The following is a 230,686-nucleotide window of genomic DNA, read 5'->3' on the forward strand; positions in this document are numbered from 1 at the left end:
AACTGTTTCGATGTCTCCGCTGTCGACTGCCTTTGTATACGCCTCACCCAAGTTATCAGACCAAACTTCTGTATAAACTTGTAGATCACCTTGTTGTAACGCTTGCAGTGTTGCAGGAGAAGTACCGTTTATTACTTCCGTATCATAGCCATAGCCTTCTTCTAAAATAATCTGTGCAATGCTGTTGTGGATTCGAATACTATCCCATCCTGCATCTGCCAGTTTAATCGTACTTATTGAATCTTTACTATCACTGTTACCGCACGCTGTTAAAAGTACTACTGTTAGAATGGATAAAAACAACATAAACTTTCTCAAAAAATCAAATCCTTTCTCTTTATAATTTTTTCATTACGGAATGCTGTTTTTTTCTTGAATCTCTTAAAAGCAACCAAGAGAAAAAATACGTAGGTAGTTGAAGAGATCAAGGAAAAATCATCATTTTTCCGCGATACTATTACACGAGTTTACAGGATAATCAAATTAATATCAATTTAATTATTTAGATAACTGGTAACTTTATGCGGTTTTAAATAGACTGTTAGAGTTTTTTTTCGTTATGAAAAAAGTAAATGCTGTTAGATTGGTCGTGGTGAGTAAACTTAGGTGATAACCTATAAGGGGTATAGGCTCATGCTTTGTCGAATAGTAGGAGAAAGTGATACTATATGATATGCTGATTACATATAACAAAAGTGTTTTATCGTACGCGAGGTTTATTTATGAACTTCGGACAAATCTTTGTAACAGTTTCTAAGGAATTGTCATGATTTTTTGATTTTACTTTTAAGAAAATGATATAGTTATATATACGAATGGAAAGATATTTAAATGTAACGTAAAAGGAGAACGGACCCATATGACGAAAGAAGCCCATGTTGTTTCGAGTACTACTCAAAGCCGCTCAGCGTCTACCTTCTTCTCGGATATTAAATCATTAGTTAAAGGACCTGTACTCATCGCGAATATATTTCCGGTATTTACGGGGTTTTGGTTGGCACTATATTTTTCTGGCATGACACTCACGGGCAACTGGGGTGTGTTCCTGCTAACCATGATAGGTAGCACCTTGCTTGTCGCAGGTGCGCTTGTAATGAATAACTGGTTTGATTCTGATATTGATACGGTTATGGAAAGAACAAAGAACCGTCCGACTGTGACAGGCCATTTTGCTTTGAAAACCGTATTAAATATTGGTTTGATATTATCGGGAATTGGAATGTTATTATTATTATTCACTACATTAGAAGCGGCGATTTATGCATTTGTCGGATGGTTTACGTATGTAATACCCTATACCATGTGGTCTAAACGTAAATACACATTGAATACAGTGATTGGCAGTGTGTCGGGAGCGGTTACCCCCCTCATAGGATGGGCGGCTATTATGCCAGCAGATCATATCGTACCGATAGTTTTGGTCGTTATACTATTTATTTGGCAAATGCCTCATACATTTGCGATTGCTATGAAGAAATATAAAGATTATAGTGCGGCTAATGTAGCGATGTTGCCTGTCGTTTATGGATTTAACATCACAAAACGTCAGATGCTAGTATATGTATTATGTTTATTGCCGTTACCGTTTTTATTAACGATGTTTGGCACTACATTCATTATAATCGCGACATTGATGAACCTTGGATATATTGCGGCTAGTATATACGGATTCTATGCAAAAGATGATTATAAATGGGCTAACTTGATGTTCTTGTACTCAGTCAATTACATGACGCTATTATTCGGCATGATGATTCTTTGGACTTTTTAATCAATACGAAAAAGACTTCCCTTCACGCGATGTGATAGAGAAGTCTTTTTTGTGCTAGAATTATTGAGGAGTTTGACAATTTAGGAATAAACAGTTCGTAATATACAGTGAAAGATGGATTTTAGGAGGCGTATGAATGAAGGAGCAAGTACAATTATTGAAGCCGAAACTAGATGAAGTGTTTGCGCATTTGCACAGTCATCCGGAAGTCAGTTGGAAGGAAACAAAAACCACAACTTACTTAAAAGAGTTTCTTCAGCGTGAAGGATTTAATGTAAAGTTATTCGACGGTATAACAGGTTTATCCGTTACGATCGGTGAAGGTAAGCCGGTAGTCGGGTTACGTGTAGATATAGATGCATTGTGGCAAGAAGTGGATGGTGTGTACCAAGCGAATCATTCATGCGGACATGATGGGCATATGACAATGGGAATTGGCGCATTGCTTATGGCGAAAGAACGCGGAATTCCCGAGAAAGGAACATTAAAAGTATTCTTCCAGCCTGCGGAAGAGAAGGGGAAAGGTGCGCTAGCTGTTCTGGAGCAGGGATTGATCGATGATATCGATTACTTATACGGCGTTCATGTAAGGGCAGCGGATGAAATGGCTGACGGTTACTCCTCGGCCTCATTACGTCACGGTGCGGCGAAAATGATTAGTGGAACGATAAAGGGAACAGAAGCACATGGTGCAAGACCGCATCAAGGAAAGAATGCCATTGAGGTCGGGGCTACTTTGGTAGCAGGTTTACAGTCCATTCATTGTAATCCAATGGTTTCACATACAGCGAAGATGACGATGTTCCAAGCGGGAGGAGAATCTGCCAATATCATTCCCGGCAATGCTAAATTCAGTTTGGATTTACGTGCCCAGGAAAATGTGGTGATGGATGAATTATATGAACAGGTGGAACGTGTGATTCAAGCAGTAGAAAGACAATACGATGTAGAAATTAACTATGAAGTTATGGCAGAAATGGTCGCAGCGGAAGTAAATGTTGAAGCAGAAGATCTAATGTATCAAGCGATTGCTAAAGTGATCGGTAAAGAGAAGACTACACGTACTGTTGTCACACCAGGCGGGGAAGATTTTCATTTCTATTCCGTAAAGCGACCAACTGTCAAAAGTACCATGCTCGGATTGGGATGCGGCTTAACGCCAGGGCTTCACCATCCACAAATGACATTTAATCAAGACGCGTTGGCAACAGGAGTCGAAATTTTAACTACTGCTATCGAATTAACATTCCAAACTAAAAAATAGAAGGTGACAGTATGAGGAAAGATATAGAAGTCAGAAAAGTGACGACTATCGAAGACATTCATTCCATGCAAAAGCTTGAGAAGGGAATTTGGGGAATGGAACCAATCCCTGTCCATCAGACCATTACGGCAGTCAAAAATGGTGGGTTGATTGTTGGAGCGTTTCTAGAGGAGCGTATGGTCGGCTATACCTATAGTTTCGCAGGCTATTCGGATGGTCAAATATATCTATGCTCTCATATGATTGCGGTAGATGAAGAGTTTCAAACGAGAGGCATTGGCATGTTGCTAAAAGAAGAACAACAACGTCTTGCCCGAGAAATGGGCTATCGATTAATCGTTTGGACATTTGACCCTCTTGAAAGTCGCAACGCCTATTTAAATACTTCAAAGTTATACGGTGTCTGTTACGACTATATAGTGGATTGCTATGGAAAGATGGACGATGGGTTAAACAAAGGGTTACCGACTGATCGTTTTCAAGTCGCATGGTGGATTGATAGTCCGCGTGTAATGGAGAAATGGCAACCTAATTTGCTATATAGCCGGCCCTTTACAATTCGCTTGAGTGATGATCTATACCCAGCTATACTATTGCCGGAAACGAATGAATGGATACAGGCGGAAGCGATAGAAGTGCCTGTGCCCAAACATATTCAATTGATCAAGCAACACAACTCGCAATTGGCCTATGAATGGCGAATGAAGACGAGGAAAATATTTCAGCAACTGAGTGAGGCAGGATTCGCTTTAATCGATGTGTGCAGAACAGAAGAGTCTGTACAGTACTATCGATTCTGCAAGCGATCCATCATTCCGTTGCAAAATTAAAGGAGCTTATTCAATGAAAATCGACTCAATTACACTTCGTAGAATGAATATGACGATGAAACATCCGTTTACTACAAGCTTTGGAACGATTCAGCAAAAAGACTTTCTTTTGGCAACTGTCACAGACGAGGACGGTCATGAGGGATGGGGGGAATCTGTTGCTTTTACTGCGCCTTGGTATAGTGAAGAAACGACAGAGACGACGATTCACATGCTTCGTGATTTCCTGATTCCCGCAGTACTTGGTAAATCTATTACACACCCCGATGAAGTAAGTGACTTATTTGGACATATCCGCAAAAATAATATGGCGAAAGCGACGCTTGAAGGAGCGATATGGGATGTATATGCAAAGCATCACCATATGACGCTTGCTGAAGCACTTGGAGGGAAACGGCAACGAATTGAAGTGGGTATTAGTATTGGAATCGAAGAAAATATTGAAGACTTATTGGCGAATATTAAAGGTTTTATAGATGAAGGATATAAGCGCATCAAAGTGAAAATCAAACCTGGTTATGACGTGGAAGTGATTCGCGTCATTCGAGAAGCCTACCCTCATGTACCGTTAATGGCGGATGCTAACTCTGCTTATACGTTAGACGATATAGAGTTGTTGAAAGAACTAGACCAGTTTAATTTGATGATGATTGAGCAACCGCTTGCTTCCGATGATATTATCGATCATGCTAAATTGCAAAAACACATTCAGACACCGATCTGTCTAGATGAAAGCATTCATTCGTTGGAAGATACGCGTAAAGCTATCGAACTTGGTAGTTGTAAAATAATTAACGTAAAAATTGGTAGAGTAGGTGGTCTGACAGAGGCGAAGAAAATTCATGACTATTGTGCAGCGAAAGGCATCGATGTCTGGTGTGGCGGCATGCTAGAATCGGGTATAGGCCGAGCGCATAACGTAGCGTTGACAACTTTACCTAATTTCACGCTCCCGGGCGATACAGCCGGGTCTTCACGCTACTGGGAACATGACATCATTACACCGGTAGTTGTGGCGCATGAAGGTTATATTACAGTCCCGTCAGAAGATGGAATTGGGTACATTCCCAATATGGAAGCATTGGACCGATTTACAGTGGACAAATGGGTGTTTTCGTCAGAATAAATATTCAACTATTGTTATTTAGTCATCATATGTGCTAGACTTTTAGTTAATCGAATATGTTTCCTTCGGGGCAGGGTGTAATTCCCTACCGACGGTGATGAGCTAGCAAGCTCTTAGTCCGTGACCCGGATGCTTTAAATAAGCGGAAGGTGGATTTGGTGAAACTCCAAAGCCGACAGTTAAAGTCTGGATGAGAGAAGGAACAGTGCGTATATACTACATGTAATGATTTTTTCATTACTGTTTATAACGTTTATTTAGTCATGGTTACAAGCCCCGCATAATCTTTTGCGGGGCTTTTTGTATGTAGAAATGTCACTAGAGGAATACCGTAAGCTGGAGTGTTGCTCAATGAATCAGAATTATATGGAAATGGCTTTGCAACTCGCAGAAAATGTGGCAGGTCAAACCTCTCCCAATCCACCAGTAGGTGCGGTCGTAGTAAAGGCAAACCGAATCATTGGAATGGGCGCACATTTACAAGCGGGAGAGCGCCATGCGGAACGAGTCGCACTTGATATGGCGGGAGCGAATGCAAGGGATGCTGATTTGTATGTAACGCTTGAACCTTGTTCTCACACTGGTAAAACTTCACCCTGTGCTGATGCCATCATTCAAGCGGGTATCAAGCATGTCTATGTTGCGACAACAGATCCCAATCCACTTGTAGCGGGTAAAGGTATTGCGAAACTTCGTGGAGCAGGAGTGGTAGTAACCGAATCTGTTTCAGTTGAACGCGCTAAAAAACTTTATCAACCATTTTTTCATTTTATTAAAACCAAAACACCTCATGTGACAATGAAAACAGCTATGACGATAGACGGTAAAATTGCGACTTCCAAAGGAGATAGCAAGTGGGTGACGAGTGAGCAAGCACGACTCGATGTCCATCAGCTTCGCCATACACAGGATGCAATTTTAGTAGGTGTACAAACACTTCTTCACGATAATCCTCTTCTCACCACCAGACTGCCCCTAGGTGGACGACATCCTATTCGAGTTATTTTAGATACATCATTACGAACACCGGAATCTAGTCAAGTCATTCAAAATGTAGAAGCGCCGACGTGGATTTTTTGCGGGCAATACGCGGAATTAACACGTGAAAAGTTACTTGAGAAACCGCATGTCCAGATCATCCGAATGCAAAAAGCCCAGTTGATTGTAGAAGATATTCTACTAGAACTAGGAAGACGTGGTGTTATGACATTGCTTGTTGAAGGTGGAGCAGCTATTAATGCTTCATTTGTGAAAGCGCGTGCAGTGCAGAAAGTCATTTGCTATGTAGCACCTAAATTGCTAGGAGGGATTGGATCTTTGACACCAATTGGCGGACTGGATCCCCGATTGATGAATGAAGCGTTTCCATTAAACTTTGAAAGTGTAGAGATGATTGGTCCAGACATTAAAATCATAGCCGTACCGAAAGAGGGTGATTGAATCATGTTTACAGGAATAATTGAAGAGATTGGTTCAGTTAAGCAAATACAACCAGGTACTCAATCTATGACGGTTACGATAGCTGCATCCCTTGTTTTGACAGATGTGAGAGTAGGGGATAGCATCGCAGTCAATGGTGTCTGTTTGACGGTAAAGAGTTTTACAAAAGATCAATTTGCTGCGGACGTCATGCCTGAAACCATTTCCTCTACTTCACTACGACAATTGGCGACGGGAAGTCCTGTGAATTTGGAGCGGGCACTCGCGGCAAATGGTAGGTTTGGCGGACATTTTGTCACAGGGCACGTAGACGGAATAGCTACAATTCGTGACAAGCGAACAGTTGATAATGCATTATATATACGCTTGTCATTACCTCAAGGATATGACTCCTATCTGTTGCATAAAGGCTCTATCGCATTGGATGGTACTTCATTGACGATCTTCGAAGTGAAAGATACGGATATTACGATTTCGTTGATTCCACATTCACAGGAAATGACAGTCATCGCGAAAAAGCATGTAGGAGATATTGTCAACTTCGAATGCGATATGCTCGCTAAGTATGTTGAGAATATGTTGCGAAAAAGACCAGATACAGGTCAAACGATGTCAAAAGACTTTTTACAACAACATGGATTTATGTGAAGGAGTGAATGAAGATGTTCCATACAATCGAAGAAGCATTAGAAGATTTACAACAAGGTAAAGTTGTCATCGTAGTCGATGATGAAGACCGAGAGAATGAAGGCGATTTCGTGGCACTAGCCGACCAAATTACGCCTGAAATCATCAACTTCATGGCAACGAAAGGTCGAGGCTTGATTTGTGTGCCAATAACAGAACAAAAAGCTGCCCAACTAGGATTACAGATGATGACCGATAATAATACGGATTCACATGGCACCGCGTTTACGATTAGTGTCGATCATCGCTCTACACATACTGGAATCAGTGCATTTGAACGTGCAGATACAATTGTTAAAATGATGGACCCAAGTGCTACTGCGGGTGAATTCAAACGTCCTGGACATATATTTCCACTTGTAGCGAAGTCAGGCGGTGTACTAGAACGTACAGGACATACTGAAGCTGCGGTCGATTTAGCGCGACTGGCAGGCAGTGCTTCGGCAGGCGTAATTTGTGAAATCATGAGTGAAGACGGAACGATGGCGCGTGTGCCGGAATTACGTCAGATGGCTGAAGAACTAGATCTGAAACTCATCACCATTCAAGACCTGATTCATTATCGTCTACAACGAGAGAAATTAGTCATACGTGAAGCAGAGATTAAGCTACCGACAGATTATGGCGAGTTCCGCATGATTGGCTATACTGAAACGATGACAGGAAAAGAACATGTTGCACTGGTAAAAGGTGACGTTACAACGGAAGAGCCGGTCTTAGTAAGAGTTCATTCGGAATGCTTGACAGGCGACGTCTTTGGATCATGCCGTTGTGACTGTGGTCCGCAACTGCAAGCTGCTCTCTCACAAATTGAAGAAGAAGGGCGCGGTGTATTGTTGTATATGCGTCAAGAGGGCAGGGGAATAGGCCTAATCAATAAACTGAAAGCCTATGAACTGCAAGAACAAGGTTATGACACCGTAGAAGCAAATGAAAAACTCGGATTTGCAGCTGATTTACGTGATTATGGTATCGGTGCACAAATTCTCCGGAATCTTGGTATTACGCAAATGCGTTTGCTGACGAATAACCCAAAGAAAATTGCTGGCTTAAAGGGCTATGAATTGGAAGTGGTTGAACGCGTTGCGATTCAGCTACCATTCAATGAAGCGAACGAAAAGTACCTACACACAAAGGCAGAAAAACTTGGACATTTATTAACTTTATGAGGAGAGATGAAACATGGGTAATTTATTTGAAGGGCATTTAGTAGGCACGGGGTTAAAGGTAGGTATCGTCGTTGGACGATTCAACGAATTTATCACAGGGAAGTTACTGTCGGGTGCACAAGATGCGTTCAAACGTCACGGTGTAGATGAAGCCGATGTAGATATAGCGTGGGTGCCAGGTGCATTCGAAATTTCGTTAATTGCAAAGAAAATGGCAGATTCAAAAAAATATGATGCAGTCATTACATTAGGCACGGTCATCCGTGGAGCAACTCCTCATTTTGACTTTGTTTGTAATGAAGTGGCAAAAGGTGTTTCACAAGCTAGCATGCAATCAGGTATCCCAGTAATATTTGGTGTACTAACTACGGATACGATTGAGCAATCGATCGAGCGTGCAGGGACTAAAGCAGGGAACAAAGGCTGGGACGCAGCAGTGTCTGCTATTGAGATGGCGAACCTAACGAAGCAGTTCGACTAATTAGTAATGGAGTTAAAAGAGGATGTCCCCGAAGTTACTTTACTTCATGGGACGTCCTCTTTTGTAATGTGTAATTCAAATTCAGGTGCAATGAAAGTGCATGCTCGTAACACTTCGTTTGTTCTTGCAAAGGATGCATAAAAGGGGAGACTTCGTGTGGCTATGTTCCCTCTGAAATGTAAATCCTCCTTCTACCACCATGCAAACTACTCAATTCTACACTCTATGAATAAAAAAACTGTCTTAGAAACCGAATTGATTTCTAAGACAGTCCTACATTCATTATTTTACCGCTACTATGCCTAACTTTTCGCGTGCCTGTACAGTTGCAACCACCATATTTTTCAACGCTGCAACTGTTTCTTCACGCTTTCTCGTCTTCAAACCACAATCAGGATTAATCCAGAATTGAGAAGGCTCGAGCACTTCAAGACCTTTGTTAATAATCTCTGTCATCTCTTCTACTGCAGGAACGCGTGGGCTATGAATGTCATAGACACCTAGACCGATTCCTTTGTCATAATGATATTCATTGAAAGCCTCGACTAAGTCGCCGTGACTACGTGACGTTTCAATGGAGATTACGTCTGCATCCAGCGCGCTAATCGCTTCAATAAAGTCATTGAAATCACAATAGCACATATGCGTATGAATCTGCGTTGTATCTTCGACTGATGCAGTAGATACGCGGAATGCATTAACGGCCCAGTCCAGATAGTGTTTCCATTCAGTTCTTTTCAATGGAAGACCTTCACGAAGTGCCGGCTCGTCCACTTGGATCATATGAATACCGGCTGCTTCAAGCGCTTCGATCTCCTTACGCAAAGCCAATGCAATTTGGTTTGTCACTTCTTCTCTAGACAAGTCATCACGGACGAATGACCAGTTTAAAATGGTTACAGGGCCCGTGAGCATTCCTTTTACTTCATGATCTGTAAGAGATTTTGCATAAACGGATTCTTCCACAGTCATTGGTTTAATAAACGCAACGTCTCCAAAGATAATTGGCGGCTTAACACAACGTGAGCCGTAGGATTGTACCCATGCTTTTTCAGTAAAGACAAATCCGTCAAGCTTTTCCCCGAAATACTCCACCATGTCTGTACGTTCGAATTCGCCATGTACCAATACATCAAGTCCCAAGTCTTCTTGAATATCGATCCATTCTTTAATTTCAGCTTGAACGAAATCTTTATATTGCTGATTTGTAATTTCGCCTTTTCTCCATTTATTGCGTGTAGCCCGTACTTCCGGTGTTTGTGGGAAGCTACCGATGGTGGTAGTCGGAAGTAGTGGTAATTGGAATTTTTCCTGTTGTTTCACTTTGCGTTTTGCAAATGGAAGATTCCGCTTACTGTCTGATAGTAGACTTCCCGAAGTCGCTTCACGTACATCTTTATTATTGCGAGCAGGAAGTGAATTAAATGCAGTCAATGCTGCTTCACTGTCATCCAATGCCTTAGAAACTTGTTCATATCCATGTTGTACTGCTAGTTGAATAGCTTTAATTTCTTCAATCTTCTCGTCGGCAAATGCTAACGCGTTCAAAATGGTTTTATCTAGTTTCTGTTCCGAGCGAGTCGTAACAGGTGAGTGGAGCAGGCTACATGAAGGTTGAATCCATAAATTATCAGCTGTAACATGCTGTTGAATTTTTTCAGTCAATGTAAGTTTTTCACGTAAATTGGAACGCCATACGTTGCGACCGTCTACAATTCCTGCCGCAAGTATTTTATCTTCTGGGAAACCATATTGCTTCAAGTTCTCTAGATTTCTTTCGCGTCCGTGGACGAAATCTAGTCCGATAGCGGCAACAGGTAACGCGATCGTTTCTCTATAATGTTCAACTGAATCGAAATATGTCTGTAGAAGAATATTCAGTCCGCTCAGATTTTTCGTTAGTTGTGAATAAATTTCTGTAACAGTCTTCATTTCATCTGAACTTATTGATGTACATAGAATAGGCTCGTCGATTTGGATCCATTGTACACCTTCATCTTGTAATTCTTGTAATACCTTTTGATAGAGGGGTATCAGTTGCAGGATAATGGATGGTACATCTTTATCCTCGTACCCTTTAGATAATTTTAGTAATGTATAGGGGCCTAGTAGAACAGGTTTACCTTCAATACCCAGTTCGCTCTTGGCTTCACGATAAGCAGCTAGAGGTTTGTTTTCCGTTAGTTCAAAACGCCGGCCTTCGTATTCAGGCACGATATAGTGATAGTTTGTATTGAACCATTTTGTCATTTCGGAGGCAACCGCCTCATCATTACCGCGGGCCATCGAAAAGTATGTGGAAGTGGAAACTTGTCCACCTTTCCAGTTATAGCGTGAAGGAATGATTCCGAACATGGCTGACGTATCCAGTACGCGATCATACAATGTGAAGTCGCCCACAGCAATCCAATCAACCCCGGCATCTTGCTGTTTCTTCAAGTTTGCCAAGCGAATCTCTTTTGTTGTTTGAAGAAGCTCATCTTCCGAGATCTTCTTTGACCAAAATGCTTCAAGTACACGTTTCCACTCACGATTTTCACCTATTACGGGATAGCCCGTTATACTGCTTTTTACCATAGATAATTTCCCCCTTGATTTTTTTCAATAAAAAAAACATCTCTAGGGGAAATGTTAGAAATGCGAGTACGTATAAAATAACATGCTATTTGTAAGCATGCGATTATACACTGCGTCTGTCTAACACTTCCCTATTCACCGTAGGATTAGCGTCATGAAAAATAGGCAGGTGTCTGGCTGGACGCATTAACGTCTTCACAGTGGCGGGACCGCTCCAAGAAAAGGATTCCCTTTTAAGAAATGAAAGTATTTTCATTCCACCTACTTTTCAAACTATTCAATTCAGATGATTGTCTCTAAAGCTATCACATGCAAAATAGTGTGTCAACTCGCTGTTAGAATTTAATGATAAATGCTAAAAAACAACTAACGATATGGAAGTATAATACGAAATGATAAAACAACATATTACGCCGACTGTTATATAACTGTTTATGAATAGGTTGTCTCGAAGGCGGATAACTATGATGTGAAAATTTTCACAATTCAGTTGAAAGTAAACTAGACTTTAGGTATGATATGTACTAACACGTCTTCAAGTGAAGAGATCATTTGTCTTTATTGTGTCGATTTTAGATCGACGGGCTATGGGGTGTTGCCGGATAATAGATAATGATGGGTGTTCATCGCTATATGTTATACAACAGTGTAGCGGAAAAATTTTAAGGGGTGGCTTTTATCCATGACAAACTATGAACAAGTAGGTAAATTGCAGGTCGCAACAGAACTATATAACTTCGTAAAAGAAGAAGTTCTTCCGGGCTTAGAAATTCAAAATGATCAATTTTGGACAAACTTTGATTCGCTCATTCATGAACTTGCTCCTGAAAACAAAGCACTATTAGAAAAACGTGATGAATTACAAAAGGCCATTAGTGAATGGCATCAAAATAATAAAGGCGAAATTGATTTCGTTAAATATAAAGAGTTTTTACAAGAAATTGGCTACTTAGAGCCAGTTCCTGAAGATTTCAAAGTGACAACAGCTAATGTTGATCATGAAATCGCAAACCAAGCGGGCTCACAATTGGTAGTGCCGATCGATAATGCTCGTTATGCATTAAATGCAGCGAATGCACGATGGGGAAGTTTATACGATGCACTATACGGATCTGATGTAATCAGTAATGAAGCGGGTGCTGAAGCGGGTGTTGAATACAATCCGATTCGTGGACAGAAAGTAATTGATTTCGCGAAAAACTTGCTAGATCAAGCGGCGCCTTTGGCTGAAGGTTCACATGCAGATGTAACAGCTTATAAAATTGTTGAAGGCAAACTTGAAGTAACGCTTGAGAGCGGTAACAAGACTCAATTGCAAGATGAGTCCAAGTTTGTTGGATATAATGGATCCAAAGATGCACCGACTGCAGTATTGTTGGTGAATAATGGATTGCATATCGAAATCGCTATTGACAAGAACAACCCGATTGGTAAAAGCGATAAGGCGGGTGTGAAAGATCTTGTAATTGAAGCAGCACTCTCTACGTTAATGGACTGTGAAGACTCTATTGCCGCAGTTGATGCTGAAGATAAAGTGGGCGTATACCGTAACTGGCTTGGTTTAATGAAGGGTGACTTGGAATCTACATTCAAACGAGGTAGTAAAACAGTTACTAGAAAATTGAATGCTGACCGTACGTATATAGGTGTAGACGGCAAAGAGTTGACACTGCGTGGTCGTTCATTAATGTTCGTACGTAACGTAGGTCATTTAATGACGAATAATGCAATTCTCGATGAAAATGGCAATGAAGTACCTGAAGGAATCTTGGACGGTGTTCTTACATCTTTAATTGCTACGCATAACTTTAAAGAAAATGTAGCGTTTAAAAACTCGCTTCATAATTCTATTTATATCGTAAAGCCGAAAATGCATAGTCCAGAAGAGGCGGCATTTGCGAACAAATTATTTAATCGTATTGAAGATCTGCTAGGTGTTGAGCGCCATACAATTAAAATCGGTGTAATGGACGAAGAGCGTAGAATGTCACTGAATCTGAAATCCGCAATCAATGAAGTGAAAGAACGTATTGCATTCATCAATACAGGATTCCTTGACCGTACAGGTGACGAAATCCATACGTCTATGGAAGCTGGTCCGGTCATTAGAAAAGCTGATATGAAGGCGTCCGAATGGCTATCTTCTTATGAAGCTGCAAACGTTGCAGTGGGAATCCGAGCGGGTCTACCTGGACATGCGCAAATTGGTAAAGGAATGTGGGCTATGCCTGACTTAATGGCTGCAATGCTTGAACAGAAAATTGCACATCCAAAAGCAGGAGCGAGCACTGCGTGGGTTCCATCTCCAACAGCTGCAATTTTACATGCATTGCACTACCATGAAGTAAATGTTAAAGAAGTACAGGCTGGAATTGACAGTTCGATCGATTATCGTGATGGTATCCTTACTGTTCCATTGGCACCTAATACGGATTGGTCTGCTGAAGAAGTACAATCGGAGCTGGATAACAATGCACAAGGGATCCTGGGCTATGTTGTTCGCTGGATTGACCAAGGTGTAGGATGTTCAACGGTTCCCGATATTAATGATGTCGGATTAATGGAAGATCGTGCAACATTGCGTATTTCCAGCCAGCACATTGCCAACTGGTTACGTCATGGCGTTTGTACGAAAGAGCAAGTACAAGAAACTTTGGAGCGTATGGCAATAGTAGTGGATCAGCAGAACGCTGATGACGAGTTATATCAGCCGATGGCACCGAACTATGATGATTCCATCGCATTCCAAGCAGCTTCTGACCTAATCTTTAAAGGGGCGGAACAGCCAAGCGGATATACAGAGCCAATTTTGCATGCTCGTCGTATTGAAGCAAAAGCGAAAGCAAAACAAAAAGCAGCAGTTCAAAACTAATAACCATTCCAAACCGTCTCTCTTTCATTGATGAAAGGGAGACGGTTTTTTACTTAATAATCAGAAATAGATATTTTTCTAATAAATCGGTTAATATGCTATGCTTACAGGAATGTTGGAAAAGGGGATGACTATATTATGTTGCAAACCGATCAAACAGTTTTTGTTTTAGTAGATGTACAAGGAAAACTCGCACAAATCGTCAATGAAAGCCAGGAACTACATGATAACTTGGAGAAGTTGATTAAAGGATTACAAGTATTGGATATTCCTATTCTATGGCTCGAACAATACCCAGATGGTCTAGGGCCGACTTCTGAATCGTTATCGAACTTGCTTGAAGGACAACATCCCATTTCAAAAATGACATTCAGTGCAATGGGCAACGAAGAATTTGTTAAACAACTCAATGAGTTGGGTAGGAAGCAAGTGTTGATTGCAGGAATTGAAACGCATATTTGCGTCTATATGACAGCGGCTGATCTTGTGAAGCAAGGTTACGAAGTAGAAGTGGTAGTGGATGCAGTTACTTCCAGAACAGAAGCTAATAAAATGATCGGCTTACAAAAGATGAAACATCTTGGAGTCTCAGGCACTTGTGTAGAAACAGCGTTATATGAGTTGTTAGGTGAGGCAGGGACTGATAAATTTAAGCAGGTTTTAAAAGTAATTAAGTAGAACATTCATCAAATAGAAAAAGCGAAATGCCTGAGATTTGGCATTTCGCTTTTTCTTACTCCCATTGTTCTCGCTGTAAATCTTCCGCAATGAGTTGTAGATCATCCGCGGTAATCGATAATAATTCATAGGCGGTATTTTCAGCTAGTTGCACTGCCATTTTTTTAAGAAACTTCGGTGACCCTTCATTTTCTTCATCATATAGAAGTAACAAAGCATCCGAATTTCGAAGTAGAAACTTATTCTTCTCTACAAATTGCCAAGGTGCTTCATAAGGTTTGTTTGTCAAACTCACTGTGTAATCCGCAAGTGATATGATTTGTTCATATGTCTCTTGTTTTATTTCATTCCAGTTCGATTGTTGATCGAGAAATGGTGTAATGACCGCGTATTGTAAATTTGGATAATCTTCTTGCAAGTCCCACACGCATTCAATAACCCACGTTTCAACTCCAAGCTGTCCACTGACTATAACCCATTCGAGTCCTTGATCTAGGAGAACTAGCAATTGATCTGTCAATGCCTTCTTGATGATAGGTATGCCTTTATGGTCTTCATTAAAGATTCCTAATTCATGGGCTTTATACCCGCTCACGAGTAAACGTTTAATCATTGTTGTCCACTAATTGCGGCTTGTGCAAGCTTTGTAATTGTCATGTCATCCATCGGTGGATTGTGAAGTCCGGCCCGCACATCGCGATAATATCGCTGGAGGGGATTCGACAATTCCAAACTTTTAGCGCCTACAATGCGCATGGCTAAGTTAACAATTTCTATCGCACTATTCGTTACAATCGATTTCGCTACCCCGAGTTCATTTTGTAAATGAACTCGACGTGCACGGTCATCGTAAATTCTCGCGATATCATAAAGTAAGTGGCGTGCTTTAATCAGCTCTAAATCCATCTTCCCGATTTGTGTTTGGATACTGAAAAGGGAAGCAATGGGTTCATTAAGGCTATTTGGCTGATAGGTGGCTGCAAAGTGCACCGCGTAATCACGTGCCGCTTGGGCAATTCCCATGTAACATGCGGGAATATGAAGAAGCCAGCCGTTTTGGTTGTTACCACGTGGTGCCTCATTCACTTCTACCAACTGATTATCTGTTGCTTCCACTTGATTTAGCACAAGTGTCTGGCTTTCCGTACCGCGCATGGAAATCATATGCCAAGTATCTCTGATGGAAAGGCCGGCCGTGTCACTTGGCAACAAGAAAAAACCTGTTTTTTGTTTTTCTTCAATCCAAACAGATACGAGAATATGGGTAAGGGCAGGCGCCATAGTCGTAAATGTCTTTTCACCTGAAATCACCCAACCATTCTCTGTGCGGACAGCAGTTGTTTGTGGTCGGCCGCCACGTGTAGGGCTACCGGTCTGTGCTTCGGTAACGGAACGATTCACAAGGGCACCTTGTTGGATCGCTTCACTAAACTGGGCTAACTGTTCTTCCGTCCATTTCCGGCTCTCATACAGTTCACCAACGACTCCTTGATGCCAGCCAATAGCTAGAGCGGTAGCACTATCAAAACGAGCGATGGTCTCCTGAAAGAGCACCATGTCAGTCACTGTGATACCCGCACCTCCTAATTCTTTAGGTAAGGTTAGCGTCGTATAGCCCATTTTCACGAGTTTTTCTATATTCTCTTTTGGAAACTTTGAGAGCTCATCAGATTGTTCTGAAAAGCTGCTGAAAAACGGACCTGCCTCAGTCAATTGATTGACCCATCGGCGTTGAAAGTCCGTTGTGATAAAAAGTTCTGTTGACACGAGTAACACATCCTAACCACTTCATTCTTGTACTGCTTTTCACTGCTGGCTTAATGTCAAATTTATATACAAACGCAAAATTGCCTTGAGTACTTCTCTCAAGGGTCATGAAATTCTAGTATACTAGAAAAACGAAATAAATACCATTCTGACGAAAGAAAAAAATACATGTCAAACTCTGTAAGATTTCACAATATAACTAAGAGAATAGTATAACTATTCGCAGTCACAATAGGAATTTCAAGTTTAGTCGAAACTCCTATGTGTGATTTTTTCGTAAAAAAATTCCATTTTATAAATTAAGGACCTTGGAATCAATTGTTGTCCGGATGTAAAAGTATAAAGACACATTGATAATTGTTTTTATAGTAGTGAAATGTATATAAATAACTAGAAAATATAAAATAGATGAAAACAAACGATACTACATGCTATATTTTTTAATTTGGCAGAAACTTTAAATTACTCTATGCGAATATGAATATTGTAGGGTATAATTGGCATTGCATACCAAATGTATACGAAGGTTGAAAATTGAATAGGGGAGAATGTTGAAGATGAAATTCACAGTTGGAAAAAAGTTATGGATTGGATTTATGAGTCTAGTCATCATTATCATTATTATTGGATTAATAGGGTTCTTAGCACTGAAGAATATTAACGAAAAGTATTCATTTTTAATTAACGATCGGATGCATAAGGTCATTTTGTTAGAGCGACAGCAAAACGATCAAAATAACTTAACTAAAAATATTAGGGGATATATGTTATATGGCTCGGAAACTTACATAAAAGAATTAGAAGAAACCCAATCTCGTATTGAAAATAACTTAACTGAATTGGAGAAAATCCTGAAGAATAACACTATGCGGAATGCATTGGTATCCATTCGGGAAGCTAGCAAAGAATACGATAAGGTACTACTATCCATTATAGAAGAGAAACGTGCAGGAAATGATGAACAAGCGCTTGTTATTGGAACGAATGGAGTAGGTTTTCAAATAACGATTTCCGATACTATCAATCAAATGATTGATTACCAAAGACAACAACAAGAACAGTTGGAAAAGGAAGTGGCGAGTTATACAAATAGCGCTATTTCATTGATGACAATCTTAATTGCACTAGGGATCATAGGCAGTGTAGTGGTCACGATGATTATCACTCGTTTGATAAGCCGCCCGGTTGGCACAATGACAACTGCACTAGCTGAAGTATCGGCAGGGAACTTTGCCATAGAAGAAGTGAAGATAAAAAATAATGACGAAATTGGCGATATGGCTATTACGCTAAATGAAATGGTTGCTGATTTACGTGGTATTATTGATCGAGCGAAAAATTCCGCTTTGCATTTAGCAGCACAATCAGAAGAATTGTCTGCAAGTGCAGAAGAGAGTTTGGCCGCTTCTGAAATGGTAGCAGAAATTTCGGAAAAGAACTTACAGACGAGTGAGATGCAAACGACTATTGTCAATCAAGCTACTATCTCAATGGAGGAAATGTTAACCGCCATTGATGTCATTACACAAGATAATGAGGACATGTTGAATTCATCAGATGATGTAGCGCAATTGGTAAAGCAAGGCTCTGCTTTAATGGGAGAAACGACCGATCAGATGACGAACATTAGTAAGACCATTGGCGATTCCATGGAAACGATTAATAAAATGTCCGAACACACTGAAAGCATTCGTGGCGTCACATCGATGATAGCGGCAATTGCCGAACAAACTAATTTACTTGCACTTAATGCGGCTATTGAAGCGGCGCGTGCAGGAGAACACGGTAAAGGCTTTGCTGTCGTAGCGGAAGAAGTGCGAAATTTGGCGGAACAATCCAAGCAATCTACGCAAGAAATTGGTCGAATGATAGATACGATCATTCATGATGTAGAAACAGTGGTGACGAGCACGAATGAAGGTAGAAAACGTGTGGCTGAAGGATTATTGTCAACAGAAAAAACAAATGCCGTCTTCTTGGACATCGAGCATGCAACATCAGACGTTAGTGAAAAAGTTTCTACAGTATCATCAGCAATCGAAGAAATTCGTGCGATGACAGATGAAGTAACAGAAGGAGCTAAACGAGTAGAAGAATTGGCGGTTCAAGCAGCGGCAGAAGCGGAATCCACTAGTGCTGCAACAGAAGAACAGTTAGCAGCCAATCAGGAAATCACATCTAGTTCACAAACATTGGCCGAACTTGCAGAACAACTTCAAAATGATATGTCACGATTTAAAGTGTAGAAAATCCAAAAAGAGTTGATTGCGCAGTTGGCAATCAACTCTTTTTTAATGGAAAATGCGCGATGGCCTCATAGGAGGGAGTTGCTTTAGGGTGAATCTTAAATAGGGTAAAACCCTCTATTATGATGGGAACAGGTTCAATAGACTTTTTTTCTAATTGCATTTTATCTGTAGTCTTGCGTTTTTTAGCTATCGTGATGTGTGGAACGAAGCGAGTATCTCTTTCCAAGTCAAGTATATCCTCTGTACGTCTAGTGATTTGCTTTTGTAGTTCGCGTAAAGACTCGGAATCCTGAACTGCTAGAAAAACTACACGTGGTCCACTTGCAGATCCGAAAAATGATAGACCTTTTACGTACACCGTGAATTCTGTATGCGATTTGGCGATTTTTTGTAGACAGGATTTCAGCCAGGGGAGTTTGGTGTCATCAAGCTCTCCAATATAGCGAAGGGTCAAATGCAAATCCTTATCATGTGGAATTACTTTGTACTTCTCGTTCAATTGATATTCTGTGCGAAATTGTTGTGCTATATCATCGACAGGATGAGCAATAGAGATGCCGATAAAATAATGTTGTACCAATTCCAGCTCACCTCCTATTCAATAGGTTCCCTCACTCCCTGAAATATATGCATACTAGCATAAAAAATCTGCGTATGGCTTGTAGTTTAGGGAACCCACTAACAAAACACATAAGTAATGTGTATAATAAGAGGGAGATATAACTGAATTAATACAATTGCAAAGGGGATGTCACGATGATTAAAACGTTGATTTTTGATCTGGATGATACATTGATATGGGATGCCAAGAGTATTTCCATGGCTTTTCAAAAAACTTGTGAGTATGCAACAAAGAAAACAGGGGTCAATCCAGTGGAACTTGAGCATGCAGTGCGCCAGGAAGCAAGAGATTTGTATGCTACATATGAAACATTTCCACATACTCAAAATATCGGAATTAATCCTTTTGAAGGATTATGGGGTGTCTTTGACGACGAAGGGGAAGAGTTTCAGAAAATGAAAGAGGTTATTCCAGGTTACCAAAAGGAAGCGTGGGTTAAAGGGTTGAAGAAACTAGGGATTGATGATGAAGCATTTGGTAGGGAATTAGCTGATGTATTTCCAAGAGAGCGTAAGAATCATCCGTATATATATGAAGAGACGTTTGAAGTGTTAGATAAATTGAAGGACAACTATCAGTTAATCCTTTTGACAAACGGTTCACCAAGTTTACAACAGATTAAACTGACGATCTCACCCGAGATACCTGATTACTTTGATCATATTATCGTTTCTGGTGCATTTGGTAAAGGAAAGCCTGATGCTTCTATATTCAAGCATGTTCTTGAGTTAAGTGGGGTTCAAGCAGATGAAGCGTTGATGATTGGTGATAACTTGATGACGGACATTTTGGGTTCAAGTCGTGTCGGTATGCGTAATGTATGGATTAATCGTGAAAATAAGTTACCGAATGAAGAAGTGAAACCAACGTATGAAATTGATAATTTACATGGTCTTTTTCCTATACTGGCCACATTAGAAAACCGATGAGTTGATCTCATCGGTTTTGATCCTTGTCCACTCATGTTTCACTGTTTGTACAGCAAGGAGGTATATCATGCTGGAATATATCATGGTGTTTTTGGGAGCGGCCATTCCATGGATCGAAATTATGATTGTCGTTCCGTTAGGTATTATTCGGGGTCTATCGCCTATATGGGTGATAGTTCTTTCATTTGCTGGCAATATGGCAACAGTTCTTCTATTGATTGTTGGTTTCCAAAATATTAAAGAATGGATAGCACGTAGAAAGCGAAAGAAGGGGAATAGCGGGTCGAAACGCCAACGACGTGCAGAAAAAATTATGAATACATACGGATTGCCGGTTTTAGCACTTGCTGGTCCAATATTGATTGGAACCCATATCGCGGCCTTTATCGGCCTCGTATTAGGCGCCAAGAAAGTGAATACGGCAATTTGGTCGGCGGTCAGTATTGCGCTATGGTGTGTAGTGTTCGGAATGCTAACGGTTATGGGATTTGATTTTTTTGTCGATCGTACATAAAAAAATCCAGCTGGAATTTACTTCTCAGCTGGATTTTCATATTTTTATAAATCGATTGCTTTTGCATCGTTTATATTTTGAACTTCTTTGATACGTTTGATAGAAGCTGACTCGACGTGGTTGTCAACAGCTAACATCATAATAGCATATCCGCCTTCAGTGGAACGTCCTACTTGCATCGCTGCAATATTGATATTCTCTTCTGCTAGAAGTGTACCTACGCGACCGATTGCACCAGGCTGGTCCATGTGTCGGATAAATAGTAAGTGACCGCTTGGAATCACATCTACTACATAATCGTCCACTTTTACAATGCGTGCTCCAAGGCCGTTTAGAAGTGTACCTGCAACTTTGCGAATACCTTTTTCAGTAACGATTTCTACTGATATTAAGTTCAAGAAGCCTTTACCAGTAGTTGTTTTTTGCTCATTCACTTTGATGCCATAACGATCAGCCAATAACTTCGCGTTTACATCATTAACTGTTTCTCCGAGATTACGCTTCAAAATACCTTTGACTGTGTTACGTGTTAATGCGCGCACATCGTAGTTTGCCAATTCACCAGCATATTGAATATTGATTTCATGGATAACCGAGTTCTGAATTTGGGATAAGAACATACCCAACTTCTCTGTAAGATCGAAGAATGGTTCGATTTTTGCCAATACATCACGGGAAACAGATGGCAAGTTTACTGGGTTACGAACCGAACCAATTGTCAAGAAGTTTACTACGTCACGGCTTACGTCAACTGCAACCGATTCTTGTGCTTCGAATGTACTTGCACCCAAGTGTGGAGTTGCTATTACTTCAGGTAATGTCAATAATTTGTGGTCAAGGAATGGTTCTTCTTCGAACACATCCAGTGCCGCGCCCGCCACTTTACCAGCAACAATTGCATCGTATAAAGCATCTTCATCAATAATTCCACCGCGTGCACAGTTGATAATTTGTACGCCGTCTTTCATTTTCTCGAATGCTTCTTTGTTGATCATTCTACGTGTTTCTTTAAGTAAAGGCGTATGAACTGTAATGAAATCAGCTACTTCAAGCACTTCATCTACAGTTCCAATTTCTATGCCCAATTTTTTCGCGATGTCTTCCGTTAAGTAGGGGTCATACGCCACTACATTCATACGTTGTCCTCTTGCACGTCTTGCAACTTCAGCCCCGATGCGGCCGAGTCCAATAATTCCCAAAGTTTTATCTTTCAATTCCACGCCAAGGAATGATTTTCTATCCCATTTATTGTTTTTCAACGAGTTGAAAGCTTGAGGGATTTTGCGTGCCATGGACATCATCATTGCAACTGTGTGCTCGGCTGCAGAGTTTGTATTGCCATCCGGCGCATTCACAACGATAATTCCTTTTTCGGTAGCTGCGTCCAAATCGATATTATCGACTCCTACACCTGCACGACCAATGATCTTTAATTGATCAGCTGCTTCCAACAATTCTTTTGTAACTGTTGTCTGACTGCGTACTAGTAATGCATCGAAATCTTTAATACGTTCTTTCAGCTGATCTGGTGTCAGGTCCGTCTCCATTACTATTTCAAAACCTTCTGCCTGTCGTAATGGGAAAATTCCGTCTTCGCTAAGTGGATCACTAATAAGTATTTTAAAAGCCATGATATTCATTCTCTCCTTCAATTGTTTGTAGTGGATTTTTTGTTGGAAAAGCTAAGTACAATTGATCGTCTATGTAAGTTGCGCGCTACCCCCCTTATAGGTAAAATAAAAAAGCCTTTCATCCCTTACATATAAGTAAGGGGCGAAAAGCTCAATAAACTAACGCGGTACCACCCTTGTTTTGCTGCAATTGCAGCCTTCATTCAGCATGCGTAACGTGCATGTGACGGATCAGCCTACTAAAATGTTCAGCGAATCAATTCGGAAGTGCCCCCAACCTCGGAATTTGCTAACTTTCACCACTGTGTCAGCTCTCTGGAAAATTCTTTTCAGGAAGGTATGTCTTCGTCAAAATTGTTTAGCAACTATTAATTTAGAATTAATCATAACACGTCAAAAACTATTGTCAATTGCTTTTCCAGAAAAAACGAAAAACCGTTAAACGCGAACGGTATTATTGAATTATTTGTGAACGTTCGTGTTTTGGGAGTTAATTATAAAAAAACATCTTGAATTTAATCAAGTGAAAGGAAATAGCATAAGTCGTCTGAAAGGAAGAAACGCAGGTATAAGTGTTATAGTGTGCGTATACTATTCATTTAGAGGAGTGTTGGAAATTGAAAAAGTTAGAATCTCTTGAGCAATTTGAGCAACTTAAACAAGAGGAAAAGGTGATTTTCTTATTCACTGCAGATTGGTGTGCAGATTGCAGAGTAATTGAACCATTCTTGCCGACATTGGAAACAGAATTTGCAGAGTATGAATTTGTTACAATTGATCGTGATGAATTTATAGATTTATGCAGTCAGTTGGATATATTCGGTATTCCTAGCTTCGTAGCATTCAGCGAAGGAACGGAGACAGGTCGTTTTGTCAGTAAGAATCGTAAAACTAAGGAAGAGATCGAAGAGTTTATTAATAGCTTAACGTAATGAAATGGTTGCCAGCGGGAAGATATGTGGCAATTAAACAAAAGGACTGAAGACAACTGCAGAAGTTGTTTTCGGTCCTTTTTATATAAGGAAATTAGCTACAAGAAGCTTTTATGTCGTGTATTACGTGAAATCTTTTAGTTGTTCCATAAGGATTTTAGCGCCTTGTGGACTGATATATATTCCGTTTGACAATAGTTTGTTTTCATCCATCACATCACCCGTGATAAAACATGCCCTGTTGATCTGATATTTTCTCAAAATGATTCTATCGTATTCTACGAAAATTTCAATCGGGTCGCCCTTATCGATCGACAAAGAATTTCGAAGTTCTTTTGGAATAACAATTCTACCGAGATGATCCACTTTACGAACAATACCTAAAGACTTCATAAGCTCCTCCTCGAAGAAAAGTAGTGGGTAATTTCTATTATACACCAAAACATATCATCTACAATTTACAAAACTTAAATGCGCAGAACAATTTGATAATTCTGCTATACAATTAATTTATTAATGCTATAATAGTCAGTAATTAAATATTTCTTATCAAGAGAAGCTGAGGGATTTGGCCTGATGAAGCTTCAGCAACCTCTGTGCATACAGGAAGGTGCTACCTCCAACAAGATTGTTGTCTTGAGAGATAAGAACGGTGAACGGTCAACCCTCCTTTTCTTATCCAAGAGAAATGAGGGCTTTTTTGTATAGAAATTGTAATAAATGAAAGTCAAGGGGGAAATAGAATGCCGATTAATATACCAAAACATTTACCTGCAGTAGAATTATTGAAAGAAGAAAAAATCTTTATTATGGATGAAGAACGTGCGACAACACAGGATATCCGCCCAATCAATATTTTAATTTTGAACTTGATGCCTGAAAAAGAGAAGACGGAGTTACAATTGCTCCGATTACTTGGTAATACACCTTTACAAGTGAATGTCACATTTCTTAATACAGCTAGCTATGTTTCGAAAAACGTCAGTCAGAATCATTTAGAAACGTTCTATACCACTTTTGAACATGTGAAAAATCGCCGTTTTGATGGCATGATTATCACGGGTGCTCCAATCGAACTTCTACAATTTGAAGATGTAGTCTATTGGAGGGAGTTGGAAGAAATCATGGAATGGACAAAAACGAATGTTACATCTGTCCTCCATATTTGCTGGGGTGCTCAAGCGGCTCTTTATCATCACTACGGAATTGAAAAGTTCGAGTTGCCAAAGAAATGTTTTGGAGTATTCTCACATGATATTACCGATCCGACAGTAAACTTGGCACGTGGATTCAATGATGTATATGTAGCGCCACACTCACGCCATACCGGAGTTTCATTAGAAGAGATAAAGAATCATCCCGATTTGACTCTACTTTCTGCTTCTGAAGAGGCTGGTGCATTCATTGTGATCTCAAATGATGCAAAACATATAATGGTAACTGGACATTTAGAGTACGATGCACACACATTAGGAGATGAATATGCCCGCGATTTAGAAAAAGGTGCGGACATTGATATTCCTGTAAATTATTATCCGAACGATGATCCGTCCAAAGAACCTATGAATACTTGGCGTTCCCATACGCATTTATTATTCTCGAATTGGCTCAATTACTATGTTTACCAGAAAACTCCTTATAACTGGAATTAAAAGAATTAGTGTATAAACTTCTATAGTTTGCACATACTCCCACTACTGGAGGTGTATGCAGTGAATATAGATGAATTTGGGCAATTAGCCTTTTGGGAAATGACATTGCGAACGGTGATCTCATTTGTTGTGCTGTTGATTTTGGCGCGTTTTATGGGGAAAAAACAAGTGTCCCAATTGACTTTCTTTCATTATGTGACAGGTATAACAATCGGTTCAATTGCGGCAAATTTGGCGGGAGAGTCTGAAACGCCATTCTTGAACGGCTTATATGGAATGGTTTTGTGGGCGACGTTGACAATTGTTGCCAACTTTTTATCATTCAAATCCATTAAACTCCGCGTATTACTCGATGATAAACCGATGATTGTCATTCAAAACGGAAAGATTTTGGAAGGTTCCATGCGTAAATTACGGTTGAGTTTCAATGATATAAATATGATGCTACGAGAGCAGTCGATATTTTCGATGAAAGACGTCAATTACGCGATATTCGAAACGAATGGTAATTTAAGTGTCATGCTGAATGCAGGTGAGAAATATGCGTCAAAGAAAGATGTCAAAGCACCAGCACCACCGCCAAAATATATTCCGACTGAAATTATTACTAACGGGAAAGTAGAAGAGAAAAACATGAGAGAGCTTCAATTGACCGATACGTGGCTGACTGAACAGCTAAAAAAACAAGGGATTTCCAAGCCAGAGCATGTTCTCTATGCAGAAATTCAGACAGATGGTAGTTTATATATTAATACATTAAAATCGACTTGACGTGAAGAGCCCTGATTTAATCAGGACTTTTCACGTTTTTTATAAGATTTCCCAATTTCTTTTTTTTGCTACAACGGTAAGTTTTTCATCTGGACGAACTGCTACTGGGCACCCAACCTTCTCTAAGACTGGAAGGTCGGAAATGCTGTCTCCATATGCGAAGCTATTGTCCCAGTCAACAGTTACTCCTTGTAGCGCTTGAGAAATTTGTTCATTTTTACGCGTACCTTGAATATGTAGGAATGGCCGATCCATTGCGATCTTTTCACCAATAGAAGGGATGTCTGTACCAATAACTTGATCAAATGTCAGGTGACTAGTGACTGCTTTTAAAAAAGGAGTATAAGCACCAGAAACGAGTAGGACATGGTAACCTTCCTTTCGATGTTCTGTCAGTCGATTAATGACTTGTTCATTGAAGTCAGGCATCATTTTATTATGCATACTTTTGAAAAACTCAAGTAGTTCTGTCATCGTCAATGAATCCAGGGCTTGTAGATAAAGGCGCATTGAGCGCTCTTTCATAATAGATTCGGGTAGTAATTTTAATTTATAGCGAATATATAGTGGTAATATCGAACGGTAAAAATTTTTATAATACTGCTTGTACGTAGGATGATTCTTTAAATGCTCCATCAGTAATTTAAAGGTTTCTTTAGTGTACAACGTACCATCAAAATCAAAGATCGCAACCCTCATATAAACACTCCTCCATTCTGTTCTTCTTCATAGTATACAAATATAACGAGTGTAAAAGCAAAAAGCAGATGGAGAAAACTCCATCTGCTTGATTTATTACTTATTGTAGGTTGTTGGGCATACCCGGTTGACCTTGTGAAGGCGCAAAAGAATTAAGCAACATATTCATATCCTGATCATTTAATTGTGGAACTTGATAATAGTGATGTTTGTTTTGGTAAATGGACAACTCGTATGCCATTTCTATACAGTTGGGTACGGAATCTGCAAGCACACGGCGAACGACTGGATTACATACTTCTAATGAAGCAGCCGTTTTGCCTGTAGCGCCTTCTTTTGTAGCGCCCAACAAAAAGCCGGAGATGATTTCATCATTGATTTCACCTGTAGATTGAATCGGCTTAGTAGGTGCCTTTTCTTTCATACCATAAATGAAGTCGCTGCCTGCCTTCATTTGATAGCGTTGTGTAGGATGTGAGGGATCTTTGCCTGTCTTGAAACTTTCGACAAGGATATTATACTCATCCAGCATGAATCGGTATTGTCGATCGAGAATATCCAAAAGTTCCGGATCCTGGACATGTGGACGTAAAATCATCGCTTGGTTCAATGCTCCGACTGACGCGCTTAATACCTCTTTAACATCAAATAACTCATGTCCACCGTGATTCATCGATGGGGGAACTTGTCCGCCTTGCATGTGTTGAGACGTTTCGAATTGATTTGTCAAATGTTTTTCCTCCTTCAATAGTCATGTACATCGAGATTAGTATGTGAAGTGATCGAAATCTTATGCACATGAAATTGTATTGATGTCCCATGCATAGTTCGCAACGCGCCATCATATCATAAGGATAGAACTCAGGAAGGGTAGTGGAGATACATGCAGATTCATGTAGTTTCGCAAGGTGAGAGTTTATATAAAATTGGTAATATATATGGTGTGCCATACGAGCAAATAGCAGAAGTTAATGAATTAGAAAGCGATATACGATTGGCTGTAGGACAAGCGCTTGTCATTCCGATAATAGGTTCGTATTACTGGGTGCGACCCGGTGATAGTCTCTATACAATTGCACAAAGGTATGGTCTAACAGTTGCGCGATTGGCAGAAATTAATGCAATCAACCCGACGAGACCGTTAATGATTGGTCAGCGTCTATATATACCACAAGAAGTGAAAACGATGATTGATTCATTATTATATGTAGAACCGCGTAATCCAGTCAGTCAAGATATGCTCTCGGAAGTTCGAGAACGTGTGGATGGTCTTACGTATCTCGCGATGTTCAGTTATGAAGTACAACGTGACGGATCACTCAAAGCACCAGCTCTAGCAGATATTCCTACTATCGCAAAAAACGCAGGTGTTGTAAATTTGCTAGTTCTGACGAATTTAGAAGACTTTACATTCAGTGCGGAATTAGCGCATGTTATTTTTACAGATCAGGCAGTGCAAAACCGAATGATTCAAAGTGCGATTGATATAGCAAAAGAGATCGGCTATGGCGATATTCACTTCGATTTTGAGTTATTATTCCCGGAAGATCGGGAATTATATAATCAATTATTACGCAATGCACGCGATCAAATCCATAAAGCAGGCCTTACGATTTCCACAGCACTTGCACCAAAAGCCGGGGAAGTCACGACAGGTATTTATGGCGCTCATGATTATAAAGTGCATGGAGAAATTGTAGATTTCGTTGTATTAATGACCTATGAATGGGGATATACGTATAGTGCACCACAGGCTGTTAGCCCAATTGGTCCGGTCACAAGAGTAGTAGAATATGCAGTTAGTCAAATCCCGAATGAAAAAATTTTTTTAGGTCAGAATTTATACGGCTATGATTGGACAGCCCCATTTGGTCAATCGGACAGTAAAGCTGCCAGAGCATTAAGCCCGCGTGCCGCTACTAATCTGGCAATTGAGCAGAATGTTGCAATTGAATACGACGCCCTAGCTCAAGCGCCGCATTATACGTATTACGATGAACAAGGAACCGAACATGAGGTGTGGTTTGAAGATGCACGAAGCATCAACGAGAAGTTTAACTTGCTGAAGAGATTCAAGTTGCGGGGAATCATGTATTGGAAACTTGGCTTAGCATTCCCACAAAACTGGTTGTTATTAGACGATCGATTTACAATTCGTAAGCGATAAATATAAGAGCCTTTCCTTAGAAAAAGGAAAGGCTCTGTCATATGAGTTCTCACTCGTTAGTTAACAATTTCATTGCGCTTTGGAACATCTCCATATCTGGATTTACGAGTAAAGCAGGTAGGAAAGCAAAAGTCATGATCAGGAGTAGGTTTGCTCCCAAGATTGATCGAATTGTACTTGTTTTCTTTGTCATAACGCTTCGCCTCTTTCTTTTCGTATTGTTCTCACTAGTATGTGTATGCGCTTACATTTATAACCCCACATAGTTTGTTTGAATAGTTTAATAATACTCCGAACTCACGCGATTGTAAATGATAAAGTTAAAGATAGTACATAAAATTGACACAAAAGTTAAGTCAAAACACAGATATTATAAAAAAATCTTGTAACTTACTATCTTTTCAGTGATAATATTGGAATACAAAGAAATATTTAGAACAATTAAAATTCAATTTATCTAATAGAATTTACTCTTTAATCATATAAGTATATTTAATTATAGCCACTGAGTAAATGAGTGACTGGTCAGTCGACAGTTTTTTTAATTAATACCTAGGGAAAGGGATGATCGCAAATGACAAAGATTGATGAGGTAGAATATAATAATCGCAAACGAGCAAATGATTACGTTCATAATGTATATGAATTGGTGAAGAAAAGGAATCCGGATGAAAAGGAATTTCTACAAGCGACAAGAGAGATTTTTGATTCTCTTCGTCCTGTCTTTGCTAAGCATCCCGAATTTATGGAAAACGGAATACTAGAACGCATCACAGAGCCGGAAAGAATCATTTCCTTCCGTGTAGCGTGGGAAGACGATAAGGGCAAGGTACAAGTAAATAGAGGTTTCCGCGTTCAGTTTAATAGTGACCTCGGACCTTATAAGGGCGGACTTCGTTTCCACCCATCTGTTAATAATAGTATTATGAAATTCCTCGCTTTCGAACAGATTTTCAAAAATGCCTTGACAGGTCAACCAATCGGAGCGGGTAAAGGTGGCTCTGATTTCGATCCGAAGGGTAAATCTGATCGTGAAGTCATGCGCTTTACACAAAGTTTCATGACAGAACTTAGCAGACATATTGGACCGGACATTGACGTGCCAGCAGGCGATATTGGTGTAGGTAAACGTGAAATCGGCTATCTGTTTGGTCAATACAATCGGATTAAAGGTGGCTATGAAGCAGGTATTTTAACTGGGAAAAATCCTGATCACGGTGGAAGTCTTGGTCGGAAAGAAGCAACTGGTTATGGTACAGTATACTTTGTAGATGAAATGCTAAAAGAAAATAATCTTTCATTGGAAGGTCAGACTGTTGTAGTTTCAGGTTCAGGTAATGTTTCGACATATGCAATGGAAAAAGCAATGCAGCTCGGAGCGAAAGTTGTGGCATGTAGTGATTCTGATGGCTATATCTATGACAAGAACGGAATTGATCTTGACTTGGTGAAGGAGCTAAAAGAGTACGGCAATAAACGTATTTGGGAATATACGAAAGAACATATTGATGCCGAGTATCATGCTGATTGCACAGAAATTTGGTCTATTCCATGTGATATTGCATTACCGTGTGCCACACAGAATGAAATCGATGAAATTGCAGCACATATGCTGATCGCAAATGGTGTAAAAGCGGTCGGTGAAGGCGCAAATATGCCTTGTACAATTGAAGCGATTGAAATTTTTCAAGAGCATAATGTATTATTCGCACCAGCGAAAGCTGCCAATGCTGGCGGTGTAGCCGTGTCTGCTATGGAAATGTCTCAGAACAGTCAACGCCTATCATGGTCAGAAGAACAAGTAGATATGCACTTGAAAGAAGTAATGCAGAACATCTATAAAGACTGTAGTACTGCAGCAGTGGACTATGGTAAACCAGGCAATCTAGTAATGGGCGCCAACGTAGCAGGCTTCCTAAGAGTAGCCGATGCAATGGTTGCGCACGGAATTCGATAAGTAATATAAAACAGACACATTTTTTTACATAATGTGTCTGTTTTTTTATACTTATCTATTGCGTTTAAAATGACATATGTTATTATAAAAATACATTAAGTTGAATAAACATACAGCAGCTTGAATGAAAGGGGATTTACCCATGGAAAAGAAGAAAGTAATTTTAGCCTACTCAGGCGGTTTAGACACATCAGTTGCAATTCAATGGTTAACGGATCAAGGATATAGCGTAATAGCGGTTTGCTTAGACGTTGGTGAAGGGAAAGATCTAACTTTCATTAAGGAAAAAGCTCTTACAGTTGGCGCGGTTAGTAGCTATATAATTGATGCACGTGAAGAATTTGCACAAGATTTCGTCCTTCTTTCATTGCAAGCTCAAACCTATTATGAGAATAAATATCCACTTGTCTCTGCCTTATCCCGTCCGCTCATTTCCAAAAAGTTAGTGGAAATTGCACATCAAGAACAAGCGACGGCAGTAGCTCATGGATGCACAGGAAAAGGAAATGACCAAGTACGTTTTGAAGTAGCGATCAAGTCACTAGATCCAACGCTTGAAGTCGTAGCGCCTGTGCGTTCATGGAGCTGGTCACGTGAAGAAGAAATTCATTATGCAAAAGAACATCATATTCCGATTCCAATTGATTTGGATAATCCATACTCAGTGGACCAAAACTTGTGGGGACGAGCAAATGAATGCGGAATTTTAGAAGACCCATGGGCAACACCTCCAGAGGACGCATTTGGTTTAACGGTTTCCATTGAAAATGCACCCGATACCGCTGATATAATCGAGATTGGCTTTGAACAAGGTGTTCCGGTTACGATTGATGGGGAAAAGTATATATTAAGTGAATTGATTACCATGTTGAATGAACTGGCTGGCAAACATGGGATAGGTCGTATCGATCATGTAGAAAATCGTTTAGTCGGTATCAAATCCCGTGAAGTATATGAAGCCCCAGGAGCTATTACGTTGTTGAAAGCACATAAGGAACTTGAAGATTTAACGCTTGTGAAGGAATTAGCACACTTTAAACCCATCATTTCACAAAAACTTGGTGAGTTGATTTACAACGGTCTTTGGTTCTCTCCTTTACGTAATGCACTAGAGGCATTCATTAAAGAGACACAGCAATACGTCAACGGTACAGTTCGTGTGAAGTTGTTTAAAGGCCACGTAATAGTAGAGGGTCGTAAATCTCCTAATTCCCTATATAATGAGAAATTAGCGACTTATACATCTGATGATGAATTTGATCAAGCGGCAGCGGTCGGTTTCATTAAGCTATGGGGATTACCTACTGAGGTGCATAGTATGGTCAATAAAAAGCAAATCGTGAAGAAGCCTTAAAATAGATAGTGAGAGCAGCGTGGCCAAAAGGTTCGCTGCTCTTTTTTTGGAACTACTTTACATTCATCTCCGTCTTATGAATATAGCAGGGGGTGAACGAATGAAGAAATTATGGAGGATCATCGTACTGGCAGTTTTGATCATTGCGGGACTGGGGATGTTTTGGATGTTACCAGGAGAAAGAATAAAACAAGCACAACAGATGAAAGCGAATGGAAAATATGACTATGCAATTATTCTAGGGGCCAAAGTGAACGGAGAAGTTCCTTCGCTGTCATTGCGTTACCGATTGGAGAGCGCTGTGGAGTATGCTACGCAGTTCCCGCATGTACAGTTGGTTCTTGCAGGCGGACAAGGAAAAGACGAAGACATTAGCGAAGCTGAGGCAATGTATCGTTTTTTACAACAACATGGAATTGCGAAAGAACGCTTAGTTATGGAAGACCAATCTACCTCCACAAATGAGAATCTTCAATTCAGTCAGAATATCATCCCTGAAGTGGCGGGAGTGACTATCATCAGCAGTGACTATCACTTGGCTAGAGCGAGGTTTCTTGCAAGACAGATAGGATGGGAGTCTGATGTTGTTGCAGCAAAGACGCCTGAATCCATAAAAGCAAAAGTATTAATTCGAGAGCGTTTGGCTTTGTTAAAAACATGGCTATTCAGACGATAGTGATATTCCAAAATAAAAAGTGACGAAACTCCAAAGAAGTTCTCGTCACTTTTCCCCTTATAAGGAAGAAATTTTATGGAATTCTGGCTGGCCTTCTGTAAATGTAGCCAAATAGTTAAAACCAATGGACTGAAATAACTCTAAAGATTCCTTAAACTCATGTGCAATTTCTGTTGTTCTATGCGCATCGGAACCAAGTGTAATGATTTCACCTCCACATTGTTTATATAAACGCAATATATCTTCACTTGGCATATTATGCGGCAATCCGTAGCGAGTTCCCGAAGTATTCAGTTCGATCCCTTTACCTTCTGGTATAATAGTATTGAAGATCTTTTCTAAATAGTCATGAAATAAATGAGCTGGCGGCTGATCGGTATAGCGTTTAATTAAATCTGCGTGTCCAAGCACGCTGTAACGCTTATAATGCTGAACACAATATAATAGTTCTTTATAATACGTCCCAAAAGCTGCCTCTGTTGAACGATCTTCAAACAACTCGCGATAGTGTAAGGACTTATTTTCGACTGTGTGTAGTGAACAGATGACGAAATCAAATTCATGCTCGTCCATCAGTTCTTCGTATAGATGTAATAGATCAGGCTGCAAGCCGATTTCAACACCTTTTTTAATCTTCAGTTGGCCATTGAATTGTTCATTTAATTGAAGAATCTTTTGTGCATAGTCGAGTTTGTCAAAATCGAAATGAATGGTTTCATCCGGATATTCATAATCGATATGATCGGTGAAACAGATTTCAGTAAGGCCTTTAGCTATAGAGGCTTTAGCCATTTCCTCCATGGGGATTTCACAATCCGCTGAAAATGCGCTGTGCATATGGTAATCAAACATAGTTTCCAGTCTCCTTTTCTATAGTACATATTGTAGCAGATGAACGCTGCTTCTAACAGTTGACAACGGTCTACAAAACCATTATAGTAATAATTAACTTTAGCGTGGTAAAGCAGTGAAGTGTATTTTACTCATGGAAGGCGGTAGAAGATATCTTGTATTCTGAAATTCTTGGAAACGAACATGAAAAGCATGAAAAGATCATCGGCATATTAGGAAAACGATTCACTACATATGGCTATAAACGCATTAAAACATCCGCATTTGAACAATATGATCTGTATTCCAATGTACGTACCTCAATCAATCAAAATGAAATGATCAAAGTAATTGACTATACCGGTGAAGTACTCGTTTTACGACCGGACGTTACGATACCATTGACACAGCAACTCGTTCAGTTGCATGATAATTTACCTGAAGAAATGCGTTATTATTATGTGCAGGAAGTCTTTAGACAGACATTCCAGGAAAGTGAACGAATCGGTAAAACGCAGGCAGGGGTCGAGTTCTATTGCAAGAGTTCACCGGCATCGGATGCTGAAACGATCATGCTTGCATGTCACGCATTACGAGACGTAGGTTTTACAGATGTGAAAATTGAAATTGGTTATGCAGGATTCTTCAATGAATTGATCGCGGATTCCAATATCACAGCAGAACAAACAGCTGAACTCAAGACGTTGATTCAAGCAAAAAACGTCGTAGAAATAGGTCCATTCCTACAGCGGTTGTCAATTGATCCTTCCGTTAAAGAAGTACTCGAGCAATTACCTCTATTATACGGTGCGCCTGAAGTAGTGTTTGAAAAACTACAAAACTTACAGGTTAGTGAATCGGCGCAAGAGGCAATCAACTATTTACAAAAAACGTGTGATATCGTCGAATTATATGGATTGAAGAAGCATATCGTCATCGATCTTGGCTTGATCAATCATATGGGGTATTACTCAGGAATCATTTTCCAAGGCTATGTAGAGAATTTTGGCAAGCCGGTATTAATGGGTGGACGCTATGATGCATTAAGTGAAGAGTTTGGCATGAAATTACCAGCAATTGGTTTTGCATGTGAAATCGAATCATTAGTCAAAGCTTCATCCAATAAAGGTCAGAAGGAACGATATAGCATCGACGTGACTGTATTATATGAAGAAAGCCGTATTAAATACGCAATCGATATAACGAATGAGTTAAGAGAGCGTGACTATCGTGTCATTTCTAAATCTATGATTGATGCAAAACACCAGTCAGACAGTCTCTACACGATTCAATTAACAGAACAGCAAAATAAACTAGTAGATCAAGAAGAGACAAAAGAGTTCATCGATTTCAAACAATTGCTTGATTTTATCGCAAGCAAGAAAGGGGTACCTGAATGGATTATCTAACAGTGGCGATGGCAAAAGGACGAACGGCAGAACGTGCGATGAAGTTTCTTGAGAAATCAGATGTACATTTTTCAGAATTCACTGATGAAAGTCGGAAGCTCGTCATTTATGACGACAAGCAAAAGATTAAACTCATTTTTGTCAAAGCAGTAGACGTTCCAGTGTACGTTGAAAAAGGCGCAGCTGACGTAGGGATTGTTGGAAAAGATGTCATGATGGAAGATCCACGTGATGTCTATGAATTACTGGATTTAGGAATTGGACGTTGTAAGCTTGCGGTAGCGGGATATCCCGATACACCAATTGAAAACATACCATTTCTAACAGTTGCTTCAAAATATCCATTAGTTGCGAAAGAGTTTTTCGACAAAAAAGGTATTCGTACTGAAATGATCAAATTAAATGGATCGATTGAACTCGCACCATTGATTGGCATGTCAGATGTCATTGTCGATATCGTCGAAACGGGTACAACATTAAAAGAAAATGGCCTCGTTGTCTTGCAGGAGATGGCGGATGTCAGTGCACGATTAATAGTCAACAAGGCAAGTTATGCTACGAAAACTGAAGATATCCAGCAATTCATCAAAGACATGAAGGAAGGTTTGGAGGTGCGTTCATGAAGATCATTCGTGGGGCTGAATTCATAGAAGAACTACTAGAACGAGATGACTCTAATCAAACGGATCTGGAGTTTGATCGCAATGTCTTATCCATCATTGACAAAGTTCGTTCTGAAGGCGACGAAGCATTACTGGATTTCACTGAATGTTTTGACGGAGTGAAGCTTGACCGCTTGATCGTCACAGAAGAAGAAATCACTGAAGCAGAACAAGCAGTTACAGAAGATTTCTACCGCGCATTGCGTGCAGCAAAAGAGCGAATCACGACTTATCACGAAGCACAAAAAGAGCAATCATGGTTTTTAAATCCGAATGAAGGCATCATGCTCGGTCAGAAAGTAACACCAATCGACAGTGTTGGATTGTATGTCCCGGGCGGAAAAGCCGCCTATCCGTCGACGGTCTTAATGAATGCATTACCGGCTAAAATTGCGGGAGTCGGACGAATTTCCATGGTGACACCCCCACAACGTGACGGCAAGATTAATCCTCACGTTTTAGTAGCAGCGAAAGAAGCGGGAGTCGATCGAATTTTTAAAGTAGGTGGAGCACAAGCAATAGCTGCCCTAGCGTACGGAACAGAGACAATTGAAAAGGTCGTCAAAATCACTGGACCTGGAAATGCATACGTTGCGAGAGCGAAAAAGTGGGTGTTCGGTGATGTAGCAATCGATATGATTGCTGGACCAAGTGAAATTTGTGTCGTAGCCGATGCTAATACAAATCCTGTTTATGCAGCAGCAGATTTACTATCTCAAGCAGAGCACGATGAGCGTGCGGCGGCAGTATGTATCACGACGAGCGAAGCATTTGCGACCGAGCTTTCCAAGGAAGTTGAACGTCAGCTAGCTGAACTCGACCGCAAGGAAATTGCAGCACAATCTATAGAACACTTTGGACGTATCATTGTAGTCGATTCACTACAAGAAGCATTTGATACGGTGAACCGTTTAGCACCAGAACATTTGGAGCTAATGATCGATCATCCTATGGAGCACTTGGCTGCTATACGAAACGCTGGAGCTATTTTCCTAGGCCAGCACTCCCCTGAAGCATTGGGTGACTATATGGCTGGACCAAATCACACATTACCGACGAGTGGAACAGCAGCGTTTTCTTCTCCATTAGGCGTATATGATTTCATGAAAAAGTCGAGTATTATCTACTATTCCGAGAACGCTTTGTTAGAAGTGGCAGATGACATCATTACATTAGCAAATGCCGAACAATTAACAGGACATGCCAACTCGATTAACGTACGAAAGGCAGGATACGAATGCGAAAACAACAATTAACACGTAAGACAGGCGAAACATCTATTGAAATGGAATTTTCGTTAGACGGTACGGGAAAGACGAATATCAACACGGGTGTGGGATTTTTCGACCATATGCTGACGGCATTCGCAAAACACGGACGCTTTGATTTATCCGTAACATGTGATGGCGATATTGAAGTGGACCAACACCATTCCGTAGAAGACGTTGGTATTGTTCTAGGTCAATTATTCAACCAATGCATCGGCACAAAAGAAGGAATAGAACGCTATGCGTTAGTTTCCACACCAATGGACGAAGCACTATCCACAGCATCTATCGACATCAGTGGCCGTTCATTCCTTGTATTTAACGTAGACGGAATGAAAGACAAAGTAGGGGAATTCGACACAGAACTAGTCGAAGAATTCTTCCTAGCATTTACAAACAACGCCAAAATCACATTACACATCAACTTGAACTACGGAAAAAATACACACCACATTATAGAATCCGTATTCAAAAGCTTCGGCCGCGCCCTACGAGTAGCCAGCACCATCAACCCAGACGTAAAAGGCATACCTTCTACTAAAGGGTCTTTGTAATAGGTTTTTAAGGTTTGATATTTGCTGTAAATTAACAATAATAACAATTTACTAGTTGATCTTCGTTACAGGCGGGCCCTCCCGAACGCGTCCGCCTGGAACGCAGATCAACGGTGCCAATGAGTTTTTTATGCTTACTTCATTTTATAGGAGGACTAGTTGATGATTTTATTCCCAGCAATCGACATAAGAGATGGCAAATGTGTACGCCTCATTCAAGGTGACTACGCACAAGAAATAATCTATAACGACTCACCAACAAACATGGCACAAGAGTGGCAAAACCAAGGAGCCGAATACATCCATGTCGTAGACTTAGACGGCGCAAAAACAGGAAACTCCGCCAACAAAAAAGCCATCGAAGCCATCGCAAAAGCAGTCAGTATCCCTGTTCAAGTAGGCGGCGGAATTCGCAATATGGACATTGTCGACTCACATATCGAAAACGGCGTTGCACGTGTCATTATCGGCACGGCAGCTATCCAAGATCCTGAATTCTTGAAAAAGGCCGTTGAAAAGTACGGTGACAAAATTGCTGTCTCCATCGACGCACGTAACGGCTTAGTCGCAACAGACGGTTGGACGGAAACAAGTGACGTCAAAGCAGTTGATTTATTACAGGACTTGGCGGAGATAGGCGTCAGAACAGTTGTCTATACTGATATTATGAAAGATGGCATGCTTCAGGGACCAAACTTTGAAGAACTGAAAATTATGGATGATGCATCTTCAATCGATATTATCGCATCAGGTGGTGTATCTACAGAAGAGGACATTAAGAAACTCGCAGCTGAAGACATGTACGGTGCTATTATCGGGAAAGCATTATACGAAGGCAATTTATCCTTAAAAAAACTATTGGAGGACGACAGTCATGTCAACAACTAAAAAGATCATTCCGTGTTTGGACGTAGATAATCGTAAAGTTGTAAAAGGAAAGAAATTTTTAGACGTTCAGGAAGTGGCAGATCCTCTTACATTAGCAAAAAAGTATGTTGCAGACGGCGCTGATGAACTTGTATTCTATGACATTTCTGCATCGACGAAAAACCGTGGTATGTTCCTTGATTTAATTGAGGAAATTGCAAAAGAAGTGCCGATCCCATTCATCGTAGGCGGGGGAATTCGTACGCTTGAAGATGTGGACAAAGTATTTGAACTTGGTGGTAATAAAATATCTATCAATAGTGCAGCTTTGACGAATCCGGAACTAATCAAAGAAGTAGCGGATAAGTACGGATCGAAGCGTGTGATGTTATCGATGGATGTTCGTCAAGAAGGCGAAAACAAGTGGTCCGTTTATGCAAAAGGCGGTATGGAAGAAACAGGGATCGATGCAATTGAATGGGCGAAGAAAATGGAAGCACTTGGCGCTGGTGAGCTGGTCGTCAATAGCGTGGACCAAGATGGAGTCAAAGACGGGTATGATCTAGCACTCAACCGGGCTATGGCTGAAGCTGTTACTATTCCAATCATCGCAAGTGGTGGTGCTGGAAAACCTGAACACTTTAAAGATGTACTTACAGAAGGGCAAGCAGATGCAGCCCTAGCCGCATCCGTATTCCACTTCAATGAAATCAATATTCGAGACTTGAAAAATTACTTAGCAGAAGAAAATATCGCAGTTAGGAATGACTAAAATGACACTAGACATCCATGCATTAAAATTTGACGACAAAGGTCTAATCCCAGCGGTTGTACAAGACGATCGCACAGGGGAAGTCCTAATGCTTGCTTATATGAACAAGGATTCAATTGAAAAGACTATAGAAACAAATGAAACTTGGTTTTATAGTCGTTCGAGACAGGAACTTTGGAATAAAGGCGCAACATCCGGAAATACACAGCAAGTGCAACGTATTTCTGTAGATTGCGATCAAGATACATTACTGATCCAAGTTACTCCACAAGGTCCTGCTTGTCACACGGGCGAAAAAACATGCTTCTTCACAACAGCAATGGAAAAAGAAGAATCATTACGTGAAGTCGTCTATGAGGTAATTGACGAAATCGCAGATCGCAAAGCCAATCCGATAGACGGCTCGTATACGACGTATTTATTCAATGAAGGTATCGACAAAGTGTTGAAAAAAGTCGGAGAGGAATCTACGGAAGTCGTAATCGGCGCAAAAAATGCAGATAAAGAAGAAGTATCCAATGAAATTGCAGATCTGGTCTACCATACACTTGTATTGATGAATATTCTTGACGTTGATCTAACGGATGTTCAACAAGTGTTACGTGAAAGAAGACCGAAAAAGGAAGTGCCACGCAATGAGTAGATTTCTGAGCACAGTTGCACGCCGTACAGAACCTTATGTTCCGGGTGAGCAGTTGAATCAGCCAGATATCATAAAATTAAATACGAATGAAAACCCGTATCCACCAAGCCCAAAAGTATTAGAGGCGATTCAAGAGGAGTTAAACGGCAACACATTGCAACGCTATCCTTCACCAACAGTAGATCCTTTACGTCACGCGATAGCGGAGACATATGGACTGACAAAAGACCATGTCTTTGTAGGTAATGGCTCTGACGAAGTACTGGCATTTTCATTCATGGCATTTTTCGAGCCAGGAAAACCAATTAGGTTTCCGGAAATTAGCTATAGTTTTTATCCGGTCTATTCCAAGCTATTTAATATATCATTCGAAAAAGTTCCATTAAATGCTGATTTCACATTACCCAAAAAGCAGTTCTATAATTCACCAGGCGGCGTCATTCTACCAAACCCCAATGCGCCGACAAGTATTTATGCTGGGTTGGATGTAATCGAAGCTATTTTGCAAAACAATCAAGATCAAGTAGTCATTATTGATGAAGCATATATTGATTTTGCAGGTCCGTCTGCGATGAAACTGATTGATCGTTATCCAAATTTACTTGTGATTCAAACCACATCTAAATCTCGTGCACTAGCAGGATTGCGTGTCGGATTCGCACTTGGACAACCCGAATTGATAGCAGGATTGACGCGAATTAAAGATTCCTTCAACTCATACACAATTGATCGCTTAGCTATGGCGGGGGCTACCGCTGCATTTGTTGATCATGCATACTTTTCGGAAAGTACAAATAAAATCATTCGCACACGTGAATCTACAGTCCATACTTTAAAAGAGTTAGGCTTTGAAGTTCTCCCATCCGATGCAAACTTCGTCTTTGTTAAGCCTTTACACAATGACGCAAAAGTATTGTATCAACAATTAAAAGATCGTGGAATTTTAGTCCGTCACTTCGACCAAGCGGATATTCGTGATTATTTACGTATTTCGATCGGTACAGACGATCAGATGAATACACTGTTTGAAGTGCTTAAGCAACTTACTAGATGAATAAATTGATCAAAAGCCATTCGATACTGAATGGCTTTTTCTTGTCGTAAATGTATAGAAAGATGCATAGATGGTTGCTATAGTAGCTTTTGCGACAATATATGACAAATAAAAGATGTATATGTATACAAATACATGTATTTTTAATATTTCCTATTGTATTTTTATACATGTTGACTTATAATAATAAAAAGAAGCTTGATTGGAGAGATAAATTTATGAAAACTAAAAATATAATCATTATTGGTGCGGCAGGAAGAGACTTCCACAATTTTAATACATACTACCGTGGTAAAGAAGAATACAATGTCGTGGCATTTACAGCTACGCAAATCCCGGATATCGATGGACGTAAATATCCAACTGAATTAGCTGGTGAATTGTATCCTGAAGGAATTCCTATTTATTCACAAGATCAGCTACCTGAGTTGATCAAAGAACTAGAAGTAGATGAATGTGTTTTCTCATATAGTGACTTAAGCTACGAAAAGGTTATGGGAATTGGTGCAATTGTGAACTCGGCAGGTGCTAATTTTACACTCCTTGGATCAAAAGCAACGATGATTAAAAGTAATAAACCAGTTATTTCTGTTTGTGCGGTTAGAACGGGAACAGGGAAGAGCCAAACATCCCGTAAAATTATTGAAACATTGCTTGAGCATGATTTGAAAGTAGTAGCTGTTCGTCATCCAATGCCTTATGGCGACTTGGCTGAACAACGTGTGCAGCGTTATGCAACGGTAGAAGATTTCAAAAAACATAAATGTACGATTGAAGAAATGGAAGAATATGAGCCGCACGTTGACCGTGGAAATATCATCTATGCAGGCGTAGATTACCAGGATATTCTGAATGCTGCTGAAAATGATCCAGACGGCTGTGACGTAATCCTTTGGGATGGCGGGAACAATGACTTTTCATTCTACGAGCCAGACTTGGCGATCACAGTTCTCGATCCACACCGTCCAGGCCATGAATTGAAATACTACCCAGGTGAAGTATGCTTGCGTACAACAGATGTGTCCATTATCAACAAAATTGATAGTGCATCGGAAGAAGCAATTCAAACGGTTGAAAACAATATTAAATTTGCAGCACCAAACAGTACAATTATTAAAGCGGAATCAAAGATTTCTGTTGATAATCCTGAAATCATCAAAGGCAAGCGCGTGCTAATTGTTGAAGATGGTCCGACATTGACTCACGGTGAAATGAAGCTTGGTGCAGGTGTAATTGCAGCACAGCGTCTTGGTGCAGCTGAAATTGTTGACCCGCGTCCATTTGCAGTAGGAAGCTTAATCACAACTTTTGATAAGTATCAGCACATCGAAAATATTTTACCAGCAATGGGCTACGGCGAAGAACAGTTAAAAGATTTGGAAGCGACGATCAATGCAGCTGATGTAGATGCAGTCATTATTGGTACACCTATGGATCTGTCACGAGTCATTAATATAAACAAGCCATGCACACGTGTCTATTACGATTTGGATGAAATCGGAACCCCAAATCTTGAAACAGTACTAACAGACTTCATCAAAAAACATAAACTTACTACGACAAATGTGTAAGAAAAGATAGCTTATCGAGCACTTGCACCGGATGGAAATTCGGTTGCAGGTGCTTTTTTCTGCTATACTACGAATAGGACTGTAAGGGGGTAGGAACTTGTTTAATTCAAAAATTATTGATCTTGTCATTGGCGTGGTGATGGCATACTTTGCATATGATCGAATCGCTACAGGACATACCGGTATGGGGATCTTTTTTGTCGTACTCGCAGCATTGAACCTATTATCATTTTTCATGAAGCTTAGAACGGACAAAGACGTTCAGCAAAAATGATTATAAATCTAATCAGTTGTTCCTTTTACTGCAAACTTGTAGTATAATAATAAGATTGCAATTTTGAAATGAGGCTAGAAATCACATGAAAAAATCCATATATGGTTTGACAATTGAACAATTGACAAACTTCTTCATAGAAAACGGACAACAGAAATTCCGAGCAGCCCAAGTATGGGACTGGCTCTACAAGAAACGTGTACTTTCCTTTGATGAAATGAAAAACATCAATCAAGAAGCGCGAGACTTGTTGGATGAGAATTTCTCGATCCAAACACTCGAACAAAATGTCAAGCAAGTCTCACAAGACGGTACAGTGAAGTTTCTCTTTAAAATGGAAGATGGCAACTTGATTGAAACGGTTTTAATGAAATTCCCTTATGGCTATTCTGTGTGTGTGACGACACAGGTAGGCTGTAATATCGGATGCAGTTTCTGCGCAAGTGGTTTATTGCGTAAAAATCGTGATTTAAATGCTGGGGAAATTGTTGGTCAAATCATGAAAGTTCAAGAGCATCTGGACGGCAAAGGTGAAGACGAGCGTGTCAGTCATATCGTTGTCATGGGAATCGGCGAACCATTCGATAACTATGCGAATTTGATGAATTTCTTGCATATTGTCAACGATCAAAAAGGTCTCTCTATTGGTGCGCGTCATATCACCGTTTCCACAAGTGGTTTGACTGAGAAAATTAAAGACTTTGCGGATGAAAACATTCAGATTAATTTAGCTGTTTCATTACACGCACCTAATAATGAGTTACGCTCATCTATCATGAAAATTAACAAAGCATTCCCGATAGAGAAACTAATGGATTCCATTAACTATTATTTAGAAACTACTAATCGTCGAATCACATTCGAATACATTTTACTGCGCGATGTAAATGATCATGTGAAAGAGGCGGAAGAACTAGGCAGGCTGTTGGCTGATAAACGTCACTTGTCGTATGTCAATTTGATTCCTTATAATCCGGTAGACGAGCACGGTCAGTATCAACGCAGTGAACCCGAGGCCATTAAATCGTTTTACGAAGCACTTAAACGTAAAGGCATCAACTGTGGAGTACGTCTTGAGAACGGTACGGATATCGATGCAGCATGTGGTCAATTGAGAAGTAAACAAATCAAGAAAGTAAAAAAACAACCGGTCGGAGATTAATTCTCCAACCGGTTTTTAGTTTTTGCGAGCTAATTTTACAATAAACTGTACAATAATGGAGATTGCTAGTCCGAAAGATGAAATAATGAACAAAGATAAAATTCCGATTGCTTCTGAGTATTCATTATCCATCATCAGGAAGCTGCGGAACATTTCGGCAAATGCTAGAACGAGAACGACCATGAACATTTTAAATGCAATGGATAGCTCATAGAATAGTAAGAGGGAGCTGACAATGCCGACTATGAGACCGAACACTGCAAACGTCAAATAATTATTGACGACTAGATCATGTCCAAGTACTGTCCGTACGCCTAAAATGAGTAGAACAAATGAAATCAATGCAGTAAAAAAACCGGCTTTCCAATAACGAGGATCCAACACGTACACCTGCTTTCCTATCCTAGTATAGCGGATTCGACGAAATACGTCACGCCCTCCGACTATTATTTCATGCGTTTTAAATCAGCCAATAATTCTTCTTTATAAGATTCATTTGAGAAATTATATTCCTTCATCATATAGCCTTCTGAATCCATTAGATAAAAATTTGTGCCATGGACAACTTGAGTGGAAGATTCATGTTTCAGCACAAAAGTCTGGAACTCTTCACGTGCAAATGCTTCAAATTCTAGTTGTGTGTAGCCTGTCAGCAAATGCCAGTTGGATTCATCATCCGTGAAGTTTGCGATATAGTCTTTCAATACTGCAGGTGTATCGGTATTAGGGTCGACAGAAAACGAAATGAAGTTCATTTCGATGTTCCGATCTTTCAATTCAGCTTGTAGCTCCGCCATCTCACTCGTTAATGTCGGACATACTGTTGTACAATTCGTGAAGATAAAGTCTGCAATCCAGGGCAAACCAGAAAGTTCCTTGGAGTTAAATGGTTGATTATGTTGATCCGTAAAGGTGAATTCACGAACTTGTTTCCCACGCTCAAGTGGTTCACTGCAACCACTGACGAATACTATGAGCATCAACATAAAAGGAATCAAACGTTTCAACTGCTTTCACTCCTTTCGCATTTGCTCAGGCAATTCGATAACCACAATAGTTTCTGTTGTTTCATTGGAAATCGTGAATGTTCCTTCGTGTAACCTTACAATTTCTTTGACGATCGACAGGCCAAGTCCAGTACCGCCTGTCGTGCGAGTTCGTGCTTTATCGGTACGGAAAAAACGTTCTCCGATATGATCTATGTCTTCATCCCCGATTGTCACGCCGTCATTTGCGATGCGGTATTGTACACCGTGTTTACTGGCCGTAAGATGAATAGAAATGGATTGCGCGGCATATTTTACCGCATTATCAATCGTATTATAAAAAACTTGTTGCAATCGTTTAGGATCTCCTTCTAAAATCAATTCCTCGTCAATTGATGTGCGCAACTGAATATCTTTATCCTCTAAACGGATCACGAATAATTCCAATGTATCTAAAAGTAATTGCGCAATCGCAATTGGTTCGTTTACTAATGAATAAACATCCTGCTCTAAATGATTTAGCTCGACTAAATCATGTATGAGCTTTTTCAGGCGTTCAGTTTCTTTCTCGATGGTTGATAAGTATTGTTTTACATCATCAGGAGACGAATCAATTTTATCGCGCGAAAGTTGCGCATAGCCGCTAATATACGTCAAAGGTGTCCTAAGCTCATGTACAATATTTGACGTGAAATCTTTCTTGCGCTGATCTTGTTCTTCAAGAGAACGACTCATTGAATCAAATGCAGTCGAAAGCTTACCTATTTCATCTGTCCGTACCGTATTGAGTCGATTCGAATAATCACCTTTAGATACTTCTTCCGAATAGATCTGCAATGTTTGCAGTGGCTCGAATAACGAACGCCATACACGTTGCAAAATCAAAAATAGAATAAGAAAGAAAATACTGCCTACAAGTACCATGAGCGGAAGACTATCATGGAACACATCTTGGATCGCGGCAAGCGGAACATAAATATAAATAAAACCGATCAGTCCATTTTCACCTTTAATAGGGAAGATCCCACCGAAGATTTCCCGTTTTAGTTCATCCACATAGCCTTCTTTCATAACAGGCTTACCCGTTTCTAGTATCTTCTCGTCGTTTTCATTGATCAGTGATTGATAATTGATCTGATAAGGGAAATGGGACGTTAAATCATCCAGACGGTCTACAACGATGATTTCATACTCGGAGACAATGTTATACCATTGAATCTTTTCAATGATCGAATCACTTAGCTCACCGTAATGATAATGAGAAGCCGTTCGATTTCCTTGATACATGATGGACTCTTTAATCTGTTCTTTATATAAATCCGTATACAAGTAATGAATGAAGAAGAATGAAAATAAAATGGTGCAAATGATGCTGCCCAAAAACACAATCAACATCTTTTTGCTTAGATTCAAATTATTCATTCAGGGTCCTCTAACTTGTAGCCGATTCCCCATACTGTTTCAATCATTTTACCTGCATCCCCTAGTTTTAGACGAAGAGTCTTGATATGTGTATCGATTGTACGCTCACTGCTTTGGTGATCATCGCCCCAGACCAATTCAAGTAATTGTTCACGGGAGTATGCGCGCCCTTTATGTTTGACTAGCAACAATAGCAAGCCAAATTCCTTCAAAGTTAGACTTAAAGGTTTTCCGTTAAGCTGTGCGGTATACGAGTCCTCATTAATGGTAAGTGGACCTGCGTGTAATACGAGTGGAGCGGGATTGTGGCGGTATGTTCTGCGTAAGACCGCTTCGATCCGCGCCACAAGTTCTCCTGGTAAGAAGGGCTTGACGATATAATCATCACCACCAAGCTTCAACCCTTGTACTTTATCCCATTCTTCGCCTCGTGCAGATAGGAAAATCAAAGGAATCGAAGAAGTGCGTTTCATCTCCTCTGCAAATGTGAACCCATCCATATAAGGCATCATCACATCGACTATGCATAAATCTATAGTATGTTGCTTAACGGCCGACAAAGCCTGCAAACCGTCACTGGCTTCTATTACGGTATATCCCGCATCTTCGAGAATGACACGAATTAAATCCCGCATTTGCGGTTCATCATCAATGATCAATAATTGGTAACCCAATTCAATACGCCTCATTTCATAAAGTCTCTGCACGCTAATTTTCCGGAAAACATGTGAAATCCACATGAAGTTTCAAAAAGTTGTCGAAACTTCATTGAAATTTCGTAATCATATTTTATAATCATAACAGCTAAACGAATAGATAGGAGAATGAAAAGATGAAACGTTTTGGAATGTTTGTCATGAGTACGGCAATGATTGGTATTCTCGCTGGTTGTGGTCAAGATGAAGAGGTACCGACGGAAGCTGTTTTACCTGAACCAATTGAAGTAGAACTTACAGTACCTGAACAAGGAAATGTCAATGAACCGGTATTCATTACTACACACGTGACACAAGGTGAAGAAAATGTAGATGATGCATCAGAAGTGGAGTATGAAATCTGGGAAGAAGGCAAGAAAGAAGACAGTATTCACGTAGAATCAACCCATGATAAAGACGGTATTTATTCAGCAGAAAATACATTTGAGACAGATGGTATGTATCACGTACAGGTTCATGTTACTGCGCGGGGGATGCATGTCATGCCAAAAAAGCAAATCCAAATCGGAGATGCGAGTCATCAATCAGATGAACATGAAAGTGCACAAGACGATCAACATCATGAACATGGCGATGGAGTGGAAGGATTATCTCTTCATTTCATGCAACCTGAGTCAGCAAAAGCAGCGACAGATACAGTGTTGATGACACATGCACAGCTTGACGGTAAAGCATTAAAGGCACAAGTCCGCTATGAAATCATCTCGGCAGATAAAGAAACCACATGGGTAGATACGGATGAAGCGAAACCGGGTGAATATACAGCCAACTATCAATTTCCTAAAGCGGGCAGCTATCAAGTGATTATCCACATTGAAAATGAAGAGATACACGAGCACGAAGAACATACTGTAGAAGTAAAATAAATATCATCCCTCGTCACTCCGGTGGGGAGGGCATTTTATTGGGAAGCAAAAGCTGTAATTCATTGATGAAAAAGGGTACACTAGTATACGTGAAAGATTAACCAACAAAGAGGAGTGTTAGCATGACAAACTATCCAGAGAAAACATGTTCCATCGAAAGACTTGTAACAATTCCAGAAGATGTACAAAAAGTACTTAACGGTGAAAAATGGGCGACTAGACGTAATGGTGTGTATGCATACCCTGGCGAAATTATGACGTTAGAAGGCAAAGAGTACAAAATTGAGAAATTGTATGAACAAACACTCGGTGAACTAACAGATGAAGACGCCAAATCTGAAGGTCATGAAACAGTTGAAGAATATAAACAGGTGATGTTGTCGATCCACGACAAAATGCCTTGGCTTCCTAAAATGAAAGTTTGGGTGCACGAATATAGCCCAGCTCAGAAATAATCTCTTAAATGAACTATTATTACGGAGCGATTGTCTATGCGCACGTAGTATCGGCTGTAATTTCAGTAGGCCCATTATTTCTCCTACTGCCATTAATACGTCGGCTACGTACTGCTAAAGCAGAAGCGGAAGACATCTATCTTGCGTTTATCCGGGTCATTATACGACTCGTTATGCACTCAGGCCATGTGCTTGTTGTGACCGGTATCTTATTAATTTTATTTGGTCCATGGCCATGGAACACCTCGTGGGTTATTCTCACAATAGGCGTCATGTTGCTGTCCGGATTCTTCTTGGCAACTGGTTTCTCCTCTGTATTGAAAAGATTCCATGAACCAAGCAATGATAGGGAAGCAGTGGTCAATAAGTTGCAACGCACTGCCTGGATCTATATTGGACTGCTGATGGTGATGCTTTGGCTGATGGTACAAAAACCGGCAGTCTGGTAAAATTACATAGCGAGCAAAAAGATGTGTACATTGTTGCACATCTTTTTTATTGTAGGATTTGGTTTGACAGTAAAAATTACAGCGAATATGATGAAGATAGCAGTTTTTTGAAAGGAACGATTTGAAGATGAAAATGAAATTACTCGGTCTACTGACGATCTTTGGGTTGCTATTGACGGCATGCAGTCCAACCGGTAGCAATGAAACAATAAAAATAGGCACGACAGCAGGAATTTATGCAAAAGTTATCGATCAGGCATTAAAACCGGCACTTGAAGAGCTAGGTTACACAGTTGAAATCGAAACGTACGTAGATTTAATCGAACCAAATAAAGCGTTGGCTGATGGCGAAATAGACGCCAACATCAACCAACAACAAATCAATCTTCAGCGGTTTAACGAACAATATGATTTGCCGATAGTGGCTTTAACGGAAGTTCCGAGTGTGGGTCTTGGCTTGTACTCCAACTCGTTGACATCGATGGACGATATACCAAATGGTTCATGGGTTACTATTCCGAATGATGAACTAGGCACGGCAAGAGCCCTACGTTTCCTTGAACAGCAGGGGTTAATTTCAATAGATCCAAAAGCACCAACTTATGCGGTTACAGAAAAACAAATTGAGAGTAATCCGAAAAACCTAAACATCCAGCCCATCTTGATTGCTCAGCTGATTCCATCTATGGCAAGCGGTGATTTGGCAATTATTCCGGATAATTATATTATGGTCAATGAAATGGCATTGTATGATGCACTGGTGCACGAACAGCTGGATGAAGAGTTGCAATATATTGTTGCAGTTAGAGAAGAAGATCGTGAAAAGGATTTTGCACTAGCGATTAAAAAAGCAGTAGCATCGAAAACATTCCAAGAAGCTATTGATGAACATTTCCAAGGCTTCGGAAAATAAAAACCACGTATGGACTCAACTGGGAGCCATACGTGGTTTTTTCGTCTAACTTATCTTTGTTGTCGCTTCAAAAAGTCTATATCAGGGTAATAGGCATCTTTTACGAGTAAATTCGGCCCCAAACAACGCACAGCAGGACAGTGACAGCTTACGCTTTTCGCTAATGGATGCTGTTGCCATTTATCGTATAGATCGGTTAAATGATCGGTTTGAATATTTCCAAGTGGCGGAACATCTCCGAAATCTGTCACGATCACATCTCCGGTAAACATATTGACATTCAACCGGGAACGACCATCTGGATCATTTCGTACAGTGACGTTTTCACTTGCTGCAAGTTTCGTAAATAATTCTTGATCTCTCGCGTCGTGACTGCAATTATAAAATGGCAATGTTCCAAATAGCATCCAAGTTTGCGGATCACGGTAGGACAGCAAATCGAGCATGGCGATACGTGTTTCGTCCAAAGTGAGCACATCCAATGACGAAGCGAAATCGCTAGGATACATGGGATGTATTTCATGGCGTCCACATTTCATTTCATGGACGACTTGTTCATGAATCGTCTGTAAATGAGGCAATGTTCGGCGATTCAGCATAGTTTCCGCTGACACCATTACACCCATTTCAGACAATGCTTGACTGTTTTCAATCATGCGTACGAATTGTGCTACACGACGTTCACGTGGCGGTTTGCGTTCCATACGAGCGAATCCCCCATCGATGAAATCATCGACCGTACCCCAGTTATGTGAAATATGCAGTACATCCAAATAGGGTGCAATTAATTCATAACGTTCTATAGGCATAGTAAGATTTGAATTCACCTGCGTCTTAATCCCGCGCGCATGTGCATACTGCAATAGCGGTACGACATACTGCTCGACGGACTTCTTCGAAAACATCGGTTCGCCACCTGTTAAGCTAATCGTTCGCAAGTGGGGGATTTCATCCAATCTCTGCAACAGCAATTCGATGGGTAATGCTTGTGGATCTTTCGGTTGTAGCATATATCCAACGGCACAGAGTTCACAACGCATATTGCATAAGTATGTCGTCGTGAATTCTATACTTGATAGAACTTGTTTACCGTGCAACTCTACATCTTGATACGCTTCCCATGCATCTAGTAGACGGGAATGTGAAAGTACCATGTACGTAACTCCTTATACCAATTAATTTTTATCGCTAGCATATTCCGCCAAATCCTTCGCGTATTTACTCATCGAAGAAGTAGAAACATCGAATGCTTCCGCGATTTCTTTTAGTGTCATATCGAGTGGTTCAAAATAATTATTGTCTTGTCCATAACGGATTGCGCCCGCTGCAATCGCTAGTTTTTTACGTGCTTTTGGCTGCTTATCTACTAAGAAGTCTTCAAGCACTTCAAGCAATGCCTCCGATTCTCGGTCATGTTGCTGTAAAAAATCATCAGCCGACTCTATAACGCCTGCTTCAAATTCAGTAAACTCATCTCCGGTATAGCCGCTTTCACCAAGCGCTATCCAGAACTTCATGATGGATTCTTTTAGCGAAGGATTTTCAGTATCCGCAAGTGTTTTGGCAAATTGTTTGATTGCTTCCGAATGATCAGTCGGGAAGAAGATTAAACTGGAGACTGCTAGATAATTACCTTCAGACGTACCATCAGAAAGTATGAAGCAATAGAAGTGCACACCAACAGGAATAGGCTTATCGCTTTCTTTCCACAATTCAATCGTTTCATCACCAAGAATACTTGTAGCTGTTAAATAAGTATTCCCGACAGCAGTTACTTCACCGATAAATACACGCGGCTCTGACCATCTATCCAATAATTCTAGAATAGATGGTCGAATATGTTTTTTCTTCTGCTTTGCCACATAGTCGTCCCAAATATCTCTTCGTTTATGGAAGAAAAATTCGTCAAGCGCAATCGTTTCGATCATTTCTTGTGGTAAATAACTATTCAATGAAGATTTCCATGTATTAGCAAATTCCACGAACGCCGGTATATCTGGTCGCTGGGGATGAATATCATAAAATGTTTGCAATAAGTGCTCCATTTCATCTGTCAACAAATCCTCAACTGTCACCGCATCTTTTCGTTCGCAGCACTTTTTATATTTCTTTCCACTGCCACATGGGCATGGATCATTACGTCCAACCATTAAAACACTTCCCTTATTAAAATTACTACATATCTAAGTGTACCAAACGCGAGGCGAGTTCGCATGATATTTGTGTGTTGATTAAACGGCAGTGAAATCTTCACTTATTGTGTACTATATAACAGAACTGAAGAGTACTTAAATATGTGGGAGAAGGGATAGTATGCAGTATAAATTTTACTTTATATCTGGTGAAATATTGGATAAATAGGTTACTATTTTGTCTCTTCTTCCATATGCTATTTCGAGGTGACCTATGGAGCAGTCTATCTTGCTATTTTTATTGTATGCAGACATCTGTCTAATCACTGGCTTTTATATGTACATTAGAAAAGTGAGGAAATTGGTAGGTTTCCATTTAGGTATGAATATGAGCATGGTTATGGGCGGGATGGCCGCTTTGTTGTTTGGGATCATGCTTATCACACATTTGCCGTTTCACTTTACGTATATTACATTACTCTCGGCGATTATTGGAGGAGTAGTAGGAGCTTGGTTTGGTATGCTGATTGATTATCAGACGTTTGTGACTGGTTTGACGAATGGTCTGATTGTCGGGCTAATGGCACCGATGATTGGCACTGTTATAGAGATGCAAATGCTATTTATCTGGTTTCTACATGCATTCTTCATCGGTTGCTTAGGTATTTTATTCATTTCTATTAAAAGGGCGTGAAGGGGGTTATGCTACTTCTACTCTTGCTGTTCATGTGGTGTGTTGGTGAAATACTAGCCAACTATCGAATAGTAAAGAAGAAAGGATTGTTGTTTGACGACCGATTCACAAAAACAATTTGTATGGCGATTGCGTCCATCTCTTCTTTTTCCACAGCATTGTACTTAGAATTATTGTTGCCAGATATTCAAATGGCTACGTATTTATTGCCAATATTTCTTGGCGTGTGTATAGGTTGGCGATTCGGTTCACTTATTCAAGCACCTGCTTCATTAAATGGTCTTTATAACGGCGTGATAGGGGGAGTAATGGGCATGATGCTTGGTGCAGTGTTGAAAAATCCCGCGCTTTGCAATATCCCCCTTGATTCTAATTCATTGATTGAGAGTAATCTTTTTATCCTAACTATATTTATTGCCTTTTCCCATTCGTTGGTTTGTTTCTTCATCCGCTATTCGATGAGAGGGTGAAGATAGTTTGGGCATGAGAGGAGAAAAATAGTGAAAAAATCCATCATCCTATTAATGCTACCTATCGTTTTTTTGGTTTTATATGCGATGTGGTCGAAAGCGGTGGAACTACCCAAAATTGGAAAAGTAGCTGAATGGCCTTTTACAGAGGTGGGCGAGAACAAGACAAACTTCCAGGGGAAACCAAAGCTTGTCACATTTTTCTTCACAAAGTGTCCCGATGTTTGTCCCACTACTATGTTGGATCTGACAGCTTTGCAAGAGGTAATGGAAGATAGGGGAATCTCTCAGGATAAATACTTTATCATAGCTATCACCGTGGATCCTGAATATGATACGGAAGATAAAATAGTGCAATATAAAAAACTATTTAATATTGAAGACCCTAACTGGTTGTTTTTTAGGGGCACAGAAGAATCGACTAAAGCGTTTTCAAACTATCTGAATTTCTATTACGACAAAAATGAAGATGGATTCGTTACCCATTCAACTTCTATGTATATTGTCGACGATAAAGATTCGATACGAGCACAACATAATATGGCAACACGGAAAAATAAAGTAGCAATCGAAGAAATCGCTAATCATCTACAACAACTAATCAAATAGTTATAGCAGTACTTTTGAATTGGGGATAGGGAGGCGAACTTTATAAAGAAATCAAGTAGAAATCCTGAATTTTCCTCACCAACGAGTAATGGACCGGATGAACAAACGAGAGTGTTGACAGATTATATCGGCCAGAAAAATTTATTTAAAATAGCCGGAATTCATGAACCACTTAGGAAATCATTGACACTCAAAAAGTTCTTCAAAAGCAAACGAAATCAGCAAGTTGTCATTTCATCATCCGGGGAGATTGACAGCTGTTTGGAAACAGAAGGTAAAGTCGCAGCAATCGGCAGAGATTTTATTATGCTAACGAATCTACAGAAACGAATTTGGATCCCCTACACGTATATTGAAACAGCAAATATCCCCTTTGGTTTTCCCTCTTATTCGAATACGTATCAGCATCATTTATATGATAATGAATTGCAAAAAAAGCTTACACTCCGATTTGGTGAGACCGTCAACAAAAGGGAAGCACTCGTCCAACAATTTTTCGAGGAGTCTTTTCGGACCAACCTTCTTTCATGGAAAGGAACAAGAGTGGAAGTCGTCTTACACGAAGAAACGGTCAGCGGAAAAATCGTGAATACGACAAAGAGCGATTTGGAGCTCATGAGCTTTGGCGTAGTGCGCAAAATTCCTTTAGATAAGATTCGCTTTGCATCTACTCTTTCCCTATTTTCATTTTTGAAAAAAGAGATGTGGACGCTGATCCGATCATTAGATAAAAAGGTAAAAGGAGGAATGGACAATGAAAAATAAAAAATGTATTCAATCCCAGGATTTCTCGGGTTTATTAAATACAGAAGTACTCATTATCACTCACGCGATGCAGCTAAATCTATTAGGTCAAGTATTCAGACCGGTTTTTTGCGGTACTGTTTCGGAAGTGGGGGCAGGGCATCTTACCTTAACGCCTGTTACTGTCAAAATGGTGAATGCCCCTTTTTATAAGTTTCCGACACCGATCAGTATCCCCCTGGAGAACATTGTTTCATTCTCGACAGAAGTGCCTTGTGATTTAGTCTTTCCGTTAACTTAAAAAGGAGATGGATACATGACACAACCAACTGAATGTCAGCCGATTAATATAATTCGTAAAGAAGGGATTAGTACTCACTTTAGTCAGAACATAAGCCAGAAAGTTTTAATTCTGACTGAAGCGTTTCCGTTTATGTTTATAGGAGAAATTATTAGTGTGGTAGATGATTTTGTGGAAATAAAAGTTCAAATAACGTCTATCCCTGCATTGGAAGGAAAAACATGGTTTGTGCATATCGACTCAATTGAAGTCTTCTATATCGAAACAGAAACAGGAATTAAAATCCCCGAATTAAAAGAGTAGAAAATGAGGTGAAGTGAGTGAAGAGACGCTACCATGTAGTAGCCATCCCCATACGGATTGTCTTGAACACGTTTGGTGACCACAATCCGAATGGCATGATGTATGTGCTCAAGGAAAATGAAGAAAAAGTGAAGCGGCTCGTAAAGAAAAATCCTTTCATGCCTGTTGATCTCGTTCAGCCGCTCTTTATCCGGGCGAATGAAGGAGATACCGTGGAAATTCTCTTTGAAAACAAACTTCCTTTCCATGCGGGTATGCATTTTCAGGAAGCAGAATACGATGTTTGCCAATCGGACGGAGCGAATGTTGGCTTCAATAAAGATACAACTATAGCTCCATGTGAAAAAATTCTATATAAGCTGCACTTAATGAAAGAAGGGAACTATTTCTTTTCCGATCTTGGAAATGTCTCGAGTGATCAGAATGGTTCCAACTCAAATGGCCTGGTAGGAGGCTTATGTGTACAAAGCCGTTTCTCTTGGTGGACTGATCCAGAAACAGGCAAGCCGATGAACAGTGGCCAATATGCAGATGTCCATCATCCTTTACTACCTTCCTTCCGAGAGTATGTGTGGATGTTTACAGATGAAATGGAAGTGAATGATTTAACAGGTAACAGGCCAATTAATCATTTCTCCAATCAAGAGGAAGAGTCATTCCACGGCGCTAATTACCGTTATGAACCGGAAAATAGACGTGAACAATTAGTTGCGGAAGGGGTTGTCTGTCCGAACTGCGAAGGTGAGGAAGTACACCATGATTCATGGGTATTCGGTGACCCGTCCACGCCGATTTTGCGAGGTTATGTCGGTGACCCTGCAAAAATACGGCTTTTCCATGGCGGAGTAAAGGAAACACATGTATTCCATTATCACGTTAACCAATGGTTCAGCGATCCAAGTGATTTGGCGTCAGAAATTTTGGATGCGCAAGCCATTAGTCCACAAAGCCATTATACAATCCAGCCTCTTTACGGTCTTGGCAGCTTGCAAGGTTCTTTCGGTGATGCAGTTATCCACTGTCATCTATATCCGCATTTCGTCGCGGGGATGTGGGGGATGAACCGAGTCTTCAATACTCTTCAAGATGGCAGTCAGTGCTATCCAAACGGGGTTCCAATCAAGTCACTTAAGCCTCTTCCCGACAGACCGGCACCGCCTAAACCAACCAAAATGAAACCTGGTTTCCCGAATTTCATTCCAGGAAAAGTCGGTATGAAAGCACCTCGTCCACCAATGGGGATTGTCGGAGGTAGAGGGCTGACTGAACTAGAGAAGAACGCAGCAATCGCAAATCCCCGACCGGGTGCTGTTTTTACCGATCCGTGTCCTGAAGGGGCACCTGTGAAGGAGTTCAACATATCTTTAATTGAGATACCCCTTATGTATAACCGTGAAGGTTGGCATGATCCAACTGGACGAATTTTCGTACTTGACGAAGATCTGGAGGATATTTGCTCGGGGAAAAAAGCACCCGAACCGCTCGTCATCCATGCATCAAGTCATACGCGCTATCAAATCAATTTCACGAACCGATTGCCGCATATCCTAGATGGCGATGCCTTCCAACTCGTCACACGAACTTACGAAGCCGGTATGCATATCCATTTTGTAAAGTTTGATGTGCTAGTAAATGATGGTGCGAATGTCGGTTGGAATTATGATTCTTCCGTTTTATCAGGTGAAACAATTCAATACTCTTATTATGCAGATACAGAGCTAAAAGCATGGTTCTTCCATGACCATTTATTCCCTGGTTCCCATCAGCAACATGGCGTCTTTGGAACAGGGGTCGTGCATCCGCGTTTTTCTAATTATCTGGATTCATCGACTGGCGAAGAATCATATCAAGGAACAGAAATCACTTGTATCAACCCACTGATTCCCGATTACAGAGACTTTGCGATATTTGCACAAGACTTCACACACTTATTCAATAAAGACGGTAAACCATTAGCACCTCCGCCATTCCCAGGTTCTGCCGATGATCCAGGACTGTTTGGAGTGAACTATAAAAATGAACCATTGCAATTTCGCTTAGGCAAAGACTGCGATCCGGCTTATACTTTCAGCTCATATGTAAAAGGAGATCCAATCACCCCGATTTTTAAAGCCTACAAGGGAGATTCGATACGGATTCGACTACTGCAAGGGGCACAGGAAGAATCTCATAGCTTTAATGTGCATGGTTTACGTTGGTTGCATGAGCGTGGAGATCTATATTCCCGATTGGAAAACCAGCAGCATATAGGCATATCCGAATCATTCACATTGGAGACCCATGTGCCACGATCGGGTGATTATTTATGGACATTTGAAACCGAAGAGGATTTATGGAATGGTCTATGGGGTCTGATTCGCGCGTTCGATGAAAAAGTTCCTGAACTAATCAAACTGCCAGATCGGCCCGAACCGGAAGAGCGTTCAAAACCTGTGCCGGAATGTACAGGTAACAAACCGCCATCAGCTGCAGATCCAACTGTAGATATAGTGGAAGGGCCCCTGCGAAAATATGATGTCGTAGCTTTTCAAACTTCGATTAAGTATAACTCATTCGGTGATCATGATCCGAATGGCATTATTTTTGCATTGCGTGAGAATATGGAAGCGATACGGGAAGGTAAAATGGAACCGGTACCTCTCATTTTACGTGGCAACGTTGGGGATACAGTCGATGTTACGTTAACTAGCTATCTGAAATCAGAGCTGTTCCCGTTCAAAGACGGAATCTCTCCATATCCGATTGTGAAGGAGCAAGCATTTTATCCGCCATCTCTACGTATTTCCCTTCATGCCCAATTACTTGATTATGATGTGAAGACATCTGCCGGAGAGACGGTAGGATTTAATGGAGATCAAACTGTTGGTCCGGGTGAATCTAGAACATATCGTTGGTATGTCGATTCCGCTGTTGGTGCGTGTGGCATGTGGGATATGGCAGATATTCGCAATCACCGTTCGCAAGGCGCGTTCGGAGCGTTTATTGCTGAGCCTAGGGGAACGGAATATTTGGATCCATATACATTGCAGCCAGTGTCAACAGGAGCGAATGTAATCCTGCGGAATCCGTACTTACCAGATACAAGGGAGTTCGTAATTGTGATGCATGACGGTGTAAGGCTGCTAGATAAAAATAACCAAGTCATTTTTGATCCTGTGGACGGTATTTTGCTTGCTCCGCCAGAGATAGACGGAGATTTGCTCGATACGTATGATCAGGGATCACGCGGCTTTAACTACCGAAGCGAGCGCCTGATTAATCGTTATCGGCAGCATGCAAAAATTCATGATGTATTTAGCTCAAACGTTTTTGGTGATCCTTCTACTCCTGTATTCGAAAGCTATGTGGGAGATCCAGTCACTATTCGATTAGTTACACCTGCTGAAAGACGAAGAACTCATACATTCCACCTGCACGGTCACCGTTGGAAATTTGATTCGAAAAATATTCATTCACGGACAGAATCCTATGTCGGATTTAATGTTGCGGGAGCTAAGAGAAATTTAGAGTTGCTTGGCGGTGCAGGAGCTTATAGCGGATTCTACGGAGACTTCATGTATCGGTCAGGAAACATTCGCTGGGATATCGAGCAAGGGATGTGGGGGATTATGAGAGTGTTCAAAGAGCTTAAAACGCATCTCCCAAAACTAGATAACTAGTCTGTTGAAAAATAGGAGGTGTAAAAATGGGGAACAAAAGAATAAAGAAAAAACGGCAGAAAAAACAAATGCAAAAACCGGACTTCTTTATACCAAAAAAATGCTTTCCTAGACGGGCAGTAAGTCCAGAATTGCCATCTCCAGAAAGCTGTCTTCCTCTTGAAAAACGTGAGGAAGTAGACGAGAAAATTGCAGAAACCAATCGGTTATTACTGGATTTAGCACTTGACGATAACCGGTCCATTCAAGAAACGTTTCAACGGGCTTTCGACGGGCTGATTGGTCTAGAAGTAGAAATAATAAATCCTTTAAATGAAACCATTTCCGGAGTAGTGATGAGGGCGGCATATGATTTCATCCTACTAAGCCGAGAAGATTATAAAATCATCGTACCATACGAGCAGATTGAATCGGTCAAATCCTCGGGCTACTATTCTGAACAATTGCCAAAGGCCAATTTAAAGAATATCGACCCACATTTACGTAGGAAGCTAACATTTCAGTTTGGAAAAGTCGTTGCCTCTTCTCCAGAACTTATTCAGCTATTCTTCAAAATTCCATTAGCGGTCTATTTGCTGTTGTTTGTGGACCAGACCATAAAAGTAAGAGTGGGTGCAGTACTGTTCGAAGGCGTACTTGTGAATTTGAATAAAGAGTCGATTGTATTGAAGTTGGCTAATGACACAAGGATCATTTCAATCCGAAATATTGGTCATATCCTAATTAGTAAATAAACAATCAGTCCCTGTAAACTCGGGGACTGGTTGTTTGATTTTTTATATTACTTGGTAGGGTTTTTAGAAGGGCAACCCCCTAGTGTCTTTACAGATGATATTTTGTCGATTGGAAATAGCAATGTTTCCCCGATGGGATGTCCTCTTTTCATTCCTATTAACTTATCAGTACAATCAGGGTCTATAGACAAATCTTCCGGTTTCCCGTTTATGAATAACTCGACAAAATTGGAGCCAACAAAAACAATAGTACCCTCAACGATTTCATCATTGTTTAACTGGAACTCTACTTCACAACAAACCATTTGGCGCAAACGAAAGTTAAGACCGTTTTGCAGACCGCCTAAACGAACCATAAAGCACGGACAGCATAAGTCTTTTCTACAACGGGTGCAGTATTTTTTACAGTGCTTCCGACAATAATTCTTCTCATCACATTTACAATTAACTGGCTTTCTCAAAGCATTCACCTCCCACTGTTCTTTGTAGTATATGAATATCTGGCACTTGTGAGATAATGTAACAACCTAAGAAAGTTATAGAGTCTAGGGATTCATTTTTAAAAATAAATAGTGAATGTATTTCAATCAACTATCCAGACACTTACTTTTTCATAATATTTATATGGCGTAGTGTACAAACGAAGAGGCGAGTTCGCATGTTATACATAACGAAATGACGTTGGGAAAATTAAAAAGCACTCTTCGAATCATGTAGATTCAAAGAGTGCTCCTTTACATAGTATTAGTTATCTAAACTCTTGATGAATTGTAAGACCTCGTCCGCGGTAGACAGGGAAAGAATATGATCTATCTGACTTTCCAAAGCGGTCTTAGACAGGTTCTGAATTTGTGAACGTGCACGAAGTATTGAAGATGCACTCATGGAAAACTCATCTAATCCCATCCCGAGCAATATAGGAATTGCCGTTTCGTCACGTGCCATTTCTCCACACATGCCTACTGCTTTACCTTCTTTATGAGCCGCGTCAATAATCAATTTAATAAAGCGCAAAATTGACGGATTATATGGTTGGTAAAGGTAAGATACGTTTTCATTCATCCGATCAGCGGCCATCGTATACTGAATTAAATCATTTGAACCAATTGAGAAGAAATCTACTTCCTTGGCAAAGACATCAGCCAATATAGCCACAGCCGGCGTTTCAACCATAATACCGAGTTGAATCGTTTCGTTTACCTCGACTTTATCACTGATGAGTTGTTGTTTTACGTCTAAGAATATTTCTTTTGCTTGCCTGAATTCATCAATTGTTGTAATCATTGGAAACATGATCCGCAAGTTTCCATATATACTAGCACGCAATAACGCACGTAGCTGCGTTCTAAACATATCTTCATTATCGAGACATAGGCGAATAGCTCGTAAACCTAAGAATGGATTGGCTTCATGCGGTATTTGTAAATAAGATAATTCTTTATCTCCACCAATGTCCAGAGTTCGAACAACGGTAGCGCTTCCGTTCATTTGTTTTAACACACTTTTATAAGCTTCGAACTGTTCATCTTCGGTCGGAAATTGTTCTTTTTCCATGTAAAGAAACTCCGTGCGAAATAAACCAATGGTTTCCCCGCCATTTTTTAAAACACTTTCAACATCGTCAGGAGTTCCAATATTTCCTGCTAATTCAACGCGATGACCATCAAGCGTGATAGTAGGTTCATGCGCAAGCAATTGCCATTCTGCCTTTTGCTTAGCAAATGCTTGTTGCTTTTTTTGATAGTCGACTAATGTATCTGCGTCAGGGTTCACAATAACATTCCCAACTTCCCCGTCAACAATAATGATTTCGCCGTTTTGAATCGTAGCCATTGCCGTTTTGCTTCCGACAACGGCTGGAATCTCCAGTGTTCTCGCTAAAATTGCAGAGTGAGAAGTAGGCCCCCCAATATCCGTCACAAATCCTTTAATCAGTTCGGGATTCAGTTGAACAGTATGAGAAGGCGTCAAGTCTTCCGCAATGATAACGACCTCTTGTGTAATATCTTCGGGTGTTTGAATGCTTACGCCAAGCAAATGGGAAAGGATTCGTTTCGTCACATCCCGAATATCAGCGGCACGTTCTCTCATATATGGATCGTCCATCGCTTCGAAAATGGACACGTATAAGTTTGCCGCTTCTTGTACCGCATATTCGGCGTTCACGTGTTGCGTTTGAATCATATCTGTAATAGCAGCGTGTAATTCTGGATCGTCGAGAACGAGTAAATGTGCACTGAAAATAGCTGCTTCCTGATCACTGAACTTTTCCTGTGTCTGTTTCTGAATAGTCGTCAATTCTGATCGGGAATGGGAAAGTGCGATTTGTAGACGATTTATCTCCGCTGACACGTCTGAAATGGATTCCTTCAGTACAGTCAACTCAGCATTTTCTAGACGAAAGGCCTTGGCGATAGAAATACCATTGGAGGCTGCTATGCCCTGAAGGATTTTTTCCATTAGTCTTCTGCGCCTTCAGAACGTAATAATTCCTCCAACTTATTCATTGCTTCTTTTTCATCATCCCCATCTGCAATTAACGTAATGGTAGATCCTGCAGCGACACCAAGTGACATCACACCAAGAATTGATTTTAGATTTACCTTCTTTTCTTTATATTCAAGTGAAAGTTCTGATTTGAAAGGAGTAGCGGCAGCGACCAATTGGGCAGCTGGACGTGCGTGAAGCCCTTCACCATTGCGAAATACGAATTGTTTTTTTATCATTACGATAACCTCCTATGAATTGTTTTGAATGTTTTTGACTGCTTATGAATGATTATGATAGATTTTATTGAAAAATTCAAGTAATATGTTGTTATTGATAGAAAAGGTGGGTTGCGCATGCTGACAAATGAACGATATGAATTAATCTTAAAAAAATTGGCTACTTATAAAACGGTGAAGATTACGGAATTAGTAGAGGCAACCGGCGCATCTGAATCTACCATTCGAAGAGATTTAACTGAACTCGAAACGCTCAATAAACTTCAACGTATTCATGGTGGGGCCACAATGCCAGATCGAGATATGCAAGAGCTAAGCATTTCAGCCAAGTCGGAAAAATATTTCTCAGAAAAAGTAAAAGTCGCATCCTTGGCAGCTAGTATAGTCAAAGAAGGGGATTTCATTTATCTTGATGCGGGGACAACTACGTTTCACATGATACCTTTTCTAAAAGATCGTAATATAACGGTGGTAACAAATGGGCTGACACATGTGGAATCACTAACTGAGTATGGCATTTCCACTTATTTAATTGGAGGCCATGTCAAAGCTACGACAGGTGCGCTCGTTGGGCAACAAGCTAGGAACTCGTTGAAACAATATCATTTCAATAAATGTTTTTTGGGTACGAATGGGGTTGATCCTGTTCACGGATATTCGACGCCAGATCCTGATGAGGTCACTGTGAAAAGTTTGGCAGCAGAGCAATCAAGAACTACTTATATAGTGGCGGATCATTCCAAAGTGAATAGAAACAGTTTCATTAAATTTTTATCTATAGAAGAAGCAGTGTTGCTTATTGACGAAATACCAGATGATATTCTAAATGAACTAGAAGAAAAAACGTTAGTAAAGGTGGTACAGAAATGATTTTCACATGTACATTCATGCCGACAGTAGACTATACTGCTTACTTATCTAATTTTGAGCGTGGAGAACTGAATCGTACAAATGAAGTGTATTACTATCCAGGAGGAAAAGGTATTAACGTATCACGGGTAGTTCACAGACTAGGTGTAGATACGGTAGCATGCGGTTTCATTGGAGGCTTCACAGGCGACTATATTGAGGACTTTTTACAAAAAGAAGGTATAAAAACTGATTTTATTCGCACCGCAGATATTACCCGAATCAATGTGAAAATTAAATCCACTGATGAAACGGAGTTAAATGGGCCTGGGCCGAGTTTAAATGAAAAAAATATTCAAGATCTTCTTGAGCGAATTGGACGACTAACTGAAAATGACTGGTTAGTGATTGCAGGAAGAATACCAGAGTCTCTACCTTCGTCATTCTTATCTGAACTTGCCGCACTTTGTGAAAAAAATAAAGTGAAGTTTGTAGTGGATACATCAGGACCTGCTTTGAAACAGATCATGGAAGTAACTAAGCCATTCTTAATCAAGCCGAATGAACAGGAACTTGGAGAATTGGTTGGTAAGCCCATTCATAGTAAACAAGAAGCAGTTGGTTATGCCAAAAAACTAGTAAGTGAAGGTGTTCAACATGTGGTGATATCGATGGGCAAAGAAGGGGCGCTCTATGTATCAGCTAACGAAACATTGGCAGCCACTGCACCAAAAGGTAAGCTCGTCAATTCGGTAGGTGCGGGGGACTCACTAGTATCAGGTTTTATCGCATCCTTCTCCAAAGATGGACATGCGGGAAATGCTTTTAGATATGGAGTTGCTAGCGGTAGTGCCACCGCTTTCCAGTCCGATTTATGTGAAAAGGAAGATGTTGAGTCATTATTGAGTCAAGTGATCATTACGAAATTATAGGAAGAGGTGCTATTCTATGAAAATCACACAGTTATTGACAGAGGATACAATCAACCTTCATTTACAATCTAGATCGAAGGATACGGTTTTGTCCGAAATGATTCAGCAGTTATATGATGCAGGGAAGTTACGTGACAAAGAACAGTTCACGAATGATATTCTGCATCGCGAAAGTCAGAGCACAACGGGTATTGGTGAAGGAATCGCTATTCCACACGCGAAGTCAGCTGCTGTTCAGACGCCTGCTATCGCATTTGGCCGTTCTTTAGAAGGTGTGGACTTTGATTCGCTCGATAGCCAACCGGCACATTTGTTTTTCATGATTGCAGCGAGTGAAGGGGCGAACGACGACCATTTAGATGCACTGTCTAGATTAGCGACATTTTTGATGGATACTTCATTTCGCGATAAAATCTTGTCTGCACAAACAGCAGCGGACGTATTGCAAGCGGTTAATGATAAAGAGTCGGAGTTAGATGAAGAGGTAACAGAAGATGTACAAACCAAGCAAGAAGAGAAATCAGCGGTACGTTTGCTAGCGGTTACGGCTTGTCCGACTGGAATAGCGCATACCTATATGGCTGCCGAAAAATTGAATGAGAGAGCAAAAGAACGTGGTCTTTCATTAAAGGTAGAAACAAACGGTTCATCGGGTGTGAAGAATAGATTAACGGATGCAGAAATAGCAGAAGCGGATGCCATTATTGTGGCAGCAGATACGAAAGTGGAGATGGCACGATTCGCTGGGAAACATGTGATCCAGACGAAAGTTGGAGATGCTATCTATGAAACGGATACATTACTCGACAGAGCGATTAAAAAAGATGCACCGATTTATCAGCTAGAAAAAGGTCAGGAAGATACCTCATCGAGTGACAAGAAGAATGGATTTTATAAACATTTGATGAATGGTGTATCAAATATGCTTCCGTTCGTCGTTGGTGGAGGAATTTTGATAGCGCTCTCTTTCTTCTGGGGAATCGAATCTTCTAATCCAGACAGTCCTGAATACAATGCCTTTGCTGCTATGCTTAATACTATTGGTGGCGGAAAAGCATTCTTCCTTATGGTCCCTGTATTGGCTGGCTTCATAGCCTCAAGCATAGCCGATCGTCCTGGTTTTGCTCCCGGTATGATCGGGGGTCTGATAGCCATCACCGTTTCAGGCGTAGATGGAGTAGGCGGTGGTTCAGGATTTTTAGGCGGTCTTATTGCAGGGTTTTTGGCAGGGTATATTACTTTACTCGTTAAGAAACTATTTGCTCGTTTACCTAATTCACTAGAGGGATTAAAACCCGTGCTATTTTATCCCGTTTTTAGTATTGCAGCGACAGGATTAATTATGTTGCTTATCAATCCACAATTGGCCAAGCTATACACAGGATTTTCCGCTTTCCTTGAAGGGATGGGCGGTACGAATCAAATTTTGGTAGGGTTAGTCATCGGAGGAATGATGGCTGTCGATATGGGAGGTCCGGTCAATAAAGCGGCATACACATTTGGAATTGCCATGCTTGACGCACAGAACTTCCAATTTATCGCTGCAGTAATGGCTGGCGGAATGGTGCCACCGCTTGGTATGGCGATCGCGACTACATTATTTAAAAATCGCTATACAAAGACTGAGCGTGAAGCAGGGAAAACGGCGTATGTGCTCGGGGCATGCTTCATAACGGAAGGTGTCATTCCGTTTGCCGCTGCTGATCCATTGCGAGTTATTCCGGCTTCGGTAGTTGGGGCTGCGACTGCAGGTGCATTAACGATGGCATTTGATATCGCTTTACGTGCACCTCACGGAGGAATCTTTGTCATGGGACTCGTTGAAGGTGGAATCAGTAAGATTCTACTGTATGCATCCGCAATAATTATTGGTTCGGTCATTACAGGCCTAATTGCCGGCTTGTTACGAAAGAAGCCTGTTTGATATCAAATGATATAACTAGTAACGGCTGGCCGCGCTATGTCGTTAGTTGACATAGCGTGGCCAGCTTTTTACTCTTTATATCCAATCTTACCGCAACATGGTAAACTATGTAAGATGCATATATTTGTATGGGTCGGGGAAATTTTACAATATAAAGTATGAAGGAATTTTTAACTATGTGGGAACGTTGAGGACAAAACACTATCGAAAAGGGGAATAGCTACATGGGATTGTTTGATGGACTCTTAGGGAATGCTTCTGTCGTAAACAATGAAGAAGTGGAGAAAGAACTGGAATTGATCCTGGCGGAAGGTGAAGAAGTGGAAGCTGCGTTTAAGATAGTGCGCGATTTAATTGTATTTACGAAAACGCGATTAATACTAGTTGATAAGCAAGGAATCACAGGAAAGAAAGTGGAATACCATTCGGTGCCATTTAAAAGCATCTCCCATTATAGTGTAGAAACTGCGGGTACATTTGATATGGATGCAGAATTGAAAATCTGGATATCAAGCTCACTGACTCCACATATTGAAAAACAGTTTAGAAAAGATAAAGCTATTTATGATATTCAAAAAATATTAGCAACGGTTTGTGTTTAAACTACATTACACTTAATGAAGCGGTACTTTCTGTAATAGAAAGTGCCACTTCATCCTTACTTCATTTTTGGTGATGTAACGTTTTCATACGCAATAAGTGTCACACCTAATTTATCTTCCAAGCGATTCAGTGCATGTAAATCATCGGTGCTCAATTCCGCAAGCGTCGCATCTTTATTTGTCATCTACATACCTTCCTTTCCTAGTTTACATCTATAGTGGCTAAATCGTTTCAACCTATACATACGAGAAATTAGGAGGCCATGACATGTACGATCCAACCGTATTTGAAAACTTAAAAGTTGCATTTGAGAATCATCTGTATGACTTGGACAACTTGGAACAAGCAGTCCATATTTTACATCGTAGTGATCAATTGGATTTAGCGATGATGGCTAGGGAGTGTACCATTCGTTTTTCAAAAGTTGGCTTTCCGACTGTCCTCGTCGATCTTACGTTACATTCTTCACTCAAGGATTTGGCGGATGAAATACTTGAAATTAAAGGCACGGATCCAGGCTGCCTGCTTACATTGCTCGTCCGAACATGTATTCAAGATGTAGATAAAGAATGTGAAGAGATTGCGTGTATTCTTCGTACCGTATGGGAAAACGATGTCAGTTACACACAAACGCTCAGCTTCCGCCATGAACAAACAGAGCCAGGGTTCATGAACCGGATCAACATTCATTTCAAACCAAAATTAACTGAAGAACATATGGGTGAAATCGACGCATTCCTAAAAAGTGTACTGGACATGATGGAGCAAATTGGTGAGGTGTCAAAACGTTAGAAAAAGCGCTTCATTTTATTTTTTAAATCGATTTCCAGTGTTCACATAAATCAATGCAAAGCCGAGTACTGCCACAAAAAGTGATAGCCCCACTATGAAATATATATCATTCTTCAGCAGTTCACTAACTGCGAACAAACCGACACAAAAACTTAAAGAGAACATAATCTTCGCCATGAATTTGCATAACGCACGTTCATTGATCTGCATCTTTTTCTCCATGGGCATCGTATTGTAGCCCGAAAGCAGTGATGCACCTTTCCCTTGCCAAAGTGCGATACCGTACACAATAAATGCAAGTAGAATGACGATATCCAGTAGCAAGCCGACCATAATCATCCCTCGTTTCATAAAAAATAGAGTGAACTCTGTAACGAGTTCACTCTATTCTACCTGATTAACCGGTAGCCTGACGAGTCTTTCTAGTCATCGATAACGAGATAGCCGCACAAATGAATGCGATGATGACAAGTATACCGCCGACAGCGGGCATATTCGTCACAGTGTCCGTCTGGCTATACACGATGCCACCGACACCAGAACCAAGCGCGATTCCGACTTGCAAGGCCGAGTTATTGAAACTCTGGTGCACATCGGATGTGACCGGATCACTTTGAATAATGTAATCCTGTTGTGCTGGTGCCAACGCCCAGCTCAATCCGCCCCAAACCATCATGAAGATGATGAATAGTGGAATCGAGAATGTAGAGTAAGGCAGGATGAATAAACTAATCGCAAATGCACCAAGAATGAGTAAAATACTTTTCTTGGAACCAAGACGGGTTGCCAGTCCGCCGCCAAATGCTCCACCTGCTACAGCCGCTAGTCCAAATAAGAAGTAGAATACACTAATCCAATATGGACTCAATTGCATCGTGGTCTCTAGGAACGGTGTAAAATATGCATACACGGTGTAATGACCTGCGAGCATGAACATCGTTGCCATATGAGCAAAGAAAATCTTTTTATTCGCCAATGCTTTAATTTGAACGGAAAGCGGCTGTACTTCGCCAGTAGGAATCTTCTCTAGAAACTTGGAAATCAATACAATTGAACCGACTGTCAAAAGTGAAATGCCTAGGAATACAGTTCGCCATCCAAAAGCATTTGTTATAACAATCCCAATCGGTACACCGAGCACAAGTGAAGAACTGATTCCCATATAAATATAGCCAAGTGACTTTGCTCGGACTCTAGGCTCCACCATACGTGCTGTAATCGTTAGCGACAGCACAATGACGAGTGCCGCACTTGCAGCTGTCAAAACACGGGCTGCCATCATTAAACCGAATGTTGGACTAAAATATGTCAGAATGTTTCCTAATAAAAATACAAAAAGCGTGAGTAAATATAATTTCTTGCGCTCTACTTTCGCGGTTAGTGATAATAACACAGGTCCTGCTACCGCGTACACGAGAGCGAATACTGTAATTAGTTGTCCGGCTGTTGCAATTGAAACATTTAAATCATCAGCAATGACGGGCAAAATCCCACCGACCACCAATTCTACTAGCCCAACAGTAATAGCGGACACTGCCAATAATAAAACACGTAAATCCAAAACAATTCCTCCTACTAGTGTCTCAACACAGTTTTTTGAATAGAAAAATCCTGATTACAAAAATGATTTTGTAATCAGGATTTAACGGTTCCTGGTAGAGACCCTCGAACCATATTATCGAGGTTATACATGTTGATTCCGTAATGAAATTTTCTATTGTTCAATTTATCATGGAATGTGAGATATGGCAAGTTAGACAGTTAGTAATCTAAAGTAAAAGGTACATTCATTCTGCTCAATAGGATAGTTGCAATGGTCTCAAGTTGTAAAAATGATTATAATCAAGTATACTTTTCCCGATAAACTTGTCCGAATTAATACAGTGATAAAGGATGGATATACATGACATTTGAAGAAATATTGCCACGTTTGAAAGCTGGAGAGAAAGTAATCCGTAGCAACTGGGGTGGAGCGGAGTTATATGTGAAACTAGTAGGAGAGAGCGAACAGGACGGCAAGAAGTTAAATCCTTATTTCGTGATTGACGTAACGGGTGAAGGATACACCATGTTCACACCAACTGTTTGTGACTTGCTTGCGGAAGATTGGGTAATCGTAGAATAATACAATGAATCGAAGCCCATGAGCCATCATGGGCTTTTTTACATAGGAGGATATTATGAAATTTGAAGAATTTACAGAGAAGGCAGTTCTAGTGACTGGTGCAGCTTCAGGTATTGGTCAAGCACAAGCCAAAGCATTTTTAGAGAATGGAGCAAATGTCTTTGCGTTTGATATAAATGAAGGGGGTCTCTCGAAATTACAACAAGAGTATCCGTTACAGTTTGCCTATACGATTGGCAATGTCAGTGTAAAGAATGATGTAGCACATGTGGTGAAGGAAGCATGTAAAGTATTTGGTAAAATAGACATTTTATTAAACACAGCAGGTGTACTGGACGGTTTTGCGAAAACTTTGGATACTGATGAAGCATTATGGGATAAAATTATGGATACGAATGTTAAAGGTACATATTTTATGACGAATGAAATATTGCCACATATGATCGCGCGCAAGTCAGGTATCATTGTCAATATGGCATCCATTGCAGGTCTTGTAGCCGGTGGTGGCGGGGCAGCCTATACGGCATCCAAACATGCCATTATCGGTTATACAAAGCAACTGGACATGGATTACTGCCGTGAGGGAATTCGTGCGAACGCGATTGCACCAGGCGCAATTCAGACTCCGATGAACCAAGCGGATTTCGCAGGAGATGGTGAAATGGCAAAGTGGGTAGCGGAGGAAACACCTGCAGGGCGCTGGGCACAGCCGAGTGAGGTCGCGAGCTTAACCTTATACTTAGCTAGTTCAGCGGCTGATTATATTCATGGGACGGTTGTTCCGATTGATGGGGGATGGACAGCAAAATAAAGCTTTTGTATTATAGGGAACTCTGTTATAATACCGAAGCAAGCAAATTCTGTTTGCACTACGGCACTTTTGATCGAGCGATAGGCTCTTTCTTCCTTTGGTCGTAGTTATTACTGGAACAGCAACTAGGCTGTTTCATAAAGGAGAAAATAAAATGAGTATGTCTTATGTAAAAGATTCACCTAAGAGTAAGAGTACGGTGAATGAACTGACCAAAACAGCTCTTGTCGCAGCCTTGTATGTGGCGGTGACATTTGTTTTTGCGGTTATCAGTTTTGGCGCAATCCAACTGCGTTTGTCAGAGATGTTCAATTATCTGGCTTTGTATAATAAACGATACGTAATCGGTGTCACGCTAGGTGTCATGTTCGCAAACTTTATGTCACCCACATGGATATTGGATGTGCCGATTGGCTCTATGGCTACGTTAGTCGCATTATTAATATGTCGTGCGCTGACAAAGAAAATTAAAAATGATATCGTCAAAATGGTGATCACTGCTATTGTGTTTGCATTGTCTATGTGCGCAATTGCTGCTCAATTGACAATTTTGCTTGGTTTCCCATTTTGGGCTACATGGCTGACAGCGGGAATCGGTGAGTTATTATCTATGACAATTGGCGGAGTTATTATATACACATTGAATAAAAAAATAGATTTGTCCAAATAAAAGAGAGCATATTCGCAGATTTTGTGAATATGCTCTCTTTCTATCTTACTCAAAATATGCTTAGTATAACTACCTTTTTCTAATGCCACAATCGTTTGCCGTGTAACTCCAACTTGTCCTGCAAGTGTTCCTTGTGTTATATCCATTCGTGCACGCAATTCTTTTACTCGATTTTTGATCACGTAACTCATCAGCTAGTCTAGTACAGAGGTATAATAAACTTTACAAAATGTCTAGTCGGCTATACATTCATTTAGATAAAAAACGCAGGTATTCAAGTTGTAATCTAGATCTAGAACTATGTAAAAGGATGTTTCGAGAAGCAATATCACTTCTTGAGACATCCTTTTCATATAATTATTCTGATGCTTTCCTATTCTGTTGTTGTGGATTCTTAATCAGAAGTGCCAATAGTAGACCAACAATAGATATACAACCTGAAACAAGGAAAGCCGTGTTAACCCCATGAATTTGTCCTGCAGCTGTTCCGTTATCTAGATCGGATGTGATCGTGACTGTAACAAGTGCGGCAGTTCCGAGAGATCCTGAAATTTGTCGGAATGTATTATTCATTGCTGTACCATGAGAAATCAAATGATTCGGTAGCTGATTGAGACCTAGTGTAGTGGAAGGCATCATAATCATCGCAATGATCAACATTCTTACGGTGTTCAATATAGCTAAATATGTAAGTGAAACTGCTCCGACAATTAATGAAATCAAAATATTTGCATGGAGCCAGTCACACTACGTTTAAAAACATGTAATGGGGACAATATGAAGGTAATACGACCATTTCTTAAGGGGGAAGGCCAACATGAAAAAAGCTGTATTTCTAGATCGAGATGGTGTGATTAATGAAGTGTTAACGAATCGAGTGAAATTTGTGAATGAACCTAGCCAATTATATTTTTTGCCGGGAGTAGCAGAGGCGATTAAACAATTGAATCAATGGTTTGATTATATATTTGTTGTAACAAATCAAGGCGGTGTCGGTCTTGGTTACATGAAAGAATCTACATTGAAATCCATTCATGATCATATGATAGCAGAGCTCGCAAAGGAAGGTGGGGTAGTTAACGAAGTCGCTTATTGTCCTCATAAGCCGAAGTCTGGTTGTGATTGCCGAAAGCCGCACAGTAAACTAATAGAAAATCTCGCTATGAAATATGACGTAAACTTGTCCGCGTCATATATGATAGGCGATACAGATACAGACATTATTGCGGGAAAGAGAGCAGGTACTAAAACCGTCTTCCTAGGCACAACAGATCCACTAGCCGATGCAGTATATCCCGATCTGCTTCATGCGGTTCCTTGGATCATCGACGATATGGAAAAGTGAAAAGTAAAGGGGGATACTTCATCACTAGTAGATTCCGCTTCACATGTTTATTCAGTCAATTGGTAGAGTGATGAATCCTAGTATAATCTACCCAATCACTTCAAGATCCAACTGACTTCGATTGCCCTAACTCCTGATACTGGTAGTAAATGCCCCAAAGATATAGACATTTGGGGCACTTCATTTTCTTGCATCATTGCCTTCTTCACAGATCAGCATAGATAAATTCTGCGTCAGCGTTCAAGCATTTGTTATGATCACTCTATTGAAAAGTGCTAGTGATAAAGTATTACAATATGCTATAATTGTTGGAAATGATAAAAAAGTGGTTCTAATTACTCTTGTTTTTGTACAAAGTGAATAATTTATTAAAACTACTTTAGAGACAATAGAATACATGTGTACTAGTGGACGGGAGCTGCGTATGAAAAGGTTAGTAGTATTTGTGATGATTATAGTATTTTTACTCATTGTACCTGTAGGATTATGGTTTTTGAAAGATAATCAACCGATGAAAGTAGCTATTATAGATAAATCAGCAGTGGAAAATTTACATACAAAGCATCTTGGGGTTAGTTGGGTATTGAATTATGTAAAAGTAAAGGCTTCGCATAACAAACCATTTGATCCAGCGCGTGACTATTATGGCGGATTCACAGTAGTACAAGGAAAGGGTATTTCTGAGTTAAATCCACTACCACAAGATTATATGGAAAAAGATATCATTTACTTGGCAAACACAGACAGTATCGATGAACGTACAGTAGAAACGAAAGATCCTGTGCTTGCAGCCTACGAGGATGATCATGGCGGACTACAAGAAATAGAATGGCAACGAATAGTGAAAAGACTTAATTCAAAAAAGCCTTCGTTGTTTATAGCGGAGTATAATTCGTTTTCTGCCCCCACTTCAGAAAAAGTACGTACACGTGTTGAAGATCGAATGGGATTAAAGTTTTCTGGTTGGCAAGGTCGTTATATGGAAGAACTTGATCCACAAAAAAATGCAGAGTTGCAAAGCATTCTTTCCGAACAATTAGCAGGGTGGACATATAGTGGGCCTGGTTTTCTGTTAATGAATAATACTACAGGGGAAGTTCTTGCATTGAAAAAAAGTGAAGAATTTTCAAACGAAGGTATTCAGCTCACATTTACGGACATCGGTACGGAGCGATTAAACGTCACAGGTTCGCATCGTTTTCATTCCTGGTTCGATATCGTTACAGCGGAGCAAGGTGAATCATTAGCGGTGTATGAGTGGAATCTTACCGGAAAAGGAAAAAAGCTGTTAGATGAAAAAGGAATCCCTACTCAATTCGATGCAGTGATTCGTCACACATCCGGTGTTTCGGAGAGCATGTATTTTTCTGGCGATTTCAGCAGTGTGGAAAATTTCCCTTCTATATATCAAGTAAAAGGAATAGCAAAAGTCTATGCAACGATTCAAAGATCCCCTGAGAAAACATTCTTCTGGTCAGCTTATGTACCTATGATGCAAGGGGTCCTAGCTAAGTTCGGTCAGGTGGAGGCAAAGGATGTTAAAGAATCGAAGCATGACGGAGTACAGATGACATCACGAATGAATGGAAAGTATTTGGAGGTTCTTTCAGAAGGAAAATGGACTCCGATGAGTGTGAAAGGTGTAAATGTTGGAATGGGGAAACCGGGAGCATTTCCTGGAGAAGCTGCCATCACAGAAGAAGAATATTACAGATGGTTCGAAGCTATTGGCGAGATGAACGCCAATACTATACGCGTCTACACGCTTCATCCACCTGACTTTTATCACGCATTAAAAGCGTATAACGATGTACACGATACACCTATATATGTCATGCATGGTGTATGGATTAATGAAGAAAAACTGGAAGAGTCATTGGATGCTTTTGAAAAAGAGAATTTGAAAGATTTCCAAAAAGAAATGATTCAACTTGTCGATGTCATTCACGGAAATGCTACTGTACCACCACGTCCTGGTCATGCATCAGGTGTGTATGATGCAGATATTTCCCAATGGGTCACAGCATGGATGATTGGAATCGAATGGTACCCATTCATGGTAGAAAACACGAATAAGTTATATCCTGACTTAGGAGAATATAATGGAAAGTATTTTGAAACAAAAGGTGCTGCAGCATTCGAATATTGGCTGGCGGAGCAAATGGATATCCTCGTCTCGCATGAGGTGAGTAACTACCAGCAAATTCGACCGATGAGCTTTGTCAACTGGGTGACAACGGATTTGTTGACACATCCGTCTGATTCATCTAGTCAGGAAGATATGGTATCCGTTAATCCAAATCTACTCTACACGAAAGGCGAGATGGAGAAGGCGGGTCAATTTGCATCCTATCATGTATATCCATATTATCCGGATTTTTTGAATTACGAGAAAAAGTATCGTGAGTTTATTGATTTCAGAGGTCAGAAGAATAACTACGCTGGCTATTTAAAAGATTTACATGAAGCACATCGAATACCGATTCTGATTTCAGAATTTGGGATTCCTGCCTCGAGAGGAAAAGCACATGAAAATCCATTTGGTTGGAACCAAGGTTTTATATCGGAAGACCAACAAGGTGAAATATTGATGCATTTATATGAAGATATATTGCATGAGAATTTAATGGGTGGACTAGTATTTTCATGGCAAGATGAATGGTTTAAACGAACGTGGAACACAGCAGAATATGATAATCCAGATCGTCGTCCTTACTGGTCTAACACACAGACAAATGAACAAAAATTCGGTCTGCTTAGCTTTGATCCATTAAAAATAAAAGTTGCGGGATATGAAGAGGAATGGACAGGAGAACCGATGTACAAGAACAAGCAAGGTACGCTTGAGAAAATGTATGTAGATCATGACGAAACCTTTTTGTACATTCGGATAGATTATGATGAATCCAAAATAGGTGCAACTGACGTCGTAAATATTCTCTTTGACACGATACCAGGACGTGGAAATACACGCGCTAGTAGAATAGAGGGTATACAATTTACTAATGGACTAGAGTTCATTGCTAAAATTAACGGTGCCAAATCACGAATGTTGATTGATCCTCATTATGATCTGTTCCACCATGACTACGGTAAAGATGTAGGATATAATCCGAAAAAAGAAATGAAAAATCGAACGAATCAATTCATTCCTATGCAGTATGCGTTAAATAAAGAATATTTTGTCGCAAATGAAAAACGCACGATTCCATTCAGTTCCTATGAAACCGGAAAACTTCGGGAAGGAAATGGAGATCCCGATGCGACTGATTATGACTCGTTAGCAGATTATCATATGCGTGATGGCATGCTGGAGCTACGTATTCCATGGATGTTGTTACAGGCAAAAGATCCAAGTACAAAAGAGTTTATCGAGAATCTGTTGGCGGATGGTACCAAAACAAGCATTCACATTGAGGAACTATTTATTGGAGCGGTATTAACATCAAAAGATGGCAAAGTACTAGAGTCATTTCCTGCGCTTCATGACATGAAGTTGGATTCAATGAAAAGTTATACATGGGATAATTGGCAAGTTCCGATGTATGAAGAACGATTGAAGAAATCTTATTATTATTTGCAAGATGCATTTAAAGCGAAGTGATGGAAAGATTCATATAAAGAAAGAACAGAAGTCCATATGTGGACTTCTGTTCTTTTTCGTATAGTGAAATTTGATTACCAGGAAGATGTAAGTATTTTTAATTGAAATATTTAAAACACCTACTTTATTACTTATCAAAATTACATAATATGAACTGAAAATAAATGAACGTTTCCATAGTTTTATGATATAGTATGGAATGCATTTAAAATTAAAACAGCATATTAATGGAGGAAGTTATGTCGGATCTAAAGTTACCTACTAAAAGATTTAGACCCGAAATAGAAGGGGTACGAACGGTCGCAACGTTATTGATCGCCATTTATCATATATGGTTTGGTAGGGTGTCTGGTGGAATCGATGTGTTCTTCGTTATTTCAGGCTATTTGATGACGTTATCCATCATCACGCGAATAGAACGAACGGGATCAGTGAATTTTGTCGAATATTTTCTGAGTTTAACGAGAAGGCTATTACCTCAAGCTACAGTAGTGTTAATATTCACAGGAATTTTTGCAGTGATTCTTTTGCCGAAGTTCGAATGGGGAGAAATTATCAGGCATATGATAGCTTCCACGTTTTATTTTGAAAACTGGCGGTTAGCATTAGATTCTATCGACTATTTGGCGCAAGATAATTTACCTAGTCCGTTTCAACATTTTTGGTCACTCAGTGTGCAAGGTCAATTTTATCTCATCTGGCCTATTTTGCTAGCATCTATTTATTATATTGCACGAAAGCTTTTGAAAACACCTGTATATAAGACCTTACTCGGTTCGCTTATCATAGTATGTATAGGTTCACTTGCTTTTTCCGTCTATCAAACACATGTCAACCAGCCTTTTGCATACTTCAATACATTCACGAGGATATGGGAATTTAGTATCGGTGGAATTTTTGCTTTACTATCGCCATACCTGTTTTTCAATAAAAGATGGAGTGTGATTTTAGGGTGGCTAGGCCTTGCGATTATTGGATTTACTGGATTTTTGTTCCCAGTATCTACTGTGTTTCCTGGATATTTGGCTTTGATTCCTATTAGCGGAGTAGTACTTATATTAATCGCCTCTGAAAGTATAACGATATATGGTGTCAATCGATTTTTAGCGACAAAGCCTCTGATCTATCTCGGTAGTCTTACATATGGTGTGTATTTATGGCATTGGCCGTTGCTGATTTTCTATCGATCTTATATGGAAACAGAAACCGTGCCTATAGAAGATGGGATTTTACTATTGATGGCGACCTTTGTGTTGTCCATAATTTCTACCAAATTATTAGAAAAACCTGTTCAAAAAATAGATCGAAATTATAAGAAAGGAAAACTAATCGTCGTATTGTCTGCTATGTTCGTACTTGCCTGTAGTTCAATATTTTCTATTTCGGCTTATATTGAAGTGGCAACCGCTAGTTCGAATATTGTCGATGAACAAGAGTACCCTGGTGCTCAATCAGAAGAGTATGATATGAAAACCGTCTCTTATACAGACCTGATCCCAGCACCTTCAGAAATCAAAACAGATCTTCCGGCATTTTACAATGATTTGGAATGCCAGTCAGCAAACCTAACTGAAGTTAGAAAATGTTCTTATGGTGTATTGAAGGACTTTGATTTCACGTTAGCGCTCGTTGGTGGTTCGCATTCAGGTCATTGGTTCCCGGCTTTAATAGAATTGGCGGAAGAAATGAATTTTAAAATCGATTTATATAGTCATGATGGTTGCCGATTTACTGACGAAGATCCTAAGGGGAACTTAACGGAAGCTTGTATTCCATGGAATAGCAATTTAATTGATACGTTACTAGAAGATCCACCTGATTTGGTTTTCACAACAGCGACAGTGAATAAACATCCAAAAGTACCTCGAGGATTTATTAATCAGTGGAAAAAGCTTGAAGGCATTACTACCATTTTTGCGATACGGGATAATCCACGTATGCTAGAAATTATTCCAGTCTGCCTTGAACAGTCAGAGGATCCATTGGACTGTTCAGTACCAAGAGATCAAGCTATTGCAAAGGAAACTCCGTGGAAAGTGACAGAAGGAATTCCGTCGAATGTGTTTTTTGCAGACTTAACAGACTCATTTTGTGATGAGACAACTTGTTATCCTGTTATCGGGAATATCATTGTCTATCGGGATGATAACCATATTACTGCACAATATGCAAAAACGTTAGCACCCGCATTAAAAGTACCGTTGCAGCAAGCATTTGATAGCTTAGGTAAAAACATACGCAATGATGAGTGATTGGTTTGACTTGAACGTTGTATAGTTCATTTAGATACGGGAAAGCTATCATATAGAAAGAAAACTTCAAAAAGGAGTGTATATGATGGCGAAAAACTATCCGAAACCGAATGATTCTGCTGATAACAAAGTACGACTGAAGAAGACAATCAGTAATATGGAGGCAGCAGAAGATGCGATGAAGTTTGCGGAGGGCAAGGAGTTCGAACAGATTAAGAAGAAAAATGAACGTAGGGCAGAAAGTATCGAGGATTTAAAAGAAGAAATGATTGAAGAAGACAAGTCACGAATCAATGGTTATTTATAAATAACTTGCTACGAAAAAAGGTTGGCCCTCACTTATAGAAGTGAGGGTTTTTGCTGTTGAATGAGGGATATATAAGCAAAAAAGAGGAATCAGTTCAGTACGCTGTATAGAATAGAAGGATCTAATATATTTCAAGGTTTTTGTATACAAGGAGAGAATATAAAATGAAACGAATAAAAAAGATCGACGAGTGGCGGGAATTACTTGAAAAGTCAGACGAGCAACCATTTCTGTTGTTTAAATCGAGCATGACATCTATTAGTAGTTTGGCAGCTAAAAAAGAATTGGATGGACTTCGTACGGAATTGCCTATTTACATCGTTATTACACAGGTGAGTAAAAAGCTTTCAACGGCTATTGAATCAGATCTAGGTGTTCCTCACGAAATTCCACAACTATTGATTTTAAAAGATCAGCGAGCTATTTGGCAAGCCACTCATTATCAAATCAAAGAACAGATAGTATTGGATGCAATACAAGAGTATGTCTGAGATACGGAAGAATTTTGGATGAGTCTTTCCTAGGGCATATGGAAAGGTGCATGGACATTTTTACATACATGGACGATAAATAGTAGAATGGAAATCACAAATGCACTGCCGCCACCCCACACACAAATTTGAACAAGAACATCGACATACCGAGTGCTAGCTGTATGATGAACATACCTGTGATATATAGGACTGCTATATAGTCAGGTATTCAGATTACTGTAATTGAACAGTTAGTAATAGAAAATAGTAAAGGGAGTTTCTAAAATGGGAAATGTGTTCCCGAGAATATATGACATAGCCATGAAGCCTCTAGAAGTAACTCGATTTAAAAAGGTTCGAACAGAATTAATCCGTAATGCACAAGGAAATGTATTAGAGATCGGCTCAGGTACTGGTATCAATTTTCCATATTATCGGCAGGCAAAACATGTAACAGCAATCGAACCGAATCCGGAGATGAGTCGCAGAGCTACGAGAAGAGGACGGAATGCACATGTTCCCATTACTTTATATGAGGCAAGTGCAGAATCATTACCATTTGCCGATCATACATTTGACACGGTAATCTCGACTTTAGTATTTTGTACAATACCTAATCCACTACGCGCATTAAAAGAAATTCAACGTGTTAGCAAGCCGAATGCGACTCTATTATTTTTCGAACACGTCAAACTCGAGCAGCCGGGCTTTGCTAAAGCACAAGATCTAATAAATCCGATATGGGAAAAGGTTTGCGATGGTTGCCAATTAAACCGAAACACTCTTTCACTTATCATCAATTCAGGTATATGTGTAGAAGAGATTGAACCACTCTATGGAGGCTTGTTTTTATCTATCAACGGAAGGAAGTTAGAGCATGAAAAAACTAATTATACTAGCCTTGGCAACGGTTTTCCTACTCGCTGCATGCGGGAAAAATAAGGTCGACGAATCTGCTGCTAAAGAGTATATTAAGAAATCGAAAGAGGCGATTACGCTATTCAACGAAGAGAAATTTGATGAAATGCGTACAATGTTTGATGCAACGATGAAAGATGCGTTATCTGTAGAGCAATTACAAGAAGTAGCCGATATTGTAAAGGAATCCGGCGAATTCGTCAGTTTTGAAAAAGAGTCTGTTACCAAAAAAGAGCAATACTTTGTTGCAACAATTGCTGCGAAATACATAGAGGACAATAGAGTATACACTATTACATTGGATGAACAGCAACGAGTCGCAGGATTTTTCGTGAAATAAGTACAATAATCGAAGCTCTAACGGAAGTGGGTCACTTCTAGTTAGGGTTTTTCTCTTTCATGGTGCAAAGGATGAAGGGAGTAAAATATGAATTCTATTGATATTTATTAATAAGCTTTGCAATATGCATAGAATAACTTAAAACGTCTAATGATTGACTGGTTAAAAGAGATGGAGATTGATGAGCTAGAAAATGAGAAAGCTCTGCATTACTTTCTTATACGGATCAGTTAAAAAAGCAACAAAAGATGCGGGTTTTGTATGAAAAAAGGTACAAAGTGATGAATGTTTCGGAATGTATGTCTACTTGGAAAGAACCAGTGGAATGATGAAGGGATAGGCGACGGAATGCTACCGTCGCTTTTTGTAAATGCTTATTCTGTTGGTGGGCCTATTAATTGCGTAGGTGAAATATCCTTCACAGCGGTTGCCCATTGTTGTTCATCTAATCCATAAGAGTAGGCAAAAACGTCAGTTGGTGTAGCAGTCAGAATATCGGAACCTAAGACGACCTCTGGAGTATTTGCGTTAAATATACCTTGCAGATGTGTATCATCGGTATGTGCAATTTGGTAATGCCACCATCCTTGAGGAATATTAACGACTTGACCTGCTGTAATCATATAATGTTGAAAAATTTTCGTGTCAATATTCATAATAGAAATAGTAGCAGAGCCTGAAACGCAGTAGGTCAGCTCGGAAGCATTTGGATGATAATGAGGTTCAATGATGTGATCTTTACTGAGGAAGATATCCAACATCGACAAATCATCCAATGTGTTTAGTTGCTTGCTGCTTAGAATATTAATAAAGTTCTTTTCATTTTTCTTAAAAAAGGGACTAATATTCAAATCCGCTGCGTAATGGGGATTATTTGAAATCATTTTCATCCGACCTTTCCTGTTTGCTGTTATATAGTATGTACGTAGGAACGTAACGTGAATTGAATTGTATACTGGTTTCCAAGTGTGATAAAGGTCAATAAGGGGTAATTGATTATAGAATGAGCAAGAATAGGTGGAGGAGATAAAGTATGGTCAAAGAATATGATTTGCTTGTGATTGGAACAGGCAGTGCAGGTTCCATTACAGCAACAAAATGTAGGAAAGAAGGCTGGAGCGTCGCAATTATCGATGATCGACCATTGGGTGGGACATGTTCTCAACGGGGGTGCGATCCGAAGAAAGTATTGGTAGAGGCTGCTGAACTGATTGATTGGAATGAACGGATGCAAGGAAAAGGGATTGAAGGAGACAGCAAAATCGATTGGCCTACATTAATGGAATTCAAACGCACATTTACTCAGTCGATACCTGAAGATACCGAAGAGAAATTTGAGAAATTAGGAATTGATATTTATCATGGCAAGGCAGTCTTCCAAAGTGAAAACGAATTGAAGGTCTGCTCGGAAGTATTGAAAGGGAAATATATTTTAATTGCTTCAGGTGCAGAACCTATAAAAATGGGTATCGAAGGTGAAGAATATTTGACGCAGAGTGATGACTTCATGGAATTGGAGTCACTACCAAAAAAGATTGTCTTTATAGGTGGCGGATTTATTTCATTCGAATTTGCGCATCTTGCCGCGAGGGCAGGCTCAGAAGTGCATATTTTGCATAGAAGTGAAAACGCCCTAAAGAAATTTGATCAAGATTTAGTGAAAATGCTGATTAAACGTACAGAAGAAATGGGTGTTCATGTGCATTTGAACACGCCAGTAAATGGAATTGAAAAATGTGGCCATTCATTTGTGGTCAAAGGGGAACAAGAGGATCGCCAAGTAGAATGGAAAGCGGATCTCGTTGTACATGGGGCAGGACGCACACCGGCATTGGATATTGATTTAGAAAAAGGAAATGTACAGCGTGATAAGCAAGGCGTATGTGTCAATGAATACATGCAAAGCGTAAGTAATCCACATGTATATGCAGCCGGAGATGTCGCTTCAAGTGACGTACCTCCATTGACACCCGTCGCCACAACTGAATCACATGTTGTCGCTTCCAATCTTCTAAAAGGGAATAATAAAACGGCAGATTATCCAGTCATTCCATCTGTTGTATACACCGTTCCTAAATTATCATCCGTTGGAATGAGCGAACAAGAGGCAAAAAACTCCGGTTTAAAAATATATGTAAAATCACAAGATATCACCGAGTGGTTCACATATAAACAGACAAATGAAGGGGCCGCGGCATTTAAAGTAATTATCGACCAAGAGAAAGACGTCGTACTTGGTGCTCATTTCTTGGGTGGTGGAGCCGATGAACTGATTAATCTATTTGCGATGGCTATTCGATTCCAAATTCCTCTTATAGAATTAAAGAAAATGCCATTCGCGTATCCAACGATAGCTTCCGATATTTCTTATATGGTGTAAAAAATCATTGCAACTCTCTATCCTGTAAGTGGATAGAGGGTTTTTAGTTACTAGTAAAAAGGAGAGTATTCTGTACACTACTATGAAATTGACTCTTCAAACCTCGCTACGTTATCCTGAAGAATGAGGCTGTTATAGTGTAAATAATCCGATGAAGTACATAGTAAATAGGAGGAAAAGAGACGATGATCAAGCGAGCATTAACTATCGCTGGTTCCGCTGCACGTGGAGGAGCAGGAATCCAAGCAGATTTGAAAACATTCCAGGAATTTGATGTTTTTGGCACCACAGCGGTCACAGCGATTGTTGCAAGAAATCCACGTACTGGACAAGGTATATTCCCTCAATCTTGGGAAGCGATTGAAGCGCAATTAGTGACGATAGATGAAGATATCGGTATCGATGCAATGAAGACTGGCATGTTGTTTACAAAAGAAATTATTGTCAATGTAACGAAATGGATTCAGCAGTCTGACGTTCAAAATATTGTAGTAGATCCCGTGATGATCGGAAAGATGGGCTCTGCGTTATTGAAAGACAATGCAATGGAGGCGATGCAAAAGCAATTGATTCCTCTTGCGACAGTCATTACGCCGAATATGCCTGAAGCATCTTACTTATTGGGCGGTATGGACTTGAGATCTGTAGTGGATTTAAAGGAAGCTGCACGTCGTTTGTTTGAATTTGGACCGAAGTTCGTATTAGTGAAAGGTGGAAGATTGGAAGGGCCGGCAGTAGATGTGCTGTATGACGGTGAACAGTTTTATCTACTTGAAGCTCCCAGAATGGACACGGTGAATACGAATGGTGCGGGTTGTAGTTACTCTGCTGCTATCGCGGCAGGCTTGGCAAAAGGACAAACGGTACAAAATGCCGTAGTGGAAGCGAAGAAGTTCATCACAGCAGGCATTCGACGTTCATTGACCTTCAAACAAGGTGTGGGGCCAATCTATCACGCGGCGTATGGTAAGTACGATGAAGTGAGCTGTAAAGTAACTATTGAGCAAGTATGAAAAAAGGATGTCTTAGAAGGAGTAACATTTCTAAGATATCTTTTTGCGCGTCACTTACTAATAGTAAGTTCATAACGAGGTTACTATTAGTAAGCTTGTTTGTCAAACCTAGGTATGATAAAGTGAAAGGAGTACAGGATTGGGGTTTTGCTAATGAAGAAAAATGAAGAGTTTGTTCAGTCGGTAAATCCTAAAGGTCAAAAAAGTTGCGATAGTTTCCACAACACGATCGAGTTTATCGGTAAGCGTTGGATGGGAATTATTATTTATCATTTATTAGACGGACCGAAGAGGTTCTTTGAATTATCGACGGAGATCGAAGGGATATCAGATCGTCTTTTAACGGAGAGATTGCGTGATTTAGAAGCACATGGCTTGGTCATTAAAAATCAGTCCGATCCAAAGATCAGAAAAGTCGAGTACGAACTTACGCCGAAAGGGAAAGAATTGGAAGACATTATTCAGGCCATTTTTGAGTGGGTAAAGAAAAATGGTTGTTGTTATGAGGAGTGAATGCATTGATAAGAGAACAGGCAAAACATTTTAGCGGAATTCCGTTATCGATATTAGACTTAGCAATGATCAATGAAGGAAGTCATGCAGGACAGTCATTTAAGAATAGTGTAGATCTTGCACAGCATGCAGAGGATTGGGGATTCAATCGCTACTGGCTGGCGGAGCATCATAATATGCCTGGTGTTGCGAGTTCCGCTACTTCTATTATCATAGGACATGTAGCGCAGATGACGAAAGATATTCGAGTGGGCTCTGGCGGTGTCATGTTGCCAAACCACGCACCGCTAGTTATTGCGGAACAGTTCGGTACACTCGATGCTATGTATCCAGGTCGTATTGACTTAGGGCTAGGCCGTGCACCTGGAAGTGACCAGGCGACAGCGTATGCACTTCGCCGGACATTACAAAGCGGTGGAGAAGATTTCCCACAACAACTAGAAGAATTACGTATGTATTTTGCGGGCAATCCGACTGATCGTGTTCGAGCATTTCCTGGAGCAGGACAGGACGTTCCGATTTGGTTGCTTGGTTCAAGCGGCTTTAGTGCGCAGTTATCTGCGGAACTCGGCTTACCGTTTTCGTTCGCCAGTCACTTTGCACCGCAGTTTATGATGCAGGCTCTGCAAATTTATCATCAAAATTTCCGACCGTCGAAAGATCTTCAGAAGCCCTATGTAATGATGGGAGTTAATTTAATTGCAGCGGATACGGATGAAAAGGCACAATACTTGGCTACATCCATGCAGCAGCAGTTTCTAAATATCCGACAAGGTAAGATGACGCAATTTACTCCTCCAATTGAAGATATTCATGCGGCATGGTCACCATTTGAGCAAGAAGCGGTTGCACAGCAAAGCCAAGCACCGTCTGTCATCATTGGAAGTCCGGAAACCGTGAAACGGGAGCTAGAAGAGTTCGTGGAAATGACGAAAGCAGATGAGCTGATCATCAGTTCAGGAATCTTTAATCATGAAGAGCGACTTCGTTCATATGAAATCCTAAGTGAAATAATGAAGTAAAAGAAAAAGCATCCGCCTTGCAGGAAAAACTGCTTGGCGGATGTTTTTTGTTCTTACTGTGTGTCAATCTCTTCAGTCAGTCTTTCAATTTCATCGATTAACTCACCGATATAGGAGATCGTATCGCGCAACGGTTTGTCTGTTGTGATATCGATTCCTGCCATTTTCGCGAGATCGGCTGGTTTTTTTGAACCACCTGCACGAAGAGTATTGAGCCAATCTTCAACGGCTGGTTTTCCTTCGTTCAATACGCGTTTTGCCATTTCAGTAGAAATGGTTAATCCAGCACTATATGTGTATGGATATAAGCCCATGTAATAGTGTGGTTGACGCATCCATGTCAATTCTGCGCCATCATTCATCTTCACGCTATCGCCCCAGAATTCTTCGAGTACACCGCGCTTCAAATCGTTTAAAATAGTCGCATTGACATGGCCACCTGCATCTACTCGTTCGTACACTTTGCGCTGGAACTCTGCTTCAAGTAAATGCGTCACGAAGTTATGGTAATACGTTCGTGCGACGATGGAAGATAGTACCCAACGCTTAAATTTAGGGTCAGCGGAATTTTTCAATAAGTGATTGGCCATCAGCATCTCATTCATCGTAGAAGGCGCTTCAATGAAGTACAGTGACGATTCCGAATTGAACAGATTTTGCGCCTCATGGGCATAGTTGAAATGTCCGGCATGACCTAATTCATGCGCTAAGACAAAGACATCTTCCATGCTACCTGTCCAAGAAATCAAGATAAATGAGCCTTGACCATAAGGACTTGCACAAAATGCACCTGTTGATTTACCTTCATTTTGAGCAAAATCAATCCAGCGTTCCGAATAGGCACGGTTCACCATGTCAAGATAGTGATCGCCCATAACAGCAAGCGCATCATTCATATATTTCTTCGACTCCTCCACTGTAATGGAAGGCTCATATAACGGATCGATTGGCATTTTTAAGTCCGCAAACGTTATTTCGTCGAGACTATATATTTTCTGAAGAAGTTTTGCGTACTTTCGCATATGTGGTGCGAGTTCTTCCATAATCACATCGATTTGGCGATTGTACATAGAACGATCTACATCTTGTTCCATCAATAAATAGTCAATAACGGAGTCATACCCACGTAAGTCAGAGATCGTTTTCTCCATTTGTACATGCATGTCATATGTTTTGGCTGTTGTGTGTTGATATTTACGCAACGTATCGCTGAATGTTTGAAACGCTGCACGTCTTACCGATGTTTTTGGTTCAGACTCCCATTTACCTTCAAATGAAACATAGCTCAGTGGATAGGTTTTTCCATCTGTAATGAAGTCAGGGAAGTCGATATCTGCCATTTTCGTTGTATTATACATCGAATAGGGTGCTTGGAAAGAAGCAGAGAATGCAGCGAGTGTCTTCTCCACTTCAGGATGTAATTGATGCGGTTTTTCCCGAATGATTTTATCGAATACAGTTGCATACTCCCGAGACTGTTTACTTGCTTGTTGTAAAGTCTCCTCGGAAAGCGCAGTCAATTCACTCATCATGAAAGAAGTTTGACTACCGATTTTGGCAGCGATTGAACCAAATCTGCTCTCTCTCATTTGGGCAGCATCATTTGTTAAATCAACACTTGCCGTCAGCTCAGCATAACTAGCGATCTTGACCAGTTTCTCTTGTAAGCTACGATAGGCATCCAACGCTTGAATAGCTGAAGTTGAATCTATGATCGTACCTTTATAGTTTTTCAGAAAAGCAATCGCTTCCGTTTCAGTATCTTTTACTGCGTTCTCGTAGTCCTGTTCATTTTCAAATAAGGTTTGTAAATTCCAGGTTTCTTGTTCGTTAACTTGTGCACGTTTAGGTAAGCTTTTCACCAATGTGAATCTCTCCTTCAAATCGATTATTCGGTTTTCGAATTAAATAACAGTATAATACAATGAATGTTCACAGTACAAAATTATGGTTTATTGGAAAGTATAAATTCCGTTAGCCAATCAACCTGTAAGGGGCCATTGACAACCTTATAATACAGACGGTCATTGTGGATTAATATCCCTTCCTCAATCAATATCGTCATACGATTTCCTTCTTCATCGTGTAAATCGATTGTGAAGAGCGGTTGGTCATCAAACAATTGTAATGTATCCGGATCCATCCGCTCATAATCATATGTTTGGAGAAATTGAAGTAGGCGGTCAACTTCTTCACCTTGATCTACTCGCCACGTAACGGCTTGCTGGTTTTGCAGACCAGGTTGCCGAAAAGTAATGAATGAATAGGGAGATAAACCGTTCAGTTGTTGTTCTTGCAATCGCTCAAAGGGATGGGAGGCAGCTTCGTCGATTGACTGAATCATGACATAAAATCCTCCAGCCACTAATAATGCCAAGATAACTCCACGTATCTTCATACGATCCCCCTCCTTCCATAAAGTATCGTTTCTCACTAGTATATGAATGTAATCAAGAAGATACGCATATAACTGTCCATACTCTAAACGATATTTTGTTTTAGGTCGATATTTTAATATTCAGAATGTATAATAGAGGGTATTCATCTGAAAGGGAGGCGATCAATATGAAAGAATATGTGACACATGCTATTCAGGATAATTATGCGGATGACTTTTCATGGTGTTATGGTTGCGGACGGCTCAACGAGGAAGGGAACCATTTCCGAACTGGTTGGGAAGGAGAGCAAACCGTTACGTATTCATTACCACCTGAAAAATATACGGCAATTCCGGGATTTGTGTATGGTGGATTTCTTGCTTCATTTATGGATTGCCACGGCACAGGATCTTGTGCACTTGCCCTACATCGAAAGAACGGTCATGAACCTAGTGACGGGACTGTACCGCCGCGTTTTGTGACAGCTTCCTTGCAGATTACCTACAGTAAACCGACTCCTCAAGGAAAAGTATTGAAAGCGATTGGAAACGTTACGGAAATTCATCCGAAGAAGTGGAAAGTAGCTATAGAAATTTACGCTGAAGATGAATTATGCGCTTCTGGGGAAGTGATTGGAGTTGTAATGCCTACTACATTCACCAAGTAAAATAGACAACTAGATGAGGTGTGAACAGAAAGTATGAGTAAATCTTCACAAACCGCCGTAGCGAATCCGGTATTTCCCATCATGATTGCGATTGCGGTCTGTCATTTATTTAACGACACGCTACAGGCAGTGATTCCAGCTATGTTGCCGATTCTGGAAAAAGAATATCAATTTAGTTATAAACAATTAGGGTATATTGTTTTTGCTCTAAATATTGTAGCTTCTCTACTTCAACCAGTTGTAGGATATCTAAGTGATCGCAAACCCAAGCCGTTTGCGTTGCCGATTGGCATGACATGTTCTTTAATTGGAATGGTGGGGCTAGCATTAGCACCAAGCTATTGGCTGATCATTGTATCTGTTATGCTGCTAGGATTGGGATCAGCCATTTTTCACCCTGAAGGTTCTCGCGTGTCATTTTTGGCGGCAGGAGACAAGCGTGGACTTTCACAGTCTATCTATCAAGTAGGAGGTAACTCGGGACAAGCACTCGCACCTTTGATCAGCGCTTTCGTCCTCGTTCCTCTCGGCCAAATAGGAGCAGCTGTTTTTGTATTAGTAGCTGCTGCTGGGATTGCTTTACTAACTCGAATCTCGATCTGGTATAAGAAACAGCTGAATGAAGAGCGTTTAGGTACGCGGAAGAAAGTATTATTAACGACATTGGAAAGTTTGTCAAAAAGACAAATCACCCTCGCGCTGACTTTATTAATGATTATTATATTTGCGCGTTCATTCTATGTGACGAATATTACGAGCTTCTATATTTTCTATTTGATAGAATACTATGGCATGACGATTCAGCATGGCCAGTTGTACATTTTCTTATTCTTGGCCCTGGGTGCTGTCGGGACATTTTTCGGTGGACCCATGGCTGACAGAATAGGACGAAAAAAAGTGATCGTCTTATCGCTTATTGTGCCTTTACCACTTAGTTTGTTGCTGCCGTATGCACCCGTGCCTGGAATCATTTTATTATTATTAGCGATCGGATTCTTTATTATGCTTAGTTTTTCCGTCACGGTAATCTATGCCCAAGAACTCGTACCTTCCAAAATTGGTACCATGGCGGGACTAACAGTAGGATTAGCGTTCGGAATGGGGGCAATCGGTGCAGTTGCCATTGGAACACTTATCGACTCGATCGGTATTTATCAAACGATGATCATCACGTCATTCTTGCCGTTCATTGGTCTAGTCGGATTAGCTTTACCTAGTGATCAAAAGATTACATCAGCTACATAATCAGATTATTAGTGTTATCATCATGAAGAGAAGGTGTACAGAATGAAAATAGTCAATAATATGGCGGAATTAATCGGAGAGACTCCGCTTGTAAAAGTACGAACGCTCGGTGAAACTACTGGCGCTGAGGTGTATGTGAAATTGGAGTATTTCAATCCAAGCCGTAGTGTAAAAGATCGCGCGGCTTATCAAATGCTTGTAGAAGCCGAGAAAACGGGGGTACTAAAACCCGGTGCCACGATTATTGAGCCGACGTCAGGAAACACGGGAATTGGCTTGGCCATGAATGCTGCAGCAAAAGGATACCCAGCCATTTTTGTTATGCCAGATAACTCTACGATTGAGCGTATTAACTTAATGAAAGCCTATGGAGCGGAGGTTGTATTGACACCTAGCTCAGAACGTATGCCAGGTGCGATCTCTAAAGCGAATGAAATTTCGGAGTCCATCGAAAATAGTTTTATTCCGATGCAGTTTGAAAATGAAGCGAACCCTGATAGTCATCGCCATACGACGGCTGTAGAAATTATAGAAGCCATTCAATCCATCAATCGTAAATTAACAGCATTTGTCTGTACTTCAGGAACAGGTGGTACGGTAACAGGTACAGGTGAATCATTAAAAGAGCATGACCCGGCTATTACAGTGCACGTGGTTGAACCTGCAGGGTCACCGGTATTATCAGGTGGCAAACCAGGCAAACATAAACTGGTAGGTACCAGTCCTGGATTTATTCCAACTGTATTAAATACCGATGTATACGATGAGATTTTCCGAATTGAAGATGACGACGCATATACTACCGTCAGACAATTCGCAAGACAAGAAGGAGTTTTGCTCGGGCCGTCAGGTGGTGCATCACTGTATGCAGCATTGCAAGTGGCGAAACGTTTAACTCCTGAAGATACAGTCGTTTGTATTGCACCCGATTCTGGTGAAAGATATTTATCGAGTGATTTATTTCAATAATACCCACAAGCAAAAACCTCTTCCCACGTCGGGTAGAGGTTTTTTAGCGTAGAATTTCGGAATAAAAATGATAGAAAGCTATTACCTATAGCATTTAATCACATGTTTTTAAATAGATTGAAAAAATAATTAGAAATCCTATTGACAAAACCTACGTAAATGGTAGATTATATATATACAAAACATATAAAGTTAGTAGGAATTAAAAAACGGAATGACACAAAAATATTTATGAGGGGGAATCAACATGTATTTGAAAATTGAAGGCATTGAAAAGAGCTTTCCCCACAAAGAAAAGGGAACGGTCAAAGTACTAGATCACATCAACCTTGAAATAGAAAAAGGACAGTTTGTTTCTATAGTAGGTCCGTCAGGTTGCGGAAAGTCCACTATGTTGTATTTGATTGCGGGACTTGAAAAAGCTGAGCAAGGGAAAATTAGTATTAACGGAAAAGAAGTAAAAGGGTCGGGTTCAGATCGAGTGGTCGTTTTCCAAGAAGCGGGGTTGTTCCCCTGGCTGACAGTACTCGATAACGTTACATACGGTTTACTTTTAAAGAAGATGTCGAAGAAAGAAGCGGAACAAAAAGCGATTGAAATGTTGAAAATGGTCCACTTGGGGAATTACATTAATTCCTATCCGCATGAATTATCAGGGGGAATGAAGCAACGCGTATCCATCGCGCGTGCGCTTGTAATGGAGCCGGATATCCTATTAATGGATGAACCATTCGCGGCATTGGATGAACAAACGCGCATGGTACTTCATAAAGAGTTATTGGATATTTGGAGAAAAACGAAAGTAACCGTTCTCTTCATTACACATAATATTCGTGAAGCGGTATTACTTTCACAAAAGATTGTCGTGTTTGCGACACGTCCTGGGAAAATTAAAGCGACCTTCAAATCCAATGATACAAAAGATGGCGTCATGCCAAATGACGTGACGTTGCAACTCGAAAAGCAGATTTTGGCTGAACTTCAAGAAGAAATAGAGAAAGTGTTGAAGGAGGAGATGGGCGATGACTACAGCTTTAAGACGAATAGTGTTTCTCGGGATACTAGTGGCGATATGGGAAGTCACATCTAGGCTATCGGATTTACCCGATTTTATGTTTCCGAGTTTCACACAAGTTATGTCGACTTTGATTTCTGGACTCATCTCCGGTCAAATCCTCATTGCAATTGGTGCAAGCCTTAGCAGATTGTTAATTGGATTCACGATTGCTTCTGTACTTGGACTGGTGCTTGGTTATTTGATTTGGCGATACAAAATAGTGGAAGACACACTTGGTTTTCTAGTGACAGCTTTACAGTCTATTCCAAGTATTGTCTGGTTTCCACTTGCGATCATCTGGTTCGGTCTCAATGATTTTGCTATTTTATTTATCGTTACATTAGGGGCTACTTGGACGATGATCGTTAACGCAACAAGCGGCTTTAAAAACGTACCGGTATTATATCAGCGTGTTGCCAAGTCACTAGGATCTAGCGGTTTTCACTTTTTGCGGAGTGTGATCTTGCCAGCGTCCGTACCACAATTAATTTCTGGATTACGCATCGCGTGGGCATTCTCATGGCGTGCACTCATGGCAGGGGAATTACTAGGTGCCGGCGTCGGTCTCGGTCAACTACTAGAATCAGGACGCGCACTCGGTCAAATGGATTTAGTTATTTCTGTCATGATTATCATCGGTGTTATTGGAACTATTATGGATAATGTATTATTTTTGCGTTTGGAACGCAGTGTTGAAAGAAAATGGGGAATACGGGCGTGACACGCTCTAAGAAAAGGGGATCATTATATGAATAAGAAACTATTGGGTGTATTGCTTTCAGTATTAGCAATTGCGGGAATTTTGTCAGGATGTGGGAAAACGGAGGTAGACAGCGCGGATAAAAAAGAAGTAAAGATTGGATACTTCCCGAACTTAACACATATCGCAACAATCGTTGGACTAGAAAATAATTATTTCGCGGAAGAGTTCGGTGAAGACATTAAGATTACGACGAAGACAGTTAGTAACGGTGGGTTATTCATGGAAGCAATGGCTTCTAATTCGATAGACATCGGAACAGTAGGACCTGGACCTGTAATCAACTATTATGTAAAAGATCCAAAGTATCATATTGTTTCTGGAGCAGTAAATGGCGGCGCGGTATTGGTAGCCAACGGTAAAAGTGGAATTAATGAATTAGGTGATCTTGACGGTAAGATAATTGCAATTCCTGTAATCGGCAGTACGCAAGATGTAATGTTACGTAAAGCGTTGAAAGACGTGGACCTAAAAGCAAAATCTAACGGAGGAACAGTTGAGTTTTTCGCATCTGCACCAGCGGATACAGCAACATTATTCATTCAAGATTCAGTTGACGGCGCAGCAACACAAGAACCGTGGGGATATATTTTACAAAATCAGGCGAATGGTAAACTGATTCTTGACTGGGAAGACTTTGCTTGGGGTAAAGAATCTACGAACACAGTTGTAGCAACAAGCGATGCGTTTTTGAAAAACGAAAAACTATCGACTGCTTATTTGACAGCCCATGCCAAAGCAGTTCAATTCATTCGTGATGAGCCAGAAAAAGCACAAGAACTAGTAGTGAAGCATATCAAAGATCTGACTGGTAAAGAAATAGCCAGTGATGAATTGGAAGCAGCCTTCACACGAATCGAAGTTACAACAGATGTAAATGAGGACGTATTGCAAGAGATGGCTGATATCAGTCAAGAAGCAGATTATATCAAAACAAATGAAATCGATGGATTGATTGATCTAGATGCCATTAAAAAAATTACAGCAAACTAATACTAAGCGAGTATCCATTGTGGATGCTCGTTTTTCTATTTTCGTATCGTTTGATAAGTAGCAATAAAACAAGATATGCTAGAATGTAGGTAGAACATAATTTCGCTAGTTGAAAGGATGAAGACAGTGCTGGCAGATTTATTGAACGAATCAAAACGTACCATTGTCTATACTGGAGCAGGAATGTCGACAGAAAGCGGACTACCAGATTTTCGTTCTGCTAAAACGGGCATGTGGGAAACAGAAGATCCTGCTAAAGTGGCGAGCGTAACTGCTCTCAATCAACAAGTAGAACAGTTTTTTCAGTTTTATAAACAACGTGTCATAGCAGCAAAAGAAACAGGACCGCATAAAGGACATGATATTTTAGCTAAGTGGGAAAAAAATGGCTTGATCGATGGAATTATTACGCAAAATGTCGATGGTTTCCATACGATGGCGGGGTCAAAAAACGTCATGGAACTTCATGGGACACTTCGTCATGTCCATTGTGAAACGTGTGGAAAAGTATACGGTAACGAACGCTACGAACAAGAGGAGTTTTACTGCGATTGTGGCGGTAAGTTGCGTCCATCTGTTGTCTTATTTGGAGAAATGCTGCCAGAAGAAGCATTTATTCAAGCGATATTTGAAAGTGAGAAAGCAGACCTCTTCATTGTTTTAGGTTCATCATTAACCGTTACACCTGCGAATCAATTTCCGCTGATTGCAAAAGAGCAAGGCGCGAAGTTAGTCATTATCAATATGGAGCCTACAGAAATGGATCACTTTGCCGATCTCGTTATCAATGAACGCAAAATCGGAGAAATATTGAATGAGGCGGATCAAAAAGTGGATAGTAAGTAATTTGAGATAGAAGAATGAGCGTAGTAAACGGAGGATTTTCATATCACCCTTTTGTTACGCTGTTCTTCTTGTCTCTATTTTATAGATGAAAAGAGGGGAATCGATTTGAAAATTTTTCATACCGCAGACTGGCATCTCGGTAAACTCGTCCAAGGAATCTATATGACAGAAGATCAGCGTTATATATTGCAAGCTTTTATAGAAGAGATAAAGAGAGAACAACCGGATATGGTCATTATAGCGGGAGATCTGTATGATCGCGCAATTCCGCCAACTGAAGCGGTAGGTTTATTGAATGAAGTTCTACAGGAGATTGTTATCGATTTAAAAATACCTGTCATCGCTATTGCAGGAAATCACGATAGCCCTAGCCGTCTTCATTTTGGAAGTACCTTCATGAAAGACCAAGGTTTATACATAACAGGAGAATTGTCCCCGAACTTGTCGCCAGTCAAGCTTCAAGACCCCTATGGTGATGTCTATTTTCATTTAGTACCATACGCGGATCCTTCCGTTGTTAGTCACTTGCTCGAAGATGAGTCGATTTCCAGTCATCAACAAGCTATGAAGAAAATCATCGAGCGTATAGAGAAGTCTATGGATCAGGATGCTCGACATGTTTTCGTTGGTCACGCATTCATCACTACGCATGGTGAGAAAGAGGAGAATACAAGTGACGCAGAACGACCCTTATCGATTGGTGGGGCTGAATATGTTTCTTCAGATTTGTTTGAGCCGTTTCATTATACGGCGCTTGGTCACTTACATCAGGCGCATTTCGTAGGCAATGAAACGATTCGTTACTCAGGTTCACCATTAAAGTATTCAATATCGGAAGAGAATCATCAAAAAGGGTATCTCATTGTGGAGCTCGGAAGAAATGGCACAGTGGAAATTGAGAAAAGATTACTCACTCCTCTTCATGATGTTAGAACGGTTGAAGGAACGATGGAAGATCTATTAATGATGTCTCACAATGAAGACTATGTGTTCGTCAAGTTGCTTGATACGGTACCAGTCATACAACCGATGGAGAAAATCCGTTCTGTCTTTCCGAATGCCATGCATGTAGAACGTAAACTTTTTGCTTCTTCTACAGACAGTCTTGGCGGAACAGTGAATGTTGAGAAAAAAGAAGACGACCAAGCAATGTTTGCTTCCTTCTTTAAAGAACTTCAAGGCGAAGAAGTAGACGAAGAAACGAAAGAGTTATTCGCTGAAGTTTTGTGGGACGTTATGAAGGAGGAAGAACGTGCATGAAACCCATTATATTAACGATGACAGCATTTGGACCGTATAAAGATAAGGAAGTTATTGATTTTCGTGATTTGAAAGATCATCGTTTATTTGTCATTTCCGGAAAAACGGGTGCTGGCAAAACCACAATCTTTGACGGCATCTGTTTCGCATTATATGGACAGGCAAGTGGAGAGGATCGCACTGACACAAAAGCGTTGCGCAGTCAGTTTGCGCATGATGACATGCAGACGACTGTAGAGTTAACTTTTGATATCCATAAGCGGAGATTTCGTGTCGTGCGTCAGATTCCTTACAGAAAAAAAGGCAATAAATCGGATACGTTAGGACGCTGCGAATTATTTGAAGAAAAAGACGAGCAATTCGTTCCGGCGGTAGATCGCCAAATTGTTACGGAGGTAAATGAAAAGATCGAACAGTTGCTAGGCTTTACGCACGCACAGTTTAGTCAGATCATGATGTTGCCTCAGGGGGAATTTCGCAAATTCTTAACATCCGATACGGCAAATAAGGAAGCCATCATGCGGAAAATCTTTAAAACGGAACCGTACCAGAAGATCGTAGAACAGTTAAAAGTAAAAAAAGAAGAAGCGAATGCGGAATATCTTCGTGAAAAACAATTGGGTGACACGATTCTTCATCAAATACCAGCGAAGTTACCCACGCGCGACTCTTTATTATTTACAGAATTACAATCAGAGTACCCCAACTACCATCAGCTTCTAGTAGGTCTTCAACAAGAACATGCCTATCATGAGATACAATCTAAAGAAACTCATAAAGAATATACTAGACTCTATAAAGTTCATAACGAAAAACAACAAGAATTACATGAAGCTCGTTCAATTAATGAACAATTTGCTCAGTTGCTGCAACGCCAAAAAGAATTAGATGGATTGCAGGCGAAACAACCAGAGATGAAAAGTCTTGAACAGCAATTGCAGCAAGCAGAACGGGCCGCGAGATTAGAAGATTTAGAACAACAAGTGAAGTCTAATGTAATGGAATGGCAGAAAAAAGATCGAGGATATTCTGAAACTGTCACGTTTCTCGCTGATGCGGAGAGAAAGCTAGTGTCGGCAAAGGCTTCTTATGAACAGGAACTAGCTAAGGAATCTGAGCGAAATGAAGTAAAAGAACAGTTACTTACACTAAAAAATTTACTTCCAATCGTATCCGGACTCGCAGAACAACGTCAAGTGTTAGAGGAACTTACGAACACGGTAGTTCGAGTAGAGAAATCTTTGCTAGGAAATCAGCAAGCAGCAAAGCAACAAAAAGAAGCCATGACCGTGCAGAAAAATGAAATTAGTGAATTGGAAACTTCATTAGAAGACTACGAACAGTTGGTGGATCAACTTTCAACTAGCAAAGCCGTCGCAAAGCAAGTGGCTTTATACAAGCAACAGCTTACACAACAATACGAACTGGAAACACATTTTACAACCGCTAAGCAACAAGTAGAGCAGTATACAGTTGTCTATCAAGCTCTTGAAAATCGTTGGATTAGTAATCAGGCGGTAGCCCTTGCTGCTTCACTTCATGACGGAGAGTCTTGCCCAGTTTGCGGTAGTGTCGACCATCCAGCTAAAGCCGAAGTTGCAGAAGACGAGCACATATCGAAGCAACAATTAGACACAGCTAAACTAGAGTTAACGAATAAAGTACAGACTTTCCATACTAAGCAGGCGGAATTGCAACAACTTAAGCAACGTATTGAATTAAGTAAAGCTGAATTGGATGAGCAACAAGTAGATTTGAATCGTGATCATCAAAAAGAACAGGCAGATTTGACGGAAAAAGTAGCTGTCCTTAGAAATAAGCGAGAGTCGTTGAAACAAAAGAAAGACCAACAAAACCAAGCGCAGAAGGCCATGGATGAACTCACTAAAGAACTGAATACATTGGAACAGCAGCGCAATGAATCAAAAGCAGAGCTTGAAACGAAACGAGCTCTCTATAACTATGCACTAACGAAGGTTCCTGAAAATCTACAGGAACTATCCGCATTGCAACAACAAATTACATCTAAAGAAACAATAAGTCAACAACTTGAAAGTGCTTGGAAAACGATTCAACAGAAATTACAAGACGCCTCAACTGAGAAAATAAAATGTGAATCCCGAGAGGTTTTGGAGAAGAAGTCCTTAGCAGATATGAAAGCAAAGGTAGACCATAGTTCAGCTTCCTTTACAAAACGGCTGACAGAAGAAGGCTTTACCTCGGAAGAGAATTATAGGCAAGTGAAACTGCCGACTTCAAAGCGTCAGGCTATTCAGCAACAACTTCAAGTGTTCGCCCAAACGCTTCATACATTACAATCATCCGTAGAAGAACTCAAGAAGTCTGTAGATGGCAAACAGCGAACGGATATGGAAGTGATGGAGCACGAGGTTGAAACAATGAAAACACAATATGAAGAGGCGTTTGCTCTCTGCAATCAATCAAAAGCACGGGAACAAGCAGCGCAGGATCTATACAATGAATTAAAAAATAGCAAATCTAAGGAAGCCGAGTTAGAAAAGACATATGGAAAAATTGTGAATCTCTACGATCTAATCCGTGGTCAAAACCATTTGAAAATTTCCTTTGAGCGCTATATTCAAATCGAGTATTTGGAGCGCATCATTCAAGCTGCGAATATTCGCCTGCGTGATCTTTCAAATGGACAATATGAACTCGTCCGTAGTGACCGTCAAGAAACTAGAGGGAAACAAAGTGGCTTAGGTATAGATGTTCATGACGCATATACAGGGCAGACACGAGACGTTAAAACGCTATCAGGCGGTGAAAAATTTAATGCCTCTTTATGTTTGGCGCTGGGTATGGCAGATGTCATTCAAAGCTTCCAAGGCGCTGTACGTATGGAGACGATGTTTATTGATGAAGGATTCGGCGCATTGGATGAAGAGGCTATAGCAAAAGCTATAGATACACTCATCGCGCTTCAGCAGTCAGGGAGAATGATCGGTATCATTTCCCATATCGATGAAATGAAAGAGGCTATTCCTGCTACATTGCAAGTAACTAAATGGAGAGAAGGTTACAGCAAAACGAAATTTGTACTGAGTTGATTAGCCGGGGGAGTAAGACGTAGCTAATCGACTTTGAAATGGAATTCACAAACTATCCAATACACGTCTTTTCACTTAATCATCTTATCAATCCAAACTGATCTCTACGGAGGTCAGTTTTTTCTATTTTTAAAAAATCCATTGTGGGTCCTGGTGAATAGTCTGTAAGTTGACAATATAGACAAAAGTTAAATGATTTGACTGGCTGTTGATTTTCCAAATTGAGAAGAGTAATATAAGGGAACGCAATATATTGCATACAAATTAAAGCTGTTGACTTTGGGAGGATTTTTATACATATGGAGAACAAACTATCATTTTCATCAAGTCTTGTTATTGGGGTTATGCTATTTGCCTTATTTTTTGGTGCAGGTAATTTAATTTTTCCTGCCGAGCTTGGACAGCTGGCTGGAGATCAAACGTGGAAAGCTATGGCTGGCTTTTTATTTACTGGAGTAGGTTTGCCTTTTTTAGGTATTTTGGCTATTGGTTTCTCTGGCAAGAAAGATTTGCAAGACTTGGCAAGTCGAATTCACCCAGTCTACGCTGTTCTATTTACAGCAATACTTTACTTGACGATTGGCCCGTTTTTTGCAGCACCACGAACAGGGGCTGTGGCATTTGATATTGGTGTTGCTCCATTTTTACATGGTTTCCCTATTGATATTGCCCGTTTTTTATTTACACTCGTGTTCTTTGGTATTAGCATGTGGCTATCATTGAATCCTGCAAAGATCGTTGATCGAGTCGGTAAATATTTGTCACCACTCATCATTATTATATTGATTGGCTTAATTGGTATGACGCTTCTTAATCCAATGGGAAGTGCGCAAGTTTCGCAAGCCCCTTATAATGAAACACCATTCTTTACAGGTTTTCTTAAGGGATACAATACGATGGATGCACTAGCCTCTCTAGTTTTTGGAATCATCGTCATCAACGCATTGCGTGGGATGGGCATTACTAGTAAAAAACAAATATTGACTTCCACGGCTAAGACAGGATTTGTGGCAGCCGGATTTTTAGCCATTATATATATAGGTATTGCGTATTTAGGTGCTACATCGGTTGATTTATTTGGCTATCTGGATGGCGGGGGTTCCGTGTTAAGCGAAACTTCTTCTTATTTATTCGGTACGACAGGACTATTGTTACTCGGAGTTGTGATTATGCTTGCCTGTCTAACAACGGCTATTGGGCTTTTAACTGCATGTGGCGAGTATTTCCATGCAATCATCCCAAAAGTTAGCTATAAACTTTTTGTAGTATTCTTTTCACTATTCTGTTTGGTCGTAGCGAATTTCGGTCTAGCGAATATTATCAATTACTCAATTCCTGTACTGGTTCTACTGTATCCACTGGCCATGGTATTAATCCTGCTAACATTCACCGGCCCTTTATTCCATCAATCCAGCTTGGTATATCGAACAGCGACTGTAACGGCTTTTCTCGTCAGTTTCGTTGAAGCGCTTGTGAAGTTCTACTCACTAGTAGAGAAGGACATGCCGAATTGGCTTGAGACTGTAGAGGAGGCATATACAGCGTACATTCCATATTATACAGAAGGTGTCGGCTGGTTAGTTCCTGTATTGATTGTGACTGTCGTAACAGCTATTGTGGCGGTGGTACACAATAAAAGAGGGCAAGGTGTCCAAAATATCTTTACTAAAGAAAAAGCATAAAATTAAAACAGGATCCGATTTAGGTCGAATCCTGTTTTCTACTCTATTTATCAATCAACTTTTTCAATCGAACGAAACTCCTCGATCGCGCGCAACCAATTTTCCCTCATAACTTTAGTAACTTGCTCACCATTACGCTTACTCATTAAATCTATGATCTGGTCATGTTCTTCAATCGATTTTTCCGTTAGTATAATGGAATTATGAAAGAAAAGTCTACGCACATGAGCTTGTAATGAGACAAGCATTGAAGAAATATATGGATTATTAGCTGTGTCCACAATGATTTGGTGAAATTTTTCATCGGTTTTCAAAGCTTGAAAATAATCTTCCTTTTCAACTGCTAGCGCGAATTTCTTATTCGTTTCCCGCAATTTCCTAATAATACTTTCGGTTAGGTTTGGTATGGAAAGTTCAGCTGATAATGCTTGCAGCGCAGCGAGTGGCGGGAGTAAGTCCGATATAGATTCCCGATCTACGTCTGTCACTTGTGTTGCTTTACCTGGAAACATTTGAACAAATCCTTGAACTTCTAATAATTGTAGTGACTCACGTATAGGCGTGCGACTCACTCCAAGTGCTTCTGCTAATTCAACGTCATTTAGTTTTTCGCCGGGCTGTAAAGTTCCATCGATAATCCATTTCTGGAGTTGACTAAATGCACTCTCTTTAGCAGTCTTTCGTATGGGTTGTGCGTGGTTAGTTGGTATAGGCAATTTTTCACACCATCTTTCTCCAAAAAGTAGTCTTCCCACTATGTTTATTTCACTCATAACCAATATACAGTATACTACAACTTTTTCCTGTTGTTTAACAGTATTTTGCACAGTGCAGTGAAATAATTAGGAATTGTTATAAGATTTGGATTTTTAAAAGTGTATGATAAATGCAAAAAGTTCTTGTAGTTTCTGCTTATATTTGATAGATTAATGTCTATACATGATTTGCTTTCTCAGTAGATTTAATTTTACGAATCTTTAAAAATGTTATTGCAAATCTAGTAAATGTTTGGTATCGTTTACATGTGTACTATAACAAATTTATATCCGAATACGCTGTAACATATTATCATTTCAACTTGATGATGAAAGCGGTTTCAGTGAGATGGGGGGATTAGGAACTAATTTACTACGCTATATAAAATAGAAAGGGGATTAACTAATGACTAATCAAGTGGCACGTGGGAAATCCACGATGGATTATGAAAAACTTGTTCAAACAGAAGACTTTAAGGGTCTTGTAAAACGGAAAAAGAACTTCGCTACACCTTTTGTTATTTTCTTCTTCGCAGCGTACTTTATTCTTCCACTATTAACTGGTTATACAAAAGTTTTAGAATCACCTGCAATTGGTGCAATGACGTGGACTTGGGTTTATGCATTCTCCATGTTCGTAATGGTATGGGTATTCACGTCCATATACATGAATAAGGCAAAACATTTTGATGATGAAGTGGACAAGATTATAGAGAAAAACGTTTTAAAATAAGGGGGTTGTGTTCATGAGTTGGATTTCATATGTTATATTCTTCGCTGTAATCGCGCTGACACTCTACATTACATATTGGGCGGCAAAGCAGACGACTACAGCAAGTGACTTTTATACTGCCGGTGGTTCATTAACAGGTTGGCAAAATGGTATGGCGATTGCTGGTGACTACTTATCCGCGGCATCTTTCCTAGGTATCGCAGGTGCAATTTCACTTAACGGATTTGACGGCTTCTACTACAGTATTGGTTGGTTAACGGCTTATCTCGTTGTTTTATTCTTAATTGCTGAACCACTACGTAACTTAGGTAAGTTTACGATGGCGGATATGATCGGTGCTCGTTTCGGCGCTAAGAAAGTGCGTGGAGCAGCAGCGTTGAACACAATTACAATCGTAATGTTCTACATGCTTGCACAATTAGTTGGTGCAGGTGCGCTTATTAAATTATTATTCGGTATCGAGTATTGGATGGCAGTTCTAATCGTTGGAACGATGATGTTAATCTACGTTCTATTCGGTGGAATGACCGCGACAAGCTGGGTACAAATTGTCAAGGCAATTCTTCTTATGATGGGTACAATCATTATCTCCTTCTTGGTACTTATGAAGTTTAACTTCAACTTTATCAGTATGTTTGAGGTCATGAAAACGGCTACTCCACATGGTGAAGCGTTCCTTCACTCAGGGGTTGTGTATAAAGACACAATTGGACTTATTTCTGTATTAATTGCATTGGTTTTAGGTACTGCTGGTCTTCCACACATCTTAATGCGTTTCTTCACAGTTAAAGATGCGAAAACAGCACGTTCTTCCGTTATTTATTCTGTATGGATTATTGGTATCTTCTATGTATTGACAATCTTCCTTGGATTTGGCGCAGCTAAATTCGTTGGAGCGGATGCAATCATCGCAGAAAACGCTGCGGGGAACATGGCAGCACCAATGTTGGCTGGAGTTCTTGGAGGGGACGCACTAGAATCCTTCGTTGCAGCTGTTGCATTTGCGACAATCCTAGCAGTTGTTGCAGGTCTTGTACTATCTGGTGCTTCTGCAATCGCTCACGATATTTACGGACAAATCTTCAAAAATGGTAATGTAACCGAGAAACAACAAGTTGCAGCTGCACGTTGGGCATCTATCTCAATCGGTGTTGCTTCTATCCTTCTTGCACTTGGTTCTGAAAAGTTGAACGTTGCGTTCTTAGTATCACTGGCATTCTGTGTTGCTGCATCTGCAAACGTACCAACTATTCTATTAACTATTTATTGGAAGAAGTTCAACACGACAGGTGCTGTTGCTTCCATGTTGACAGGTCTAATCGTTGCACTAGTTCTTGTTGCGATCAGTCCATCAGTCATGAACCCAGTTGAGGGAGCTACTCTTATTACTGGTAATCCAATCTTCCCATATGCTAACCCGGCTATCGTTTCCGTACCAGCAGGTTTCCTTGCTGCTTGGATTGGTACACTTGTTAGCTCTAAGCGACATGAGAAAGATGAAGTTTCTTATGCAGAAGTTCGTTTCAAAGCGGAAACTGGCTACAAAGAGCTTGATCTTTAATAATTAGCTTGATATTCAACCAATGGTTCCCTCTTCTACAAGCACGACAGAAGAGGGAATCATTTTTTATTTAAAGGATACATTATGTAGTTAGATAAGGCATTGATCTTATGTCGACAGTTCTTGCGTAAAGACTATTGAATGTAAGTAGATAGGTACTGATGACATTTGGATTTGAATAATATGAGTCAGATCTCGTGATGGTCAATATGAATAGGAGGTTTTGAAATGCTGAAGATGGTAAAAGATCGGGATTGGTATGATAAAATTCATAGAAATCCGTTGTTTATGAACACGTCAGAAAAGGAATTTGATCAGCTATTACTTGAATGTAAGCTCAAGATGTATGAAGAAGCGGAGAGATCTAACTATTTCAAAACACCTCAGGAAGGTTTACTCGTCGTGTTGAAAGGGTCCGCCGAGGTTCAAATAGAGGGGCAAGATGGCAGCTCAGTCACACTAGAATTTATTCAAGAAAATGAAGTCATTGGCTTTTCCAACTTTGCTTACTACTTAGGGGAAATGGACCGACCGCTTGATAAACATCATATTGATATGGTCGTGGCTGAGGGCTCCGTTTGTCTCCAAGTTCCGTATGAAGTGATTAAGCATCGGATGGACGATCAACATGTGCGGGATTATGTCTTACGTAAAATGTCGATTCGTTTGGCGAATGTCTATACCTCATTAGGCGAACAAGTGCGTTTGGCTGATGAATATGGTGAGAGTGAACCGTATGTCCGTCGTGTACAGGATTTCATGAGCAGTCCAGTCGTGACAATTCATGCGGAGGCAGAAACGAAAGAAGTAGCTGTGTTGATGATTAAACACTCCATTAGCTCTATAATTGTTACAGACCAGTCTGGCAAGTTGCTTGGAATCGTGACGGAAAAAGATTTGGTTGAACGAGTGATAGCGGGTGGTGGTTCCGCAATCGGATTAAAGGCGAAAGATGTCATGACGAAAAAACCGCATACGGTCAAGGTTACTGATTATTATTACGAGGCCTTGACTAAATTTTATAAATATGGAATCAAGCATTTGCCAGTAGTTAAAGCAGGGAAGCCTGTCGGTATTGTGACATTTGCTACATTGATGACGAAACGCGATCGTAATTCGATGAATATCTTAAAAACGATAGAAGAAGCTTCCTTTGAAAATTTGCCTGTCGTTAAAGCGGCAATTTACGATGTGTTATCCAATTTAATTCAGGATGAAATTTCAACCATCCATACACTGGAAATCATTACAAAGTTCTATGATCGTTTAGCGAAGCATTGCGTTATGCTGGCTGTTCAATCACTTGAGGATCAAGGGAAAGGAACACCGCCTGTAGCATTTGCTTGGTACCAGATGGGCAGTGGTGCACGTGGAGAGCAGTTTATGCTGACCGATCAGGATCACTTCCTTGTCTATGAAGATGTATCGAGAGAGGAATCCGAGCAAGTAGAGAACTATTTCGAACTTCTTGGCAACGAAATTGTCGTTCACCTTGAGCAAGCAGGCTATACTAGATGTATCGGATTCATGATGGCGAGTGAATCGCAGTGGCGTGGCACGATGGCAATTTGGCACGAACGCATTCGCCAGTGGGCGCTACGGTCTACACCTGAACAGATCTTGCTCGGTTACAACTTCCTGTCATTCCGTTTTCTCTACGGTGAAACTACTGTCAATGATCGCTTTGTTCTAATGATTCAAGATTTGTTGAGAAAATCAGCTACATTTATTTACTATATGGCACAACAGGAAAAAGAGAAACCAATACCACAATTGCAACAAAACTTTTTGACTATTTTCAGGGGACGCAGTAAAGCAGATGTAATTGATATTAAGAAACATGCTCTATTCCCGCTTCATCATTGTTTGCAAATTTTAGGAGTCAGCAATGGTATCATTAACGCAACACCTCTTGAGATTATCTCAGCTTTGCAGAAAAAGAGAAAAATCACGAAAGACTTTGCGGAGGAAATTCGTCATGCATATGAAATATCTTTAAGTATGAGAATTTCCATGTCGTGGGAGAAACACTTACGAGATGAGAAAATTTCTACAGAAATCGACTTGCGCAAACTAAGAAGATGGGAATTAAACGAATTGCGTACAACGCTAGATACAGTCAGAGCACTTCAATCACATTTATTATCAAAACTTTAAGAAAGTATAGATAAAGGTCCCTGTACAAAATTCGCGCATATTGTACTATATAGGTAGGGGGCGATATCATGTTTTGGAAGAAGAAAAAATTAACGTATGAATTACAACAATCAATACAGCTAAATACGCCGCTGCAAGATATGAATTTCACAGTGTTTGATACAGAGACTACTGGTTTTGCAATTGGTGCAGACGATCGAATGATTGAGATAGGTGCCGTACAAGTTGAAGGATTTGAGGTTACGGATCATGTATTTCAAACATTTGTGAATCCGTCAAGAGATATTCCTCCTATCATCAGCAAGCTGACCACTATACAGCAGTCACAAGTGGACCATGCCCCTATGCCTCTTCCAGCTATTGAAGAATATTTTGCCTTTATAGAAAAACATAAAAGTGCGGGCTGGGTTGGACATCATGTCAGTTTTGATGAAATGGTGATTAAAAAAGAATTAAGCCGTCAGAAATGTACATTTCAAACCCCTACATCATTCGATACGATGCATTTGATTAATTATTTGGATCCTACAGGTGAGCAACAGGACTTGGAAGATTATGCACGTCTATTCGGCACAGAAGTGTTCGAACGACATCGTGCATTAGGCGATGCGTTGACAACGGCATATGTATTCACGGCACTACTTAGAAAACTTGATCGTCAAGGCGTGAAGACATTGGCGGATTTACTACGAATTAAAAATGGTGGAGCACAAAAATTTGTTTCTCAAACGTAAATTCAGTTATCGGCTTCGCCATTCAATGAAACTTGAGTGGCGGGCTTATTTCGTTGTTGTGGTATAGTAGAAATTACAGAGTTGCACAATGGGTGGAGGACGTGGAGTTATGAATAAACGTCAAGCGATTTTATTGATCGTCATTATATTGGCTATTGCAGTGTATTGCTGGATATTGTTTGTTGAATTACCGAATAAGACTGTGGAAGAAGCAACGACATACATAGGGTCTTTAATTAGCTACATTGTATAGAAAGGGAGTAGATACATATGGATATCATCATCATTACAGGTGCATCAAAAGGAATCGGTCAACAATTACTTAGCCAATTTACAGAAACAGGGGCAACCGTCTATGGTTTGGCACGGACGAATCCAGATCAGCTACACACAATGTATGAAGTAGATCTCATGGACTGTGAAAAAGCAACTGCCATTCTTGGGGGCATAGTTAGTCAACATCTGGAGGATGCTAGTTCTTTCACGCTGATCAACAACGCCGGTATAGTGGATCCGATTAGCTTGGTAGGTTCATTGGACACTCAGAAAGTGGAGCAAGCCATTAAAGTGAATTTAACGGCACCGATTCAATTAATGAATGTATTTATCGATTCATTGAAAGACTTCAAGGGAACGAAAAAGATCATGAATATCTCTTCCGGTGCAGGCCGCAGTGCGTATGAAGGATGGGGGATTTATTGTACGACGAAAGCTGGACTCGATCAGTTTTCACGTGTCATTGCATTGGAGCAAAAGATGGCAGACTATCCAACAGGGATTGTTTCCATCGCGCCAGGAATTATCGATACGGGTATGCAGGAGACGATTCGTTCCTCATCTGAACAACAATTTCCACACTTGAAAAGGTTCGAGACATATAAGAGGGAAGGCCAGTTAAGTTCAGCCTCTGAAACGGCAGAAAAACTCGTGCGATTTGTGAACGAAGTGGACTTCCTGGAAATCGACCCTATTGCAGATATTCGTCAATTTGATTGATAAAAACCCGTCGCCACTTTACTTGTGGCGACGGGTTTTTATGATTCTCCGGTTTCTAACTTCCGCACTTCCGTAAAATCTTTCATTTTCTCGAGTGCAAGTAGAAACGGAGGGTTTCTTCTCTGATTTAGCAATTCGTAGCGGATCGCATGCACATCACCTTGGTGCAGTGTCGAAACATAGTCAAGCAGTGCATCACGTTCTTCAATTCCACCTTCATGTCCATCATATACAGTGATTGTAATAATTCCGGACTTTTTCAGCAAACATAGTAACGCATCGATTGCCGCAATCGTGGAAGATGGCGTCGTGATAATACTAAGATCTTCACTGTATGGTAAATATCCTAAGTTGAACATAGCGCCGCTAATCTCACCTTGCACGTATTGGCGGACATTCGCATGGCTGTCATGAATGAGTGTAGCGCGATTCGCTAGCTCACCAAGGTGTCGCTCCGTTGTCTCAAGTGCTTGCTGCTGAATATCAAATGCGAAAACTTGTCCTTCGTCCCCAACTAAGTTCGCTAAGAAAAGGGTGTCATTGCCATTGCCAGCGGTCGCATCGACAACTGTATCTCCAGGCTGCACGCGTTCAGTAATTAGCCGTTTCGCAATCGGCAGTACGCGGTGCAGTAATATATTTGTCACATTATTTCACCTCTTGCAGATGTTTTTTCCCTTGCCAACTATTACGTCTTTCCAATTCTTCATCAATTCCATTCAGGACTTCCCATTTCGTGACGCTCCACATCGGTCCAATTAATAAATCGATTGGGCCGTCACCTGTAATGCGATGCACGATCATTTCGGGAGGCATGATTTCCAGTTGATCAACTACTAAATTGATATACGCTTCTTTCGTTAAAAATTCCAGTTTGCCTTTTTCGTATTGCTTTACCATAGGTGTTCCTTTTAATAAATGTAGTAAATGAATTTTGATCCCTTGTACATCCAGTTCGGCAACTGCTTGAGCGGTTTCCATCATCATTTCCTCAGTTTCACCAGGCAAGCCATTGATGATATGGCTACAAATATTAATATTGTGTTTACGTAACTTATCGACACCTTCTTTATAGCATTCGAAATCATGCGCACGGTTGACGAGTTTTGCAGTCGATTCATGAACAGTCTGCAAACCTAGTTCTACCCATAGATAGGTACGTTCATTGAGTTCAGCTAAATACTCGACTACATCATCAGGCAGGCAATCAGGACGGGTGGCGATCGATAATGCCACAACGCCTTCTTGTGCCAACGCGGCTTCAAACTTTTCTTTTAGAACAGGAAGAGGGGCGTGTGTATTCGTATAGGCTTGGAAATAGGCCATGTATTTCGCATCTTTCCATTTTCGCTGGGAACGTTCTTTGATTTCAGCGAATTGAACTTCAATTGCATCTACGCGATCTCCTGCAAAATCACCTGATCCCGCCACGCTACAAAACGTACAGCCACCATGTGCAACAGTACCGTCACGATTCGGGCAGTCAAACCCTGCGTCAAGCGCTACTTTGGCGATTTTGCAACCGAATGTATCCTTCAAATGTCTTGACCATGTATGGTATCGTTTCCCTTCACTTGGAAACGGAAGATTGATCTCATTCATTCTGTACAGCTCCTTTACATCAGACATTGTACCATGGAATATACAGTGATATCACATAACAAATCGCAGGAACGATTGAGTTTACGACAAAAAGCAACAGGGAAGGCTTGTATTCAGCGTGCGTTTCGGGTAAACTGAATAAAATAATGAAGGCAATGATGAGGAATAGTACTTTTTACGCTACTTTTTAGAGAGCAGACGGCTAGTGCAAGTCTGTATTAGCGGGGAACGAACTCGCCTTTGAGCCTGTATTGGTGAATACTTGTAACTAATACCGTACTCCGCGTTAAGGAATCAAGTTGGACGGCGTAGTCCGTCAATTTGGGTGGTACCGCGGGAAACTATATAGACTCTCGTCCCTTTATAGAGGGACGGGAGTCTTTTTTATCTGTACGCACCAATGCAAGAAAAGAAATCGAATCATATTGGAGGAGTTTTTGACATGAGTTATAAGCACACGCAAATTGAAGAAAAGTGGCAAAAGTATTGGAAAGATCATGATACATACAAAATGGTTGACGATCCATCCAAGCCTAAATTTTATGCATTGGATATGTTTCCCTATCCGTCAGGCGCGGGTCTGCACGTTGGGCATCCACTTGGCTATATCGCGACAGACATTTTAAGTGCATTTAAACGTAAGCAAGGATATAACGTATTGCACCCTATGGGATGGGATGCATTCGGATTGCCTGCTGAGCAGTATGCGATTGATACAGGAAATGATCCAGCTGAATTCACAGCGAAGAATATTGCTACATTTAAACGCCAAATGCAAGATCTTGGATTTTCATATGATTGGTCTCGTGAAATCAATACAACGGATCCAAGCTATTATAAATGGACGCAGTGGATTTTCATTCAACTATATAAACGTGGTCTAGCGTATATTGATGAAGTAGCGGTCAACTGGTGCCCAGCGCTAGGAACGGTACTGGCGAATGAAGAAGTTATCGACGGTTTGTCTGAGCGTGGAAATCATCCAGTTGAAAGACGTCCAATGCGCCAATGGGTGTTGCGGATTACGGAATACGCAGATCGTCTGTTAGAAGACTTGGAAGATTTGGACTGGCCTGAAAGCCTCAAAGATATGCAACGCAACTGGATCGGTCGTTCGGAAGGCGCACAATTAACGTTTGAAATTGCGGACACTGAGCATTCATTCGAAGCATTTACTACACGTCCGGATACGATTTTTGGTGCGACGTATGCAGTGTTGGCTCCTGAACATAAATTAGTCAGTGCGATCACTACCGATGCACAGCGTGAAGCAGTAGAAAAATATATTGAATCCGTAAAATCAAAAAGTGATCTTGAGCGTACGGATTTGGCAAAAGACAAATCAGGCGTATTTACCGGGGCATATGCAATCAACCCAGCAAGTGGTGCGAAAATGCCGATTTGGATCGCGGATTACGTACTGGCAACGTATGGTACAGGGGCGATCATGGCAGTTCCTGCACATGATGAGCGTGACTATGAGTTCGCGAAAAAATTCGATTTACCGATTGTGGAAGTTGTTGCAGGCGGAAATATTGAAGAAGAAGCGTATGCAGGAGAAGGCGAGCACGTGAATTCGGACTTCCTAAATGGATTAGGGAAAGAAGAAGCTATTGCAAAGTCCATTGAATGGTTCGAAGAGAATGGCACGGGCGAACGCAAAATTACGTATCGTCTGCGCGATTGGTTATTCTCTCGTCAGCGTTATTGGGGCGAGCCAATTCCTGTTATCCACTGGGAAGATGGCACGATGACTACTGTCGATGAAGCGGAATTGCCGTTGATGTTGCCGGTAACCGATAATATTAAGCCAAGCGGAACAGGTGAATCACCACTTGCAAATATTACGGAGTGGGTCAATGTCGTCGATCCAGAAACAGGTATGAAAGGTCGTCGTGAAACGAACACGATGCCACAATGGGCAGGAAGCTGCTGGTATTACTTGCGTTATATCGATCCTCATAATGATGATATGATCATCGATCCGAAGTTGGCTGAGCGTTGGTTGCCGGTTGATATCTACGTAGGGGGAGCGGAGCACGCAGTTCTGCATTTATTGTATGCTCGTTTCTGGCATAAAGTATTGTACGATATTGGTGTTGTACAAACGAAAGAGCCGTTCCAAAAGCTCTTCAACCAAGGGATGATCTTAGGCGAAGGACATGTGAAAATGTCTAAGTCGCTAGGTAACGTCATCAATCCGGATGATATCGTTCATTCACACGGTGCAGACACATTGCGTATTTATGAAATGTTCATGGGACCACTGGATGCGTCAAAAGAATGGTCTACAAATGGACTAGACGGATCTCGTCGTTTCCTCGACCGTATTTGGCGTCTGCTCGTCAATGAAGACGATACATTGACAGATAAATTGACGGATGAAACTGGCGGACCTTTAGAGAAGGTTTATAATCAGACAGTCAAAAAAGTTACGGAAGATTACGAAGCCATGCGCAATAACACAGCGATTTCTCAATTGATGGTATTCATCAATGAAAGCTATAAAGCAGAAAAGTTGCCAAAAGCCTATATTGAAGGATTCCTTCTGTTAATTTCACCTATCACGCCACACTTGGCTGAAGAACTGTGGTCAAAATTAGGTCACACGGACACAATTGCCTATGCACAGTGGCCGACATTTGATGAAACAAAATTATCGGATGACACAGTGGAAGTAGCGGTACAGATCAACGGTAAGATTCGTGCGAAAATTACTGTAGCCAAAGATAGCTCGAAAGAAGAGTTAGAGCATGTGGCTTTGGCAAACGAAGACGTGAAGCAGTGGATGGAAGGTAAGGAATTGAAGAAGATTATTGCGATTCCTGGACGCCTTGTAAATATTGTAGCGGGTTAATGAAATGCAGAAAGCCGGTTGGAGATTTTCTCCAATCGGCTTTTTTTTGTAGAATGGGTTTTGTGATTATCATATTTATGGACTATATGCTTTATTTTGTTGGTGAAGTGCTGAATCGGTCAGGGTAAGCGCTCTATCGTACGTCTCAACCGCTCTAAGTAGACGTTCAAACGCTCATACTATTATTGCGTTTGACCCAATAATCCCGCATTCATTCCCGCCAGGCGTCCTGTCACAAGAGCGGCAGTAATATTATAGCCGCCCGTATAGCCGTGAATATCTAAAATCTCTCCACAGAAGAACAATCCGATTTTTTTACGTGATGCCATCGTCTTTGGTTCTACTTCTTTTACTGAAACGCCGCCGCCCGTAACGAATGCCTTCTCGATCGGTTGTGTGCCTGTAATATGTACAGGGAACGTCTTAAGAAGCTTTGCGAGTGTACGTATAGCCTCACGCTTAATATCTATGCCGATTTCGGTTTCCTCGATTTCCGCTTTCTTCAATAAAAATAGCAACCAACGTTCAGGCACGAGACCTTTCAATGAGGTTTTCACTTGTTTTTTTGGTTCATCTTTTAAAATTTTTGCGATGGTTTGTGTCAATTGTTCTTCATGTTGGTCAGGTAGTGAATCAATTTGCAGCAAGACAGGCTGTTTGCCGTTCTTCATCTGCTCTTTGACCACATATTGGCTGCAGCGTAAAATCGCGGGTCCACTTAATCCGAAATGGGTGAAGAGCATGTCCATTTGATGGGTAACAAGCGTTTTCCCTTTTTTATTCAATACAGACACTTTGACGTCACGTAACGCAAGTCCTTGTAAATCTTTTGAGACAATAAATGGTTCGCGTGACAGCAACGGAACTTCTGTTGGATACAATGTCGTTACGGTATGGCCCGCCCGTTCAGCCCAAGGGTATCCGTCTCCCGTACTGCCTGTTTGTGGAACGGCTTTGCCGCCAACTGCTACGACTACTGCATGTGCGCGTACTTCTTCACCGTCTTCTAACCGAACACCGAGAACCTTTTCATCATCCATTAATAATTTCTGTACTCGGCTTTCCAATCGTATGTCCACGCCTAGTTCATCCATTTGATTTAATAGGGCGTTGATGACATCTTTTGACTTATTTGAAACGGGAAACATCCGTCCGTGATCTTCTTCTTTTAACGGAACGCCAAGGCCTTCGAAGTAGTGGATGATATCTTGGTTGTTAAAGACAGAGAACGGTCCATATAAAAACTTGCCATTTCCCGGAATATGTTTGATGATTTCTTCTTGTGACAGTCGATTTGTGACGTTACAGCGACCACCGCCTGAAATGGCAAGTTTATTGCCAAGTTTACGTCCTTTTTCAATCAATAAAACCCGCTTTTTTTGTTCGGCTGCTGCAATGGAGGCCATTAACCCTGAAGGTCCGCCACCAATTACGATTACATCATACATTGTAGAACCACTCTTTCATTTCATTTTGTCTTTCATTATACACCATAAGGGCATGGTTGCTTTTTGATTTGGACTTTAGATAAAGATTGTGCAAAAGCGTGTCGAGGGGTAAACTATACAAGAATCTCTTTAGGAATGGAAGGAATCAATTATGGCATCAAATTTATTGAAAGGCACGGCCATTTTAACGATTGGCTTATTTTTATCGAAGGCACTCGGCTTACTCTATGTAATTCCGTTTTATGCAATCGTTGGAGAAAAGAGTGTCGGTCTCTATCAATATGCATACATACCTTACAATCTAGCACTGGCGGTCGCGGTATCCGGGGCTCCGCTCGCCATTTCAAAGTTTGTCTCTAAATACAATGCGTTAGGTGATTATGCGACCGGACGGAAATTAATGAAATCGGGCATGCTCGTCATGTCTTTAACGGGCCTGCTGTCATTTCTTGCGTTGTTCTTCCTAGCGAATCCGATTGCGGAACTCGTCATCAAAGATGAAGAACAGATTTTCACGGTTCAAGATATTGCAACTGTCATTCGTTGGGTCAGCTTTGCTTTGCTGGCAGTACCGTTACTTAGTATCGCCCGTGGATTTTTGCAAGGTTATCAAAAGTTCGAACCGACTTCTGTTTCCCAATTAATTGAACAGATTGTACGCATCATTGTTGTGCTCGTCGGAGCTTTTGTGGTCGTCAATGTACTGGATCTATCGCCGAAAATCGCTGTCCAGTTTGCCGTGTTTGCTGCGTTTATTGGAGCACTCGCCGGGTTATGGAGTCTTTACTATTACTGGAGAAAATATCAGGATGAATTTGATTATTTGTTATCGAATAGTCCGCCAGCGAGTTCGGTGTCGTTGAAACAAATTTATACGGAAGTCCTCGCGTACGTATTGCCATTTGTATTGGTCGGAACGATTAATCCAATTTATCAATTCGTCGACATGATTACATTTAACGGCGCTATGAAATCAATCGGGCTTTCAAGTGTATCTGATTTATATTTAACAAAGCTGAATTTTTTAACACATAAGATTGTGATGATTCCCGTGATGGTCGCAACTGGATTTTCTATGGCGCTCATCTCCATTATCACAAAGGATTATACGTCTAACAATCAAAAGGGCGTCACACGATCACTCGATCAAACGTATCAGATCATGCTGTTCTTGACGATTCCAATGGTGATTGGGTTAATTGTTTTAAACAGTGAAGTCTATCAATTCTTATATGAGTACGATGTAGCGGGAGCGAGTGTCTTGGCTTCCTACGCACCGGTAGCGATTCTATTTGCGATGTTCACCGTAACGGCTGCCATCTTGCAAGGAATTGATCATCATAAATGGATTGTCTTCACTTCATTGCTCGGATTGCTAGTGAAAATGCTCATCAACATTCCGCTGATTAAATTGTTTGAAGTGAACGGCGCAATTATCGCCACCGCCATTGGCTACTCGGTAGCAGTGTGTATCAATTTGTACGTCATTAAAAAAGCATTGAATTATAAATCTGAAATGGTCATCAGACGTTTGTTTTTAATAGTGGCTTTCAACGCAGTGATGTTTGCTGGAGTTTGGCTGACGAATAAAGGCTTGAATATGACGCACATTCCAGTAGGACGCTGGCAAGCCCTGTTGTATGTCATGATAGGATCAGGTGTTGGAATGGTGATTTATGGATTCTTGGCTATCAAATCAGGACTTGCACAACAATTATTTGGAGATCGTCTAACACGTATGATGAGACGCTTTGGACTTGGAGGATAATCAATGAGACTGGATAAATTATTATCAAACACCGGCTATGGTTCACGTAAAGAAGTTCGACAACTGTTGAAAAAAGGAATGATTCGGGTCAATGGGGCAGTGATGAAAGATCCTGCTCAGCACGTGGACCCGTATTCCGATGCGATTTCCCTGTTAGGTGAAGAAGTATTGTATAAAGAATTCATCTATCTAATGATGCATAAACCGCCTGGTGTCTTGTCTGCGACAGAAGATCACCGTGATCAAACAGTCGTTGATTTGCTTGCGGGCGAAGATCGGCATTTCGAACCGTTTCCGGTAGGTCGCTTGGATAAAGACACAGAAGGATTATTACTTCTGACAAATGACGGGAAACTGGCGCATAATTTATTGTCACCGAAGAAAGAAGTGCCGAAAACGTATTATGCGAGAGTGGCTGGAATGGTAACAGAAGAAGATGCAGAAGCTTTTGCGCGCGGAGTGATTTTAGATGATGCCTATGCAACGAAGCCTGGCATTCTACACATATTGCATTCTGCTGAAGAGTCGGAGATTGAACTGACGATTACAGAAGGTAAGTTTCATCAAGTGAAGCGGATGTTTGAAGCGGTAGGAAAAAAAGTGGTGTATTTGAAGCGGTTAACGATGGGACCGCTTGAATTGGATCCAGAATTGGAACTAGGTGAATACCGTGAGTTAACAGATGCGGAATTGCTACAACTAAAAGAAGTAGATCGTTCCAAGCAAAAAGGCTGATGCAAAAGCATCAGCCTTTTTGCGTTGTAAATTTGTATATAGGAGGCTACATCAGGAAGATAATTTCACTTTCTTGGACGTCGTCGTCCATTCGCCGCGGACTGAGCTCTTAATCAATTCATTGTACTCCAGAACATTTAAGTCACGTTGTGCAGTGCGGGGTGAAATATTGAATTCCTCCGCCACGGCCTCCGTTGTTACTTTTCCGTTATCCCGAATGAACAGATAGACATCTTTGATACGAATTAACATGCGATCGGTAGCTGGGTTCATTTAAGAAACCACTCCTTCATCTTCATATTTTCACGCCAACATTTCAAAAGAAGATTGTTGGGGTATTCTTTGATTTTACCTTTCCTGATTCGCTCCTTTTATCTACGCTATGCCAGAATAATAAGTGAATGATTCTGACAATAGTAGTATAACGTATTTTATATAAAAGCGCACATGTTTTCGCTTATACTTTTGAATAAATTAGAATAAATAGTTTACTAGTTACCGAGTTAGCTGTTCTTAAGAGATGAAATAGAAAAAATGGCTCTCACTCTAATAAGGTCTAATTGATTTTATGCCATAAACATGTGAAAATAGAAAAAGAGGAAACTGGCGGTAATTTGGCTTGAGGTTTCATATAGGAAGGGTGGCGGTTGTGTGATCTATTTCAAAGATGGGGAATACCTAACAGAAGATAAAATGAACGTCTCGGTGAATGATCGTGGGTATGTTTTTGGCGATGGAGTATATGAAGTAATTAAAGTATACGATGGCGCATTGTACACAGCGAAAGAACATTTGGAGAGATTGCTCGAGAGTGCAGAGAAAATTCGTGTGAACCTGTCGTATACAATCGATGAGTTACTTGAAATCGTACAAAAGCTACAGTCGGATAATCAACTATCTGTTGGCCATATTTATATACAAGTCACTCGCGGTGTGGCGCCACGTGCGCATCAATTCCCAGAAAACAGTGTGCCTGTCATGATTGGCTACGCTGTGGAAAATGCTCGTCCTTTGCAAATTCTTCAACAAGGTGCCGCGATGAAGTCTGTTGAAGATATGCGTTGGCTTCGTTGTGATATAAAAAGTTTGAATCTGCTTGGCAATGTCATGGCGAAACAAGAGGCGTTTGATCATGGATGTCAAGAAGCATTGTTTGTGCGGGATGGGTTAGTACGTGAAGGCTCATCTTCCAATGCATTTGGTATTAAGGACGGTATCCTGTATACACATCCTGCCAATCATTTCATTCTTAACGGAATTACCCGTCGTGTCGTGTTGCAAATAGCAGAGAAGTTAGCGATTCCAGTTAAAGAAGAAGAATTCACATTGCCACAAGCGTTAAAAATGGATGAATTTTTCTATACGTCTACGAATGCTGAAATCACACCGGTTATCACTATAGATCAGCAACCTATAGGACAAGGAGTTCCGGGGCCGTTGACGAGAAAGTTACAAGAAGCATTTGAGGCACAAATTCCGAAGTTAGTGGCGGCTGGTCATCATAAGGAAAGAGAATCAAATGGCCCAGCTAATTAAACTTGCGGATTATATTTCGCGGTACGAGAATGATCTAACCCGTTATCCGACACAATTCATCCGTCTGAAGCGCTACCAATGGAAACGTATTAAAAAACAATGGGAGCACGGTGTGGATATATATGCGGAGCAAGCGGCTACTTTTTCTAAGGATGTGGAAGTGCCTTCGAAATGGTATACGGTATTATTCAAAAAATGGCGTAAACAACCAGATGTGGAATTGACACAAGCGTCCGCTATTTCTGAACAAGCGGTAGAAGATCAAGAGAATGATTGGGATTTTCAAGCTTCTATTTCAAGTCAACCTTCGAATGTTGAACAGTTAAAAAGAGCCTATCGGGATCAATTGTTTCAATTCCAATTAAAGTGGGCTAGTTCTACATTGTATGACCGATCCCGTGTAGATCCAAAGTATTTCTCTGATCCATTGTTGAAGCAACTGACACTGCGTTTACCTGATAGCTTCTTGTTGCTTTATTATCCAATCGTCAAAGTCAATAAGGCACCTGTCGAGTTGGACATCATCTTATTAGCTCCTACTACATGCTATTGCATCACAGTGCTAGAAGATGAAAGGATGGCTGCGTACATAGGTAGTGGCGAAAGGTTTTGGCTGAAGAAGTTCGGTGAAGAACAAGCGAAGGTGCTGAATCCAACGATAGCGCTTAGTAGAATGGAGAAAGTGGTTTCATCATTTTTCAGAGCGGCGAAAGTGGAAATCCCGATCAAGAAGCTGATTGTATCGAGAAATGGCTATATTGACTATCCTGGTACTCCGTTTGAGGTTACAACTATTGATCGCAAAACATATGAACAATGGCTGACAAAGTTATGCAGTAATCCGAGCCCCATGAAACATACGCAATTTAAAGCCGCACAAGCAATATTGGATCATGCACAAACTACAGCGATGAATCGGTTGTTTGATGCGGAAGAAATCATTGAAGAGCAATAGAAAAGAATTTACTGAAAAAGAGAGAGTGTACTGATTATGCGTTTACGAAATAAGCCTTGGGCTAAAGATTTCATGGCGGAGCATCCAGATGTATTAATTTTGGATCCGGAAGGCAAAAAGAATCGTTGGACTGAAGAATTCGGGAACGATGCGCCAATCCATATTGAAGTGGGTACAGGTAAAGGTCAATTTATCATTGGAATGGCATTAGCTAATCCGGAGATTAACTATATTGGCATCGAACATTTCGATAATGTCATTGTATCCGCCTTAGAGAAAGCGATTGAAGCGGAAAAACCTTCGAATCTACGTTTGATGCGTGTTAATGGAGAAGAGTTGGAATCCATTTTCGCGGATTCAGAAATTCATCGTGTCTATTTAAACTTTTCTGATCCATGGCCAAAAGATCGCCATGAAAAGCGTCGATTGACACATCCGAATTTTTTAGCGAAATATGAAGGTGTTTTGAAGACGAATGGAGAAATTCACTTTAAGACAGATAATCGTTCGCTGTTTGAATATTCCCTTGTTTCCATGACGAATTATGGGATGAAATTGCTATCCGTTTCACTCGATTTACATGCAAACATGCCTGATGACAATGTGTTAACCGAGTACGAAGAAAAGTTTTCAAGTAAAGGTCAGCCGATTTATCGTCTGGAAGCACAATATCAAAGCGAATTCTGATCGATAAGAGATTAAAAGCTGTTGGACATTGTACTTTTCTGCTGGAGCTCTAGGGCTCAGTGGAAAAGTACAATGTCCATACAACAGTTACTAAAGGAATGTAGGGAGGAATTATTTTGGATCAACTAACTTTTCATGATATGAAACTAACGTGGTTAGACGGAGGCGTAAACTTTTTAGACGGAGGTGCGATGTTCGGTGTCGTTCCGAAGGCTCTATGGTCAAGACGCTATGAAACAGATGAAAACAATTTAATTGAACTACGAACAGACCCCATCCTCATTCAATATCAAGATAAAAATTATTTAATTGATTCCGGTATCGGAAAAGGCAAGTTGGACGACAAGCAAAAGCGTAACTTGGGTGTCCGTGCCGAAACGCGTGTAGAGGAAAGTTTAGAAGAGCTTGGCATGACGCCTGATGATATTGATGTTGTGTTAATGTCCCATCTTCATAATGATCACGCGGCAGGTTTGACACAGTGGGAAGGTGATCAGCTGGTGTCTGTATTTAAAAATGCCAAGATCTATACTTCACAAGTTGAGTGGGATGAAATGAGAGAGCCGAATATTCGCTCACGCAATACGTATTGGAAAGAAAACTGGGAGCCAATTCAAAGTCAAGTTGAGACGTTTGAAGGGGAGATTGAAGTAGTACCAGGTATTAAGATGATTCATACGGGCGGTCATAGTGACGGCCATTGTGTAATTAAGCTAGAGCAAGGCGGCGAGACGTTAATTCATATGGCGGATATTATGCCGACGCATGCACATACGAATCCTTTGTGGGTACTTGCGTATGATGATTATCCAATGGACTCGATTTTTGCAAAAGAGCGCTTAATGAAGGAAGCGCTTCCAAATGAGTATGGGTTTATTTTCTATCACGATGCGATGTATCGTATGGCGAAGTTTAGTGAAGATGGAAAGACTATTGTGGATAGCTTGCCTCGTACTCGGTGAGAATCTGACGTTTGGGTTTAAGTACAAGTTCAAGTTATTGGTGAGCTAGAGAGCGCCGTTGATCGACGTTCCAGGCAGATGCTTTCCTGCGGGCATGGCTTGAGCCTCCTCGTCCGCTTCGCTACCTGCGGGGTCTCAAGGCTCATGCTCATAACGCTTCGCTTATAATCGCAGAAGTAATTGCTATTCCCGCGGGAGTCGCCGCCTTCCACTTACGATCAACTGGTGTTATCTTCTGATTTTAGGACGTTTATGTTAAAAATTAAGTACTAAAGACAGGTCCCTATTACGAGGGGTTTGTCTTTTTCTGTATGCAGAAGCACCTTTTAAAATAGAGACGACCGGTAACTTGGTGATGTTCAGAACTTTCTTACGCAAAACACGTAACAGAACTGCATTTCCCATTATCCGCCAGCGCCGAAGTGACGTTCAATGGACTCTCCACTGGCATTGCCAGTCAAATCACAAACTACTTTGAGTGCTTAAATGGAATATGCCGTTTACAAAACCACTACATAATGCCGAATCTTACATACAACTGAAAAACCGCAGTTTGATCACCGCTTCTTACTCACCAAAAATAAAACACAATACACCTCGCACTTAAAATTCACCCAATAAAAAAAGAGGCCATCGCAAGAAGTAGATACTACTCGGATAGCCTCTTTACGTATAGTTAATTACTGATTACTGACGAACTAGCTCTACGACAGTGCCTGTTTTCGCATCGGCTGCGAATTCAAATTGCTCCAGCTTGCCGTCTTTCATGCGTGAAACGCCACCACGGTAAACATCCATAGAAATCACGTGATTTGTGTAAGGTTCTGGTTTCATAACAATCCACGAACCGTCGATTGGTCCTTCTTCTTTAAATGCATCTTTTACTTTTTTCAATACGTTATCAGCAGGTACTTCTTCATTGTAACGATTAAATGCCTCATTCACTACTACGCCTGCAGCAACACCAGTTAAAATTCCAGCTAAAAAGTCTTTTACTCTCATGGCTAATTGCAGCCTCCTTCGCAAATCTTTTCTTATAGTGTAACATAGTTTAAAAGTACATGGCGATTCAAAAGCGTTTCCAATTTTACTAATCGGCAGAATATGGCACTTTTGTGTAAAGTACATTCTTAACCTAATTAGTATTCATCTGTTTACTATGTGGATATACTACACATAGACAATAAAAAAGTGAGGGATTTAGATGAAAAAAGAAACATTGGAGTTATTTCGTACATTGACTGAACTTCCGGGCGCACCAGGTAATGAATACCGTGTCCGGGCTTTTATGCGCGAGCAGTTGGCACAGAACTCGGATGAGATAATTCAAGATGGTCTCGGTGGCGTGTTTGGTGTTCGGCACGGAAAAGAAGACGAGCCGAAAATTATGGTTGCTGGACATATGGATGAAGTCGGCTTCATGGTAACTGGTATTACAGATAACGGAATGCTTCGTTTTCAGCCGTTAGGAGGCTGGTGGAACCAAGTGTTATTGGCGCAACGAGTCCAAATCATCACGGAAGATGCAGAAATTCCCGGTGTGATCGGTTCTATCCCACCGCACTTGTTGAGTGACGCAGAGCGCAGCAAACCAATGGATATCAAAAACATGCTGATTGATGTTGGCGCTGACGACAAAGCCGATGCTGAGCGTTTTGGTATTCGCCCCGGTCAGCAGATCTTGCCGATTTGTCCGTTCACACCGATGGCTAATCCAAAAAAGATTATGGCCAAAGCATGGGATAACCGCTATGGTTGCGGTCTTGCTGTAGAACTGTTGCAAGAAGTGAAAAACGAAACGTTGCCGAATACATTGTATTCAGGGGCAACCGTTATGGAAGAAGTCGGCTTACGTGGCGCGCAAACGGCAGCACGTATGATAGATCCTGATCTATTCTTCGCACTCGATGCAAGTCCTGCAAATGATGCAAGTGGCGATAAAAAAGAATTTGGTCAATTGGGCCAAGGAACGTTGTTACGTATTATGGACCGCTCGATGATCACACACCGTGGTATGCGAGAATTCATTTTAGATACTGCTGAAACTCACAATATACCGTATCAATACTTTGTATCCCAAGGCGGTACGGATGCAGGGCAAGTACATGTAGCCAATAACGGCGTGCCAAGTGCTGTCATCGGTATTTGTTCTCGTTACATCCATACTGCGGCTTCCATTATCCACACAGATGATTATGCAGCAGCGAAAGAATTAATTACAAAACTAGTAAAAGCATGTGATAAAACAACTGTGGAAACTATTAAACAAAATTGCTAAACGACTAGAAATGAAATGAGGATGTGGAATGGAATTTGTTCTGGGCTCTGAAAATCAGGCGAAAAAACGTGCGGTAGTTCGGGTCGTTGAACGTTACGTGGAGAACAGTACCATTTCTTTTGCGTCCGTTCCGTCAGGCGTCAGCGCACAGCCGATGAGTGAGGAAGAAACACGGCAAGGCGCAATCAATCGTTCGATCACTGCAGCAAAGAATGCTTTCGGTATAGGTTTAGAAGGCGGGGTTCATATGCTTTCCGGCACGATGTATCTCTGCAATTGGGGCGCCCTCACCACACCGGAAGGCAAAACGTTTACTGCTGCAGGAGCACAAATCCCTTTACCAGAAGAATTGGCCGACGAAATTCGCCGTGGCAAAGAACTTGGTGATGCAGTGGATGCCTATTTCAAAAAGCAAAATGTACGCACGTCAGAAGGGGCTATGGGTATGTTGACGGCACAACTTGTACCAAGGGATGCGTTATTTGAACATATCATGCAATTATTGATTGGCCAGCTCTTGTATAGCACGTCGCTACAGAGCTGACGATTGCAATAGCGTCGGGGTGCGATTAGAATAGGACTGATAGAAAATTGAACGAAAGTAGAGAAGGGGGGAACCTGAATGTTGCGAAGTGGAAAGGTTTTCTTGCTGTTGCTACTGGCTGTCGTGTTGGTAGGATGTAATCAGAAAGTGGAAGTCCGTACTGACGATGCATTTGTTTCAGCGAAAAAAGTATTTGAACTAAATAGCAAAAAACCAAATCAAACGGTGGGCGATATTGAATTCTATAAACCGCCAACTCTACGAATGGATAAAGAATCAACTTCCCAAAAGATTGTTTTAACTAAACGAAATGATTCATTTTATCTAACAGTTAATCCGAATGAAAAGAAAAATAGTCAAGTCTATTATGACGTACTGTTAACGGATGAACCGGATGATTTAGTAGGTGCACAAACATTTTCTAAAGATGAAACATTTGGCTTTGTTGCGGTCATACAAAAAGGTGAGAAACAAGTAGAGTTAATCGCCAACGTAGGAGGAGCGAAAGTTGAAACTGTGACGGATGAAGAAAATACCAAAGCGTATTTAGAAATGATGATGGAAATTGCTCGTTCGGTTCAACATGACGACCAGTAAGTAATTTTGAGTAGCGAAGGAGAGGGTTAACGAATGGAAGCTGAAGATTTGGTAGAAGAACTAAAGAAACGCTTACCTAAAGAGAACTTTGATTGGCAATTTGACCGTCGGGCTGACAAATTGCGGATTGTCCACCATACTCTTCATAAAGGCATGGATATTTCATTACCTGAAATTCTATCCAAGTATGAACAGAAAAACGAACGTGCAATCGATGAAGTGGTGTATACCGTCCTAGAGACATTTCGCGCCATGGAGCAAGAACAGGCAAAAGGCTTCGCGGGAGAAAATACAATTTATCCTGTCATCCGTTCGACTTCATTTCCAACTGAAAGTTCCGCAGGACAAGCTTTCTTAACGAAAGAGCATACAGCCGAAACACGAATTTTCTATGCGCTAGATTTAGGAAACACGTATCGCCTGATTGATCAAGGGATGCTGTCCGATCTGCAGATGACAGAACAGGAAATACAGGAAGTCGCAATGTTTAAAGTGAAGTCGTTACCGACAACGTATAAGCAAGATGTCGTATCTGATAATATATTCTACTTCATCAACAATAACGATGGCTATGATGCGAGCAGAATATTGAATCAGCCATTCATGAGAGAAATGGAACAGAAAATACAAGGGCATATGGTCGTTTCCGTTCCTCACCAAGATGTGTTAATCATTGGAGATATACGGAATGAAACAGGCTATGACGTCGTGGCGCAGATCGCGATGCAGTTTTTCACAACAGGTGCCGTACCTGTTACATCATTGTCTTTCATTTATGAAGATGGTAAGCTTGAACCGATTTTCATTATGGCGAAAAATAGATTGGCAAGAAGGGATCAGAAAAAATGAATATATTTTATAATCCAGAAGGTGTTGGCGACGTATTGTTCGTTCAACTTACAACTGAAAGACCGGCAGCAATTACTGTGGAAAGAAAAAATAATGTCGCTTTGATTAAAAATGAAGAGACAGAAACTGTAGTCGCGTTCAATTTATTTGATGCATCCAGTTATTTCACTGTTTCAACAGTAGGTCAAGTAGAACTGACAGAAGAGCTAGGCGAACAAATACAAGAAGCTTTAGAGAAAAATGACGTGGCGTTAGAATTGGAATTGGATTTCACTCCAAAATTCGTTATAGGCTATGTTGCTGAAAAAGAAAAGCATCCAAATGCAGATAAATTGAACATTTGTCAGGTAGACGTAGGAGAAGAAACATTGCAAATCGTTTGTGGCGCCTCTAATGTGGAAGCTGGACAGAAAGTGGTCGTAGCAAAAGTAGGCGCTGTAATGCCTTCAGGTATGGTCATTCGTGATGCGGAACTTCGTGGAGTCGCTTCGTCTGGTATGATCTGTTCTGCTAAAGAACTCAATCTGCAAGATGCGCCCGACGCAAAAGGAATTCTCGTATTAGAAGACGATAAGAAAGTCGGAGAAGCTTTCGAAGGTACGTTGTAAATATATCCACAGGAAAAAGCTTTTGCATAAGCCTCATTAGGCTTGTAGCAAAAGCTTTTTTGTATTATTGTTACAAAGGGTTACAAATCATCATTTTATACAGAAAGAACATAGAACTGTTTGATTTCCTCCTAGGTAACCTGTTAAAATGAAATGATTGATATGAAAAGAGTGATATATTTGAGCTGGCTACGGAATATGAAAAGACGCCTTCAGCAAATGCAAGAAGGCGCTGAAAAAAATAACCCATTATTTGAACAACCAACTACTGAAAATACTAATGATAAAAATAACCTAATCCAAAACCAAAAACCAAACGAAGATCTTGATGAAGATAAAAAAACAAACTTTCGGTTTCCGATAGTTTCTGACTACGAAATTTATGGATGGGAACCACAGATCCATCATGATGAATATACGAAAGACTATTTACTAGAAGATGAAGCAACAGAAGAAGCATTTGAAATACTTCCTTTGGAACAGAATGAACGTTGGCCAGGTCGTTATGAGCGAGGTGGAAATGTCTACCGTGCAGAAGCAAAAAGAGATTTTGCCCAAATCATTCCACCTACATCGAATCCATTGCCTCTACCGTTTACCGGAAGAAAGCAAGAACGTACAATGCACTCGGAGCCGCAACGGATTGAACCATATGAATCGCGACGTCCTGAACTAGAAGTACCATCTCGTCATCAAGAAGAACCTGTGAAAGTAGAGAGGCCTAAGATATTCAGAAAGCCATTTTCGCCTACGCACGTGCCTTCACCTATCTACGGATTGAACACTAGTTCTCCAATCAGTGAGGCTATGGAATCGGTCATAGAAAAGAAAGATATGAAAGATCAAGAGTTACATGATCAATTTGAAGATCAAGACGAAGAATTGCCATTGTCCTTGATTTCCAACCAACAACCAAATAAAGCACCATTGTTTGCTAGTTCATCAGAAAAAAGACAGTCGGAGATGACCTCAGCGGAAGAAAATACACAAGAAGTAGAAGAACCTAAATTGGAAGTATCTGAAGAACCTACGCAACTAGTGGAACAGACTGAAGAAACACAAGTGGAAGAGTCACTAGAAGTAACTATACACGACGATATACATGATGAAATCGAAGAAGCTGAAGTAACGAGTGTGGAGTCAGAAGAATCGAAAGAAGTCTTTGCACAAATAGAAGATACAGAGCAAGCGAAAACTGAAGTAGAAACAGAAGTAGAAATGTATGACGATGTTGCAACTGAAGCAGAAGAGATTGTAGTAGATTCGGAAGCATCTGTAACTGTTACGATAGAAGAACAGGAAGAAGAACAGGAAGAACAACAGGAAGAACAACAAGAACAAGTAGAAATAGAATCCAATGAAGTAGAATTCGAAATGGATGATCAAGAGGAGCTAGTACAACCAGTTAAGAAAGAAAAAGTTGTGCCTTTTAATGTATTGATGCTTAAATCCGATAAAGAAAAATTAGCGGCTAGAGTAGAAGAACTCATTGCAGCTAATGCAGCGAAGAAAGAATTAGTAGAAGAAGCGTCAGTCGAAATCGATGCAGATCACCCTGTCGCGGAACAAACAGAATCGCTGGAAGATACACAATCAGTACAGCTAGAACAACAGAAGAATAGTGTAGAACTGAACGTGGAAGAACAGGATTCCATTGAAGAACCAGAATCTATTGCAGTAGAATCTCACGTTGAAGTAACCGAAATGGTCGCTACAACTTCTGAAACGATTGTAGAAGAACCTGAAGAGGAAATCATCGAAGAAGAACCACCACATTACGGATTCCCGACGATGCAATATTTGGCACCTCCGGAAGAAGAAATCGTTGATGAAGAGTGGCTTGCGGCGCAGTCCGCTACGTTAGAAGAAACTCTTTCGTATTTCGCTGTACAGGCGACGGTTGAACAAGCTGTGCAAGGTCCTGCCGTCACGATGTTTGAGTTAACGGTGATGCAGGGGACAAAAGTAAGTAAAATTCGAAATCTTACCGACGACTTAAAATTGGCGTTGGCGGCTAGAGATATTCGTATCCAAGCGCCGATTCCAGGTACAAGTATGATTGGTATTGAAATTCCGAATCGCAAAACACGTGCAGTTCGAATTTCAGAGGTTATTGATAGTGATTCATTTATGAAATCAGACTCGCCCCTTGAAGCTGTATTAGGGCTTAGTTTGACAGGGGAGCCGCAAACAATTGATCTACGGAAGATGCCGCACGGAATGATTGCGGGTGCTACAGGCTCCGGTAAATCCGTTTGTATCAACTCTATACTGATCAGTTTGTTGTATAAAGCTTCACATCATGATCTGAAACTATTGCTCATTGATCCGAAAATGGTGGAATTGGCACCATATAATGGCATTCCACACTTGTTAAGTCCGGTTATTACAGATGTAAAAGCGGCGACTGCGGCATTGAAATGGGCAGTTAATGAGATGGAAAGACGCTATGAACTATTCGCGCATTCCGGAGTACGTAATATTGAACGCTATAACGAAATGGTCATGGCATCACGACGTTTCTCTTTAAAGATGCCTTATATCCTAGTAGTGATTGATGAGTTAGCAGATTTAATGATGATGGCACCTGCGGATGTAGAAGTGTCGATCAGCCGAATCACTCAGAAAGCCAGGGCGTGTGGCATTCATCTAATCATCGCAACTCAGCGACCTTCTGTTGATGTCATTACCGGAACAATTAAAGCCAATATCCCAACTCGTATAGCATTCGCTGTGTCTTCACAAGTAGATTCAAGAACTATTTTAGATTCAGTAGGGGCAGATCGTTTACTTGGTAAGGGAGATATGCTGTATTTAGGCAATGGCCAATCGGCTCCTGTCCGTCTTCAGGGGACATTTGTCACGGATGATGAGATCGAGCGTATAATAGAACATGTTCGTAATGAAGCAGAACCGAATTACTTATTCGGCCAAGAAGATTTGCTAGCAGCCGCTGTCCGAGAAGAGGAATCGGATCCATTATTTGAGCAAGCCTGCAACTTTGTCATTGAGCAGGGGAGTGCATCCACTTCGTCATTACAGCGCCATTTCAGCATCGGCTATAACCGGGCGGCAAAGTTAATCGACCGAATGGAAGCAAATCAATTTATATCTGAGCAAAGAGGGAGCAGACCGCGCGACGTCTTTTTGACTGAACAAGCATTTGAAAGCTTCATGAAATAATGAATGCATAGTTCCTATCTAAAGGTTTGATTGAACGCATGATATACTATGACAAGAAATAATCTTCTCGTCCATCACTGGACAATGGAAGATAAAAAGTGGGATGAAAGAACTCCCGGGAGGTTTCAATATGACATTGTTACATTTTACTGGTATCAAAGGATCGGGAATGAGTTCCCTTGCCCAGTTGCTACATGACTCTTCGTATGAGGTTCAAGGTTCTGATGTGGAAAAGTACTTTTTCACTGAAGACCCCTTACATGAACGAAATATAAAAGTACTGCCATTTGATGAAAATAATATTCAGCCGGGCATGAAAGTGATTGCAGGAAACGCATTTAAAGATGAACATCCTGAATTACTACGGGCAGCAGAACTTGGTATAGAAGTTATTCGTTACCATGAGTTCTTAGGCGACTATATGGAACAATTTACTTCCATAGGTGTTACGGGTACACATGGTAAAACGTCTACAACGGGCTTGCTTGCGCATGTATTGGGTGGCTTTGCGCCAACTTCTTACCTAATAGGGGACGGTACAGGTAAAGGTACCGAGAATGCGGAGAACTTTGTATTTGAAGCGTGTGAATACAAACGACACTTTTTGGCCTACCATCCAGACTATGCTATCATGACGAATATTGATTTCGATCATCCGGATTATTTCACAAGTCTGGACGATATTTTGAGCGCTTTCGGACAAATGGCGAGTCAAGTAAAGAAGGCATTAATCGCTTGTGGTGACGACGACAATCTTCAGAAACTTCAATGTCAAGTTCCGATTGTCTATTATGGCTTGGATTCATCCAATGACTTTTACGCAGCAAATATTGAAAAAGATCAAAACGGCTGTTCGTTTGATGTGTTCATTCGAAATGAATTCTATCACCGTTTCACCATTGTATTAACAGGCGATCATGCTATTAGAAATGCGTTGAGTGTTATTACACTATGTCATTATGAAAATATTCCAGCTGACATTGTGAATGAACGCTTTGCGACGTTTACAGGCGTAAAAAGACGTTTTTCTGTCTTAGAAGTAGATGACCGTGTCATTGTGGATGATTATGCACATCATCCTACCGAAATCCGTGCAACATTGGATTCGGCACGTCAAAAATATCCAAATCGTGAAGTGATTGCGGTATTTCAACCGCATACATTCAGCAGAACAGCAGCGATGTTAGATCAATTTGCAGAAAGTCTGTCTGAAGCAGATCATGTGTACTTATGTGACATCTTTGGTTCTGCACGGGAGAAAGTCGGTAGTTTAACGATTCACGATTTGATAGATAAAATCCCCAATTCCCAACATTTGAAGATAGAAGATATGTCAGATTTAGCAGCGCATAAACATTCTGTCATTCTTTTTATGGGAGCCGGAGATATCCAATTATATTTAAAACAATTTACTTCTGATATTACGAAAGAAGAAACAGCCTAATCTCTTTTATGAGAGGGCTGTTTCTCTTTTTTTTTTTTAGGTTTTTTGGTTTCGATAAAGGATATCACCCAGTTATGTCGAACAGGAGTATAGGACGAAAAGTTTAGAAACTCTCAAAGAGGGGTAAAGTTTTCGTAAGAATATGCTCTAGGAGGATAACGTAAGTGATCAATTTACTTTACGTTGCAGCAGTGATTGCCGCAATCGCATTTCTTATTCTTTGTGTAAGTCTGGCTATGACACTGGGGTCGTTAAAGACATCTTTACAGAGTGTCTCGCATACAGTAGGTGACTTATCAAAGCAATTAGAGGGAGTGACTACAGAAAGTACACAACTTCTTCAAAAAACCAATCAGCTGGTTGAAGATTTACAAGGAAAAGCGGACAAGCTGAACACTGTGGTGGATGCGGTAAAAAGAGTAGGTGACTCGGTGAACACTCTCAATCAATCAGTTCATCGGATCTCGAGCTCAGTAACTACAAACGCCGAACAAAACAGTGACAAAATCGCGCAAGTCGTACAGTGGGGAACCGTTGCAGTTAATCTATATGATCAAGTAAAAGAACGGCAACCTAAAACGTCCGCTGGTTGGACAGTATACAAATCGCGCTCCTAGTACAAGCATTTTCCTTTAAAACATACAAAAATAGTTAATTCACAGGAGGAAGAAAAAATGACAGAAAACAAACCGAACTATAACGACAACCAAGGTAACTACTCAAATACGTATGGCCAACCACAATATCCAGCGAACTACACATATCGTTCAACTAATGATCTGTATGATGAGGATAGCAACGGTACAGGTAGTTTCATTGCCGGCGCAATCATCGGTGGGGTAATCGGCGCTGCGACTGCATTGTTCTTAGCACCGAAGACAGGCCGTGAAATGCGTGAAGATTTCACTACACAAGCTTCACAATTAAAAGACAAGAGTATTGAATTGAGCTCAACGGCAAAAGATAAAGCGGTAGAGTTTTCAAGCACAGCAAAAGATAAAGCAGTGGAATTTTCAAGTGCAGCAAAAGATTACACAGCTGACTTTACGGATACGGCAAAAGAAAAAACTGCAGCGTTCACTACAGCTGCAAAAGAGAAGACTTCTGAGTTGTCCCAAAACTTGCAAGAACAATCAGAACAGCTAGTTGACAAAGTGAAGTCTGCTAAATCAAAAACAAATGTTCCGATGGATGATGGTACTGTATCATCTGAAGGTGAAGAGGCAACTGATTATAAAAGTTCAAAAGAAAACAATGAAAAGTCTGGGGAACTTTCAAAAGTAAAAGAAACAACAAACAAAAATGCAGATCAGGTTAAAGCCGACAAATCTGCTAACCAAAACAATGAGACTAAATCTCCTAATACAAATGCTTCTGCTAAAAAGAATACGAATCAATCTAAAGCTAACAACTCGTCTTCAAACAACAACAACAAAATTCATTCTAAATAATAGCGAAAACCTTCCTTCACGGGAAGGTTTTTTCTATGTGTACGATTAGTTAGAACAGCCATAAAGAAAAAGCTACGCCATGCGTTATTTCCGCACAGCGTAGCTTTTAAACAAATAGAATACGTAGTTGATCTCCACCGAATATCAATTCATTGAAGCCAATGGATTCGCCATTACGCATTAATTGATAGGCAGTGGTAGATTGAGACGGTAAGGAAAAATCAGTGAATGAAAATACATCACTGAATAGTATAGGAGAAGTGGGCAACGACTTGAACTCCACTTGGTCGTTAGCTTGTACTTGGTAGTCAAGACTTGCTTGTTGTCCATTTACATAAACGGCGGTTCGTGGTTTTTTGATCGTCACAGGCTCATCATTAAATGTTACATCGGCACGCTCTTCTAGAACGATATCTAAATCCCTTGCTATTTCCTTTAAGGAAAGGGAGGAAGGTTGACGCGTTTCAATGATATCGTTTGCGTGAATCTGATAGTCAGCAGAGACTTCTTGTCCGTTTGCGATGTAGAGGGTCTCGCGTTTCTTTAGGCGGTGGGGAGTTCCGTTCCATGTCACAGTGAACGAATCTGTCCCTGAACGTATAGGAGACGTTAGTACGTCTTTTATTCGATTCGCCGGATTCACCGTCAGTTCATCCCGATCCGCAATCTCAGTATCCATTGTAACCGTCTTTCCATTGAGCAAAATTTTACCCGTAACTGTCTGCGTCACTCCGTCGAGCTGATAACGTATCGGTTCAGGCGCATCTACTAAGTCTCTGACAGTCGCTGTGGCGTCTGTGCCATCTTTACCGAACAATAGCTCTATGCGGTCATGATCGTTAACAGGATCCTTAGTGCTGGCTTCAGTGCCGTTTAATAGGATGGTTGTAGATGAGCCGTGCTCGCCAGGAAGTGTTCTCCATCGCCCGTTTACTTTTACAGTCAGTGCGAGTCCGGGTCTGCCGTATAACTGACGGGCAGTAACGCGGGCGGCAAGCAGTGTATCGCCCACTGTAAGCTCTTTTAGTTCAAATAATCGAATGGCTTGGTCGTTGACTGTTAAGGTAATGTAATGAATGGGAGCTCTTTGTGCTGCAATCGCAATACCGATTGGCGTTACGAGTGCAGGAGAAGATTCGATTTGGCCTGAAAGTGTAACGCCTGAGAGTGCATCGAGACTTCGAATGGCTACGCGGTTCTCTGGAAGGTCTAGCTGCGTACTCACTTCTTTCGTCAGAGTAGGTGTTAATCCTCCACCTCCCACAATCATTACGGCTTGTGGAGAAGAGTTGAGATTCAATCGTTTGATTTCATTTGCGATCGACAGTGCTACATGTTTCACTGAAGGTCTAATTACATCAATCACTTTTTCTGAAGAGATTTCTTGTTCAAATCCTAAAATATCTTGAAATGTCAATATGTCTTGACTATGAATTTGACGTTTCATTTGTTCAGCAATAGGAAAATCGAGCAAGTAATGTGCACTTAGCGCTTCAGTCATTTCGTCTCCCGCAACGGGTACCATTCCATATGCTGTGACGGTATTATCCCTAACAATGGCAATGTCAGATGTGCCGGCACCAATATCGACCAATGCGATATTCAATCTTCTCATGGAAGGGGGAACGAGCACATGAATAGCAGCGATTGGCTCGAGTGTTAAAGCCTCCATTTCCAAATCGGCACGCTTTAACGCGGCAAGTAAGGATTCTACAACGACTCGTGGTAAAAATGTAGCAATGACTTCTACGGTCGCAGATTTCCCTTTTTGATCAATGAGACTACCGATCTTTTCATCTTGCAATTTGTAGTATAAAACAGAATACCCTACGCAATAATAGTGATCATCCTCTTGTGATTGATGATCGGATAGTAATTTTTCCTGTGCATTTTGTACAGCTACTAATTCCAATCGATTAATATCTTCGTTGGACATCAATGTGCGATCAGAAATATCTACCGTCACAGTTCCCTCTGCTGTTTTCAATGAACGACCAGCTGCCGCAACACTGACACGATGTAGAGGACCATGAATATGTTCCAATTCTTCTTTTATTTCTTGAATTATAGACGCCACGCTTAAAATATTATGTATTTGTCCATCAATCATCGATCGCTCTTTATGTTCTTTAGAAATCAAGTCCACAATATGGAATGAATCGTTTTGTTCTTCTAGTACAATCCCTACAACGGTGCGAGTTCCGATGTCAAGAGCGAATAACTTAGTAGCCAGGATTTCCAACCTCTTTTCAAGTTTTTTTCTATGTGAAAATAGTGAATATATAATTATTCGATGAAATTGCGTGACTTTTCTAAGAGTATTCATTATACTAGGTCTATTATATAAAAATGTACCATAGATTCCGGTGTTAGAAAAGGAAGATATGTACGGGGAGGAGACAGGTATTATGAGCAAGCAAGATTTAGGTGAGTTGAGAGGTACTATCGATCAGTTGAACTTAGATATTCTAGAATTGATCAATGAACGTACAGGCGTTATCCAAGAAATTGGTAAGTTAAAAGAAAAGCAAGGTGTAAATAGATATGATCCGATTCGCGAACGCGAGATGCTCAACGTCTTAAAGAAGGCAAACCATGGCCCTTTACCAGACGGTATCCTGGAGCAGGTATTTAAATCTATTTTCATGTCGGCACTTGAAGTACAGCAAGATGAGCAGAAGAATGCATTGCTCGTATCCCGTACTAAAAAACCTGAAGACACGATTGTTGACGTAAACGGCCATAAAATCGGAGACGGACATCCATCTTTCGTATTTGGACCTTGTGCAGTAGAATCTTACGAACAGGTTTTGGCAGTAGCCAAGTCCATTAAAGCAAAAGGATTAACGATGATTCGTGGAGGAGCTTACAAACCACGTACATCTCCATATGATTTCCAAGGTTTAGGTCTTGAAGGCTTAAAAATTCTAAAGCGGGTTGCAGATGAAACTGGACTTTCTATCGTCACAGAAATCATTACACCATCGCACTTAGAGGAAGCACTCGAATACGTCGATGTGATTCAAATCGGTGCGCGTAACATGCAGAACTTTGAACTGTTAAAAGAAGCTGGAATGGTCAATAAGCCAGTCCTTCTAAAGCGCGGAATGTCTGCAACGATTTCTGAGTTCGTCAATGCAGCTGAATATATTATTTCTAAAGGTAATACGGAGATTATGCTATGTGAGCGAGGTATTCGTACATATGAGACGGCTACTCGTAACACGCTGGACATCTCTGCTGTTCCAATCTTGAAGCAAGAAACACATTTACCGGTATTTGTGGACGTTACACATTCCACTGGCCGTAAGGACTTATTGCTTCCAACAGCGAAAGCGGCAATTGCAGTAGGAGCAGACGGCGTTATGGCAGAGGTTCATCCGGATCCAGCCGTAGCATTATCGGATTCAGCGCAGCAAATGGATATTGAGCAGTTTGACAAGTTCTACGAAGAGATGACTCGCTTCATGAACACACACCAAACGATCTAAAACATCCAACACCGACCCTTTATTAGTAAAGGTCGGTGTTTTTCTGTATATAATGACAGATTTCTACACAGAAAAACACAAAAATCCAGTAGAACACGGTATACTAGTAAAGAATAAAGACAGGAGGAGCAAAAATGGCTATCACTATTTACGATGTAGCAAGAGAAGCAAACGTATCGATGGCAACGGTTTCACGTGTAGTGAACGGCAATCAAAACGTGAAGCCGGCGACTCGCAAAAAAGTATTGGACTGTATTGAACGATTGGGGTACCGGCCAAATGCCGTCGCTCGTGGACTAGCTAGCAAGCGTACTACGACGATTGGAGTAATTGTCCCCGATATGTCCAAGAGTTACTATGCAGAGCTATCCAGAGGGATTGCAGACGTTGCCACGATGTATGAGTACAATATTATCATTTCCAATTCGGACAAGAGTACCTCTCGAGAAGTGGAGTTGTTTGAAGATCATTTAGGCAAACAAGTAGATGGATTGATCTTCATGAGTGATTCTATTTCACCTGAAGTACGAAAAGAAATGAAGACAGCGAACGTTCCGATCGTCTTGGCAGGAACATTGGATTTTGAAACCAATTTACCATCTGTCAATATTGATCATGAACAGGCCGCATATGAAGTAACAAAAAAATTGATTGACAATGGCCATAAGCGTATTGCATTTGTTTCGGGACCTTTTACGCGTGACATTAATCGTGTGTGCAAACGTGTTGGGTATATTCGTGCGTTGGAAGAAGCAGGGATGACGATCGATGAGTCATTGATCGTGGAAACTGACAATACGTATGATGATGCTTACGAGAGCTGGAGTGTACTAGGTAAGCTGTCTGATCCTCCAACGGCTGTCATGACGAGCAGTGATGAAGTTGCCATAGGTATTATGAATGGTGTGCGTGATGAGAATCTTAGAATTCCTGAGGATGTGGAGATTATTTGTTTCCAGCACTCTATTCTTGCGCGTATTGTTCGTCCACAGTTGACCGCGATTGTGGTGCCTTTGTATGACCTTGGTGCCGTATCGATGCGTTTGTTAACGAAGTTAATGAACAAAGAAGAAGTAGAAGAGACAGAAGTTATTCTACCGTATTATTTGGAAGAGCGGCAATCGGTTAGGAAGTAGGTCGGAGTCGCTGCCTGTAACGAAAGTAATGCGTGTTTTGAATCTACAACACTCATACGTTATTTTTAAAAAGGTATAAATGAGAAGAGCAACTTATCTGAGCGATAAGTTGCTTTTTGTTATGATTTTCGGATGACGTGCAAAGCTCTCGTTAGCATTTGCTCGTTTTTTTCGTTGATGTCATATTTACGAGGAACTGGTTCATATAGATCTTCAGGATCTTCCCACGTCTCAATTAGTGACACAGGGGATTCAGGTTGCCATTTATTTAGCCAGGCTTCTGGAAGTCTTCCAGTAGGTGTTGGGATATCTTTCATAGTAAGCCATAGGTGCGACCACGCACGTGGTACTACGCGCCAGATGTCGTATCCGCCACCGCCGATTGCAATCCATCTTCCATCACAGAATTCTTCCGCAATATCTTTTGCTAGCTTCGGAATTTCTTCGTAGATCTTCATGGTGCCATATAGATGCGTGAGTGGATCGAAGTAGTGTGCATCTGCTCCGTTTTGTGTAAGAATGACGTCGGGCTTAAAGTGTTCTGCCACTTCACGCAAGGCAGTCTTATAGATATGTAGGAACGATTCATCTTCCGTAAATGCGTCGATAGGGAAGTTGAATGAAGTACCGTAACCCGCTCCATTTCCTCGTTCTGTCACATTTCCTGTCCCGGGAAACAAGTAGCGGCCTGTTTCATGGATAGAGAATGTACAAACATTTGGATCATCATAAAACGTCCATTGCACGCCATCGCCGTGGTGCGCGTCGGTATCCACATATAATACGCGAGCTCCATATTTTTGCTGTAAGTATTTAATGGCTACAGAACTATCATTATAAATACAGAAGCCAGAAGCTTTCCCTTGGAAGCCGTGATGCAGGCCGCCGCCAAGGTTCAGCGCATATCTTGAACGACCTTCCATTACTTCTTCAATCGCTGTAAGTGTACCGCCTACGAGCAGTGCACTCGCTTCATGCATGCCAGTGAAGAAGGGTGTATCTTCCGTACCGATACCGTAAATACTACCGATATTTTCGCTGACATTACCTGTACTCGCCTTTTTGACGATTTCGATATACTTTGCGTCATGAGCGAGAAGCAATTCTTCGTCTGTGGCTGTGCGCGGAATGACGATTTCATGAGGCTCGATCGTATTCATTTCATCTAGTAAATCTTTTGTCAAAATGATTCGCTTTTGATTAAAAGGATGGGTATCCGAAAATTCATAGTTTAGTTGGTCAGGAGAAAAGATAAAACTCGCTTGTTTTTTCATACGCCCATCTCCGGTTCACTTGGCCATAGAACTTCGAATCCTTGCTGTTTCAATCCTTCGATGATCGGAAGGGGATTCATTCGTTTAATGCGGATAGCGAGAATTTTGTACTCTTCGTTATCTTGATAAGGATAGACAAGTACACTAAGCACGTTCGTATTGTGTTCGTGAAATACTTTAGATGCCTCATATAGAATACCGGGCGTGTTCGGCACGCGGATCTGAATGTGTGAACTGGGCTGATTGGCACCTGTTAACTCAATATAGTTATAGAGTAAATCTGTTTTCGTTAGAATGCCGACTAGCTGATAATTAGAAACAATGGGTAGGCAACCAATTTCATACGTATAAAACATTAACGCAGCTTCCTCCGCAAAGTCCCGCGGATGGCCGATCAATAAGTCAGTTTTCATAATTTTATCAAGCGTGGTTTCATAAAGTGAAGGTTCCAATCTCTTCGAAATACTTGAAGGAGAAGCTTCTTTGACGTCACGGTCTGTAACGAGTCCTTCGATCTGCCCATCTTTCACGATGGGGATGTGGCGAATTCGTTTTTCTTTCATCAGTTGTACTGCATCTGCAATCGTATGTGTAGAATTAAGCGTAATCACGTCTGTTTTCATAATGTCTTGTATTAGCATGATTATTCCTCACTTTCAGTAATTAACACGATTTTTGAAACGCACACGGTCAAAGCGTTCGATGGATTCTTGATCGACTCGTTTTCCGATTCTTGCCATTAGTGCATTGGCAGGGTGGGAACAAATTTCAGGATCATCAGTGGAGAAGAATTCCATGCCACCTGCACGCATCATTTTCTCCATCATTTTGCGATAATCCCATACTGTCAAACCAGTACCTTTTAAATCCCAGTGCCAATAATATTCAGTCGTAATAATAATATAATCTTCCATCGCATCATCCAACATCGATAATTCCAGTAAGGATTTACCGATACGTGCGCCGCGATAATCCGCAACTACTTCGATGGCGCCGAGTTCTATTAAATTGACTAAGTCTGCTTCATACCAGCGTTCGAGTGGATCAGGATAAAGAAACGTCACATACCCAACAATCATATTATCGATTCTCGCTACATTGATCCGACCTTCAGGAAACGCTGCAATTTTCACCAATGCTTCTTGTTGTTGTGTAGATGGACGGAATGCTTTCAGTCCTTCGTGAAATTCAAACGATGCCAGTCGTTCTGATGAAATAGGTCCTTCTATGACCAGTTCACCTTCGTTATGCGGGAATGTTCTGGAAAAGTAGGTCTTTTCATGTTTCACATAGTTCACCTCTTCCTAATATATCTACCCTTTGTACGCTCAAATACTCGCTGTGAGTTCGGTAAGTGCTTCTCTGTGTTAAGTATACAATTTATAATGGGGAAAAGTATATTATTATCATTAAATCACTGAATTGTCGGTAATTATCTATGTGTAGTAAAAAAATGATGAAGTTAGAAGGAAGAGTGGTTGTCATTCGCTTTGATGAAATCCTTGATAAAAAACCGGATGACAATTCTATATTGTCATCCGGCTTGTTAGTTATTCTTTTGCTTCTGGAGCTGCATCCGGCTTTGGTTCCGGTGTCGCTTCAGGTTTTGTTTCTGGTGTAGGTTCTGGTGTAGCCTCTGGTTTAGCAGCCGGTTTTGATTCAGAATTGGTATCCGGTTTTGCGTCCGACTTTGCATCCGACTTCGTTTCTGGAGTTGTCGTACTTGGTTTAGCTCCAGTATTCGTATCTGATTTCGGCTCTGCTCTTGGTGCAGGTGCCGTATTGGTTACAGTGTTGGAAGGTCCCGAGAGTAAGCCAGTAATATCAACTGCGCGTACGTAATATGAACCATATCCGACTTTATACGATCTAGAAGCACCATCATGAACCGTACCGATTTTGGCACCGTTCTGATAAATGTAATAACCGATTACATCATTTGAAGACGAAGCAGTCCATGTAAGAACGGATCCATTTTGTCCTGTTGATACGGCTGCAGGTGGTACGTTGTCTGCAGGGAATGTGGATCCTGCAACAGTGCTTGCATATCCGCCACGACCTGCAAGCAATTTGGAAGCATCTCCGCCTAAGCGTCCAAGCATCCGCTTACCATATTCAGAAGTTACGCCAATACCGCCGGACGTGACAAATTCACGAGGAGTAGAAGCTAATGCCTGATATAGTTTGCCATTCACTCGAACAGCTGCGGATGAAACGATACTGTCATCCACTTTCGTAGGAACCATCTTTTTCGAATTAAATAAATCTGATCGAACGAGTCCTGCCGATGCACAAGCAGCAGAAGGAGCAAGTCCCGAAATGCCACAGAATGAACGTGTTACGACGCCATTCGGGCGTTTAAACGTATCTCTTGCCTTAATGGTTTCCGGTATGACCGTATTGGCTACATTCATCAATTGTCCGTACAATCGTGCTGTCCGTTCTGATGGGTGCATTTGACCGCTGTTGTAGCCGTGATATAGCGGTGTATTTCGATTTTTATAACCCATCCAAACACCAAGCGATACATTTGGATTATAGCCGACTAGCCAAGCATCTCCGTAATGCTGGGATGTCCCTGTCTTCGCAGCTAAATCGGGACGGAAATTCATTAAGCCAGGTAAACGTGCAGCTGTACCGTTACCTTTTAGTACATCACGCATCATATCGGTGATGATATAAGAAGTTTCCGGACTAAACACTTCCACAGGTTCTGCTTTGTGTTCAAATACTATGTTACCTTTCATGTCTTCAATCCGTTCAATCATATACGATTCGATGAATTGACCACCGTTAGCGAATGTAGCGTAAGCATTTGTGTTTTCTTCTACAGTGACATCCATAGTACCTAATGATGCAGAAAGACCAATGCCTGCCTTATCGGTAGCATTTGCAAATTTCATTTTCTTTAGAAAATCAATAGGGTTTCTATCTATTATTTGGTCATATAGACGTATAGTAGATAAGTTTTGTGAACGTGCCAGAGATTCACGGGCTGGCAATACGCCGAACTCGCGGTCGAAATAGTTGCCGGGTGCGTAACTGCCTCTTCTAAACTTCACATCCACTAGTGGACTACCTGCACCAATTACACCGTATTCAATGGCAGGTGCATAAACCAGTAATGGTTTCATGGAAGATCCGTTTTGTCGGTAAGCTTGAGTAGAATGATTCAATGCTTCCAGTTCGTAATCACGTCCACCGACGAATGAAAGTACTTTCCCTGTATGGTTCTCGATCATCGACACACCGACTTGAACAGGATTTTCTTTCGTAATCATTTTACCTGATTCTTCATCCAGTGTTTCCGTAGTATACGTATAACCGTAGTACTGAAAGCTGTCAGCGACTTCATTCATTTTGTCATACAGCTCTTTGTTGATAGTAGAGTAGATACGATAGCCGTCTGTTCGCATGGAACGATCTGCCATGATTTCGTATTTTTCCTTAATCTTGGAATCTCCTTCAAAACGATCCGCGTCAATGCCATCTTTTTCAGCCAAAACTTCAGCTAAAATTTCAATTGTGCGATTTTGAATTTCCTGTGTGACATACGGATAACGTTCTGTAGCGCGACGTGAAGGTTGTCTGAAGTCTTTCGTCACATCATACGCAAGAGCTTCCTGATATTCCGCTTCCGAAATATAGCCTGCATCACGCATACGGAACAGTACGGTCTTCATCCGGTTTACACCATACATCAGCTTTTCGCGTTCCTTAATGCCTTGGTTCTTACTGTAGAAAGGCGTGTATGTATACGGTGCTTGTGGAATACCCGCAATATATGCAGCTTGCGGCAAACTTAAATCATTGGCTTTAATACCGAAAATCCCACGCGCGGCTGTTTCGATGCCTGCGATATTCTGCCCCATCACATCACGACCATAAGGAATGATATTCAAATAGGCTTCTAGAATCTCATCCTTCGTCATGAAGTGTTCCAAGCGCATAGCCAGCAAGATTTCTTTAGCTTTACGCTCATAAGAAACTTCGTTCGTCAAAATCTGGTTTTTCACTAACTGCTGAGTGAGTGTAGATCCACCCGTTTGACTGTCTGAGTTCGTAACATCTTGGAACACTCCGCGGAATATCGCTTTTGGCACGATGCCTTTATGCTCCTCAAAGTATTCATCCTCAGTAGCTAGCACAGCGTCCAGTGCATACTGTGAAACTTTATCCAGCGTAATTTGTCGGCGCTCGATGTCCGAGTTGATCTTGCCAAGATAAATACTGTCTGCAAAGTACATTTCAGATGTCTCTTCATAATTAAACACCTGATCCCGAAGTTCTTCCTTGGTACGTAACGGTTCTTTCGCAACAAGAGAAGCGAAATAACCAGCACCAACTGAACTCGCAAATACGGCCCCGATGACGGCGAAGATAATGAGTAATAAAAACAAGTTCCAAAGTACGCCGGTTCCGATGCGAAGTTTTTTGGCCCAAGGCTCTTTTTTCGCTTGTTCAAACTTATCTTCAAGTTGCTTAATTCTATTATTCTTTTCGTTGTTCAAAGTTTTCTCCCCCCAAAAATCTTACTCATTATATCACAGAATCAGAAGGAAATATGCAATAAATGTTGACTTTCATAGGAAGTTCGGTAAAATTGAACTCATACGAAATTACATGTCGAAAAAACCGAAGTAATGATAGTGAGTTCCGTTTAAGAGAGACAGCGGTTGGTGGAAGCTGTTCGGTGCACTATACATGAATTACAGTTTTGGAGTGTACGTTTTGCGCAACGTTACTAGCGCCTTAAAGCCGGAGAGTACTTACTCTCAAGCCGGGTGGTACCGCGTTATAATTAATCAACTAACGTCCCTGCATGATCATTTTTTGATCGTGTGGGGACTTTTTACGTTGAAAATAGGGGGATATAGAACATGTCGAATGAATTAATGGACGATTTACGTTGGAGAGGCTTGCTATACCAACAGACGAATGAAGAAGGTCTTGAGAAGCTTCTAACAGACGAGAAGATTTCACTATACTGCGGAGTAGACCCAACCGCGGATAGTATGCACATCGGCCATATCGTACCGATGCTGACACTGCGTCGCTTCCAGTTACACGGACACCAGCCGATTCTATTAATTGGTGGCGCTACAGGAATGATCGGGGATCCATCTGGACGCTCTGAAGAACGCCAATTACAGACGACAGATCAAGTAGACGCGAATGTTCGTGGAATCAAAAAACAACTAGAGATGATCTTTGATTTCCAAACAGAAAATGGTGCGAAACTTGTAAACAATAATGATTGGATCGGTTCCATGTCATTGATCGAATTCTTGCGTGACTATGGCAAATTGCTAAGTGTCAATTACATGCTAGCAAAAGACAATGTTGCGTCTCGTTTAGATCAAGGAATTTCCTTCACGGAATTCTCATACATGTTGATGCAAGGTGCGGACTTCAACCACTTATATGATAACTATAATTGCCGTGTGCAAATCGGTGGATCAGATCAGTGGGGGAATATCACGACAGGCCTAGAAGTCATTCGCAAAAAGCATGATGAAGAAGTACAAGCATACGGATTTACGATTCCATTGGTAACAAAAGCAGATGGCACGAAATTCGGTAAATCTGCTGGCGGTGCGGTATGGCTCGATGCGAAGAAAACTTCTCCATATGAGTTCTACCAATTCTGGATCAATGCAGCAGACGCAGATGTTGTGAAGTATTTGAAAATCTTTACCTTCCTAAGCCGTGAAGAAATTGAAGCACTTGAAGTATCCGTACAACAAGAGCCACATTTACGTAAAGCACAGAAGACGTTAGCAGAAGAAATGACTCGTCTAATTCATGGTCAGGACGCACTTGATCAAGCATTACGCATTTCTGCAGCGCTATTTAGCGGAGATTTAAAAGCATTGACGGCTACTGAAATGAAAGATGCGTTTAAAGATGTGCCGACTGTCGAAATGGAAAAAGTCGATCAAAACATCGTGGATTTCATTGTGCAAGCAGGTGTATCTCCATCAAAACGCCAAGCTCGTGAAGACGTAACGAACGGTGCGATTTCCTTTAACGGAGAACGTATTACAGATACAGCGTTCACAGTAGGGGCAGAGCAACGTTTGGAAGACGCTTTTACCATTGTGAGACGTGGGAAAAAGAAATATAGTATGGTGAAGTTTGTTTAACTGGGAGTTAGTGAACTGAAAAAAGAGTATATGATGTACGCTATGACATTAGGGTTTCTTGGTTAGTATCAAGGATCGAAAATATGGTAAGTTTCGTAATTCATAATGGATGAAAAGGCATCTCTTCGGAGGTGTCTTTTTATATTAGAAATAACATACATAACTGATAGTGGGAATCATAAAAAGTGCCTATGTAAAACAGTCATATTCGTTTGAACGAACGAAGAAGTTGGTTACATAAGCACTGTAAAATAATACGTTTTTATTTAGTTAACAACTTTTTGATAATGCGAATATCTGTGTCGTGGTCGTTTAGTAAGCGCTGGGTTTTACGCATATCATCTGATTTTGCTTTGTTGAATAAAATCTGTTCAGAGAACGTATCGATTTTCTGGCTATTGGGAATGGTGCGTACGTCCAGTTCGGCAATGGCTTTCTTCATAAATGTTAGTGCATCTTTAATACTGGAAATATCGGTCTTGAGAGAAGAAAGATCCTGTTCCATATTTGTAACTTTGTCCAACATAAGTTCAAGAAGTTCTCGATCCGTCATATAATACCTTCTACTATTTTTTTATGTGTGTTTCAATAGGTGTCTAACTGAAATTAACTTACTGTATATTTGATGTTTATCATATCATGTTTTAAATAATTTGTATAGAACATATATTCGCAATTGATATATTTCTAATGTAGTCATGTACGTGATGAGACAATACTGAACTTAAAACACTAAAACTTAGCATTCACGCACTTAACATAAAAGGGTTTTCTTTCTTTATGTCGAATACTGTAGATAGAGGGATGTGAGTAGTTTGAAAAAATACAGAGTACATTACCACTTTGCGGGCGCTGAAAGTATTTTAAGAATAGTTGAAGCAGCAGATCAAGAAGATGCTTTAGGGATCGCGACAAATTCTCGAAGCAATGATATTGTTTTTACCGATAGTAAAGGGACGTTATATTGTTTCTTTTATAGAGATGTACAATATGTTTCAGTTGCAGAAGACAGAGCGTAAATGGTGGAAATAGTAATTTTTTTGCAATCTAGTAATTCAGAGCGTCCTTTCGAGGGACGTTCTTTTTATTTGTTCTATTTACTTATCATAAAGAAGACTCTCATTTAATAAAAAAATACTTGCACATATGGTTGATTGTACGTTTCGAAATGGTACAACGGACGAATCACAATGAAACGCAGGAGCGTACCAATATGAAACGACACAGCGTCCCATATTGGTATGGCCAATAACCAAAGAACTTATAAGAATATAAAGAATAAAGATATTGTCGAGAAGCATCTCGACGTCAAATAATTCATTATGAATTTTCTGCTAAAAAAATAGTTCCGCAACTTGTATCCTATTTGCTTCCAAACTCTATATAGAGTGCAAAGCGAACAGGATGGTCCTTTTGTAACATAAAACCAAAATCTACGTCTACGTAAAAAAGGAGTGAAGGATTATGAGAAAACGGATGCTACTACTTCCCATTTTATTGTTGCTGACAGCTTGCTCTTCCAATCCATCCACAACGCTTCCATCCTCGCAGAATTCAATCATTGACTGGGTAGATTTTGTGAAATGTAATGATGCTACGTATGAAGCGAACTATGAAATGAACGAGCTTGAAAAGGACTGGGAAACCGCTGAAGAAGTAGGAGAAGTGAAGTATATGTTGGATGGCCATGCGGGAACGAATCATCAAACGAGAAATGGAGATGCAGCGTATTTGCAAAAAGGCACAAAATTATTTGCGATGAAAGGCTATGATCCAGCGTTTCGAATTATAGCGGACGGGAAAGTATTCGAAGTAACTGAATCTGATAAGGCTGAAACGGTTGGCGATTTTTTAGATATTCAAGGTAAAGTTCAGCGGGTTATTTTGCAAAGTGAGCAGGATTTATCTTTCATAGGGGAGTTTACGGATGAGCATGCGGACCAACTGATTGAAGAGTTGCTGGTAATGCCCTACGAACCAGAAAGGCGTGCGAATGAAGGAAAGCGAGTGTTTTTTGGAATTGAACTAGTAGATGGGACTATGACACGATCAGTTTATTGGCCGGAGACGGGTTATGTTAATTACGGTGGGGTGGCTTCTCAGAAGATTAAAGAAATATTTGAAGCTGAGATGGGGGAGTATGGTTATTGGGAGAATACTTTTTGATAGTAAATCTATGTAAGAATATGTTGTGAATGATGATTGTATTTTAAATGGCATAAGTGTTAAGTAAGTTCGGCAATGAAAATTTTATAAAAAAACTCCGTCAACCGAGATAAATACCTCAGCCAACGGAGTTTCCTTGTTATTAACGAGAGTAGAATTCAACGATCAATGCTTCGTTGATTTCAGCAGCTAATTCGCCGCGCTCTGGAAGGCGTACGAATGTACCTTTTTTCGTATCTTTATCGAAAGTTACGAAGTCCGGAACGAAGTTATTCACTTCTAGTGCTTCTTCGATAGCAGTCAAGTTTTGAGATTTCTCACGAAGAGAGATTTCAGAACCAGTTTTTACTGCGAATGAAGGGATGTCAACGCGCTTGCCGTCTACCAGGATGTGACCGTGGTTGACTAGCTGACGAGCTGCACGACGAGTGCGTGCAAGACCCATGCGGTATACAACGTTATCCAAGCGAGCTTCAAGAAGAATCATGAAGTTTTCACCGTGAATACCTTGCATTTTACCAGCTTTGTTGAAAAGTGTGCGGAATTGACGTTCGTTCACTCCGTACATAAAGCGTAGTTTTTGTTTTTCCTGTAATTGCATTCCGTATTCGGAAAGTTTTTTACGTTGGTTTGGACCGTGTTGTCCTGGTGCGTATGGACGCTTTTCAATTTCTTTACCAGTGCCTGTTAGTGAGATACCTAAACGGCGTGACAATTTCCAAGATGGACCTGTATATCGAGCCATGAGAGACTCCTCCTCTGTTGGTTTTATTTTGTTGTAAAATAAGACCAGATATGTTCAATCCATCTGCCATTCTATAATCTTGCAACTTCGCCCCTGCAGCCTCGAGGTTACGTGGTGCACCTTAAAAAAGGAATAGACTGGACAAAACAGAACACATAACTGCTGCGAATATTTTACACAAAGCATAGCATACCAAGTTATTGACTATTGGTCAAGCATTTCAGTTTTATAAGTTGCATTAAAGTAATTCACTTCAGTTTTTAAAAACCATATTTAACTAGTACCACAACACTCAGCAGATTTTCGTTACAGGCGGCGACTCCAGCGGGAACAGCGCGAGATTGAAGCCGTGCCCGCGGAAAGCGTCCGCCTGGAACGGAAATCTGCGTTTTTTAACTAGTTATAGATTTCTTTACTCCATTAAAATAGATTGAAGTAATTGCTCTTTCGTTTTGCAAACAATCGATGTACACTAGACTAAAGCGTTTTCATCATAATATGAATAAGCTATAAAAAGGAGGAATCAGCATGAAGAACACTAACAACTGGCACAAAGAGACGGCCGTGATTCATGAAGGATACGACAGTAAAGATCATCAGGGAAGTTTAGCTGTGCCGCTGTATCAAACCTCAACTTATGTATTTGATTCGGCTGAACAAGGAGAGCGACGTTTTGCTGGTGAAGAAGCGGGGAATATTTATTCTCGTTTAGGAAATCCGACGGTCGCTGTGCTGGAAGAACGTATTGCCAAGATGGAAGAGGGCGCAGCAGGACTTGCATTTGCTTCTGGTATGGCCGCGGTTAGTGCGGTGCTCGTTCATTTGACAAAAGCAAATGATCATGTGATTTGTTCGCGTGGGATTTATGGTTGCACATTCGGATTCTTGAAAATATTAGAAGAGAAGTATAATATCACGCATGATTTAATCTCCATGAAAACGGAACAAGAAATCGAAAAAGCTGTGAAGCCAGAAACTACATGTATATATATAGAGTCGCCAATTAATCCGACGATGGAGCTAGTTGATCTTGAAGCGGTAGTTAATGTAGCGAAGCGCCATAACTTGAAAGTAGTAGTGGATAATACTTTCTGCTCTCCTTACATACAAACACCTTTAACATTCGGTGTAGACTATGTACTTCATAGCGCAACGAAATACATTAATGGACACGGTGATGTGATCGCAGGGTTGCTCGTTGGTAAAGATGCAGACGAGATGGCAAAACTTCGTGGGACCGTGTTAAAAGATTTCGGTGGTATCATTTCGCCATTCGATGCATGGCTATTGTTACGCGGTATTAAGACATTACCTATCCGTATGGATCGTCATTCAGCCAATGCCAAAATTATCTTTGAGTATTTACAGAAGCATCCGAAAGTAGAAGAAGTATTCTATCCATTTGATGATCAGCATCCGCAGTATGAGATTGCGAAGAAGCAGATGAAAATGGGTGGCGGATTGATTTCCTTTACAATCAAAGGCGGAAAAGAAGAGGCGCAGAAGTTGCTGAATCATTTATCGCTCGTCAAGTTGGCAGTGAGTTTAGGAGATGCAGAGACGCTAATGCAGCACCCCGCGACGATGACACACTCTGCTGTGCCGAAAGAAGATCGTCAGAAGATGGGTGTGTCTGATACGTTACTACGCTTATCTGTGGGACTTGAGCATATGGAAGATATCATGGCAGATTTGGATCAAGCATTTGAAGCGATCTAAATTGAAAAAAGCGAGCGTCCCCTATTGGGGAGCTCGCTTTTTATATAGGATAATAAATGTTACGTTTGACAACGATTATATGTGTTGATTTATATAGCATGTAGATTCTGATTGGACCTCTTTTGCCGCGGTCGTTGTTCTACTGGTTGTTTCCCTTAAGCAACGCAAACCCTACCTACTTTTGCGTCCTTGCGACCCTATAGTCGCGCCAGTGATGAATAAGTGTTCCGAATAAACATCTGCAGAACGCCATTTTTATGTCAGATCTGTTATCAATCCCAAACAATAACTATACATGAGTTGCAGTAGTTTGTCAAGAAGCTTCTACACTATCGGAATCGTATAGTTTATAAACAAGTGAATAGGGAACAAGTTGAATAGAGCCTGTTGTATGCAGGAAAATTTTTATTGGAGGGATTAGGATGAACGTAGAGATTGTAAACGAATTTCCTCATGAGTTTTTGAAGGAGCAAGCGGAGACATGTATCGCCATTTATCAACCGACCCACCGGTATCGACCTGAAAATCAACAAGACCCGATCAGATTTAAAAACTTATTACAGAAAGTGAATCAAGAGTTGTCGAAAAAACATGCAGTGAATGAAGTGAAGAGTCTATTGGCTCCTCTTGAGAAACTAGAAGGCGAGCGTCCTTTCTGGGCACATGCAGGAGATGGACTAGCATTATTCGCAACGAAAGATCGCATCATTGCCTATCGACTGCAACGTCCTGTACCTGAATTGGCGATTGTGTCGGACAGTTTCCATATCAAACCGCTTATTCGCGTATTCCAATCTGCTGATCGTTATCATCTGCTTGGTGTCAACAGACAAGAATTCAAACTGTTTGAAGGGAATCGATATGGTGTAGAGGAAGTAGAAATCCCTGAGGAATTGGCGAAAACCAAAGATGAAGCGATTGGAGATCAAGTGACCGAATCACATTTGGGCGCTGGCAACACGGGTGGCGCTGCTGGAGCGGCGATGTTGCATGGACATGGTGGTAAAAAAGATGAAATTGACATTGATATTGAGCGTTATTTCCGATACGTAGATCGAACGGTTGCGGAAAATTACTCTAAGCCGATGGAGATCCCTCTATATCTAGTAACACTTTCGGAATACCAGACGCAGTTCAAAGAGTTAAGTCATAATCCATACTTGCAAGCTGAAGGAATTAAGTCCGACTTTGATGCATTAAGTCTAGAGCAGTTACGTAAAATGGCTTGGGAATTAGTAGAACCCACGTATTTACAGAAAACAAAAGACTTAGTGGAGAATTTTGAAAATGCTAGAGCGAGCGTCCAAGCTTCCGAAAACATTGAAGAAATTGCTAAAGCGGCAAGTGAGGACCGCATCAGCCGACTTATATTGGAAGACGATTATCTGTATCCAGGTAAAATTAACCTAGACACAGGAGAAATTCAGTCGAAAAATCTGGAGGAATCCGCAGTGGACGATGTGCTAGATGACTTAGCAGAAATCGTCTTTAAAACTGGAGGCGAGGTAGTGGTTCTTCCGAAAGAGCGGATGCCTGTTGAAACAGGTGCAGCTGCAATCTTTAGATGGTAAACAAAAAATCCGGCCAAGATAATCTCTTGGCCGGATTTTACTGTTATTTTTCTTGTTCGAGTACTTCTTTGGCTACAGTCAACGCGGTTTGTACACGAGGAAATCCAACGTATGGAATGAGTTGCATCATACTTTCCACGATTTCCGTTTTAGTAAAACCGACCGTTACTGCACGCTGTACATGCGTTTTTATTTGTGTAGTCGCTCCTTGCGTGACAAGTGAAGAGAGTGTCACTAATTGTCTTTGTTTACTATCAAGCCCTGGTCGCGAATAAATCTCACCATACGCGAACTCCACTATGTATTTCCGTAAATCTGGTGCCAACTCTTTTAATGCGTCGGCCGTCATCAGGCGTTCGGCTTCTTCTTCACTTACATACTCCTTAATCTTCTCTAAACCTGCTTCAATGCGTTCTGTTGACAATGAAATAACCCCCTGTTTTTGCTGTGTTATAAAGAAAGTATAGCATATTCTGACTATTGCTTTGTTTTTCAAGCTAGGAATTACGTAATTTCTATCAGTTTAAAACAAGATAATGGTTCGAAGGATGTGAAATTCATCGTTATTGTTTAATGATAGCTAAGAATAGGTATAGATGAATAGAGCAGAAAACAACTATATAATGGAGGTAATAATAAATGGATAAGTTTTTCCTAGAGAACGCAGTACAAGCTAAAAAGAAGATTGAAGAATTGGTAGGGCAAGGCTACACGCATGATGAGATTTATGTTTTCGCACATAGTGAAGATCGTGAAGACAAAATTTCTGACGCGCTAGATTCAGAACAAGTAGGTATGGCAGAAATGGGCTTCCTCAATACAATGAAGAACATGTTCACATCTCGCGGCGATACATTGCGCGCACAGATGCAAGCGATCGGCCTTTCAAAAACAGAAGCTGAAGAAGGCGAAAGTGAACTAGATAAAGGTAAATTATTGCTAGTTGCTAAAAAGTAAGAGAGTAAATAAACCGGTTAAAGGAGTGGACTCCTTTGACCGGTTTTGTTTTGTATACATACAGATTGGAAAAGTGTAACTCCCGAGCCGTTTCTCTGTCACGTACTTTTTTCCGTAGCCATTGCCTCGTAATAAGCATCTACAGGAATGAACAACCCTACCTTACCATACGTTTCCTCATCCAATGTAGCAAAGACAATGCCAATCACTTTGCCTTCTTCATTAATAACAGGACTCCCACTATTTCCTCTATAAACAGGAGCCTTGATCATCACAACAGGAATGTCCCAATCTGTTAGCTGTATGTAGTCAATCGTGTGACCTTTATTCGCTATTCCTGAAAAACTCAATGGATTCCCGATAAACGTAATGGGCTCATAATCGTAAAAAGTAGTTTTCTCCGCTAGAGTTAAGTGAGGAAGATTCGTTCCGTTTACCTCGAGTACTGCAAGATCGATGTCAGGAAACACGTGTGTGACATCCGCGGTAAATCGGTCGCCTTCCGGGAAAGAGACGATCATCGATTCATTCCCTTCTACTACATGATAATTCGTTAGAATGGTACCTTGTTCATTAATGGAAAAGCCTGTACCTTTCGTGTTTTCTGTGGCTACGACAACTACTGATTCTTTATATTTTGCTATTTGTGGATCCGAGGATAACTCTGAAGATGCTTTTAGAAACTCCAATGCTGGAATGGAGTATATCTGAAAAACGATAGCGAACGTACTGAGTGCTAACGTAGTTGCCATAATCCAAAACATCCACTTGGGAAAAGGACGATACGTGCGGCGGACATTTTTTTCGGCTGCTGCTTTCTCTAAAGCTTCCCGTTGTGCTTCGAGTACGAGATCTTGCAGCTCATCATCGTCCAAATCTTCTTGATACGGATCTTTGCTATCCACTAGTACCACCTCTTTCTCGTACATAGTTTATCAGATAATGAATATGAAGGAAGCGAACGGAGATTTCGGAATAAGATGTTATTGGAAAGCTCTGAATAGTCTTAGATAATAGTTAAAAGGAATCTGTTTTATGCTATACTATATATGAAGATAAAGGGCTATATAGATGGGGGTGTAAATATGACCAAATCCATTACAACACAAGCTGAAACGGTAGGAGAGGCGATCAAAGATGCGCTTGAAATTCTGCAATTGACGATAGATGACGTTCACATCCATGTAAAAAGACCCGCGGGTACCTCAATGTTCGGACTCAAAAGAGTGTTAGCAGAAGTAACAATTACTGAAAGAGAAAATACGAATAGCATACAAGAAGAATCAGAAAAAATTCCTGCGGGTGTCCGTATTCATGATGGACAATTGGAAGTTCGATTTGGTAAGCAAGCCTATCCGATTATTGTGCCTACGCCTGGCGTCGAACTGCTGATCAACGGAATCGAATGTACAGGACGGATGATCTTAGAGCCGACAGATCGTGTAGAGTGTGAGGCAATTACCGAAGAAGTGAATACTCAACTCGTCATACAACTGAGTGATGATCAGATGATTGCGACAGCTCTAGTGACGCCTGGAAAAAGAATCACGCGTACAGTGCAGAATACGCCTTGGAAACAAGTTCTCAAAATCCAAGCAATTGAAGAAGTACATGTATTCAACGAGTTGACGATAGATTCGCTAATGGAAGAACTGCATCGTATGGGGGTTGATCCATCCTATATGTCCATGAATGGTATTCAGCAAGCTGTAAATACGCTTGAGTTCTCAGAATTTGTCGTTGCTCGAGGAATTCTTCCTATTGAAAGTCAAGATGCACGTTTGGACATTCATTTGAATTTCAAAAAGCCAGAAGGTGATGATGATGCTCCTATTGATTTCCGCGAGCATAACTTTATTCCGACCGTGAAAGCGGGTCAGCTGATAGCTACGTATATCCCAGCGGTACAAGGGGTCAACGGCATAAATGTACTAGGCGTAACGTATAAAGTGAAACCACCTAAAGACGTGATCGTCCGTCCAGGTCCTACTGTAGATAGTATACTGCATAAGCTCTATGCGAAAATTGATGGAAGGCCCGTTATTGAGTGGCGCAGTAAACTCGCAAAGATTTATGTGAATCGAGAATATCGGCATGCTGCAGATGTCAGCTTGGAAAGCGGCAATATTCATTTTGAAGGAGATGTATGGATTGGCGGGAGTGTGCATCCTTCCATGTTCATTGCGGCTTCAGGCTTCATCACGATTATGAGGAATTGCACAAAGGCCTCCATTCGCGGAACCAAGTCTGTATTCATTCAAGGAAGTATTTTCTCATCTACTGTCACAGTAGGCATTCAGGAAAAGGTTATTACGATCATGATCAATGATTTGAAGGAAATTCTCGACTACTTACGCAATATCGACTCAGCGCTCGTTCAAATCTTTGCATTACGTGGTGAGAATCCTGAAGAGGTGCCGCCATTTATATTGAAGCAAGTCATTCAGTTATTATTGGAGCAAAAATATGCGGCGTTTACAGACATGAATCGACACTTTATACAAGTGGTGAAAAATCATACGAGAAGATTGGATCAAGAATGGCTAGGTTTAGCTGAGCGTTTATATCAGTTATTTGTCGACCCACTTAGAGAGGAACATACGAATGTTCTGTATTTACGAAAATTGATCGAGAAAGCGAATCAATTAATTGAAATTTACGGTGAGGAAATTCGTCCGGAATCCGTATTACAAGCGGCCTTCGCATTGAATAGTATTTTGTACAGTAACGGAGATATCCATATCCGCTCAAAAGGAGTCTATAATTGTTCTCTTACAGCGCTTCAAGATATTACTATTAAAGGCGTATGTCGTGGCGGGGAAGTCATTGCGGGGAGACATATAGAATTGGATGAAACGGGATCGCCCGCAGGAGTGAAAACATGTATTCAGACAAATGCAGGAGGAATCATACAAATTGGAAAGGCATATCCCGGGACATGGATTCAAATTGGTTCGCAACACCATGAAATCTTGCAGATTCGCCAGCATGTAACAGCAAAATTAAATGAGGAAGGCCTTTTATCTATTAAGTAAATGAATAATTCGCCAAATTTACAAATAGAAAATGTGGAAATAGAGGAATTCATCTTGAAATATCCTAAGATATGATAAAAAGTTCGTAGTTTTTTAAAAAAGATGTGAATAGAAGACGAAAATGCTTTAAACATGTTACGATATACTATAATATCTAAAGTAGTCACTTTATGCGCGAAGTGTGGGATAGGGGGATCATAGTGAGATGATATACGTCATCATTCCATTAGTTATCATCATTGTTCTAACAGTGATGGCATTTCTGTCTAGGCGAAAGCATATACAAGAAATCAGTGAAATGGAACAAGAAAAATTACAAATTCAAAACGAGCCAATATTTGAAGAAATGACGAAAGTAAAGCAGTTGAACATGACTGGCGAAACAGAAGAAATGTTCGAGAGATGGCGCAATAATTGGACAGAAGTAGTAGATGATCGCCTTCATAATGTAGATATGCTTTTACTGGATGCTGAAGGGCAAGTTGATCGTTTCCGCTTTAAGAAAGCAACGGAAACAGAAAAACAGATCCGCGAAATCTTGAACGAATGTGAAAAAGAGATGCGAACGATCTTGCAGGAATTAAACGAACTGATCGGCAGTGAAGAAAGAAATCGGTTCGAAATAGAAACGGTAAAAGAACACCACCGTGCCGCGCGCAAAAAGATCTTAGCTCATCAGTACGCATTTGGACCGGCAGTGGAGTCTTTAGAGAAAGAGTGGGAATCCTTCAATCCAAGGTTTGAAGAATACGACGCACTTATCGACAATGGAAACTACTTACAAGCGCGTGAAATTGTGATTGTACTAGGAGCAAAAGAAGAACGCTTTTCGTTTTTACTCGATGAGATTCCTGCATTACTTAATGAGTTGCAGACGAAAATACCTGCGGCTTTGCGAGAATTGCGTAAAGGAATTATCGAAATGGAAGGTCAGGAGTATTATTTAGGACACCTGAAAATGCCTTCTCGTTTCGAAAAAATCGAACAACAAATTGCGGATCTTCGACAGTTATTAGCACGCTTGGATGTGGAAGAAGTAGCAGCGGAAGTAAATGAAATTCATGACGAAATCGAATCATTCTATGATGTATTGGAAGAGGAAGTTAGTTCCCGTCATTACGTAGATGAGCATTTGGATCAAATGTTGGATCTGTTTGAAGAACTTCAATATGCGATTCCGGATACGATTGAAGAAGTGAAATTCGTTCAACAAAGTTACCGTCTTGATGAAAATGAAGTCGTTATTCCACAAATGGCATTGCAAAAATTGAACGCATTGGCGAAGCGAATTGAAATATTCATCGAACGTCAAGATGCGAAAAACTTGGCATACTCCGCTCAACAAATTGAGTTGCAAGAGCTAGTGGAAGAATTGGATGCCATTTCTGATGCGCATTCCAAGTTCAGTAGTCGTATTAAGAATCTTCGGATCGACGAAAATCTCGTACGTTCCCGCATTGTGACTCTTGCACAGCAACTTCAAATTGCGGATCGTAATTTACACCGTGCCAATATCCCGGGAATTCCCGATGATATGGAAGTGCAACTTGAAGAAGCAGATGAACAAATCTTCATTGTGAAGCAAAGTTTGGAAGAAGTGCCACTTAATATGGCGTTGGTTGAATCATATGTTGAAAAAGCAGATACAGTAGTCACTGATGTTTGTGCGAAAGCTGCAGATATGATTGAAAATGCATTGCTTGTAGAACGAATCATCCAATACGGTAACCGTTACCGTGCATCTCATCCGGACGTTCACACTAAATTGTTGAAAGCTGAAGAGTCCTTCATGCAATGCCGCTACTTAAGAGCATTGGAAGAAGCAGGTACTGCGGTGGAAGAAGTTGAACCAGGCGCCTTGAAAAAGATTCAAGGTATGATTCAAGTTAAAGTATAATTATATTCCGACAAAGCCACCGGTTTTCCGGTGGCTTTGTTTCGCTCATTCATATAGAAAGGAGAGAGTACGTATGTATTTTGATCATAGCGCCACAACCAAGCCGGATGAAAGAGTTCTCCGCACGTTCATGGATGCTTCCGAAACGTATTTTGCCAATCCTGCATCGCTACATGCGGAAGGAAAACGTACAGAAAAATTATTGGAACGTGCGCGAACACAACTGCTTGGAACGATCGGACTAGGATTGACGGAAGGAATCTTTACTTCAGGCGGAACAGAATCCAATAATCTTGCCATACTAGGTTATGTATACGCCAACCAACATAAAGGTCGTCATCTAGTTACGACATGTATCGAACATCCTTCTGTATTGAATGTTTTCAAGGAATTGGAAAAACAACACTTCATTGTGGATTATCTAACTGTAGATGAAGAGGGAAGAATTTCATTGGACGAACTCCAAGCGAAGTTGCAAAAAGATACGATTTTAGTTAGTATCATGCATGTTAACAATGAAATTGGTACGATTCAGCCCATTGAGGAATGCGCGAAAATCATTCATTCATCTTCACGTGCAATGTTCCATTCCGATTGTGTGCAAAGCTTTGGAAAACTCTTGCTTACTGATTTTACGGATGGTCCCGATCTTGTTTCATTATCGGCCCATAAAATTTATGGAATAAAAAATAGTGGATTTCTAGCGTATCGTCACAATATACGACTGCAACCCATGGTCTTTGGTGGCGGACAAGAACATAAATTGCGTAGCGGAACCGTATCGGTGCCACATGCGGCGGCCCTTGCGAAAGCGGCCCGTTTACTTGTAGAAGAAATAAATATGCAGCAGTTCCAGCAATGGCGCCATGAACTGGTTGCGTTTTTCTCGGAAATAGATGAATGCAAAGTATTGGCACCAAACGCGAGTGCACCTTATATACTATCCGTTGCATTTGCACGGATAACAGGGGAGATAGCGATTAACTTCCTGCAACAACAGGGAATAATCGTCTCGACTTCAAGTGCTTGTTCATCCAAGAATTCGGATGTAAGCCACGTGGTTGAAGCGATCCATGTACCTCGAGCGTTTGAAAAAGGCGTCATTAGAATTAGCTTAGGTAAAAATCAAACAAATGAAGAAATTAAACAATTGAAAGTAGCGGTTCGTCAATTAGTCGAGCTGATTAGAAAAGGAGTGGGGAAATGAACTGGAATACCATTTTAATTCGATATGGTGAAATGTCGCTAAAAGGAAAGAATAAAAGTAAATTTATACGTAAACTAAAGGCGAATATAAAAGCTGCGTTGTCCGATTTGGGAACTGTTACGATGCGTGCAGAACGTGACCGGATGTTCATTTATGCAGAAAAACCTGAAGAACTAGATCGTGCTGTTGAAATATTGCCGTCGATTTTTGGCATTCAATCATTCAGTCCCATTGTAATTTGTGAACCTACAGTGGAGGATATTAAAGAAACATCAGTAAAAGTTCTAGGTAAAACGGAAACTGCTGGAAAGACATTTAAAGTAGATGTCAAACGTACAGACAAACGTTTCCCACTCAATACGGGAGAATTGCAACAAGAATTGGGTGGTCATGTATTGAGGGCGTTCCCTGATTTGATCGTTCAAATGAAGAAACCCGAAATTTTATTATATGTAGAGATCCAGCAAGAAGCAGCATATATCTCTTCACACACCTATAAAGGTGCGGGTGGCATGCCAGTTGGCTCCAATGGCCACTCATTGCTATTATTGTCGGGAGGAATCGACAGTCCAGTAGCAGGCTATATGATGATGAAGCGCGGCGTGTCATTTGATGCCATTCACTTTGCCAGCCCGCCGTTCACGAGCGATTTGGCGTTAGAAAAAGTGGAAGACATTGTCAGACAACTAACAAAATTCGGCGCAGTCATTCGCTTGCATGTTATTCCGTTTACAGAGTTGCAACAAGCGATTGTAAAACAAGTACCAAGCAATTTGTCGATGACGACTACAAGACGAATGATGATGAAAGTTGCTGAACAAGTACGGAAAGACACGAATTCACTTGGTTTGATCACAGGTGACAGCCTAGGGCAAGTAGCAAGCCAGACACTTGAAAGTTTGACGGCTATTAACGAAGTCACGAATACACCCATCTTGCGTCCGCTCATCGCAATGGATAAATTAGAAATCATCCAGATTGCTGAAAAAATTGGCACGTACGATATTTCTATCCGTCCATATGATGATTGCTGTACCGTATTTACGCCACCGAGCAATAAAACGAAACCGCAAGTTGAAAAAGTGGCGTATTACGAAAGCTTCCAGGAGTTTGATGACATGGTGACGGAAGTCGCTAGACGACGTGTTACGACGATTCCGAGCAGACAGACAGAAGAAGACTTCGAAGACATGTTGTAAAGAAAAAATTACCTATTATCTTCCTTGCATGATATTTTGAAAAGTGACCATTCTAATGTCACAAGGAGGTGAACGACATGCCAAGTAGCAACAACAACAACTCAAACCAATTGTTAGTTCCCGGAGCGCAACAAGCACTTAACCAAATGAAGGAAGAAATTGCTTCTGAATTTGGAGTACAACTTGGGCCAGATTCCACATCGCGTGCCAACGGATCCGTCGGCGGAGAAATTACAAAGCGATTAGTGCGTCAGGCTCAATCACAAATGAACAATTCTAATCAGCAATCGTAAAACATGGGATGCCTCAGAAGCCATAGTGCTTCTTGGGGCATCTTTTTTGGATTGATTTTAAGTTAAAGGGGTGAGTTCAAGTGCTAAATGGAATAAGATAAGTGAAGCGATGGTTAGTGTGATGGGATTGAAGCGTCCCCTCCGAAGCGCCAATCCCACCCCAACAACAGTGCAAGCTTCATCATTCATTCCAACTAGCATACCGAAAAACCCGGTATACTATACGTTTCGTACCAGTATAATGAAGAAAAGTATATAAAGTTTTGAAATTTCACCATTCTATTTGTATACTTGTAGTATTACGCAAAAAGGGGGAATGGAAATGAACCGAGAAGAACTACTTGCGCCCGCTCGTTACAATATTGTTTCGGAATTCGAAAAATACGCAACGGGTGATGGCAGAAAAGCATTAATTTATGTAGATGCGCAAAATCAAGAACAACAAGTAACGTATGACGAACTCATCCAAGCAGCTAACCGTACAGCGAACGTGCTGACATCGAATGGCTTGAAAAAAGGGGATGTAGTGCTGGTCATGGTGCCGCGCATGATTGAAGCGTATGTGACATACATTGGTGCACTAAAGGCAGGACTTGTTGTAATCCCTAGTTCTGAAATGCTACGTTCCTCCGAAATTGAATATCGAATTGAACACAGTAACGCAAAAGCAATTATTGCATTTGACGCTTTTACTGATCAACTTGAACACGTAGAAAATCTTGAAAAAGTGACAGTCTATATTATCGGTGAAGCAAAAGAAGGGGAAGTCTCCTTGACTGCACAAGAAAAGAATGCTGCGTCAGAGTTTACCGCTTGTGATACCGCTAGTGACGATATGGCGTTTCTGTCGTATACATCTGGTACGACGGGCAAGCCAAAAGGTGTAGTACATACACATGGCTGGGGATATGCACACTTACGAACGACTGCACCAAACTGGTTAGGTATTGAAGAACATGATATTGTATGGGCTACAGCGGCACCAGGATGGCAGAAGTGGATTTGGACACCGTTCTTATCTGTTCTAGGAAGCGGTGCGGTAGGTTTTGTCTATAGCGGTAAATTCGATGTAGATAAATACTTACAGTTCCTGGATGATTACCAAGTCAATGTTCTTTGTTGTACGCCGACTGAATACCGATTTATTGCAAAAGCTAAAAATTTAGATGCTTTTTCACTCACTTCTTTGAAAAGTGCTGTCTCAGCGGGAGAACCATTAAATCGTGGTGTCATTGATATTTTCGAAAAGCAGTTTTCGCTTTCTGTTCGTGATGGATATGGACAAACAGAAAATACGTTGCTTGTTGGTACGATGATTGGAATGGAAGCGCGTCCTGGATCAATGGGTAAACCTACACCGGGAAATATCGTAGAGGTCATTAATGAGGAAGGTAAACCGGCAGACGTAGGTGTAGTAGGCGATATTGCCGTTCATAAATCAACACCTGCACTGTTTCAAGAGTATTTAAATGATCCTGAACGCACGAAGATGCAATTTAGAGGGGATTATTATATTACCGGAGACCGAGCGAAAAAGGATGAAGAAGGCTATTTCTGGTTTGAAGGGCGAGGCGATGATATCATTGTGAGCTCGGGTTATACGATTGGACCGTTCGAAGTGGAAGATGCTTTGATCAAGCATCCTGCAGTTCGTGAGTGTGCGGTAGTAGCAAGCCTTGATCCTGAACGTGGAAACGTCGTGAAAGCATTTGTCGTCTTGCGCGATGATACGGTAGAGTCAACTGAGAAACTCGTAAAAGAGTTGCAAAATCATGTCAAAGAACTGACGGCACCTTATAAATATCCTCGTAAGATTGAGTTTTTAGAAGAATTGCCAAAAACATCTTCAGGAAAAATCATGCGTATTGAGTTGCGCAAAAAAGAGCAAAATCAAAATTGATGTGGTCGTAAGGGGTTAAAAAGGACTGTCAAGAGTCGTTTTGTTCTGACTATTGACAGTCTTTTTCAGTTCATTTCAGAAGAACGTACGTTGGACTTTTTCAAAGAAGGAGTTATCTGGAAGTTTTGCGGTACGAATGACTTTATGGCTTAGTCGTGCTTCTACTTTCCCTACTTGTTTGATACCGAGCGCTTCGTTGTCTGCTGCAATGGAAGGAAATTCATTGCCTTCTTGTTGGATATTGAGCGTCAATGTTCGTTCATTGCTTAGGATGAACGACGTGCCGAGCGTACGGTACCGATTATTATTAACCGATGCAAGCTCTGTCACTTGGAAAGAAGGTAGCCGCGGATCAATTACAGCGCCCTTAACAGATTTATTATACGCTGTACTACCTGTTGGCGTGGAGATGATCATACCGTCGCCAAGAAATGTTTCGAATAATAAGTCATCGATGTAAATATCCATGACAAATGTTCGAATAATAGTAGAACGTATACTGAATTCATTCAGGCATAAGAACGGATTCTGCTCGTTAATCGACACTTCAAGGAGCGGATAATGGCGCTCTTCGATCGTTGCTTGTTGTAGTGTGTGTATAAGTGAACTAATGTCATCATATTTGAAATCACAATAGACGCCGTGTGCCCCTTTTACAGATGCTCCAAGGTAAAGAACATCCTGGCGAAAATCGGTTTTACGAACAGCTTGTAGGAATGTGCCGTCACTGCCGATACTGATGACTACATTGGCTTTCGTATGATCTTCTGTTAGTTTGAAACCTTCTTTTTTAAGGCGTTGTGTAATCACATGTTTTTTATGGACGGTGTCTTCGTCCAAACGGCTAAAGAGAAAAATGGTATGTAGAGAATTCATTTGAATCGTCTCCTTTTTCAGATAATAAAATAATTGTAACACGAATGAAACATTTGGACGATTAGGAACGTATAGGTAGATGTGAACAAAGGAGGAAATATAGTATGAATGCAAAAAGATGGATTGCTGTAGCAGTAGCCGCCACATTGATTATTGTGTCGGTTGGTATTAACGCGATGTCATGGGTCTTCACGAGAGACTGGAACAGTTTCGTCAATGAAATCAATTTGATGGAGACGAAAGTACAAGAAACAGTAGTAGAAGAAGGAAGCGTCAATGAGCGAATTGCAGTATTGACAGTAGATGGCGTCATACAAGACGTTGGTGAAGCGACAATCTTTAGTGGAGCGGAATACAACCATAAACAATTCATGACGCAATTGAAAGAAGCAGCAAATGACGACTCGGTGAAAGGAATTGTGCTGTCTGTTAATACACCAGGTGGCGGTGTATTGGAGTCATCTGATATTTATGATGCCATTACAGAAATTCAGGAAACGAAAGAAATTCCAGTCTACGCTGCGATGGGTGGCATGGCGGCTTCAGGAGGTTATTATATTTCAGCTCCTGCAGATAAAATTTATGTTCATCCTGAAACATTGACTGGTTCAATCGGTGTGATCATGCAATCGGTTAACTACGGAAAGTTGGCCGAAAAATACGGTGTGGAATTCCCGACGATCAAGTCAGGTCAATATAAAGACATGATGAGCCCGACTCGAGAGATGAAGCCTGAAGAACGTGCCATGCTACAGGAAATGATTGACGATTCGTATAAGCGTTTCGTTGATATTATTGTAGATGGACGCGGTATGTCAGAAGCGGCTGTCCGTAAAGTAGCGGATGGACGTGTTATGAATGGCCGCCAAGCAATTGAAGCGGGACTTGCAGATGATTATGGTAAGTTACCGGCAGTCATTGCTGCTATGAAAGAAGATTATCACTTAGAAAAGGCAGAAGTATTTGAATATGGAATGCCTACTAATTTAAAAGCCATTCTATCCATCAAAGCACATGATGTATTCAATGGCGATGTCGAATCACAAATCATGAAGAAATTACTGACTGAAAATACAGCACCACGCATGATGTATTTATACGGTGAATGAGAAGGAGGGAAACGATCATGACGAATGAACTGCTGGATACGCAACCAACTGTGCGACTTGAACAGACACTCGTACCAAAATATGCAGGTTTCTGGATCAGACTGTGGGCATTTTTAATCGACATGCTGATCATTTCGGCAATTAGCGGCATCTTTATCAAGCCGGTGTTTCGCGTACTTGATATTGCGATCACCAAGCCCTCTGCTTTTTTATTCAGTCCGTATAAAGTGACTGCACTTGTCTTGTTATTGTTGTATTTTATCTTGATGACGAAAATAGCAGGGCAAACCGTAGGGAAAATGATCATGGGAATTCGTGTGATGAAATCAAACGGTGAGAAAGTAAGTTGGGGCTCCGTTATTTTTAGAGAAGGTTTCGGCCGTTTCATTTCACAAATGCTATGGATTCTATATTTGCTTGTTTTGTTCTTACCTCAAAAGAAAGCCCTTCATGATGTCTTTGCCGACACAGTTGTCGTTCATGAACGAACATTCGAGAGAAAAGAAGTGCAGAAAATCATTCATCCTGAACACCATCAGTTGCATGAAGACCCTACGGTTTAGTACACTAGATTAAAAGGAGTGGTTAGGTATGGTACAAGTTACATTCAAAGATAATCCGATTCATCTGTTAGGTTCAGAAGTGAAAGTTGGAGATCAGGCACCAAGCTTCACAGTGCTTGCTAATGATTTGAATCCTGTTACACTTGAAGATTCAAAAGGTAAAGTACGTTTGATCAGTGTGGTGCCTTCTGTTGATACAGGTGTATGTTCCATCCAGACAAAGCGTTTCAACGACGAAGCAACAGCGCTCGGTGACGATGTGGAAGTCATGACAATTTCTTGCGATCTTCCGTTTGCACAAGGGCGTTGGAAAGAAAATGAGAAAGTGGAAAATTTACACTTATACTCTGATCATCGCGATCTTTCATTTGGTACAGCATTCGGTACAGCGATTGAGGAATTACGTTTATTGACTCGTTCAATCTTCGTTGTCGATCGTGACGACAAAGTCACATACGTAGAGTATGTAAGTGAAGCGACTGACCACCCGGACTATGATGCAGCGATTAAAGCAGTAAAAGAATTGAATTAATTAAAAAACCCACCTGAAACGAGAGGTGGGTTTCTTCTTGGAGGAATTTCAAATGAACAACATGGAAAAAGTTTTTACGTATTACGATAATCATGCGGCGGCTACGGAAGGTTTGTATTTGGATGCTGTGCTCGAAGCTAGTGAAAAATGGCTAGATCAACCATCCGCAGTAGACTTACAAAATCCTGAAAAGGAAGAAATCCGTAAAGGTATTCAGCTAGCCTTATTAAAAGGATTGAAACAGTCTACACAAGCTCATCACCAAATGACTCCTGATACGATTGGCTTTTTGATGGGGTATCTCGTCAATAAACTATTGGATTCTACGCACCCCGTAACATTTCTCGATCCTGCAGCAGGAACGGGGAATCTTTTGTTTACAGTATTAAATCAATACAAAGGTTCCGCTTCTGCCAGTGCAGTTGAAATCGATGATGTGTTGATTCAAATCGCTGCAGCAACAGCCAATTTATTGGAGCTACCGGTATCGTTTTATCTACAAGATGCGCTTCGTCCGTTACCTATTGATGTAGTCGATGCGGTAGTAAGTGATTTACCTGTAGGCTATTACCCTGACGATGAAGTGGCTATGGATTATGAACTAATGGCAAATGAAGGTCATGCGTTCTCTCATTATTTATATATTGAACAATCTATGCGCTATGTGAAGCCCGGTGGTTACGGATTATTCATCGTTCCTTCCAAGTTGTTAACTGCTGAAGGAGCAGAACCTATTTTGAAATTTGTTAAAGAACATAAATTATTGAGAGGCTTGCTTGAACTGCCTTCTTCATTATTTGCAGATCAACGCTTTGCTAAAAGTATTTTATTGTTACAACAACCACCAAATGAGAACTTTGTCTTACCGGATGTGCTGTTAGCGAAAATACCTGAACTTGGGAACGCTACTGCTATGCAACAGTTCTTCAATAAACTACATGCATGGATGCAAGAAGAGGTAGAGTGACGAATAGTCACTTCTCTTCTTTTTTATTTTCAAAAGATATTAGCAGAAAGATCACGCACAACTCATGAATTCAATTGCTTTTAGAATAGGTAGATACTATAATAAATTCAAACGTTCTACGACGTAATTATTATAAGGGGTGGATATTTTTGCCGAAGATCTTGTCGATCAATGCTGGAAGTTCTTCATTGAAGTTTCAATTAATTGAAATGACGAACGAAGAAGAAATTACTAAGGGGTTATTCGAACGAATTGGACTAGAAAATTCCGTTTTTACAATGGCGACTGCCGAGAAGAAAATCGAGAAAGTAGTGGATATTACTAACCACTCGATGGCTGTTGAAATGCTTTTGGAACATTTACTGAGTGAGGGAGTCGTTTCATCATATGATGAAATTGACGGAATCGGTCACCGTGTAGTTCACGGGGGAGAGCTATACAGTGATTCGGTATTAATTACTGACGAAGTAGTTGAGAAGCTTGAAGAGATTTCAAGTTTCGCGCCTTTGCATAATCCAGCAAATATTGTAGGAATTAAAGCGTTTGAGAAAGCTTTGCCAAATACACCATCTGTTGCAATCTTTGATACAGCATTCCATCAGACAATGCCCGAGAAAGCGTTTTTGTATGCGTTACCATATGAATACTATGAAAAGTATGGAATTCGTAAATACGGTTTCCATGGGACGAGCCATAAATACGTAACGGAGCGTGCTGCCAAGATCTTGAATAGACCTCTTGAAGACACACGTCTCATCTCTTGTCACTTAGGTAACGGAGCGAGTATTGCAGCTGTTAAAGGTGGTAAGTCAGTGGACACATCCATGGGCTTCACTCCGTTAGCAGGAGTAATTATGGGTACGCGTTCAGGTAATATTGACCCGGCTCTTATTCCATATATGATGGAACATACGAACGAGTCAGCTGAAGAAGTAGTCAACACATTAAATAAAAAATCAGGACTACTTGGAATCAGTGGATTTTCAAGCGACTTGCGCGATATTACGGAAGCTGCAGAACAAGGCAATCACCGTGCGCAATTGGCACTTGATGTCTTCACAGACCGGATCCACCAGCACATCGGGCAATACGCAGCTGGAATGGGTGGAGTGGATGCGATCATCTTCACAGCAGGAATTGGAGAGAACAGTGCAATCGTTCGTGAAAAAGTAATGAACGGATTGGAATTTATGGGTGTCTACTTTGATCCAAGCCTAAACAACATTCGCGGCGAAGAAGCGTACATCAGCTTCCCACACTCACCAGTCAAAGTACTCATCATCCCGACAAACGAAGAAATCATGTTAGCTCGCGATACAGTGCGAATCGCTGGAATTCCAGTGCCAGCAGAAGCAGAGAAAGTAGCAGTTGAATAAATAAAACAAAGTCCCGACCGTCAGAACGCTGATAGTCGGGACTTTTATTAGATCGTAATAGCGTATTTTACTGCAATCACTAAGACGCTTGCGAATGTCTCTTAGCTAAGCTAACTTTGAAGGAGCGTTCATTTGGTTGGAGTGGGAATCTATACACGTTACTATTATACGAGACGTAAACTAGTTGATCGACATTCCAGGCGGCGACTCTCGATGGATCAGCGTGAGCCTTGAGACCCTGTCAGGTGCCTTAATTTCTGCAAAGTACACAGCAATACGGCAAAGCGAACCCTTCGCTGTTCGCTTGGCTCAAGCCATGCCCATGGGAAAGAGTCCGCCTAGAATGTCGGTCAACGGTGCCCGCTATACTATATCTCTTGCAATTGACGCATGAAAAAACTGCCACAAGAAATCGAATGAACGATTTCTTGGACAGTCCTTGGTTATTTATTAGCCTTGTAGATGTTCCGGAGTACGTACAACCAGTACGTCACACTTTGCAGAACGAACGATATTTTCAGAAACACTTCCGATTAAGAAACGTTCGACACGGTTTAAACCTGTAGCCCCACAGATAATTAAATCTGCATTAAGCTTCTTAGCAATATCACGTGGGATCAACGTCTTAGGAGAACCATATTCTACGTGGATTTCCACATTCGCTACGCCGGCTGCAACCGCTTCTGTACGATAGTCAGTTAACAATTCTTCAGCATATTTCTGTGCACGCTCTGCGATGGAACGATCGTACGCTTCAACTGCCGCGTAAGAACGCGTATCAATAATATTGATCAAGTGAAGAGTCGCATCGTTACGATCTGCAATTGCGATCGCTTTCTTAAAAGCCCATTTTGCCTCATCTGAACCATCCACGGCTACGATGATGTCTTTGTAAGTAAGTGCCATTTTACCACTCCATCCTTAAAATTAAAATCTTTCTACAGTATTCTTATTCTCCATAGATTATGAGAGTCCTTCTTTTTTTGTCGAAATGTTTTATCAAAGTTTAGAAAATGAAGATTATATGGAAAAACGTTGAAAAAAAGAGGAAAAACCATTTATTTTCTGATAAGATTAAATAGTTATTAATCGACAAAGAGAAAATGAAAAAAGTAATTAAGAGAAATTACAATTCTAGGAGGATTTTGCATGCGTATAGGTGTTCCAAAAGAGATTAAAAATAATGAAAACCGAGTGGCAATAGCCCCTGCAAGTGTTCTAACTTTAAAAACAGCTGGTCATGAAGTATTAATTGAAAAAGGTGCTGGAATCGGTTCGAGTTTTCAGGATGAAGAATATAAAGAAGCAGGTGCGATCATCGTAGACTCAGCCGCTGAAGTATGGGAAGCGGACATGGTACTGAAAGTTAAAGAACCTGCAGAATCTGAATATCAGTATTTCCGTGAAGGGTTAATTCTATTTACGTATCTTCATTTAGCGCCAGAGTTAAAATTAACACAAGCATTGCTCGACAAAAAAGTAACAGCAATTGCTTATGAAACAGTTCAATTACCGAGTGGCGGATTGCCTCTACTAGCGCCTATGAGTGAAGTAGCAGGCCGTATGGCAACGCAAATCGGTGCACAGTATTTAGAAAAGACAAAAGGCGGCAAAGGGATTTTGCTTGCTGGAGTACCAGGTGTATCACGTGGGAAAATCACCATCATTGGTGGGGGACAAGCAGGTACAAATGCTGCGCGCGTGGCAATCGGAATCGGTGCCCACGTAACCATCTTGGATTTATCGGTTGAGCGTGTACGTCAGCTGGACGAGATCTTCGGAGAGCATATTCAAACATTAGTATCTAATCCATATAACATTGCAAAAGCAGTAAAAGATGCAGACTTGGTAATCGGGTGCGTTCTGATTCCAGGTGCAAAAGCGCCAACTCTCGTAACAGAAGAAATGGTGAAATCTATGAGCCCTGGCTCTGTAGTGATTGATATTGCCATTGACCAAGGTGGAATTTTTGAAACATCTGACCGTGTCACAACACATGATGACCCGACATACACAAAACATGGTGTCATTCATTATGCGGTAGCGAACATGCCGGGAGCAGTTCCACAAACATCCACCATGGCGCTAACGAATGTGACAATTCCTTACGCTCTTCAAATTGCTAACAAAGGTGTCAAAAAAGCATGTGCAGACAACGAAGCGCTGCGCAAAGGAATCAACACACTAGCAGGGCACATTACGTACCAGGCAGTAGCAGAAGCACAAGAACTGGAATACGCATATGTTGAAGATGTACTAGAAACGATCTAAACGAAAGAAAAGACCACTACATAAAGTAGCGGCCCGAGACTGGAGACAAACTTCTAAACTAGAGTCTGTCTTCAGTTTTTTTATCTCATTTTACTCTCCGACAACGATTAAATCCTTAGAAAATTTCGTTAACACCTCGACGCCATATTCCGTCACATACACATCATCTTCAATCCGTACGCCCGTGGTAATTGGGTCATAAATGCCCGGTTCAATTGTAAATACCATACCTTCTTGAAGTGGCATATCATTCGTAGCTGTCAAGGAGGGGAACTCATGAACAGAAATACCAAGGCCATGGCCAATCCGATGCGGGAATAACTCACCATAACCCGCTTCTTCAATAATGGACCGAGCGGCAAGATCCACTTCTCTAGCCAATGTACCTGGACGTACTACGTCAATTGCTGCTTGCTGTGCCTTCTTGACTGTCTCATAAATCTTACGCTTTTCCTCTGTAGGCTCACCGAATGCTATCGTACGCGTGATGTCAGAACAGTATCCTTTATACACGACTCCAAGATCAAATAAGATGAAATCCCCATTTTCAATGCGTTTTTCACCCGGAATACCATGGGGGGAAGCGGTCTTCGTACCGGAAACGATAATGGTATCAAATGACATCTTCTCTGCGCCTTTTTGTTTCACCGCTTGTTCTACAGCTTGGACTATTTCTAGCTCGGTTTTACCTTCCGCGATTTCATTACAACCTACTTCTATTGCATAGTCTGCTAATTCGGCTGCTTTACGCAAGTGCTCAAGTTCCACATCATCTTTGATCAGACGATGGTTGGCTAGTTCATCATCTAACTTCGCAAACTGTAGAGTCGGAAAACGCTCTTGCAAGATTTCGTAACGATCAACTGTTACATGTTCCTTTTCGATTGCGAGTAATGAGAATGTAGAAATCCGTTCAGTGATTGCTTGATCTAAAAATTCGAACGCATTATCTGTATCCTTATATCCGATAGCGTCATACTTCCAACCAATTGCTTTTACATCTGGAACTTCCATAGCAGGGCAAATGACAAATGGATCTGCTTCTTTGAAAACGACTACACCTAGTAACCGCTCATGGGGATCACTACGGAAATTAGTCAGATAAAATATATTGTCTGGATTGGTTATGAGTGCTGCATCAATATCATGTTTCGCTAAGAAATTTTGTACTTTTTGAATGTTCGTCAACATATTACCTCCTCTGTTATGGTTAGTATAACAAAAAAAGAGGGTTTTAAGCTATTTTGCAGAAGGTATAGAATAGAGTAGGTAATTAAAAGAGGAGTGTGATCGTTGTGAAAATCTCATACCATGGTCATTCGATCGTAAAAATTGAGACGAAAGGCAAGACGATTTTAATCGATCCTTTCATTACAGGTAATAAATTAACAGATCTACAGGCGGACGATGAAAAGCCTGATGTGATTTTACTAACACACGGACATAATGACCATGTGGGCGACACGATGGATATTGCTAAAAGAGAAAATATCTTAGTCGTCGCTCCGAATGAATTGGCCGTATACCTTGGATTCCAGGGATTGACTACACATGGAATGAATATTGGTGGAGCAAACGAGTTTGATTTCGGTACCGTGAAATATACACAGGCATTCCATAGTTCATCCTATACAACGGCAGATAATGAAATAATTTATACAGGTATGCCTGCTGGTTTACTCTTGACGATAGAAGATAAAGTTATTTATCATGCAGGAGATACTTCGCTATTTAGTGATATGAAACTGTATGGTGAAGAGGGAATCGATGTGGCGTTCTTACCGATTGGCGATAATTTCACCATGGGTCCTAAAGATGCCGCAAAAGCAGTCGAATTGTTGAAACCCACGTTAACCGTTCCAATCCACTTCAATACATTCCCGCCAATTGAAGTGGATCCTGAAGACTTCAAATCACTCGTACAGAATCATGAAGTGAAAATAATGGAGCCAGGAGAAATCATCGAACTGTAAAATGTAAAATAAATAATTACGGTCTACGGCGCATTGTTCGTGTCGTAGACCGTTTTTTTGTTGAATTTATGGTATGATTATCAAAAAGCCGAAACCTTAAACTGGGTCGAAGAAAAAGGTGAAATCATGTCAACTAAACACGAGCAGATTTTGCGTTATATCGAAAGTTTGGCAGTGGGGGAAAAGATCTCCGTCCGCCAAGTCGCGAAAGTATTGGAAGTCAGTGATGGAACCGCTTACCGTGCGATAAAAGAAGCGGAAAATCAAAAATTAGTAAATACAATTGAACGTGTCGGTACAATCCGAATTGAAAAAAAGAAAAAAGAAAATATTGAACGTCTAACATTCGCAGAAGTCATCAACATTGTAGACGGCGTCGTGCTGGGTGGTCGTGATGGATTACATAAAACATTAACGAAATTTGTTGTAGGCGCCATGCAGCTCGAGGATATGATCCGATATATCGATGCGGGCAGTTTGCTGATCGTAGGAAATCGTTTGAAAGCGCATGAAATTGCGATTAAAGCGGGGGCAGCCGTCCTCGTGACGGGTGGCTTCGATGCGACTGATGAAGTGAAGCAGCTGGCAGACGAAATGAATTTGCCGGTTATTTCAACAAGTTATGACACCTTCACAGTAGCGACTATGCTGAACCGAGCGATTTATGATCAGTTGATTGAAAAAGAGATTTTATTGGTAGAGGATATTTTGACACCACTTGCCAGTACCGTGACATTATCTCCTGAAGATTCCGTCGATCAATTTTACGAAGTGAATCATCAAACATCGCATTCAGCCTACCCTGTTGTAAAATCTGACGGTACATTGGTAGGGATTATTACGTCCCGAGATGTCGTCAGCAATCCCGATGTAGAAACCGTTGGAAAAGTCATGACGCCAGGTCCCATCACGGTAAACGGTAAAGTGAGTGTTGCATCAGCGGGACACAGTATGATCTGGGAAGGCATTGATCTAATGCCTGTCGTGAATGATGCGGGCATTCTAGAAGGAATCATCAGTCGTCAAGATGTTCTAAAAGCACTGCAAATGACTCAACGTCAACCGCAACAAGGGGAAACAATTGACGACATTGTCAAGAATCAAATGAAAGCTATAGCCAATTCGCCTGAAAAAATCGAGTTTTCCGTTGTGCCACAGATGACCAATCAATTTGGTTCATTATCTTACGGGGCGATGCTAACGATCCTGACAGAAGCGGGTAGTCGAACGATTAAGCTTCAAAAACGTGGCGAAAGTGTGCCTGAGAATGTAACGATTTATTTCATCAAACAAGTTCAGCTTGGCGCATCGGTAACAGTGGAACCAAAGATCATTCACTCGAGTCGCCGATTCATCAAACTGGAAATCGAATTGACATCGAACGATGGAATAGTTGCTAAAGCTATGGGGACTTTCCAGCTTTTTGAGAAATAAAAAAAGCTGACGTCAATTGACATCAGCTTGGTTTAGTTTACTTTCTTCCGCAACAAACTGCTTATAATGTTTCTGAGCGTTAAAGTTAAATATAGCAACATATCCACCGAATAAAATGAATATAGCTGACACGATATAGGTGAGTGTGCCATCGAAAATCAGCAATTGATTGATGCCGAAGAAGATCAATAGGGCGCCAAGTGCTGTGCCTGCCAAACTCGCATACATCTTTTTACGGATGGGAAACATATGGCTCGTGCGGAATTGTCGTGTTTTGAAAACAAAATAGAATACGCCGCAAGCGACGATACCAAAAACAAAAATAAAGTTAACCATTTCCATCAAAAAAGCCCCCATTACATACAAAATAACCTGCTACCTTAGCGTTGAGGTTCATTATATATTGTAGCGGCTTTTAATAGGAAATGCGAATACTTGTACAGAAACCTGGGGGAATATAGATGAAACGACAAATCATTGACACAATTGAGAAATACGAAAAAATTATCATTCATCGTCACGTCCGACCTGATCCAGATGCATACGGGTCACAAATGGGGTTGAAAGCACTTATTGAAAAGAACTATCCGAGAAAGCAAGTACTCGCAGCTGGAACGCATGATGAACTGTTAAGTTATTTGGGTGAACCGAACACCGTGACTGAATCAGATTACGAAGGTGCCTTGGTCATCGTTACCGATACAGCGAACACGGATCGTATTGATGGATCATTTTACGACAAAGGTGCATTTTTATTGAAAATCGATCATCACCCGAACGAAGATCCATATGGTGATGAGCGATGGGTAAATACAGACGCGAGTTCTTGCTCGGAAATGATCTATACCATATATGAAGAAGGTCAAGCTTCATACAATTGGGAAATGTCCCCAGAAGCGGCACGTTTCTTATTCGCAGGAATTGTTGGGGATACGGGTCGTTTTATGTTCCCGAGCACGACTGAAAAGACATTTGAAGTAGCTAGCTCGTTAATCAAGCAACCTTTTGATCGAACGAAATTATTCGCAGGTATGTATGAGATGGATCGTAAAATCTTGCATTTGCAAGGATACATCTACCAAAACTTTACGATCGATGAAAATGGTGCGGCTTATATTAAACTAACAAAAGAAATTTTGGAGCAGTTCGATGTAACCGTATCGGAGACGTCTCAACTCGTAGGGTCACTTGGAGAGGTTAAAGGGATTTGTGCGTGGATCATCTTTATTGAAGAGCAGAACCAAATCCGTGTCCGCCTACGTTCAAAAGGTCCTATCATCAATACATTGGCGATGCAGCACAATGGCGGTGGTCATCCACTAGCGTCAGGTGCTTCCGCGTATTCATGGACAGAAGTAGATGAAATCATCGGTAAACTGCAAGAACTTTGCAGAAACTATTAAGCAGAGCTGAGGGATTGAAATGAACCTGATGTATCCGCAAATTGTAACAGGCGCAGATTTATTGCGTGGAATCGTAAAGTTAGATGAACTGGCTCCTCTTTTGCAAAAAAGAGGGGCTTCTTCTGCTGCTATCGTCAATAGTACATTATATGGCGTGCGATCATTTAGTAAAATGCTGAGTAAATACGGCATCCGACCCATAATTGGGTTGTCCGTTATGTTAGAAGTTGAAGATCATGAAGTGCTTGTATACATATATGCACAAAACGAAACAGGCTTCTCCAATCTACTGAAAATGAGCAGTGCTATTTCGACACGTCAAGAAGAAAACTTACCGCTGAATTGGCTCCACGCCTATAGAGAAGGGTGCATCATGATATGTGCCATGACCGATTCATCCTGGGCGAATGCGCGTACTCTACATGTACTGCAGTTACTAACGGAGAATGTTTCCAGCGCTTCAACATTTATTGGAATCAGCCGGCCGGGTGGAGGGGCACATACTGACGAAGCTGCAATCATGCAGTTGAGTGAGAAAAGTCAATTATCCATAGCGGCTTGTCACGAAACACGCTTTCTTCATAAAGAAGACTTTCAAGCTTTTGAAGTCGCAACAGCCATTCGGAAAGGCTATAAATTAAATGATTCAAAAAAACCGCCTAATCGGTATAGACAAGCGTTTTTGCCTGAACTACAAGAACTTACAAATTGGTTCAGAGAGTATCCGGAATGGTTACAGACAACGGAAAACATTATGAATTCCTGTAATGTGACCATCCAGAAAGAAGATTTTTTACTTCCCAAGTTTCCTGTAGTAGAGGGCAAAAAGTCCATTGATTTGCTAGAAGAACAGTGTCGGACCGGATTGCAACAACGCTTTCCAACACTATCGCCAGAGTATGAAGAGCGACTACGCTATGAATTATCGATTATTGAACAAATGGGCTTCACAGATTATTTCTTAATAGTAGAAGACTATGTCCGTTTCGCAAAAACAGAAGGAATTTTGGTAGGTCCAGGACGTGGCTCTTCAGCAGGTTCTTTAGTAGCATTTGCACTTGGTATCACAGAAGTGGATCCCATTATATACGGATTGTTATTTGAGCGCTTCTTGAATCCCGAACGAGTGACCATGCCTGATATAGATATCGATTTCGCGGATCATCGCAGAACGGAAGTTGTCAATTATGTAGCGGAAACATACGGCAAACAATATGTCGCACAGATTATTACATTCGGTACACTTTCAACGAAAGCCGTTGCCCGAAATGTTGCCAGAGTGGTGGATTTCACACCGGAAGAAGTGCGTTTCATGTCCAATGAATTGAATAGTAGACAGTCGTTTAAAGAAACGATCATGCAGTCCAAGAAATTACGTGACTGGATTCAAGTGGAGCCCCGAAGAAAAATATGGCAACAAGCTGCAGAACGTTTAGAAGATTTACCGAGAAATGCGTCAACCCATGCTGCAGGTGTCGTGCTTGCTGCAAAACCACTCGTTCATTATGTCCCACTGCAGATTGGATCCGATGAAGTCTTCCTGACTCAATGGGCGATGAAAGATGTAGAAGAAGTCGGTTTGTTGAAAATGGACTTTCTCGGGTTGCGAAACCTCACACTACTCGATAGAATCCGTGCCATGATTCAATACAACAAAAAGCAGGTCATCGACTTCGGACAGATACCACTCACTGATCAAGCAACATACACACTATTTAAAGCAGGAGATACAACAGGAATCTTCCAATTTGAATCACCTGGTATGCGTCGCGCCCTTCGAACGATACAGCCCGATAACTTTAAAGATATTTACTCAGTCAACGCCTTGTATCGTCCGGGTCCTATGGAGTTTATTCCACTTTATAGTCGTCGGAAAAATGGACAAGAGCCGACCGTATATGACATACCCGAGCTCGAGCCTATTCTAGCTGAAACGTACGGCATAATTATTTATCAAGAACAGATCATGAAAATCGCGGTGAATATTGCGGGCTTCACTATGGCGGAAGCCGATCTTCTAAGACGAGCGATTAGTAAGAAGAATCAGCAAGTATTGGAAGAAGAACGCCAGCACTTTACTGCCGGTGCACGTAAAAAAGGATTCGATCAAGTAAAGGCAAACGACGTGTATAATCTGATCGTTAAATTTGCGGATTACGGATTTCCGAAAAGTCATGCTGTGGCCTATTCACTAATTTCCTATCGACTGGCATTCTTTAAAGCAAATGAACCGACATATTTTTACGCAGCATTTTTATCTTCTTTAACAGGAAGTAAAGAGAAGATGACGGAAGTAATTCGTGAAATGAAGGCAAAAGGTATTCCTATCCTACCTCCGTCAATTACGAAAAGCCGCTATTCACATACAGTCGAAGGACATGCGGTTCGTCTAGGCCTAGGCGCTATAAAAGGGGTTACTTTCGCCTTCTATCAGCAATTGGCTGCAGCGCGTGAGAAGGGGAACTGGTCTTCTATGTTTGACATGGCGATTGCACTCGGGGCTGATTACTTCACAGAAAAAACTGTCATTCCGTTAATTAAAGCAGGCGCGCTTGACGATTTTAATCAGAAGCGTTCCGTACTCCTTGCTTCAATAGATGCCGCTCATTCCCATGCGCTGTTCATAGGCGACGATGCATTAAGCGAACAGTTCCAATTTAATTCGCAACCTAAATATACACCGGGCGGCACAATGGATCAGATGACAAAGCTTGGTTTTGAACATGATACATTAGGGTTTTATTTGTCCGAGCATCCTGTTGAACAATTGAAGCGAAATGCATCCAATCAACTAGCGACCATTACATCTCTAGTTTCTTTACGTCAAGGAACTAAAGTGCACTGTATGGGAATTATTCTGTCGATTAGACGGATTCGTACCAAAAAAGGCGAAGCGATGGCATTTCTTACGTTACAAGATGAGACTGGAGAAATTTCCTGTACTTTGTTTCCGAAACAATACGCACAGATCAGCGTCCACTTAATAGAGGGAGCGTTTGTTCAAATTTCAGGAAGCATAGATTTTCGAAATCAATCTGTTCAACTGATAGTAGAACAGTTGTTGCCGCTCCATCATTCGGGAGAATAAAACATACGAGTATAGACTCTATGGTCAATCATGACGCAATCCACGTCACGATTGACCATACTTCGACTTTTTAGTAAGTGAGCGTTCAGTCGGCAAGAAAATTGACGAAATAAAAACACTTGTAATTTCACGATATTGCTTTACGTGGTGCCGACTTTTTTGTATGCTTGTATGCAGGGTGGTCAGACCACTCTGCTGAAGGTATGAAAAAGGAGTTCTCCTCATGCAAAATTCACAATCATCATCCAAGCGTTTTTTGGATATTATCGGAGAACTACAATCACTGATTAGCGAACAAAAAATCGAATACGGCGATAGGTTACCATCTGAACGTCACCTAGCAGAAAAGCTACAAGTGAGTAGAACCGCAGTACGCGAAGCGTTGCGAAGTATGGAATTGCTAGGCCTCATTGAGACGAGGCGAGGCGAAGGAACGTTCCTATCCGATTTCAAAAAACATCAATTAGTGGAAGTTCTCTCGACGTTTATTATGCAGCAAGCACGGTCAATCCAAGATGTAGTAGATACAAGGATGATCCATGAGCGGGCAGCGATTACAACAGTCACAGAAAATGAAGAATTGCGCATGCTTCCTGTTTGGGAAGGCATGCAAAGTAGGTTGAGAGAAGGAGAGTCAGTGTTTTCACGTGAAGATATGGTGCGCGAAACCATTGTCGCTACTGAAAATCGACTCTCCTTGAAAATTTGGTTTTTACTAAAACAGTATAGCGGTGTTTCTTTTGATATAGCCATTGAGGCTGATGAGGAAATAGCTATAGTGCATGAACTGCTGGATGAGATGATGGCAGGTAATAAGGAAAAAGCCTTAATTTGTTATGAAAACTGGATGGATCAAGTTGAGGGAGAAAGAAGGGAAACGGAATGAGTATCAAAGAATTATTTAAAAAGAAATCAAAAGTAGACCAACATACAATACCTTCTGCCAAAAGTAAAGCAGATGTGCCAGAAGGAATTATGACGAAATGTCCGGAGTGCAAGCATGTGATTTTGACGAAGGACTTGTTGAAGAATGGTAAGGTTTGCCCTTCTTGCCAACATCATTATAAGATGACGGCACAAGAGCGGATCGATCACTTATTTGATGAGGGTAGCTTTGAATCAATGGATGATCATTTGAAAACAGAGAATCCGCTAGATTTCCCTTCTTATACAGAAAAAGTAGAAGCTGATGCAAAAGCAACAGGTTTGAATGAGGCCGTACTGACTGGCGTCGGAAGGATTCAAGATACACAAGTAGCCGTTGCAGTCATGGATGCACATTTTCGAATGGGGTCTATGGGATCAGTAGTTGGCGAAAAAATTACAAGAGCTGTAGAGAAAGCTACGGAATTAGGTATTCCTATGTTGATTTTTTCCGCAAGTGGTGGTGCCCGTATGCAAGAAGGTGTAATTAGTCTGATGCAGATGGCTAAAGTGAGTGTTGCTCTTGAAAGACATGCCAATAAAGGGTTATTGTACATTTCCATCATGACCTATCCAACTACAGGTGGTGTATCCGCGAGTTTTGCCTCAGTTGGTGATATTAATCTAGCAGAGCCAAAAGCTTTGATCGGGTTTGCAGGGCGTCGAGTAATTGAACAAACCGTACGTGAAAAACTGCCTGAAGATTTCCAGACAGCGGAGTTCTTATTGAATCACGGGCAATTGGACGCTGTAGTCCATCGCAACGATATGCCAGAAGAAATGAATAAAATCTTGAAGCTTCACGCACGAAAGGGGGCTGTACTCGTATGAGTAAAACACTTGCATTTGAAGAACCTATCGTAAAACTGCGTGAAAAAATTAATGAACTAGAAGAGTATACCGCAGTCAATGACGTAGATCTTTCATCTGAAATCGTCAATTTGAAAAATCGTCTAGTTAAGTTGGAAACAGATATCTATGAAAGTATGGAGCCTTGGGATCGTGTACAAGTTGCCCGACACCCTGAAAGACCGACGACAATGGATTATATTACTCGTTTGTTCGAAGACTTTATCGAATTTCATGGAGATCGCAACTTTGGAGATGATGAAGCGATAATCGGTGGAATCGCCTCATTTGAGGAAATGCCCATTACAATCATTGGCCATCAGCGTGGAAAAGACACCAAAGAAAATGTTAGAAGAAACTTTGGTATGCCGCATCCCGAAGGATATCGTAAAGCGCTTCGCCTAATGAAGCAAGCGGAAAAGTTCCATCGTCCTATTATTTGTTTCATCGATACAAAAGGTGCATATCCCGGTAAAGCGGCAGAGGAACGAGGACAAAGTGAAGCAATTGCACGTAATCTAGTTGAAATGGCTGGTTTGAAAGTCCCTGTTATCTCCATCGTTATTGGAGAAGGGGGTAGTGGAGGTGCACTGGCTCTCGGTGTAGCAAACCATATCCATATGCTCGAAAACTCTACGTACTCTGTTATTTCCCCGGAAGGTGCAGCGTCTATTTTGTGGAAAGATCCATCACTGGCTAAACAAGCAGCGGAAGCGATGAAAATCACTGCACCCGATTTGAAAGAAATGAATATTATTGATGAAATCATTCCCGAAGTACTTGGCGGAGCACATCGCGATGCAAACAAACAGTCGGTAGAAATCCGTAGCACGCTACGAAGATCCCTGAAAACATTATGCGAATTGACATCAGATGAATTGATTGATAGCCGATATAATAAATTCCGGAGTATTGGCGTCTTTTCGGAATAAAAGATGCGGGCAACCGCGTCTTTTGCTCGTACATACAAGACATGATTAAAGGATGGGATCGACATGAAAAAAATTGCGGTCTTAACAAGTGGTGGCGACGCACCGGGAATGAATGCGGCCATTCGTTCCGTAGTCAGAAAAGCTCTCTTCGAAGGGGTGGAAGTTTCCGGTGTGTTCAATGGGTATCAAGGATTGATTGACGGTAAAATCGAGCAATTCCAGCTTGGTTCAGTCGGAGATATCATTCAGCGTGGCGGAACGATATTGCGATCTGCAAGATGTCCGGAGTTCATGACGGAAGAAGGTCGTGCCAAAGCAATGGAGCAAATCAAGCTTCATGCGATTGAAGGATTGGTCGTCATTGGTGGAGATGGGTCGTTCAAAGGAGCCAATGAACTTGTGAAATTGGGTGTTCCTTGTGCTTGTGTACCTGCTACAATTGATAACGATATTACCGGAACAGAATTTACGATCGGTTTTGATACTGCATTGAATACCGTAGTCCAAGTAATCGATAAAATCCGAGATACTGCAACATCTCATGAACGTTCTTTCATTATTGAAGTAATGGGTCGTGACGCAGGTGATCTGGCGTTATGGGCGGGTCTTGGTGGCGGTGCTGAATCGATTATACTGCCTGAGAAGCCATTTAACATACACGCTATTGTTGAACGCCTAAGGAGCAGTACGAGTCGTGGTAAAAAGCACAGTATTATCGTATTAGCGGAAGGTATGATGTCTGCCACGCAACTGGCAGAACTACTAAAAAAAGAAGCGGGTATTGAAACCCGTGTATCCATTTTAGGACATATGCAGCGAGGCGGCTCGCCATCTGCACGTGATCGGGTAATTGCCAGTCAATACGGTGCAAGAGCTGTTGAAACATTGTTATCCGGAAAGAAAAGTTCTGCTGTTGGTATGAGAAATCATAAAGTGGTAGACTATAACTTAGAGGAAGTCTTTATCAAACGAGAAAAGTTGGATTTGTCATTAGTAGATTTAGCAGAAACATTATCTATTTAATTAGTCAGAGTCGACATGACGCAGAGGAGCGATAAGTAGTGAGAAAGACAAAAATTGTGTGTACAATCGGCCCAGCAAGTGAATCATATGAAGGACTACTAAAGCTGATTGACGCAGGGATGAACGTTGCACGTCTAAACTTCTCCCATGGCACCCAAGAAGAGCATAAAGTACGTATTGAAAGAATCCGCAAAGCAGCAGCAGAAAAAGAAAAAATGGTAGGAATTCTACTTGACACGAAAGGTCCTGAAATTCGGACGCATAAAATGAAAGATGGTCAAATTGAATTGGTGCGTGGACAAGCAGTAGATATTTCGATGCAAGAAGTACTCGGCACTGCAGAAACATTTTCCGTTACCTACGAAAAGTTAATTCATGATGTGGAACGTGGTTCATTTGTCTTACTAGATGATGGATTAATCGAACTTGAAGTAACAGGTAAGGATACGGAAAAAGGTTTGATCCACACCAAAGTGATCAACGCAGGTCCTTTAAAAGATAATAAAGGTGTTAACGTTCCGAATGTTTCCGTTCAATTGCCGGGAATTACGGATAAAGACAAAGAAGATATCTTGTTCGGTATTGAACAAGGCGTCGATTTTATCGCGGCTTCTTTTGTCCGTCGTGCATCTGACGTCATTCAAATCCGTGAACTACTGGAAAATAATAATGGTGGACATATCCATATCGTACCGAAGATTGAAAATCAGGAAGGTGTCGACAATCTCGATGCAATCCTCCAATTATCTGATGGTCTGATGGTTGCTCGTGGAGATCTAGGAGTAGAAATTCCAGCTGAGGAAGTTCCTTTGGTACAAAAAATGATGATTCGTAAATGTAACCAATACGGTAAACCGGTTATTACAGCCACTCAAATGTTGGATTCTATGCAAAGAAACCCACGTCCTACACGCGCGGAAGCAAGCGATGTAGCCAATGCGATTTTGGATGGTTCAGATGCTGTCATGCTTTCGGGTGAGACGGCTGCTGGATTATATCCGGTCGAATCTGTAAAAGTCATGTGCAAGATCGCACTTTCTACTGAAGAATCTATGGACTTCCATTCTGTCGTTTCCACAAGAACGAGAGAAAAAGAAGGAAATCTTACAGAGGCAATTGGACAAGCAGCGTCTTATACAGCACTAAACTTGAATGTAAAAGCGATTTTAGCACCAACTGAAAGTGGTCAAACAGCGACGATGATCGCGAAATATCGTCCAGGTGTTCCAATTATAGCGGTTACACGTTCTGAAGTGGTTTCCAATAAGCTGACGCTAGTTTGGGGAGTGTATCCAATCGTTGGAAAGAAAGCACTGGACATCGACGGGATCCTTCAGGAATCAGTCGAAGAGAGTGTAAAACATCAATATGTAACGCATGGAGATGTAGTCATTATCACAGCGGGGGTACCGGTTGGTGAAGCGGGTACAACGAACTTGATGAAATTACATGTGATCGGTGATTTAATCGGTCGAGGACAAGGCATCGGCAAAAACGTTGCTTTCGGTAAAGCGAAAATCATCAAGAATTCACAAGAAGCATTGACACAAATTAAAGAAGGCGACATTATTGTTACGCATTCTACAGACCGTGATATGTTTGCAGCGCTCGAGCGATGTGCAGGTATCATTACTGAAACGGGCGGTTTGACTAGTCACGCCGCGGTAGTTGGTTTGAGTCTTGGTATACCTGTTATCGTAGGGGTGGAAAATATCACATCTGTTATTAAAAATGGCAGTGACATTACAATGGACGCAGCGAGTGGTGTGATCTACAACGGTCACGCAAAAGTATTGTAAAAACATACAGACCGCTTCTCGTTAAGAGAAAGCGGTCTTTTTTGGAGGTCACTATATGAAATGGTTAGTAGCATTATTTATTATCGTACCGACTACAGAACTGGCTTTATTAATGGTCTCAGGCAAAACGCTCGGTATCATGCCTACGATTTTGATTATTATCATAACAGGAATTGGTGGCGCGTATCTTGCGAAGAAACAAGGGCTTCGTGCATGGCGTGATTTACAGGTCCGTATGGCCAATAGAGAAACTCCTGGTAAAGCATTAGTAGATAGCGTGTGTATTTTACTAGGTGGTTTATTATTACTAATACCTGGTTTCATCACAGACATTATGGGATTAGTATTGTTGTTTAGTGGCCCACGTAAAATACTGTACCCATTTATCGTCAAGTGGATTTACAATAAAATACGTAACGGGCAAATCCGAGTTATGTAAACGTAGGATGTTCCTTAACTTTTAACGCAATAAATAGGAAGAATGGTAAAAACATGATGCCGTATAATCCGAATAAATAAACAGCGCAAGCCGTAATAACAAATGAATGTACAGTGCGTAATTTAAAGGTGTGTGCCCATAATATGGATTCAACCATCTGCCTGCATACAAGTAAAACGATGTACAAAACGACTAAGCCAATAGCCGAATGCATGTCGTCAATATAGAAGGAAAAGGCAATCATCGGTAAAAACACGAGACCTATTCCAAGGAACGGAATACTATCGACTAATGAAATCAAAAATGCTTTAGTTACGAATGACTCGAAATCGAGAAGCCAAAAACCGGCAGCCATTAGAATAAACGTCATGATAAATAGTCGAATTTGAACGGAGAAAAAATGTCCCATCAAACGGCTTGACCTCTCAAAAATCCTGCGTGCTACCTGTCTGAAGTTTTTAGGAAAGTACACTAAAAACCAAAAACGATTGGTAGCACTTTCTCGTAAAGCGAAAAAGTACGCAATAATAAATAAAAATGTGCTGAAAATCTGCTGGAAAGTCTTTTGTAGTAAACTAATGACCCCCTCCATCGCTTCATGACTTAGTTGGATAAATTGTTCTGCGGCCGCGTGTAGGTTCCATCCTTGATTATCCATCATTTCAATAATTACGCCTAATTGATCTTCCATTGTCCAAATGACAGAAATCAATCCATTGATTGATAGGAATAGGAAGGTGTATACTAAAGAGGCAAGCATCCCCATTATGAGTAAAGCAGCTAAAAAAGCCGGCAGTTTTGTAAGGGCTATTAAAGAATTCATAAGCGGAGCGGTGAAGAAAGCGAAAACTATCGCAAATCCAACAGGTGGAATCACGATGAGAGAAATTATGATTAATATAGCCGGTAACCATTGACGGGCATAGGTTTGGAAGCGTTTGGAGTCGATGGATATCATGGGAATTTGTCCATTCCTTTCGGATAATAATAAATAAAAAACATCTTTACCATTCACAAAACCGTTCAAGTTGCTTATAATGGACTTTGTAAGCGTTTTAGATAAAATATAATTAGCAGATGGTCATCGTTTCTGCACTCCGCTTCAGGGAGATGACCAAACTGGGAAGAAGGAGCGAATATCATGACAGCAACAAAAGGTTTGGAAGGTATCGTGGCAGCACAAACTCAAATCAGTTCCATTATCGATGACACTCTTACATACGTAGGATATGGTATCGATGATTTAGCAGAAAATGCTAGTTTCGAAGAAGTAGTTTATCTACTTTGGCATAAACGTTTGCCAAACGAAAAGGAACTAGCTGAATTGAAACAGCAGTTGGAAGATAACGCAGCAATTCCACAAGGGGTTCTTGACCACTTTAAAACGTATCCGATCGACAAAGTGCATCCAATGGCGGCACTTCGTACAGCAATCTCGCTTCTAGGATTATACGATGAAAAAGCGGAAGATATGTCACCTGAAGAAAACTACAATAAAGCAGTTAAGCTTCAAGCTAAAGTTGCAACTGTAGTTACTGCATTCGCACGTATCAGAAAAGGACAAGAGCCAGTAGCACCTAAAAAAGGTTTAAGCTATGCGGCAAACTTCCTTTACATGCTTTCTGGGGAAGAGCCTGCTGATATCGCTGAAGAAGCATTCAATAAAGCACTTGTACTACACGCAGATCATGAATTGAACGCATCGACATTCACAGCGCGCGTATGTGTGGCTACTCTATCTGATATGTATTCTGGCGTTACTGCTGCAATTGGCGCTCTTAAAGGCCCATTACATGGCGGTGCAAACGAAGCGGTTATGAATATGCTAATGGAGATCGGCGATGAAGATAAGGTCGAGTCATATATTCGTGAAAAACTGGCTAATAAAGAAAAAATCATGGGCTTCGGACACCGTGTATACCGTCAAGGTGATCCACGTGCGAAGCACTTACGTGAAATGTCTAAGCGATTGACTGCTCTTCGTGGTGAAGAAAAGTGGTACAATATGTCTGAAAAGATCGAAGCAATTGTCACTGGAGAAAAGAAATTGCCTCCAAATGTTGATTTCTACTCCGCTTCGGTATATCATTCATTAGACATCGATCATGATATTTTCACACCTATTTTTGCTGTTTCACGTTTTTCAGGATGGATTGCACATATCCTGGAGCAATACGAAAACAACCGCTTGATCCGCCCACGTGCAGAGTACGTTGGACCAGGCATGCAAAAGTATGTTCCAATCAATGAACGATAAAAAATAGTAAATTCGTGGGGCGGTATCTCGTATACCGGCCCACTGATTTTGAACTCAGGAGGATATCAATAATGGCTAACGAAGGAAAGATTACAGTAACTAACGGTGTTTTAAACGTCCCAGATCACGCAACGATTCCTTTCATTATAGGTGACGGCACAGGTCCGGATATTTGGCATGCAGCTTCACGTGTTATCGAAGCAGCTGTTGAAAAAGCTTATGACGGAAAAAAGAAGATTAATTGGTTAGAAGTTCTTGCAGGAGAAAAGGCATTCAACGAAACTGGTGACTGGCTTCCACAAGAAACTCTTGACACAATTAAAGAATATCTAATTGCGATTAAAGGACCACTTACTACGCCGATCGGTGGAGGATTCCGTTCATTGAACGTAGCACTACGTCAAGAACTTGATCTATACACTTGCTTGCGTCCGGTTCGTTATTTCCAAGGAGTACCTTCACCCGTGAAACGTCCTGAGGATTGTGACATGGTTATTTTCCGTGAAAACACAGAAGACATCTATGCAGGTATTGAGTACCAAGAAGGTTCTGACGAAGTGAAAAAATTAATTAACTTCCTTCAAACCGAGTTAGGTGTTAAAAATATTCGTTTCCCTGAAACTTCAGGACTTGGTATCAAACCGATTTCTGAAGAAGGCACAAAGCGTCTCGTTCGTTCAGCATTGAACTATACGATTGAAGAAGGTCGTAAATCTTTGACGATTGTACACAAAGGAAACATCATGAAGTTCACAGAAGGCGCATTCGCGAACTGGGCATACGAGTTGGCTGAAGAAGAATTCGGCGACAAAGTATTCACATGGAGAGAATATGACCGTATTAAAGACGCTGAAGGAACAGATGCTGCGAATAAAGCACAATCTGATGCAGAAGCTGCAGGCAAAATCATCGTAAAAGATGCAATTGCGGATATCTTCTTGCAACAAATCCTGACTCGTCCAAAAGAATTTGACGTAGTAGCTACAATGAACTTGAACGGTGACTACGTTTCTGATGCGCTTGCTGCACAAGTAGGCGGAATCGGAATCGCACCGGGAGCGAACATTAACTACGAGTCTGGACATGCGATCTTTGAAGCAACTCACGGAACAGCACCGAAATATGCAGGATTGGATAAAGTTAACCCTTCATCCGTATTGCTATCAGGCGTTATGATGCTTCAACATCTTGGCTGGAACGAAGCGGCTGATCTAATCACGGCTTCTATTGAAAAATCTATCGCATCTAAAGTAGTGACATACGATTTCGCACGTCTAATGGACAATGCGGAAGAAGTAAGCACTTCTGGATTTGCAGACGCACTAATCAAAAACCTATAAGCATGACGAAAGAGGGGGATGAGAATCCCCCTCTTTCTACTATCTTGTTCTGAAAAAGGAGAGTTTTACATGTCATTGAAGCGTAAAAAAGTATCGGTTATCGGATCTGGTTTTACTGGAGCAACAACTGCATTCCTTTTAGCTCAAAAAGAATTATGCGATGTCGTCATCGTGGATATTCCATCAATGGAAAATCCGACGAAAGGCAAAGCATTGGACATGTTGGAAGCTGGTCCGGTTCAGGGGTTTGATGCCAACATCATCGGTACATCCAATTACGAGGATACAAAAGATTCGGATGTAGTGGTCATTACTGCGGGTATTGCGCGTAAACCTGGAATGAGCCGTGACGACTTAGTACAGACAAATCAAAAAGTCATGAAGTCCGTAACAGCTGAAATTGTAAAGTATTCTCCTGATACGAAGATTATCGTTCTGACGAATCCAGTGGATGCCATGACGTATACTGTGTATAAAGAATCCGGATTCCCTAAAGAACGTGTGATTGGTCAGTCGGGTGTACTGGATACAGCTCGTTTTCGAACGTTTGTCGCACAAGAATTGAATCTATCCGTGAAAGATGTAACAGGATTCGTTTTAGGTGGCCATGGAGACGATATGGTGCCTCTAGTGCGTTATTCGACTGCTGGTGGTGTGCCTCTTGAAAACTTGATCTCTGCTGGTCGTCTGGAAGAGATTGTAGAACGTACACGTAAAGGTGGAGCTGAAATCGTCAATCTGTTAGGCAATGGGTCTGCATATTATGCGCCGGCTGCTGCATTGGTTGAAATGACAGAAGCTATTTTGAAAGACCAAAAACGTGTATTACCATCAATTGCGTTTCTAAAAGGCGAATATGGTATGAACGGTATTTATTTAGGTGTTCCGACTGTATTAGGTGCGAACGGTATTGAAAAGATCATAGAACTTGAATTGACTGACGATGAGAAAATGGGGCTTCAAAAGTCCGCTGATTCTGTACGTACAGTCATGAGTGTTCTATCGTAAAATTTTAGGTTGGGGATCGGACAGCTATGTAGCTGTCCGATCTTTTTTCTCGTTAGCTCGATTTTTCTTGGGTGGATTGTTATAATTTAATTATTGAAGTAATTTTCAGCTTTTTTTCAAAGATGACTTTAGAAATATAGGAGGGGTTTGTTTGTTGAAAAGTAGACGGAAATTGATAGGGAAAGATATCACAGAGTTAGAAATCGGTGAGAGGTTACACTTAACCGAGAAAATAGAAGATAAAGATTTGATGCTATACCTGGGATTAACGAATGATGCCAATCCGCTTTATTTGCAACATGATTATGCAGCGGAGACGATATATGGACAGCCGATCGTTCCACCCATTATGTTGACGGGTATCGTAACAGCCGCCATTTCGAAACATATGCCAGGACCAGGCGCACATATAATCAATCAGCAACTACATTTTCCTAAACCGGTCTATCATTACTCGATAGTCGAATTCGTTCTGGAAGTCACGAAACTTGAAGTTCAGTCAAACCAAGTAACGATCCAAGTAGATGCAACCGATCAGGAAGGCGAACGCATTATGAGCGGGGAAGTAGTAGTGATCGCTCCACAAAAGCTTCCTGTCAAACTGGCACTAACAAAGGAATCGCCGGATGGGAATTAAACAGCAAAAGATTTTAATTGTGGAAGATGAACAATCTATACAAAAACTACTTGAATTCACATTGCAGCAAGCGGATTATAAGACGGTACTTGCAAATGATGGCGAAGAAGCCGTGGAAAAAGTATTAGACGAACAACCCGATTTGATTATTCTAGATTTAATGTTACCGAAAATAGACGGATTAGAAGTCTGCCGTATGCTGAGAAAAGAGAATATTGAAACGCCTATCATTATGTTAACTGCTAAAGGGGAAGAGATGGATAAAATCGTTGGTTTAGAAATGGGTGCCGATGATTATATGACCAAGCCTTTTAGTCCCCGAGAAGTTGCAGCAAGAGTTCGTGCAGTTCTCAGGCGTACAGGTGAGCGTAACCATGTGCAGGAAAAGAAATTGGTTGCGGGACAGCTGACAGTGTACCCGGAACGCTTGGAAGTGTACTTGGACGAAAAGCCGCTAGAATTTACACCTAAAGAATTTGAGTTGCTTGTTTATTTCATGAAGCATCCAAATCGCGTGTTCTCTCGTGATCAGTTGCTACAGGCAGTCTGGAATTACGAATTCGCAGGAGATTCTAGAATTGTGGATGTACATGTGAGCCATCTGCGCGATAAAATCGAAGAAAATACGAGGAAACCGCGCTATATTAAAACGATGAGAGGCGTCGGTTACAAGTTCGGGGAGCAAAACTAGATGAAGTACTATTACACACGAATTTTAACTGCATCCGCCATCATTTTATCCATTCTATTAATTGTGCTAGGAATTATCTTAGGACAATTTTTTCATTTATTTGGAGAAAATGTGGATGCAACAATACAACAAACCTATTGGGTCTACTTACTGTTTACACTCGTTTTAGTATTTGTTGTCACGATGTTCGTTATGGCAAAAATCCTTCAGCAGTATGTTCAGCCGATTGATCACTTCACAGGTGTTATTCATCAATTGGCACGAGGCAATTATCAGGCGCGAGCGCATAATGAAGACTCGGAAATCAATCATCAACTGACGAATTCCATCAATGAAGTCGCGCAGAAATTACAAGGAAACTCTGCACTTCGCGCAATGGAACAAGAGCGCTTAAAGACATTGGTCAGTAGCATTGGTAGCAGCCTATTGATGTTTGGCAGGCAAGGTGCAATCAACTTGGTCAATCGCGTGTTTGAAGAAACCTTCCATCGCGATGGAGAAGAGCTAATGGGAAAAACGTTTAAAGATATTGGATTGCCAGCGGATATTGAAAGAGAAATTGAAACCATTTTTTTAACAGAGGAAGTACGTTCATTCCAATCTCAAGTAGTACTTAAAGAAGGCATCCGCCATTTAGAAGTATACGGCGCGCCTGTTATAGGTGAAAACGGCAACTGGCTCGGAATCGTTATTATCATGCATGATATTACAGAGTTGGTCCGCCTGGAACAAATACGTAAAGATTTCGTGGCGAATGTGTCCCATGAATTAAAAACACCTGTTACGTCGATTAAAGGTTTTTCGGAAATGTTGCTTGACGGTGTGGTGGAAGATCCTGTGGTAAAGAAAGATTTCCTAGAGATTATGTATAAAGAAAGTAATCGTCTGCAATTATTGATTGAAGATTTATTGCGATTATCTAGCATGGAACGTGGAAGCTTTGAAATTACACGAGAGCCTGTGGATGTTATTGAAGTAGTCGAGCAATCCATCAAAATCGTTCAGGCAAGAGTACAGGAAAAAGATATGCAAATTGATTTGCATATGCCAGAACAATTCATAATTCCTGCAGATCATGATCGTTTAGTGCAAGTCATGGTGAACTTATTGAATAATGCCATTGCCTACTCGCAAGAGAAAACGATTGTGACGGTCTCTGTAGAAGAAATAGAAGGAAACGTGGAAATCACGGTTCGCGATCAAGGGATTGGCATCATGCCTTCAGAGTTACCGCGACTATTTGAACGTTTTTACCGCGTAGATCGTGCGAGAAGCAGGGAATCAGGTGGTACAGGATTAGGTCTAGCGATTGTGAAACACATTGCTGAAGCGCATCAAGGCACTGTCACAGTGGACAGTGAAGTGGGTGTCGGCACTGTTTTTCGTATTCATTTACCCATTGATGAACAAATGTAGTATAGAAAAATGAAACTTACTCGACTACTGTTCCGTACAGTAGTCATACATAGAAAAGGAGGAACAGATATGAGCACAAAGAGGATCCTGGTGACACTAGGCTTGTTTGTCACCGGCTTATTACTTTTATTGATCGTCTTTACTACGTGGTACACAGTAGATGAATCTGAACAAGCTGTCGTCATTTCATTCGGTCAAGCTGGCGCACCCGTGACGGACTCTGGTCTACATTTTAAATTACCTTGGCCGATTCAGAAAACAGAAATCTTATCAAAAGAAACGTACAGCATTCATTTCGGTTACAAACAAGATAAGTCAGGTGAAATCGTTGATAAGGAAACAAAGATGATAACAGGGGACGAATATATCGTGCTGACCGATCTGACAGTGCAGTGGCGTATAGTGGATCCAAAGAAGTATTTATTCAATGCAGAAGACCCCATTGAAATCTTGAGAGATGCGGCATCCGCTTCCATACGTTCTGTCATCGGTAGTTCCACAATTGATGCAGCGCTAACGGATGGGAAAGCAGAAATTGAAGCAAAGACTCGTGAGTTATTGACTAGTTTGGTAGAGAAATATGATATCGGTATAGCGGTACAAGGCGTGAAGTTGCAAGATGTTGAATTACCCAATGCAGAAGTACGTGCAGCATTTACCGCTGTAACCGATGCGCGCGAAACGAAAAACACGAAGATTAATGAAGCGAAAAAGTACGAGAACCAAAGAACGAAAGAAGCAATTGGTGAACGTGACGCAATCAAATCCCAAGCGCAAGGGAAAAAGACGGCACGTATCGAACAAGCGCGTGGTGACGTAGCGGTATTCAGTGATTTATATAATGAATATGCGAAAAGTAAAGATATCACTCGTGAGCGTTTGATCATTGAGACGCTAGAGCAAGTGTTACCTAAAGCAAATCTGTATATTATGAACGACAGCGGAGAAACGATGAAGTATTTACCACTCCAACAGCTGCAAAAAGATCAGCCGCCTATAACGGGAGAAAAGGATAAGTCGGCTGAAAAAGGAGGGAAAGCTTCATGAGTAACGAACAAAACCCTTTCAAGAAGATAGAAGATGCCCTTAAGAAGATGGGGGAAACCGACCAAAAAAGAAATGCTCAGAAACCAGAAGCTGATCCCAAAGTTACGCAGATTCGACCGAAAAAAGCGTTTGATATGAAAAAGTATACAAAACTCATTATCTCATTAACAGTCGTTTTTGCGATTCTGGTGATTCTGTTATCCAACTTATTTATCGTCAAAGAAAATGAATACCGGGTCGTCCGTCAGTTCGGTGAGATTACACGAATTATCGAAAAGCCCGGAATGCATATGAAAATACCATTTATTCAAAGTGTCAGTACGTTGCCGAAAAACCGAATGACTTCTAACGTATCAGAAGCTGAAATTAATACAAAAGACAAGAAACGGATTATCATTGATAATTATGCAATATGGCATATTACAGATCCCGCTAAAATGATTTCCAATGCACGTAATATTGTCAATGCCGAAGCTAGAATGGAAGAATTCATTTATTCTGTAGTCCGTAATGAAATGGGACGTCTAGATTATGTCAATGTTGTCAATGATGAAGACTCTTCTCGCGGAAGCTTGAATGACGATGTGACGGCCAAAGTAAATAAGTTTTTGGACGATGGGAATTATGGCATTAAAGTAGTGGATGTTCGTATGAAGCGTATTGATTTACCTGAAGAAAACGAACAGTCTATCTACACACGGATGATTTCAGAGCGTGATTCGACTGCACAATCCTACCTTTCTGAAGGGGATGCAGCGAAGCAGAAGATCGAAGCAGAAACGGACCGTGTAGTTCAGGAAATGTTAGCAAAAGCGAAAAAAGAAGCCGCAATCGTCACTGCGCAAGGTGAAGCGGAAGCGGCAAGAATTTATAACGAGGCGTATGCAAAAGACCCAGAATTCTACAAACTTTATAGAACACTTCAGTCTTATACGAAAGTCGTGGATGACGAAACGATGATCATCCTACCAGCTGATTCTCCATATGCCGCGCTATTAAGCGGCAATATCGAGTAATCATAAGTGCGTCATTTTCATTCGAGTTGCCAAACGTGGTAAACTAGATGAAAATGACGTTTTTTTATAGTGACGAATATAAAGGAGTGGGATGGATTTTGACGAAAAAGAAAGTCGTCTTATTGGATGGAAACAGCTTAGCCTATCGTGCGTTTTTCGCTTTACCGTTATTAACGAATGAAAAAGGTGTGCATACAAACGCGGTATATGGTTTTACTATGATGTTAGAGACCATCTTAGCGAATGAAAAACCGACGCATGTGATCGTAGCGTGGGATGCAGGAAAAACTACATTCCGCCACAGTACGTTTACAGAATACAAAGGTGGACGGCAAAAAACACCACCAGAGCTTTCGGAACAGTTCCCATATATTCGTAAACTAATTGAAGCGTTCGGCATCACGCAGTATGAACTCGATCAATATGAAGCGGACGACATTATCGGGACATTGAGCAGAGAATGCAGTGATGTAAAAGCGGAAGTCGTCATCATTTCTGGAGATAAAGATTTAACGCAACTGGCGAATGATCAGACGACGGTATGTATTACAAGAAAAGGCATTACCGATCTTGAAAAATACACACCTGCGCATATTGAAGAAAAATATGGTCTTGCACCACTACAGATCATCGACATGAAAGGTTTGATGGGCGATGCGTCCGACAATATCCCAGGCGTACCTGGTATTGGCGAAAAAACTGCGATCAAATTATTGAAGGAATACGGTTCTGTAGAGGAAGTCTATGAATCGATAGAGCAAATTACCGCAAAGAAAATGAAAGAAAACCTCGTGAATAATAAAGATCAAGCATTCATGAGTAAAGAACTCGCGACGATTGAAGTACACGCACCGATTACTGTGTCATTGAAAGATATGGACTTTGTCGGACGCAACGAAGAAGAAGTTATACAACTATATAAAGAATTACAATTTAAATCATTGCTTGAAAAGATGGATGTAACTAGCGAGGTTCAACCACTAGAAGAAATCAACGTCCGCATGGTGGAAGAGATTACTTCTGAAATGCTGACGGATACGATGTCTCTGCATGTCGAGATTGACGGTGATAATTATTTATCTCAAGATATTTTGGGTATCGGTCTTTCAGATGACACCGATACGTATTTCATTTCTACTGAATTAGCGACTACATCGGATCTCTTTAAGAACTGGATTGCAGACCAGACAACACGTAAATTAGTTTCCGATTCCAAATCAGCTTATGCAGCGATTGCGCGCCTTGGCATGGAACTAAATGGTGCAGAATTCGATCTCATGCTGGCGGCATACATCGTCAATCCTTCATTCTCGACGAATGAAGTCTCCGAAATCGCACGTTCATTTGGCTACCATGGTGTAGAAAGTGATGAAGTGGTCTACGGTAAAGGGGCAAAACGAACTATACCGGCATCTGAACAACTTGCCAATCATACTGCGAGAAAAGCACATGCGGTGTGGGAGCTGTATCCAGTTGTCACAAAACAGTTGGAAGACAATGAACAGCAAGACTTGTTCCATGACCTCGAATTACCGTTAGCAAAGATACTCGGAAAAATGGAAGTAACCGGTGTGAAAACGGACGTGGATGTGCTAAAGACGATTGGTGAGCAGTTATCGGAACGTCTGGCGGTAATTGAAAAGACGATTTATGAAATGGCTGGCGAGAAATTCAATATTAATTCCCCTAAACAGCTCGGTGTCATTTTATTTGAGAAAATCGGATTGACTCCTATCAAGAAAACGAAAACGGGTTACTCGACAGCTGCTGATGTCCTAGAGAAGCTCGAAAGTGAACATGAAATCATTCAACATATTTTACTATACAGGCAGCTTGGTAAATTAAATTCAACCTATATTGAAGGCCTCACAAAAGAAATTCACGAAGATGGAAAGATTCATACACGATTCCAGCAGGCTTTAACACAGACGGGAAGATTGAGCTCGATCAATCCGAACTTGCAAAATATCCCAATTCGTTTGGAAGAAGGGCGCAAAATTCGTGCAGCTTTCATTCCATCTGAAACAGATTGGATCATGTTTGCGGCTGACTATTCACAAATTGAACTGCGTGTACTTGCACATATTTCGCAAGATGAAAAATTAATTGAAGCATTCCGCGAAGGTGCGGACATTCATACGAAAACTGCAATGGACGTTTTTGGTGTGAAAGAAGAGGATGTCGATAGCAATATGCGTCGCGCAGCGAAAGCTGTCAACTTTGGTATCGTCTATGGCATCAGTGATTTTGGATTATCACAAAGTTTAAATATTACCCGTAAAGAAGCAGGGACATTTATCGATACGTATTTGGCAAGCTTCCCAGGCGTCAAACAGTATATGGATGATAGTATTACCGACGCCAAGCTAAAAGGCTATGTGACGACACTATTGAAACGTAGACGTTATTTACCGGATATCACGAGTTCGAATTTCAACTTGCGAGGTTTTGCGGAGCGTACGGCGATGAATACACCAATTCAAGGAACGGCAGCAGACATCATTAAACAAGCGATGATCGATATGGATGCCAGACTTGAAAAAGAAAATATGCAAGCGCGTATGTTACTGCAAGTGCATGATGAATTGATCTTTGAAGCGCCGATGGAAGAGCTAGAGAAATTAAAAGAAATCGTACCGGAAGTGATGGAACAAACCATTCAACTCGACGTTCCGTTGAAGGTCGATTGGAATTATGGCAAGTCTTGGTACGAAACAAAGTGAGTGATATACATGCCAGAACTACCGGAAGTAGAAGGAGTGGTGCGTGATCTCGCACCGCTCGTGGAAGGGCGTACGGTTAAGCAACTTTCTGTATCGGATACCGTGGTCATTTCTAAAACAGCAGGAAAAGAAACGATTATCAAAGGTAAATCTGTAGAAGACTTTCTTCACGGCATGGAGCACATGCAAATTGAGAAAATTGTGCGTCGCAGTAAATATATTTATTTTTATTTAGTGAAGGAAAACCAACCATACCTACTCGTCAGCCATCTTGGCATGACGGGTGCATGGTTTGTCGTGAACTCTCTTGATGAAATTACAGAAGACAAGTTTCGGAAACATGCACATGTCTTTTTAGAAATGGAAGATGGCGGATTACTAGTCTACTCGGATATACGAAGATTCGGCGAAATGCGTCTACTGCAGACGGAAGAAGATTTCCCTCCTTTGTTAGAGATGGCACCCGAACCTTTTTCTGAAGAAGCGCTGGACCATTTTTTATCGATGGCAGAAACTCCGAAATATAAAAGAAAACCTATTAAAGAAGTGATCATGGATGGGAAAGTCATTTCGGGATGCGGCAATATTTACGCTACAGAAGCGCTGTTTCATATGAAAATTCATCCGGGTCGTACAGCGGAACGGATTAGCAGGAAGCGTAAAATCTTATTGTTTGAAGAGATTGTACGCGTTTTGCAAGAAAGTATCGACGCGGGGGGCAGTACAATATCCGATTACCGTTCAGTTAACGGCAATGCGGGAACGATGCAAGATCGACTGCATATGTACGGTAAAAAAACATGTGTAACATGCGATACACCGACAAAAAGTAAGCAGATTGCGGGCAGAACCTCTGTCTATTGTCCAGCATGCCAAAAATAAGGAGTGGTGAACGTGATTATCGGATTGACGGGAAGTATTGCAAGCGGGAAAAGTACTGTAGCCAATATGTTGCGTGAAAAAGGTTACCCTATTGTCGATGCGGATGTCATCGCGAGAGAAGTTGTTGAGCCAGGTAGCCCATTGCTTGATAAGATTCAACAGACTTTCGGTAAAGAAGTGTTACGCGAAGATGGCACACTAAATCGCGAACAGCTCGGCGCCATAATTTTTGGTAATCAAAAGAAACGGCAACAGTTAAATGAATTAATGCACCCTGCAATCAGGGGGCGAATGGTCAATCAGAAAGAAGACTATTTAACTCAAGGCTATCAAACCGTCATTATGGACATCCCGTTACTTTTTGAAAGTAGACTGCAGGATTATGTAGAAAAGATTATCGTCGTTTCGGTCACGAAGCAAATTCAAAAGCAAAGACTGATGGCTCGCAACGAATGGACAGAAGCAGAAGCGGATGCCAGAATCGCATCGCAGTTGGATATGGATAGCAAAGAACAAGGTGCTGACGCGGTTATATACAATAACGAGACACTAGATGAAACGGAAAAACAGTTGGATGCAATCCTCGAAAATTGGCAAGCTGTGCCAAGATAATGGCTGTAGGGAATTAATTTGTGAATTTAATGTGTAATAGTGTTGGCATAAGGATAAAATATGTTATACTAATGAACGATTAAAGATATAAAGTATAACATACATGCAGGAGGATCCCTTTAATGACTACAAAAATTGCAATTAACGGACTTGGCCGTATTGGACGGATGGTATTCCGCCAGATTATCAAAGAAGATGATGTTAATCTTGTTGCTGTCAATGCGACATATCCCGCTGAAACAATTGCACATCTCTTGAAATATGACTCAACACACGGAGTTTTCGATGGTGAAATCGTAGCAGAAGAAAACGCAATAATTGTCGATGGCAAACGTGTACAATTAATTTCTGAGCGTGACCCTTCGAAATTACCTTGGAAAGAACTGGGTGTAGATATTGTTATAGAATCAACAGGCGTATTCAACTCCCGTGAGAAAGCAGCACTTCATTTGGAATCCGGAGCAAAGAAAGTAATTTTAACAGCTCCAGGTAAAAATGAAGACGTAACAGTTGTCATCGGAGTAAATGACGACAAATTAGACGTCAACAAACATAGTGTAATTTCTAATGCTAGTTGTACGACAAATTGTTTAGCGCCAGTTGCAAAAGTATTGAATGATGAATTTGGTATTGTAAACGGCTTAATGACAACAGTACATGCCTATACGAATGATCAGAAGAACCTAGACAACCCACATAAAGATTTGCGTCGCGCGCGTTCTTGCGGAGAGTCCATCATTCCTACTTCAACAGGTGCTGCAAAAGCTTTATCTCTTGTACTCCCTGAACTTGAAGGGAAGATTCATGGTCTAGCATTGCGTATCCCGACACCGAACGTATCCCTTGTGGACTTGGTAGTGGACGTAGAAAAAGATGTGACGGTTGAAGAAGTGAACAATGCGTTCCGTAAAGCTGCAGAAGGCCCGATGAAAGGTATTCTTCGCTTTACTACAGAACCACTTGTATCGATCGACTTCAATACGACAACAGAATCCGCAACACTTGACGGACTTTCTACTATCGTTATGGGCGATCGTAAAATTAAAGTGCTTGCATGGTATGATAATGAATGGGGTTATTCAGCACGTGTTGTGCAATTGGCGAAAAAAGTCGCTTCTGCATTAACTGACAAAGTAACTTCTTAATGAATGAATCGGCACTTCATCTTACAGGATGAAGTGCTTTTCCATGTCCGTTTGTTGTTGTATGGATAGTTTCTGTTATAATGAAAAGTACTAATGAATATGCGGAGGAACTAACTATGTTATGTCCAGCTTGTCACTACAACGGAACACGTGTAATTGATTCACGGCCCGCGGAAGAAAATCGCTCCATTCGACGAAGACGTGAATGCGAAAAATGCAGTTTTCGTTTCACGACATTTGAAAAAGTGGAGCATTCTCCGTTAGTTGTCGTAAAGAAAGATAAGACGCGAGAAGAATTCAGCGGTGAAAAGTTGCTGAGAGGATTAATTCGCGCTTGTGAAAAACGCGCGGTACCGATCGAGCAATTAAAAGATATCGTGGCGTCTATCGAAAAAGAACTAAGAAGCTCAGGAAATGTCGAAATAGATTCCGAACAAGTGGGAGAAATGGTGATGGAACGATTAGTGGATGTGGATGAAGTTGCCTATGTACGATTTGCATCTGTCTACCGCCACTACAAAGACATCACAATCTTCATAGACGAGTTGCAACAATTGCAAAACAGGAAAGATGAAGAACAAGAGTAAGTTGTAATCTAGAAGGGGAGGCGATTGTTAAAATGCTTTATACAGAGTTGCAGCCTGTCGATTCCTTCGAAGTAAAGTTAGCACATCCTTTTTCTGCATATGATCGGCAGATGCTAACGCTTTTTTATCAGCCACTGATCGGTCCCGAAGCGGTCAGTCTGTTTATGACACTGTGGACAGATGCGGAAAGCAGAGAACCGCAAGAACATACCCACTATTATTTGATGAATATGTCTTCTTTCCCACTTCAAACCATTTTTGAAGCAAGGATTTCGTTAGAAGCTATTGGGTTATTACGTACGTATAAGAAAAAACAAGAAATAAATAAGCGGTCTTTCCTCTACGAACTATTACCGCCGCTCGATGCACCTTCTTTCTTCAATGATCCGCTTCTATCAACGTTTTTGTTCAGTAAAATCGGAGAGCAACCTTATCGTCAGTTGCGTGGTCGGTTTTTAGAGGAGCCTATTGCGAAAGAGGAGTATCAGGATATATCACGGACATTTTTAGATGTCTATACACCTGCAAGAGGTGATCAAGCGATGGAATTGACTGCCGGCATCCAATTTCAAGGGAAAAGTGAACCGCCTGGCATACCGTTTTACGTATTGAATTTTAATTTCGATTTATTTTATAACGGACTATCCGATCAAATGATCCCTAAAGCTTCGTTGCGCAATATTTCTCAGGAAATGATTGCGATGCTGGCTTTCTTGTATTCACTCAGTCCACTTGATATGCAAAAGGTCGTAATGATTGCAATGGATGAAAACCATCAGCTGACAGAAGAAAAAGTTCGTAAGGCAGCTGCGGAATTTTATAAGATGAATACGTCCAAGCAACCACCAAAATTACAGTCGGTATTTACACAACCGATCGTCGATGAAATGCCTAAAGAGAATATGAGCCGTGACGAAGAATTACTATTCTATTTGGAACATACACCACCAAAAGAGATGTTACGTAAAGTAAGCAAAAAAGAACCATTCCTTGTAGATATTCAACTGGCTGAACGATTAATCAATCTGCATAAATTCCCGGTAGGTGTCGTCAATGTCTTGCTACAATATGTAATGCTACGTAATGATGGAAAAATCACTAGTAGTTTTGTGGAACGCATTGCTTCACATTGGGCGAATAAACAAGTAAATGATGCGAAAACGGCTTTGAAGTTATCAAGAGAAGAACATGATCAATACATGAAATGGCTTAAAGAAGGCAAGCAATCAACGCCTAGAAGCCGAAAGCCAACCAGGGAAGAAAAAGTTCCAGAATGGTTTTCAAAGCGCGATAAAAAGAAGAAGAAATCCGAAAAACCTGATGACTTCAATGTAGAGGAAGAACGCCAGAAGTTATTGAAAGAATTGGGGATTCAAGAATCAGAGGTGAAATAATATGGAACGAATTGGGGATGCGATGAAACGCGTAGTGAATGCTCCTTCGTTAGCTCAGAAATACGACGAGCTTCGAACAGAAGTGATGGAAGACCCGGCTGTACAAAAATTTATTAGCGATCATTCCGATGAAGTCAATACAGAAGTGGTCAACCGCAGTCTAGGTAAATTATATGAATTTACATCGGCTTCACACGCATGTGAGCGCTGTCCGAATCTTGAAGGGTGTATCAATGTCATGAAAGGCTTTGAGCCGAAACTAGTCATAGCACAGCGCCTGATTGATATTGATTACGTAGTCTGTCCTACTAAGCAGTTGGCAGATGAACGTAGAAACATCTCGAAAATGGTGAACAGTATGTACATGCCTAAAGAAGTGATGGAAGCACGCCTATCTGACGTGAACTTCCTCTCAGAAGATAGTCGCGTGATCGTCATGCGCGCGGCTAAAGACTTCCTGAATCAAATTGAGTCGACTGGTAAGGTCCCCGAAAGAGGCTTCTATTTATTCGGTAACTTCGGTATTGGAAAATCATTTATTTTAGGCGCGTTGGCGAATGAATTGGCAACTAGACGTATACAGACTGTTGTCGTGTATGTGCCAGAGTTCCTGCGTGAAATGAAGCAATCTATCCAAAACCAAACATTGGACGAAAAAATAGAGTTTGTAAAAAGGGCTCCTGTCTTGATGTTGGATGATATTGGGGCAGAAACGATGTCAACATGGACACGTGATGAAGTGCTAGGCACGATTCTACAGTACCGTATGGCGGAAAAACTACCTGTATTCTTCACATCCAATTTTGATTATAATGAATTGGAACATCACCTTACAACGAGTCAGCGCGGGGAAAAAGAACCTATTAAAGCTGCACGAATTATGGAGAGAATCCGTATGGTTAGCCAACCATTCAAACTGGGTGGGGAAAACTGGCGGGATTAATCTTTCTTCATAAACTTGCTTTGTTGAAAGAATGAATAAATTACACTTGCAATTATGCTCAAACTTTTCTATACTATTACACAGTTCAACATTCATAACATGTTAAAATGCATCGAAGAGGACAATGATTTATTATTCACCTTTCCAGAGAACAGGGGCATGGCTGAAACCCTTGTAGGCAGAAGATAAATTTACCACCTCCGAGCAGCATCAGTGAAATGTAGTAGCTGGTGACGGTAACGGCCTGTTAGCCGATCGAAAGCTTCGGTCTTTTCGTGTTTTTGCGAATAGAAGGAAGAAGGGTGGAACCACGAGCTCAAGCCTCGTCCCTTTAGGGATGGGGCTTTTTTGCGTTCAAAAAAAGAAAGGGAGTCATACACATGCCAGAAAATATTCATTTAACATTTCCAGATGGTGCAGTAAAAGAGTTCGAGGATGGCGTAACAACAGAAGAAATTGCGGGCTCCATCAGTCCCGGATTGCGTAAGAGCGCATTGGCGGGAAAAATTGGAGATCAACTGATCGATTTGAAATCACCAATTCATACAGATGGAGATATTAGTATCATTACTCCAACGTCAGATGAAGCATTGGAAATTCTGCGTCATAGTACGGCTCACCTTTTGGCACAAGCCGTCAAACGCAAATTCCCGGATGCGAAACTAGGAATAGGACCTACTATCGAAAATGGATTCTATTATGATATCGATTCGCCTACACCGATCACTGCAGAAGACTTACCCGAATTAGAAAAGGAAATGAAACGCATCATTGGCGAAAACTTGCCGATCATTCGTCACGATGTATCCCGTGCTGAAGCCGAAAAACGTTTCAAAGAAATTGATGATGAATACAAATTGGAACTTCTTGAAGCCATTCCTGAAGATCAACAAGTATCCATCTATGAACAAGGTGAATTTTTCGACTTATGCCGTGGTATCCACGTCCCATCTACAGGTAAACTGAAAGAATTTAAACTGTTAAGCATTGCAGGCGCTTATTGGAGAGGGAACTCTGATAACAAAATGCTTCAACGTATCTACGGAACAGCTTTCTTCAAAAAAGATGAGCTGAAAGAACATTTGCGTATGCTTGAAGAAGCGAAAGAACGGGATCACCGTAAAATCGGTAAAGAACTGAATCTCTTCACGAATTCACAAAAAGTTGGACAAGGTCTTCCACTATGGTTGCCTAAAGGCGCTACAATTCGACGCGTAGTAGAACGTTATATTGTAGATAAAGAAGAAAGACTAGGCTATCAGCACGTCTATACTCCAGTACTTGGAAGTGTAGAACTCTACAAAACTTCAGGTCACTGGGATCACTATCAAGATGGCATGTTCCCAACAATGAGTATGGACAACGAAGATCTCGTTTTACGTCCAATGAACTGTCCTCACCACATGATGATTTATAAAAATGGCATTCATTCGTATCGTAACTTGCCACTTCGTTTGGCGGAACTTGGCACGATGCACCGTTATGAAATGTCCGGTGCACTTTCAGGTCTTCAACGTGTTCGCGGAATGACATTGAATGATGCACATATCTTCGTGCGTCCTGATCAGATTAAAGAAGAGTTTAAACGTGTCGTTAGGTTGATCATTGAAGTATATAAAGACTTTAATATTAAAGATTATTCATTCCGTCTATCGTATCGTGATCCTGAAGATACAACGAAATATTTTGATGACGATGAAATGTGGGAACGTGCACAAACTATGTTAAAAGAAGCAATGGATGAGTTGGAGCTTCCGTATACAGAAGAAGAAGGCGAGGCAGCATTCTACGGTCCAAAATTGGATGTACAAGTAAAAACAGCGATTGGAATGGAAGAAACTCTTTCTACTGCGCAACTTGACTTCCTATTACCTGAGCGCTTCGACCTGACGTATATCGGTGAAGATGGTAAGCAACATCGCCCAGTCGTCATTCACAGAGGTGTTGTGTCAACCATGGAACGTTTTGTTGCCTTCTTAATTGAAGAATACAAAGGAGCTTTCCCAACATGGTTAGCACCGATTCAAGTAGAACTCATCCCAGTATCGCCTGACGTTCACTTTGATTATGCAGAGGAAATCAAAGAGAAATTGGCATTGGCTGGGTTCCGAGTAGACGTGGACAGCCGTGACGAAAAGATTGGTTATAAAATCCGTGAAGCACAAGTACAAAAGGTTCCGTACATGCTTGTACTAGGAGACCGTGAAATGGAAGCTGGCGAAGTCAATGTTCGTAAATACGGCGAACAGAAATCTGAAAGCATGTCATTCGACGCGTTCCTAGCGTTAATCAAGGAAGATGTGAAGAAGGATTAAGGATCGAGATGAAGTCGGTAGATTGAATGAAGACAAGGCATTGCGGATTCACGTTTCGATCAGACGCTTTTTCTTGTGCTCGTGCTGAACAGATCCGTCGGAAGTTTACGCCTTCTGTTCAATCAACTACTTTATTGAACTGTAACTAATTACGTTAAGTATTCCCACTAACTAAACGAAGGTGTCTTACAAGCGGTTGGCGATACATGCAGGAGCCAGCCGCAGACACCGAAGTGGATGTTAAGTCATTTTTCATTCAACTTTTCTAAAATAGTAAAAATAGTAGTTGCAATAGTCTCCATAACGCGCTATACTAAAAAAGTTGAATTAATTCAAACATAACTTGTGCATCCGACAATGGGATATGCAGAGTTATTGACACTAGATACTAAAGATGATATTATTAATAAGGTTAACTGAATACAGTTTGTGGTATAAGAAGAGGCTACCCGCTTCTCACCTGTTCGACGCAATGAAGTTGTTGCCAGGTTTGCACAATAAGTTTATATCTATGTGTACTGACATAGTATACTTACGCGGGTAGACAAATCATATTTGTCTACTTTTTTTATTTTGTAAAATGGATAGACCTATGGGACTTTGAAATCGGAATTTCCGATATACCAAAAACATGTATTCACGAGACAATATTCGGAGGTGGATTACTATTAGCAAAGACATGTACGTAAATGATGGTATCAGAGCACGTGAGTTGCGATTAATCGATCACAACGGCGAACAACTCGGTATCAAAACACGTAATGAAGCTTTAGAAATTGCTGCTCAAGCAAACCTGGACCTAGTTCTTGTTGCTCCACAAGCGAAGCCCCCAGTAGCTCGTGTTATGGACCATGGAAAGTTCAAGTTCGAACAGCAAAAGAAAGAGCGTGAAGTACGTAAGAATCAAAAGATCATCAACGTAAAAGAAGTTCGACTTAGCCCTACAATCGATGAGCATGATTTCCAAACGAAACTTCGTAACGGAATCAAGTTCCTGGAAAATGGGGATAAGGTGAAAGCTTCGATTCGTTTCCGCGGCCGTGCAATTACGCACAAAGAAATTGGCCAACGAGTTCTTGATCGCTTTGCAGAAGCTTGCAAAGAAGTCGCAACTGTTGAAGTTAAACCAAAAATGGAAGGTCGGAGCATGTTCTTAATACTTGCCCCACTTGCCGAAAAACAGTAACACGAACAATTTAGGAGGAACAGAACATGCCAAAAATGAAAACTCACCGCGGTTCCGCGAAACGTTTCAAAAGAACTGGAACTGGTAAATTAAAACGTGGCCGTGCTTACACAAGTCACCTATTTGCTAACAAATCTACGAAGGCTAAGCGTCACTTACGTAAGTCTTCACTAGTTTCTTCAGGCGATTACAAGCGTATTCGCGAAATGCTCACATACATGAAGTAAGACCGAACACACACTTAAAGGATAAGCAGGAGGTAATGCACTATGCCACGCGTAAAAGGTGGAACAGTAACGCGCAAGCGTCATAAAAAGGTATTGAAATTAGCAAAAGGTTATTTTGGTTCAAAACATAGACTTTATAAGGTAGCAAACCAACAGGTAATGAAATCTTATAACTATGCTTACCGTGACCGTCGTAACAAAAAACGTGATTTCCGTAGACTATGGATTACACGTATCAACGCGGCTGCTCGTGTGAATGGTATTTCATACAGCACATTAATGCACGGCTTGAAAGTAGCTGGCATCGATGTTAACCGTAAGATGCTTGCAGAACTTGCAGTGACAGATGCATCAGCATTTGCACAACTTGCAGAGACAGCAAAAAAATCTGTAGCAAAATAAGATGAACCAAAATCCACTTTCGTTTTCATTCTTATATGGAAATGAAGGTGGATTTTTTTCGTATGGAGGAATGGCTGAAATGGCACAAACTCTATTGATTTATATGGTCATCCTGTCACTCTGGGCGTTTTTGGCGATGGGGTACGATAAAAGACAAGCTAAAAAGAAAAAGCAACGTGTACCAGAACGAAATCTATGGTTATTGGCACTGCTTGGTGGTGGAGTAGGTGCGTACGTTGGCATGCAATTCTTTCATCACAAAACGAGAAAGACCCATTTCCGCATTGGATTTCTACTTCTAATGATGATCGACATCGTGTTGCTACTAGCGATATATGGCGTGAAATTCCCAACAACCGTTTCATTTTGATATAAAAAAGGAAATAGCTTTTCTTAGCTATTTCCATCCAATCAAGATTTCATTAATTGTTCAATTGGGTTCTTCCAATTGATCTCAGCATGGGGATAATTCGTTCGTACTTCGGATTCAAGAAAATGAAAATCTTCTTTTGTCATACCTTGCAATTTCGCTTCATTTTTTACCCAAATGAAAATGGAAACAACATCAAAAGAATCAGTCGTGGTGCCTAGATATTTCTCACCTTCAAACATCGCACCTTTATACGTAATAAAGAAGTTTTTACGGATATTTTTCACATCGTCATAAAAATAATATTGTTCTTTTTCATACGCTTCATCCAGCTTTCGCTTAGCATCTGTTAAATAGCGAATGCCGGCATAAAACAAATAAATAACCAATGCTATAATGAAGACGCGGATCAATAAAATCATGAAATCAGCTCCTGCAAACGATATAGTACTGTACTATACGGATGAGTATGGGAAAAGGTTTCATTTACTAGCGAAATGGTGGAGGAAATTTAATTGAAATTACATCAACTATTTGAAATGCAAAGAGCGCTCGATACATATATTCAAAAAAATCATCAAACGAATGAAACATTTACTGAAAGAGGTTTGGCATTATTAGTCGAACTTTCTGAGTTGGCTAACGAAACGCGTTGTTTTAAATTCTGGAGCACGAAAGGTCCTTCAGCTGACAGCGTTATTTTAGAAGAGTATGTGGATTCTATTCATTTCTTATTATCTTTAGGAATTGAAAAAGGCTTTGATGGATTGGAAGAATGGCCGGCAAGTGATACGAAAGATCAAAATTTGACACAGCAGTTTATTCAAACAGGTCAATCTATTTATGCATTCTTGGATTCATTAGCATTTGAAGATTATAAAAAAATCTGGGTAAACTACGGAGCGCTTGCGAATACGCTCGGTTTTACTGAAGAACAAATTATTCAAGCATATATAGATAAAAATGAAGAAAACTACGCACGTCAAAGAAGTGGATACTGAGCGGTATCATTAGCTTCACTGCCATTTTAACTATAGTAAAAGTTTCATAAATAAATAAATTGACAAAAAGACTGTTTTGATAATAAAATTAATACACTATAGGTCATACAGGGGGTATTTCGTTGAACGAATGGAGTAAGGATGATTTTGGACTGCGTTTAAAGGCACTGAGAGAACGTCGAGGACTATCGATGATGGCATTTGGAGCGGCAATTGGCACATCAGCTAGTCGAATTAAAGATTGGGAGCGCGGTAAGAACGCACCATCCGCTGCATGGATCGCTAAAATTTCAGAGCGTTTTTCTGTTTCTACCGATGAATTGATTATGGGTGAGGTAACATTTACTCCATATTTCAAAGCGACAGGTAATACAGTAGAATCACTTTATGATCGTCTTCGTGAAACGATGAATGTCGAATCCTCTGGTAAATGGCCAACAGAAATTGATGAGCTATATGCAGAAATCGATGCAGTGAATAAAGAGAAGTATCGTAGCGGAAAAGGACGTCGATCAGCTGAGAAAGAGCTGATGGAGTTGGCTATCCGTCTTCCTAAGAAAGATGTACTAGAATTGCTCGAGCTAGCTAAATACAAAAGACGCACACTATAAAAACGATGTCCCTTGAAGTGATTATACTTCGAGGGACATCGTTTTTTTTTATATGATAAGCAGAATGAGGAAATGGAAGCATCCGATCGAAACAGAAATCCCTTCCCAGATTCCATGTCAGCCATTTCCTATATTACAAAATAATGAATAATCAAATAGCGTGAAATGTAGGAAAATAGAATGAAATACGTTATGATAGAGTCGTAGATAAACCCAAGGAGGATGAGTTGATTGAAAGCATTCGTTCATGAAAATGGTGAGCTCCACTATACAGATATCGCCAATCCCTCAGCTGGAAATGGTGAAGTAATTGTCGCATTGAAAACAGCAGGACTTAATCGACGTGATACTGCTATACCGAAACGACGTGGAGATGCTAAAGAACCATTGGTAATGGGATCAGACGGCGCAGGCACGATTGAATCAATCGGAGAAGGTGTAACCGGTTGGAACATAGGAGACGAAGTAATTATTAATCCATCCCTTCGATGGTTCGAAGAAAGCGATGCGCCTCCAGTTGAGTTTGATATTTTAGGTATGCCGGATCATGGCACGTTTGCTGAGAAGATTTGCATATCTTCAGAACAGCTAGAGAAAAAGCCATCACATCTCACATGGAATGAATCTGCAGTTATCGCCCTAGCCGGACTTACAGGTTATCGTGCACTAGTGACGAGGGGGCGTATAGAAGAAGGGCAAACCGTCTTTATTCCTGGAGCAGGAAGTGGAGTCGCGACCTATATGATTCAATTTGCAAAGAAAATGGGAGCGCGTGTCATCGTGTCCTCAAGAAGTGAGGAAAAAAGAAATCACGCAATGAAAATCGGTGCAGATATAGCGATTGATACGAATAGTGATTGGCCAACAGAACTACAAGATGAACGTGTGGATCTTGTGATTGAGAGTGTGGGAAGGGCAACATTCAATCGTTCTCTTGAAATTCTAAAAAAAGGTGGTCGGATCGTAGTATTTGGTGCAACGACAGAAGATACCGTCGAACTGAACTTACGTGAATTCTTTTACGGTCAGTATTCGTTACTTGGCACTACGATGGGAAGTCGTGAAGAATTACGCGATATGTTAGCGTTAGTTGAAGAGCATCAAATCCATCCTGTTATTGATTCAGTGATTCCTCTTGAAAAAGCAAGTGAGGCATTTACTAGGCTGGATGACAGTGTACAATTCGGTAAAATCGTTTTAGCCATTTCAAAATAAACCATATACCCTGTATAGAAAGGCAGTGGAAGTAGTGACGAAAGAAGTAAAGACACTGACAGACCTGGAAATCGCTTCAAAAGCAATTATGCAACCAATTGAAGACATAGCAACCAAAGCAGGAATTCCCTTGGATGCATTGGAGCTATATGGTAAATATAAAGCAAAAATTAATGTAGACCTTATTCCCAAAAAAACTTCACAAGCAAAGATCGTACTCGTAACGGCTACAAGTCCAACACCAGCTGGAGAAGGAAAATCGACAGTGACAGTGGGTCTTGGTGATGCGCTTTCTCGTTTAGGTAAGAAAACTATGATTGCATTGCGTGAACCTTCATTAGGACCCGTAATGGGTATCAAAGGTGGAGCAACGGGTGGCGGCTTCTCCCAAGTTCTGCCTATGGAAGACATCAATTTGCACTTTACTGGAGACCTTCATGCCATTACAACGGTTAATAACGCGTTGAGCGCTATGATCGATAACCATTTGCATCAGGGCAATGTGCTAAATATCGATCCCCGTCGTATTACGTGGAAACGTGTCATGGATATGAATGACCGTGCGCTCCGCCATGTGACGATTGGTTTGGGTGGACCAGCGCAAGGCGTACCACGTGAAGATGGTTTTGATATTACAGTAGCATCCGAAATCATGGCCGTATTCTGTCTGGCGACTAGTTTACAAGACCTAAAAGAGCGCTTGTCCGAAATGGTGATCGGCTATACGTATGAAAAAGAAGCTGTGACTGTGCGTGATTTAGGCGTAGAGGGGGCATTGACGCTTCTTCTAAAAGATGCATTCAAACCAAATCTCGTTCAAACGATCGAAGGCACACCAGCTTTCATTCACGGTGGACCGTTTGCAAATATTGCCCATGGGTGTAACTCGTTGATTGCAACGAACACAGCGCGTAATCTGGCGGACTATGTCGTGACAGAAGCAGGATTTGGATCAGATTTAGGTGCAGAGAAATTTATGGATATCAAAGCGCGCATCGGTAAATTCCAGCCGGATGCAGTCGTTCTTGTAACAACAATTCGTGCGCTCAAAATGCATGGTGGAGTTGCGAAACAGGATTTAAAAGTAGAGAATAGTCAAGCTGTAGAAAATGGTTTAGTTAACTTACAAAAACATATTGAGACCATTCTGTCGTTCGGCGTACAACCTGTGGTCGCGCTCAATCGTTTCGTTCTGGACTCTGATAGTGAATTACAGAAAGTACAGAAGTGGTGTCAGGATAATAACGTGAAAATCGCTTTAACCGATGTGTGGCAAGATGGCGGAGCGGGCGGTGAGGCATTGGCGAAAGAAGTCCTGAAAGTGATGGAAGAGCCAAATAATTTCGCGCCGATTTATGAAGTAGAGCAATCCGTAGAAGAAAAACTCACAGCGATTGTTCAAAAGGTATATGGTGGTACGGGCATTTTATTTACCGATCAGGCAAAGAAAGATTTAGCCGAAATCAAAAAGAATGGCTGGGATTTGTTACCGGTCTGTATGGCAAAGACCCAGTATTCGTTTTCCGATGATCCAAAAAAAATAGGACGTCCAACAGACTTTTCAATCACAATCCGCAATATCTTACCGAAACTTGGAGCAGGTTTCTTAGTTTGTCTGACAGGCGACATTATGACTATGCCTGGTTTACCAAAAAATCCAGCAGCGCTCAATATGGATGTCGATTCGGCCGGTAATGCCAAAGGGTTAATGTAATTTCTAACTAGAGCAGTGAAATGATGAGCAAAGAGCCAAAACGGCTTTTTGTTTTTTGGTAAAAGTAGGTAAGTAAAAGAAATGATCAATATTCTTAATACCACTCGGTCGGATCATAAAAAGGATGTACAGAAAGTCGTCAACAGGACATTCTGTACATCCTTTTGTGTTCCTATAAAATCAAGAAATCTGATGATCAACAAGCCATTCGCCAATGAAATCCATTATCGATTCAACCGTTCCATCTTCGAATGGAGATCTTAAGTGGGCCGTTGTAACGAGTTCTAAAAATGATTTACTTCCGCCCAATTGACACAGTGCCAAATAATCTGTCCATGCTTCGTCGAAATCATGTAAAGATCGTTGCCAAAATTGAAGCGCACAAATTTGCGCCAAAGCATAATCAATATAATAAAACGGCGCTTCATAGATATGACCTTGTCTCTGCCAAAAACCGCCTTGTTCTAAATAGGGATGTCCATCATAATCCCGATTAGGTAAATAAATGGTTTCGATATCTTTCCATACTGCTTTACGTTCACTTGGTGTCATGTCAGGATTGTCATAGATGCGTTGCTGAAACTCATCCACCGCAACTCCATAAGGTAAAAACAATACACTTTCAAGTAAGTGTGCATAACGATAACGATCTGCATCGCTTCCAAAAAAGCGATCCATCCAGTACCAAGTGAAAAACTCCATACTCATCGAATGAATTTCTGCTGCTTCAGTCGTTGGCCAAATGTATTCCGGGATGCCAATTGAACGACTCGAATAGACTTGGAATGCATGGCCTGCTTCATGCGTCAAAACGTCAATATCACTTGAAGTTCCATTAAAATTAGAGAAGATGAACGGGGAATCATAATTATCTATAAATGTACAATAGCCGCCAGCTTCTTTGCCTCTTTTCGCCACCAAATCCAATAAGTTTTTACGTTTCATATAATCAAAAAAGCGTCCCGTTTCACGCGATAGCTCCTGATACATTTTTTGTCCATTTTCTACAATCCATTCAGGAGAACCTTTAGGTTGAGGGTTTCCCTCGGGGTAATGCAAAGGTTCATCATAAAACTTCATTTGAGAGATCCCGATTCTCCGACTTTGCATCCCACGAATCTTCTCAGCCAATGGTACTACATGTGTTCGAATCTGATCTCGGAAGTGTTTCATCATATGTGCATCATAGCCAATCCGGTCCATACGTATATATCCGAGTTCTGTAAAAGTTTTAAATCCGAGTGTTGTAGCGATTTCATGACGTACGGCAACGAGACGATCAAAAATTCTATCGAAATGATCTTCATTTGACGCATAGAAATCAGCAGTGGCATTCATAGCATCTTTTCTAACCGAGCGATCAAGTGACTCTTTAAATGGTCCAAGTTGTGCCAATGTCAGCGTTTTGCCGTGAAACTCGATTTGTGCTGAAGCTACGAGGTTCGAGTACTCGGAAACTAATTGGTTTTCTCGTTGTAAAAGAGGCAAGACTTCATCTGAATACGAATGAATGGCATTCTCCGCAAGCTTAAATAGCTGTGGCCCCCATTTATCTTCTAATTGTGCTCGGAAAGGCGTAGAGATTACAGCTTGGTAATAATCGCTTTGCAAGGCTTGAAATTGAGGCCCAATCACATCAAAATAATCCCGTTCATCTTGATAAAAGCTATCATTCGTATCAATTGAAGAACGGATATACATGATATTTTCCGCCGTACTAAAATCACTCGTCAACATGTTTAAATGCTCCATTATTTCAGCTTGATCATCAAATGAGTTTGCTTGCTTAAACTGTTCAAGTGCAGTCTTGAATTCTGTTTGTAGTTTTTCGATATCCGGGCGTGTATACTCATACTCTTCAAAAGTAAGCATTGCACTCCTCCTAGTTCGTATAGTGTGACTATCCCTCCATTTTCTAGCAACCAGTAAAGAAAAGCAAACTATTTATCGAAAGTGACGTTCATAAATTGCCACAATCTTATGAAATGATGTAGGATAGAGAGAGTAAACTCTAAGTGAGCGGGAAGAAGGAGAAATTGAATGCAAATAGTAAATGGTAAAGTACAAGAACTGGTGGATCCAACAGGTATAATCGATGGTCAGCGCTACGAATTTCTTTTGACAGTTAAGTTAGATGAAGAAGATGAACTGTTTAATGAAGAGGGTACTGGCTTACGTATGCTATATTCTGTGAAGGATGGCGAGCGAAAGATGCTTACGTACCAATTTTATGAATTGGCAACGGAAAGCCCATTCGACGTGGAATGGGACGAAGAAGAACAAGCATCAGCAGAGCAATACTGCAATGAACATTTTCCGGAAATCTAAATACAAATTAGATGTTATTCTCTTTAGAATAAGGGATAATAGACCAGTGAAACATAAGTGGTACACCCCAATAGCTTATCATTAAAGAATTAATTATAGGAGTGTTTTAAATGAATCATGAAATAGTGGATATTACGATTATCGGCGGCGGCCCAACTGGATTGTTTTCTTCGTTCTACGCGGGTATGCGGGAGATGTCTGTCAAAATTATCGATAGTTTACCACAGCTTGGCGGCCAGTTGATCGAGCTATATCCTGATAAATACATTTATGATGTTGGCGGATTCCCTAAAGTTTTAGCAAAGGATTTAGTGGCAAACTTAGTGACGCAAGCGCATTATGCAAAACCTGAAATTTGTTTAGGGGAAGCAGCATTGTCCTTCGAAAAGAAGGATGATCACTTTGTTTTAACGACAGACAAAGGACAACATTTGACACGGACCATATTATTGACCGCAGGAATCGGGGCTTTTCAACCACGTAAAATCGGTTTGAAAGAAGAACCAACTTTTGAAGGCAAAACATTGCATTACGGTATTAAAGACTTGTCCATGTTTAAAGATCAGAATATCTGTGTGTGTGGCGGGGGAGACTCTGCACTGGACTGGGCATTGATGCTTGAAGATATCGCAAGTGAGGTAACACTAGTTCACCGTAGAGAACGTTTTACTGCGCATGAAACAAGTGTCAATCAACTACACGAATCTAGTGTGAATGTTTTAACATCACACGCTATAAGTGAGTTACATGGCGATGGAGACACGTTGGATAAAGTCATTCTAAAGGAAAAAGACGGTAGCGTGAAAGAACTCACATTCGATCATGTTGTAGTCAATTACGGCAATATTTCTTCACTTGGCCCATTGAAAGACTGGGGTTTAGAAATGGATCGTAATTCTATTAAAGTGAACTCTCGCATGGAGACGAATATCGAAGGCATTTATGCTGCTGGTGACGTCACAACATACGATGGCAAAGTGAAATTGATTGCGGTAGGTATGGGTGAAGCACCAGTTGCAATCAGCCACGCGAAAGCATTCATAGATCCAAAAGCAAAAGTACAACCGTTGCACAGTACGAGCGTATTCGGTTAATAAAATAGTCTGCGCCTTGTATGGAAAGTTTTTCACTGTACAAGATGTTTTTTATGCCAGTAATATAAAAGGCTATCCTGAGAATTTCTCGGGATAGCCTTTTATCATTGCGACCTGGTTAGTGTTTCGTTGTTTTATAATCAGCGACCTTGACCAGTTGTTTACCTACATTGCTTCCATCGAATAAACCAAGAAACGCATCTGGAATATTGTCGAAGCCTTCAACGATGGTTTCTTCATACTTCAGCTTGCCTTCTGATAGCCATTTACTTAAATCAGCTGATGCAGTAGCGAAGTCTGCTGCATAATCTCCTACGGTAAAGCCTTTCATCAAAGCGCTTGTTTTGATCATCATAGTTTGAAGACGCGGACCGATGTCTTGTTGTTCTTTATTGTAAGATGAAATAGCACCGCATAGTGCAATTCGCGCATGTTTATTTAGTAATGTAAAGACTGCATCTGTCACATCGCCACCGACATTGTCAAAATAGACATCCACACCGTCAGTTGCAGCTTTGGCCAAGTCTTCTTTAAAGCTATCCAGTTTATAATTGACTGCCTCATCAAAGCCGAGCTCATTTTTTAAGTACTCGATCTTTTCTTGTGAACCTGCAATTCCTATCACTTTGGCACCTTTCATTTTGGCGATTTGGCCTACTGCCGAACCGACTGCGCCAGCGGCACCAGAAACGACGACTGTTTCACCTGGTTGTGGTTTACCGATATCAAGTAACCCGAAGTATGCAGTGAGACCTGTCATGCCAAGGATCCCTAAATGTGTAGAAATGGGGGCAATGTTGGGATCGATTTTACGAACTTCTTTCTCGGAAGCGGCCGTATATTCTGCCCAATTCAAGTTACCCACAACAACATCTCCAGCTTTAAATGAATCAGAAGTAGATTTCGTGACTTCGCCAACGACTCCACCGGCAATCACTTCATCTAGTTTAAATGGGGGGATATAAGATTTTGCATCTATCATTCTTCCTCGCATGTATGGGTCAACTGATACATATAGCGTACGAACCAGAACTTCATGATCTTTTAGTTGAGGCATAGGCTTTTCCACAAAATTGAAAGTGTCCATAGTAGGCAAGCCTTTTGGTCTGTTAGCTAAATGAATTTCTCTTTGCATCTCTAGTGTCATAGTAATTCCTCCTGTTTTCATGTATATTTCAACTGTTAAACTAACTAAAAGTAAGCTTAAGTTTAAGGGTACTAGGATGCAGTACTGATGTCAATCAATTGCACTAAGAAGAAAATTTCAACCTTCTATATAGCAACAGATCAAGTTTTTTCATTTGAATATATCACCAACTATATAGAACAATTATTGATTTGAGTGGACATTTTCTTGACGTCAAAGTAGAGTAGAGACGTAGACTTTCTGAAAAATTAATGAACTAGTCGTAAAGGAGCTAACCAGATGAAAAAGGTTTTGGTTGTGGAAGATGAACAATCGATAGCTACTCTTTTGCAATACAACTTGGAGCAGGCAGGATACACCGTTTGCATAGCACGAGATGGCAATGCAGCAATTTCTATGACGCTTTCCGAAGAACCAGATTTATTGTTGCTCGATATTATGCTACCTGGCATGGATGGCATGGACGTATGCAAGAAACTTCGTCAGGAAAAAATTCATACACCTATTTTAATGTTGACGGCGAAGGGCGATGAATTTGATAAAGTGCTTGGGCTCGAACTTGGAGCAGATGACTACCTAACAAAACCATTTAGTCCACGAGAGGTGCTTGCGCGTGTGAAAGCCATCTTGCGCAGAATTGAGTTACAGAATTCTACACAAGAAAAAGAACTGGGAACGGAACTAAGTCATGGACGTTTACTAGTTTATCCAGATCGAATTGAAGCCTTTTTGGATGGAAGCCCTTTAGAATTGACTCCAAAAGAATTTGAACTACTTTTATACTTAATGCGACATTCAGGTAAAGTACTACACCGTGAGCAGTTGCTAAATGCGATATGGAATTATGACTACACTGGAGATTCTCGTATCGTAGATGTTCATATTAGTCACCTTAGGGAGAAAATTGAACGAGATACAAAAAGTCCGGTCTATATTAAGACTGTCAGAGGATTTGGTTATAAATTTGAAGAAGAGATAAACTGAATATTTTAGATACATACGAAGGCTGAAGACGAATCCATACAGGGTTGTGTCTTTGGCTTTTTATATTACAGAGATCCAGGGAATGATCTTTCTACACACAACCTTTACACAACCTTTACGTTTCATCCATCAGCCTTTAATATTCATTGTTTATAGTAAAGAAGCAGTAGAAAGTTACTACTTAAACGAAATATCTTAGGGGGCACAGTGATGAGGAAACGTAATCGAATAACTGTATTGGCATTTGTTTTACTTTGTACGTGGGTGATCGCAGCTTGTAGTAGTCCGAAAGCAAGTGATGATGAAAAGGAAGAAGCCAAACAACAAACTGAACCCATCACAGCAGTAGGGTCTAGTGCACTACAACCTTTAGTTGAAGCTGCAGCACAGCAGTTTGCGTTAAAAAATCCAGGCTCGGTTATAAATGTCCAAGGTGGAGGAAGCGGTACTGGGTTAAGTAAAATTAGCGAAGGGGCAGTAGATATTGGAAACTCGGATATATTCGCGGAAGAAAAAGAAGGCGTGGACGCGGGTAGCTTAGTCGACCATAAAGTTGCGGTGGTTGGAATGGGTCCAGTAAGTCATCCAGAAACGGGTGTAGAAGATGTTACGACTGAAGAATTGATTGGAATCTTTACAGGAGAAATCACAAACTGGAAAGAGCTTGGCGGGGTGGATCAAGAAATAATGGTGATCAACCGTGCAAAAGGATCCGGAACACGCGCTACTTTTGAAGCATTAGTATTGCAAGGAAAACAACCACTCGAGGCACAAGAACAAGATTCTTCGGGTACGGTAAGAAAAATTGTCAGTGAAACGCCGGGAGCAATCAGCTACTTAGCATTTTCTTACTTCGATGAAACGACTACAGCTCTACGGGTTAATGGCGTGACGCCAAACCAAGAAAATGTTGAATCAAATAAATGGGAAATTTGGGCTTACCAGCATATGTATACAAATGGGGAAGCAAAGGGTCTCGCAAAAGACTTGATCGATTATATACTTTCCGATGAGGTACAGGAAACTATACTTCCCGAAATGGACTACTTACCGGTAACGGGGATGCAAGTAGAGCGAGATGCGGAAGGAACTGTTACGAAAAAATGATAGAAACGTGTAAATTCCTCCTATCTCGAAAGGAGCGTACATGATGGCGAAGACGATCAAAGAGATAGAACATCCATTGTACAGAAAAAGTAGTAAAATGCGTACAGAGCGATTCGGAAAATCACTTACTTTCCTCGCAGTGGTCTTGACTGCAGCCATCACTGCAGCCATTCTATTTCTAGTTTTTTCAAAAGGTTTATCTACATTCATTATGAATGATGGTAGTGTGAAAGACTTTTTTACAGGTACGACGTGGAACCCAGCGGAAGTAAATTCCCTAGGCAAACCTATTATCGGGGCCTTGCCATTTATAGTAGGTTCATTGGCGATTACAGGAATATCCGCTTTAATTGCTGGACCACTTGCGATTGGCGCAGCCATTTTCATGAGCGAGATTGCGCCAAATGCAGGTAAGAGAATCATGCAGCCTGTGATCGAGTTGTTAGTAGGTATTCCTTCAGTTGTTTATGGATTTATTGGATTAAGTGTCGTCGTACCTTTTTTACGCGATCTATTTCCAGGTAGCGGATTTGGTATCGCAGCGGGTACTATTGTGTTATCTGTCATGATTTTACCGACAGTCACGAGTTTAGCACTAGACGCTATTCAGTCAGTTCCACGTTCATTGCGTGAAGCATCGCTGGCGCTAGGTTCAACCAGATGGCAAATGATTTGTAAAGTTGTATTGAAAACTGCGAAACCTGGCCTACTGATGGCTATCATTTTCGGAATGGCGCGAGCATTTGGTGAAGCTCTAGCAGTTCAGATGGTTATTGGGAATGCGTCTGTCATTCCACATTCATTATTTGAACCAGCCTCCACGATTACTAGTATTTTAACAATGGGCATGGGATATACAGTGATGGGACAAGTGGAAAATAATGCGCTCTGGTCACTAGCGCTTATACTTTTACTGATGTCGCTATTCTTCACGATTATAGTACGAATGATTGGAAAGGGGAAAAGTACGTAATGTCAGCTAAAAGTACAGATCGGCTCGCTACGGCTGGGCTATACGTCATTGTAGGCATCATCATTACAGTTTTGGCAGGCTTGCTTGGATTTGTCTTTGTAAAAGGTATTCCTCAGCTGAGCTGGCAATTCATTACGACACCTCCTCAGATTTTCAAAGAAGGTGGCGGAGTGGGACCTCAATTATTCAACTCCTTTTATTTACTCGTTTTGACACTGATGATTGCAGTGCCGATTGCGATTGGTGCAGGGATTTATTTAGCTGAGTATGCGAGGGACCACTGGATCATTCGTTGTATTCGCGTACTGATTGAAGTGCTATCTTCATTACCATCTATAGTAGTAGGATTATTCGGATTCCTCTTTTTCGTTTTGTATATGGGCTGGGGTTTTTCGATTTTATCCGGTGCCTTTGCACTTTCACTATTCAATCTACCTTTGCTCGTACGAGTTGTAGAACAATCTATTCGTAACATACCGAAATCACAACGCGAAGCAGGATGGGCGCTTGGTTTTTCAAAATGGGAAACGATTACGACCATCATACTTCCAGCAGCACTTCCTGGCATCGTGACGGGTGTCATATTAGCATCAGGAAGAGTATTCGGTGAGGCGGCTGCTTTGATTTACACAGCAGGAATGAGCACACCGATTATAGATTTCACCAATTGGAATCCGTTGTCCCCAACATCTCCTTTAAATCCATTTAGGCCGGCTGAAACATTGGCCGTTCACATTTGGAAAATTAACGGTGAAGGTATTATGCCAGACGCAGCAGCAATCTCTGACGGAGCAGCGGCATTATTGATCATCTCGATTTTATTCTTTAATTTCACATCACGCTTTATCGGGAACTTGATGTTTAAAAAAATGGGTGCCAATTAAAGGAGGATATGTATGCAATCGGTCGCTTTACAGCCAGTCAAAATGAAAACGAAAAGAATTAAAGTAGTGGATAGTCCTGATTTTCAACGCAGTTCAGTGTTGCAAATTACCGATTTATCAGTATATTATGGTGGGCATTGTGCTGTTAATGAAGTCAGTCTATCATTCCCAAAACAATCCGTTACGGCATTGATTGGTCCGTCGGGATGTGGGAAATCAACTTTCCTGCGTTCTATTAATCGCATGAATGATGAAATAGACTCATGTCGTACGGAAGGAAAAATTTATTATGAAGGAGTAGACTTGCATTCACCCAATGTGAATTTACATGAAATACGCAAAGAGATTGGAATGGTATTTCAAAGACCTGTTCCGTTTGCCAAATCTATTTTTAAGAATGTTGCAGCTGGACCTATGCGCTACGGAGTGAAGGACAAGCGAAAATTACAAGGAATTGTAGAAGAGAATCTAAAAAAAGCAGCACTGTGGGAAGAAGTAAAAGATCAACTACATACATCCGCTTTACGCCTTTCAGGTGGGCAACAACAACGACTTTGTATTGCCAGAGCACTTGCCATGCAACCAAACGTTTTATTACTAGATGAACCTGCTTCTGCACTTGATCCGGTCTCGACCGCAAAAATCGAAGAACTGATATCCCAATTAAAAAAAGATTATACGATCGTGATCGTCACACATAATATGCAACAAGCGGCACGTGTTTCGGATGAGGTAGCGTATTTTTATATGGGGCGTGTCATTGAGCATGGACCTACTGAACAAATATTTAATAATCCACATCATGAACAAACAGCACATTATATTAATGGACGCATTGGATAGGGGAGATTGAAATGAATGTAGTGGAATCCATCGAACGATCCGTCATTCAAACTGAAGATTTACAATTCTATTATAATACCCACCATGCATTAAAAAATATCAATTTGAAGTTTGAAGAAAAGAAAATTACGGCACTTATAGGACCATCGGGTTGTGGAAAATCAACTTTTTTGCGGACAATGAACCGTATGAATGATCTGATTCCCGGAGTGAGGACAGAAGGGGCAATTTGGATCGGTAATGAAAATATAACCGAGCCGTCTATTGATCCAGTGGAATTGCGAAAAAAAGTAGGAATGGTATTTCAACATGCGTCGGTCTTTCCGTTCTCAATTTATGAAAACATTGCATATGGACCCCGTACTCATGGAGAAAGGAATAAAAAAGTATTGGATGAGATCGTAGAAGAGAATCTGCGCGCCGCTGCTTTATGGGATGATGTAAAAGATCACTTGGATCATCCCGCTACAGGTCTTTCGGGCGGACAACAGCAACGGTTAACGATTGCACGAACATTAGCGACCAAGCCAGAGATTTTATTAATGGATGAACCTACTTCAGCTCTTGATCCAATCTCTACCGCCAAAGTAGAAGACTTGATCCGAACATTAAAAGAGCGCTATACGATCATTATCGTAACGCATAATATGCAACAAGCTGCGCGAATATCCGATTTCACAGCTTTCTTCCTAAATGGAGAAGTAAAAGAGTATGGACAGACGGCAACACTTTTCACTAACCCATTATTTTCCGAAACGAAAGATTATATAGCAGGAAAGTTTGGTTGAATTCAGGAAGAAAATATATGAAAAGTAGGTAACTCATTACATATAAAAGCAAACAGCCAGCTTCCTATAGAAGGATGCTGGCTGTTCGTGTATTAAGAAATGGTTTCATGAGCACGTGATGCTGTAATTTTGGCCATTCGTGCGTCGTATTCATCCACTGTCATATCGTGTTCTACAAAATAACGGTTACGAGGGTGTGTGCGGCAGTCGTCTGAACAACTGCGCATATAGAAATGTTCATTCTCTTCTGAGCATAGAATTTTTGCATTACACTCAGGATTTGCACAGTTTACATAGCGTTCACAAGGTGTGCCGTCAAAATGGTCGCGTCCTACGATGACGTGCTCTACTTGGTTGATCGGAACTGCGATACGCTCATCGAATACGTAGCATTGACCGTCCCATAACTGTCCTTTTGCTTTAGGGTCTTTACCGTAAGAAACGATACCGCCGTGCAAATGTGCTACATCTTCGAATCCTTCACGTTTCAACCAGCCAGTGAACTTCTCACAACGAATCCCGCCCGTACAATAGGCAAGAATTTTCTTGCCTTCAAGCTGTTCTTTGTTTTCCATTACCCATTCAGGAAGATCACGGAAGTTTTCGATATCCGGGCGTATTGCACCACGGAAATGACCTAGGTCATACTCATAATCATTACGAGCATCCAAAACAACAGTGTTCTCATCCTGCATTTGTTTTAAGAACTCTTCAGGCTCCAAATATTCACCTGTAAGTTCTAAGGGATTGACATCTTCAGGTAAGCTGAGATTGACAATCTCTGGACGGAAGCGAACGTGCATTTTTTTGAATGCGTGACCGTCTGTTTCATCAATTTTAAACCACACATCAGCAAAACGTGGATCGGCTTTCATATGCTCCATATACGCATCCGTTTGTTCGATTGTTCCTGAACAAGTACCGTTGATGCCTTCTGCACCGACAAGAATACGTCCTTTTAATCCAGTTTCTTTGCAGAATTCCAAATGTGAAGCCGCAAACTCTTCAGGCTCCTCGATTGTTACATACTTATAAAACAATAATACCCGATAGTCTTTCTTTTCCATGTAAATTACCGCCTTCTGTTTGATCTTTGCAATAGACAACAGCCGAGATCGGTGTGTACAAAGGGATAGTGTGTCCCTTGAACCCGAATTTGCAAGAATCGGGCCCAGAATAGTATAGCATAATTTCATTTTCGAGAAAAGGATTCAAAAAGCTATTTCACATAAAAATTTTTTTGAAAGGCAACACACCACTACACACAATTTTGTATCATCATGGATTTGTTGTATACTAGGAGATGGAAAAACCTTCATATAATTCAATTGAAATTAAAGGTAGCAGATTGTAAAATATTAAGGTGGAATACAGAATACTTTTGGAACGTAAAGGGTATAGTAATCCTATTGCTAGTAAACTGTAATTTATCATCCATGCTGGCGAATGTGTAGTAAAGGAGTCCTTTCATGAAAGATACAAATAAAAGACGTCGATCATCATGGATCGATAGTGCATTGATCATCACGATCATCACTTTACTATCTATTACGCTACTATTAATAGTGAATGTAATGAAGACTAAAGATACCACCTCTCCTAAACACGTAACACATGAAATTATACCTGCGCCAAAACAAGAAGTGTCGGTTGAGTCGATTATATCGCCGTATCCAGGTATTAAAATGTTTACGGAGATACCTAAAGACTCACAGTATCCTTTTACCATTCGTTATCCTCAAACAGAATACGATGGCTTTAATAAGCAAGTGTTGGACTATGTAGATCAATTGAAAACAACCTATGCCAATGAACAACAAGAGGAAAATAGAGTGTCCAAGTTAGATGTATCTTTTGAAACGCTTCAGCACCTTTCGGGAAACTATTCTTTTGTTATGCGTGCTGTTACGTACTTTGCTGATCAAGATAGTCAAATGAAGATACAAACATTTCATATCAATCCTGAAACAGGAGATGAACTCAAGATTGAAGATATTGTGGATCATAATCTGGAAAAGCTAAAACGAATGGCGAGTGTAGTGCGTGATGAAATCCATCATAGTCCTTTGCTAGAAGGCGATGTGATTAAGGAAAGTGTATGGCAACCTACTGAACCTATGTGGGTAAACTATCGCAACTATGCCTTAACAGATGATTCATTATTTCTATACTTTGGGACAGGTGAATTTACAAAAAGGCAAGCTGGACCGGCAACTGTGGAAATCCCACTACGAAAATTGAATCCATTCCTAGCAAAGGAATTTCAAGTTGCAACTGATGACACTAAAAAGGAAAAGACTATTGCTTTGACGTTTGATGATGGTCCCGATCCAGTTTATACACTAAGAATTTTGGAGACACTTAAGAAATATAACGCAAAAGCTACCTTTTTTATGCTCGGCAATAGAGTTCATTCATATCCTTCAATTGCTAAGAAAGTGGCAGAAGCTGGGCATGAGATAGGTAACCACTCATGGAATCATCCTACCTTGACGGGGCTTACTGACGTGGCACTTCAAAGTGAAGTGAAAGGGACTTCCGATATCATTGAAGCGATCATCGGACACCCAGCAACTGTTTTCAGACCTCCATATGGTGCTGTAGATGATCGCGTACGGGAAAGCACGAAATTACCTGTCGTTTTATGGAATGTGGATACATTGGACTGGGATCATCATGACCCCGAACTGATATTAGAACATGTTGCACAAGATGCACGTGCAGGCAGTATAATTTTAATGCATGATATTCATGAATCAACTGCAGATGGTCTGGATGCGGTACTTGAAAATCTGCAGTCTCAAGGCTATAAATTCGTGACAGTATCTGAAATGGATAATTATTAATGAGAAGTTGTTCCATTGTTTTTGTCTAACAATGGAACAACTTTTGTTTTGTACAGTCCTATTGATAGACAGAAATTTATATTCTGTCCAAATAGCTGTAACATATAGGGAAAATAAATAATGGTGAACTGTAATTAGTGCAGCACAGCATGATATACTATACGGAATGAAATCATTGGAGGAACAACGAGCATGGAATGGAGAAATTTATACCGCGGTTTTTTGATGGGCATCAGTGATCTGGTTCCCGGAGTAAGTGGCGGAACGATTGCATTTATATTAGGCATCTACGATCAGTTGCTGATTTCAATAAGCGGATTTTTTAGTAAGGACTGGAAGAGACATATTGGTTTCCTCATTCCGCTTGGTATCGGAATGGGTGCGACGATCATTATATTCAGTAAAGTTATTTCATATTTACTAAAGCACTATAACGAACCTACCCAATACTTATTTTTAGGGTTAATTGTTGGTGTCATTCCATTTGTTTCAAAGCAAGCGGGACTGAGAACGAACTTTAAATTCCGTCATATTGTTTTGATGGTAATAGTGGCAGCTGCATTAGCTTCTACCGCTTTTATGAACCCTATTGATCCAATATCTATTACGCATCTAACAGTGAAAAATACCATCATTCTTTTCTTATCGGGATGGGCAGGTAGTATGGCGATGCTGTTGCCAGGTATTAGTGGGTCTTTCATTTTACTGTTACTAGGCGTTTATGCGACAGTCATTACGGCTATTTCAGACTTTAATATACCGATTATTATCGCGACAGGTTGTGGTATCGTTGTTGGGTTTATAATCAGCAGTAAACTAATACGCTACCTTCTTTCTAATTTCCATACTGGAATGTTTGCCGTAATCATAGGATTAATCATCGGGTCGGTCTTTGTGATTTATCCAGGCATGCCGGAAAGTGGTACGCCATTTGTCATGAGTGTTATTGCAGTGGTTCTTGGACTTTTGATTGCTAATATATTAAATGGTGTAGGCGATAAAGCGTAGAATGCAAAAGCCGCTTGGGGAAAATTCCTCAAGCGGCTTTTCATATGGTGTTATTCTTCTACTATCGTTGTTGTATTTTCTATATCTACATCTGCCATGGGAATATCCAATGCTTTCGCTACACCTTCACCGTATTTCGGATCTGCCAGGTAGCAGTGACGGATATGCTTGATTTTAATCTCTTTCGGTGCGTCACCCATATTTCGTGCAGTATTCTCGAACAGACGCTGCTGCTCCTCGAGGTTCAAAATATTGAATAACTTACCAGGCTGTGTAAAGTAGTCATCGTCATCTTCACGGAAGTCCCAGTGGTCTGCGTCGCCATGAATTTTTAGTGGCGGCTCTTTAAAGTCTGGCTGCTCTTGCCATTCACCATAGCTGTTTGGTTCATAGTGAAGAGTAGAGCCCTTATTACCATCAACACGCATTGCCCCATCACGGTGGAAGCTGTGGAACGGACATTTTGGTGCGTTGACGGGAATCTGATGATGATTGACACCTAAACGGTAACGTTGCGCATCGCCATAAGAGAATAGACGGGCTTGCAACATTTTATCAGGTGAGAACCCAATGCCTGGAACGACCGCGGCTGGTGTAAACGCAGCTTGCTCTACTTCAGCAAAGTAGTTTTCAGGGTTACGGTTCAATTCGAATTCACCGACTTCAATTAAAGGGAAGTCCTTTTTATACCAAACTTTTGTTAAATCGAATGGATTATACGGCATTTCCATTGCTTCTTCTTCTGTCATTACTTGAATGTACATTTTCCACTTAGGGAAATTGCCATTGTCAATGTTACTCAGCAAATCGCGTTGAGAACTTTCACGATCCGTTGCAACAGTCGCTGCAGCTTCTTCATCTGTCATATTTTGGATACCTTGCTGGGAACGGAAATGGAACTTAACCCAGTGACGTTCATTGTTTTCATTGATCATACTGAATGTATGGCTACTAAATCCATGCATTTCGCGGTATGAACGGGGAATACCTCGGTCGCTCATTAAGATCGTGATCTGGTGGAGTGCTTCAGGAAGTCCAGTCCAGAAATCCCAGTTGTTTGTTGCGCTGCGCATGTTTGTACGTGGATCACGTTTGACTGCGTGATTCAAGTCTGGGAATTGCAAAGGATCACGGAAGAAGAATACAGGTGTATTATTTCCGACCATATCCCAGTTTCCTTCTTCAGTATAGAACTTCAAAGAAAAACCGCGGATGTCGCGCTCTGCATCGGCTGCACCACGTTCGCCTGCAACTGTCGAGAAGCGTGCGAACATCTCCGTCTGTTTACCAATCTCGGAAAATAACTTTGCTTTCGTATACTTTGTAATATCATGCGTTACAGTGAAGGTGCCGTATGCTCCAGATCCTTTTGCATGCATACGACGCTCAGGAATAACTTCGCGATCAAAATGTGCTAATTTTTCAAGTAACCATACATCTTGTAATAGAAGGGGACCTCTTGGACCAGCGGACATAGAGTTTTGATTATCAACTACTGGTGCTCCCGCAGCCGTTGTCAATTTTCTTTTTTGAGAATTATTATCATTGTTATTCAAAATACATTCCTCCTCAGGTATTGGTTTGTAATCTATAAATACGATTGTATCAAAACCTAATCCAAAAATAAACCCTTATTTATAATTATTATCAACTAATAATTATTATTAATAGGTACAGGTTATTATGTACTGTATATTCATCATAATTTGTTGCTAACTATTTGTCTAGAAATACGATTTTGATTAAGTATTATAGTAGAATGATGTATAATCATGATAGAAAAGGTTTCACGTAGAAAGGATATCAATATATGAGCACTCTGAAAAAGTGGTTTCTTTATGCTATAGTATTTAGCTGTTTATTATTAGTGTTAGTCGCATGCAGCACGAAAGAACAAAGCGCACCGCCAGAAAAAACACCTGAACTATCTCCTGCAATTCTAGAACAAGAGGAAGTGATTGTGGCGGCTGTTGAGGATGAAGAGTTATATCAGAATGTCGTAAGTCGGCTGGAGCAGGCAGGTTTCACTGTAGGCGAACCCGCTGAAGCTGCGATTGATATGTTCAGAGCGGAAAGTGGCATGATCGTAACGATCAATGGGGATGCTTTACTTCCATTGCATCTCTATAAACTAGATCCATCTGACAAACGACTTGAAATAGTTGAAGAGACAGGAAATCTTCCTGTCTATATCGGCAGCAAGACAGAGCAGTTGGCCGTAAAAAAGGTAGATCACTTCATTATATATCTTCACAAAGGACATCCTGAGTATGATGAGATTATGAAAGTACTACATAACATGTAATTAAAACGACTTGCTTCCTGCTAATGGGGAGTGAGTCGTTTTTTTTATATTCGAAGACTGCCATATTGTGTGAGGAGACATAGATTTTCCAAGAGATCATAGTAACGGCTTAACCGCTCACAAATGTTGTCAACCGCTCAAAGTTCTTCCACAACCGATCAAAGACACGGTACAACCGCTCATACCTATTCCGTACTCGCCCTATCATACTCGTTAACCGCTCTATACAGTTATTTCCCCAATAATGAACTTCAATTGCATGAAAGCCCCCTTGCAACAGAAACCTAGTCTACTATTAGTAAATCTAGTTAGAAATACCACTGAAACCCAGTCATACCGCACTCTTTTACGCGTTGTTACAAAGCCGCCATAACTTATAGACAATTTGGTCATAAGTTTGCAGATTTGTAACAGGAATATCGTACATAGTTCACGAACTATTTTTTGTTCTGCGTTATTCTAGGTAATAGAATCACAGTTCGAAAGGAGATTAACAAAAATGATGGAAGAAGTCTTATTAGCGAGAATTCAATTCGCATCTACTACATTGTTCCATTTCATTTTCGTCCCTTTGTCCATCGGCCTGGCGCTGATTATCGCGATCATGCAAACGATGTATGTAGTGAAGAAAGATGAAATTTACTTAAAAATGACGAAGTTCTGGAGTGTTTTCTTTCTAATCAACTTCGCGATTGGTGTAGTGACCGGAATCATTCAAGAGTTTCAATTTGGAATGAACTGGTCCGCCTATTCTAGATTTGTTGGAGATATTTTTGGTGCTCCACTTGCTGTAGAAGCTCTATTAGCATTTTTCTTAGAATCTACATTTATTGGAATTTGGATTTTCGGTTGGAATAAACTTCCGAAGAAATTACATTTAGCTTGTATTTGGTTAGTTTCTATCGGGACGGTCATGTCTGCATTCTGGATATTGGCAGCCAACTCGTTCATGCAAAATCCAACAGGCTATGTATTACAAAATGGCCGTGCGGAAATGAATGATGTGGTAGCTTTGCTGACCAATGAAAAGTTATGGGTCGCGTTCCCGCATACGATTTTCGGAAGTTTCGCTACGGGTGCTTTCTTTGTAGTTGGTGTCAGCGCGTGGTATTTGATCAAGAAACGTCATGTCGACTTCTTTAAAAAGTCTTTGGCGATTTCACTGGTCATCGGTATGTTATCAGGACTTGGAATTGCATTTACGGGTCACTCACAAGCTCAGTACTTGATGCATGCACAACCAATGAAGATGGCTGCTGCAGAAGCGCTATGGGAAGATAGTGGTGATCCGGCCGCATGGACATTATTCGCAAAGATTGATGTGGAAAATCGAGAGACAACTAAACGTATTGATATACCTTATATGTTGAGTTATTTAACATACAGTGAGTTTAAAGGGAAAGTGCAAGGTATGAACGCACTTGAACAACAAATGATTGATAAGCATGGGGAAGGGGAATATCTTCCACCAGTCAAAACGACATTCTGGAGCTTCCGTATAATGGTTGTCACAGGTGGTACATTACTTGGATTAGGCGCACTTGGTTTGTTCCTGATGTTCCGAAAGAAAATTGTAGAATCCGTTTGGTTCCTACGACTTCTAGTAGTGGGGATCTTCCTACCGTTTATTGGGAATTCATTTGGTTGGATTATGTCTGAAATGGGACGACAACCTTGGGTAGTAAACGGTTTAATGAAAACGGTTGACGGTATTTCACCCAATGTCTCAGCAGGACAGATTCTGTTTTCACTTATTTCCTTTTCCACAATCTATACGATCCTCGGAATCATCATGGTCATATTGTTCGTGAAGTTCATCCAGCGAGGTCCGGATGAACAAACGGAAGAGGATGTATCGGCAACAGATCCGTTTGAAACAGGAGGTGCAGGACATGCCGTTAAGTGATATTTGGTTTATATTAATCGCTGTCTTATTCATAGGATTTATCTTCCTAGAAGGATTCGATTTCGGTGTGGGAATGAGTACAAAGTTCCTGGCTCGAAATGATTTGGAAAAACGGGTCGTCATGAATACAATTGGACCCGTATGGGATGCTAATGAAGTATGGCTCATTACAGCGGGTGGTGCGATGTTCGCTGCATTCCCACACTGGTATGCCACCGCTTTTAGTGGATTCTATTTACCATTCGTCGTCTTATTGCTAGCCTTCATCATACGAGGGGTGGCATTCGAGTTTCGTAATAAAGTTGATTCGAAAGCTTGGGTCAAGACGTGGGACTGGGCGGTATTCATCGGTAGTATCTTACCACCTTTCCTATTTGGGGTATTCTTCACGAGTTTAATTCGTGGATTACCAATTGATGGGGACATGAACATGTATGCGGGCTTTACCGATTTCGTAAATGTCTACACAGTGATTGGCGGCGTGACGTTTGTTTTGTTATCGTATCTGCATGGATTGCTTTTCATCGGTTTGAAAACGGTAGGCGATTTACGTGAGCGGGCAAATACAGCAGCGCGTAAAGTGTATGCATTAACGGGTGTGTTTCTAGTACTGTTTATGATCTTCACGCATTTGGACACAGATGCTCTTACAGATCATGGGGCTATTCTAATCCCGCTGTATAGTCTGGCCATCGTATTATACGGATTACTGTTCTTCTTCTTGAAAACGAAACGAGAAGGACTAAGTTTTACGATGACTGGTTTAGTATTGATCATTATCATGGCAAGCTTTTTCATCGCGCTATTCCCGAATGTGATGATCAGTTCACTGGATCCTGCATTTAATATGTCGATTGCAGATGCGGCTTCAGGAGACTATTCATTGAAAATCATGACGATCGTAGCGTTTACTATGGTGCCAATCGTTTTGGCTTATACAATTTGGAGTTATTATGTGTTCCGTAAACGGTTGACAGGTGATAAGGAGCATCTAGAATACTAATGGATAAATACTTGCTTCAATACAAAGGAAGTAAACAAGTGATGGCATGGATTGGACTACTTACTGTAGTTCAGTCAATCGCCATTGTGGTTCAAGCGATTTATTTAGCAAAAGCCATCACACAATTGTTCCAAGGTGCAGACTGGAGTGAAGCGCTTCGGTCATTTGTGATTTTTGTCGTAGCCAACAGTTTACGTCATGTGATTCAATGGGCAAAAGAGCGTATTTCGTATCGATTTGCCGATAGGACAGCAAAGGATTATGAGCAAAAATTACTGAAGAAAATCTTTGATCTTGGCCCTCAAGTAGTTGGGAAATATGGTTCTGGACATTTGGTGACACTGGGTTTGGAAGGTGTCCCGAAGTTTAGAAAGTATTTGGAATTGCTTATACCACGGACATTAGCGATGGCTATTGTTCCATTCGTCATTGTGGTATATATCATTACCTTAGATATTATGTCGGCTGTAACACTCATTATAGTGCTACCGATTCTTATCATTTTTCTAATTCTCATCGGACTCGTTTCTAAGAAGAAAATTGATGAACAGATGGATACGTACCGTTTACTATCTCGGCACTTTGTCGATTCGTTACGGGGAATTGTAACACTGAAATACTTGGGGCGTAGCCGAGCGCATGAGCAATCCATTGCTATAGTCAGTAACAAATATCGTATTGCAACGAATCGATCTTTGCGCTATGCGTTTCTGTCTTCGTTTTCATTGGATTTCTTTGCCAGTCTTTCGGTTGCGGTAGTGGCGGTTGAACTTGGACTTCGATTGATTAATGGACAGATTCTTCTTGAACCGTCACTTATTATTTTGATTCTAGCGCCAGAATTTTTCTCGCCTGTTAGAGAATTAGGAAATGACTTTCACGCGACAGCCGACGGCAAAGACGCAAGCTTACAAATACACAGTATCTTAGAAGAGAAAACAGTTCTGCCACCAGCCATAGATTCGCCGATTGCTACTTGGAACGATGAGTCGAAGTTGGAATTACGCAATGTCGAAGTCAAAAACGATGAACAGATTATTTTTGAAGGTTTAGATTTGGAGTTAAAAGGGTTCACAAAAGTAGGCGTCATTGGCCATTCAGGTGTAGGGAAATCGACACTAGTTGATGTCTTGTCAGGTTTCACGCTACCTACTGACGGAAGTTGCGTACTGGACGGACAAGAATTGCCGCACCTAGCCACATTGGAGTGGCAAAAACAAATTGCCTATATTCCACAACATCCTACGATTTTTCCGGATACTGTAATCGGAAATATTCGCTTTTATGAACCGGATGCTACATTGCAGGAAGTACAAGACGCCGCGGAGCGTGTAGGTCTAGATCGATTGATCGCAACATTTCCTGCGGGTTATGAAGAACGGATCGGAGCGGGCGGGAGAGTGCTGAGCGGTGGGGAAGAGCAGCGGATTGCGCTAGCTCGTTCGTTACTACAACGTCGTCAAATTTTATTATTCGATGAGCCGACCGCGCATTTAGATATTGAAACAGAGCATGAATTAAAGCAAATGATTTTACCGCTTCTTGAAGATAAGCTCGTAGTGTTTGCTACCCATCGGATTCATTGGATGAAGGAAATGGATACCATCGTAGTCCTTGAAAACGGTAAAGTGGTAGAGTCGGGCGCCCATGAACAATTAATAAAACAAGACGGAGCTTACTGTCGTTTACTTGAAGCGCGTGGAAGGGGGTATGCTATATGAACTTGTACCGACAACATATACTTCCTTACGCCCGTAAATATAATAAAACGATACTATCTACTATACTGCTCGGAACACTGACTATTCTTTCAGCTGCGATGTTGACTTTCACATCAGGATATTTAATATCTCGTACATCGGAAAGACCTGAAACGATCTTACTCGTGTATATTCCGATCGTGGCAGTCCGCACATTTGGTATTTCGCGTGCGGCCTTACGATATGTAGAGCGTCTGCTCGGACACAATGCCGTATTGAAAATTATTGCCGATATGCGCGTGCAGTTATATCACGTTCTGGAGCCGCAAGCATTATTTATTCGTTCGCGTTTTCAAACAGGCGATCTACTCGGTGCGCTAGCGGATGATATTGAACATTTACAGGATGTGTATATCCGTACGTTGTTTCCTACCGTCATCGGATTATTTCTATTCAGTTTCTCTGTGATTGTACTAGCTGTCTATGATTGGAAATTTGCGCTTATTATGGCCGTGTTATTAGCGATTGTGACGTTTGTTTATCCTATGCTTTCACTGTATATGATGAAGAAAAATCAGCTACAGTCGAAAAAACTTCATAGTCAATTATATAACACGATGACAGAAGGTATTTTTGGTTTGCGGGATTGGATCATCAGCGGTAGAAAAGAACAATTTCTTGCTTCATTTAAAGAAGAAAGTCATGCAAGTCACGCTATTGATAAAAAATTAGTCTATTGGCAACAATCGCGTACAATGCAATTGCAAATTTTCTCTGGTTTGCTGGTCTTAATCGTTGGTATTTGGGCAGGACAACAAGCGGCAGCCGGTTCGTTGGCACCCACGTATATCGCTGCATTTACATTGGTTACGTTGCCTATTTTAGAAGGGTTGATTCCCGTGTCATTTGCGATTGAACGTTTACCTGCTTATGAAGCTTCATTGCAGAGAGTCGACACTATACATCAGCAAAATACTTTAGAGGAACAAATTCCAATGGAGCTAGGTAATGTAGATCAAGTGTCTATAGTCCTCGACAATGTGAGTTATCGTTATGAAAGTCAAAAAGAAAATGCAGTACAAAATATTACACTCACGATTCAACCAGGAGAAAAAGTTGCGGTACTTGGTAAGAGCGGCGCCGGAAAGTCTACTCTAATACAGCTATTACTAGGTACCGTTCAGCCGACAACTGGACACGTACATGTCAATGGACAATCTTCTTCACTCTATGGAGATTCCATATATGAAATCATGAGCGTCTTAAATCAGAAGCCATATCTTTTCGCCACCACAGTTCAAAACAATATAAAACTTGGAGATGCATCCGCTACGTTAGAAGATGTACAGCGGGTGGCTGAACAAGTCGGTTTATACGAGTATTTACAAACACTTCCTGAAGGCCTGAAAACACAAATGGAAGAAACGGGACAACGTTTCTCGGGCGGTGAACGTCAACGAATTGCACTGGCGCGGATTTTATTGAAACAAACGCCTATCGTCATTTTAGATGAGCCTACGGTTAGTTTGGATCCCGTAACTGAACACTCTCTTGTAGAAACACTTCATCAGTCATTAGAACATAAAACGGTTGTATGGATCACACATCATTTAATAGGCATGGAGAAAATGGATCGTATTATTTTCATGGATAATGGTGAAATCATCATGAATGGGACGCATCAAGAATTATTGGCTACGAATGAAAGATATCGTCAGCTATATGTGTTGGATCAAGGTATATAAAGAATTGCATGAAAAATGACGATATCATTTCTTAGCCGAAATGACATCGTCGTTTTAGTTTCTAAACATAGTGCGGATGTGGCACTACGTCTAGAAACTATGTTTTGTGTTTTCATCTCCCGGTCATTTAGAAAAAAGGTAAATGAATGAAATAGCCGAGTAACAAGCAAACTGTTGTCGAGACAATCACACCGGGTATGGCAAACAATACATAGCGGTGAATACTCATGCCGCTCATCCCCGAAATATAGCAGATTAAATGACGCATGCCTGGAACAAAGTATCCTAATGTCACCGTCCAGGAGCCGTAGGTCATAAACCATCGCTCGATCTTGTGCATACGATGTGGTGTAAGGAATAAATGTTTTCCAAAACGTTGAATCAACGGTTTACCAAGTTTTCTACCAATCAAATATGTGAACAATGATCCGACCATTACACCGGATAGTGTGAAAATTATTGTGAATAGAAATTGGAATGTTCCTGCTGAAGTTAAATAACCAGCGAGTGCTACAAGCAATTCATCGGGCACAGGAAGCCCGAAAATACCCAGGGACAAAAAGAAAAATATCGACAGATAACCATACTGAACTACATATTCTTGAAGATGTTCCATCAGAAAACCTCATCTACTTAATATTGCCACTCTCCGATCCTATCACCAACTTGAACTTCTGTAAAAGGCATTTC

General features: G+C 40.9%; 217 protein-coding genes, 1 pseudogene, 4 riboswitches and 2 other annotated features (2 of these 224 only partly in view). Of the genes and pseudogenes, 163 read left to right on the forward strand and 55 right to left on the reverse strand.

All coding sequences use genetic code 11. The annotated features are described in order from the left end of the window. Positions 1 to 318 carry the 5' portion of an ABC transporter substrate-binding protein gene (locus CSV75_RS00335; RefSeq protein ID WP_099672608.1) on the reverse strand. 675 nt of this gene lie to the left of the window's left edge, so the window shows 318 of its 993 coding nt (coding positions 1–318); its start codon is at positions 316 to 318; the stop codon falls past the left edge of the window. A gap of 541 nt (positions 319 to 859) precedes the next feature. Between CSV75_RS00335 and cyoE the strand changes: the two genes are divergently transcribed. The 8 genes from cyoE (at position 860) to ribH (ending at position 8,768) form a co-directional block, all read left to right on the forward strand. Then, entirely contained in the window at positions 860 to 1,771 is a 912-nt protein-coding gene (gene cyoE, locus CSV75_RS00340) for a heme o synthase (RefSeq protein WP_099674303.1), read from the forward strand. Positions 1,772 to 1,907: 136 nt separating this feature from the next. Continuing rightward, the gene (locus tag CSV75_RS00345; protein WP_099674304.1) at positions 1,908 to 3,035 is read left to right on the forward strand and encodes a M20 peptidase aminoacylase family protein; all 1,128 of its coding nucleotides are present in this window, start codon (positions 1,908 to 1,910) and stop codon (positions 3,033 to 3,035) included. Positions 3,036 to 3,046: 11 nt separating this feature from the next. After that, positions 3,047 to 3,865: a GNAT family N-acetyltransferase gene (locus CSV75_RS00350; protein WP_099674305.1), complete on the forward strand. Its 819-nt coding sequence runs from the start codon at positions 3,047 to 3,049 to the stop codon at positions 3,863 to 3,865. 13 nt (positions 3,866 to 3,878) lie between these two features. Continuing rightward, positions 3,879 to 4,991 (forward strand): o-succinylbenzoate synthase, encoded by a 1,113-nt coding sequence (gene menC, locus CSV75_RS00355; protein WP_099674306.1) that lies wholly within the window; start codon positions 3,879 to 3,881, stop codon positions 4,989 to 4,991. 57 nt (positions 4,992 to 5,048) lie between these two features. Then, a riboswitch (FMN riboswitch) is annotated at positions 5,049 to 5,197 on the forward strand. A gap of 145 nt (positions 5,198 to 5,342) precedes the next feature. Further along, positions 5,343 to 6,431, forward strand: a complete 1,089-nt coding sequence (gene ribD / locus CSV75_RS00360; protein WP_099674307.1) for a bifunctional diaminohydroxyphosphoribosylaminopyrimidine deaminase/5-amino-6-(5-phosphoribosylamino)uracil reductase RibD — start codon at positions 5,343 to 5,345, stop codon at positions 6,429 to 6,431. Between the two features lie 3 nt (positions 6,432 to 6,434). After that, a complete protein-coding gene (ribE, locus tag CSV75_RS00365) occupies positions 6,435 to 7,079 on the forward strand; it encodes a riboflavin synthase (protein WP_099674308.1) in 645 nt (214 codons plus the stop codon). 14 nt (positions 7,080 to 7,093) lie between these two features. Next, positions 7,094 to 8,287: a bifunctional 3,4-dihydroxy-2-butanone-4-phosphate synthase/GTP cyclohydrolase II gene (locus tag CSV75_RS00370; RefSeq protein ID WP_099636801.1), complete on the forward strand. Its 1,194-nt coding sequence runs from the start codon at positions 7,094 to 7,096 to the stop codon at positions 8,285 to 8,287. Between the two features lie 13 nt (positions 8,288 to 8,300). Further along, positions 8,301 to 8,768, forward strand: a complete 468-nt coding sequence (gene ribH / locus CSV75_RS00375) for a 6,7-dimethyl-8-ribityllumazine synthase (protein WP_099631423.1) — start codon at positions 8,301 to 8,303, stop codon at positions 8,766 to 8,768. Positions 8,769 to 9,050: 282 nt separating this feature from the next. Here ribH and metE read toward each other — a convergent pair whose 3' ends face one another. Next, positions 9,051 to 11,345 (reverse strand): 5-methyltetrahydropteroyltriglutamate--homocysteine S-methyltransferase, encoded by a 2,295-nt coding sequence (gene metE, locus CSV75_RS00380; RefSeq protein ID WP_099674309.1) that lies wholly within the window; start codon positions 11,343 to 11,345, stop codon positions 9,051 to 9,053. Between the two features lie 147 nt (positions 11,346 to 11,492). Then, positions 11,493 to 11,625, reverse strand: a riboswitch (cobalamin riboswitch). 402 nt (positions 11,626 to 12,027) lie between these two features. Here metE and CSV75_RS00385 point away from each other — a divergent pair. Both CSV75_RS00385 and CSV75_RS00390 read left to right on the forward strand, forming a co-directional pair. After that, positions 12,028 to 14,217, forward strand: a complete 2,190-nt coding sequence (locus CSV75_RS00385; protein ID WP_099674310.1) for a malate synthase G — start codon at positions 12,028 to 12,030, stop codon at positions 14,215 to 14,217. Positions 14,218 to 14,355: 138 nt separating this feature from the next. Further along, complete coding sequence (locus tag CSV75_RS00390) at positions 14,356 to 14,895, forward strand: hydrolase (protein WP_099674311.1); 540 nt, start codon at positions 14,356 to 14,358, stop codon at positions 14,893 to 14,895. Positions 14,896 to 14,950: 55 nt separating this feature from the next. On the opposite strand, the gene CSV75_RS00395 is transcribed toward CSV75_RS00390, so the two are convergent. Together CSV75_RS00395 and CSV75_RS00400 are read right to left on the reverse strand one after the other, a co-directional pair. Further along, on the reverse strand, positions 14,951 to 15,508 hold the full coding sequence (locus CSV75_RS00395; RefSeq protein ID WP_099672598.1) for an SLOG family protein: 558 nt from the start codon (positions 15,506 to 15,508) through the stop codon (positions 14,951 to 14,953). Then, entirely contained in the window at positions 15,505 to 16,662 is a 1,158-nt protein-coding gene (locus CSV75_RS00400; RefSeq protein WP_199171271.1) for an acyl-CoA dehydrogenase family protein, read from the reverse strand. Before CSV75_RS00400 ends, CSV75_RS00395 begins: the two co-directional genes overlap by 4 nt. Before the next feature lie 557 nt (positions 16,663 to 17,219). On the opposite strand from CSV75_RS00400, the gene CSV75_RS00405 reads away from it, so the two are divergent. Next, positions 17,220 to 18,908, forward strand: coding sequence for a methyl-accepting chemotaxis protein (locus CSV75_RS00405; RefSeq protein WP_158231549.1), 1,689 nt, complete (start codon positions 17,220 to 17,222; stop codon positions 18,906 to 18,908). Positions 18,909 to 18,942: 34 nt separating this feature from the next. On the opposite strand, the gene thpR is transcribed toward CSV75_RS00405, so the two are convergent. Beyond that, positions 18,943 to 19,491 carry an RNA 2',3'-cyclic phosphodiesterase gene (gene thpR, locus CSV75_RS00410; protein ID WP_158231550.1) on the reverse strand — a complete coding sequence of 183 codons (549 nt, stop codon included), beginning with the start codon at positions 19,489 to 19,491 and terminating at the stop codon, positions 18,943 to 18,945. A 176-nt stretch (positions 19,492 to 19,667) separates the two neighbouring features. Here thpR and CSV75_RS00415 point away from each other — a divergent pair, with 176 nt between their 5' ends. Together CSV75_RS00415 and CSV75_RS00420 are read left to right on the forward strand one after the other, a co-directional pair. Beyond that, complete coding sequence (locus CSV75_RS00415; RefSeq protein WP_099674314.1) at positions 19,668 to 20,462, forward strand: HAD family hydrolase; 795 nt, start codon at positions 19,668 to 19,670, stop codon at positions 20,460 to 20,462. A gap of 67 nt (positions 20,463 to 20,529) precedes the next feature. Next, positions 20,530 to 20,976 (forward strand): small multi-drug export protein, encoded by a 447-nt coding sequence (locus tag CSV75_RS00420; RefSeq protein WP_099636810.1) that lies wholly within the window; start codon positions 20,530 to 20,532, stop codon positions 20,974 to 20,976. Between the two features lie 44 nt (positions 20,977 to 21,020). Here CSV75_RS00420 and serA read toward each other — a convergent pair whose 3' ends face one another. Then, positions 21,021 to 22,607 (reverse strand): phosphoglycerate dehydrogenase, encoded by a 1,587-nt coding sequence (gene serA, locus CSV75_RS00425; RefSeq protein ID WP_099636811.1) that lies wholly within the window; start codon positions 22,605 to 22,607, stop codon positions 21,021 to 21,023. Between the two features lie 617 nt (positions 22,608 to 23,224). Here serA and CSV75_RS00430 point away from each other — a divergent pair. After that, positions 23,225 to 23,539, forward strand: coding sequence for a thioredoxin family protein (locus CSV75_RS00430; RefSeq protein WP_099631434.1), 315 nt, complete (start codon positions 23,225 to 23,227; stop codon positions 23,537 to 23,539). Between the two features lie 123 nt (positions 23,540 to 23,662). On the opposite strand, the gene CSV75_RS00435 is transcribed toward CSV75_RS00430, so the two are convergent. Beyond that, positions 23,663 to 23,932 carry an AbrB/MazE/SpoVT family DNA-binding domain-containing protein gene (locus CSV75_RS00435; RefSeq protein ID WP_099636813.1) on the reverse strand — a complete coding sequence of 90 codons (270 nt, stop codon included), beginning with the start codon at positions 23,930 to 23,932 and terminating at the stop codon, positions 23,663 to 23,665. A 150-nt stretch (positions 23,933 to 24,082) separates the two neighbouring features. After that, positions 24,083 to 24,189, forward strand: a riboswitch (SAM riboswitch). Between the two features lie 93 nt (positions 24,190 to 24,282). Between CSV75_RS00435 and metA the strand changes: the two genes are divergently transcribed. Together metA and CSV75_RS00445 are read left to right on the forward strand one after the other, a co-directional pair. Next, a complete protein-coding gene (gene metA / locus CSV75_RS00440) occupies positions 24,283 to 25,191 on the forward strand; it encodes a homoserine O-acetyltransferase MetA (protein WP_099674315.1) in 909 nt (302 codons plus the stop codon). Positions 25,192 to 25,257: 66 nt separating this feature from the next. Beyond that, positions 25,258 to 25,962 (forward strand): YetF domain-containing protein, encoded by a 705-nt coding sequence (locus tag CSV75_RS00445; protein ID WP_369825346.1) that lies wholly within the window; start codon positions 25,258 to 25,260, stop codon positions 25,960 to 25,962. A 39-nt stretch (positions 25,963 to 26,001) separates the two neighbouring features. On the opposite strand, the gene CSV75_RS00450 is transcribed toward CSV75_RS00445, so the two are convergent. Beyond that, positions 26,002 to 26,661, reverse strand: coding sequence for an HAD family hydrolase (locus tag CSV75_RS00450; protein WP_099674316.1), 660 nt, complete (start codon positions 26,659 to 26,661; stop codon positions 26,002 to 26,004). Positions 26,662 to 26,761: 100 nt separating this feature from the next. Further along, on the reverse strand, positions 26,762 to 27,391 hold the full coding sequence (locus tag CSV75_RS00455; RefSeq protein WP_369802733.1) for a spore coat protein: 630 nt from the start codon (positions 27,389 to 27,391) through the stop codon (positions 26,762 to 26,764). A gap of 153 nt (positions 27,392 to 27,544) precedes the next feature. On the opposite strand from CSV75_RS00455, the gene CSV75_RS00460 reads away from it, so the two are divergent. Continuing rightward, on the forward strand, positions 27,545 to 28,828 hold the full coding sequence (locus CSV75_RS00460) for a LysM peptidoglycan-binding domain-containing protein (RefSeq protein WP_099674317.1): 1,284 nt from the start codon (positions 27,545 to 27,547) through the stop codon (positions 28,826 to 28,828). A gap of 49 nt (positions 28,829 to 28,877) precedes the next feature. On the opposite strand, the gene CSV75_RS16385 is transcribed toward CSV75_RS00460, so the two are convergent. After that, on the reverse strand, positions 28,878 to 29,021 hold the full coding sequence (locus CSV75_RS16385; RefSeq protein ID WP_199171272.1) for a hypothetical protein: 144 nt from the start codon (positions 29,019 to 29,021) through the stop codon (positions 28,878 to 28,880). A 381-nt stretch (positions 29,022 to 29,402) separates the two neighbouring features. Here CSV75_RS16385 and gdhA point away from each other — a divergent pair, with 381 nt between their 5' ends. The 3 genes from gdhA to CSV75_RS00475 all read left to right on the forward strand — a co-directional run bounded on the left by gdhA (position 29,403) and on the right by CSV75_RS00475 (position 32,815). Further along, positions 29,403 to 30,785, forward strand: a complete 1,383-nt coding sequence (gene gdhA / locus CSV75_RS00465) for an NADP-specific glutamate dehydrogenase (RefSeq protein WP_099636817.1) — start codon at positions 29,403 to 29,405, stop codon at positions 30,783 to 30,785. Between the two features lie 142 nt (positions 30,786 to 30,927). Beyond that, positions 30,928 to 32,139: an argininosuccinate synthase gene (locus tag CSV75_RS00470; RefSeq protein WP_099674318.1), complete on the forward strand. Its 1,212-nt coding sequence runs from the start codon at positions 30,928 to 30,930 to the stop codon at positions 32,137 to 32,139. A 100-nt stretch (positions 32,140 to 32,239) separates the two neighbouring features. Beyond that, positions 32,240 to 32,815, forward strand: a complete 576-nt coding sequence (locus CSV75_RS00475) for a YdcF family protein (RefSeq protein ID WP_099672589.1) — start codon at positions 32,240 to 32,242, stop codon at positions 32,813 to 32,815. 57 nt (positions 32,816 to 32,872) lie between these two features. Here the strand turns inward: CSV75_RS00475 and CSV75_RS00480 are convergent, their stop codons facing one another. Continuing rightward, on the reverse strand, positions 32,873 to 33,667 hold the full coding sequence (locus CSV75_RS00480) for a histidinol-phosphatase HisJ family protein (protein WP_099674319.1): 795 nt from the start codon (positions 33,665 to 33,667) through the stop codon (positions 32,873 to 32,875). Positions 33,668 to 33,822: 155 nt separating this feature from the next. Here CSV75_RS00480 and hisZ point away from each other — a divergent pair, with 155 nt between their 5' ends. The 11 genes from hisZ to rlmN all read left to right on the forward strand — a co-directional run bounded on the left by hisZ (position 33,823) and on the right by rlmN (position 43,882). Next, entirely contained in the window at positions 33,823 to 35,055 is a 1,233-nt protein-coding gene (hisZ, locus tag CSV75_RS00485; protein ID WP_158231551.1) for an ATP phosphoribosyltransferase regulatory subunit, read from the forward strand. Continuing rightward, positions 35,043 to 35,678 (forward strand): ATP phosphoribosyltransferase, encoded by a 636-nt coding sequence (hisG, locus tag CSV75_RS00490; RefSeq protein ID WP_099631444.1) that lies wholly within the window; start codon positions 35,043 to 35,045, stop codon positions 35,676 to 35,678. The genes hisZ and hisG overlap by 13 nt, the downstream gene beginning before the upstream one ends. Beyond that, complete coding sequence (gene hisD, locus CSV75_RS00495) at positions 35,675 to 36,973, forward strand: histidinol dehydrogenase (RefSeq protein WP_099674321.1); 1,299 nt, start codon at positions 35,675 to 35,677, stop codon at positions 36,971 to 36,973. The genes hisG and hisD overlap by 4 nt, the downstream gene beginning before the upstream one ends. Then, complete coding sequence (gene hisB, locus CSV75_RS00500) at positions 36,955 to 37,539, forward strand: imidazoleglycerol-phosphate dehydratase HisB (RefSeq protein ID WP_099674322.1); 585 nt, start codon at positions 36,955 to 36,957, stop codon at positions 37,537 to 37,539. The genes hisD and hisB overlap by 19 nt, the downstream gene beginning before the upstream one ends. 162 nt (positions 37,540 to 37,701) lie before the next feature. Then, positions 37,702 to 38,427 carry a 1-(5-phosphoribosyl)-5-[(5-phosphoribosylamino)methylideneamino]imidazole-4-carboxamide isomerase gene (gene hisA / locus CSV75_RS00505; protein ID WP_099631447.1) on the forward strand — a complete coding sequence of 242 codons (726 nt, stop codon included), beginning with the start codon at positions 37,702 to 37,704 and terminating at the stop codon, positions 38,425 to 38,427. Continuing rightward, the gene (gene hisF / locus CSV75_RS00510; protein ID WP_099636824.1) at positions 38,414 to 39,178 is read left to right on the forward strand and encodes an imidazole glycerol phosphate synthase subunit HisF; all 765 of its coding nucleotides are present in this window, start codon (positions 38,414 to 38,416) and stop codon (positions 39,176 to 39,178) included. The genes hisA and hisF overlap by 14 nt, the downstream gene beginning before the upstream one ends. Then, positions 39,171 to 39,821, forward strand: coding sequence for a bifunctional phosphoribosyl-AMP cyclohydrolase/phosphoribosyl-ATP diphosphatase HisIE (gene hisIE / locus CSV75_RS00515; protein WP_099674323.1), 651 nt, complete (start codon positions 39,171 to 39,173; stop codon positions 39,819 to 39,821). The genes hisF and hisIE overlap by 8 nt, the downstream gene beginning before the upstream one ends. Beyond that, positions 39,814 to 40,875 carry a histidinol-phosphate transaminase gene (gene hisC / locus CSV75_RS00520; RefSeq protein ID WP_099674324.1) on the forward strand — a complete coding sequence of 354 codons (1,062 nt, stop codon included), beginning with the start codon at positions 39,814 to 39,816 and terminating at the stop codon, positions 40,873 to 40,875. The genes hisIE and hisC overlap by 8 nt, the downstream gene beginning before the upstream one ends. Before the next feature lie 218 nt (positions 40,876 to 41,093). Further along, positions 41,094 to 42,446, forward strand: coding sequence for a cyclic 2,3-diphosphoglycerate synthase (locus tag CSV75_RS00525; protein ID WP_099636827.1), 1,353 nt, complete (start codon positions 41,094 to 41,096; stop codon positions 42,444 to 42,446). 97 nt (positions 42,447 to 42,543) lie between these two features. Next, positions 42,544 to 42,720: a hypothetical protein gene (locus CSV75_RS16165; RefSeq protein ID WP_158231552.1), complete on the forward strand. Its 177-nt coding sequence runs from the start codon at positions 42,544 to 42,546 to the stop codon at positions 42,718 to 42,720. Between the two features lie 85 nt (positions 42,721 to 42,805). Then, positions 42,806 to 43,882: a dual-specificity RNA methyltransferase RlmN gene (gene rlmN, locus CSV75_RS00530; RefSeq protein ID WP_099636828.1), complete on the forward strand. Its 1,077-nt coding sequence runs from the start codon at positions 42,806 to 42,808 to the stop codon at positions 43,880 to 43,882. Positions 43,883 to 43,897: 15 nt separating this feature from the next. Here rlmN and CSV75_RS00535 read toward each other — a convergent pair whose 3' ends face one another. From CSV75_RS00535 to CSV75_RS00550, 4 genes are all read right to left on the reverse strand, one after another. Continuing rightward, the gene (locus CSV75_RS00535) at positions 43,898 to 44,263 is read right to left on the reverse strand and encodes a hypothetical protein (RefSeq protein ID WP_099695038.1); all 366 of its coding nucleotides are present in this window, start codon (positions 44,261 to 44,263) and stop codon (positions 43,898 to 43,900) included. A gap of 65 nt (positions 44,264 to 44,328) precedes the next feature. Further along, positions 44,329 to 44,889 carry an SCO family protein gene (locus tag CSV75_RS00540; RefSeq protein WP_099674325.1) on the reverse strand — a complete coding sequence of 187 codons (561 nt, stop codon included), beginning with the start codon at positions 44,887 to 44,889 and terminating at the stop codon, positions 44,329 to 44,331. Positions 44,890 to 44,895: 6 nt separating this feature from the next. Further along, positions 44,896 to 46,290, reverse strand: a complete 1,395-nt coding sequence (locus CSV75_RS00545) for a sensor histidine kinase (protein WP_099674326.1) — start codon at positions 46,288 to 46,290, stop codon at positions 44,896 to 44,898. Next, entirely contained in the window at positions 46,287 to 46,964 is a 678-nt protein-coding gene (locus tag CSV75_RS00550; RefSeq protein WP_369802731.1) for a response regulator transcription factor, read from the reverse strand. Before CSV75_RS00550 ends, CSV75_RS00545 begins: the two co-directional genes overlap by 4 nt. A gap of 158 nt (positions 46,965 to 47,122) precedes the next feature. On the opposite strand from CSV75_RS00550, the gene CSV75_RS00555 reads away from it, so the two are divergent. From CSV75_RS00555 to CSV75_RS00570, 4 genes are all read left to right on the forward strand, one after another. Next, positions 47,123 to 47,872 carry a FixH family protein gene (locus tag CSV75_RS00555; protein WP_099674327.1) on the forward strand — a complete coding sequence of 250 codons (750 nt, stop codon included), beginning with the start codon at positions 47,123 to 47,125 and terminating at the stop codon, positions 47,870 to 47,872. 122 nt (positions 47,873 to 47,994) lie between these two features. Beyond that, the gene (locus tag CSV75_RS00560) at positions 47,995 to 48,327 is read left to right on the forward strand and encodes an ASCH domain-containing protein (protein ID WP_099631458.1); all 333 of its coding nucleotides are present in this window, start codon (positions 47,995 to 47,997) and stop codon (positions 48,325 to 48,327) included. 8 nt (positions 48,328 to 48,335) lie between these two features. After that, entirely contained in the window at positions 48,336 to 48,776 is a 441-nt protein-coding gene (locus CSV75_RS00565) for a hypothetical protein (RefSeq protein WP_099631459.1), read from the forward strand. 127 nt (positions 48,777 to 48,903) lie between these two features. Next, positions 48,904 to 49,689, forward strand: a complete 786-nt coding sequence (locus CSV75_RS00570; RefSeq protein ID WP_099674328.1) for a MetQ/NlpA family ABC transporter substrate-binding protein — start codon at positions 48,904 to 48,906, stop codon at positions 49,687 to 49,689. A 50-nt stretch (positions 49,690 to 49,739) separates the two neighbouring features. Here the strand turns inward: CSV75_RS00570 and yfkAB are convergent, their stop codons facing one another. Both yfkAB and CSV75_RS00580 read right to left on the reverse strand, forming a co-directional pair. Continuing rightward, positions 49,740 to 50,843, reverse strand: a complete 1,104-nt coding sequence (yfkAB, locus tag CSV75_RS00575) for a radical SAM/CxCxxxxC motif protein YfkAB (protein ID WP_099674329.1) — start codon at positions 50,841 to 50,843, stop codon at positions 49,740 to 49,742. 21 nt (positions 50,844 to 50,864) lie between these two features. Next, positions 50,865 to 51,839 (reverse strand): SEC-C metal-binding domain-containing protein, encoded by a 975-nt coding sequence (locus CSV75_RS00580; protein WP_099631462.1) that lies wholly within the window; start codon positions 51,837 to 51,839, stop codon positions 50,865 to 50,867. A gap of 256 nt (positions 51,840 to 52,095) precedes the next feature. On the opposite strand from CSV75_RS00580, the gene CSV75_RS00585 reads away from it, so the two are divergent. The 8 genes from CSV75_RS00585 to CSV75_RS00620 all read left to right on the forward strand — a co-directional run bounded on the left by CSV75_RS00585 (position 52,096) and on the right by CSV75_RS00620 (position 59,335). Further along, positions 52,096 to 52,515 (forward strand): hypothetical protein, encoded by a 420-nt coding sequence (locus CSV75_RS00585; RefSeq protein WP_099636836.1) that lies wholly within the window; start codon positions 52,096 to 52,098, stop codon positions 52,513 to 52,515. An 8-nt stretch (positions 52,516 to 52,523) separates the two neighbouring features. After that, positions 52,524 to 52,985, forward strand: coding sequence for a hypothetical protein (locus CSV75_RS00590; protein ID WP_099636837.1), 462 nt, complete (start codon positions 52,524 to 52,526; stop codon positions 52,983 to 52,985). A gap of 30 nt (positions 52,986 to 53,015) precedes the next feature. Next, positions 53,016 to 53,594, forward strand: coding sequence for an SCO family protein (locus CSV75_RS00595; RefSeq protein ID WP_233191558.1), 579 nt, complete (start codon positions 53,016 to 53,018; stop codon positions 53,592 to 53,594). Positions 53,595 to 53,705: 111 nt separating this feature from the next. Continuing rightward, a complete protein-coding gene (locus CSV75_RS00600; protein WP_233189593.1) occupies positions 53,706 to 54,359 on the forward strand; it encodes a hypothetical protein in 654 nt (217 codons plus the stop codon). Then, positions 54,349 to 54,639 (forward strand): hypothetical protein, encoded by a 291-nt coding sequence (locus CSV75_RS00605; RefSeq protein WP_099674330.1) that lies wholly within the window; start codon positions 54,349 to 54,351, stop codon positions 54,637 to 54,639. The genes CSV75_RS00600 and CSV75_RS00605 overlap by 11 nt, the downstream gene beginning before the upstream one ends. Before the next feature lie 15 nt (positions 54,640 to 54,654). After that, positions 54,655 to 54,942 (forward strand): hypothetical protein, encoded by a 288-nt coding sequence (locus tag CSV75_RS00610; RefSeq protein WP_099636840.1) that lies wholly within the window; start codon positions 54,655 to 54,657, stop codon positions 54,940 to 54,942. 17 nt (positions 54,943 to 54,959) lie between these two features. Beyond that, on the forward strand, positions 54,960 to 58,601 hold the full coding sequence (locus CSV75_RS00615) for a cupredoxin domain-containing protein (RefSeq protein WP_099674331.1): 3,642 nt from the start codon (positions 54,960 to 54,962) through the stop codon (positions 58,599 to 58,601). Between the two features lie 26 nt (positions 58,602 to 58,627). Continuing rightward, complete coding sequence (locus CSV75_RS00620) at positions 58,628 to 59,335, forward strand: hypothetical protein (protein ID WP_099674332.1); 708 nt, start codon at positions 58,628 to 58,630, stop codon at positions 59,333 to 59,335. A gap of 47 nt (positions 59,336 to 59,382) precedes the next feature. Here the strand turns inward: CSV75_RS00620 and CSV75_RS00625 are convergent, their stop codons facing one another. The 3 genes from CSV75_RS00625 to CSV75_RS00635 form a co-directional block, all read right to left on the reverse strand. Continuing rightward, positions 59,383 to 59,796, reverse strand: a complete 414-nt coding sequence (locus CSV75_RS00625) for a hypothetical protein (RefSeq protein WP_099674333.1) — start codon at positions 59,794 to 59,796, stop codon at positions 59,383 to 59,385. A gap of 283 nt (positions 59,797 to 60,079) precedes the next feature. Next, a complete protein-coding gene (gene ptsP, locus CSV75_RS00630) occupies positions 60,080 to 61,795 on the reverse strand; it encodes a phosphoenolpyruvate--protein phosphotransferase (RefSeq protein ID WP_099674334.1) in 1,716 nt (571 codons plus the stop codon). Next, on the reverse strand, positions 61,795 to 62,061 hold the full coding sequence (locus CSV75_RS00635; RefSeq protein WP_099636845.1) for an HPr family phosphocarrier protein: 267 nt from the start codon (positions 62,059 to 62,061) through the stop codon (positions 61,795 to 61,797). Before CSV75_RS00635 ends, ptsP begins: the two co-directional genes overlap by 1 nt. Positions 62,062 to 62,178: 117 nt before the next feature. Here CSV75_RS00635 and CSV75_RS00640 point away from each other — a divergent pair, with 117 nt between their 5' ends. From CSV75_RS00640 to CSV75_RS00655, 4 genes are all read left to right on the forward strand, one after another. Beyond that, positions 62,179 to 62,931: a DeoR/GlpR family DNA-binding transcription regulator gene (locus CSV75_RS00640; RefSeq protein WP_099631465.1), complete on the forward strand. Its 753-nt coding sequence runs from the start codon at positions 62,179 to 62,181 to the stop codon at positions 62,929 to 62,931. Next, complete coding sequence (gene pfkB, locus CSV75_RS00645) at positions 62,928 to 63,842, forward strand: 1-phosphofructokinase (RefSeq protein WP_099631466.1); 915 nt, start codon at positions 62,928 to 62,930, stop codon at positions 63,840 to 63,842. Before CSV75_RS00640 ends, pfkB begins: the two co-directional genes overlap by 4 nt. Before the next feature lie 16 nt (positions 63,843 to 63,858). Further along, the gene (locus CSV75_RS00650) at positions 63,859 to 65,766 is read left to right on the forward strand and encodes a PTS fructose transporter subunit IIABC (protein WP_099631467.1); all 1,908 of its coding nucleotides are present in this window, start codon (positions 63,859 to 63,861) and stop codon (positions 65,764 to 65,766) included. A gap of 224 nt (positions 65,767 to 65,990) precedes the next feature. Further along, positions 65,991 to 66,368 (forward strand): PH domain-containing protein, encoded by a 378-nt coding sequence (locus tag CSV75_RS00655; protein WP_099636849.1) that lies wholly within the window; start codon positions 65,991 to 65,993, stop codon positions 66,366 to 66,368. Positions 66,369 to 66,424: 56 nt separating this feature from the next. Here the strand turns inward: CSV75_RS00655 and CSV75_RS16615 are convergent, their stop codons facing one another. Continuing rightward, positions 66,425 to 66,553 carry a hypothetical protein gene (locus CSV75_RS16615; protein ID WP_255397318.1) on the reverse strand — a complete coding sequence of 43 codons (129 nt, stop codon included), beginning with the start codon at positions 66,551 to 66,553 and terminating at the stop codon, positions 66,425 to 66,427. 83 nt (positions 66,554 to 66,636) lie between these two features. On the opposite strand from CSV75_RS16615, the gene CSV75_RS00660 reads away from it, so the two are divergent. Continuing rightward, positions 66,637 to 67,161, forward strand: a complete 525-nt coding sequence (locus CSV75_RS00660; RefSeq protein ID WP_233189594.1) for a hypothetical protein — start codon at positions 66,637 to 66,639, stop codon at positions 67,159 to 67,161. A 15-nt stretch (positions 67,162 to 67,176) separates the two neighbouring features. Here CSV75_RS00660 and CSV75_RS00665 read toward each other — a convergent pair whose 3' ends face one another. Beyond that, positions 67,177 to 67,494, reverse strand: coding sequence for a DUF3784 domain-containing protein (locus tag CSV75_RS00665; RefSeq protein ID WP_233189595.1), 318 nt, complete (start codon positions 67,492 to 67,494; stop codon positions 67,177 to 67,179). Positions 67,495 to 67,558: 64 nt separating this feature from the next. Continuing rightward, positions 67,559 to 68,722: an MFS transporter gene (locus CSV75_RS00670; RefSeq protein ID WP_099636852.1), complete on the reverse strand. Its 1,164-nt coding sequence runs from the start codon at positions 68,720 to 68,722 to the stop codon at positions 67,559 to 67,561. Between the two features lie 51 nt (positions 68,723 to 68,773). Next, a riboswitch (purine riboswitch) is annotated at positions 68,774 to 68,873 on the reverse strand. A 191-nt stretch (positions 68,874 to 69,064) separates the two neighbouring features. Here CSV75_RS00670 and CSV75_RS00675 point away from each other — a divergent pair. The 3 genes from CSV75_RS00675 (at position 69,065) to CSV75_RS16500 (ending at position 70,767) form a co-directional block, all read left to right on the forward strand. Next, positions 69,065 to 69,286: a DUF2829 domain-containing protein gene (locus tag CSV75_RS00675; protein WP_029052786.1), complete on the forward strand. Its 222-nt coding sequence runs from the start codon at positions 69,065 to 69,067 to the stop codon at positions 69,284 to 69,286. 55 nt (positions 69,287 to 69,341) lie between these two features. Then, a complete protein-coding gene (locus CSV75_RS00680) occupies positions 69,342 to 70,097 on the forward strand; it encodes a 3-oxoacyl-ACP reductase (RefSeq protein ID WP_099674335.1) in 756 nt (251 codons plus the stop codon). A 154-nt stretch (positions 70,098 to 70,251) separates the two neighbouring features. Further along, the gene (locus CSV75_RS16500; protein WP_099636854.1) at positions 70,252 to 70,767 is read left to right on the forward strand and encodes a QueT transporter family protein; all 516 of its coding nucleotides are present in this window, start codon (positions 70,252 to 70,254) and stop codon (positions 70,765 to 70,767) included. A 71-nt stretch (positions 70,768 to 70,838) separates the two neighbouring features. Here the strand turns inward: CSV75_RS16500 and CSV75_RS16505 are convergent. Next, positions 70,839 to 70,958 (reverse strand): annotated as a pseudogene (locus CSV75_RS16505) (helix-turn-helix transcriptional regulator); the annotation flags it as partial. 166 nt (positions 70,959 to 71,124) lie between these two features. Then, positions 71,125 to 71,490, reverse strand: a complete 366-nt coding sequence (locus CSV75_RS00695) for an MFS transporter (RefSeq protein WP_144034754.1) — start codon at positions 71,488 to 71,490, stop codon at positions 71,125 to 71,127. Between the two features lie 94 nt (positions 71,491 to 71,584). On the opposite strand from CSV75_RS00695, the gene CSV75_RS00700 reads away from it, so the two are divergent. From CSV75_RS00700 to CSV75_RS00730, 7 genes are all read left to right on the forward strand, one after another. Next, positions 71,585 to 72,112 (forward strand): D-glycero-alpha-D-manno-heptose-1,7-bisphosphate 7-phosphatase, encoded by a 528-nt coding sequence (locus tag CSV75_RS00700; protein ID WP_099674337.1) that lies wholly within the window; start codon positions 71,585 to 71,587, stop codon positions 72,110 to 72,112. Between the two features lie 424 nt (positions 72,113 to 72,536). Continuing rightward, a complete protein-coding gene (locus tag CSV75_RS00705; RefSeq protein ID WP_099674338.1) occupies positions 72,537 to 75,716 on the forward strand; it encodes a hypothetical protein in 3,180 nt (1,059 codons plus the stop codon). Between the two features lie 239 nt (positions 75,717 to 75,955). Then, a complete protein-coding gene (locus CSV75_RS00710) occupies positions 75,956 to 77,968 on the forward strand; it encodes an acyltransferase family protein (RefSeq protein ID WP_099674339.1) in 2,013 nt (670 codons plus the stop codon). Between the two features lie 85 nt (positions 77,969 to 78,053). Continuing rightward, on the forward strand, positions 78,054 to 78,275 hold the full coding sequence (locus CSV75_RS00715) for a small, acid-soluble spore protein tlp (protein WP_099674340.1): 222 nt from the start codon (positions 78,054 to 78,056) through the stop codon (positions 78,273 to 78,275). A 164-nt stretch (positions 78,276 to 78,439) separates the two neighbouring features. After that, positions 78,440 to 78,766 (forward strand): monothiol bacilliredoxin BrxC family protein, encoded by a 327-nt coding sequence (locus tag CSV75_RS00720; protein ID WP_099631480.1) that lies wholly within the window; start codon positions 78,440 to 78,442, stop codon positions 78,764 to 78,766. 267 nt (positions 78,767 to 79,033) lie between these two features. Then, positions 79,034 to 79,690 carry a class I SAM-dependent methyltransferase gene (locus CSV75_RS00725; RefSeq protein ID WP_099674341.1) on the forward strand — a complete coding sequence of 219 codons (657 nt, stop codon included), beginning with the start codon at positions 79,034 to 79,036 and terminating at the stop codon, positions 79,688 to 79,690. After that, positions 79,626 to 80,006 carry a DUF3887 domain-containing protein gene (locus CSV75_RS00730; protein ID WP_099674342.1) on the forward strand — a complete coding sequence of 127 codons (381 nt, stop codon included), beginning with the start codon at positions 79,626 to 79,628 and terminating at the stop codon, positions 80,004 to 80,006. Before CSV75_RS00725 ends, CSV75_RS00730 begins: the two co-directional genes overlap by 65 nt. Before the next feature lie 374 nt (positions 80,007 to 80,380). On the opposite strand, the gene CSV75_RS00735 is transcribed toward CSV75_RS00730, so the two are convergent. Then, complete coding sequence (locus tag CSV75_RS00735; RefSeq protein WP_099674343.1) at positions 80,381 to 80,896, reverse strand: cupin domain-containing protein; 516 nt, start codon at positions 80,894 to 80,896, stop codon at positions 80,381 to 80,383. A gap of 143 nt (positions 80,897 to 81,039) precedes the next feature. On the opposite strand from CSV75_RS00735, the gene CSV75_RS00740 reads away from it, so the two are divergent. The 4 genes from CSV75_RS00740 to CSV75_RS00755 all read left to right on the forward strand — a co-directional run bounded on the left by CSV75_RS00740 (position 81,040) and on the right by CSV75_RS00755 (position 84,934). Then, on the forward strand, positions 81,040 to 82,386 hold the full coding sequence (locus tag CSV75_RS00740; RefSeq protein WP_099674344.1) for a dihydrolipoyl dehydrogenase family protein: 1,347 nt from the start codon (positions 81,040 to 81,042) through the stop codon (positions 82,384 to 82,386). A 185-nt stretch (positions 82,387 to 82,571) separates the two neighbouring features. Beyond that, positions 82,572 to 83,399 (forward strand): bifunctional hydroxymethylpyrimidine kinase/phosphomethylpyrimidine kinase, encoded by an 828-nt coding sequence (gene thiD, locus CSV75_RS00745; RefSeq protein WP_099674345.1) that lies wholly within the window; start codon positions 82,572 to 82,574, stop codon positions 83,397 to 83,399. 153 nt (positions 83,400 to 83,552) lie between these two features. Then, positions 83,553 to 83,912, forward strand: coding sequence for a winged helix-turn-helix transcriptional regulator (locus CSV75_RS00750; protein WP_099674346.1), 360 nt, complete (start codon positions 83,553 to 83,555; stop codon positions 83,910 to 83,912). Then, positions 83,909 to 84,934: an LLM class flavin-dependent oxidoreductase gene (locus tag CSV75_RS00755; protein WP_099672549.1), complete on the forward strand. Its 1,026-nt coding sequence runs from the start codon at positions 83,909 to 83,911 to the stop codon at positions 84,932 to 84,934. Before CSV75_RS00750 ends, CSV75_RS00755 begins: the two co-directional genes overlap by 4 nt. Positions 84,935 to 84,987: 53 nt before the next feature. On the opposite strand, the gene pepF is transcribed toward CSV75_RS00755, so the two are convergent. Both pepF and CSV75_RS00765 read right to left on the reverse strand, forming a co-directional pair. Beyond that, the gene (gene pepF / locus CSV75_RS00760; RefSeq protein ID WP_199171274.1) at positions 84,988 to 86,799 is read right to left on the reverse strand and encodes an oligoendopeptidase F; all 1,812 of its coding nucleotides are present in this window, start codon (positions 86,797 to 86,799) and stop codon (positions 84,988 to 84,990) included. A gap of 80 nt (positions 86,800 to 86,879) precedes the next feature. Next, the gene (locus CSV75_RS00765; RefSeq protein WP_099674347.1) at positions 86,880 to 87,332 is read right to left on the reverse strand and encodes a hypothetical protein; all 453 of its coding nucleotides are present in this window, start codon (positions 87,330 to 87,332) and stop codon (positions 86,880 to 86,882) included. A gap of 167 nt (positions 87,333 to 87,499) precedes the next feature. Here CSV75_RS00765 and CSV75_RS00770 point away from each other — a divergent pair, with 167 nt between their 5' ends. From CSV75_RS00770 to brnQ, 10 genes are all read left to right on the forward strand, one after another. After that, entirely contained in the window at positions 87,500 to 87,979 is a 480-nt protein-coding gene (locus CSV75_RS00770; RefSeq protein WP_099674348.1) for a PaaI family thioesterase, read from the forward strand. 33 nt (positions 87,980 to 88,012) lie between these two features. Continuing rightward, the gene (locus CSV75_RS00775; RefSeq protein WP_099674349.1) at positions 88,013 to 89,224 is read left to right on the forward strand and encodes an MFS transporter; all 1,212 of its coding nucleotides are present in this window, start codon (positions 88,013 to 88,015) and stop codon (positions 89,222 to 89,224) included. Positions 89,225 to 89,266: 42 nt separating this feature from the next. Beyond that, a complete protein-coding gene (gene cysK / locus CSV75_RS00780) occupies positions 89,267 to 90,193 on the forward strand; it encodes a cysteine synthase A (RefSeq protein WP_099674350.1) in 927 nt (308 codons plus the stop codon). A gap of 247 nt (positions 90,194 to 90,440) precedes the next feature. Next, the gene (locus CSV75_RS00785; RefSeq protein ID WP_099636869.1) at positions 90,441 to 91,283 is read left to right on the forward strand and encodes an ABC transporter ATP-binding protein; all 843 of its coding nucleotides are present in this window, start codon (positions 90,441 to 90,443) and stop codon (positions 91,281 to 91,283) included. Continuing rightward, the gene (locus CSV75_RS00790) at positions 91,216 to 91,971 is read left to right on the forward strand and encodes an ABC transporter permease (RefSeq protein ID WP_099674351.1); all 756 of its coding nucleotides are present in this window, start codon (positions 91,216 to 91,218) and stop codon (positions 91,969 to 91,971) included. The genes CSV75_RS00785 and CSV75_RS00790 overlap by 68 nt, the downstream gene beginning before the upstream one ends. A 27-nt stretch (positions 91,972 to 91,998) precedes the next feature. Beyond that, on the forward strand, positions 91,999 to 93,003 hold the full coding sequence (locus CSV75_RS00795; protein ID WP_099674352.1) for an aliphatic sulfonate ABC transporter substrate-binding protein: 1,005 nt from the start codon (positions 91,999 to 92,001) through the stop codon (positions 93,001 to 93,003). A gap of 126 nt (positions 93,004 to 93,129) precedes the next feature. Then, entirely contained in the window at positions 93,130 to 93,849 is a 720-nt protein-coding gene (locus tag CSV75_RS00800) for an NAD-dependent deacylase (RefSeq protein WP_099674353.1), read from the forward strand. Positions 93,850 to 93,954: 105 nt separating this feature from the next. Further along, positions 93,955 to 95,109 carry an exonuclease SbcCD subunit D gene (locus CSV75_RS00805; protein ID WP_099674354.1) on the forward strand — a complete coding sequence of 385 codons (1,155 nt, stop codon included), beginning with the start codon at positions 93,955 to 93,957 and terminating at the stop codon, positions 95,107 to 95,109. Beyond that, the gene (locus CSV75_RS00810) at positions 95,106 to 98,180 is read left to right on the forward strand and encodes an AAA family ATPase (protein ID WP_099674355.1); all 3,075 of its coding nucleotides are present in this window, start codon (positions 95,106 to 95,108) and stop codon (positions 98,178 to 98,180) included. The genes CSV75_RS00805 and CSV75_RS00810 overlap by 4 nt, the downstream gene beginning before the upstream one ends. A 299-nt stretch (positions 98,181 to 98,479) precedes the next feature. Next, entirely contained in the window at positions 98,480 to 99,862 is a 1,383-nt protein-coding gene (brnQ, locus tag CSV75_RS00815) for a branched-chain amino acid transport system II carrier protein (RefSeq protein WP_099674356.1), read from the forward strand. Between the two features lie 50 nt (positions 99,863 to 99,912). Here brnQ and CSV75_RS00820 read toward each other — a convergent pair whose 3' ends face one another. Next, entirely contained in the window at positions 99,913 to 100,578 is a 666-nt protein-coding gene (locus CSV75_RS00820) for a GntR family transcriptional regulator (protein WP_099631513.1), read from the reverse strand. 445 nt (positions 100,579 to 101,023) lie between these two features. On the opposite strand from CSV75_RS00820, the gene CSV75_RS00825 reads away from it, so the two are divergent. From CSV75_RS00825 to CSV75_RS00845, 6 genes are all read left to right on the forward strand, one after another. Next, the gene (locus tag CSV75_RS00825; protein WP_099674357.1) at positions 101,024 to 101,350 is read left to right on the forward strand and encodes a DUF485 domain-containing protein; all 327 of its coding nucleotides are present in this window, start codon (positions 101,024 to 101,026) and stop codon (positions 101,348 to 101,350) included. A 13-nt stretch (positions 101,351 to 101,363) separates the two neighbouring features. Then, the gene (locus CSV75_RS00830) at positions 101,364 to 102,911 is read left to right on the forward strand and encodes a solute symporter family protein (RefSeq protein ID WP_099674358.1); all 1,548 of its coding nucleotides are present in this window, start codon (positions 101,364 to 101,366) and stop codon (positions 102,909 to 102,911) included. A 228-nt stretch (positions 102,912 to 103,139) separates the two neighbouring features. Further along, complete coding sequence (locus CSV75_RS00835) at positions 103,140 to 105,068, forward strand: DUF294 nucleotidyltransferase-like domain-containing protein (RefSeq protein WP_099674359.1); 1,929 nt, start codon at positions 103,140 to 103,142, stop codon at positions 105,066 to 105,068. Positions 105,069 to 105,136: 68 nt separating this feature from the next. Continuing rightward, positions 105,137 to 105,802, forward strand: coding sequence for a 3'-5' exonuclease (locus CSV75_RS00840; RefSeq protein WP_099672540.1), 666 nt, complete (start codon positions 105,137 to 105,139; stop codon positions 105,800 to 105,802). Positions 105,803 to 105,911: 109 nt separating this feature from the next. Further along, positions 105,912 to 106,055, forward strand: coding sequence for a hypothetical protein (locus CSV75_RS16170; protein WP_158231554.1), 144 nt, complete (start codon positions 105,912 to 105,914; stop codon positions 106,053 to 106,055). Positions 106,056 to 106,072: 17 nt separating this feature from the next. Continuing rightward, positions 106,073 to 106,798, forward strand: coding sequence for an SDR family NAD(P)-dependent oxidoreductase (locus CSV75_RS00845; protein WP_099674360.1), 726 nt, complete (start codon positions 106,073 to 106,075; stop codon positions 106,796 to 106,798). A gap of 38 nt (positions 106,799 to 106,836) precedes the next feature. On the opposite strand, the gene mnmM is transcribed toward CSV75_RS00845, so the two are convergent. After that, complete coding sequence (gene mnmM / locus CSV75_RS00850) at positions 106,837 to 107,445, reverse strand: tRNA 5-(aminomethyl)-2-thiouridylate-methyltransferase MnmM (protein WP_099674361.1); 609 nt, start codon at positions 107,443 to 107,445, stop codon at positions 106,837 to 106,839. A gap of 1 nt (position 107,446) precedes the next feature. After that, positions 107,447 to 108,400 carry a tRNA modification radical SAM protein MnmL/YtqA gene (gene mnmL / locus CSV75_RS00855; protein WP_099674362.1) on the reverse strand — a complete coding sequence of 318 codons (954 nt, stop codon included), beginning with the start codon at positions 108,398 to 108,400 and terminating at the stop codon, positions 107,447 to 107,449. 146 nt (positions 108,401 to 108,546) lie between these two features. Further along, positions 108,547 to 108,764: a binding site (T-box leader), on the forward strand. A 78-nt stretch (positions 108,765 to 108,842) separates the two neighbouring features. On the opposite strand from mnmL, the gene leuS reads away from it, so the two are divergent. Continuing rightward, complete coding sequence (gene leuS, locus CSV75_RS00860; protein ID WP_099674363.1) at positions 108,843 to 111,257, forward strand: leucine--tRNA ligase; 2,415 nt, start codon at positions 108,843 to 108,845, stop codon at positions 111,255 to 111,257. 182 nt (positions 111,258 to 111,439) lie between these two features. On the opposite strand, the gene CSV75_RS00865 is transcribed toward leuS, so the two are convergent. Further along, entirely contained in the window at positions 111,440 to 112,705 is a 1,266-nt protein-coding gene (locus CSV75_RS00865) for a BaiN/RdsA family NAD(P)/FAD-dependent oxidoreductase (protein ID WP_099674364.1), read from the reverse strand. A 151-nt stretch (positions 112,706 to 112,856) separates the two neighbouring features. Here CSV75_RS00865 and CSV75_RS00870 point away from each other — a divergent pair, with 151 nt between their 5' ends. Both CSV75_RS00870 and CSV75_RS00875 read left to right on the forward strand, forming a co-directional pair. Further along, positions 112,857 to 114,473, forward strand: coding sequence for a putative polysaccharide biosynthesis protein (locus CSV75_RS00870; RefSeq protein WP_099674365.1), 1,617 nt, complete (start codon positions 112,857 to 112,859; stop codon positions 114,471 to 114,473). 3 nt (positions 114,474 to 114,476) lie between these two features. Then, positions 114,477 to 115,208 carry a pseudouridine synthase gene (locus CSV75_RS00875; RefSeq protein ID WP_099674366.1) on the forward strand — a complete coding sequence of 244 codons (732 nt, stop codon included), beginning with the start codon at positions 114,477 to 114,479 and terminating at the stop codon, positions 115,206 to 115,208. Positions 115,209 to 115,259: 51 nt separating this feature from the next. On the opposite strand, the gene CSV75_RS00880 is transcribed toward CSV75_RS00875, so the two are convergent. Beyond that, positions 115,260 to 115,481 (reverse strand): DeoR family transcriptional regulator, encoded by a 222-nt coding sequence (locus tag CSV75_RS00880; RefSeq protein ID WP_099629597.1) that lies wholly within the window; start codon positions 115,479 to 115,481, stop codon positions 115,260 to 115,262. Between the two features lie 378 nt (positions 115,482 to 115,859). On the opposite strand from CSV75_RS00880, the gene dat reads away from it, so the two are divergent. From dat to CSV75_RS00900, 4 genes are all read left to right on the forward strand, one after another. Continuing rightward, positions 115,860 to 116,744, forward strand: coding sequence for a D-amino-acid transaminase (dat, locus tag CSV75_RS00885; RefSeq protein WP_099674367.1), 885 nt, complete (start codon positions 115,860 to 115,862; stop codon positions 116,742 to 116,744). After that, positions 116,728 to 117,699, forward strand: a complete 972-nt coding sequence (locus tag CSV75_RS00890) for a nuclease-related domain-containing protein (protein WP_099674368.1) — start codon at positions 116,728 to 116,730, stop codon at positions 117,697 to 117,699. Before dat ends, CSV75_RS00890 begins: the two co-directional genes overlap by 17 nt. Before the next feature lie 36 nt (positions 117,700 to 117,735). Beyond that, a complete protein-coding gene (gene trmB, locus CSV75_RS00895) occupies positions 117,736 to 118,386 on the forward strand; it encodes a tRNA (guanosine(46)-N7)-methyltransferase TrmB (RefSeq protein ID WP_099674369.1) in 651 nt (216 codons plus the stop codon). 116 nt (positions 118,387 to 118,502) lie between these two features. Beyond that, positions 118,503 to 119,348: a YtnP family quorum-quenching lactonase gene (locus tag CSV75_RS00900; RefSeq protein WP_099674370.1), complete on the forward strand. Its 846-nt coding sequence runs from the start codon at positions 118,503 to 118,505 to the stop codon at positions 119,346 to 119,348. Between the two features lie 687 nt (positions 119,349 to 120,035). Here the strand turns inward: CSV75_RS00900 and CSV75_RS00905 are convergent. Beyond that, complete coding sequence (locus CSV75_RS00905) at positions 120,036 to 120,350, reverse strand: peptidase M4 (protein ID WP_029052835.1); 315 nt, start codon at positions 120,348 to 120,350, stop codon at positions 120,036 to 120,038. Between the two features lie 202 nt (positions 120,351 to 120,552). On the opposite strand from CSV75_RS00905, the gene CSV75_RS00910 reads away from it, so the two are divergent. The 9 genes from CSV75_RS00910 to CSV75_RS00950 all read left to right on the forward strand — a co-directional run bounded on the left by CSV75_RS00910 (position 120,553) and on the right by CSV75_RS00950 (position 130,302). Then, a complete protein-coding gene (locus CSV75_RS00910; protein WP_099674371.1) occupies positions 120,553 to 121,626 on the forward strand; it encodes a M42 family metallopeptidase in 1,074 nt (357 codons plus the stop codon). A gap of 28 nt (positions 121,627 to 121,654) precedes the next feature. Next, positions 121,655 to 122,170, forward strand: a complete 516-nt coding sequence (locus tag CSV75_RS00915) for a DUF84 family protein (protein WP_099672529.1) — start codon at positions 121,655 to 121,657, stop codon at positions 122,168 to 122,170. 78 nt (positions 122,171 to 122,248) lie between these two features. Further along, positions 122,249 to 122,767 carry a hypothetical protein gene (locus CSV75_RS00920; protein ID WP_099674372.1) on the forward strand — a complete coding sequence of 173 codons (519 nt, stop codon included), beginning with the start codon at positions 122,249 to 122,251 and terminating at the stop codon, positions 122,765 to 122,767. Between the two features lie 33 nt (positions 122,768 to 122,800). Continuing rightward, positions 122,801 to 123,616: a DUF1444 domain-containing protein gene (locus CSV75_RS00925; protein ID WP_099629605.1), complete on the forward strand. Its 816-nt coding sequence runs from the start codon at positions 122,801 to 122,803 to the stop codon at positions 123,614 to 123,616. Next, a complete protein-coding gene (gene ytpR, locus CSV75_RS00930; RefSeq protein ID WP_099674373.1) occupies positions 123,613 to 124,224 on the forward strand; it encodes a YtpR family tRNA-binding protein in 612 nt (203 codons plus the stop codon). Before CSV75_RS00925 ends, ytpR begins: the two co-directional genes overlap by 4 nt. 198 nt (positions 124,225 to 124,422) lie before the next feature. After that, positions 124,423 to 127,407, forward strand: a complete 2,985-nt coding sequence (locus CSV75_RS00935; protein WP_233191559.1) for a DNA translocase FtsK — start codon at positions 124,423 to 124,425, stop codon at positions 127,405 to 127,407. Between the two features lie 130 nt (positions 127,408 to 127,537). Continuing rightward, a complete protein-coding gene (gene murC / locus CSV75_RS00940) occupies positions 127,538 to 128,851 on the forward strand; it encodes a UDP-N-acetylmuramate--L-alanine ligase (protein ID WP_099674375.1) in 1,314 nt (437 codons plus the stop codon). Positions 128,852 to 129,015: 164 nt separating this feature from the next. Further along, a complete protein-coding gene (locus CSV75_RS00945) occupies positions 129,016 to 129,468 on the forward strand; it encodes a DUF948 domain-containing protein (protein ID WP_099674376.1) in 453 nt (150 codons plus the stop codon). Between the two features lie 57 nt (positions 129,469 to 129,525). Continuing rightward, positions 129,526 to 130,302 (forward strand): YtxH domain-containing protein, encoded by a 777-nt coding sequence (locus tag CSV75_RS00950; protein WP_099674377.1) that lies wholly within the window; start codon positions 129,526 to 129,528, stop codon positions 130,300 to 130,302. 106 nt (positions 130,303 to 130,408) lie between these two features. Here CSV75_RS00950 and CSV75_RS00955 read toward each other — a convergent pair whose 3' ends face one another. Then, positions 130,409 to 132,544 carry a cell division protein FtsA gene (locus CSV75_RS00955; RefSeq protein WP_369825337.1) on the reverse strand — a complete coding sequence of 712 codons (2,136 nt, stop codon included), beginning with the start codon at positions 132,542 to 132,544 and terminating at the stop codon, positions 130,409 to 130,411. A gap of 166 nt (positions 132,545 to 132,710) precedes the next feature. Here CSV75_RS00955 and CSV75_RS00960 point away from each other — a divergent pair, with 166 nt between their 5' ends. Next, complete coding sequence (locus CSV75_RS00960) at positions 132,711 to 133,793, forward strand: bifunctional 3-deoxy-7-phosphoheptulonate synthase/chorismate mutase (RefSeq protein ID WP_099629610.1); 1,083 nt, start codon at positions 132,711 to 132,713, stop codon at positions 133,791 to 133,793. Between the two features lie 134 nt (positions 133,794 to 133,927). Beyond that, positions 133,928 to 134,929 (forward strand): catabolite control protein A, encoded by a 1,002-nt coding sequence (ccpA, locus tag CSV75_RS00965; protein ID WP_099674378.1) that lies wholly within the window; start codon positions 133,928 to 133,930, stop codon positions 134,927 to 134,929. A 119-nt stretch (positions 134,930 to 135,048) separates the two neighbouring features. Here ccpA and CSV75_RS00970 read toward each other — a convergent pair whose 3' ends face one another. The 4 genes from CSV75_RS00970 to CSV75_RS00985 all read right to left on the reverse strand — a co-directional run bounded on the left by CSV75_RS00970 (position 135,049) and on the right by CSV75_RS00985 (position 140,714). Beyond that, positions 135,049 to 136,203, reverse strand: a complete 1,155-nt coding sequence (locus CSV75_RS00970) for an acetoin utilization protein AcuC (protein ID WP_099629612.1) — start codon at positions 136,201 to 136,203, stop codon at positions 135,049 to 135,051. Beyond that, on the reverse strand, positions 136,200 to 136,844 hold the full coding sequence (locus tag CSV75_RS00975; RefSeq protein ID WP_099674379.1) for an acetoin utilization AcuB family protein: 645 nt from the start codon (positions 136,842 to 136,844) through the stop codon (positions 136,200 to 136,202). The genes CSV75_RS00970 and CSV75_RS00975 overlap by 4 nt, the downstream gene beginning before the upstream one ends. Positions 136,845 to 136,859: 15 nt before the next feature. Continuing rightward, on the reverse strand, positions 136,860 to 137,492 hold the full coding sequence (locus CSV75_RS00980) for a GNAT family N-acetyltransferase (RefSeq protein WP_099674380.1): 633 nt from the start codon (positions 137,490 to 137,492) through the stop codon (positions 136,860 to 136,862). Positions 137,493 to 137,753: 261 nt separating this feature from the next. Continuing rightward, complete coding sequence (locus CSV75_RS00985; protein WP_099674381.1) at positions 137,754 to 140,714, reverse strand: transglycosylase domain-containing protein; 2,961 nt, start codon at positions 140,712 to 140,714, stop codon at positions 137,754 to 137,756. A 369-nt stretch (positions 140,715 to 141,083) separates the two neighbouring features. On the opposite strand from CSV75_RS00985, the gene tyrS reads away from it, so the two are divergent. Then, positions 141,084 to 142,349: a tyrosine--tRNA ligase gene (gene tyrS / locus CSV75_RS00990; RefSeq protein WP_099629616.1), complete on the forward strand. Its 1,266-nt coding sequence runs from the start codon at positions 141,084 to 141,086 to the stop codon at positions 142,347 to 142,349. 262 nt (positions 142,350 to 142,611) lie between these two features. Here the strand turns inward: tyrS and CSV75_RS00995 are convergent, their stop codons facing one another. Then, on the reverse strand, positions 142,612 to 142,902 hold the full coding sequence (locus CSV75_RS00995) for a hypothetical protein (RefSeq protein ID WP_099674382.1): 291 nt from the start codon (positions 142,900 to 142,902) through the stop codon (positions 142,612 to 142,614). 262 nt (positions 142,903 to 143,164) lie between these two features. On the opposite strand from CSV75_RS00995, the gene CSV75_RS01000 reads away from it, so the two are divergent. Together CSV75_RS01000 and CSV75_RS01005 are read left to right on the forward strand one after the other, a co-directional pair. Further along, positions 143,165 to 143,368 carry a hypothetical protein gene (locus CSV75_RS01000; RefSeq protein WP_099674383.1) on the forward strand — a complete coding sequence of 68 codons (204 nt, stop codon included), beginning with the start codon at positions 143,165 to 143,167 and terminating at the stop codon, positions 143,366 to 143,368. Between the two features lie 445 nt (positions 143,369 to 143,813). Next, positions 143,814 to 144,515: a hypothetical protein gene (locus tag CSV75_RS01005; protein WP_099674384.1), complete on the forward strand. Its 702-nt coding sequence runs from the start codon at positions 143,814 to 143,816 to the stop codon at positions 144,513 to 144,515. 142 nt (positions 144,516 to 144,657) lie between these two features. Here CSV75_RS01005 and rpsD read toward each other — a convergent pair whose 3' ends face one another. Beyond that, positions 144,658 to 145,260 (reverse strand): 30S ribosomal protein S4, encoded by a 603-nt coding sequence (rpsD, locus tag CSV75_RS01010; protein WP_099632789.1) that lies wholly within the window; start codon positions 145,258 to 145,260, stop codon positions 144,658 to 144,660. A gap of 528 nt (positions 145,261 to 145,788) precedes the next feature. Here rpsD and megL point away from each other — a divergent pair. Further along, positions 145,789 to 146,979: a methionine gamma-lyase gene (gene megL, locus CSV75_RS01015; RefSeq protein WP_099674385.1), complete on the forward strand. Its 1,191-nt coding sequence runs from the start codon at positions 145,789 to 145,791 to the stop codon at positions 146,977 to 146,979. 422 nt (positions 146,980 to 147,401) lie between these two features. Further along, on the forward strand, positions 147,402 to 148,550 hold the full coding sequence (locus CSV75_RS01020; RefSeq protein WP_099674386.1) for a baeRF3 domain-containing protein: 1,149 nt from the start codon (positions 147,402 to 147,404) through the stop codon (positions 148,548 to 148,550). Between the two features lie 43 nt (positions 148,551 to 148,593). Here CSV75_RS01020 and CSV75_RS01025 read toward each other — a convergent pair whose 3' ends face one another. Continuing rightward, positions 148,594 to 148,974, reverse strand: a complete 381-nt coding sequence (locus tag CSV75_RS01025; RefSeq protein WP_199171275.1) for a carboxymuconolactone decarboxylase family protein — start codon at positions 148,972 to 148,974, stop codon at positions 148,594 to 148,596. A gap of 215 nt (positions 148,975 to 149,189) precedes the next feature. On the opposite strand from CSV75_RS01025, the gene CSV75_RS01030 reads away from it, so the two are divergent. After that, positions 149,190 to 149,507, forward strand: coding sequence for a YflT domain-containing protein (locus CSV75_RS01030; protein WP_099629633.1), 318 nt, complete (start codon positions 149,190 to 149,192; stop codon positions 149,505 to 149,507). Between the two features lie 98 nt (positions 149,508 to 149,605). Here the strand turns inward: CSV75_RS01030 and CSV75_RS01035 are convergent, their stop codons facing one another. Continuing rightward, positions 149,606 to 150,412: a S1C family serine protease gene (locus CSV75_RS01035; protein WP_099674387.1), complete on the reverse strand. Its 807-nt coding sequence runs from the start codon at positions 150,410 to 150,412 to the stop codon at positions 149,606 to 149,608. Between the two features lie 180 nt (positions 150,413 to 150,592). Here CSV75_RS01035 and CSV75_RS01040 point away from each other — a divergent pair, with 180 nt between their 5' ends. From CSV75_RS01040 to mbcS, 6 genes are all read left to right on the forward strand, one after another. Further along, positions 150,593 to 152,542 carry a flagellar assembly protein A gene (locus CSV75_RS01040; RefSeq protein WP_158231556.1) on the forward strand — a complete coding sequence of 650 codons (1,950 nt, stop codon included), beginning with the start codon at positions 150,593 to 150,595 and terminating at the stop codon, positions 152,540 to 152,542. Positions 152,543 to 152,747: 205 nt separating this feature from the next. Then, complete coding sequence (gene ezrA, locus CSV75_RS01045; RefSeq protein WP_099629636.1) at positions 152,748 to 154,439, forward strand: septation ring formation regulator EzrA; 1,692 nt, start codon at positions 152,748 to 152,750, stop codon at positions 154,437 to 154,439. A gap of 73 nt (positions 154,440 to 154,512) precedes the next feature. After that, complete coding sequence (locus tag CSV75_RS01050; protein ID WP_099674389.1) at positions 154,513 to 155,646, forward strand: cysteine desulfurase family protein; 1,134 nt, start codon at positions 154,513 to 154,515, stop codon at positions 155,644 to 155,646. Beyond that, a complete protein-coding gene (thiI, locus tag CSV75_RS01055; protein ID WP_099674390.1) occupies positions 155,643 to 156,845 on the forward strand; it encodes a tRNA uracil 4-sulfurtransferase ThiI in 1,203 nt (400 codons plus the stop codon). The genes CSV75_RS01050 and thiI overlap by 4 nt, the downstream gene beginning before the upstream one ends. A 77-nt stretch (positions 156,846 to 156,922) precedes the next feature. Continuing rightward, complete coding sequence (locus tag CSV75_RS01060) at positions 156,923 to 157,138, forward strand: alpha/beta-type small acid-soluble spore protein (protein ID WP_099629639.1); 216 nt, start codon at positions 156,923 to 156,925, stop codon at positions 157,136 to 157,138. A gap of 322 nt (positions 157,139 to 157,460) precedes the next feature. Then, positions 157,461 to 159,038, forward strand: a complete 1,578-nt coding sequence (mbcS, locus tag CSV75_RS01065) for an acyl-CoA synthetase MbcS (protein ID WP_099674391.1) — start codon at positions 157,461 to 157,463, stop codon at positions 159,036 to 159,038. Positions 159,039 to 159,113: 75 nt separating this feature from the next. Here the strand turns inward: mbcS and CSV75_RS01070 are convergent, their stop codons facing one another. After that, on the reverse strand, positions 159,114 to 159,914 hold the full coding sequence (locus CSV75_RS01070) for an NAD kinase (RefSeq protein WP_099674392.1): 801 nt from the start codon (positions 159,912 to 159,914) through the stop codon (positions 159,114 to 159,116). A gap of 104 nt (positions 159,915 to 160,018) precedes the next feature. On the opposite strand from CSV75_RS01070, the gene sppA reads away from it, so the two are divergent. The 5 genes from sppA (at position 160,019) to CSV75_RS01095 (ending at position 164,461) form a co-directional block, all read left to right on the forward strand. After that, complete coding sequence (gene sppA, locus CSV75_RS01075) at positions 160,019 to 161,023, forward strand: signal peptide peptidase SppA (protein WP_099674393.1); 1,005 nt, start codon at positions 160,019 to 160,021, stop codon at positions 161,021 to 161,023. A 17-nt stretch (positions 161,024 to 161,040) separates the two neighbouring features. Then, positions 161,041 to 161,586, forward strand: coding sequence for an RDD family protein (locus CSV75_RS01080; protein ID WP_233191560.1), 546 nt, complete (start codon positions 161,041 to 161,043; stop codon positions 161,584 to 161,586). Positions 161,587 to 161,614: 28 nt separating this feature from the next. Continuing rightward, on the forward strand, positions 161,615 to 162,118 hold the full coding sequence (tpx, locus tag CSV75_RS01085; RefSeq protein ID WP_099629642.1) for a thiol peroxidase: 504 nt from the start codon (positions 161,615 to 161,617) through the stop codon (positions 162,116 to 162,118). Between the two features lie 52 nt (positions 162,119 to 162,170). Continuing rightward, positions 162,171 to 163,085 (forward strand): class I SAM-dependent methyltransferase, encoded by a 915-nt coding sequence (locus CSV75_RS01090; protein WP_099675307.1) that lies wholly within the window; start codon positions 162,171 to 162,173, stop codon positions 163,083 to 163,085. A 149-nt stretch (positions 163,086 to 163,234) separates the two neighbouring features. Continuing rightward, positions 163,235 to 164,461 carry an acetate kinase gene (locus CSV75_RS01095; protein WP_099674394.1) on the forward strand — a complete coding sequence of 409 codons (1,227 nt, stop codon included), beginning with the start codon at positions 163,235 to 163,237 and terminating at the stop codon, positions 164,459 to 164,461. Between the two features lie 450 nt (positions 164,462 to 164,911). Here CSV75_RS01095 and CSV75_RS01100 read toward each other — a convergent pair whose 3' ends face one another. After that, entirely contained in the window at positions 164,912 to 165,367 is a 456-nt protein-coding gene (locus CSV75_RS01100; RefSeq protein WP_099629644.1) for a universal stress protein, read from the reverse strand. A gap of 243 nt (positions 165,368 to 165,610) precedes the next feature. Here CSV75_RS01100 and ald point away from each other — a divergent pair, with 243 nt between their 5' ends. After that, positions 165,611 to 166,732 (forward strand): alanine dehydrogenase, encoded by a 1,122-nt coding sequence (ald, locus tag CSV75_RS01105; protein ID WP_099674395.1) that lies wholly within the window; start codon positions 165,611 to 165,613, stop codon positions 166,730 to 166,732. A gap of 90 nt (positions 166,733 to 166,822) precedes the next feature. Here the strand turns inward: ald and CSV75_RS01110 are convergent, their stop codons facing one another. Continuing rightward, positions 166,823 to 167,920, reverse strand: a complete 1,098-nt coding sequence (locus CSV75_RS01110) for a M24 family metallopeptidase (protein WP_099674396.1) — start codon at positions 167,918 to 167,920, stop codon at positions 166,823 to 166,825. Between the two features lie 107 nt (positions 167,921 to 168,027). Here CSV75_RS01110 and CSV75_RS01115 point away from each other — a divergent pair, with 107 nt between their 5' ends. Next, on the forward strand, positions 168,028 to 168,705 hold the full coding sequence (locus CSV75_RS01115) for a metal-dependent hydrolase (RefSeq protein ID WP_099629646.1): 678 nt from the start codon (positions 168,028 to 168,030) through the stop codon (positions 168,703 to 168,705). A 126-nt stretch (positions 168,706 to 168,831) separates the two neighbouring features. Further along, a complete protein-coding gene (locus CSV75_RS01120; RefSeq protein WP_099672642.1) occupies positions 168,832 to 170,139 on the forward strand; it encodes a DRTGG domain-containing protein in 1,308 nt (435 codons plus the stop codon). Between the two features lie 12 nt (positions 170,140 to 170,151). Here the strand turns inward: CSV75_RS01120 and CSV75_RS01125 are convergent, their stop codons facing one another. After that, positions 170,152 to 170,481, reverse strand: coding sequence for a YtpI family protein (locus CSV75_RS01125; protein ID WP_099629647.1), 330 nt, complete (start codon positions 170,479 to 170,481; stop codon positions 170,152 to 170,154). A gap of 119 nt (positions 170,482 to 170,600) precedes the next feature. Here CSV75_RS01125 and CSV75_RS01130 point away from each other — a divergent pair, with 119 nt between their 5' ends. The 8 genes from CSV75_RS01130 (at position 170,601) to CSV75_RS01165 (ending at position 180,596) form a co-directional block, all read left to right on the forward strand. Beyond that, the gene (locus tag CSV75_RS01130) at positions 170,601 to 171,542 is read left to right on the forward strand and encodes a DHH family phosphoesterase (RefSeq protein ID WP_099672499.1); all 942 of its coding nucleotides are present in this window, start codon (positions 170,601 to 170,603) and stop codon (positions 171,540 to 171,542) included. Between the two features lie 19 nt (positions 171,543 to 171,561). Beyond that, complete coding sequence (locus CSV75_RS01135; protein ID WP_099674397.1) at positions 171,562 to 174,630, forward strand: DNA polymerase III subunit alpha; 3,069 nt, start codon at positions 171,562 to 171,564, stop codon at positions 174,628 to 174,630. Positions 174,631 to 174,853: 223 nt separating this feature from the next. Continuing rightward, positions 174,854 to 175,516, forward strand: coding sequence for a FadR/GntR family transcriptional regulator (locus CSV75_RS01140; protein WP_099674398.1), 663 nt, complete (start codon positions 174,854 to 174,856; stop codon positions 175,514 to 175,516). Next, positions 175,513 to 176,385 (forward strand): acetyl-CoA carboxylase, carboxyltransferase subunit beta, encoded by an 873-nt coding sequence (gene accD / locus CSV75_RS01145; protein ID WP_099674399.1) that lies wholly within the window; start codon positions 175,513 to 175,515, stop codon positions 176,383 to 176,385. The genes CSV75_RS01140 and accD overlap by 4 nt, the downstream gene beginning before the upstream one ends. Continuing rightward, positions 176,382 to 177,335: an acetyl-CoA carboxylase carboxyl transferase subunit alpha gene (accA, locus tag CSV75_RS01150; RefSeq protein ID WP_099674400.1), complete on the forward strand. Its 954-nt coding sequence runs from the start codon at positions 176,382 to 176,384 to the stop codon at positions 177,333 to 177,335. Before accD ends, accA begins: the two co-directional genes overlap by 4 nt. Positions 177,336 to 177,398: 63 nt before the next feature. After that, on the forward strand, positions 177,399 to 178,358 hold the full coding sequence (gene pfkA, locus CSV75_RS01155) for a 6-phosphofructokinase (protein WP_099674401.1): 960 nt from the start codon (positions 177,399 to 177,401) through the stop codon (positions 178,356 to 178,358). A 38-nt stretch (positions 178,359 to 178,396) separates the two neighbouring features. Then, positions 178,397 to 180,157, forward strand: a complete 1,761-nt coding sequence (gene pyk / locus CSV75_RS01160) for a pyruvate kinase (RefSeq protein WP_099674402.1) — start codon at positions 178,397 to 178,399, stop codon at positions 180,155 to 180,157. A 55-nt stretch (positions 180,158 to 180,212) separates the two neighbouring features. Then, positions 180,213 to 180,596 (forward strand): FxsA family protein, encoded by a 384-nt coding sequence (locus CSV75_RS01165; RefSeq protein ID WP_099674403.1) that lies wholly within the window; start codon positions 180,213 to 180,215, stop codon positions 180,594 to 180,596. Here CSV75_RS01165 and CSV75_RS01170 read toward each other — a convergent pair. Beyond that, positions 180,589 to 181,554: an AI-2E family transporter gene (locus CSV75_RS01170; RefSeq protein WP_099629656.1), complete on the reverse strand. Its 966-nt coding sequence runs from the start codon at positions 181,552 to 181,554 to the stop codon at positions 180,589 to 180,591. The genes CSV75_RS01165 and CSV75_RS01170 overlap by 8 nt on opposite strands. 183 nt (positions 181,555 to 181,737) lie before the next feature. Here CSV75_RS01170 and citZ point away from each other — a divergent pair, with 183 nt between their 5' ends. From citZ to CSV75_RS01270, 20 genes are all read left to right on the forward strand, one after another. Further along, complete coding sequence (citZ, locus tag CSV75_RS01175) at positions 181,738 to 182,853, forward strand: citrate synthase (RefSeq protein ID WP_099629657.1); 1,116 nt, start codon at positions 181,738 to 181,740, stop codon at positions 182,851 to 182,853. Positions 182,854 to 182,924: 71 nt separating this feature from the next. Beyond that, positions 182,925 to 184,193, forward strand: a complete 1,269-nt coding sequence (icd, locus tag CSV75_RS01180; protein WP_099629658.1) for an NADP-dependent isocitrate dehydrogenase — start codon at positions 182,925 to 182,927, stop codon at positions 184,191 to 184,193. A 69-nt stretch (positions 184,194 to 184,262) separates the two neighbouring features. Continuing rightward, positions 184,263 to 185,201, forward strand: a complete 939-nt coding sequence (gene mdh / locus CSV75_RS01185; RefSeq protein WP_099674404.1) for a malate dehydrogenase — start codon at positions 184,263 to 184,265, stop codon at positions 185,199 to 185,201. Between the two features lie 151 nt (positions 185,202 to 185,352). Next, positions 185,353 to 185,838, forward strand: a complete 486-nt coding sequence (locus CSV75_RS01190) for a MaoC/PaaZ C-terminal domain-containing protein (protein WP_099674405.1) — start codon at positions 185,353 to 185,355, stop codon at positions 185,836 to 185,838. Next, positions 185,828 to 186,529, forward strand: a complete 702-nt coding sequence (locus CSV75_RS01195; RefSeq protein ID WP_099674406.1) for a response regulator transcription factor — start codon at positions 185,828 to 185,830, stop codon at positions 186,527 to 186,529. Before CSV75_RS01190 ends, CSV75_RS01195 begins: the two co-directional genes overlap by 11 nt. Then, entirely contained in the window at positions 186,530 to 187,945 is a 1,416-nt protein-coding gene (pnpS, locus tag CSV75_RS01200) for a two-component system histidine kinase PnpS (protein WP_099629662.1), read from the forward strand. Between the two features lie 69 nt (positions 187,946 to 188,014). Beyond that, positions 188,015 to 188,992: an FtsH protease activity modulator HflK gene (gene hflK, locus CSV75_RS01205; protein WP_099674407.1), complete on the forward strand. Its 978-nt coding sequence runs from the start codon at positions 188,015 to 188,017 to the stop codon at positions 188,990 to 188,992. Continuing rightward, the gene (hflC, locus tag CSV75_RS01210; RefSeq protein ID WP_099674408.1) at positions 188,989 to 190,008 is read left to right on the forward strand and encodes a protease modulator HflC; all 1,020 of its coding nucleotides are present in this window, start codon (positions 188,989 to 188,991) and stop codon (positions 190,006 to 190,008) included. Before hflK ends, hflC begins: the two co-directional genes overlap by 4 nt. A 98-nt stretch (positions 190,009 to 190,106) precedes the next feature. After that, positions 190,107 to 192,731: a DNA polymerase I gene (polA, locus tag CSV75_RS01215; RefSeq protein WP_099675308.1), complete on the forward strand. Its 2,625-nt coding sequence runs from the start codon at positions 190,107 to 190,109 to the stop codon at positions 192,729 to 192,731. Positions 192,732 to 192,740: 9 nt separating this feature from the next. Then, the gene (gene mutM / locus CSV75_RS01220; protein ID WP_099674409.1) at positions 192,741 to 193,613 is read left to right on the forward strand and encodes a bifunctional DNA-formamidopyrimidine glycosylase/DNA-(apurinic or apyrimidinic site) lyase; all 873 of its coding nucleotides are present in this window, start codon (positions 192,741 to 192,743) and stop codon (positions 193,611 to 193,613) included. A gap of 12 nt (positions 193,614 to 193,625) precedes the next feature. Beyond that, positions 193,626 to 194,225, forward strand: coding sequence for a dephospho-CoA kinase (gene coaE, locus CSV75_RS01225; protein WP_099674410.1), 600 nt, complete (start codon positions 193,626 to 193,628; stop codon positions 194,223 to 194,225). A 122-nt stretch (positions 194,226 to 194,347) separates the two neighbouring features. Then, a complete protein-coding gene (locus CSV75_RS01230; RefSeq protein WP_099629668.1) occupies positions 194,348 to 195,370 on the forward strand; it encodes a glyceraldehyde-3-phosphate dehydrogenase in 1,023 nt (340 codons plus the stop codon). A 116-nt stretch (positions 195,371 to 195,486) separates the two neighbouring features. Then, on the forward strand, positions 195,487 to 195,957 hold the full coding sequence (nrdR, locus tag CSV75_RS01235) for a transcriptional regulator NrdR (protein ID WP_099629669.1): 471 nt from the start codon (positions 195,487 to 195,489) through the stop codon (positions 195,955 to 195,957). Between the two features lie 32 nt (positions 195,958 to 195,989). Further along, positions 195,990 to 197,351: a replication initiation and membrane attachment family protein gene (locus CSV75_RS01240; protein WP_099674411.1), complete on the forward strand. Its 1,362-nt coding sequence runs from the start codon at positions 195,990 to 195,992 to the stop codon at positions 197,349 to 197,351. Position 197,352: 1 nt separating this feature from the next. Further along, on the forward strand, positions 197,353 to 198,294 hold the full coding sequence (gene dnaI / locus CSV75_RS01245) for a primosomal protein DnaI (protein WP_099629671.1): 942 nt from the start codon (positions 197,353 to 197,355) through the stop codon (positions 198,292 to 198,294). Between the two features lie 103 nt (positions 198,295 to 198,397). Then, positions 198,398 to 198,628, forward strand: a binding site (T-box leader). A gap of 46 nt (positions 198,629 to 198,674) precedes the next feature. Next, a complete protein-coding gene (gene thrS, locus CSV75_RS01250; RefSeq protein WP_099674412.1) occupies positions 198,675 to 200,609 on the forward strand; it encodes a threonine--tRNA ligase in 1,935 nt (644 codons plus the stop codon). Between the two features lie 631 nt (positions 200,610 to 201,240). Next, the gene (infC, locus tag CSV75_RS01255) at positions 201,241 to 201,795 is read left to right on the forward strand and encodes a translation initiation factor IF-3 (RefSeq protein ID WP_099629673.1); all 555 of its coding nucleotides are present in this window, start codon (positions 201,241 to 201,243) and stop codon (positions 201,793 to 201,795) included. Positions 201,796 to 201,821: 26 nt separating this feature from the next. Further along, positions 201,822 to 202,022, forward strand: coding sequence for a 50S ribosomal protein L35 (gene rpmI, locus CSV75_RS01260; protein WP_099629674.1), 201 nt, complete (start codon positions 201,822 to 201,824; stop codon positions 202,020 to 202,022). A gap of 42 nt (positions 202,023 to 202,064) precedes the next feature. Beyond that, on the forward strand, positions 202,065 to 202,424 hold the full coding sequence (gene rplT / locus CSV75_RS01265) for a 50S ribosomal protein L20 (RefSeq protein ID WP_085131190.1): 360 nt from the start codon (positions 202,065 to 202,067) through the stop codon (positions 202,422 to 202,424). Positions 202,425 to 202,503: 79 nt separating this feature from the next. After that, positions 202,504 to 202,794, forward strand: coding sequence for a DUF1294 domain-containing protein (locus CSV75_RS01270; RefSeq protein ID WP_099675309.1), 291 nt, complete (start codon positions 202,504 to 202,506; stop codon positions 202,792 to 202,794). Positions 202,795 to 202,835: 41 nt separating this feature from the next. On the opposite strand, the gene CSV75_RS01275 is transcribed toward CSV75_RS01270, so the two are convergent. Continuing rightward, positions 202,836 to 203,216, reverse strand: a complete 381-nt coding sequence (locus CSV75_RS01275) for a sigma-w pathway protein ysdB (protein WP_099674413.1) — start codon at positions 203,214 to 203,216, stop codon at positions 202,836 to 202,838. Positions 203,217 to 203,309: 93 nt separating this feature from the next. Here CSV75_RS01275 and CSV75_RS01280 point away from each other — a divergent pair, with 93 nt between their 5' ends. The 4 genes from CSV75_RS01280 (at position 203,310) to CSV75_RS01295 (ending at position 207,335) form a co-directional block, all read left to right on the forward strand. Further along, a complete protein-coding gene (locus CSV75_RS01280; protein WP_099629677.1) occupies positions 203,310 to 203,795 on the forward strand; it encodes a dUTP diphosphatase in 486 nt (161 codons plus the stop codon). Positions 203,796 to 203,917: 122 nt separating this feature from the next. Further along, complete coding sequence (locus CSV75_RS01285) at positions 203,918 to 204,406, forward strand: helix-turn-helix domain-containing protein (protein WP_051210452.1); 489 nt, start codon at positions 203,918 to 203,920, stop codon at positions 204,404 to 204,406. A 231-nt stretch (positions 204,407 to 204,637) separates the two neighbouring features. Further along, positions 204,638 to 205,621 carry a zinc-binding dehydrogenase gene (locus CSV75_RS01290; RefSeq protein WP_099674414.1) on the forward strand — a complete coding sequence of 328 codons (984 nt, stop codon included), beginning with the start codon at positions 204,638 to 204,640 and terminating at the stop codon, positions 205,619 to 205,621. A 34-nt stretch (positions 205,622 to 205,655) separates the two neighbouring features. Next, complete coding sequence (locus CSV75_RS01295) at positions 205,656 to 207,335, forward strand: formate--tetrahydrofolate ligase (protein ID WP_099674415.1); 1,680 nt, start codon at positions 205,656 to 205,658, stop codon at positions 207,333 to 207,335. Positions 207,336 to 207,515: 180 nt separating this feature from the next. Here CSV75_RS01295 and CSV75_RS01300 read toward each other — a convergent pair whose 3' ends face one another. Then, the gene (locus CSV75_RS01300) at positions 207,516 to 209,207 is read right to left on the reverse strand and encodes a M3 family oligoendopeptidase (RefSeq protein WP_099674416.1); all 1,692 of its coding nucleotides are present in this window, start codon (positions 209,205 to 209,207) and stop codon (positions 207,516 to 207,518) included. A 168-nt stretch (positions 209,208 to 209,375) separates the two neighbouring features. Here CSV75_RS01300 and CSV75_RS01305 point away from each other — a divergent pair, with 168 nt between their 5' ends. Then, a complete protein-coding gene (locus CSV75_RS01305; RefSeq protein WP_099636457.1) occupies positions 209,376 to 209,663 on the forward strand; it encodes a DUF6509 family protein in 288 nt (95 codons plus the stop codon). 110 nt (positions 209,664 to 209,773) lie between these two features. Continuing rightward, entirely contained in the window at positions 209,774 to 210,757 is a 984-nt protein-coding gene (locus CSV75_RS01310; RefSeq protein ID WP_099636458.1) for an NAD(P)/FAD-dependent oxidoreductase, read from the forward strand. Positions 210,758 to 210,875: 118 nt separating this feature from the next. Here the strand turns inward: CSV75_RS01310 and CSV75_RS01315 are convergent, their stop codons facing one another. Beyond that, positions 210,876 to 211,904, reverse strand: a complete 1,029-nt coding sequence (locus tag CSV75_RS01315) for an NADP-dependent oxidoreductase (protein WP_233191561.1) — start codon at positions 211,902 to 211,904, stop codon at positions 210,876 to 210,878. Between the two features lie 279 nt (positions 211,905 to 212,183). On the opposite strand from CSV75_RS01315, the gene CSV75_RS01320 reads away from it, so the two are divergent. The 6 genes from CSV75_RS01320 (at position 212,184) to pstB (CSV75_RS01345) (ending at position 217,483) form a co-directional block, all read left to right on the forward strand. Next, a complete protein-coding gene (locus CSV75_RS01320; RefSeq protein ID WP_099674417.1) occupies positions 212,184 to 212,888 on the forward strand; it encodes a response regulator transcription factor in 705 nt (234 codons plus the stop codon). 210 nt (positions 212,889 to 213,098) lie between these two features. Beyond that, a complete protein-coding gene (locus tag CSV75_RS01325; protein WP_099674418.1) occupies positions 213,099 to 213,995 on the forward strand; it encodes a phosphate ABC transporter substrate-binding protein PstS family protein in 897 nt (298 codons plus the stop codon). Between the two features lie 43 nt (positions 213,996 to 214,038). Continuing rightward, a complete protein-coding gene (pstC, locus tag CSV75_RS01330) occupies positions 214,039 to 214,968 on the forward strand; it encodes a phosphate ABC transporter permease subunit PstC (protein ID WP_099672475.1) in 930 nt (309 codons plus the stop codon). After that, positions 214,968 to 215,852 (forward strand): phosphate ABC transporter permease PstA, encoded by an 885-nt coding sequence (pstA, locus tag CSV75_RS01335; RefSeq protein ID WP_099629687.1) that lies wholly within the window; start codon positions 214,968 to 214,970, stop codon positions 215,850 to 215,852. The genes pstC and pstA overlap by 1 nt, the downstream gene beginning before the upstream one ends. A 12-nt stretch (positions 215,853 to 215,864) precedes the next feature. Beyond that, positions 215,865 to 216,695 (forward strand): phosphate ABC transporter ATP-binding protein PstB, encoded by an 831-nt coding sequence (gene pstB, locus CSV75_RS01340; RefSeq protein WP_199171279.1) that lies wholly within the window; start codon positions 215,865 to 215,867, stop codon positions 216,693 to 216,695. A gap of 5 nt (positions 216,696 to 216,700) precedes the next feature. Continuing rightward, complete coding sequence (gene pstB / locus CSV75_RS01345) at positions 216,701 to 217,483, forward strand: phosphate ABC transporter ATP-binding protein PstB (RefSeq protein ID WP_369825347.1); 783 nt, start codon at positions 216,701 to 216,703, stop codon at positions 217,481 to 217,483. A gap of 92 nt (positions 217,484 to 217,575) precedes the next feature. Here pstB (CSV75_RS01345) and trhO read toward each other — a convergent pair whose 3' ends face one another. After that, entirely contained in the window at positions 217,576 to 218,550 is a 975-nt protein-coding gene (gene trhO / locus CSV75_RS01350; protein ID WP_099674420.1) for an oxygen-dependent tRNA uridine(34) hydroxylase TrhO, read from the reverse strand. 402 nt (positions 218,551 to 218,952) lie between these two features. Here trhO and CSV75_RS01355 point away from each other — a divergent pair, with 402 nt between their 5' ends. Then, a complete protein-coding gene (locus CSV75_RS01355; protein ID WP_099674421.1) occupies positions 218,953 to 220,329 on the forward strand; it encodes a polysaccharide deacetylase family protein in 1,377 nt (458 codons plus the stop codon). 192 nt (positions 220,330 to 220,521) lie between these two features. Further along, positions 220,522 to 221,337, forward strand: a complete 816-nt coding sequence (locus tag CSV75_RS01360; protein ID WP_099674422.1) for a DUF368 domain-containing protein — start codon at positions 220,522 to 220,524, stop codon at positions 221,335 to 221,337. Positions 221,338 to 221,387: 50 nt separating this feature from the next. On the opposite strand, the gene CSV75_RS01365 is transcribed toward CSV75_RS01360, so the two are convergent. Continuing rightward, positions 221,388 to 222,812, reverse strand: a complete 1,425-nt coding sequence (locus tag CSV75_RS01365) for a catalase (protein WP_233191606.1) — start codon at positions 222,810 to 222,812, stop codon at positions 221,388 to 221,390. 335 nt (positions 222,813 to 223,147) lie between these two features. Between CSV75_RS01365 and CSV75_RS01370 the strand changes: the two genes are divergently transcribed. From CSV75_RS01370 to cydC, 5 genes are all read left to right on the forward strand, one after another. Beyond that, complete coding sequence (locus tag CSV75_RS01370; RefSeq protein ID WP_099674424.1) at positions 223,148 to 223,642, forward strand: hypothetical protein; 495 nt, start codon at positions 223,148 to 223,150, stop codon at positions 223,640 to 223,642. A gap of 502 nt (positions 223,643 to 224,144) precedes the next feature. Next, on the forward strand, positions 224,145 to 225,548 hold the full coding sequence (locus tag CSV75_RS01375; RefSeq protein WP_099675312.1) for a cytochrome ubiquinol oxidase subunit I: 1,404 nt from the start codon (positions 224,145 to 224,147) through the stop codon (positions 225,546 to 225,548). Beyond that, complete coding sequence (gene cydB / locus CSV75_RS01380) at positions 225,535 to 226,551, forward strand: cytochrome d ubiquinol oxidase subunit II (RefSeq protein ID WP_099674425.1); 1,017 nt, start codon at positions 225,535 to 225,537, stop codon at positions 226,549 to 226,551. The genes CSV75_RS01375 and cydB overlap by 14 nt, the downstream gene beginning before the upstream one ends. Continuing rightward, on the forward strand, positions 226,551 to 228,272 hold the full coding sequence (cydD, locus tag CSV75_RS01385) for a thiol reductant ABC exporter subunit CydD (RefSeq protein ID WP_099674426.1): 1,722 nt from the start codon (positions 226,551 to 226,553) through the stop codon (positions 228,270 to 228,272). Before cydB ends, cydD begins: the two co-directional genes overlap by 1 nt. Next, complete coding sequence (gene cydC / locus CSV75_RS01390) at positions 228,269 to 229,996, forward strand: thiol reductant ABC exporter subunit CydC (protein ID WP_099674427.1); 1,728 nt, start codon at positions 228,269 to 228,271, stop codon at positions 229,994 to 229,996. Before cydD ends, cydC begins: the two co-directional genes overlap by 4 nt. Positions 229,997 to 230,123: 127 nt before the next feature. Here the strand turns inward: cydC and CSV75_RS01395 are convergent, their stop codons facing one another. After that, entirely contained in the window at positions 230,124 to 230,612 is a 489-nt protein-coding gene (locus CSV75_RS01395) for a DedA family protein (protein ID WP_099674428.1), read from the reverse strand. A gap of 17 nt (positions 230,613 to 230,629) precedes the next feature. After that, positions 230,630 to 230,686, reverse strand: partial view of an archaetidylserine decarboxylase gene (gene asd / locus CSV75_RS01400; RefSeq protein WP_099674429.1) — the final stretch only. Its footprint extends 723 nt past the window's final position; 57 of the gene's 780 nt are visible here — the last part of the coding sequence; the start codon falls outside the window, past its right edge; it ends in the stop codon at positions 230,630 to 230,632.

Source organism: Sporosarcina sp. P18a (assembly GCF_002743135.1).
GTDB lineage: Bacteria > Bacillota > Bacilli > Bacillales_A > Planococcaceae > Sporosarcina.

Bases quoted from the DNA above. Each gene is read 5' to 3' on its own strand.
- CSV75_RS00525 (WP_099636827.1), top strand. From the start codon at position 41,094: ATGAAAACTAAAAATATAATCATTATTGGTGCGGCAGGAAGAGACTTC.
- CSV75_RS00890 (WP_099674368.1), top strand. From the start codon at position 116,728: ATGGCCCAGCTAATTAAACTTGCGGATTATATTTCGCGGTACGAGAAT.
- ezrA (WP_099629636.1), top strand. From the start codon at position 152,748: ATGATATACGTCATCATTCCATTAGTTATCATCATTGTTCTAACAGTG.
- CSV75_RS00875 (WP_099674366.1), top strand. From the start codon at position 114,477: ATGAGACTGGATAAATTATTATCAAACACCGGCTATGGTTCACGTAAA.
- CSV75_RS01050 (WP_099674389.1), top strand. From the start codon at position 154,513: ATGTATTTTGATCATAGCGCCACAACCAAGCCGGATGAAAGAGTTCTC.
- CSV75_RS00475 (WP_099672589.1), top strand. From the start codon at position 32,240: ATGAAGAAATTATGGAGGATCATCGTACTGGCAGTTTTGATCATTGCG.
- CSV75_RS00975 (WP_099674379.1), bottom strand. From the start codon at position 136,844: ATGCTAATACAAGACATTATGAAAACAGACGTGATTACGCTTAATTCT.
- CSV75_RS16615 (WP_255397318.1), bottom strand. From the start codon at position 66,553: ATGACAAATAAAGATGCGACGCTTGCGGAATTGAGCACCGATGATTTA.
- megL (WP_099674385.1), top strand. From the start codon at position 145,789: ATGAAGAACACTAACAACTGGCACAAAGAGACGGCCGTGATTCATGAA.
- CSV75_RS00765 (WP_099674347.1), bottom strand. From the start codon at position 87,332: ATGAAGATACGTGGAGTTATCTTGGCATTATTAGTGGCTGGAGGATTT.
- CSV75_RS00460 (WP_099674317.1), top strand. From the start codon at position 27,545: ATGCAGATTCATGTAGTTTCGCAAGGTGAGAGTTTATATAAAATTGGT.
- CSV75_RS01165 (WP_099674403.1), top strand. From the start codon at position 180,213: ATGAAATGGTTAGTAGCATTATTTATTATCGTACCGACTACAGAACTG.
- CSV75_RS16170 (WP_158231554.1), top strand. From the start codon at position 105,912: ATGAATAAACGTCAAGCGATTTTATTGATCGTCATTATATTGGCTATT.
- CSV75_RS00775 (WP_099674349.1), top strand. From the start codon at position 88,013: ATGAGTAAATCTTCACAAACCGCCGTAGCGAATCCGGTATTTCCCATC.
- CSV75_RS01315 (WP_233191561.1), bottom strand. From the start codon at position 211,904: ATGACACTAGAGATGCAAAGAGAAATTCATTTAGCTAACAGACCAAAA.
- hisF (WP_099636824.1), top strand. From the start codon at position 38,414: ATGTCAACAACTAAAAAGATCATTCCGTGTTTGGACGTAGATAATCGT.
- CSV75_RS01240 (WP_099674411.1), top strand. From the start codon at position 195,990: ATGCTTTATACAGAGTTGCAGCCTGTCGATTCCTTCGAAGTAAAGTTA.
- thiD (WP_099674345.1), top strand. From the start codon at position 82,572: ATGATCAAGCGAGCATTAACTATCGCTGGTTCCGCTGCACGTGGAGGA.
- CSV75_RS16500 (WP_099636854.1), top strand. From the start codon at position 70,252: ATGAGTATGTCTTATGTAAAAGATTCACCTAAGAGTAAGAGTACGGTG.
- CSV75_RS01005 (WP_099674384.1), top strand. From the start codon at position 143,814: ATGAGAAAACGGATGCTACTACTTCCCATTTTATTGTTGCTGACAGCT.
- CSV75_RS00905 (WP_029052835.1), bottom strand. From the start codon at position 120,350: ATGAGAGTAAAAGACTTTTTAGCTGGAATTTTAACTGGTGTTGCTGCA.
- CSV75_RS01375 (WP_099675312.1), top strand. From the start codon at position 224,145: ATGGAAGAAGTCTTATTAGCGAGAATTCAATTCGCATCTACTACATTG.
- CSV75_RS00580 (WP_099631462.1), bottom strand. From the start codon at position 51,839: ATGGTTGGACGTAATGATCCATGCCCATGTGGCAGTGGAAAGAAATAT.
- gdhA (WP_099636817.1), top strand. From the start codon at position 29,403: ATGACAAAGATTGATGAGGTAGAATATAATAATCGCAAACGAGCAAAT.
- CSV75_RS00405 (WP_158231549.1), top strand. From the start codon at position 17,220: ATGAAATTCACAGTTGGAAAAAAGTTATGGATTGGATTTATGAGTCTA.
- cysK (WP_099674350.1), top strand. From the start codon at position 89,267: ATGAAAATAGTCAATAATATGGCGGAATTAATCGGAGAGACTCCGCTT.
- tyrS (WP_099629616.1), top strand. From the start codon at position 141,084: ATGTCGAATGAATTAATGGACGATTTACGTTGGAGAGGCTTGCTATAC.
- CSV75_RS01135 (WP_099674397.1), top strand. From the start codon at position 171,562: ATGAACCTGATGTATCCGCAAATTGTAACAGGCGCAGATTTATTGCGT.
- murC (WP_099674375.1), top strand. From the start codon at position 127,538: ATGACATTGTTACATTTTACTGGTATCAAAGGATCGGGAATGAGTTCC.
- CSV75_RS01300 (WP_099674416.1), bottom strand. From the start codon at position 209,207: ATGCTTACTTTTGAAGAGTATGAGTATACACGCCCGGATATCGAAAAA.
- CSV75_RS01130 (WP_099672499.1), top strand. From the start codon at position 170,601: ATGAAACGACAAATCATTGACACAATTGAGAAATACGAAAAAATTATC.
- dnaI (WP_099629671.1), top strand. From the start codon at position 197,353: ATGGAACGAATTGGGGATGCGATGAAACGCGTAGTGAATGCTCCTTCG.
- CSV75_RS00545 (WP_099674326.1), bottom strand. From the start codon at position 46,290: ATGAATAATTTGAATCTAAGCAAAAAGATGTTGATTGTGTTTTTGGGC.
- mbcS (WP_099674391.1), top strand. From the start codon at position 157,461: ATGAACCGAGAAGAACTACTTGCGCCCGCTCGTTACAATATTGTTTCG.
- CSV75_RS01070 (WP_099674392.1), bottom strand. From the start codon at position 159,914: ATGAATTCTCTACATACCATTTTTCTCTTTAGCCGTTTGGACGAAGAC.
- metA (WP_099674315.1), top strand. From the start codon at position 24,283: ATGCCGATTAATATACCAAAACATTTACCTGCAGTAGAATTATTGAAA.
- CSV75_RS01170 (WP_099629656.1), bottom strand. From the start codon at position 181,554: ATGATATCCATCGACTCCAAACGCTTCCAAACCTATGCCCGTCAATGG.
- CSV75_RS00590 (WP_099636837.1), top strand. From the start codon at position 52,524: ATGCTACTTCTACTCTTGCTGTTCATGTGGTGTGTTGGTGAAATACTA.
- CSV75_RS00870 (WP_099674365.1), top strand. From the start codon at position 112,857: ATGGCATCAAATTTATTGAAAGGCACGGCCATTTTAACGATTGGCTTA.
- CSV75_RS00910 (WP_099674371.1), top strand. From the start codon at position 120,553: ATGAAAAAAGAAACATTGGAGTTATTTCGTACATTGACTGAACTTCCG.
- cydB (WP_099674425.1), top strand. From the start codon at position 225,535: ATGCCGTTAAGTGATATTTGGTTTATATTAATCGCTGTCTTATTCATA.
- CSV75_RS16385 (WP_199171272.1), bottom strand. From the start codon at position 29,021: ATGACAAAGAAAACAAGTACAATTCGATCAATCTTGGGAGCAAACCTA.
- trhO (WP_099674420.1), bottom strand. From the start codon at position 218,550: ATGGAAAAGAAAGACTATCGGGTATTATTGTTTTATAAGTATGTAACA.
- rpmI (WP_099629674.1), top strand. From the start codon at position 201,822: ATGCCAAAAATGAAAACTCACCGCGGTTCCGCGAAACGTTTCAAAAGA.
- CSV75_RS00920 (WP_099674372.1), top strand. From the start codon at position 122,249: ATGTTGCGAAGTGGAAAGGTTTTCTTGCTGTTGCTACTGGCTGTCGTG.
- CSV75_RS00480 (WP_099674319.1), bottom strand. From the start codon at position 33,667: ATGTTTGATTACCATATGCACAGCGCATTTTCAGCGGATTGTGAAATC.
- pstB (WP_199171279.1), top strand. From the start codon at position 215,865: ATGCAATCGGTCGCTTTACAGCCAGTCAAAATGAAAACGAAAAGAATT.
- pstA (WP_099629687.1), top strand. From the start codon at position 214,968: ATGTCAGCTAAAAGTACAGATCGGCTCGCTACGGCTGGGCTATACGTC.
- CSV75_RS01320 (WP_099674417.1), top strand. From the start codon at position 212,184: ATGAAAAAGGTTTTGGTTGTGGAAGATGAACAATCGATAGCTACTCTT.
- rlmN (WP_099636828.1), top strand. From the start codon at position 42,806: ATGAAAAAATCCATATATGGTTTGACAATTGAACAATTGACAAACTTC.
- hflC (WP_099674408.1), top strand. From the start codon at position 188,989: ATGAGTAACGAACAAAACCCTTTCAAGAAGATAGAAGATGCCCTTAAG.
- CSV75_RS01370 (WP_099674424.1), top strand. From the start codon at position 223,148: ATGAGCACTCTGAAAAAGTGGTTTCTTTATGCTATAGTATTTAGCTGT.
- CSV75_RS00650 (WP_099631467.1), top strand. From the start codon at position 63,859: ATGAAAATCACACAGTTATTGACAGAGGATACAATCAACCTTCATTTA.
- CSV75_RS00610 (WP_099636840.1), top strand. From the start codon at position 54,655: ATGACACAACCAACTGAATGTCAGCCGATTAATATAATTCGTAAAGAA.
- CSV75_RS01275 (WP_099674413.1), bottom strand. From the start codon at position 203,216: ATGATTTTATTGATCCGCGTCTTCATTATAGCATTGGTTATTTATTTG.
- CSV75_RS00950 (WP_099674377.1), top strand. From the start codon at position 129,526: ATGACAGAAAACAAACCGAACTATAACGACAACCAAGGTAACTACTCA.
- CSV75_RS01090 (WP_099675307.1), top strand. From the start codon at position 162,171: ATGAACAACATGGAAAAAGTTTTTACGTATTACGATAATCATGCGGCG.
- hisG (WP_099631444.1), top strand. From the start codon at position 35,043: ATGGATTATCTAACAGTGGCGATGGCAAAAGGACGAACGGCAGAACGT.
- menC (WP_099674306.1), top strand. From the start codon at position 3,879: ATGAAAATCGACTCAATTACACTTCGTAGAATGAATATGACGATGAAA.
- leuS (WP_099674363.1), top strand. From the start codon at position 108,843: ATGAGTTATAAGCACACGCAAATTGAAGAAAAGTGGCAAAAGTATTGG.
- hisIE (WP_099674323.1), top strand. From the start codon at position 39,171: ATGACTAAAATGACACTAGACATCCATGCATTAAAATTTGACGACAAA.
- cydD (WP_099674426.1), top strand. From the start codon at position 226,551: ATGGATAAATACTTGCTTCAATACAAAGGAAGTAAACAAGTGATGGCA.
- CSV75_RS00925 (WP_099629605.1), top strand. From the start codon at position 122,801: ATGGAAGCTGAAGATTTGGTAGAAGAACTAAAGAAACGCTTACCTAAA.
- CSV75_RS01060 (WP_099629639.1), top strand. From the start codon at position 156,923: ATGCCAAGTAGCAACAACAACAACTCAAACCAATTGTTAGTTCCCGGA.
- CSV75_RS00560 (WP_099631458.1), top strand. From the start codon at position 47,995: ATGACAAACTATCCAGAGAAAACATGTTCCATCGAAAGACTTGTAACA.
- brnQ (WP_099674356.1), top strand. From the start codon at position 98,480: ATGGAGAACAAACTATCATTTTCATCAAGTCTTGTTATTGGGGTTATG.
- cydC (WP_099674427.1), top strand. From the start codon at position 228,269: ATGAACTTGTACCGACAACATATACTTCCTTACGCCCGTAAATATAAT.
- ptsP (WP_099674334.1), bottom strand. From the start codon at position 61,795: ATGGAAAAAATCCTTCAGGGCATAGCAGCCTCCAATGGTATTTCTATC.
- CSV75_RS00585 (WP_099636836.1), top strand. From the start codon at position 52,096: ATGGAGCAGTCTATCTTGCTATTTTTATTGTATGCAGACATCTGTCTA.
- icd (WP_099629658.1), top strand. From the start codon at position 182,925: ATGGCTAACGAAGGAAAGATTACAGTAACTAACGGTGTTTTAAACGTC.
- CSV75_RS01230 (WP_099629668.1), top strand. From the start codon at position 194,348: ATGACTACAAAAATTGCAATTAACGGACTTGGCCGTATTGGACGGATG.
- CSV75_RS00570 (WP_099674328.1), top strand. From the start codon at position 48,904: ATGAAAATGAAATTACTCGGTCTACTGACGATCTTTGGGTTGCTATTG.
- CSV75_RS00835 (WP_099674359.1), top strand. From the start codon at position 103,140: ATGCTGAAGATGGTAAAAGATCGGGATTGGTATGATAAAATTCATAGA.
- CSV75_RS00470 (WP_099674318.1), top strand. From the start codon at position 30,928: ATGGAAAAGAAGAAAGTAATTTTAGCCTACTCAGGCGGTTTAGACACA.
- CSV75_RS00725 (WP_099674341.1), top strand. From the start codon at position 79,034: ATGGGAAATGTGTTCCCGAGAATATATGACATAGCCATGAAGCCTCTA.
- serA (WP_099636811.1), bottom strand. From the start codon at position 22,607: ATGGCTTTTAAAATACTTATTAGTGATCCACTTAGCGAAGACGGAATT.
- thiI (WP_099674390.1), top strand. From the start codon at position 155,643: ATGAACTGGAATACCATTTTAATTCGATATGGTGAAATGTCGCTAAAA.
- CSV75_RS00390 (WP_099674311.1), top strand. From the start codon at position 14,356: ATGTTGCAAACCGATCAAACAGTTTTTGTTTTAGTAGATGTACAAGGA.
- metE (WP_099674309.1), bottom strand. From the start codon at position 11,345: ATGGTAAAAAGCAGTATAACGGGCTATCCCGTAATAGGTGAAAATCGT.
- CSV75_RS00735 (WP_099674343.1), bottom strand. From the start codon at position 80,896: ATGAAAATGATTTCAAATAATCCCCATTACGCAGCGGATTTGAATATT.
- CSV75_RS00680 (WP_099674335.1), top strand. From the start codon at position 69,342: ATGAAATTTGAAGAATTTACAGAGAAGGCAGTTCTAGTGACTGGTGCA.
- CSV75_RS00840 (WP_099672540.1), top strand. From the start codon at position 105,137: ATGTTTTGGAAGAAGAAAAAATTAACGTATGAATTACAACAATCAATA.
- hisB (WP_099674322.1), top strand. From the start codon at position 36,955: ATGCGAAAACAACAATTAACACGTAAGACAGGCGAAACATCTATTGAA.
- CSV75_RS01325 (WP_099674418.1), top strand. From the start codon at position 213,099: ATGAGGAAACGTAATCGAATAACTGTATTGGCATTTGTTTTACTTTGT.
- CSV75_RS00705 (WP_099674338.1), top strand. From the start codon at position 72,537: ATGAAAAGGTTAGTAGTATTTGTGATGATTATAGTATTTTTACTCATT.
- accD (WP_099674399.1), top strand. From the start codon at position 175,513: ATGAGTATCAAAGAATTATTTAAAAAGAAATCAAAAGTAGACCAACAT.
- rplT (WP_085131190.1), top strand. From the start codon at position 202,065: ATGCCACGCGTAAAAGGTGGAACAGTAACGCGCAAGCGTCATAAAAAG.
- CSV75_RS00825 (WP_099674357.1), top strand. From the start codon at position 101,024: ATGACTAATCAAGTGGCACGTGGGAAATCCACGATGGATTATGAAAAA.
- CSV75_RS00370 (WP_099636801.1), top strand. From the start codon at position 7,094: ATGTTCCATACAATCGAAGAAGCATTAGAAGATTTACAACAAGGTAAA.
- CSV75_RS01365 (WP_233191606.1), bottom strand. From the start codon at position 222,812: ATGTCCGCTGGTCCAAGAGGTCCCCTTCTATTACAAGATGTATGGTTA.
- CSV75_RS00420 (WP_099636810.1), top strand. From the start codon at position 20,530: ATGCTGGAATATATCATGGTGTTTTTGGGAGCGGCCATTCCATGGATC.
- CSV75_RS00450 (WP_099674316.1), bottom strand. From the start codon at position 26,661: ATGAGGGTTGCGATCTTTGATTTTGATGGTACGTTGTACACTAAAGAA.
- CSV75_RS00395 (WP_099672598.1), bottom strand. From the start codon at position 15,508: ATGATTAAACGTTTACTCGTGAGCGGGTATAAAGCCCATGAATTAGGA.
- thrS (WP_099674412.1), top strand. From the start codon at position 198,675: ATGCCAGAAAATATTCATTTAACATTTCCAGATGGTGCAGTAAAAGAG.
- hflK (WP_099674407.1), top strand. From the start codon at position 188,015: ATGAGCACAAAGAGGATCCTGGTGACACTAGGCTTGTTTGTCACCGGC.
- CSV75_RS01030 (WP_099629633.1), top strand. From the start codon at position 149,190: ATGGATAAGTTTTTCCTAGAGAACGCAGTACAAGCTAAAAAGAAGATT.
- CSV75_RS01040 (WP_158231556.1), top strand. From the start codon at position 150,593: ATGACCAAATCCATTACAACACAAGCTGAAACGGTAGGAGAGGCGATC.
- CSV75_RS00345 (WP_099674304.1), top strand. From the start codon at position 1,908: ATGAAGGAGCAAGTACAATTATTGAAGCCGAAACTAGATGAAGTGTTT.
- CSV75_RS01020 (WP_099674386.1), top strand. From the start codon at position 147,402: ATGAACGTAGAGATTGTAAACGAATTTCCTCATGAGTTTTTGAAGGAG.
- pfkA (WP_099674401.1), top strand. From the start codon at position 177,399: ATGAAAAAAATTGCGGTCTTAACAAGTGGTGGCGACGCACCGGGAATG.
- CSV75_RS00935 (WP_233191559.1), top strand. From the start codon at position 124,423: ATGAAAAGACGCCTTCAGCAAATGCAAGAAGGCGCTGAAAAAAATAAC.
- CSV75_RS00555 (WP_099674327.1), top strand. From the start codon at position 47,123: ATGAAACGTTTTGGAATGTTTGTCATGAGTACGGCAATGATTGGTATT.
- CSV75_RS00605 (WP_099674330.1), top strand. From the start codon at position 54,349: ATGAAAAATAAAAAATGTATTCAATCCCAGGATTTCTCGGGTTTATTA.
- sppA (WP_099674393.1), top strand. From the start codon at position 160,019: ATGAATGCAAAAAGATGGATTGCTGTAGCAGTAGCCGCCACATTGATT.
- CSV75_RS00785 (WP_099636869.1), top strand. From the start codon at position 90,441: ATGTATTTGAAAATTGAAGGCATTGAAAAGAGCTTTCCCCACAAAGAA.
- CSV75_RS00350 (WP_099674305.1), top strand. From the start codon at position 3,047: ATGAGGAAAGATATAGAAGTCAGAAAAGTGACGACTATCGAAGACATT.
- CSV75_RS00385 (WP_099674310.1), top strand. From the start codon at position 12,028: ATGACAAACTATGAACAAGTAGGTAAATTGCAGGTCGCAACAGAACTA.
- CSV75_RS00700 (WP_099674337.1), top strand. From the start codon at position 71,585: ATGAAAAAAGCTGTATTTCTAGATCGAGATGGTGTGATTAATGAAGTG.
- infC (WP_099629673.1), top strand. From the start codon at position 201,241: ATGTATTCACGAGACAATATTCGGAGGTGGATTACTATTAGCAAAGAC.
- CSV75_RS00915 (WP_099672529.1), top strand. From the start codon at position 121,655: ATGGAATTTGTTCTGGGCTCTGAAAATCAGGCGAAAAAACGTGCGGTA.
- CSV75_RS00740 (WP_099674344.1), top strand. From the start codon at position 81,040: ATGGTCAAAGAATATGATTTGCTTGTGATTGGAACAGGCAGTGCAGGT.
- rpsD (WP_099632789.1), bottom strand. From the start codon at position 145,260: ATGGCTCGATATACAGGTCCATCTTGGAAATTGTCACGCCGTTTAGGT.
- CSV75_RS00660 (WP_233189594.1), top strand. From the start codon at position 66,637: ATGTACGATCCAACCGTATTTGAAAACTTAAAAGTTGCATTTGAGAAT.
- accA (WP_099674400.1), top strand. From the start codon at position 176,382: ATGAGTAAAACACTTGCATTTGAAGAACCTATCGTAAAACTGCGTGAA.
- CSV75_RS00810 (WP_099674355.1), top strand. From the start codon at position 95,106: ATGAAACCCATTATATTAACGATGACAGCATTTGGACCGTATAAAGAT.
- CSV75_RS00845 (WP_099674360.1), top strand. From the start codon at position 106,073: ATGGATATCATCATCATTACAGGTGCATCAAAAGGAATCGGTCAACAA.
- ribD (WP_099674307.1), top strand. From the start codon at position 5,343: ATGAATCAGAATTATATGGAAATGGCTTTGCAACTCGCAGAAAATGTG.
- mnmL (WP_099674362.1), bottom strand. From the start codon at position 108,400: ATGAATGAGATCAATCTTCCGTTTCCAAGTGAAGGGAAACGATACCAT.
- CSV75_RS01140 (WP_099674398.1), top strand. From the start codon at position 174,854: ATGCAAAATTCACAATCATCATCCAAGCGTTTTTTGGATATTATCGGA.
- CSV75_RS01395 (WP_099674428.1), bottom strand. From the start codon at position 230,612: ATGGAACATCTTCAAGAATATGTAGTTCAGTATGGTTATCTGTCGATA.
- CSV75_RS01270 (WP_099675309.1), top strand. From the start codon at position 202,504: ATGGCACAAACTCTATTGATTTATATGGTCATCCTGTCACTCTGGGCG.
- CSV75_RS00715 (WP_099674340.1), top strand. From the start codon at position 78,054: ATGGCGAAAAACTATCCGAAACCGAATGATTCTGCTGATAACAAAGTA.
- CSV75_RS01125 (WP_099629647.1), bottom strand. From the start codon at position 170,481: ATGGAAATGGTTAACTTTATTTTTGTTTTTGGTATCGTCGCTTGCGGC.
- mutM (WP_099674409.1), top strand. From the start codon at position 192,741: ATGCCAGAACTACCGGAAGTAGAAGGAGTGGTGCGTGATCTCGCACCG.
- ccpA (WP_099674378.1), top strand. From the start codon at position 133,928: ATGGCTATCACTATTTACGATGTAGCAAGAGAAGCAAACGTATCGATG.
- CSV75_RS00710 (WP_099674339.1), top strand. From the start codon at position 75,956: ATGTCGGATCTAAAGTTACCTACTAAAAGATTTAGACCCGAAATAGAA.
- ytpR (WP_099674373.1), top strand. From the start codon at position 123,613: ATGAATATATTTTATAATCCAGAAGGTGTTGGCGACGTATTGTTCGTT.
- ribH (WP_099631423.1), top strand. From the start codon at position 8,301: ATGGGTAATTTATTTGAAGGGCATTTAGTAGGCACGGGGTTAAAGGTA.
- CSV75_RS00655 (WP_099636849.1), top strand. From the start codon at position 65,991: ATGGGATTGTTTGATGGACTCTTAGGGAATGCTTCTGTCGTAAACAAT.
- CSV75_RS01080 (WP_233191560.1), top strand. From the start codon at position 161,041: ATGACGAATGAACTGCTGGATACGCAACCAACTGTGCGACTTGAACAG.
- CSV75_RS00620 (WP_099674332.1), top strand. From the start codon at position 58,628: ATGGGGAACAAAAGAATAAAGAAAAAACGGCAGAAAAAACAAATGCAA.
- CSV75_RS01355 (WP_099674421.1), top strand. From the start codon at position 218,953: ATGAAAGATACAAATAAAAGACGTCGATCATCATGGATCGATAGTGCA.
- cyoE (WP_099674303.1), top strand. From the start codon at position 860: ATGACGAAAGAAGCCCATGTTGTTTCGAGTACTACTCAAAGCCGCTCA.
- pnpS (WP_099629662.1), top strand. From the start codon at position 186,530: ATGAAGTACTATTACACACGAATTTTAACTGCATCCGCCATCATTTTA.
- CSV75_RS00720 (WP_099631480.1), top strand. From the start codon at position 78,440: ATGAAACGAATAAAAAAGATCGACGAGTGGCGGGAATTACTTGAAAAG.
- CSV75_RS01120 (WP_099672642.1), top strand. From the start codon at position 168,832: ATGTCAACTAAACACGAGCAGATTTTGCGTTATATCGAAAGTTTGGCA.
- hisD (WP_099674321.1), top strand. From the start codon at position 35,675: ATGAAGATCATTCGTGGGGCTGAATTCATAGAAGAACTACTAGAACGA.
- CSV75_RS00830 (WP_099674358.1), top strand. From the start codon at position 101,364: ATGAGTTGGATTTCATATGTTATATTCTTCGCTGTAATCGCGCTGACA.
- CSV75_RS00665 (WP_233189595.1), bottom strand. From the start codon at position 67,494: ATGGTCGGCTTGCTACTGGATATCGTCATTCTACTTGCATTTATTGTG.
- hisA (WP_099631447.1), top strand. From the start codon at position 37,702: ATGATTTTATTCCCAGCAATCGACATAAGAGATGGCAAATGTGTACGC.
- CSV75_RS00770 (WP_099674348.1), top strand. From the start codon at position 87,500: ATGAAAGAATATGTGACACATGCTATTCAGGATAATTATGCGGATGAC.
- citZ (WP_099629657.1), top strand. From the start codon at position 181,738: ATGACAGCAACAAAAGGTTTGGAAGGTATCGTGGCAGCACAAACTCAA.
- CSV75_RS00880 (WP_099629597.1), bottom strand. From the start codon at position 115,481: ATGAACCCAGCTACCGATCGCATGTTAATTCGTATCAAAGATGTCTAT.
- CSV75_RS01310 (WP_099636458.1), top strand. From the start codon at position 209,774: ATGAATCATGAAATAGTGGATATTACGATTATCGGCGGCGGCCCAACT.
- nrdR (WP_099629669.1), top strand. From the start codon at position 195,487: ATGTTATGTCCAGCTTGTCACTACAACGGAACACGTGTAATTGATTCA.
- CSV75_RS00730 (WP_099674342.1), top strand. From the start codon at position 79,626: ATGAAAAAACTAATTATACTAGCCTTGGCAACGGTTTTCCTACTCGCT.
- CSV75_RS00675 (WP_029052786.1), top strand. From the start codon at position 69,065: ATGACATTTGAAGAAATATTGCCACGTTTGAAAGCTGGAGAGAAAGTA.
- CSV75_RS01195 (WP_099674406.1), top strand. From the start codon at position 185,828: ATGGGAATTAAACAGCAAAAGATTTTAATTGTGGAAGATGAACAATCT.
- CSV75_RS00640 (WP_099631465.1), top strand. From the start codon at position 62,179: ATGCTGACAAATGAACGATATGAATTAATCTTAAAAAAATTGGCTACT.
- tpx (WP_099629642.1), top strand. From the start codon at position 161,615: ATGGTACAAGTTACATTCAAAGATAATCCGATTCATCTGTTAGGTTCA.
- CSV75_RS01305 (WP_099636457.1), top strand. From the start codon at position 209,376: ATGCAAATAGTAAATGGTAAAGTACAAGAACTGGTGGATCCAACAGGT.
- CSV75_RS00970 (WP_099629612.1), bottom strand. From the start codon at position 136,203: ATGAAAAAACAAGCGAGTTTTATCTTTTCTCCTGACCAACTAAACTAT.
- CSV75_RS00565 (WP_099631459.1), top strand. From the start codon at position 48,336: ATGAACTATTATTACGGAGCGATTGTCTATGCGCACGTAGTATCGGCT.
- pstC (WP_099672475.1), top strand. From the start codon at position 214,039: ATGGCGAAGACGATCAAAGAGATAGAACATCCATTGTACAGAAAAAGT.
- CSV75_RS00635 (WP_099636845.1), bottom strand. From the start codon at position 62,061: ATGATAAAAAAACAATTCGTATTTCGCAATGGTGAAGGGCTTCACGCA.
- CSV75_RS00750 (WP_099674346.1), top strand. From the start codon at position 83,553: ATGAAGAAAAATGAAGAGTTTGTTCAGTCGGTAAATCCTAAAGGTCAA.
- pfkB (WP_099631466.1), top strand. From the start codon at position 62,928: ATGATTTTCACATGTACATTCATGCCGACAGTAGACTATACTGCTTAC.
- mdh (WP_099674404.1), top strand. From the start codon at position 184,263: ATGTCATTGAAGCGTAAAAAAGTATCGGTTATCGGATCTGGTTTTACT.
- ribE (WP_099674308.1), top strand. From the start codon at position 6,435: ATGTTTACAGGAATAATTGAAGAGATTGGTTCAGTTAAGCAAATACAA.
- ald (WP_099674395.1), top strand. From the start codon at position 165,611: ATGCGTATAGGTGTTCCAAAAGAGATTAAAAATAATGAAAACCGAGTG.
- CSV75_RS00790 (WP_099674351.1), top strand. From the start codon at position 91,216: ATGACTACAGCTTTAAGACGAATAGTGTTTCTCGGGATACTAGTGGCG.
- CSV75_RS00795 (WP_099674352.1), top strand. From the start codon at position 91,999: ATGAATAAGAAACTATTGGGTGTATTGCTTTCAGTATTAGCAATTGCG.
- CSV75_RS00865 (WP_099674364.1), bottom strand. From the start codon at position 112,705: ATGTATGATGTAATCGTAATTGGTGGCGGACCTTCAGGGTTAATGGCC.
- CSV75_RS00960 (WP_099629610.1), top strand. From the start codon at position 132,711: ATGAGCAAGCAAGATTTAGGTGAGTTGAGAGGTACTATCGATCAGTTG.
- CSV75_RS00435 (WP_099636813.1), bottom strand. From the start codon at position 23,932: ATGAAGTCTTTAGGTATTGTTCGTAAAGTGGATCATCTCGGTAGAATT.
- CSV75_RS00995 (WP_099674382.1), bottom strand. From the start codon at position 142,902: ATGACGGATCGAGAACTTCTTGAACTTATGTTGGACAAAGTTACAAAT.
- CSV75_RS01360 (WP_099674422.1), top strand. From the start codon at position 220,522: ATGGAATGGAGAAATTTATACCGCGGTTTTTTGATGGGCATCAGTGAT.
- yfkAB (WP_099674329.1), bottom strand. From the start codon at position 50,843: ATGGTACTTTCACATTCCCGTCTACTAGATGCATGGGAAGCGTATCAA.
- hisC (WP_099674324.1), top strand. From the start codon at position 39,814: ATGAGTAGATTTCTGAGCACAGTTGCACGCCGTACAGAACCTTATGTT.
- CSV75_RS01100 (WP_099629644.1), bottom strand. From the start codon at position 165,367: ATGGCACTTACTTACAAAGACATCATCGTAGCCGTGGATGGTTCAGAT.
- trmB (WP_099674369.1), top strand. From the start codon at position 117,736: ATGCGTTTACGAAATAAGCCTTGGGCTAAAGATTTCATGGCGGAGCAT.
- CSV75_RS00415 (WP_099674314.1), top strand. From the start codon at position 19,668: ATGATTAAAACGTTGATTTTTGATCTGGATGATACATTGATATGGGAT.